Consider the following 230,686-nt stretch of genomic DNA (forward strand, 5'->3'; position numbering starts at 1 on the left):
AAAGGTTGAGAGACCAAAGCCAAGTGGTACTAATAGCCCGAAGCTTTCTCATGCAGAGACACACTGTTGTCTTCCTCTTTAATTTTTGAAACAAAAGAAACGAAACTCTTTCAATATATATGTCAATATAGTTTGAACTATTTGATGGGTATTTTCCTAGAAAAGGAATCTAAATACTCATATCCAAATACCTGATACTATAAAAGATCTTTAGGTGCCTATATCGGCGGTGTCTACCTCTTCCCATTCCGAACAGAGCAGTCAAGCCCGCCAGAGCCGATGGTATTGCCGTAACAGGTGGGAGAGTAGGTCGGTGCCTTTTTTTACACGGAAGCCCTTGCTGGAAACAGTCAAGGGCTTCTTGCGTTTACATACTTCCCAAAAGATTCCAAAGAAACATGGGTTCCAACGCAAAATGACTCCGTTTTTATACTTCCAAAAGAATGATGACTCTGACGCAAAAGCTCCAGGGATCCGATTCCGAAATGGTGCCATTAAATACGGTTCTGCCGGATATTGATCTGAGGTACTGCGCTAGTACCTTGTTAATATATTTCCCAGTGATTACCGGCTCTGCAGCGGAAATTCGGAGGACATGCCTTATATCATGACGGTGTATCCCCCGCTTGCTGGCTAAGACCATATCTTAGCCGACGTTATTGCGGTTTTTGCTGTAGTGATCTTAACCGAGTGAAGTTGCTTTTATGTGAATCTTTCCTGAATAGAATTCGGGCTGTGATTCTATAAATACGAGTGTCCTCCTGCTGGCGGTAGAGCAGCTCCGAACACCATACATTTACATGTTGGGGCAGCGTCGATAGTCTTTGGATAATCCCATCCAGACGATGAAAATAACCTTATTGAATGCTGTCTTAATCGAAAGAAAATATACCTACCTCCTCGATGAAAGTGATAACCGTCACTTTTGTTCTCAAAATGCATTGCGTGAATCATTGTGCTATTTATTGTTATTGTCTAAATGGCTTAAAATCAATTATTACGTAACGGATATTAGATAATTTGACCCATTAAAATAAAGTGACGTACATCACTTTTGTACGCATTCTCTATCATTAGATTGTCATAAAATGCTGCTTACTTTTGATTCAGAATCAACAATTTAAGTAATGCAGTTAGAGCAGTTTAATTACGACAATAGAATTGTCAGAAATTTTGGAATCGCTACCATTATTTGGGGGATAGTTGGTATGACCATAGGATTGCTTGTGGCAACGCAACTCGTCTGGCCTCAAATGAACTTCGGATTGCAATACACAACATTTGGCCGTGTACGTCCAGTACATACCAACGCTGTGATATTCGCTTTCGTGGGTAACGGTATTTTTATGGGAGTCTATTACTCCTTGCAGCGGGTGCTTAAAGCGAGAATGTTTAGTGATGCCTTGAGTAAGCTTCATTTCTGGGGCTGGCAATTGATCATAATTGCTTCTGCTATCACACTTCCGCTGGGGCTGACTTCAAGTCATGAGTATGCTGAAATGGAATGGCCAATTGACATTGCAATTACCCTGATCTGGGTTGTATTTGGAATCAATATGTTTGGCACAATTATCAAACGACGCGAACGTCATATGTATGTCGCAGTTTGGTTCTATATCGCTACGTTTGTTACGGTAGCAGTCTTGCATATCGTTAACTCCATTCAATTGCCTGTAGCCGGATGGAAGAGTTACTATGTATACAAAGGTGTTCAGGATGCATTGGTACAATGGTGGTATGGCCATAATGCCGTGGCTTTTTTCCTAACGACTCCTTACCTAGGGATGATGTACTACTTTTTGCCAAAAATGGCCAACCGTCCCGTTTATTCCTATAAATTGAGTATTCTGCACTTTTGGTCACTGATCTTTATCTATATCTGGGCCGGACCTCACCATTTGTTATATACAGCATTACCAAGCTGGGTACAATCCTTAGGAGTTGTATTCTCGATTATGTTGATCGCACCAAGCTGGGGTGGTATGATAAACGGTCTGTTAACGCTGCGTGGTGCCTGGGATAAGGTACGGACAGAACCGATGCTGAAATTTATGGTTGTAGCACTGACCTGTTATGGTATGGCAACCTTTGAAGGACCAATGTTGTCTTTAAAGCAAGTCAATGCAATCGCACACTTTACCGATTGGATCGTTGCACACGTACACGTAGGAGCATTGGGTTGGAACGGATTTATGACCTTCGGTATCCTTTATTGGTTGATCCCACGTATTTATAAAACGGAATTATATTCTAAAAAGCTAGCATCGACACACTTTTGGATTGGTACATTGGGTATTTTATTTTATGCCATTCCAATGTATTGGGCAGCAGTTGTGCAGGGCTTGATGTGGAAAGAGTTTACACCTGAAGGCGTATTGAAGTATCCAAACTTCTTGGCAACAACATTGGAAATCCTTCCAATGCACATGATGAGAGCAGTAGGTGGTGCACTATACCTATCTGGGGTTTTCTTGATGACATTCAACTTGATTAAGACGATGAAGCAAGGGAAACTTTTGGCAAATGAACCTGCTGAAGCTCCTGCTTTATTACCTGTTCAGGTCAATGAGCAATCTCAACATCGCCGTCTTGAACGTAAGCCCATTTTGTTTATGGTATTGGCACTTATTGCAATTCTAATCGGTGGCATGGTTGAAATGGTTCCAACATTTACCATTTCAAAAAACGTACCGACAATCGCAAGTGTACAGCCTTATACTGCGTTGGAACTGCAGGGTCGGGATCTCTATGTAAGGGAAGGTTGTGTGAATTGTCATACACAGACTATTCGGCCATTTAGATCGGAGACTGCCCGTTATGGCGAGTATAGCAAAGCTGGTGAATATGTTTACGATACACCATTCTTATGGGGATCGAAACGAACTGGACCTGATTTGCATCGTATTGGTTCTAAATATCCTAATAAGTGGCATTTTGATCATCTTTTAGATCCAACTATTACCTCTCCTGGAAGTATTATGCCTTCATATCCTTGGCTAATCGACCAAAAGCTGGATAACACGATTCTAAAAGATAAAATGAAAGCCCTTCGCAAATTGGGAATCCCCTATACGGATGTGGCAATAGTGAATGCAGAACAGGATCTGAACAAACAAGCACAGAAAATTGCGGATGATCTGAAAAAAAATCAAGTCAATGTGTTAGCCGATCGTGAAATTATAGCAGTAATAGCTTATCTACAACGATTGGGAACAGATATAAAAGCAGCTCCGAAAGTGGCTGAGGATGTTAACGTAAATCAATAGCGCTATGTTTAAACAAATCACAAATTTGAACGGAAGTGAGCTTTACCTTATTGTGTCACTTTGGATATTCCTGATTTTCTTTATCTCAGTCGCAATTATGTTGTTTCGCATGAAAAAGGACTATGTGACTTACATGAAGGAATTGCCTTTGGAAGAGGAAACTGAAAAGGAAATGAATCATTCACCTGAAAGTATATAGTATATGAGTTTATTATTAGATACCGCACCTGCCACGGTAGAAGCTGTTCAGTCTACCTGGGGTTTTGGTACGGATAATTTATACACAGATATCTTAATTATCGTATTGATTGTCGTGATGTTGGCTCTTTTGGCCTCGGCATTGATGGTCAACCGCGCAATGAAATCCATCATTAAGATTACGATGCCTGAATTGGTCAAAGAAGAGGAACTCAAGAAATTAGCCAATAGAGGATGGTTGAAACGATCTTGGAATAAGATCATGGGGATTAGACCTATTTCTGAGGAAAAGGACATTGTCATCGATCACGAATACGATGGTATCCGAGAACTGGATAATCCCATTCCAATCTGGTTTAATTTTTTGTTTTATGGAACAATCTTCTTTGGTGTGGTCTACTTATTCATCTATCAGGTCTCTGGGATCGGTATGAATCAAGACCAGGAGTACGCACATGAAATGGTTGTTGCAGAAAAAGAAAGACAGGCTTATTTAGCTGCTTCTGCTAGTAATGTTGATGAAAATACGGTCGAATTTGAACCAGACATGGCTGTTGAAGGAAAAGCAATATTCGCTGCAAACTGTGTTGCCTGTCATGGAGGAAACGGGGAAGGTGGTATTGGACCTAATTTAACGGATAAATTTTGGTTGCATGGCGGCGAGATTAAAGATCTTTTCAAAACAATCAAGTATGGTGTTCCGGATAAAGGAATGGTGCCTTGGGAACAGACTTTGAGTCCGGCTCAAATTGCACAGGTGGCAAGTTACATTGTCACGCTGAGAGATACACATCCTGCCAATCCAAAGGAAGCGCAAGGAGAAGAGGTAGCCTATGGGAATGCTGAGGATGCCGCACAACCAAACGATGGTACAGGGACAGAAAAAGAAGCTGAGTAGTAAATCGAGACTGAAATGAGCACAGTAGTAGTTAATAATGCCAATAATGGCGGATCTAAGTCAAAAAAGAGACAGTGGATTTATGCCAAAAAACCGCAGGGAGCACTTTATAAAAAGAGACAGTGGGTTGGTTATACACTACTACTGTTCTTATTTCTAGCTCCTTTCATCAAGATAAACGGTGAACCATTCTTGATGTTCAATATTATTGAACGGAAATTTTCGATTTTGGGCAGCCTTTTCTATCCTCAGGATCTCTACATATTTGTGTTTGGAATGTTGATCGTAATGGTCTGTGTTGTGCTATTTACCGTTGTATTTGGTCGGGTCTGGTGTGGATGGACATGCCCACAAACGATTTTTCTCGAATTGATCTTTAGAAGGATAGAGTATTGGATTGAAGGAGATTGGCAGCAACAGAAGAAATTAAATGAAGGCCCCAACACGGATCAAAAGCAATTAAAGAAAGTGTTGAAGCATGGCATCTTTTTGATTATTTCGTTTTTTATATCGAACATCTTTTTGGCTTATATTATAGGTTCGGATGCGTTGATCAAAATCATCAGCGATCCAATGGATCAGCATATTGGTGGTTTGGTCTCAATTATCTTATTCACACTGGTATTTTACGCGGTATTTGCGTATGTCAGGGAGATTGTGTGCATCGCAATTTGTCCCTATGGCAGATTACAAGGAGTTCTTTTGGATGATCAAAGTATCACTGTAGCCTATGATCACCGACGTGGTGAACCGAGAGGAAAACAACAAAAAGATACTTCCACGGCACAAGGTGACTGTGTTGACTGCAAGCTCTGTGTTCACGTTTGTCCAACTGGAATAGATATCCGTAAGGGACTACAGTTGGAATGCGTAAGCTGTACAGCTTGCATTGATGCTTGTGATGCTGTCATGGGAAAAATTGGAAAGCCAAAAAAACTGATCGGTTTTTATCCCATGGGGGAAATTGAAGGCACACTCAAGAAGAAAAGTAATATCCGTGCTGTTGCTTACTCTATTGTCTTGGTATTGTTGATGACGGTATTTGGTTTTCTGTTGTTCAATCGCTCTCAGGTTGACGGTCGTTTGTTACGGGCGAAAGGAAGTACGTACCAGCTTCGGGACGATAAGACAATAAGTAATCTTTACGCCTTAGAATTAATCAACAAATCTGGGAAGGAAATGCCCTTTAGGTTGATATGTGAAGATCCGAGGCTGAAGATTCAACTGGTCAATCCTATCCAAATGCTCAGTAAAGATGGGCACGCCTCCTTAAGCTTTTTTCTAATTATCGCGAACAAAGACGTCGAAACATATAAAAGTAATATCAAATTATCTATCTATTCAGGGGACAAAAAGGTGGAAAGTCTAAAAACTACTTTCATTGCTCCTCCTGGCATGAATTAAAAAATAAAAATAATGAATTGGGGTACAAAAATTTTTTTGAGCTTGGCGGTATTTATGTTGTGCATTGTCGGGGCTGGATTGTATATGGTCAGCCACAACTCGGACAGCTTGGAAGAAGATGATTACTATGAACAGGGTTTGAACTATGATCAAGCTTATGAAAAGAAACAGAATGTGCTGAACATGAAAGAGACGCCAACTATAGAGCTTAGAAAAGATACACTTTATATTCATTTCGTCTCCAAAGTGAATAGGGGAAAGCTCTTGTTCCGTAAGCCTTCAGATAATACGCTAGATAAGGAGTTGCCATTTCAGACAACAGGTAATCTGTTTACATTGCCCATTTCCTCATTCGATAAAGGGATGTGGAATTTGTATGTTGACTGGGAAAGCGCTGGTAAGGACTTTCTATTTGAGGAACATATTTTATTTTAAACCGAGAAAATGAGTTACACCTACTTTGCATTTTTTATGGGCTTATTTGGAAGCATACATTGTGCGGTCATGTGTGGTCCCCTAATTTTTGCAATTGAGGGTAGGCAAGGACTGAGCTGGACTGTTTTTCTAAATAAAGTACTTTATCAGTTAGGCAGGGTTTTGACTTACGGTAGTCTAGGTTTTCTTTTGGGAACTATAGGTACATTTGCTCAAGTCCAAGGCTGGCAACGTGCATTGAGCTGGATTACGGGAGTAATATTAGTGCTGATTGCAGTGGTTCAGCTTATAGGGAAAAACAATCGTACAATTGCCAGTTTGCAGACTCGTTCCGTGCAGCCTGTTGTCAGGCTTCTGTCGAAATGGTTATATAAACCTGGGGGGAGTTTTATCGCTGGGGTATTGAACGGATTATTGCCCTGTGGTATGGTTTATATGGCTTTAATGTCCGCAATGAATGCAGACAGTTCACAACAGAGTTTCCTATTTATGCTGTGCTTTGGATTGGGGACAATTCCGCTCTTATTTTTGTTTTCCTTTTTGGGAAACTTTTCCAGATCTTTCAAAATTGGCTTTTCTAAATGGATTCCCTTGTTATATTTTTTGCTGGGAATCTGGTTTATACTCCGAGGTGCAAACTTAGATATCCCCTATTTAAGCCCTTTAATTCATCTTGATGGTGCGATAAACTGTGCTTAACAGCAAACAATTTGTCAGTGCTAAGTATTATATTTGATATTAAACTTAGCGCATCATATGGAGGTACTTCATCATATTTTACAAATTGCTTTACAATATTACTGGATTCCCTTACTCATTTTATATATTGGTGTCATCGGTACCATCTTGATCGAAAACCGCAATCCTGCCAAAACGATTGCTTGGATTATGGTGATTGTCTTTCTACCCGTAATCGGTTTGCTCAGTTATTATTTCTTTGGGCAGAAATTCAAGAAGGTAAAAAGGATGAAACGGATGTATCGCGAGCAATCAAAGAAATTGCTTGATGCTTGGCGTAAGGAATCGGAAATTATGGAGGAACATATTGATACGCTGAACGAACGCATCGGTAGTTTAGCCATGGTGTATCGGTACCTCAAAAACCAGAAAATATCCACATTCTCCCTGAATAACGATGTTACCTTATTTATTAATGGCGAGGAAAAGTTTCCGGTACTGATTCAGCAATTGAAAAATGCAAAACATTCCATCCATATGGAGTACTATATCTGGGAAATGGATGAAATCGGTCGTGAAATATTGGACATTTTGGAAGAGAAGGCAAAATCTGGGGTGACGGTACGTTTGATCCTAGACAGTTTTGGAGCACCTGATGTGATTAAATATTTGCGTCGACATAAACCCGATTTTCTTTTTGAAGCTTTTCTCCCAGTTACTTTTACTTCATTGGCAAATAGTAACTACCGAAATCACCGTAAGATTGCGGTGATTGATGGAAAAGTTGGTTTTGTTGGCGGAATCAATATTTCGGATCGTTATATCAACAATGGGAAAAATGATGTTTATTGGCGCGATACTGCGATGATGATCATTGGTGCTGCCGTAAATACCTTACAAATTCAATTTTGGAACAGTTGGAACCAAACGGATGCGGAATCATTTGAACTGGGTAAAGGCTATTTAAATAGATTCCCGATCACAAATGAAGACGCGAGTGGTGTTGGGTTTACAGCTAGTGATCCCGGTTCTCCCGCTCCATTCAATATGGAGGCAATTATAGCGGGAATCAATGAAGCAAAAGAATATGTACAATTGTGTACGCCTTATTTTATTCCAAGTGACCAATTAACAACTGCATTGATGTTGGCTGTTTCTTCGGGAGTTCGAGTTGATCTCATGTTACCTGCGCAATCTGATTCCTTTTTTGTACAACATGCTTCCTTTTCCTTTATCAAACCTCTGCTCGAAAGGGGAGTAAATGTATACCTATATACCAAAGGATTTCTCCATGCCAAAACAATCTGTATTGATGGTAAACTAGCCTATATCGGTACGACCAACTTGGATATCAGAAGCTTTTATATCAATTTTGAGATATCTGGGATTGTCTCTGACAAAGCGCTTTGTGAACGTATGAACAATCAATTTCTTGCAGACATTGAATCCTCGGATTTAATTACAATTCGTAAATGGATGCAAAGAAGCCGTTGGAAACGTGGGGTGGATTCCATCTGCCGTTTATTGGCACCTTTACTTTAGTCGGTTACTTGGATCGGGTATAATGGTATAATAAATGTTAAAAATAGCATAATAGGATGGGCCTTTGGTTAAAATTGAATATATTTAGCTATTCTTTTTTTAATTCTAAGACTTTCAATGAAGCACATAACACTATTGACTTTATCGATAGGGATTTTAGGAGTCGGGTCAACCTATGCACAGACTGCACCTACATTACCTATTAATACAATCGTAGAACGGGTTCAAAAATATTTTCAGGGCTACCCAACAGAAAAAGTACATCTGCATTTTGATAAACCTTATTATGCAGTAGGGGATACGTTATGGTTTTCTTCCTATTTATCACGTAATCTTCCAGAATATGAACCAAGTAAAATAGCCTATGTGGAAGTTTTGAATAGCCGAGACTCTCTGATCCAAACGTTTAGAATCCCACTGGATAAAGGTGTTGGAAATGGGCAGATGGTCCTCGATCCGCAATTCATGACACAGGACAACTATCGTTTCAGAGCATATACCAAATGGATGTCAAACTTTGACGCATCCTATTTTTTTAATAAAATAGTTCCGATAGGTGATGTGATTAATAAAAAATTGATCACCAATATTGAATTTCAGAATAATCTTAACGGAAATAAAAGTCAAGCGGTAATACAGTTTAGGGATCGTGCAGGTAAACCGATGATTAATTCTAAGATCAACTGGGAATTTGTTGCTGGATGGGAAACGGTAGATAAGGGGAAAGGTGAAACGGACGCTATGGGAAAGGTGACGATCAGTTTATCGGCAAAGGAGAAGGCTGATTTAGAGAAGGGACAATTAAAGGTTAGTATCCAAGAAAACAAGAATGAAAAACCTTTGTCCAGTTCTTTCCTGCTCAAAAATGCTTTGTGGGATGCTGATGTGCAGTTTTTTCCGGAAGGTGGTGACTTAATTGCTGGATTTGCCAAGAAAGTCGCTTTTAAAGCTGTAGGATCCGATGGTAAGAGTTTGAAGGTGAAAGGTACAATCCTTGATTCTAAAGGAAAGTCGGTCGCAGAATTTGAAGATTTTGGATCGGGTATGGGTTATTTCTCTTTATTGCCTTTGGCTGGAGAAAACTATCAGGCAGTCATAAAATTTGACAATGGACAGGAACGTAAATATAAGCTTCCGACTGTTGTTAATGATAAAGCAAATGTTGTGTTTGTTAAGCAGGATGAAAAGAATGCTGAATTTGCTGTAGTGACCAGTGAAGAGAATTTTTCTAAAAACCAAGGCCAATCCTATTATGTATTGGTTCAGTCCAATGGACATCTTTGCTTTGGAGCTCAGGTGAATTTAAAGTCTTCATCTGCGCTGGTTAATATTCCAAAGGAACGTCTGCCAAATGGAATTGCCCAGGTTACTTTATTGAGCCCGGATGGCAAACCCCTAAGTGAACGTTTGGCATTTGTTCAGAGCGAGAAATTGCTCAATATTCAAGTTGCAAGTGATAAGCAAAGTTATAAAGCGAAGGACTTGGTCAACATGAAGCTTTCAGTTGATAATAATGGACAGAAATATCCGGGTAGTTATTCTGTTTCCGTGATTGATGAGTCTAAAGTTCCTTATAATGATCAGGCTGATCTCTCCATTGTAAGCAACTTTTTGTTGACTTCAGAGTTGAAAGGGAATGTCGAAAACCCAAATGCATATTTTGATGAAAAAAATCTGAATAGAGAAAAGGCGTTGGATGCGTTATTAATGACTCAAGGATATCGCCGTTTTGATTACCCGGCTTTAATCTCCGAAAAGTTACCACAGATCAGTTTTCTTCCAGAGCAAGGGATAGAATTGTCGGGTATTTTACGCATGAATACAGGCCGCCCATATCCTAATGGTGGGTTGTTGTTGTCTGTGCCTTCCCGGAATATTAAAAAAGATGTATATACCGATCAGAACGGTCGTTTTACATTTAAAGATCTTGTTTTTCCGGATTCATCGAAAGTGACGGTAAATGCAAGGTCAAATGATAATTACCGTAGTTTGGTGATCAATATGGATCAGAGTTATTATCCTGAAATCGACAAAAATAATGGTTATAAAAGTTATTTCGTTCCCAATATAGATCAGGCATTCGCTCCTTATTTGGATAATAGCCGTAAAGAGTACAGAAAATCTATCTTACTGGATGAAGTAGAAGTGACAGCTGTACAGAAAAAGGTAATCACAAATAAAGATTTTCCTTCAATTTCTGGCTTATCTATGCCCGAACATCGTATCGAAGCCGATCGTTTGACCGGGTGTAACGTGTTGACCATGTGTCTGCAAACTGTTTTGACGGGCATTACTTATGATCCACAAACATTGAAATATTATGTTTCGCGTGATTACAATGCCGGTGGGCGCACGCCAGTTCAGTTTTTTCTAAACGGTATGGCTATTGACGAACCTGGATTAAATAGTATCAACGTTGCGGATATTGAGGGAATAGAAATCTTTTTACGTGACGAACTGGGAACAGTATCAAGAATGTATCAAAACAATGGTGTTGTATCGATTTACACCAAGAAAGTTGAGGCCAAGAAACCTCGGATGGCGTTAAGTGAAATTGAGAAATTGTTGCCAAAATCGAATGTTATCGATATGTTCCCTCTAGGTTATGTTAAAGAGCGTAAATTTTATACGCCAAAGTACGATACACCTGAACAAAAATCTGCCAACGATCTGCGGACTACGATTTATTGGAACCCGAAAGTACAGGTAACGGAGACAGGGGAGACAGCAATACAATTCTACAATGCTGATGGAAATGGTAATTATAAGGTGATTGTAGAGGGAATGGACCAAACAGGAAATATAGGTCGAAAAGTAATTAATTACCGCGTACAACCTTAGCGGAATAAAGGAAAATGTCTAATAGGAACGCTGCTCTTTTGTGAAAGGGGCAGCGTTTTTTATGAAATAAAAAAACACCTCCTTGATGGGCAAGGAGGTGCAAACTAACCAATTATAAACCTAAATTATGAAAAGTATTTTGTCGCTTTAAAAGCGTTTATCTTCTTATTTGTAAAGTATATTTCAAATCCTATGCCAAATAGATTTCTCGTCTATTTGGCAGTTATTTTTAACAGAAATATTATAAATGTAGCTATGTTAACTTGAAGACTTTCGATAGTCAATTGTGTAGGAAAATACGAACCAGCGACGTTCCTCGCAGAATGTAGGAGTAGGGCTGGAATTGTAATTATCGTTTTCTGGACTGGAATTAGATGCCTTGTTGATCTAAATGATAATAACATTGTCTACAGCGTGGCTCATAGGCATCTTTTTCACCAAGAAGTACGGTCTGGGTATCTTTGGTCAAGCGATATGAATAATTTGCCGGAGCCCCGCATTGCATGCAAACCGCATGGACTTTGGTGACATGTTCAGCTACAGCCATCAAACTAGGAATAGGACCAAAAGGCTGGCCCTTATAATCCATATCCAATCCTGCAATAATTACACGAACTCCACTGTTTGCCAATTTGACACATACTTCTGTCAATCCGTCATCAAAAAATTGCGCTTCATCTATTCCAACAACTTGGGTTGCCGAACTCAATAGTAATATCGCTGATGAATTTTCGACAGGGGTGGAGGGTATACTATTGCTATCATGAGAAACGACTAATTTTTCATCATATCGTTTATCCACGGAAGGTTTGAAAATTTCAACATTTAGTCGTGCATATTGTGCCCGTTTTAGCCTGCGTATTAACTCTTCGGTCTTGCCAGAGAACATTGACCCACAGATAACTTCAATACTTCCATATCGAGCTGGTCGCAATGTCAGATTATGTTCGGAAAAAAGCATTTGATTAAATTATTTTTTTGGATAGCCGGCAAATAAGGTATTATTTGTCAATAGACCTCCTATTATATTCTGTTTTTGACAACGCTAATATCGAAATTAAATATTAAATTTGAGTAGCAAAAAAGTGAATACAGATTCAAATATTTATAAATCAAAGGATTGAGTTTTCCACTTTTTAGGTTAGAGAATGTATAGGTGTTATAAACGATTAATAGGCGATTTCAAATAAAATTATGGGTACTAAAGAGGAAATTTTTAATAAGATAGGAGATTTATTACAGGATTTGAATGCACAGTATTTGGCTTTGTCAGAAAGGAACACTGGTACTGAAATAGGTGAGCTAGTGACCTTGGAAGCTAAAGCACAATCTGTTGCGGCTTATATTACTTTACTCAAAACAGATGCCGTGCTAAAGGGCGAACAAGGTGAAAATACCTTGAGAGAGTCGGTGATGGAGAGTAGAAAAATAGCATTTAATGACTATTTTACTCCACCTTCTTCGATACGATCATCCAGCCAAGCTATTGCGGAACCCGAACGCAGTGAGAAAGTTATTGTTCGCAATGAGGAACCTACAAAGTTATATGGAGATACTGTTGAAGCGAATGAGGAAATGCAGGAAACCAATGACTTATCAACAGCGCTTTATTCACCGGAGATAATTAATGAAATTGATCATTCAATAAATGAAACTGTTGTTGAGGATATTGAGGAAAAACAGTATAAAGTAGATGAACCCACGATAGATCTTGTAGAGGAAGAACCAGTTGTCGTTACTGAAGTCGTAGAAGAACCAAAAGAGGTCATCATTAAGGAAGTTCAGGAGAGTATTATCCAAGAGGAAGTCAATACAATCGTGGAGGAGGTTCCTTCGAGACCGCTTACGTTAAATGAGATTATTTCGCAGCAAAAACAAGCCGGGGTACAGAACCGGGTATATCAAGTGAACCAATCTGGAAGTTCTGATAAACTGACTGACATCAAGACCGGGATAAGTTTGAATGATAAACTTTTATTTATTAAAGACTTATTTAATGGTTACAGTTTAGCTTATAGTGAAGCTGTGGAGCTACTGAATAGATTCAGCAGTTATGCAGAAGCTGATGCATTTTTGCAAACGAATTATGCGGTTAAGAACAGATGGGCAGATAAACCCCATACCGTTGAAAAGTTATATGAGGTATTACGCAGAAGATATAGTTAAGCTAATATTTCCATAAGAAAAAAGCATCTTTAATCAATTTAAAGATGCTTTTTTATGCGATAGCCTGACTATTGTTATTTTATAATTCTATTTCAATTGAAATTGCAGCCATTCTTTGCCTTCGTGACCATAAACAAAATATTTCGGTTGGAAGATCTCTGCTAAAGATTCTAATTCTGTTAGGTATTCGTAGCCTGGAATACAGGCAAAATTAGGCTTTGTCATAATAAATAGCTGATCAAGTTCGATCGCCTTTGATTGTGCAATTGCTGGATCATTCAATAAAATCGGTATTTGAGTAAATACACTTTCATCACTGTCAATTATGATTATTTTATCGGCTTCATGAGCTATTGTCGTGGGGATTCCGCCTGCGATTTTTATGGATTCTTGTAGAAAGGCAGACTGGTTGATCTCCTGTGGATCAATTCGATCTAAAACCAATACTTTGGGTCTGTCGCTAGCCGTTATAAATTTAAGTTTGTGAATGAGGATACTGGTCTCATCTTCTACTTTTTCGATGAGCTCGGCTACTTTTTCCTTGATATTTAACTCTTCCCCAAGCGTATTGATATAGGCAATGACATCTTCAATGCTAACGATTTCAGATTGATTTGCCATTAATTTAGCAGATATTTCCTCTGGGACAGTGATGTTATTTAGATTCAGCTGTTCCAAAAAATGGGCAACTAATTTTTCTTGATTGCTTTGCATGCTGCAAAAATACAAAAAGGGTAGCATTAGCGAAAGTAAATTAGCAATAGTAGGTATTGGAGGATTTTTGTAAATTGGCATCAAATAAATGTTATAGATATGTTTGACAAATTATTTCAGGCACAGCAAAAGGCAGAAGAAATCAAGAAAAGACTAGATACCATTTCGGTATCCGGTGAGGCTGAGGGCGGTTTGATCCGTGTGGTAGCGACAGCCAATAAGGAGATTAAAGAGATTACGATCGATCCTGTTTTTTTGTCCAATGCTGATAAAGAAGAATTAGAGGAATTGCTAGTGGTTGCTTTGAATAAAGCAATAGCCCAAGCGGAGAATATCAGTCAAGCTGAAATGCAAGCTGCGAGTAAAGATATGTTAGGAGGCTTAGGCGGATTATTTAATCAATAAATACATGATTATGAAAGCAACTTATTACGGTCAATCTTGTGTTGAGTTTGATTTTGACGGAACGAAGGTTTTGTTGGACCCCTTCGTAACGTATAACCCATTAGCGAAAGCAATTGATGTAAATGCAATTAACCCTGATTACATCTTTCTGAGCCACGGACATCAAGATCATGTCGCCGACATGGCTACCATTCAAAAGAATAGTAATGCGACAGTATTGGCCATCGTTGAGACAGCTGCGTGGGTAAGAAGACAAGGGGTACCCGAAGATAAAGTTGTTGAATTCAATCTCGGTGGTACAATACAGCTACCTTTTGGCTCCGTTAAGATGGTTTATGCTGCTCATACCAATAGCACGCCTGATGGCCAATATGGTGGGTTTCCAGTTGGATTTGTCTTTAATGTACTTGGCAAAAAGATCTATTTTGCTGGTGATACTGCCTTGACAATGGAGATGAAGCTGCTTGCTGATCTGAAGCTGGATTGGGCTTTTCTTCCGATTGGTGGGTACTATACAATGGATGTGGATGATGCGATCAGAGCGGCAGAATTTATCAATTGCTCCCGTGTGGTCGGGATTCACTACGATTCATTTCCACCAATTCAGATTGACAAACAAAAGGCCTTTGACAAATTCCAGAATGAGGACATCTCATTGTCTCTTCCAAAAATCGGTGAGACAATAGAATTATAAAAAGCAAAAGGGCCGAACTAGTTCGGCCCTTTTGCTTTTTATAATTTCTCTCAAGATATATTGTTACTGTGCTTTTTCGGCTAAGATGATATGACAATTTTCTTTAAATCTTCTAGACTGAAAAGCGGGGTGTCGATGATTTTGTTTTTAAGGATTTGCTCTTTGTTTTCTTCGAAATAGAAGAGCTTCCACTCCCCATTTTTGTATTCTAAGCTGCTTAGATTTTCAATCCAATCGCCCGAATTCATGTAGGTGCATGTGCCTTTTCGGGTAATGACTTCCTTTATTTGAGGTTGATGAATGTGACCACAGATTACAAAATCATAGTTTTTCTCAATAGCTAACTCCGTTGCTGTATGTTCGAAGTCTGAAATATACTTAACGGCCTTTTTAACCGAATTTTTTATTTTTTTTGAGAGTGAGTATTTCTCCTTTCCCATTTTATCTAGACAATAATTGATCACATTATTAAGCTGGATCAATTTATCATAACCCCAACCTCCAAGTTTTGCCAACCATTTTGAATGATGGATGGATGCATCGAAAACATCGCCATGAAAGATCCATACCTTTTGATTATTAAGTGAAAGAAGTAGCTTGTTGCTCAGTTTGATGTTTCCTAACTTGAGATCAGTAAACTTGCGTAACATTTCGTCGTGATTACCAGTAATGTAATGGACTTCAGTACCAGTTGAGCTCATATCGATAATCTTCTTGATGACCTTTAAATGATCTTGTGGAAAGTAGCTTTTTTTAAATTGCCAAATATCTACAATATCGCCGTTGAGAATCAATATCTTGGGTGCGACGGATTCCAGGTAAAGTAAAAGTTCTTTGGCTCTACTTCCGTATGTACCTAAGTGTATGTCTGAGAGTACAAGTATATCAAGGCTTCTTTTCATCGGAATAAACTATAAATATTCTTTTTACAAAAAAAAGGTAATTTTATTTTGTACTGATGAAATTCCTGTTATTAAATTATTAAAATTTCCCGTAAAACGGTATGAATAAGTTTATTAGAATTTAATATTGGTTTATTTTATAGTTATAAAACATGGTATGATCATTATATTGTTTAATTTTTTTGATTATTTCTCTGTCGTAAAAGTATTATTGATTGGCTAGTTTTTATAAATATGATAAAGAGTGTTTATTGTTTTATATTGTTGATAGTAAGTTCTTTATGTTTGTTTTTTTTAAGTTTTTTTGCTTTTGAGCAACAAACAAAACAATTCATCATTGTGTATTTTTTCCTGATTCCTCTTCGACCGTAGGAAAAGTGGATTGATTTTTTAAAAAAGTTACTAAGGTTTTTCCGACTCCGTCGTTTTAGCTTACAATAATCATTGTAGACTAAATGAAAACTACCCAAGAAATTGCTATTCTTATCAAGAAGCAGATTGAAGGGATCATCACTTCCGAAGAAACCAAGGAGCTTAGAAAGTGGGCCCAAGAGGATCCCGAGAATGAGCTGTTTTTGAAAGAAGTGTTATCCAGCGATAACGTATTTGACGATGTGTTGGCATACATGGAGCTCAGGCAACAGCTTGGAGATACCTGGATATCAAATTTTAAACAAAATACTTCGGATAAAATATTTCGAGGACAAAGGGAGGAAAACAAAGGATTTCGTTTGCGATGGATTGGGTATGCAGCGGCCATCCTAATGGCATTTCTTGCTTATCAATTCTTTTATGTCAATGACAGAACCTCCCCATCCGAACAATTTGATCTGGCGAATGTTGAGCCAGGTATAAACAAAGCTGAATTGACCCTGTCCGATGGTCATAAAATAAGTTTGAGAGCTGATAAAGACGGAATAAGTGGAGACCAACACTTAACTTATAGCGACGGTACGCCCCTTTTTTCCCTAGATAAAGAGAAGTTGTCGAAAATGACAGCTAATATTGTTGTACCCTGTGGTGGAAAATACCAGGTCACTCTTCCTGATGGAACAAAAGTTTGGTTGAATTCGTCTTCAAAATTGACCTATCCTCTAGTTTTTCAGGAAGATAAGCGAGTTGTTCGTTTGGAAGGTGAAGCCTATTTTGAGGTGGATCGGATGATCAGAAATGGGGAAAAGAAAAAATTTATTGTTCAAACCCAAGATCAGAATATTGAGGTCACCGGAACAGAATTTAATGTCTCTGCTTATAGCGATGACAAGGGAACCGTTACTACCTTGGTCAACGGAGCCATAACTATTTTATCTGGTAACCGTCGTATGGCTATGCGTCCAAACGAACAAGCGACATTGTCGGAAAAAGGAATTGTCAAAAAGAATGTCGATGTACAGCATTTTATCGCTTGGAAAAATGATAAGTTTTTGTTTTATGAAACCGGATTGACTGACGTGATGCGAGCGATAAGTAGATGGTATAACATAGAGGTCATTTTTCCGGAACACGTACCTTCTACCTTTCTTTATGGTGAAATTGGACGTGATAAAAAACTTGTAGAGGTACTTCGGTTGCTGGAGAAAAGTGGTGTCAAGTTTAAAGCGGAATTGAAGGGTAGTCATCCTAAACTAATCATTTTGCCTTAGTAATCAATAATTAACCAAATACATAAATCATGATGAAAAGTATAAGAAAACCATATCCAACTTAATTGGATCAATATTCAAAAAAAAAACCGAACAGATGTCCCTCAACACTGTCCGGCCATTTTTGGATATACAAATCAGAGCACTTAGATAAAATTGAACCCTTTAATAATTTGTAACCCTAATTGTACAAAAATATGATTTTTATACAAAAAAATGACTATGGCAACCTTGTTGTCAGACCTAAACTTAAAAGATGGGTATTAAAAATGAAATTAACCATTCTATTTACAGTTCTGAGTATCCTCAAGCTTTCTGCAACAGGTTTTGCGCAGAACGTTTCGCTTAAGGTCATAAATTCTCCGCTGATTGAGGTGATGCAGAATCTTCAGAAGCAAAGTGGCCTACCTTTCCTTTTAAATGGAAAGGATATTGCAAATACTAAGATCAATGCAGATCTTAAAAATGTCAGTTTAGAAAAAGCATTGAACATTATCTTCTTCAATAAATCTATCAGCTGGGAGGTCAGTGATGGTACTATCGTGTTGCAACGATCGGAGAAACTTGATTCAGGCATTTCTGTTCGTAAAGCAGAAAACATTCAGCAAAGCCGTACTATTCAAGGTAAGGTAACTGATGAAGGTGGAAATCCTTTGGTGGGTGTTTCTGTACGTGTTAAAGGTACTAATACAGGAGTTGCGACAAATTATGAAGGTAACTATTCGATAGCAGTTTCGGGATCAAAACTAATTTTGCAATTTTCTATTGTAGGCTTTTTCGGACAGGAGGTACAAGTCACAGACCAACAGTCTGTCAATGTAATCATGAAGGAAACTTTTGACGATCTGGAAGAAGTCGTGGTCATAGGATATGGTACGCAGAAAAAGAAGTTAAGCACTGGAGCGACTGTGCAGGTTAAAGGTGAAGACTTGGAAAAATTAAGCACACCGTCTATTTTGGAAGCTTTACAGAGCCAATCTCCGGGTGTTCAGATTACACAAAACTCGGGAATGCCCGGTGAAAGTTTTAAAGTGACTATTCGGGGCTTAGGGACTATTAACAATTCCTCACCCTTGTATGTTATAGACGGAATTGCTGGCGGCGATATCAACTTATTGAATCCTTCAGATATAGAGAGCATCGATATTCTAAAGGATGCAGCTTCTGCTGCCATCTATGGCTCAAGAGCGGCAAATGGTGTGGTCTTAATTACTACTAAACAGGGTAAAGTAGGTAAAATGATGTTTAATTTGGATAGTTATACAGGATTCCAAAACATTTATAGAAAGCCATCGCTCTTGAACGCTAAAGAGTATATGCTTATACAAGATGAGCGAAGGTTTAATGAAAGTGGTTCGGGTTTCGACTGGGCAAATCTGATTCCGAAGCAATATCAGCAGATCATGGATGGGAAATGGAATGGTACAAACTGGCTGGAGGAAATTGAAAACAAAAATGCCCTATTGCACAATACTTCATTGAATTTAACGGGCGGAAATGAGCAATCTAAATTTTCGTTGGGTTATTCCATCACTAAACGCGACGGTGTGTTGGGCAAACCTGTCGAACCTCATCTCGAGCGCCATACTTTCCGTCTTAATTCGGACCATATTTTCCTGAAAAATGATCGGTTCAATGTGATCAAGTTCGGGGAGAACGTGAATTACTCCTTCAATAAAAAATCAGGTATCGGTATCGGTAATATCTATTGGAACGATGTTCATAATATGCTGGTCGGTAATCCATTATTACCTGTTTATAATGAAAACGGTGGATATTATGATTTTAATAGTAAAGTCGCGGATAAATGGGACTTTGATGCCGCTACGTTAAATCCGGTTGCGGACATGTTTTACCGTCGCGGGCATAATCTCAGTAAATCACATGCGCTATCTGCCAATGCCTATTTAGAAATCCAACCGATAGAAGGACTTATTTTTAAAACTAATTTTGGGTACCGATTAAATGCTTCATCCTACAGGTCTTATGTTCCTGTTTTCAAATTATCCACTACCTCAGAGAATCCAACAGATGATATCGATCAAAATCAAAGTATGGGACACAACTGGGTTTGGGAAAATACCTTGAGCTATAAACTGAACTATCGGAATAACCATCAGTTCGATGTTGTTCTTGGACAAACGCTGGAGAAATGGGGTATGGGCGAAACTGTTGGAGCCCAATCTTCTAATTCGATTTTTCCCGGTCAATGGAATAAGGCCTGGGTCGGCAATGGGCAATTGCTCGAAGGCTTTCCTGTGTCGGGAAATGCCTGGGGACAAGGTTCATTGGCCTCTTTTTTTGGACGGGCAAATTACAATTTTAAAGAGACCTATATGGCCTCATTCACAATGCGTGCGGATGGTTCTTCAAACTTTGCGAAAGGTAAACGTTGGGGCTACTTTCCCTCGGCATCTTTGGGATGGGTCATGACCAATGAAGAATTCTTGAAAAATCAGGATAGCTGGTTGAATTTTTTGAAAATCAGAGGTAGTTGGGGGCAGAATGGAAATGCCAGTATCCCCAATTTTCAATATTTATCAACGATAGCCATTGATAATTTTGGAGGTTATTATTTCGGGAATAACAAAAATACATTAATCAAGGGGGCATATCCCGACATTCTACCCAATCCTGATGTAACCTGGGAAACTTCTGAACAGTTAAATCTCGGGTTTGATTCCCGTTTTATGAACAATCGTTTAGCGATCGTATTCGATTGGTACAAAAAATCTACCATAGATTGGCTTATCAGGGCGCCTATATTGGCATCCTATGGTACAGGGGCCCCTTTTATTAATGGTGGTGATGTGAATAATACAGGGGTTGAATTGGGGATCAATTGGAATGACCAAAAGGGAGATTTTCGCTATGGTATAGGGGTTAATGGTGCTTATAATAAAAATAAAGTCGTACGCATCGCAAATAGGGAGGGAATTATTCATGGACGACCAGATGTTTTAAGTCAAGGGACATTGCCGATGTACCGTGCCCAAGTAGGGTTTCCTATAGGTTATTTTTATGGCTATCAAACAGAAGGGGTTTTTCAGAATCAAGCACAGATTGACGCGTTGCGAAACAGTGGACGTGGTGTCTTATCCAACGCACAGCCCGGAGATCTGATCTTCGCAGACATGAATGGTGATGGTGCGATTACCGACGATGATAAGGTGATGATTGGTAACCCGCATCCAAAATTCACTGGTGGATTGAACTTGACTTTTGGTTATAAGGGGCTCGATCTGGCAGTTACAGCCATTGGATCATTTGGACATCAAATTGCGAAATCTTACCGTTCTTTTTCAGATTCTCCATTACAGAACTATACGACTGAAGTATTTCAACGCTGGCATGGCGAGGGAACATCAAATCGATACCCGAGATTGACGGCAGGATCACATAGTAATTTTCAGAATATCTCAGATATCTATATTGAAAATGGTGACTTTGTGAAGCTCCAGAATATTACCTTGGGATATAACTTTAAGAGCCTTTGGAAAAAAGCTCCATTTAGCCAGGCACGAATTTATGCTACAGTGCAGAACCTGGTTACATTCACCAACTACAGTGGTATGGATCCAGAAATTGGGTATGGAGATACGGAGAGCTGGGTGTCAGGTATTGATGTAGGCTTCTATCCGCAACCACGTACAATACTTCTTGGTATTAACCTTAAATTTTAGTTCTAGTTAGATATGAAAAAGACAATATTAATATGCTTGTTTGCTGGAATGCTTTCGTCCTGTGGAAAATTTCTGGATTCAGAAAGCCTTGATAAAAAGAATACAGACAACTTCCCGGTAACGGTGGCGGATGCCAATATCATGTTGGCCGGAATCTATAATGGGTTGAGTAGAGGAGTAAGCAGTGTCGAAAGCTCCCATTTTTATATGTCCGAATTGGCTTCGGATGACCGTTTTGGTGGTGGTGGAGCAGATAACCGGGATATGCAGGGACTGGATCATCTCATGAATACAGCCCCGGATTATTTTTTGCCATTTTGGACTGCACGCTATGCCGGGATTTATAGAGCGAATACAGCTATTGAAACACTAAACAAGGTCACAGGTTGGGCAAATGATGCACAAAGAGATCAATTGCTCGGCGAGGTTTATTTTTTAAGAGCCTTATTTTATTTCGAACTTTCACAGATGTTTGGTGATGTACCCCTGCTTCTAAGTTCTGTGGTGGCTAATGTCCCCCGAAATCCAGCAGATCAGACTTACGCACAGATTGCAAGTGATTTGATGAAGGCAATTGAGCTTATGCCTGCGACCAAATCTGCTGCGGTAATCTCAGGTCATGCCTCTAAATGGGCAGCGCAAGCATTGCTTGCTCGTGTATATCTGTTTTATACTGGATACTATAAGAAAACAGATTTGCCATTGGCTGCCGGTGGTACCGTTGGAAAAGCACAAGTGATTCAATTGCTTGAAAACTGTATTCTGAACAGTGGGCACGATTTGGTCGGCGATTTTAGAAACTTATGGCCATACACCAATAGGGAAACTGCAAGAGATTATAAGTACGTACAAGATAATAAACTGGCCTGGGTTGGAGATGGAAATATAGAAACAGTATTTGCGATTAAATTTGGAACTGTAGTGGATTGGGGAGATGAATATCAACAGGGTTATTCGAACCAGTATAATCTTCATTTTGGACTTCGTACGGGTAACGGTTCGGAGAGTACTTTTCCGTTTGGGCAGGGATGGGGTGCTGGTCCTGTCAATAGTGAATTATGGAAAGAGTGGGCACAGACAGAACCCACTGACATGCGTAGATTGGCTTCTATCATTAATGTAGAGACTGATCTGGAAGATTATACCTATGGGGCTGATAATCAAATGGAAGAAACTGGCCTGTGGCAGAAAAAATATATTGCGGTATCTGCTTATGATGACAAGAAAAATTTTGTACCATCTTATGCTATCCTTTTAGATAAAGCTTTGGCGGAGTATCAATTGGCCCATACCCAAGATTTGGTCATGATCCGCTTTTCAGATGTATTGCTCATGCACGCGGAGTTAAAAGGAGATGCGACGAATTTAAATCGGGTACGACGAAGAGCGGGGTTAAAAGATGTTTCATATTCTTTAGCGGCATTGAAACGTGAAAGAAGATGGGAGCTAGCTTTTGAAGGTGTACGTTATTTTGACTTGATGCGCTGGCATGATGCAGCTGCGGATTTGGCGAAGCAAGAAGGGGTACTGATTAAGAATAAAGGTGTCGATGTAGCAATGAAGGCATTTGGTGGTGGTTATAGAGCTCGTTACGAGGAAACTGGAGGGTTCTGGCCGATACCTGTTTCACAGATTACACTTTCGGACGGGGTCTTGACACAGAATAAAGGTTGGGGGACAGCTGCGGCTGAATTTACAGGATGGTAAATCTTAACATATTGAACTATGAATAATCTTATAAAATATATTTTTCTGGTATTTGTGCTATCGTTCACTATTTCTTGTGAGCCTATTGAAAAGCGCCTTGAACTGGGGTCGGCAATTACGGCTGACCAATTGGATATTACCGCCGTCCCTTTAATGGTCAACGGAAAGAGAAGCAATAAAGTCATTCTAGACAATAAAAGTCCAGTACTATCCTTATGGAACTATGGTTCGGGAAGATCTACACGCAAATCAGATACCGTTTTGATGGTTGCTACAGGAGAGCGAACTATTCGATTCGTAGGTCTCAATCCCGATGGTACCAAGATTCAAAAGAATTTGACAGTCCGGGTTGATGAACTAACCTTTCCTGTTCCGCCCGAGTGGGCAATGTTAACCGGAGGAAGCAAAAGAACATGGAAATGGGATGAAACAAAACCAGCTGTATGGGGTAATGGCGGGTATATAGGGAATTTTGGACCGGCATGGTGGACGTTAAAAGAAGGAGAGATTGATGAACAGGAAGCAGGTGCCGGTATCGGAGCTAAGATGGAACTCAATCTCGATGATGCAATTTTCACGAAGATCAGATCGGATGGTTCAAAAGAAGTAGGGGTATTTAGTTTTGATATGAACAAAAAAACTAAAGATGGTGATGGAAAAATATGGGGCCACGGAAAGTTTCGAACTAGTGGAGCAGTCATTCTTGTAGGGAAGTCTCCAGATGAAGGTGGAAAAGCTGTTTACGAATTTGATATTATCGTTCTGAATGATAAGGAATTGGTCTTGGCTTATGCCCCTCCTGGAACTGAGGCATGGGGTACCGCTTACTTTTGGGTCTTTAGGGCAATTGATTAGTAATGTACATCATACTGAAGACCAGCTGAAAAGTTAGCTCATATTCAATCGTGTTACATTTTAAACAACAGGAACGAAGCAATCTGTAATTTATCATCATCAGATTGCTTCGTGTTTTTATAGGTAATCGAAAATAACAATTTAACTAAGGCACCTTTCTGCTTTACAATTGATCTCTTTATATAATATCTTGATGAATTATTTTTTTAAAAAATGAACAAAATTCTTTCAACTTAAGTAATTAAGTGTTAAATTTATATTGACCAGTTATGAGAGGTGGAATCCAAATTATTTATGAAAAAGCTAGATCAACATGTATTGGATTTGCAAGACGGTAAAGAAGCTGCATTAGCATCCCTTATTGATGAGTTTAGTGAGAAACTGCTTTTTTTTGCCTATAAAATTGTAAAAGACAAAAATATTGCGGAGGAAATTATTTCGGATTCATTTATTAAGTTATGGGAACGTAGAGGTAATTTTAGTTCTATTGAATGCATCAAATCCTTTTTGTTCTTAGTGACCAAAAATGCTTGTTTAGATGCCTTAAAACAAAGTAGATCCAAATTTGAGCATAGCGAATCTTTTTTAATGGATCTTAAGACGGATACGCAGGATGTTTTAACGAAAATCATTTATTATGAGCTGATTGATCTAATTGCCAAAGAGATCGAAAAATTTCCCAAAAAGCAGGCTCAGATCATACAGTTATCTTTGATAGAAGGTAGATCTACAGAAGAGATTTGTGAAGAATTAGAGACGACTCCGAGTACAGTTTATTTTGCCCGATCAAAAGCTATTTCAACCTTAAAGCAAGTGTTCAAACAGAAGAATATTTCATATTATCAAGTTAGCTTTTTGCTTTCCATTCTTTGGCCCCAATAGATCGTAGTTTCTAAAAATGAGGAAATTTTTGGATATTTCAATTTTGAAGCTCGTATTGGTTTGATTTGTTGAAAGGAGAAGGTGAAAAAAAAGGCGCATCATCTAATGCACCTTTTTCTTAAATATGTTAAAGATTATTTTCCTCTTCTATTTAGCAGTTGCTGCCGCTCTATCGATGTGGAACTGTACTAGGTCATCGATAGGAGAACGCAAAATCTTGCCTACTTTCATACCATATTGTTCAGCCTTTTCAGCCAATACATTTCTGAAATTGTAACCTACGGAACCAATGCAATTGAAAGTATAACTTTGATAATTAGGATATTTACTTACTAAATTTCTGAAGAAAGCTTCAAATGCTTCATCCACAATATTTCGTGTATATTCGATATTTACATTATTGTCATATACGAATTTACTGAAACTTGCACAGAAACGATTAGGCATAGGTTTGGTATATACCGCGTCCATGATTTCATCTTTCGTCATTTTATACGTGTTCCAAAACACTTCCTTTACATCTTTAGGCATTAAATTACGAACATAGTCTGCAAGTAATTTTTTACCAATGTAACTACCCGATCCTTCATCGCCTAAAATATAAGCTCCGGAATCAATATTTAATGTAATTTCTTTGCCGTCATAGAGACAAGAATTTGTTCCTGTACCCAAAATCGCAGCAAACCCAGCCTCGGATCCTAGCAATGCTCTTGCTGCAGCAAGTAGATCGTGTCCCACTTCCACTTTCGCTGTAGTAAATACGTGTTTTAGTGCATCAACTACGATCTGTGCTTTCTCTTTATTATGGACCCCTGCACCATAATAATTTACTTCCGCGATTTTTTCAAAAGGTAAATCCTGCGGTAATCCTTTTTTTAGGGAGTTTACAATGTATTCACTGTCAACAAAATACGGGTTGTACCCTTCTGTGTTGAAGTAGATTTTTTTATTTGAATCGTCTAACAAACACCAGTTTGTTTTTGTTGATCCCCCGTCAGCAATGATTATCATTATTGAGTAGTTTTAATTGTGTTTATCGTTATAAAATGAGTAATCAATTCATTAATCAATTCCCCGAAAATACATTTTTTAATTTTAAATATCATAATTTATCCGAGTATTTTTGAAAAAATAAATTTTATGAATTTGCTCATAATATAAAAAAACTGGCTTAACAGTGTTGTTAAGCCAGTTTTTGGGTCCTGTAATAAAATTGATTAAATAGTGTACTATTTACAATTAGTTGATGATTTTAATGTGCTCCTTCAGCCTCGATTTCATCGATATTGATTCCTTGTTTAGTTAAAATTCCCTTGACAAATACAGCAAAGAAAACAATATAACAGAATCCGATTAACGGTAGGATATAGGAGTTGTGTATTCCAATAAGATCGGCCAATTTTCCTTGGATAGGAGGAAGGACACCACCACCAAGAATCATCATGACTAAGAATGCTGAACCTTGAGCAGTATATTTTCCAAGACCAACGATTGATAAACTGAAAATAGATGACCACATAATTGAACAAGCAAGACCTCCTGATAAGAATGCATAAATCGCGATAGTACCAGAAGAGAAAAGCCCGATTAACATGGCAATGATTCCAAATAAACCAAAAATGATCAATGTACGGGCTGGTTTTTCTTTACTTAGATAAAAAGCAACGATTTGCAGAATAATACAGATCACATAGTAATAAAGGTGTGACATTTCGAATCCTGCAAGTGTATTGACACCAATTATAATCGAGAATGCGATTAAAGGAACAATAATCAGTAATCCATTTTTAGCCGATTTACTTAGGTTGAATGCTGTAATGGCACCTGCCCATCGACCGATCATCATACTTCCCCAATACATGGATACATATGGTGTGATTTGTGAAGACTGTAGGTGGCCAAATTCTTTTAAAGTAAGCAACTCACCTAAGTTGCTACCAATGGCAACTTCGATACCTACATAGATAAATAATGCAAGCATTCCCAAAGCCAGTTGCGGATATTTCATTGCTCCCCAGCCTTCAGGGTTCTTTTTCGCGCTTCTGTTGGAGAAAAGTAAACCGCCGATAACAACAATTAATGCGCCCGCTAACCACATCATACGTTGTGTTTCAAGTGGTTTGGCAACTTCTTTAATATGTGCTTTTAATTGATCGATTTGTAGCTGATCAGTGAGGCTTGATGCTTGTTGATGTAGCTGCTCGATATGCAACGCAAGGTCACTTTTGTAACTTAGGAATACTGGAGTGAACATACCGAATAGTAGAACTGTCATGATGATCAAGGTACGTAAGGCCTTATTGGCCTTTTCCATGGGTTCATTGCTAATTCCAGCTGGAACTTTTTTACTGAAATTGAACAATGCTGCAGCCAAAAGAAACAACAAACCAACACCAACATATAGATATACAACTTTATTTAAAGGAAGATTGGCAATTTCAGAATCTGAGATCGGCTCAAATGTTCCAAATAGCGAGAAACCAATTACCAATGGTCCTATTGTCGTTCCGAATGAGTTGATACCACCGCCAAGGTTAACACGGGAAGCTCCCGTCTTTGGGTCACCTAATAAAACGGCAAAGGGATTAGCAGCTGTTTGCTGTAAGGAGAATCCAAGTGCAACCACAAATAGACCCAACAACATTCCAATATATAAATTTACCTCGACCGCCACAATCATTGCTGCTGCTCCCAAAGCAGAAAACAATAGACCATAGACGATACTTTTTTTGTAACCCCACTTTCCAACAAGGTCATTACCGCCAATTGAACTAAAGATAAACAGGAGTAACGCACCAATGTAGTAGGCCGTGTAAAAAGCAAAGTCAATGAGCTGCGATTGAAATTGATCCAGGTGAAAATAATTCTTGCAGAATGGGATAAATACGCTATTTCCCGCTGCAATGAACCCCCAAAAGAAAAACACAATAATCAATGTGTAGAGTGCGGGGTAATTGGTTTTAGTTTGTTGCTGTTCCATATAAGGGATCTAAAAACTTAAATTTTGAAAAGTACGAACTTATGAAAAAAAATATAAAATTCAATCTAAAAATGTCGTTAAATCGTTTTACTAGCTACAATAGTAAATATTTTTTTTGAAATATTTTGAAATAACAAAATTTGTTTTTTTCTTTGTCTAGGTTCTCAAGATTTAATCCACTTCGGGTTTAAAAGAAATCATTAAGTTCTTCATTCACTTAAACAAGGAAACATGCTTAGGTGTATAATCAGAATAAAGCTCAAAAGAAAATCCAAAAATCATACACAACACATTAATGGATATTAACGAATTAAACGCTAAACTCGTATCAGAATTGCGCGAGATTGCTAAGTTGATCGGTATCGCGGATGCTGATAAATTGCGTAAGCAAGAATTAATAGAAAGAATTAGCAATACCGGTGGGGAAGAAGAAGCAGCTCCGGCTTCTGTAGAAAAAGTTGCTAAAGTGGAGGAGGATAATCAGGAACAGGGCGAACGCACTCGTAAGCGCGTAAGAACGGTGAAGACCGTTGAGCCTGTGACTGTCAGAAAACGTGAGGCTGTTGAAAGTGAGGAAAGCAGTCCCGCAGTAGAAAGTACTCCTATAACAGATAAAGGTTCCCAACCTGAAAAAACACCCCAAACTCCAAAAGCTGAAAATACTTCTTCTAGTACAGATTTCGACAATGTTATCGTTAATGAGGGTGTGTTAGAAATTATGCCAGATGGCTATGGTTTCTTGCGTTCATCAGACTATAACTATTTGACATCTCCAGATGATATTTATGTGTCACAGTCTCAGATCAAATTATTTGGTTTGAAAACAGGAGATACCGTTCGTGGTTGTATTCGCCCTCCAAAAGAAGGTGAGAAATATTTTCCATTGGTTAGAGTAGAGGCTATCAACGGACAGAATCCTGCAGAGGTACGTGACCGTGTGCCTTTTGACTACTTGACACCTTTATTCCCTGATGAGCGCTTAAATCTAGATATGGGTATGGGTAACTACTCAACTCGTATTATGGATTTGTTTACGCCAATCGGTAAAGGTCAACGTGGATTGATCGTTGCTCAACCAAAAACGGGTAAAACAAATTTATTGAAGGAAGTTGCTAACGCAATTGCGAAGAATCATCCTGAGGTATACCTTATTATCTTGTTGATCGATGAGCGCCCTGAGGAGGTTACGGATATGGCAAGAAGTGTGCGTGCCGAGGTTGTATCATCTACTTTTGATGAGCCTGCTGATCGCCATGTGAAAATTGCTAATATTGTATTGGAGAAAGCGAAGCGTATGGTAGAGTGTGGTCATGATGTGGTCATCCTGCTGGATTCAATCACTCGTCTGGCGCGTGCTTACAATACTGTTGCTCCTGCTTCCGGTAAAATCTTGTCAGGTGGTGTGGATGCAAATGCACTACATAAACCAAAACGTTTCTTTGGTGCGGCTAGAAATATCGAAAATGGCGGTTCATTAACAATTCTTGCAACAGCTTTGACAGATACTGGTTCAAAAATGGATGAGGTGATCTTTGAAGAATTTAAAGGAACTGGTAATATGGAGTTACAATTGGATCGTAAATTGGCGAACAAGCGTATCTTCCCGGCAATTGACATTACTGCGTCAAGTACGCGTCGTGATGATCTATTGACAGATAAAGAATCATTGCAACGTATTTGGGTACTTCGCAATCACTTGTCGGATATGAATTCTACAGAAGCAATGGAATTCTTGCAAGGACAAATGCGTGGTACTAAATCAAATGAAGAATTTTTGATCAGTATGAATGGGTAATCCCATCAAATTTTAATATTTTAGCCATCATTTTACTAAAATGATGGCTTTTTTGTGTCCGATCGTATGATGTGTTAGAGTATAATTCAATTTTGAAATATTATTGAGCTGCTAATACATACAATGGGGCCACTTTGAAAATTGCGATAAGTACATAAATATAATATTGATGAAAAAACATATTCCAAATCTGCTGACCTGCCTAAATCTCTTTAGTGGTTGTATTGCTGTACTGATGGCGTTGGATGGCAACATAAAAGCAGTAACCATATGTGTGCTTGCTTCTGGAATATTTGATTTTTTTGATGGTATGGTCGCGAGGCTGCTTCATGTAAAATCACCTATTGGAAAAGAACTGGATTCGCTTGCCGATATGGTCAGCTTTGGATTTCTACCAGGGGTAATTATGTTTACACTGTTGCAAAAAGTATTTCCTGATGGATCTTTATTTCCTTATCTAGGTTTTATTGTTACGGTATTTTCAGCTTTACGTTTGGCTAAGTTTAATTTGGATGAACGACAAACAGCTGATTTTATTGGGCTTAATACACCAATGAATACTTTTTATGTTCTCTCATTGCCTTATATTGCTGATAAGTATCCTGGACTCATTATAAATCCGATATTTTTGATCTGTAGTGCGCTGCTGACCAGTTATCTATTGATTAGTGAGATTCGACTGTTTTCGATGAAATTCAGTTCCATGGACTGGGCGACGAATAAATATCGCTTTATTTTTCTATTCTTAACTTTGGTTTTATTTGCGATTGGACAGTTTATGGCTTTGCCAGTTATTCTACTTTTGTATTTTATACTGTCAGCATTGCATTTCAATAAAAAAACGATCTAATCTAGATCGTTTTTTTGTATTGTTCGAGTTCGAATAGCAGTTCTTTCATTTCGATGTCCAGCACCTCAAAAGTTGCCCTAAGTCCTTCTAAAGATTCCTGATTTTTGGCACTTAATTCCAAATTCTCAAATTTAGCTTTTAAGTGAAAAGCTCCTATATAATCCATCGTCGGTTTAATATGATGAGCTGCATCTGCAATTTTTTGATGATTACCTGTATCTAGGGCATTTCGCAAGTTGTCTAAGTCTACTGGGGTCTGGATAAGATACATTGATACAAATTGTTTGATCAAATCAGTATTGTCAAACATATTTTGGTTGATCAGGTCAATGTCGATATGATTCATCGTCGCTAATTTTCTTTACGGGTAATTCGTCCTTGCAATTATTCAATAAAGATACATTATTTTTTTTGTAAACGGGGTGTATGTATGTAGGGGCTATTTCTGCTAATGGCTCCAGTGTAAAGCGTCTTTCTGAAATAAAAGGATGTGGTATAATCAGATTTGGGTGACTGATAACTTCGTCGTTGAAATAAAGTAAATCAATGTCTATCGCCCGCTCTCCCCATTTCTTCAGTCGTACTCTCCCTAGATCTAATTCAATCTGTTGGGTAAGATTTAAACATTCAAGTGCAGATAGCGGTGAACTTATTAGGATGACCTGATTAAGGAATGAGGGTTGATCTTCAACTCCCCAAGCTGCAGTTTCATATATTGAGGATTCTTGCAGGATTATTCCTATCTGTTGTTCGAGGGATTGTTTTGCTAATGAGAGTTGTTGCAGGCGATCTCCTAAGTTCGTTCCTAATAATATAAAAATCTTGTTCATGTCGCTAAATTAAGTCTTTATGAAATAAAATACTGGGGGAATAAAAAATATTGCATTACCTTTAGCGTAAAATAGATCATTCCATTTGCAAGAACTGCATAAGACTGGAATTAATTATAAAATATGAAATCATTTTTTAAGTATGTATTGGCAACGATTACAGGGATTGTTATATCTTTTGTGATTTTGTTTATTGTTTTTATGGGTATTATTGGTGCGATTATTAGCTCCGCTTCCTCTGATCAGGAAGTTGCTGTCAAAACCAATTCGGTGCTGTTTCTATCCTTTGACTATGATATTAATGAACGGAATGACAATAATCCTTTTGGAAGCTTAAATCTTCCGGGTTATTCTACCAAGAGTATTGGGTTGGATGATATTCTAGGAAGAATAAGGTATGCGGCAACAGATGCGAATATTAAGGGGCTTTATATGGATGCGGGTAGTATCGGTACTGGTTTTGCAAGTTTAAAGGCTGTACGTGATGAACTTTTAGCATTTAAAAAAACAGGAAAATTTGTTGTTGCCTATAATGCTGGGTATAATCAAAAAGCATATTATGTAGCCAGTATTGCAGATAAGGTATACGTCAATCCCCAAGGCACCATAGATTTTAGAGGTCTTTCTAGTTCGACAATGTTTTACAAAGACCTATTGGACAAAGTTGGGGTTGAGATGCAGATTGTGAAAGTAGGGACGTTTAAGAGCGCGGTGGAGCCTTACTTCCTAAATAAGATGAGTGATCCAAATCGTTTGCAGGTAACATCGTATCTGGGAAGTATATATGATACTTTTATCAATGAAATCGCTGCAAGTCGGAACATTCCGGCAGATTCATTGCGTGGTATAGCCAATGATTATCTAGTTAGGAATGCTGATGATGCGGTACGGTATAAACTTGCTGATGCTAAGATCTATAAGGACGAACTGCTCTCTGATTTAAGAAAGCGATTGAAGATAGGCGAGAAGGATGAGATCTCTTTTGTTTCATTGTTCGATTACAATAAAAAGGTGAAGGATGATGCTAGTGGATCTGAAGTGGCAGTGCTTTACGCCGTTGGCGAGATTGTGGATGGTGAAGGTACTCGTCCTGGTGAGATCGGAGGGGATAAATTTTCAAGAGAATTGCGGAAGCTGCGAGAGGATGATGCTGTAAAGGCTGTTGTGTTGCGTGTGAATTCACCTGGGGGTTCGGCACTTGCTTCAGATGTTATCTGGAGGGAGGTGATTTTGACTAAAAAAGTTAAACCAGTAATTGTTTCTATGGGAGATGTAGCGGCTTCAGGGGGCTATTACATTGCGGCGGCGGCTGACTCCATATTTGCTGAGCCAACGACCATCACCGGATCAATTGGTGTATTTGGTGTAATACCGAATTTCCAGAATCTGATGAACAATAAAATTGGTGTTCACTACGATGGTGTAAAGACAGGGAAATTTGCGGATTTGATGACTACATTTGATCGTCCATTGACTGCTGAAGAAAGGGATATTATCCAACGTGAGGTTGATAAAGTGTATGCTACCTTTACAAAAGTTGTGTCGGAGGGTAGAAAGATACCATTGACGAATGTTGACAGTATTGGTCAGGGCCGTGTTTGGACAGGTACACAGGGGCTGAGTAACAGATTGGTGGATCGTTTGGGTAATCTTGATGTTGCCATTCAGGCAGCGGCTAAAAAGGCAAATCTAAGCAAGTATAAAGTTTCACAATATCCTGCGAAGGAAGATCCGTTTACCTCAATATTGAACAATTCAAAGGAAAAAGTTCAGGTTTGGGTTGCTAAAGAACAAATGGGCGAATACTATCGTTATTTTGACGTGATGCGGAAGGCGACAGCACAGAGTGGGGTTCAGGCAAGGCTGCCTTATACTGTTGAAATCCATTAATGATAATTTAATCCGATAAAAAGGCATTTATTTGATGAAAATAAATGCCTTTTTTCTATATTTAGCTGTTCGTTTGGCAAACGACAGATCCTAAAACATTAAAGTTACATAATGAAAACAGTAGACGATTTAAATTTTGCAGGTAAAAAAGCCTTGGTTCGCGTAGATTTCAACGTTCCTTTGGATGAAAATTTCAATATTACGGATGATAATCGTATTCAGGGAGCTGCTCCAACAATAAAGAAAATTTTGAACGACGGCGGAAGCGTGATATTGATGTCCCATTTAGGAAGACCAAAAGATGGTCCTACTGATAAGTATTCATTAAAACATATTGTGGCTCATCTATCTAAGGTATTAGGTACAGAAGTTCAATTTGCCGATGATTGTATTGGAAATGAAGCTGTAGAAAAAGCTGCTGCATTGCAGGCTGGCCAAGTTTTATTACTTGAGAATCTACGTTTTTATAAAGAAGAGGAAAAAGGTGATGTAGGATTTGCTGAAAAGCTTTCAAAATTGGGTGATGTTTATGTGAATGATGCCTTCGGTACCGCACATAGAGCACATGCTTCAACTGCGATTGTCGCACAGTTTTTTCCATCAGCTAAATATAGCGGTTATTTGATGGCTGCTGAGGTGGGTAATGCAGAGAAAGTTTTGAATAACCCGGTTAGACCTTTTACAGCGATCATGGGAGGGGCGAAAGTTTCTGACAAGATTCAGTTGATCGAAGCTTTATTGGATAAGGTAGATAACTTGCTGATCGGTGGAGGTATGGCATATACTTTTATTAAAGCAAGAGGTGGTGAAATCGGTAAGTCATTGGTTGAGATGGATAAACTTGATCTCGCAAATGAATTGGTAAAGAAAGCAAAAGAAAAAGGGGTGAATCTTGTTATTCCTACAGATGCTCAAATTGCTGATGCGTTTTCTAATGATGCAAATGTGTATGACGGGCCAAACGATCAAATACCTGCGGATCTTCAGGGCTTAGATATCGGGGAGGAGTCTGCTAAGAATTTTGCGGCTATTATCAAAGATTCAAAAACAGTTCTTTGGAATGGACCTATGGGGGTTTTTGAATTTGATACCTTTGCAAAAGGTACCAAAGCTGTGGCTGATGCTGTTGTAGAAGCAACCAAAAATGGCGCATTTTCTCTAATCGGTGGTGGAGATTCAGCTGCTGCAGTAAGTAAATTTGGTATGACTGAAGATGTTAGCTATGTTAGTACTGGTGGTGGAGCACTATTAGAATATATGGAAGGTAAAGTTCTTCCTGGTGTAAAAGCACTCGAAGACTAATAAATCAAACAGAATATAAGAATATAGAAAAGGGATAATGCTGAGTTATCCCTTTTTTTATGAGGAAAGACTACTCTAAATTTATTGCGTTTTTTATTGATGGTGGTAGGAGTTAATGACTTGTGAAAAAGCTTTCTATTTAATATGGTTGAGATCCGTGCGGTAATGTCAGATTTAAATCAATTATCTGTTAAATATCTGTATTGTGTTGGTGAGTGTTTACCGTATTTGCTAAATTTATCATAACATGATTATATAGGTTTTATTGATGGATGCTAATCACAAAAAAGAAAAAGATAGTTCGGGTTTTTTTTCGGTGTTGACATACAATGTAGCGGGATTGCCAGGGTTTATTTCTTCTGCAATTACAGGCAGGAGCAGGAGTATTGCTGAAATAGGCAAAAAGATTAATCCTTTTGATATCGTAAATGTGCAGGAGGATTTCAATTATAACAATAGTCTTTATTTGGGGGGGAACCAACACCCTTATCGGACCAGGCCTAAGGGGCGTGTGCCTTTTGGTGATGGTTTGAATACCCTGTCTCGTTTTCCGATGTCAGATGTAGTCCGGGTTCCCTGGAAAAAACGCACAGGGGCTGATTCTCTGACACCTAAAGGCTTTACCTTGGTCAAGGTGGAAATAGTTGCGGGGATATGGCTGGATGTCTATAATGTACATGCAAATGCTCAGAACAATAGACGCGCCTCTAGTGCTAGAAGGGACAATCTCAACCAGCTGCGCGATTATATAGGTGAGAACTCTAGCGATAATGCACTGATTGTTATGGGGGATTTTAATGCACATTATAGTTTCGGTGATGATAATCTACATGATTTTATGGAGTCGACCACATTGGTGGACAGTTGGGTTGAACTCCAAAACGGCGGACTGGTGCCAGAAGCGAAGCATGCATTCAAACCTCCCCATATGTTATCAATTGGCAACCAGAGTGAGTCAATAGACAAGATTCTTTACCGTAGCAACGGTCATCTAAATTTGGCTGCGCGTGACTATAATATAGAAAATAATCTGTTTACGAACCTAAGGGGCCTACCTTTGTCAGATCATTATGCTCTAGCTGCTAATTTTAACTGGGCTATCCATCCTTAGTAGGTGTAATTTAAACTTACCGTTGGAACGACGCGCTGCGTCGCTGTATTATCATTGATGTAGGTTCCTTTTACGACAAACTCAAAGTCGGGCAATGGATATCTAAAAGCATTGAAATCAAAGGAAAGGTATCCTCCAAAACTCTTCGGTGCCACATCTTTATGTTTGTGGATATTTTGATAATCTGCAAATACACCACCTTTTATACGTTTTATATAGGTTAATGATCCTATACTAAAATCAGGATAGGCGATTGGAAAACGATAATTGACCAGTAATGTATTTTTTATCTTTTCATATTTGTAATAACTAAACCCGCTGACGAGCGGGATATCGTTGATGTATTCATAAATTCCCGTTCCCGCCTGTGCGCTCAAGCGGATTTGAAACCCATGATTGTTGACAAACCCAGGGAGGTAAAATACTGTTCTCGCAGATAGAATTTCACCTTTGGCCTTGTTTTCAAAAGGTGTGTGTCTATAGGTTATGCTGAAATTTTGCCCCCATCGCGGGTATTGATCCATATTTGCCATTCGGGCATTTCGGTTGAAATAAAGTTGGTATGTTAACGGAAATGCAGTTTCGTAATTAAAGTTTTTGAGGTCATTCCGACTTAGGCTGTAACGTTTCAAATAAGCTGTTGCAAAATTGAATCCTGTGGAATAATTGTAATCAAGCCTATAAAAAGATAGAGGGATAGAAATTTGTGAGGAAACGTAATGTTCTCTCCAATCGAACCTTACACTGCTGTCTGGTTTATTGGGCACGCTTGCTGCTGCAATCTGCCCTCTGTTTTCGTAGCGAAGCGAGAATTTCGGAAAATACTTATTGTAAGTAAGTTCGGCCGAATAAATACTTTTTCTGATGTCTGTATCGTATTCATAGCCAAGCGCAATTTGGGTCGTGTTTAAAATGTTATTTGAAAGCCAAAAAATGCCAGGTTTGAAATTATCAAAACTTTCAAAGTTACTACTACTTAAAGAAAGACTATGGAAGTTAAACGTTCGTCCAAGTCCTTTGTATGGTTCAATGGTGTAATGCTGGCTGGAATCTGGTGCTGTGGCAGCAATATTGAATATGCTGTCTTTCTTTACAGCATCAGCATAGTAGTGGGAAAAATAATCGGTTTCTGGTTTTATATCGAAGGTCGTATCTATACTTGTTTGGCTGATTTTATAGCCATTGTATTGATAGTTGTTAAAAAGCAATTGCTTAGTTTCTTTATTATAAAAAGGATTAAAAGCACCGAATGGGGCTTTGGTCAGGAGATGTTTCGCTTCCGATTGACGATCTATTTTGTAAATGTTATCAATACCGTTAAAGTTGGCTTTTACAAGTATATTCATACCTGGAAGGTATTGTGGTCTTTCGTATTGTTGGTCGCCCCATGAGGTGATGTTTGTTATTTTATCATTTTTGAGATCTATTTCGCAGAGTGCCGTTCCAATTTCTGATAATCGGATCGCAATTATCTTGTCTCCTGTCGGGCTAAATGCTGGATGTTGAAGCTGCTCTGAATCGACTGTTTTTATCCGCTTGATTACAGAGCCGTTTTTAAGGCTTATGAGCGTAAGATAGCTTGTATTGGATAAATCTACCTCGATGCAAGCAATGGTCTCGTCTACGGGGCTAAATACCGGTGAGTAATACCTGGACTGCTTGGTCAGGGATTTGATTTTTCCCGTTTTCCGGTTCATTAAGTTGATGACACTATATGTCCTCTTATTATAGCGTGGATCTTTTCGCAATTCATCCCACACAATATATTCCTTGTTGATGTCGAAATGTGGGGTCAACTGGATACCTGTTTTTACAAGTTGTGATTCCGATTTTTTATCGTTGTCATAAGTATATATTGCATTTGTTTTTTCTGGATTTTGTTTAATGAAGTAAATTAAATTTCCATTTGATTTTGGTAATAGATTGCTGTTATAATAGCGGTTATTTTGGCCGGAAATTTCAGCGTAATTTTGGGCTAAATAATTTGCTGTTTTTTGCTCCCATATTGAGTCTAATTTTGTGATCGTTTTATTGAATAAATAGCGGCTATTTCCACCTATTTTTTTCTTCAGTACATGGTTGATATTATAAGGGTAGAGTGGACGTTTGTTGAGCTCTGAAAATAAATCTGCTTCGTAATTTGGTGGCAGTTCCGATTTAAGTGTTGATGTCATTAAGTAGCCAATTGTGTAGTAACTGGGGACAATATCCTTAAAGGATCCGAGCAGGTATTTGTCGAAACTATAGTTCTGTTTAGATTGGAAGTTGGCTTTGATCGGCATTTCAAAAGAGGGCAATCGACCTCTTCCTCCACGAGAATAAATGGTTTCAGTCAGCGTAGCATCACCTTCAAAAAACCATGAAGGAACTGTTAGCCCATAATAAGCCAAAGCCAATTGTTCGAAAAAAGGAGCTCTTAATTTACCTGTCAATTTGTCAAGCTGGTTAACATGTCTAGACTCATGGAGGATCAGATTGGGTAACCAAGTTTGATTATCGGGTTCAGCTCCGGCAGTGCTATATAGCTCGGATTTTCGAGGAGATAACTGTACAAAGCCGTTTGTCTGTAGGTTTGTATTGTGTATAATGAAGGGGATCTGTCGCGGTGTTATTTTATAATTTCTACTTGTTGTGCGCAAAGAGTTGTGGACCTGATTTGCTAGGGTAGGGGCTTTATCTTTCATCTCTTCAGGGAAAATGAGTTTAAAATTTGGTGTCTCGATTTTAAACCATTTCTGACTTAAGGGGGCTTGACTATCTTCAAAGAATTGTGCAAATGTTTCTTTTGAAGATACAGTTAATGTTAATACTGTTAATATGTTGAAAATTATATTTTTATATTTCATATATATGGCTAATTTATGAATTGCTATTTTTTTTAGCTAAATATTTTGATTTTATATAAATCTTATGTTTTTTTGAAATTATTAAATACGTTGATTTATATATAGTTATGATTTTATTGTATTTGTGTTTTTTGCTGTTTATTTATTGCTTTTAGTTTGTTTTAAATGCTTGCTTTCGCTGTAGAAATTCGTTGTTCAACTGGAAAGAAGCACGTGACGAATATACTCAAATATTCAGCTATAAGTTAGGTCCTGCTGAAAAATATTTGGACATTTTTTATGCGTACGAATTTTATGCTTACGAAAGGGAGAAGGTTTTTTGTCCGGAAAGCGGGGTGTGTAGATAATTTCTTCTTTACGGTTTTTTTTGTAAAGATGATGGTCGAGCTATGGTGTTCTTATGAAGGTCCGTTTTGTCTGTTTTTTTATCGGATCGTGATGTACAGGAGAGAATATTCGGTAATGACAAAATGTCTTGTTTTGAAAAATGGACGGCCGGCTGTTCACTCATTGAAGATAAAATATGAATGAAGTTTTATGGTCTTTTTATTATTTATTTTTTTATTCAGAATTTACTTTAAAAAAGCGATTTTTGTAACATATAATTTTGTACCGATGTAGGATTTTAAAATCGAAAGGAAGATATGGAAGAACTGGAAATGCAGGTAAGTCAAATAGAACAATTGATAGCGAATGGTGATTTTGTTGGGCTGGAAGAATTTCTAAATGAATTGAATATTTCTGAGGTAGAGGAGTTGATTGATGAGCTGCCCGAACATGGTTCACTCTTTATAGAATCCTTAAATTTGAACCGCGCTGTAAACGTTTTTCGGATCCTTGATTTTCCCACCCAAAATCGAATTTTTAAAAGGCTTTCTAAAGCTAAAATAAGTGCTTTAATTAACGAATTACCACCTGATGATCGGACCTCTTTTTTCTCCGAAATGAAGGATGATATAAAGCATTTAATATTGCTCCTGCCACCAAAGGATAGGGTGGAAGCTTTAGCTTTATTAGGCTATCCCGAAGATAGTGTCGGGCGCTTGATGACTCCAGATTATATTACTGTAAAAGCACATTGGAGTATCGAAAGAATACTGGGGCATATTCGTCGATATGGAAAGGATTCTGAGACTATAGATGTGCTTTATGTCATAGATTCAAATGGTAAATTGATTGACGATATTCGTATCAAAGATGTGCTGATGGCAGAGCCCGAAACAATTGTAGGCGATCTCATAGATTATCGATTAATTTCTTTGAATGCCTATGACCCGCAGGAGGAGGCAATTAATATTTTCCGTATGAATAATAGGGTTGCGCTTCCGGTTGTCGATGGACAGGGGGTGATGCTTGGGATCATTACAGTTGATGATATCTTGTGGGTGGCGAATGAAGAGTATACCGAGGATATGCAACGTATCGGTGGTACAGAGGCTTTGGATGAACCCTATTTGGATGTTTCCATCAAAAATCTTGTTAAGAAACGCGCGGGCTGGTTGATTGTTTTATTTCTAGGGCAATTATTGACAGCAACGGTCATCGAACATTTTGAGGAGCAAATGGCGAGTGCAATCATGTTATTTGCGTTAATGCCGGTGATTATTTCCAGTGGTGGTAATAGCGGTTCGCAAGCTTCTACATTAATTATACAAGCGATGGCATTAGGGGAGGTAACTCTTTCGGATTGGTGGCGCGTAATGCGAAGGGAGATATTGTCTGGTCTATTGCTTGGGCTTATCCTGGGTGCCCTTGGTTTTTTGAGGATCATGGCCTGGCAGTCCTTTGCGCATAGTTATGGTGAATACTGGGTACTGGTTGCTTTGGTGATTTCCTTGTCCTTGATAGGTGTTGTCCTTTGGGGCTCGCTTATGGGATCTATGCTTCCTTTTGTAATGAAGAGGTTAGGTGCCGACCCTGCGAGTTCATCAGCACCATTTGTATCAACTCTTGTGGATGTTACAGGTCTTTTAATATATTTTACCGTAGCCACACTAATTCTCAAAGGAGTATTACTTTAATCCGTACGTTTAGGGTTGATTTGTTTAGGGAATCGGACGAATAATTCCTACTAGTATTTAGGTAAAAGAAGAATTATGCTGTTAGCGTTGCTTAAAGAAGGTTTTTAGTGAGGACAGGATAAAAGAAAAAATAAATTATTCTAGTTGGATTTTAGGAAGTTGTAAAAAATGTGTTCAAAAAATTTGTAGTATTCTAATAATCTTCCGATACTTGCATCACGGAAACGCGATAGGGTCTCCGGAAAAATTGAAGAAAACATTCCTGAATAGCTCAGCAGGTTAGAGCATCTGACTGTTAATCAGAGGGTCGCTGGTTCGAGCCCAGCTTCAGGAGCAATTTAATAACTTACATAACCGGAGTTTTTAAAAGTATTCAATTTTTCATTCCTGAATAGCTCAGCCGGTTAGAGCATCTGACTGTTAATCAGAGGGTCGCTGGTTCGAGCCCAGCTTCAGGAGCAACAAGCAAATGACAAAATTATTTGCGAATAATATAAAAATGTACTATTTTTGTGCATTCAATGAGAAAGGAGTTTCTCGGAAGATTAAAAATTCCTGAATAGCTCAGCAGGTTAGAGCATCTGACTGTTAATCAGAGGGTCGCTGGTTCGAGCCCAGCTTCAGGAGCAATATTGAAACCGGCTTTATGCCGGTTTTTTTGTTTACCATGCTTATTAAAAAACTATGAGTTTAGTAATTATTGGTACGGTGGCTTTTGATACAATTGAAACACCGTTCGGTAAAACTGACAAAATTCTAGGTGGTGCCGGTACTTTTGCGAGTTTAGCGGCGTCCTATTTATGTGATCAAATCAAATTGGTCAGTGTTATTGGAGAAGATTTTGGAAGCCGTAATCTTGCTGTTATAAAGGATCGTGGCATCGATGTATCGGGTGTTCAGATTGTTCCAGGAGGACAAACGTTTTCGTGGTCTGGAAGATATCACAATGATATGAATAGTCGGGATACGCTAGCAACGGACTTAAATGTATTGGCGGATTTCGACCCAATTATTCCTGATAGCTATCAAGATTGCGAATATCTTTTATTAGGCAATCTAACTCCACAAGTACAATTAACAACCTTGGCCCGCCTGAAAAGGAAACCAAAACTCGTTGTGCTGGACACGATGAATTATTGGATGAATGTTGCTCTGGATGATTTAAAGAAAGTTCTCCAAAAGGTGGATGTCTTGACGATCAATGATGCTGAGGCTAGACAACTATCCGGTGAATATTCATTGGTTAAAGCTGCAAAAGTTATTTTGGCTATGGGACCAAAATATTTGATTATAAAAAAAGGTGAGCATGGGGCATTGCTTTTTGGTGAGAATCAGATTTTTTCTGCTCCAGCTTTGCCTTTGGCGGATGTATTTGATCCGACAGGTGCAGGAGACTCATTTGCCGGTGGATTTATTGGTTATTTAGCCAAAGTAAAGAGCCTAAATTTTACCAATATGAAGAATGCACTGATCTTTGGATCCGCACTGGCTTCTTTTTGCGTAGAAAAGTTCGGTACAGATCGTCTCGTGGATCTTACCGAGGAAGATATACAGAAGCGTCTCAATGCTTTTGTCGCACTGTCTCAATTTAATCTATAGATTTTTATTAACTTTTCAGGATTCCGACAACCTGAAATTTTGAAAATACACTGTCTGAATGAGGAGCGTCTTTAAGCTCCTCAGTTAGATCTTGGCCTGCCCAATGCTCATAGTGCATGCCATTTTTCCAAAGTCTACTTTCACTCACATCATAAATATAGCCGCTGTAAGCAACCCAGATCTGGGGCTTATCCTGACCATTCCGCAATGCGAGCTGACTCTTGCTATATTCGGGTAATCCTTCTATTGTCATCACGATCTATAAGAAGGCGAAGATAGAAAAAACTAAGCTACTTTATAAGCTGATAGTGATCGTTTCATTAATTTCCGGGCAACATGTATCCTCGTCTTTACAGTTCCAATAGGGATGTTTAAATGCTCTGATATCTCATGGTATTTAAATCCTTCGAAATAGAGTGAAAAGGGAATGTAGTATTCTTCTGAAAGATTGGATAGTGCTTCGTGAATATCTTCCATAACGAACTTACTTTCACCCTGATTGCTTGAAGCGGATATCAATAGGTTGGAATTGGAGATGTCTTCATCTTTTGTTATGAAGGAATTGGTTTTTACGATCCGCCTATAGTTGTTTATAAACGTATTTTTCATGATGGTATAAAGCCATCCTTTTAGGTTAGTCCCTTCTTTGAAATTTTTGAAATAGGTTACAGCTTTAAGGATAGTATCCTGTACGAGGTCGTTAGCATCCTCATAATCGCTGGTGAAATTTCTGGCGTAGAGTTTTAATGAGTCTGATTGCTCAATAACCATGGTGTCAAATTCATTCTTTGTCATAGCTTAATGAATTATAACTGTTCTTTTTAAGAAACAGTAAGTTTATAAAATGCGGTTCATTAAGTATGAGGCAAATAATGCGCCAAAATCGAAAGGAATGGATTTCTTAATGTAATTTTAAGATTCTTTTAAGAAGTGCAATCGTGTGCGTATTTTAACCCTGAGTAAATAGGATTAGTTTTAAATGATGTTGAGGCGAAGTGGGGCCATATTATTTTATCTTGAGTTTCAAATATGCGCAAATGTTTTTTTTTGAATCTTTACAATAAATTAACTTCGCGTTCGAGTATAATTCCAAATTTGTCCTGTACATCTTTAATAATCTGGACAGAAAGGTCATAGATTTCCTGACCAGTAGCGTTTTGTCTATTTATTAGTACAAGCGCTTGATTTTTCCAGACACCGGCTTGACCATATTCTTTTCCTTTCCAACCACACTGTTCTATTAACCAACCCGCCGCTAGTTTTGTTTGCTGATCGGGCATTGGATAATGTGGGATTGTTGGGTACAAAGCCGTTAATCGTTCAAAGTTGTCTGCGGAGATCACCGGATTTTTAAAAAAACTTCCCGCGTTGCCAACGGTACTTGGATCCGGTAATTTTTCTACTCTAATTTTTGATACAACAGTAGCAATATCGGCAATAGTGGGGTGGGCTATATTTTCTTTAATTAGCTCTGTTTCGATAGCACCATAGCTTGTATTAATATTAGGGGTAAGACTAAGTTTGTAGGACACTTCTGTAATAATAAAACGTCCTTTGTGTTCAGTCTTAAAAATACTGTCTCGATAGGAGAAATTGCAGTCTTCTTTTTTGAATGTTTTAAATGTACCCAGTGTGGTGTCAAATGCTTCACACTCGTGAAAAACATACATTAATTCAGTGCCATAGGCACCAATATTCTGTACGGGGGATGCGCCGACGGTACCCGGAATAAGGGCCATATTCTCTATTCCAGCGTAATTATGCTCAATACAATGCCAAACGAAGTCATTCCAAACCTCTCCAGCTTTTGCTGTAACATACACGTGATCCGATTCAATTTTTGACTGTATACCCTTGCTAGCCATTCGGATAATGTATCCTTCAAAGGGCTTAGTGAACAAGATATTGCTACCAGCGCCAAGAACAAAGAAGTTTTCTTTGAAAATTCCTTGTTTAAAAATTTCGGTCAGTGTTTCATTGTCATTCACTTCGATTAAGAAATTTGTCTTTTCCTCTATTCCAAATGTATTGAAAGGTTTCAAAGATATATTCGATTGAATGTTTAATTTCATATTGACTTTAATTTTCAGAAATTCAAAAAAATCAGCTATCTTTAGCATGATAATCGGTAAAGATAGTATAAACCGTTTATTTAACGATAAAAAATATAAGTTTAATGGGTAATGCAGATGTAAAAAGGATCAAAATTCTAGAAGCTGCAACAAGGCGCTTTGCACACTTTGGAATGGCTAAAACCACGATGTCGGAGATAGCTAAAGATCTTAATTTTTCGAAAGCGCTGCTTTATTATTATTTTCCCGATAAAAACAGTTTGTATTCTGCTGTTTTTGAGTATGTTATTGATAAAATGATTGAAGAGATCGAGGCGGTTATCGATAAAGGTGGCAACTTTGAAGAAATCATGATGTACTCTATTGATATGCGTGTCAAGGCAATCAATCAATACTACAATTTATTCGAATATACCATGAAAATGGTTAAAGAGCTTCCGGATGAATTGGAGCAGGTATTCAAAGAATCTTATTTACGTGAGGTTGAAATCATTGAAAAAATTCTTAAGATTGGTATAGATGCTGGGGAGATTCGGGTAGATGATCTGAACGAGACGGCTCGTATTTTATTGTATTCGTTATTTGGCATGCGTATGGGGATATTGAAAGATATGAAAAATATGCTGTTTCCAACCAAAGAAGAATTTGATCATATTCTCAGTTTGCAAAAGAAAATGATGAAAATCTTCTTGAATGGATTGCGTTATCAACGTAGTTAAATCGACATTGACTTTATATGTGCGATGATCTGCTTAGCGTGGATACGTGAATTTTCAATAAACCAAAGATGGGTATTTAATCCTCCACAGACTACACCTGCTAAATATAGACCTTTAATATTGGTTTCCATCGTCTGTTCGTTGTGATGGGGGATACAGGGTGTCTGGCTTGGGATATCAATTCCTACCTTGCTTAGAAAGTCAAAATTTGGCCGATATCCAGTCAGCGCAAGTACAAAATCATTTTCTATCTCAATGATGCCTGTCGATGTTTGGATAGTGGCGCTCGTTTCGGTAACCGATGTTAATTCACTGTTGTAAAGTACATCGATTTCCCCAGCGGCAATTCTATTCTCAATGTCCGGTTTGACCCAATATTTTACCCTTGGGCTGATTTCATTACTCCGAATCACTAAGGTAACCTTTGCTCCTTTACGAAATGTTTCCAAAGCAGCATCTATGGATGAATTGCTTGCTCCTACGACAATTACCTTTTGACCACTATAGTAATGAGGATCATCATAGTAGTGTCTCACCTTGTTAAGTTCTTCCCCAGGGATATCGAGTAGCATGGGGATGTCATAAAAGCCAGTAGCAATGATAACTTTTCTTGTTGTGTAACTACGTTTGCTTGTTATGACATAAAAGTTTTCGGTCTCGTTTTTCTTGATATCCAGTACTTCTTCAAACAGGTGAGTATCCAATTCAAATTTCTGTTGAATGCGTCTGTAATATTCTAAGGCTTCCGTCCTTCGGGGCTTTGGATTAGTTGTTACAAAAGGGATATCCCCAATCTCCAGTCGCTCAGAGGAAGAAAAAAAGGTCATATTTTGGGGATAGTTATAGAGCGAATTGACTAAACATCCTTTTTCCAAAATGAGGTAGTTGAGATTGGCCTGTTTTGCTTCCAAGGCACAGGCTAGGCCGATAGGTCCTCCTCCAACGATAATGATGTCATAGGGGGCTGTTGTGTTTTCGCTCATAAATGTAAATTTCGCTAATTTTTAGAATAAACTAGCTTGCCAACTTAGATAATTCTGCTGCTTGTTCGGCAGCGCTTTTGTCATGGAGATCCTGAACAATCTTATTTAAGTCCTGTGCAATTTTATATAGGAACTCTAATTGCTCTTCCAGGAGCTTCCCATCAGCGGAATTGATGTCGCTGTTGTCAAAAAGATGATTAGATATCTCTATTTCCATAGGTGAAAATACTGCACTGGAATCTTGTGAATACAGTAATTGAATAGATTGATCCAAGCTGTTCAATATTTTTCTTATAGTCCTGACATGGTCTTTGTTGAGGTAATTGTTATCCATTTCATCCAAGTGATTCATCAGTGTAACAGAAAACGAAGCTAGAATATGATTGAATATCACAAATTTATTGACCTCTTTGCTGTATTTCTGTCTTTTTTTAGGTTCAGTCAGCATACGTTGAAAGGTAGATCCCATATTCGCGGTTTCGACATAAACGGCTTTTCTCGCTAATTTATAGTCAGTAATCGATGGGGCCTGTCCAGCAATTTCTTTTAATGCCTGGAAGATATAATTGTAATTGGCGATCAAAAGCTTTCGCATAGATTCCTTTACCTGCATACTCTCCCAATTCGGAAAAATAATATAACTGGATAGGAAAGCAATCATACCTCCGATGAATGTGTCCAAAATGCGTTCTTTGGTTACTTCCAAGGTGTTCGAGCTTACAAAGCTGAGCATGATTAATACGTAAGGGGTCATAAATAGAACAGCGACTACATAATTGACTCTAAATAAGCTATAGGCTGTCAGGAAGAAAAAGACCAGCAGCACGAATAGTATCGTTGGATCATGTATCGTCAATAGGATGACGGCGCCGATTAGCCCGCCGATGGTAGTTCCGATAAGACGTTGTATATTTCGCTCTTTTGTGAGACCAAAGCCTGGTTTCAGGATAACCATGATTGTCAGTAATATCCAATATACATTATTGGTGATATTGGTTGTCTCAAAAACATAATACGTGACTGACATAACGATTGCCATACGACAAGCATGTCTAAAGATTGTCGATTTGAAGGTAAGGTTTTCACGAAATTTCTTGAGGTCAATGGCAGAGCTTTGGACGAAACGTTTGGCGTCGTCAATTTCTTTCCTTTTGATATCGTCGGGTTGCAGGTGTGAATAGCCATAGATGTTTTTTATACGACGGACCAGGTCACGTAAATTGATCAGAACTTTACGCAATGCGAAGGTACTGTATTGATTTTCTTTGTCGAGCTGATCAATCTTAGCATGAAGACGTGTGAGGTCGCCATCGAAATCATATAGCGGTTTGGGTTGAATATTCGTGTTGAGCTGGTAGGCTAAATTATCGAGCTCGTTTGTATATTTTAAAATAACGTTCTTGAAATCATCTAGAATGCCCGTTGGGCCAAAGCGCTCGCTAATCGTATTGTAGTCATAGTGCGCAGCCATACTTTGTTCAAACAGATCAACAATATCATTAAAGATCAGTGTAAGGTAACGGCCTACTTTTGTTGTATCCTTAATAGATCTTTTACTTTGAAATAGTAGATCTCTAACGTTTTCCTGATGCTGATTTACTTCAACTTGTTTGTCAATCAGTTTAAGGTAATTTTTATCATTGTCAATTTTGGCATCATAAAAGTTTGCTTTTAGTCGAATATAATCTGCCACATAGCGAATGGTTTCTGCGAGTTCCTGTTCGGCTAATCGATAGGGACGTACTTGTGTGATGGAAAGGCTGATTGCAATATACCAAAGCCCGCCAAGTGTATAGAATCCTAGATAGTTAATCGCTTGGTCAAGAGGGTAGTGTATCTGTACGTGGATCAGCATCATCAGTATACACATCAAGCCTACATTGGCCGCCCGACCATTGAATACCGCAAACATTGCAAAGATAAAACAGGCTATTCCGATAAAAATAGCGAGGAGATATACATTTTGATTGACAAGATTGGTGAGGATAAATGTCAAAGTGGTCAGTATTGCTCCTGCAATCATACCTTTGCGTCTATGACTCGGAGCCCCCGGGGTGTCGGACAGTCCAACTAAAAGAGCTCCCAAAGATACAATGGTTCCATTGGTAAACTGTCCGATGGTAGCAAATATAAGGACAGGCACAATACATCCGATGGTGATCCGGAGTCCATCCGCAAAATATTGACTGTAGAAAAAACTTTTTATTTCTTGTGTCTGTTTCATAATGTATAGCACAAATATACGAGATAAGGCTATATTAGCCTGTGGTTTCCCGATTTGCTGTAATAATATACTAAAAACGAAAAATTACTAAATTTCATTAATATCTTTATAATATTTTGATGTTTTTTTTGATTAATTTATATTTTTTTATTTGTTTAAATATAATATTGCTATATTTGGCACATAGGGTAATTTCAGATATATTACAAAAACTCAAGAGTCACCTAAACTCTCTTGACCATTTTTCAAAGATTTAAATATGAAGCAAAGTAAAAATGAGGCCGTCTTTCAGGACGAGGTATTGACACGCTTTGAACTTTTTAAAAGTTTGTTTTTAACATTACCATTTCAACGTGTTAAAGATACAGGTACTTTATTGCCATTTTTTGCAAAGCAGTGCGAGAAGGGTGTTGACCAACATTTGACTCCAGATGAGATTATAAAGAGTTTTTTTGATCAGCATGAAGAGTTCTCTTCGGAAGAACAGCGTATTGACTTACTATTTCGTTTTGTCCAATATATAGAACGTCAGGTTGTATTATTTGATGCAATAGAGGATTCGTCATTTCAAATGGTCGGCCGTGGTGATGATGAAAATGTCTTGGGGGCATTGATCAAGAACGCTGAAGGGAATGGTGATATGCGACGAAAAATCGTTTCCAAATTAAAAGATTTCTCCGTTCGTCTTGTACTTACCGCTCACCCCACTCAATTTTATCCTGGACCAGTATTGGGGATTATTAATGATCTGATCGATGCAATAAAGACCAATGATATCCATAGTATACATTTATTGTTACAGCAGTTAGGTAAAACACCATTTATCAATAAAAATAAGCCTACACCGGTGGACGAGGCAGCAAGTTTAGCTTGGTTTTTGGAAAATGTATTTTATAAGGTAGCTTCCGAGATCCAGTCTTTCATTGACGATGAATTGGATGTTAATACTGAAGAGGTAAAACAGCTTATCGAATTGGGCTTTTGGCCAGGGGGAGACCGTGATGGAAATCCGAATGTAAGCGTTGAAAGCACCAAGAAAGTAGCCGCTTTATTGCGTACTATTTTGTTTAGATGTTATTACCGCGATTTCCGTATTGTAAGACGTCGTATTACATTCAGAGGTGTCGAGGAATATATGGAGAACTTGCAGACCCTGTTTTACGAAAATAGCTTTAACCCTGTCGAACATCCAGAAGATGAAACCGACAATATCATTACGAATTTAAAGGCGATCAAAAACGTATTGGAAGAATATCACAATGGTCTCTTTGTTGAGATTGTTGATGATTTGCTTCGTAAAGTAATGACATTCGGTTGTTTTTTCACGACTTTAGATATCAGACAAGATAGCCGTATACTACGTGATGCAACAGATTATTTGATTCAACAAAATCAGGAAGCTACTGGTGTTCCATTAAATTACTTGGAACTGAATGAAGCTGATAAACAGAAAGCGTTGAAGTTTAAGGAACTGGATTTAAGTGTCGGAGATGATGCGGATCCATTGACAAAAGATACATCTGGTGTGATTAAATTGCTCAAGGAAATTCAACGGTCGGGTTCTGAGCGTGCTGCACAGCGTTTTATTATTAGTAATTGTCAGCAAGCAAGTGATATTTTGGGATTGCGTCAGTTGTTTTTGTGGTCTGGTTGGAAGAAAGATGCATTAACAATAGATTTCGTACCTCTATTTGAAACAGTGGATGATTTGACCAGAGCTGCCGATGTCATGAAAACGCTCTATAGCAACAAAGAATATAAGGCACATCTGAAACGCAGAGGAAACAAGCAGACCATTATGCTGGGCTATTCGGATAGTACAAAAGATGGTGGTTACCTAATGGCAAACTGGTCAATCTATAGAGCAAAAATAGAGTTGACGGCCATCTCCCGCGAATACGATGTTGATCTTGTCTTTTTTGATGGACGTGGTGGACCTCCGGCACGTGGAGGAGGTAAAACACAACGCTTTTATGCTTCCATGGGTAAGGAAATTGCCAATGATCATATTCAATTAACGATACAGGGACAGACGATCAGTAGCCAATACGGCTCCTTGGATACGGCTCGATTTAATATAGAGCAGCTCCTACATGCGGGTATTATCTCTGATTTAAAACAACGGGTAGGTGACACGCTGACCAAACATCAGCAAGAAATTATTGATAAATTGGCCGAATTGAGCCATCATAAATTTATGGATCTTCGTACCAATAAGTTATTCCTGCCTTATCTGGAAACGATGTCTCCGTTGAAAGCACTTTCATCCATCAATATTTCAAGCCGACCTGTAAAAAGGAATTCAGGACGGGAATTACGCCTCGAAGATCTACGTGCGATCAGTTTCGTTACTTCGTGGAGTCAGTTGAAGCAAAATATCCCTGGGTTTTACGGGGTTGGGACAGCTTTACAGTGGGCCGAGAAGAATAATCTATGGAAAGATGTACAACAATTGTATGTTTCTTCGGGATTCTTCCAGACCTTGATCGACAACTGTATGATGTCCATGACCAAATCTAATTTTGATATCACAGCTTACATGAAGGAAGATAAGGTGTATGGTGAATTTTGGAAAAATCTTCATGCGGAATATCAGATTACCAAAGAGTATCTGTTAAAGCTCAGTGGGACATCTAAATTGATGGAGAACTATCCTGTAGACCGTGAGTCAATTTTGGCGCGAGAAGGCATCGTATTGCCTTTGTTGGTGATTCAACATTATGCAATTCGTGCACTCAATTCCGATAAACTGGATGAGGCACAACGGGAGGATTATTCAAAGTTGATCGCACGGACAATATTCGGTGTCATCAATGCAGGAAGGAATGTTGCGTAATTTTTGTTTCTTTTCGCGGATTGGGTTTCGCAGAAAGTATATTTTATCTACTTTTGTATAGTTAACAAAATTGATATGAAGATTAATAAGTTATTTATTGTAGCTGCTTGTGCGAGTACTGTATTTGCGTCTTGTGGTGAAACAGCTGCAAATAGACAGCGTCAATATGCCAATGCATCTCTAGCAGATGGTGATGCTTTTGCAATGATTAAATTCGTTGGTGAGGAAGGTAACTATTTAGTAAACCTTGCTGATGTAGCGGCAAAACAATCAACTTCAACAGAAGTTAAGAATGTAGCGGCTAAAATTAAAGAAGCTTATGCGACCGTATTGCCTGAGTTGGATGGTTTGGCAAAAGAGTTACATGTAGGTGATGCACAACGCGGTGTACCTGCGTTTCAAACTCCGGCTTCAATCGGATCAGATAGCACTGCTGCATTCAATGATAAAGCTTTTTTAGCATTGGTTCTTGAAAAACAAGGTGAGATCAATAGCAGATTAACCCGTGAAGAACATAACACCAATCATAGTGTTATTCATGTTTCCGAGGAATCTTTGAAAAAAGTTGAAGAAATCTATAAATTGGCTGGTGGAAAAGTGGAAGGCCACGGTCACCACTAAATAGCAACTTATATAGGAAGAAAAGGAATATTCGGTTAGCTGAATATTCCTTTTTTTTTCTGAAAATGGCTGTTTTTATTGATTCGTATTCTTTCTTTGAGGTATCAATGCGCTCGCCACACTCCGTTTATAGACCAGAGAGCACCTTCAGTCTATTTTCATAGGTGTCGGAGCCTGTGAAGCATGAAGGATTTATACTGTCGTTTCCTTGTCATTCTTTATAGATAATTGAATGGTTTATAAATAACAGCAAATAAGACCGCTGAGAAGATGATAAAACCATACTGCTGGGTGTTTATATTGGGATTTTGCAAGATATTTCTGAACGCCATTTTAAGCGCTGTAATTCGAAATAGGTTTTATTTTTGGGATGAAATAGATGCGGTTTTTCATAAAAATAGGGGAGTCAAAAAGAGAAATAATTTGTTGAGTTGTTAAATTAATAATAACTTAACATTACTATAATACAGTTATTAATAACTGTGGTTATTTTAGCATGATTTAATCAAATAATAGATAAGAAACAATATAACGTGAGATACGCTGCTATAGACATAGGCTCCAATGCGGTCCGTCTTTTGATCGCTGATATCATTGGCCAAAAGGATCAATACAATTTTAAAAAAAATACGCTTTTACGGGTTCCTTTACGCCTGGGCGATGATGCATTCATTCAACAGGAAATTTCTCCCAGAAAGGCAGAGAGCTTGATAAAAACGATGAAGGCATTTCGCGAATTGATGGATGTTTATCATGTTGAAGACTATATGGCCTGTGCAACGTCTGCGATGCGTGATGCTAAAAATGGTGCTGATATTGTTGCGGAAGTCAAGAAAAACGGAATCAATATAGATATTATAGAAGGAGCGAAGGAAGCTGAAATTATTTACAACAGCCATTGGGATAATAAGATGGAAAAAGACAAGGTATATCTTTATATCGATGTAGGTGGTGGTAGCACCGAATTGTCTTTATTTGCGAATGGTGTACTGGTGAATTCAAGATCCTTTAATTTAGGGACAATACGTATTTTGGATAATCAGGATAAAGCAGAAACTTGGGATGAACTTAAAGAGTGGGTTCGAAGCAACACACATATGTATAAACAGGTCATCGGGATAGGAACCGGTGGTAACATCAATAAATTGGCCCGGTTGTCCAATGAGAAATTGGATAAGCCATTGTCTTATGCAAAATTGAAAGCGGTGTATGAACATTTATCGTCTTTCTCTTTAAAGGAACGTATTATTTTACTAGGTCTTAATGAAGATAGAGCGGATGTAATTATCCCTGCTAGTGAGATTTTTCTGACGATTATGAAATATGGTCGTCTAAAACAAATCATTGTTCCCCGTGTAGGTTTGGTCGATGGTGTAATTAGAACCTTGATCAATAGGAATTTAGTGAAATAAAGTATTAAAAAGCATTTTTCACCTTGCAAAAGAAGGAAAAATCTTTATTTTTGTGATACCAAAGGCGAATATGAGCCCAGGTGGCGAAATTGGTAGACGCACCATCTTGAGGGGGTGGCGCTCGTATGGGCGTGGCAGTTCGAATCTGCTCCTGGGCACTTAAAAAAAAGCCAAATCTTTAAATTAAGATTTGGCTTTTTTTATTGACTATATAGTCTTTTTATTATGAATGAGTAAACTCTTTAAAATCTTATCCTTCACTGATTTCTTTGAGAATTTGTAAAGCTTTTGGCCACGATTCGTCAAAATATTCAATATACTCTTCATTGGTGTCCACGTCGACCTTTAATAATGTTTTGTCATCAAGATCTGTAAAAGTATAGTTCTCCAGTGAGCCAGCCCAGCCTTCGACAGCCGGTCCTTCGGTAATCTCTTTACCTTTGTCCAATATACCGTAGTGACGAATAGATATGTATTTATTTGGAATATTTTCGGCTATCTCTGCTACCATACCTTCTTTTTCACCATCTTTATTGATGCCTGTAAAAAAAATCTTGGAACCTTTTTCCCAGCTACCCTCAAAGTCAGAAGTTGGGTTAAAGGCGGCTGTCCACTTTTTGTAGGTTTCTTTATCGAGCATTGTCTTAAATACATGATCAACAGGGGAATCGATCGTGATCTGATAATTCATTTTTTTCATGATCTTATTGTTTTGGGAAGTTAGGATCTGCTTTTACTTCTTCAATCTGTTTGGTATGTCGGGCACAATGTGCCGCTATAAACATCAAGCCTTGGTAACCATCCACGACGCCTGTCGGATAATCGTTGATATGGTTGCGGAGGTCTTTAGCATCTGCTTTTTTTATGTAATCAATGACCGGTTGTCTTGCGGCCCGAAAATCAGCTAAAGCTGTTTTTGAGTCTTTGTATATACCGGTCGGTTGAAGTTCTTTGGGGGCCTGAAACTTATGACTTCGATCAGTAATTGTCGTTTTTAGATTGTCGTCAGTCATCTGGACCTCACTTTTTCTTTCCGGTTGAGGAGCTTTTGTCAACGATGCTTTTGCCATATCAAATATCATGCGTTCAGACAGTATAATGTGTTCCAGGCATTGGCTGATTGACCATTTGTCTGGGGCTGCCTTAAATTGTAGCTGAGCTTCACTAAGACCTGAGACTTGTTTTTCGAGTTCTTTGGTTGTCTGGTCGAAGTATTGCACTAAGGAATCAGTACCTTCTATCCCTTTTGTAAGTGGGGCTTGCTCGATTGCTTCGTTGTAGTTGTTATGACCTACACCTTGCTGAGGTACTGGGGTTGACGAAAGGAGTACTGCGCTGAGGCCCGCAATCGCTATCATGTTCATAATCTGGTTCATATTTATTTTTTTAAATTGTTAAATGTCACTTTCTCATTACAATTATAATACATTTTTGTTTTTTTATTCTTTTCATAAGGCAAGAAAATAACATCTTGAGCAGCGTATAATTAAAAATTACGTTTTTTGAAATAGCGAATCTAAAACTACCTGCGAAATGTTAAATTTACCTGTAGCAGGAATATGCTGGTTGGTATATGCATTGAATATCAACTTGCTGTTTGAGATTGCTAGATAACAGTATTCATTTTATATATCTTCAATTTTCAAACATTTTAATAAAATGTTTGAAAATTGAAGATATATAACTAACTTTAATTCAGATGAACAAAAAGGAACAGGTTAAGGAGCGGATTGGTCAGGCCGCAATGGAATGTTTTGAGCGATATGGTTTAGAGAAGACGACATTGGACGATATTGCGAAAGCCGTAGGATTGAACAAAACTTCGCTTTACTATTATTATAAGAACAAGGAAGATATTTTTATTGAAGTTGCGATTCGCGAAGGTGAGTCTTTTATAAATACATTGCAACAGAGTACCTTAAAGAAAAAAGGCGTGGAGAATCAGATCGGGTTCTATTTAGAATCGCGATTGAACTATTATACGAATGTGCTCAATATGAATAGGGTGTCGGTAGAATCGCTTGACAAGATTTTACCTCGTTTTTTTGAACTATATGATGCGATGATGGTGCAGGAAAAGGATTTTCTGACAAAGCTTTTGCTGCAGGCCATCGCTCAGGAGCATCTGGATATGGAAGATCCGGAAAATACTGCTTCTGTACTAATCAATTTTGCGAATGCATTAAAACATAGTACAGAGCAACAAGCGATCCTAAAGAAGCAAGTCGAGATCGACTATGCGCAAAGTCTTCGGGATACTAAATTTTTGGTTTCCTTGATTTTCAAGGGGATCAGAAAGCAAGGATGATAACCTGTCTCAGGGAATCATGGATGGGGTAAAGTGAGGCATTGAAGCGAATATTATACGCTAACCAATATAAACTATGAAAAAAATTACCTTATTAATCCAGATTCTCTGTATCTGCGCTCCATTTTCTTTGTTTGCGCAACAGACGATAAACGGGCGTGTTAGTAATAGCCTGACCGGGGAGGCCGCGTATGCAATCTCCATACGTATAAAAGACAGTAAGGAAGGTACCTTTTCGGATGATCGAGGTCGTTTTCAATTGAAAACGAATAAACCTTTGCCCCTAATCCTTTCTATTTCAGCGATCGGATTTGAACCCCGCGAGGTTCTTGTCGAGAGTGCAGCCTCTCCGTTAGAAATTCCGCTTAATGTTTCGCCGATACTGGGGCAGGAGGTGGTTGTGTCCGCTAGTCGAACAGTTCAGACCAAATTGTCTTCCCCTGTGACCATCGAGCAGATCAGTAACAAAGATATCCGTAATTCTGCTCAAATAAGTTATATGGACATGCTTCAGGGCCTGCGAGGAGTCGATGTTACGGTGTCCAGTATCGGTTTCACCAGTGTAACGACACGCGGGTTCAATACAAGCGGGAATACAAATTTTACACAGATTGTTGATGGTATGGACAATCAGGCCCCGGGATTGAATTTTCCACTGGGCTCAGTTATTGGTTTGACCCAGCTTGATGTCGACAATATAGAGCTTTTATCAGGCGCTTCTTCTGCCTTATATGGCTCCCGTGGGCTCAACGGAACCATGATCGCGACAGGTAAAAATCCATTCAAATATCAAGGATTAAGTGTATTGGTGACTCAGGGTGTCAATCATATAAACGCTAAAAAGAATAATGATCCTGTTCCCGCATCGCCCTATTATGATTGGACAATTCGCTATGCGAAACAACTGAGCAATAAGATTGCTTTTAAGGTCAATGGTCAATATACCCAGGCAAAAGATTGGGTGGCGAATGATGAGACGAATAAAAATGGTTTGGGTACAGCGCTAACGGATCCCAATTATAATGGTGTCAATATGTACGGCGGGGCAACTTCAGTAGATATCAACCCTTTCCTGGAAGCTGCACTTGCTGGAAATCCAGATCTGGCGCCAATTGTTGAACCTCTACTTGCTCATTCAAACTATGTTTCCCGGACAGGCTATCCTGAGTATGGGTATCTCGATAATAGAGCCAAGCTTTTTAAAGTAAATGGTGAATTTCGCTATAAGATTTCACCGGATATCGAAGCGATTGCTTCGGCAACTTTTGGCACAGGAAACATCGTGTATACCAATGATACCCGTTATCAGTTAAAGGGATTTAAAGTGGGCCAATATCGTTTGGAGGTACGAAGTGACAAATGGTTTGTACGGGCTTATACGACTCAGGAAAATTCAGGTAAAACACTCGTCGCCGGACCGACGGCCCAATACATCAATGAGTCCTGGAAAACAAGTTACGATGGTAATGTAGGGGGCTGGTATCCGGAGTACACGGCTGGTCTTCTTAATGCACTTGCCACTGGCACATCGCTTACAGATGCTCATCTCCAAGGACGTACTTTAGCTGACCAGGGCCGGGCGGAACTTGGTAGCGCATTATTCAATAGACTTAAAGATAGCATTAGCAATACGCCAATTTCAGAGGGTGGGACATTATTTCTTGACCGCAGTAAGTTATATAATGCTGAAGCGCAATATAATTTCTCAGATCATATCAAATTTATGCAGGTCATAGCCGGTGTCAATTGGCGCCTGTATAGTCTCAATTCTAAAAACACACTTTTCCCAGATAAGGATAAACCGATTCATGTCAATGAATACAGTGCTTATCTTCAAATGGCAAAGAGAGTCATGGACGAACGGTTGAATATCGCGACTTCTTTTCGATATGATAAAAATACATTATTTGCTCAACCACGGCTTACGTCACGTGCATCATTGGTCTATGATATGCAAAGACAGAATTATTTGCGTTTCTCTTATCAGAATGCATATAGTTTCCCTTCTAATATTCAGGCGCTTCAAAATACATTGAATGGTTATAATAGTTTTTCATCCGGTGGATCCTCACTATTATTGATTGATAATTATCAATTTGACCGCTATCCACCCTATACATTAGAAAGTGTACAAAAATTTCAGTCGACAAATGATCCGAAAGTACTTCAGCAATTTAAGTTTGATGATATCAAACCGCAGTCAGTCAATGCTTTTGAATTAGGATACGCAGCGATGTTTGGTAAGCGTGTCATGGTTGATGTGCTTGGTTATTTTTCAACATGGAAGAATTTTATCGGTTATGCCAATGTAGCCAATACACCGGGGACTGACGATATCAACGCTTTTAAGGATCATGCTACCTATGTTCAATATAATGTCGCTTTTAATGGTGGAGAAACAGTAAATACATACGGCTATGCTGCAAGTGTAAGCATAGATCTGGGTAAGAATTTTATGACCAAGGCAAACTATTACTCGGACTATCTTAAAAATAAAAACAATAGCCAGATCAATAACTTTAATACACCTAATTATCACTTTAACTTTGAATTTGGAAATAGTGGTTTTGGTAAAAAACAAGTCTGGTCGTTTAGTACATCACTTCGATATAAACCCGGTTATTATTATGTTGTGTCTGGGGGGCTTGCGGCGGGGCAGGTGCCTAGCTCAACTGTAATTGATGCACAGGTGAGCTATAAGCTTATTAAAGCGCGTTCTGGCATTCGTATCGGTGGAACGAATATTACGAACAAATATTATTCTACGGGTATAGCCAACCCTCGTATTGGTGCGGTGTATTATGTCACCTATGCCTATAATATTTTTTAACCAAAATAAATCATAAAAAGATAAATCATGAAAAGACATGTAAAAAACAGGCTCATAATGGTGTTCATCGGACTCATCTTTTGGAGCTGTAAGAATCAACAAGGTACAGATTATAATGTGTTGACTTTTGGTCCGGGGCAGGAGGAAGCGATTGAAGAGGCTTTTCTGTCGATTAAAGATAGTACAAATATACACTTGAAAGCAGGTAAATATCGTTTTGAAAACCTGAGTATCGCCCAGGTAAATCATATTAAAATCGACGGCGAGGGGCATGATAAAACAATTGTGGATTTTTCGGGGCAAACACAGGGAGGAGAGGGGATTCGTATCACTGATGTCAAAGGACTAACCATCGGAAAGATGACGATCCGGGATTCAAAAGGTGATTTATTGAAGATAAACAACAGTCAGGACATCATTATTGCAGATCTTCACAGTATATGGAGTTCGGCCGATTCTACCAGCGGTGGATATGGAATTTATCCCGTACTCTGTAAGAATGTGCTGATTGAGAATTGTTATGCCGAGGGAGCTTCTGATGCCGGTATCTACGTAGGACAGACCAAAGGAGTGGTGGTAAGAAAATGTAAAGCATTCAAAAATGTGGCTGGCTGTGAAATTGAAAATACAACAGATGCCGAGGTATATGACAATGAGTTTTATGGCAATACAGCAGGTTTTTTGATTTTCGATCTACCTGATCTATCGCAGCGAGGTGGTCATGTGAAAGCTTATCGTAACAAGATCTATGATAACAATTTCAAGAATTTTGCGAAAGGAGGAAGTTTTGGAACTTTTTGGGGGGTAGGAAACGCCTCTCCCGGAAGTGGAATTATTATCCTTTCCACCTCAAATATCGAAATATATGATAATACGATTGAAAAAAATAATACTTCGGCGATTACTATAGCTTCTGGCTTTGCTGTAGATGAAAAAGCTGCTGAACGTATCAATGCCAATTACTCGCCAATACCGACTCATATTAAGATCCATGGCAATACCATAAAGATGGAAGACAAGTTCCCACAACCGGCTTATGAACATCGTATTGGCCAGTTAATTATTGCTACTGAAGCACAGCTGAATGCCGTTGAACCCAATCGTTCGGTGCAAAGAATCCCTGCAATCCTGTACGATGGAATCACCAGCAACATTATGACCAATGGCACTTCCTTAAATCCAGATTCTATTTGTATTGACCAGTCCGGTGAAAATATGTTTGTTTCGGCAGATTTTAAACATGCGGGGCAAGCAGATAAATGGAAACCATCAAGTAATGTGAAACCATTTCAATGTAAATAACTGTGAGAAATATAAAATTGACCATTGGTGTTATCATCGTTTTGACTGTATTCTCCTTGACTTTGCAACAAAGCTGCCGACAGGGGAAAAATAAATCAGAACAAACCAATACATCTTTCGTATTTAAAGAAAAACTATCTGATTATGGATTTTTCAAGGGAAAGCTAAGTAGTCTATTACCGCAAGAGGGGGTACTTCCGTACGAGCTAAGTACACCTTTGTTTTCAGACTATACGGTTAAAGATCGTTTTATTGTTCTTCCACGGGGAAAATCAATTGAATATACTGCACAGGGACCTTTGGATTTTCCTGATTCAACCATAATTGTTAAAAATTTCTCCTATATCAATGTTCAGGGACAAAAGGTCGTCATTGAAACCCGTTTGTTGGTTAAAGATCCAATAGATCATAATTGGAAAGTCATGAATTACCTTTGGAATACGGAGCAAACAGATGCAGTTAAGCATATTAGAGGATTGAAACTGGCAATCACGTTGGTCGATAACTCTGGTAATAAACATACAACAAATTATATGGTGCCGAATACCAATGATTGTAAACGTTGTCATAATAATGCATCGAAACTAATGCCAATAGGTCCTAAAGCGCGTAATCTGAATTTTGTGCGCGCCGGCGATTCTATCAACCAATTGACCCGTTGGAGTTCTTTGGGATTGTTGAAAAATATGCCCGACTTAAAGAATATTTCACAACTGCCCGTATGGACCGATACAGAAAAATACAGTATTGAAGAACGTGCTAGAGCTTATTTGGACGTCAATTGTGCGCATTGTCATACGAAAGGTGGTGATGCATTTAATACAGGGTTATTTCTCAATTATGAAGAGAACGAACCGGCACACCTGGGTGTGGATAAAGCACCTGTATCTGCCGGAGGAGGGGCCGGTGGCTTAAACTTTGATATAATACCCGGAGATTCAAAGCATTCGATCTTGCTTTATCGAATGAATAGTACCGAACCCGGGACGGCAATGCCCGAATTGGCCCGAAGTATTATCCATAAGGAAGGTGTGGATTTGATCCGCCAATGGATAGATAATATGCCCAAGAAAAAATAAAAATATCATCACCTTTCAATTTATATTAATTAGAACAGTATGATTGAGCAAATAGATTCAATATTTCGACAACAGCAACTCTTTCAAATCGAACTACGACAGAGTGATGCCCAGCAACGGATAAAAAAGCTGCGTAAATTGCGTTTTGCGATTGAAAGTAACGAAGATTTAATTTATGATGCATTAGCGAAAGATTTGCGTAAATCAAGAAATGAGGCCGCAATAAGTGAGGTACTATTTATCTATGGTGAAATCGATTTTGCTATTCGCCATTTGCAAAAATGGATGCGGGCTAAAAGCGTAGGGAGATCGGTTACAAACTTGCTGGCAAAAAGCTCGATCGTCTACCAACCCAAAGGAGTGGTTCTGATTATATCGCCCTGGAATTACCCCTTTCAGCTTACGATGAGCCCCTTGGTATCTGCGATTGCTGCTGGCAATTGCATCGTACTGAAACCTTCTGAACATAGTCCATACACAGCAGCAGTGATTCAGAAGATGATATCCGAATCATTTGATGTGAAAGAAGTTGTTTGCATAACGGGTGAAAAATCTACAGCGGAAATTCTTTTGAAACTTCCTTTTGATCATATTTTCTTTACTGGAAGTTCTCTCGTTGGTAAACAGATTATGAAATCAGCCTCGGCCCATTTGAGTTCAGTTACCTTGGAGCTCGGTGGGAAGTCTCCGGTCATATTGGATGAAACAGCTCATCTAGAAAAGGCGGCAAATAAAGTAGCTTGGGGGAAATTGATCAATGCTGGTCAGACTTGTATTGCCCCAGATTATGTTCTTATTCCTGAAAAGGGACGGGACGAATTTGTAAGGCATTATTTAAATGCTGTAAAAAAGATGTTTTTTACAATAGATGGTAAAATAGATCCTACTGTTTACGCGAAAATTATCAACCAGAGGCATGCTGATCGTCTCGTTGCTTTGATCAGGAACTCGGTCCAAGGAGGAGCCCGATTAGTTGAAGGAGGTGTACTGTCTGAGGATTTAACCTTGAGTCCGACATTGTTATTAGATGTTTCATTGGATAATGCGATCATGGGAGAGGAAATCTTTGGACCTATTCTTCCAGTGATAACCTATGGGAAATTGGAAGAAGCAATTGCTATCGTAAATCGAAGCGAAAAGCCACTTGCATTGTACGTATTTAGCGAAAACAAACATCATATTCAACAGGTCGTGCAGCAGGTAGCATCGGGTGGGGTTTGTATCAATGATGTACTTATCCATGTTTCCAATCCTTACTTGCCATTTGGTGGCGTTAATGGTAGCGGGCAGGGGAGTTGCCACGGTTTTTTCGGCTTCAAGGCATTTTCACATGAACGCGCTGTGATGCGTCAATCCAGATACGCACTTTCTACATTGATTTATCCACCATATACAGAGAAAAAAATAATATTTAAATTGCTGAAAAAATGGATTTAGGCAGCTTAATTTTTTATACTTGTATATGAATAAAATCAAAAGTATTGTTGTGTTTTGTGCTTCCAGTTTAGGCAACTCCAGCATATATGAAGATCAGGCAAAATATGTAGGTTATACGTTTGCACAACGAAACGTTCAGCTGGTGTACGGAGGTGGTCGTGCAGGATTAATGGGCGTGGTTGCAAATGCCGTTTTAGAAAAAGGCGGTGAGGTCATTGGCGTAATTCCCCACTTCCTAAATTCAAAAGAAAGAGAACATCGTGGCGTAACGAAATTAATTACAGTGGATAGTATGCATGATCGTAAACGAATCATGAATGATCATGCCGAAGGAATAATAGCTTTGCCAGGAGGATTCGGAACCCTTGAGGAACTTTTTGAAATGACTACCTGGGGACAACTCGGTCTACATCGTAAGCCAGTGGGAATATTAAATATTAATGGGTTTTATGATCATTTGATCAAATTTATGGATCATATGGTTGTTGAGGGACTTTTAAAACAGGAGAATAGAGAAATGCTGTTGATAAGCGATTCAATTGAAGAGCTATTAGATAAGATGGACAACTATGTGGCACCAGAAGTAACAAAATGGATTAACAAAAATGAGATCTGAGAAGACCTTATTAATTTAGTGGCTATTTAATTTCTAAGACAATCTTAATATTGCTCTTATGGTTTATTAAGATTGTTCTTATTGAGTTTTAATGTTGTTTTTGGATTTTTGTAACAAAAATTCTTTATCTAATTATGTTACAATTCAAAGGCCTTGTTACACCTTTATTAATTGCTGCTCCTTTTTGTCTTAATGCACAGACAGTTTCATCTGACACCTTAAAGTTGTTGAAAATTGATGAAATAGAAATCACCTCTAAGTATTACAAGCGGTATAATCCCAAGCAATTGTCTGAAGCATTGCGCTTAGAAACATCTTTATTGAAAGCATCACAACATATTCAGGTCATTAATAGCGAGATTTTTCAGGATCAGGCAGTATTGAACCTAAATGAGAGTGCTACCCGCAATGTAAGTGGCACTTTTAGAGAGGAATTACACAATGGTATATCCCCCGATATATATTCGCGTGGCGGCTATATCAGTGCACAACGCAATGGCGTGGATATGCGTCCATTAGGTAAGGGGCCGATAGCAGATGATTTGGCGATTATTGAGCGTGTGGAATTTGTAAAGGGGCCCAGTGGTTTTATGAATGCCATTAGTGACCCATCCGGTTCCTATAATATCATTACAAAAAAACCAACTGGAGAAACCAAAAGGAGTTTCGATTTGCTAACCGGAAGTTTTGGCTTGTTGCGTGCCGCCGTAGATTTGGATGGGCAACTGGATAAGAGCAATAAAGTCCAATACCGTTTAAATGTCATGGGCATGCGTGGTAATGGATTTCTTAAACATGATCGAAATAATAGATTGCTGTTTGCGCCCTCATTAAAATATCAATTTAGCGAGCGCACTTCGATAACGGCCGAATACATCTATCAACAATTGAACTATCTTCTCCTCAGTGAAGCACAGATGTCCCCCTACGGTTATGGTACACTCCCGAAAGATTTTACCATTACCGACCCTAGTATACGACCTTTTGTAGGTAACGACCATAATGCATTTCTGACATTTCAACATAGATTTAAGAGTGATTGGCAATTGACAACAAAATTGGCGTATATCCGTAGTGGCTATAATGGTACGTTGTTTTGGGTGAATGGTGCGAATGCCGAGAATAAGGATATTTTGGATAGAAATCTAGTTTACGATTCGAATAAGTATGGTATCTTTTCTACGCAGGCTTACCTGAATGGATATTTTAAAACTGGAAATGTCGGCCACCGTATCATCACTGGAATTGATATCAATAATAAATCATCCCGAAGTTGGGATACATGGGGCACTGCGACAACAGTCTATCCGCTGTCCATTACGAATCCACAGTATTCGGAAACAATACTTAATACAGGTATAGGCGGCGATTTTGCTTCGGAGAATGATTTTACGTCCGAGGGAAGTAAAATACACCGACGACTTTTCTATGTTTCGGCTTATGCAATGGATGAATTACTTTTTCTGGATGAAAAACTACGGGTTTCTCTCGGTTTACGTGTCACTGCATCGAATGGCAAAACAAATGATTATGGCACAAAGAGTAATTCTGAAGATGTTGTTTTAACCCCACGGTTGGGAATCAATTATGCATTGGATCAAAATACTTCGCTCTATTTCTTACACGACCAGAGTTATTTGCCACAAGCAGGAATTTCCGTGGATGGTGCAGCGTTAAAACCATTAAAAGGAGTTAACTATGAATTAGGGATTAAACGCGACTGGATGGAAGGAAAATGGAATACAAGTGTTTCTGTCTATCATATCGAAAGAAATCGTTTGATCACACCTGACCCGGTATCCAATCTGATCTATCAGACTGGGGAAAGTAAATCCAGAGGAGTTGAGTTTGACCTTAAGGGAAGACTGGCAAAAGGCCTGAATGCAGTGATTAACTATGCTTATACAGATTCTAAAATCTCTGCGGATGAAATGAACCCCGAAAATATTGGGATGGCCACACCCAATCGGGTAAAGCATATTCACAATACCTGGTTGAATTATCTATTGCCTATCGAACGTGTAAAAGGTTTGACAGTATCCTTGGGATATCAGTTGCTCGTTGGTCGAGCTGAGCGTTTTACATCAACGAATCCTGTCGCCCTAAAAGATATCTTTCGATTGGATGCCGGAGCAGGATGGAGCAATGATAAGTACCGTATTAATCTAATCGTCAATAATCTCTTGAACGAAAAAATGTATTCTACAGCTTGGCGTAATGGTAGCGGAAATATGTACTATTGGGTACAAATGGCACCTATACATGCAAGGCTCTCATTGGGAATAAATCTGTAAAAAACGATGAAAATAAATTTTATAAAAAAGCTTATAGTGATCCTATTTCCTATTTGGATAGGCTGTAGTGGCGAAAATCAAAAAGAAAAAGCGAATGGAGCGGCTGTAGAGGTCACCGATGCGCAAGGGCATCTCATTGCGCTAGAGAAACCAGCGGAACGTATCGTATGCTTATACGAACCTGGATTGGACGCGCTATATATGCTGCAGGCTGAACATAGAATTGTTGGGCTATTTAATGATGTTTATTCCAGTGATGAACTATTTCCCTTCTTTTCGAAAATGGACGCGCGAATCTTGGAACGGAAATTACCTGTAGTAGGGACAAATAATCAGGGAAGCGTTGAACAGATTGTAGGACTCAGTCCAGATTTAGTAATTGTACATGCTGGTCAGGCGGATCTGATAGAGGGCTTGCGGAATGCTGGGATGAAGGTGTATGCAACGAAAGCCGAATTGAAAGCGGAGGTGTTTAAAACAGTAGAGGATATTGCGACACTTACAGCGAGTACAGAAAGAGGTATGGAGTTGATTTCCTATGTAAAGCAGAAAGAGGAACTAATCAAAAAAACTTCGGATACGATTGCAAAGAAACGACGGGTATATTTTACCTGGGCCTATGGTCGTGTTTTTTCGACAACAGGTACGAAGAGCATGATGCACGCTTGCCTGGAAATGGCCGGCGTTGAAAATGTCTGTCCTTTTGAGTTGGATCAACCGAATATTAACGCAGAAACATTGATCGGTTGGAACCCAGATATGATTGTCATGTGGAACGATAGTCCACAATTATTTTATAAACGAAAAGAGTTTGCGGATATTCCTGCGATAAAGGAGAAGCAGATTTTTAATCTGTTGCCAATGTTTGCCTACAACCCACATACGTTGAAGGCGCTTTGTACAGCAACGGCAATACATCATTGGGCGTATGGTGATAAGCAATTAGATCAGAAGGGGCAGGTTGAAGAAATTATTACCCATCTTTATGGAAAGCAAAAAGCTGATAAAATTATAGATTTATTATGATAATTAACAGGATTACATCGTATTGGGACAAACAGAGTAAGATTTGGCGTGAAGAGAAAGAGGAGGCCTGGTCCCAACCAGAAACGGCAAATTGGTTGAATTTCTTCGAAGAAATATTGCTTGATCCAAAGTTGGGTGGAAAGAATATTTTGGAGATAGGGACCGCTTCAGGATACTTTGGTAATATTATGACCAAGGCAGGCTTTGCGGTGACCGCTATTGATCTCTCACCAAACATGATAAATGAAGCAAAACAGGTTTCTGATGCACTAAATCTAACAGTGGATTATCATGTAATGGATGCTCAAAATTTGGCATTTGATGATGATAAATTTGATCTTGTTTTTACACGTCTTATGACTTGGACGATTCCAGATTTATTTAAATGTTATAGTGAAATATTTCGGGTATTGAAGCCTGGAGGAATGTTTATAAATTTTGACGGCGATTTCGGAGCGACAGTTTTCAGTCAAGAAGGGCATGAAAGATATCCTAAAGAAATTATGGAAGAGGCAAATGCCATCAAATCCAATTTGGATATAAGTAAACATAGCCGACCAGAAAGAGATTTATATCTATTGGATAAGGTAGGCTTCGTTGATTTAAAAACTGATAATGAAGTTCACAATAAAATCTATTCGAAATCTGAAGAAGAAGGTGGATTATTTATGCTGAGTGGCGTAAAGCCAATGCGCTAGCCTTCCAGACTATCCTGATTATCTTATTTTTTCTGTATTAAAAAACTGCCTATGAGGTTGCAAAATTTTAGAATTGCAACCTCATTGTGCTTAAAGTCTTTGTTTTTTTTTCAATAGTTAGGATTTGATCAACATTTTCTAGGAAATTATCAATATCTACTTGGAAAATGAATTCTACTTTTGAAATGGTTAGTCGTTGGTTTGACTGATGGGGCAACATATTTTACCCCATCACTAACCGTATCATAGGTATCTTTATTTTAACCGGTAAGGTACCTATGGCGGTTAGTTTTCCCCGGCGTTGAAAGGGTGTCCGTTCCCCTTTTAACAAAAAAGAGGCTCGATCGGAAGATCGAGCCTTTCTTATTTTATTTCGTGATTTCTGAATCGAAACTTTAAAGTTTATTTGCACGGGCTGTTATTTCAGCAATGTCGAGCACTTCTATTTCGGACTCTTTCTCCTTTATTTTGACACCATCCTTTAACATCGTCATACAGAAAGGACAAGCAGCGGCAACAACATGAGGTTGTACTGCAATTACCTCTTCAATACGTTCAATATTAATATCTTTTTTACCTTGTTCGGGTTCTTTAAACATTTGGCCGCCACCAGCACCGCAACATAAACCATTGCTTCTGCAACGCTTCAATTCAACAAGCTGAGCATCTAGACTTTCAAGCACTTTTCGAGGTGCTTCATAGACTTCATTTGCTCGCCCCAGATAGCAAGGGTCATGATAGGTTATTTTTTTACCCTTAAATATATTATTGTCAGCCGGTTTTAATTTACCATTATCGATGAGATCCTGGATCAATTGGGTATGATGGATGACTTCGTAGTTACCACCTAAGGCAGGGTATTCATTTTTAAGCGTATTAAAACAGTGTGGACATGCGGTTACAATCTTTTTGATTTCATAGCCATTCAATACTTCGATATTCATCATGGCCTGCATCTGAAATAAAAATTCGTTTCCACTTCTTTTTGCGGGATCACCGGTGCAGCTTTCTTCTGTCCCAAGAATCGCATAGTTAAGCCCAACATGCTGGAGAATCCGACAAATGTCTCGTGTTATTTTTTGAGCGCGCTCATCAAAACTACCAGCACAACCCACCCAAAATAATATATCGGGAGCCTCTCCCTTAGCTAACAGCTCTGCGACTGTTGGAACTTTTAATTCATTTTCCATCCTTAAACTATTGTTGTTGAGTCCAATTTGCACGGTCCATTTGCGCATATTTCCATGGAGCGCCATTATTCTCAATGTTTCCAAACATATTATTGATACTTGCCGGGGCCTGAGATTCTTCCATAACTGCAAAACGACGAAGTTCGATGATAATGTCCAATGGATTAATATTGACAGGACATTGCTCGACGCAGGCATTGCAGCTCGTACATGCCCATAATTCTTCCCGGCTGATATAATTGTCGATAAGAGACTTGCCATCCTCAACGAAGCTGCCATTTGTCTTAATGTTATTGCCTACTTCAGTTAATCTATCCCTTGTATCCATCATTATTTTTCGCGGAGATAGCAGTTTTCCTGTGATATTGGCAGGACAAGAGGAGGTACAGCGACCACATTCGGTACACGTATAGGCATCCAGTAGGCTTTTCCATGTTAGATCCTGAACATCTTTGGCTCCAAAGCGGGCTGTTACGTCTGCAGAAGGTGGAGTGAAGCTCGGATCAAGCATCGCTTTTACTTCGTTGGTTACAGCAGTCATATTGGATAATTTCCCCTTGGCATCCAAGTTTGAAAAATATGTATTGGGAAAAGCGAGAACGATATGCAAATGTTTTGAATAAGGCAGATAGTTTAAGAAAGCTAATACACCTAATATGTGGAACCACCAACAAAATCTTTCGATCATGTATAGCGTGGCCGTAGAAGTCGGAAGATAGGGTAATAAATAATGACTTACCGGAAATGAGCCAACAGCATTAAAATGTTCAAATCCATAAAGCTGTAATTTGAGATCTGTCGCATTCATTAGGAGGAAAGCTGACATAAGTAGAATCTCTGTAACCAAAATAATATTAGCGTCCGTTTTAGGCCAATTGTTAAGTTCTTTACTATTCAGACGATTTACTTTGACGATATTTCTTCGAATCAGGAAGACCACGCAGGAGAGTAATACACCAAGTGCTAGCCATTCAAATGAACCAATCAAAAAGTTATAGAAACTTCCTAAAAAAGAAAATACCCGATGAGTTCCGAATAAACCGTCGATAATGATTTCCAACATTTCGATATTGATAATAACGAAACCCAAATAGACAAATAAGTGTAGGATGGCAGGAATAATCCGCTTAAACATCTTTTTCTGTCCTAATGCAACCAAAAACATTGTTTTCCAACGTTCTGAAGCCCTGTCGGAACGATCTAAATCTCTACCTAACTTGATATTACTATAGATCTGTCGTGCATTTTTACCAAAGAAAAATAATGCACCTAAAAAACAAACTGCAAATATTAGTTGACCTATCATATGCTCGAATAATGGTTACATAACAAATATACTATAATATTTTTGTTATGCTAACATAATAAAAATAAATCAAAGAATAGGATTGATCAGCCAATTTTCTAAAAAATAATGAATAGGAAAAGGGGATATCAAGAAAGAAGCCTCCAAGAAATCAAAGCAATTTCTTGGAGGTAAATATTATTTGGATAATTAATCTATATCAGCAAATGCTTGCTTAAGAATTTTTTCGACGGTTTTTTCAATACGGGTTTTTCCTTCTTCTGTATTGATATCGATACCGCAGAAAGTACTACCTGTCGATTTAGCCTGTAGCGCTAAGTAGTAAATTCCGCTGACCAGTAATGCAAGTGTCGCTCTTATGTCGGTTTCAGAATTCTCAAATTTTGGATCAAAGTGTTTAAACAATTCTTCACCGAGAACTTCGCGTCTATCCGCTATATTTTTTAATGCTTTTGTTTTCTCACCCAGTCCCCAATGGATGATTTTCTGTTTAGTTTTATCTTTTAGGAATGTATTCAACTGAGATTTAAGTAATTCGTTTACCAAAGCTACATCAATATCATTTGGATTAGATATCATTTGCTCCAAAACTCCTTTATCTCCGATTTGCCAAAAATCCTTTTGTGTTAAGTAAGCTTCTACTAATTGATCAAGACCTCCAAAATAATTCCAGATGAGTGCTTTATTTAAGCCGCACTCCAGTGCAATATTCGGGCCGTTCAGCGCATGGTAGCCTTTCTTCTGGATGACTTTTCCCACCGCTGCGATCATCCGCGCCTTGGTACGTTCTTTGTCTCGGATGGGACCGGATGTTACTTTTCTTTCTTTCTTTGGATGATCCTCAGTTACTTTCTTTTTCATTAGAATAATTTGTTTATTCATTACCAGTTTGTTCTCAAAGGCATTTATACCGCCTTCGTCGGTGTTACTAAGAATGAAACTATCATAAAATCAACTGTATAAGTCTTTGAACTTAATTTGTGCTGATGATAATTTCATACGAATAAAACCATTTTTAGCAACGAAGCTTCCATGAGTTATCCTATTCGTTCGTTAATAAACAAATTTGGGCTCATGATGTTTTCATTAGGGTAGATATGTATATTTTTTCTACAATATCTAAATTTTAGCTGGTAAAAGCAAGAAATCGTATTGCTGATTTTTATTCCTATTGACAAATCTATTCTATTTGGGCCTTACATGATCATTTAGTGAGTTTCCTTGCGAAATATTTTAATATACGAATAGGGGGAGGGGACAATAAAAAAGGGATTATTCACATGAACAATCCCTTTTTTATTGTGTATAATATGTTCTTATTTTCTCGCTGGTACAGCAGGAGCTGCTGTTGCTGAGATACCTAGTTTTGACTTAACAGCTGCAGTCAAATCTTCGCCACCTTGGAAATAAGGAATATTTGTGCTTGAGATATCAAATACATAAGCCATACCTTTTTCTTTAGATACTGCGCTTACAGCATCAGCTACTTTTCTTTGAATAGGAGTAATCAACTCATCTTCTTTTTTTTGCAACTCTTCTTGAGCAGTTTGTTGAGAAGTTTGAATACGCGTTTGCATATCTTGGATTTCTTGACCTAACTTGTTAAGCTCAGGATCTAGCGTTTCTTTGTTCGCTTCACTTCTAGTACGTAATTTATCAGTTCCTTCTTTCTGTTTGGCCTGTAACATCGTCACCATCCCTTGAATTTCCTTTGTTTTAGTCTCACTCAATGTTTTCAATTGACCTTCAGCTGTTTTATAATCTGAAGTAGCTGAAATGATTTCAGCAAAATTGATATGACCAATTTTTTGCTGCGCATTCGCAAATTGAGTTGAGAAAAATACTGCCACTATAGCAACCGCACCTTTTAATAAGTTTTTCATGCTTTTCATTTTAATCTAATACGCCATCTCTATGGCAATCTTTTTAGTTTTCTAATTAATTACTACTTTTATTACTTGTGTCCACAATGATAATAAACTCCTGCTTAGTTTGCAAGACTGGGATTAGGTTTATAGCCTAATTTTGTAATGACATCATTACTTTTGTTCAATTTTGAATTCGCATAAAGGAAAGTAGACTCTTTGCCTTTGTCCATGATGAAGTCAAAATTCTGTGCCGACGCAACTTCCTGTATTGCTTTTGCAACGCGGTCTTGAATAGGTTTAACCAATTGAACCCGTCTTTTGAAAAGCTCACCTTCAAATCCGAATTTTTGTTTTTGATAATCTTTTACCTCTTTTTCTCTGGTAACGATTTCATCCTCACGACGACGACGCATATCCTCGTTTAACAAAACTTGATCTTTTTGATAAGCCTGATATAACTTTTCAATTTCAGCATATTTTTGATCTACCTCTTCCTGCCATTGTTTAGAAAGATCATCTAATTGTTTTTGGGCAGTGGTGTATTCGGGAATGTGTTTTAGGATATATTCTGAATCTACATATGCAAGCTGTTGCGCAAATGTCGCTGTAGCACTCACGACTACAAAAGCTATAACTAACAATATTTTTTTCATATTTCCTGTAAGTTTTATAGACTATAATTTATTATTTAACATTAATTTACTTTATGACAATGGACAAGCCCAAAAGTTTAATCTGAGAAGCCGCCTTAAATAAATTTACGGCTCAAAAATAACAAAAAAGATGCAATCTAACAGATATTTCTCGGGTTTAACACTATTTAACTTGTTGGCCGATTCTCCTTATACCTTTTCAAAGGGGGCTATATGGCTAACCTTTGCAGCTAAAAACAAGCTCGCTTCAATATAGGAAGATTTATGATATATTCTGCGTTAAATCGAATAAATAATTTTGTTAGATGTATATAAAAAAAGCTATCGCAGAAACTGCAGATAGCTTTTTCATCCCGATAAGGATATATCTTAGTGATTGGATCAACCTCGGTTAAAATCCGCCCATATTTTGCATAATACTGAATGTGAAGTTCTGTTTCCATGTACTGCTTGGTAATCCTGGAATAGGGTCGAATGCGTGACCGTAGTCAATCCCCAACATACCGAAGATAGGCAAGAAGATACGTGCGCCTACACCTGCCGAACGACGAACCTTAAATGGATTGTATTCTGTGAATTTGTTCCAGGTGTTACCTGCTTCCGCAAATGCCAGTACATACACGGTTGCTTGGTCATTTAACATAACAGGGTGACGCAATTCCATTTGATACTTGGTGTAGATCGGGCTACCTGAGTTTCGTGCTACGTTTACATTTTGAGTACCCTCTGGGATAATTACACCATTTGCATAACCACGCATCGCGATGATTTCGGAACCTTGAAGGTAATCGAATCCTTGCATACCGTCACCACCGACCTTGAATCGCTCGAAAGTAGAAATTTCTGTTTTGCTAGAATATTTCCCTAAGAAACCAAACTGTGCCTGAGCTTTGAAAACTAATTTCCCAACAATTTTCGCATACCATTGCGAATCGAATTTCCATTTGTGGTACTCAGTCCAGCGATAACGATCTTGAGGTGTACCATTCTTATAATCAATATTATTGAATAATGAATAAGGAGGCGTTAACTGCACAGAGAATTTGATATTGGAACCCGAAGTAGGGTAAATTGGAGCATCAATCGAGTTACGGCTAAATTCTTGTGTTAAGTTGATATTGTATGCTGTACCGTTATCAAACAAGAAATAGTTTCCATAATTCTGAAGTTTATACCGTTGGAAAGACAATGAGGTATTTGCTTGGAACCAGTTGTCTGGCCACTGTAGGCGTTTACCTAAAGTCGCTGTAATACCCGTCATCCAAATACGGTTTAATTCCGAATCTTTTACAATTTGTTCACCTGTATAGTAGTTGAATCCACCGTACGATGAGCTAGAGGTATAGGCACTCAGACCAAAGTATATTGGTTTTTTTCCGCCCAACCAGGGTTCCGAAAAGGAGAAGCTATAGGATTGATAACGTTTGCCTGATGTCTGACCACGTACACTTAATTTTTGGCCATCACCACGAGGTAGTGGTTTCCATGAGCTTTTATCAAAAAAGTTACTTGTAGAGAAGTTATTGAACGTCAAACCTAGTGTACCTATGATCTGTCCGGCTCCATAACCTCCTGAAAGTTCGACCTGATCGGATGGTTTCTCCGTTACATTATAAACGATGTCTACTGTTCCTTCCGCATAATTTAAATTGCTCGGAACTGGATTTGTTTTTTGTTCATCAAAATTTCCCAACTGTGCAATTTCACGAACACTACGCATAATTTGCTCTTTTGAGAATTTTTGTCCTGGTTTCGTATAAATTGAACGTAATACAACCCGGTCATTTGTGACATCATTACCTTTTACGATAACGTTGTTGATTGTATACTGTGCACCTTCATAAACACGTAAATTTAGATCGATGGTGTCGTTATATACACGTGTTTGTTCGGGGTCTACAGAGAAAGTTAAATAACCATCATTCATATAAATGGATGATATGTCATCTGAGTTTTTGCCTCCGCCCAACAATTTAGTACTTAGTTTTTCTTCAGAGAAGACATCACCACGTTTGATTCCTAAAATTTTATTTAATAGGGTGTCCGAATACTTAGCATTTCCTGTCCATACAATATTACCCACATAATATTTAGGACCTTCATAAATATCAAATTTCACCAATACATTTTTTTCGCCATCCCGGATGATCGTATCTTTTAAGATCTCAGCATCGCGGTAACCTTTGGCGGCCATTTTTTTGATCAGGTTTTCTTTACCTTCTTTGTATTTTTCTTCTTTGAATTTACCTGGACCAAATACGCGGTACCACATTTTTTGCTTAATCGGCTTTGCCATTTTTCGCAGATCTTTTTGAGAAAAATGTTCGTTGCCTGTAAAGGTCATTTCTTTGACTCTTACCTTATGTTTTTTATACACATCAGCAATTAGGATTTCGTTGTTAGCTTGCGCCGAATCCTTAACCGTTTTTAGTGTAATTTCTGGATATAAAAAAGCTTTTTCTTTTAGAAACCGTTGAATGGTTGCACGAGTGGTATTCATCAAGTTTTCATTGACAATTTTACCTGTATTACTATTTAAACGTTTACGGACTTCTTCGGTTTGGCTTTTGCTTAGTCCGTTAATATCAATACGTGTCAGACGGGGACGTTCTACTACACGGATGGTCAAAAAGATATTTTCGCCTTCAATTTTTTCTGCCCATAATTCGACATCGTCGAAGAGGCCTTGAGCCATCATGTCTTTTACTACTTTTGCAGTCGCCTCACTTGGTACTTCCAAATATTGACCTACAGACAATTTAGATATGGTAATTAATACATTCTTATCCAAAAATTGTGTTCCGGTTACATCAACAGCGCTAATTACATAGTTTTTAGGGTTGAGATAACTGATTTTTTCGGGGTCATTTAAGTTGAACGCACCATTTTGCTGTCCATAGACAAGTTGCATTGATGAGAGACCAAAAAATAGTATTACGGGTAGTATACGCTTCATTTATCTTTAATTATTGGCGCTAAAGTACACCAATCAGTTGTTAATTTTTGTTAATTAAGAAAATTTTAACCAGCTTGTTTTTTATTCAAATCAGTTGACAAATTTAATAAAATCATTTATAACTGCTCACTTGTTTTTCCAAACCTTCTTTCTCGTTGCTGATATTCTACGATTGATTTATATAAATCTTCTTTTGTAAACTCTGGCCACATCTTGTCTAGGAAGCATAGTTCAGAATAAGCAATTTGCCAAAGAAGGAAATTACTAATCCGAAGTTCTCCACTAGTTCTGATCAATAAATCTGGATCTGGCAGGTCTCGGGTGTAGAGATTGGCGGAGAAAATGTCATCGTTGATCTCTTCTATGCTCAATTCTCCTGCTTTAACTTTTTTAGCCAGATTTCGGGTTGCTTCCACAATTTCTTGACGGGAACTATAGCTTAGCGCTAGGGTTAGGGTACAGTGTGTATTATCTTTGGTAGCATCAATGGTTTCCTGAAGCTTTTTTTGTGCATTTGATGGAAGCTTGCTAATATCTCCGATAGCGTTTAATCTGACACCATTTTCTTGAAATGTCTTGATTTCCTTTTTTAAAGAGGAGACTAAAAGCTCCATCAGCGCGATTACTTCCAGTTTTGGGCGATTCCAATTTTCGGCTGAGAATGCATAGAGGGTTAGAAATTTAATGTTAGCCTTAACACATCCTTCTAAAGCCTCTCTTACTGCTTTCACGCCATTTTGGTGTCCAAATACACGAAGTTTGCCTTTTTGCTTTGCCCAACGACCATTACCATCCATGATAATGGCAATATGTTGGGGTAATTTAATGTTATCAATTTGATCTAAAAAGCTCATTGTTGCTATTTTCAATAAAATTAACACCTTTAGCGTTTTACAGCTTATTTGTGTGTTAAAACCAGATACTGGCTTTCTGTATATTACCTCCAAACGAAGTTTTACCTCTCAAGGTCAATCCGTTTGATCATTATTTTTGAAACCTTATTATCGGTGCCTTATCTGTATCAATTTCTTTCAAATATCGATTTTTAATTGGGAATTCAGAAGTACAATATGATAAAGATTAGTAGTTTCTGACATCGATACCCCAAAGCAGTTTTTCTCTTAATGTGCTAAAAAAGCTTTCGTGCGGAAGCCGAATTAGATTAATCGTAAATGGAGCTTGTTTGATTGTCAATTTTACTGAAGTATCGATAGACTCATTTTTTGAGTCACAACTGAGTATATATTGATTGCTTCGGCTCTCGATTTCAAGTTCCAGTGTGAATTGATTTGAAATAACGATCGGTCTGACGTTAAGGTTATGTGGTGAAATCGGTGTAATGACAAAATTCCCACTTTCAGGCATAATGATCGGACCTCCGCAGCTCAGCGAGTACGCTGTGGAACCGGTAGGAGTGGCGATAATCAATCCATCTGCCCAATAGGAATTGAGTAGTTCACCATTAATCCGTGCATTGACTGTGATCATTGCTGAGCTATCATAACGAAATACAGTAATATCGTTAAGGGCATAATGATTACCTTGGAACAAATTGATCTGTTCAGACTCCACCGACAGGAGAACACGTTTTTGGATATCATAACGATTGTTTAAAATATCGTCTATGGCATGTTCAAAGTCATTTTTATTAATGGAAGCCAAAAAGCCTAAACGGCCAAAATTAATTCCTGCAATGGGAATACCAGAGTCTCTAATGAGCGATACTGCTGACAACATTGTTCCATCACCACCTAAACTTAGCATGAGATCAACATTGTCTTTAATTTGCTCATACTTATGATAAGTAGGAAAACTAAAACCACATTCAAACTGCGTTGTCAAGAACTTATAAAAAGGATCATAAACCCAAATATCAACGTTTTTACCAACGAGATATTTAAATAAGTGCTTCACATGTGCTATAACGGAGGGTTGAAACTCTCGTCCATATATCGCAATTCTCATATTTTTTTGAATTTATGGGGCAAAGATGAGAAAAAAACTAATCTTAATTAATTAAATATTGATGTAATTCATAAGCTGCTGATAACGATCGGCGGTATCATCAAATGCTGCAACAGTATTGTGTGTCTCTATAATTATATAATTATGCCTTAAGAATGAATTAAGTAGCGCGTTGATATTGGATTTGTCTACCTTCAAGGTGACTTCAATCGAGTCACTTTCGAGATTTATTTTTGTAGCACAATTGAGGATTCTACAGTTATCACTCTCTACCAAATGTGCAATCTGAGATAATGAAAAGTCATGCAATCCAATTGACAATACGATAATAGCCCCAGATTCATTTTGAGATTGGATTAATGAAATTGCCTTTAAAATATCCAATTGTGTAGAAACGCCAATATATTTGTTATCTTGATCCAAAATAGGGACTAAGGAACTATTATATACGGTTGTCATGACCAATGCATCATAGGGATGTTGGTTAAATCTAAGCTGTATTGGTGCTGTGTTAATTTTAATGGAGGAGATCGGAGCTTCGTCATTGTCGGCATCCAATAAAATAGACTCGTTGACGAATCCAATATATTCATCCCCATTTAAAACAACCAATTCTTTACAAAGCATGTCTTGTAGCTTTTCTAATGCCTGCTGTATTGAATCAGCTTTTTGAATGCTGAAATCTGCGTTTGAAAGAAATTGTCCTATTAACATACCCAAACTTAATAAAAAAAATGATGTGAAAGGGAAATTTTTGTAGATAGGAATCTTTAAGAGGGTGGGGACTTTTTTGTGTTTGGTGAATAAATTAAAAGTAAGTAATCACATTATTGCAAATAAGTACAATTTTAATGTTTAAAATTGTACTTTTATTAGCATTCTGTTAGTATTTTTGTCCGCTATTTGAGATATGCTTAGATGGGGAGGCAACTAGTTTTTTAGTCAGAAAAATAAGATTGATGGTTACGAGTGAGAATAAAAAATTTATTGATATACGCGAGGTTATTCACAAAAAAAATGCAGGATTAGCAAAGTGGATTCCGTCCTTTCTGTTGAACTATCTTAAAAGAACCATCCATGAGGATGAGATCAATGATATTATGACACGTTTTGCTGATTTGCAGGGCCTGGATTTTGTTGATGCGTTGATCAATGATTTGGGCGTGACTGTGAATTTATATGGCGCAGAAAATATTCCTGAGTCTGATCCTGTAATTTTTGCATCCAATCATCCTTTGGGAGGTTTAGATGGTATTGCGTTTATGCATGCGATAGGAAAGAACCGTCGGGATGTGAAATTTTTGGTTAATGATATCTTATTAAATATAGGTAATTTGAGGCCTTTATTTGTAGGTGTGAATAAACTAGGTGGTCAGGGGAAACTGGCTATATCGGCAATAGAGGAAGCGTACGGTGCGGATGATGCTTTGCTTGTATTTCCAGCGGGTTTGGTATCCAGAAAGCAGAAAGATGGGCGTATTGAAGACCTGGAATGGAAAAAAAGTTTTATTAGCAAAGCGAAAAAATATAAAAAAGATATCATTCCGGTACTGATTGACGGCAAAAACTCTAAGTTTTTTTATAATTTTGCAAGGCTTAGACAAAAAATAGGTCTTAAGGTAAACATTGAAATGCTATATTTACCCGATGAAATGTTTGCCCAGCGCGGGCACACCGTTAACATTATAGTAGGAAAGAGAATCCCTTATACAGCGTTTGATCAATCAAAAAACGAAAAGACTTGGGCTGAAGAAGTGAAAAGAAGGGTTTATGGATTAGCTCAAGAAAAATAGAATTTATGCAAGAAATTATACCTCCAGTTGATAGAGAACTATTGAAAGCCGAATTGAACAAGGACGTTTTCTTACGCTATACCAACAATGGAAATAACGAGATATACTTAATCAACTATCATAACTCGCCCAATGCTATGCGCGAAATTGGACGGTTACGAGAGTTGACATTCCGTGGCGCAGGGGGAGGTACAGGGCTTTCAATCGATATTGATGAAAATGATACATGTGATGATTGTTATGATCAATTGATCGCATGGAATCCTGAAGATGAGGAAGTCGTTGCAGGTTATCGTGTGATTAAATGTACAGCAGCCGGAGAAACAAATGGTATTCCTAATTTATCTACGGCCCATTATTTTCAGTTCTCAGATCAGTTTACGAAAGATTATTTGCCGTATACCATTGAACTCGGACGGTCTTTTGTTCAGCCTAGATATCAACCAGCAATTGACAATAGAAAAGGCATCTTTTCCTTAGATAACTTATGGGATGGTTTGGGCGCTTTGGTGATGCTTAATCCTGAAATTAAGTACCTTTTTGGGAAAGTGACAATGTATCCACATTATAATAAGGATGCACGGGACATGTTGCTTTACTTCATGGACTACTATTTTCCTGATCAGGATAAGTTGGTAACTCCATTGCCTGATTTGGAAATCAAAAATGACTATGATCGTTTTGTTGGTATTTTTGATGGGTTAGATTATAAAGAAGGATATAAAATATTAAACAGTCACGTAAGAGCATTGGGGGAAAATATTCCGCCGTTAATAAATACTTACATGAACCTGTCCCCAACGATGAAGTCTTTTGGTACAGCTCGAAATGATGAGTTCGGTACTGTTGAAGAAAAGGGGATTCTTATTGTTATTGAAGATGTTTATCCCGTGAAAAAAGAAAGGCATATGAATACTTTTGAGCGAGATCGTGAATATGGTCATCGAAAACCAAAACGAGTATAAAATAATAAAGGGATTCAATATTGAATCCCTTTATTATTTTATTAAAGTATAGACTGCAAATGCTAAGATCGCGCCAATGACCGGTCCAATAATAGGGATCCAGGCGTATGACCAGTCAGAACTTCCCTTTCCTTTAATTGGCCAGAGTGCATGAAATAATCGTGGCCCAAGATCCCTAGCGGGATTAATCGCATAGCCCGTTGTGCCACCCAGTGACAAGCCAATAGCCCAAACTAAAAAAGCAACCGGTATAGCGCCTAGAGATCCCATCCCGATAGGTTCAGTCTTTCCATTGATCATAACATCTTGACCTGTTATAAAGAAGATAACAAAAATTAAGACGAAAGTTCCAATGATTTCACTGGCTAGATTTGTTGACGTGTTTCGAATATTTGGGATGGTCGCGAAAACACCTAATTTTGTTGTCGGATCGGCTGTAGCGTCAAAATGATCTTTGTGTATAATGTAAGTTAATAATGCCCCACAAAATCCACCTGCAATTTGGGCGAGAATATAACCAGGAACTTCTGTCCAGGGGAGCGCGTTGTTAAGTGCCATCGCAATTGTTACCGCTGGATTAAGGTGAGCGCCCGTATAAGGTCCTGCAAAGACTACTCCAACATATACGGCCAAGGCCCATGCGGTTGTAATGACAATCCAACCGCTATTTTCCCCTTTTGTTCCTTTTAATATGACATTTGCAACAACACCGTTCCCAAGGAGTAGGAGGAGCGTGGTTCCGATAAATTCAGCTAAATAATGGTTCATAAGTATTGGTTAGTTTTCTGTCCAGAATTGTAATGCTTTAACGCCTTTGGTCCATTGTTTAATAATTTTCTGGGTCTGTTCTTCTTGTTCTTTTTCGGGTTCAAAGAGACGGTCCTGTGCCCAAAATTTTGAAAGCTCATCTTCATTTTTCCAGAAGCCGACAGCCAGTCCCGCTAAGTAGGCTGCTCCTAATGCTGTTGTTTCAGTAATTTTGGGTCTGATAACATTACTGCCCAATACATTCGCTTGGATCTGCATTAAAAGGTTGTTTGCTGTTGCTCCACCGTCCACACGTAGTTCCTTGATCGGTATTCCACTATCAGCTTCCATTGCCTGTAAAACATCCCTTGTTTGGAGTGAAATTGCCTCTAGCGACGCTCTGGCAATATGTCCATTTGTCGTTGCACGTGTTAAGCCAAATATAGTACCTTGTGCTCTTGCATTCCAGTAGGGCGCCCCCAGTCCAGCGAAAGTTGGGATAAATGTCACTCCGCCATTGTCTTTTTCGGAAAGTGCCAATTGCTCAATATCTGCAGATTTATAGATAATATTAAGGTTGTCCCGTAACCATTGGACCAATGCACCACCAATAAATATACTTCCCTCTAATGCGTACTCAGTTTTTCCATTGATCTTCCAGGCTACGGTTGTCAATAAGTTGTTTTTGGACATGATTGGTTTATCGCCAATATTCATTAACATAAAACATCCTGTACCGTAGGTGTTTTTTACCATTCCTTTTTCTATGCATTGCTGACCAAAAAGAGCTGCTTGCTGATCTCCTGCAATCCCTGCAATTCTGACTTTATGGGCAAAAATCGTTGTTCTCGACTCGCCATATATTTCGCTGCTTTCCTTAACTTCGGGTAACATGGAAACCGGAATGTCGAATAATTCAAGAAGCTCCGTATCCCAATCCATCGTGTGTATATTGAATAAAAGTGTACGGGAGGCATTGGTAACATCCGTAATGTGGACATCCCCACGCGTCAGATTCCATACGAGCCAAGTGTCAATGGTGCCACAGATCAGCTCTCCGTTTTTTGCTTTTTCTCTCGCTCCGTCCACATGATCAAGAATCCACTTTATTTTTGTTGCTGAAAAATAGGGGTCAAGGATGAGTCCCGTTTTTTTCTGTATCATTTCATGTTTACCAGATTTACGGAGCTCATCACAGTAATCTGCTGTGCGCTTATCTTGCCATACAATAGCATTATAGATTGGTCTACCGCTTTCTTTTTCCCAGACAACAATCGTTTCCCGTTGATTGGTTATCCCGATGGCAGCGATATTTTTGCCATTCAGTCCGGCTTTCGTTGTGGCTTCGGCAGTGACACCTGCTTGCGTGGACCAGATTTCATGTGGGTCATGTTCCACCCATCCTGGTTGTGGAAAGATTTGTGTAAATTCTTTTTGCGCAATAGAAACGATATTTCTGTCCTTATCAAAAATAATGGCTCTGGAGCTTGTTGTACCCTGATCCATCGCCAAGATGTATTGTTGTTCCATAATTTGATTACTGCTGGTTATTTTCTATTAGTTTAAGATATAATTTTTTGCAACTTTTCCGAAATTTTCTACCTGATTTTTTTGCCAGTTTTCGTCTTTACCTAATTCTTGAGCGAGTATTCTGGCGACTTCCGGAGCGGCGGTAATTGCTGCTTTTGCATCAAGAAATAGGATGCGTACACGACGAGAAAGTACATCTTCCACGGTCTGTGCGAGTTCGTTGCGCACGGCCCATAGTACCTCTGCTTTTTTAAATTCCAGGTGTTCAACTAATTTTTCATCCCATACCGGATTTTCTTGTGCAAGCGCATGGATTGCCTCCTGGTCGGAGCCATAAATATACATGTGGTTACTTCTATCAGTGGTAGGAATAGCGCTATAGATTTTTTGTGTTGCCGAGGTACTTTCTTTTTTGGGTAAACAGCCAATTTTAATTGCTTTATCAACGGTGTCTTGTCCCATTCGGCGAAAGGTAGTCCATTTACCTCCAGTCAAAGTTAGTAAATTTGAGTCGCTGACAATTACTTTATGACTTCGGGAGATTTCTTTGGTTTTGTTGGAATTTCCCGTTGGAGCGGCCAACGGTCGAAGACCAGCAAATACAGCTAGTGCATCCTGACGGGTTGGTTGTTTAGTGAGGTAACGTCCAGCAGTTTTTAAGATAAATTCGATCTCTTTCTCTAGTGCTATCGGTTCCAGGCTATGTTCGTCAATGGGCGTATCGGTAGTTCCTGCGATGACGCGATTGTGCCAAGGGACAAGAAAAAGAACGCGACCATCATCTGTTTTTGGGATCATGATTGCGTCATCCCCCGGAAGAAAAGATTTATCAAAAACAAGGTGTACACCCTGACTCGGTCTCACCATTTGTTTTGCTTCGGGCTTATCCATTTTGAGGATATCATCAACAAAGATTCCTGTTGCATTGATAATGGCTTTACCCTGAATCGTGAAAACTTCACCGGTATCAGTATCTTGCGCGATAACACCGTTAACTTTGCCGGCGCCGTTTTTGGTTAGATTAGTTACCCGCATATAATTAAGTGCTACGCCGCCCATTTGAATACAGGTCTGCGCTACATTGACAGCGAGTCTTGAGTCATCAAATTGACCATCCTGATAGACAACACCACCATAGAGTCCCTTTGTTCTGACTGTACTGATTCTTCGTTGTGTTTCCTCCTTGTTGATATGTGTAGATTTTCCTAAGCTCAATTTGCCGGCTAAGAAATCATATATTTTCATACCGATTGTATAGAAGGGGCCGTCAAACCAGCTGTAATTAGGGATCACGAAAGATTGATTTTTAACTAAATGTGGAGCGTTTTGCTGTAGGAGCCCTCGCTCATGAAGTGCTTCCCTAACAAGAGATATATCGCCTTGAGCGAGATAGCGGACACCTCCATGAACGAGTTTTGTCGCTTTGCTCGAGGTGCCTTTCGCAAAATCAACCTGTTCCAATAATATTGTTTTGAATCCTCTGCTCAATGCATCCAATGCAACACCCAAGCCACTTGCTCCGCCTCCTATGACAATAACATCCCACTCACTTGTGTCTTTTACTCTTTCTATTAATTTTGACCTTTTGAATTCTTCTTGTTTCATTTTGTTTCGTTTTTGGTCTTAAGTTACTGTCTCTTTTATTTGTCGATGTAACCCATTTATACTAAGTTATAGTATATTTATGGATTTTTAAAGGAATTTTATAAAAAAAATACAAAAATAACATATGTTTGTTTTTGTTTTGTTTTGTTTTGTTATTTATGTTTTTTTTAATAATTCGTCATCACTTTTTTGATGTTTTTAAAATAATTTGAGATAACATCATTTCTATGGCCTTGTTGTATATTCTTTGTTGTTTTGTAGCAAAGAACTATATACTGTTTAACCATTATAATAGGCTTATGTTTTGGTTTGGGAAAATGATTTTGTAATTTTAAATCATATAAATAATTTGTTGGATAATGAGAAGGATTAAATTATTGTTTTTTGGAATCGGCGTATTTTTGGGAAGCCAATTCGTACATTCTAGTGTAGCCGCTCAGGAAGTTTCAAAAACTCAGGATGAGCTTTCAAAGCCTTATAACCCAGAAGCAGACGCACAAAAAGATATCGATGGCCTGCTGCAATTGGCTAAGAAGGAAAAAAAGAATATCGTTATTCAAGCTGGGGGGAATTGGTGTGTATGGTGCCTGCGTTTTAACGATTACATTCATAAGACTGCCCGTGTTGATGATTTACTGAAGCGTCGTTTTCTTTATTATCATTTGAATTATTCAAAAGAAAATAAGAATGAGGCGGTTTTTCAAAAGTATGCACCTGAAGGTAGTAAATTAGGTTATCCATTTTTTATTATATTGGATAAGAATGGAAAGACACTTCATGTACAGGAAAGCGGTAGTCTGGAGAAAGGAAAAAGCTACGATGAGGAAAAGGTTCTGAAATTCTTTAATACTTGGGTGGCGAAATAAAAAAGAACCACAGCTGAATTTCTTTGGGAAAATCACAATAACATAACGGAAAATACACCGCGAGCAGGCCTCTAAATAAGGGGCCTGCTTTATTTTGTGGCAAACTGACATAAAAGATATATTACTGTACTACATCCGGTGTTTAGCGTTGTCTCTGGACGGGGGCAGCAGGAGAAAAGCTTCATTATTGATATGGGTTTGATCATGATATTATGCGGAGCTAAAACGAACTTTACACGGTTTTATCCGAATGAGGTCCGAATGAGGTCCCTATTAAGTCCGAATAAAGTCCCTATTAAATGATAACTTGTTAGGAGGTTACGTGCTGTCAGTTTCGTTGATTCACAAGGGGAGTTTAGATTGCAAATGATTGGAAAAAGCGGGGAGTTACTTAAAAGAAAAGGTCTCGATCCTAAGATCGAGACCTTTCTCTCTATGATTGATTAGCATATCTTGTTTCTAAAAAGATACGTTAATATTTATAGCATCATTTTTTTAGGTGGAATATCTTATTGATAACCCAGTAGCTTCATGACTTGTTTGGAATTTTGTTCCTCTCCAAATACTTCGTAGTTGAAAGTCTCATCTCTATTTCTACGCACCAATACATGTTTAGGTGAAGGAAGTAGGCAATGATGAATTCCGCCGTATCCACTCAATACATCTTGGTAAGCTCCAGTATGGAAGAATCCTAAATATTGTACTTTACGTGTTTTAGGCATAAAAACAGAGTTCATATGTGCTTCCTGATTGTAATAATCTTGGCCATCACAAGTAATTCCACCCAAATTGACACGTTCGTATTCCGAATCCCAGTTGTTGATTGGTAATAGAATATATTTTTGGTTCAATGCCCAAACGTCAGGTAGGTTTGTAATAAAAGATCCATCAATCATAAACCAGCGCTCGCGGTCATTTTGTTGCTTACGTCCAAGTACTTTGTATAGGATGCCCGATGCTTCAGCAACAGTGTATTTGCCAAATTCTGTAATGATATCTGGTTCCATTACTTCGTGGTGTGCACAGATCTGTTTAATCCGATTGACGATTTCGTTGACCATGTATTCATAATCAAAGTCGTGTACTAATGAATCTTTAAAAGGCATTCCACCACCGATATCCAACGTATCTAAATCAGGATTTATCTTTTTGAATTTACAATAGAGGGTAACATATTTTTCCAGCTCATTCCAGTAATATGGCGTGTCTGATATCCCTGAATTGATAAAGAAGTGAAGTAGTTTTACTTTGAAGTTGGGGTTGTCCGCTATTTTGTTGTTATAGAATTCTACAACATCTTCTTGACGAATACCCAGTCGTGATGTATAAAATTGGGAATCTGGTTGTTCCTCCGAAGCTATGCGAATACCCAGAGCACAAGGTTCATCCAATTCAATCTCATCATCATAGAGGTTGAATTCTTCTTTGTTGTCCAGTACCGGTATAATATTTTTATATCCATCATGGATCATATCAACAATATACTGTTTGTACTGATAGGTTTTAAATCCATTACATATGACTGTGATGTCTTTTGTCACGGTACCTTGTCTCTCCAGTGAATCAATCATCGGCATGTCAAATGCAGACGAAGTTTCAAGGTGGATGTCATTTTTCAAGGCTTCTTCTACGATGTGCTTGAAATGGGAAGATTTGGTGCAATAACAGTATTTGTAAGATCCACGATAGTTATGCTTCAGAATAGCGGTCTGAAACAAGATTTTCGCTTGTTGAATTTTTTTGCTGACGATAGGCAAATAAGTAAAACGTAACGGCGTACCGTACGTTTCTATCATTTCCATTAAATTCAAATCGTGGAAATACAATTCGTCGTCGATGATTTCGAATCCGTCTTGCGGAAAACCAACACTTAAGTCAAGAAATTCCTGATAGCTCTGCATTTTTTATTATTTTTGCAAAGATATACTTTAATGGTGAATACCTAAATAAGGAATGTTATTTATTTCCAGTTCACTATCAGGAAGTTGTAAAATTTACAAAATCATTAAATGGCAAATTCTATTCAAAGGCGACTTGTTGAAGTCACTGTACAGGCTGTTAAAGCGCTTTACAATGCAGATATTTTAGAACATCAAATTGCTTTACAGGCGACTCGAAAGGAGTTTGAAGGGCAAATTACAATCGTAACTTTTCCCGTAACTCGCTTTTCGAAATCGTCTCCAGAGCAGACAGGTAAAGAGATCGGTACCTATTTGCAACAGCATATTACTGAAATATCAGACTTCAATGTGATAAAAGGCTTTTTGAATATTGTGCTTTCCGACGACTATTGGGTTTCCTTGTTGAACGAAACGATTGTTGCCAAAGATTTTGGTGTTTTCCCAGCGAATGGAAAGAAATTGATGGTTGAATATTCTTCGCCAAATACCAATAAACCATTGCATTTGGGGCATATCCGAAATAATCTGTTAGGTTATTCCGTTGCTGAAATCTTGAAAGCTTATGGTTACGAAGTCATCAAGGCAAATTTGGTGAACGATCGTGGTATACATATTTGTAAATCCATGTTGGCTTGGCAGAAATTTGGTGCAGGAGAGACGCCTGAATCTACTGGAATGAAAGGTGACCACCTTGTAGGGAAATACTATGTAGTCTTCGATAAGGAATATAAGAAAGAAATTGAAACATTGAAAGCCGAAGGGCAGTCGGAAGACGAAGCAAAAAAGAATGCTCCACTGATGAAAGAGGCTCAGTCTATGCTTCAGAAATGGGAGGCAGGAGACGAAGAGGTTATTACGCTTTGGAAAACGATGAACAGCTGGGTCTACGCTGGTTTTGAAAAAACCTATAAGCAATTGGGCGTAGACTTTGATAAATATTATTACGAATCCGATACCTATCTTTTAGGTAAAGATATTATTCAGGAAGGACTGGACAACGGTGTTTTCTTTAAGAAAGAAGACAACTCCGTTTGGATAGATCTGACTGATGAAGGACTGGACCAAAAATTGGTACTCCGTGGCGATGGTACTTCAGTTTATATTACACAAGATTTAGGTACTGCGCAGCTTAAATATGATGAGTTCAAAATGAGTGAATCTATTTACGTTGTCGGTAATGAGCAAGATTACCATTTCAAGGTTTTGTTTTTGATCCTCAAAAAGTTGGGTAAATCATGGGCTGACGGTTTGTTCCACTTATCTTATGGCATGGTTGACTTACCTTCGGGTAAAATGAAATCACGTGAAGGAACAGTGGTGGATGCTGATGATTTAATGGACGAAATGCTTAAAACAGCACAGGAGCGTACAGAAGAACTGGGGAAAACCGAAGGTCTAGCTGAAGACGCCAAGGCTGCACTTTATAATACCATAGGGATGGGAGCATTGAAGTACTTTTTATTGAAAGTAGATCCAAAGAAACGTCTATTGTTTGATCCAAGCGAATCTGTAGATTTTCAGGGCCATACTGGGCCTTTTATCCAATACACACATGCGCGTATTAAGTCTGTTTTGAGTAAAGCTGAATTTGATGCCAATAACCCTGTTTCGGTACTGACATCCATTTCGCCTTATGAACGTGATTTGATTCAGCAGTTGGGAGCATTTCCTGAAACTATTGAAGCGTCTGCACAGGAATTTAGTCCGGCGCAATTGGCAAATTACATTTATGAGGTTGCCAAGTTATATAATAAATTTTATCACGAAGAGAGCATATTAAAAGCCGAAGCCAATGATGTAAAGAATTTTAGATTACATCTGTCTGCTGCTGCAGCGAAAGTTATCGCCAAAGGAATGGGTTTGTTGGGTATATGTGTGCCAGAAAGAATGTAACGATATGAGGAAGATTCGTGTTGGCCTTATAGGCTTTGGTATTTCAGGACAGGTTTTTCATGCTCCTGTCATGCGCTCGATTGCGGCATTTGAACTTGTAAAGGTTACTGCGCGTAAGGCTGAGCAACAGGCATTATTGAAAGAGCGCTTTCCGCAAGCTGAAATCGCTTTGTCTGCTGATGAAATTTTTGCTGATGATACGATCGAGCTGGTCGTGGTAGCGACTTCTAACGATATGCATTATCCAATGGCAAAACGTGCTTTGGAGGCAGGAAAACATGTCGTTGTTGAAAAACCGTTTACAAATACGGTAGAACAGGCAGATGAGTTGATCGCCTTAGCGAAAGAAAAGAATTTGGTGCTTGCTCCTTATCATAATTTGAGATTTACTTCGGATTTCCGTACACTCGTAAAAATCATAAAGGGGGGACGATTGGGTAGGATTGTAAATCTGGAATCGAGATTTGATCGTTTCCGGAATTATTTGCGACCAAATGCCTGGCGTGAGGAAAATCTACCTGGATCGGGTATATTTTACGATTTAGGCCCACATCTGATCGATCAGGCTTTGCAGTTATTTGGAAAGCCGAATGCTGTATTTGCAGATCTTGCCGTACAACGTGATCATGCAAAGACCATTGACAATTTTGACTGTATCTTGTATTACGATAACCTGAGAGTATCGCTAAAAGGGTCAATGCTTGCGAAAGAACCGACCCCACGATATCGCCTTTTTGGTATGAATGGCAATTTTGTGAAAAATGGCGTTGACCCCCAGGAGGCATTATTGCGTGATGGTAAGTTCCCTGATGAAGACCCAAATTGGGGTGAAGAGGATCCAAGTATTTATGGTAAACTAAACATTGTCGAAGATGGCAGAGATGTAGAGGAAATTATTGCGTCAGAACGTGGTTCATATCCCGATTTTTATCAAAATGTTGCGGATACTATTTTAGGTCAAGCTACCTTAATCGCTTCACCGGATCAGGCTCGAGATGTGATTCGTATCATCGAGCTTGGCTATCAGAGTCAATCAGAACGACGCGTCATTTCAACTGAAGATCAATTGATTGCTTATTAATATAAGACTGTGGATATATACGATGCTATTATCATTGGTGGTGGTGCCTGTGGTTTAATGTGCGCAGCACAAGCAGGATTGCTGGGAAAGAAAACGTTGCTATTGGAGCGTAATGATAAGGTAGGGGCAAAGATCTTGATTTCAGGTGGTGGAAGATGCAATTACACAAATACCGGAACTACAATTGCTAATTTTATCTCTGAAAATCCAGATTTTTTGCACGGGATATTTAAGCAATGGACCGTCGAGGATACCATCGATTTTTTCGAAGCATACGGTATTAAAGGACAGGAAAAGACCTTAGGACAGCTGTTTCCCGAAACCAATAAAGCCAAAGATATCGTTGCGATATTTTCGAAAATTCTTTATGAAACTGAACAGGATATTGCGCTCAATACGCTTGTGAAATCCGTGGAAAAGAGCGCCAATGGATTTATCGTTCAGGTAGAGAACTCAAAAGGAGAGTATCAGTATGAAACTAAGAAACTGGTGATTGCCTCAGGAGGACTGCCGGTTCAAAAACTAGGCGCTTCTGATTTTGGATTACGTGTTGCAAAGCAGTTTGAACTAGAAATTGTGAAAACCGCTCCAGCACTGGTACCATTGACAATTACTGGTAAAGATGCGGATTGGTATACTTCCCTAGCCGGCAATTCGGTATTTTCGAAAGTCTCCACAGCCAATATGTCTTTCGAAGAGAATATATTGTTTACGCACTGGGGGTTGAGCGGTCCAGCAATTCTTCAAATATCAAGCTATTGGAAACCAGGACAGGAGATCACAATAGACTTGCTCCCAAATTTTAATCTGGAACAGCTGATCAAGGAAGAGCGGCAGCAGGGTGGGAAGCGATTGGTCTCACAATTGCTGAATGACTATTTTAGTCGAAAATTGGTGGATGCGCTTGGCAAATTCCTCGTATTGGATATCAAAATAGCATCTTTGAGCAAAGCCGACGCTAAGTCGATTGTAGATACGGTTCATCGTTTTAAGGTCAAGCCCGCAGGTGATAAGGGCTATGATAAAGCCGAGGTGATGCGTGGGGGTGTTGCTACGGCGGAACTGCAGGGCAAAACATTAGAATCCAAGAAAATATCCGGCCTTTATTTTGGAGGTGAGACTGTCGATGTGACGGGCTGGCTTGGCGGATATAATTTCCAATGGGCTTGGGCAAGTGGTTATGCGATTGCGCAAGCTATTTAGAGTCCATCAATCCGATATCAGTTGGTTGCAGTGCAGCGGTGTTTTAAAAATACAGTGATTACCTGTTTACTAACAATATAGCCTATAAGTTTCAGGTCAATCTCTGGTTTTACCGAAAAATGTTTTGAAGTTGAACTGAGGATCGATCAGAAGCTCGATATAATTAAATCCAGACTTTTACGAAAGACGGTTAGAAGCTCAGTGATTCTATGCAGTATCAGTTGACTTTTCCGACCGATCAGGATATAATTGAGCTGCTGCAACCAAACGTTGCCTTATCCGACTTTGTAAATTGCGTGGAGCAATCACCTTGATCGCTTCACCAAATCCTAAAATTTCCCGCTCCAGTTCAAAGTTCAGGACAACATCAATACGAATTAAAAGGGAGCCGTCGTCTTTTTTATCTAGAATCTGCTGAGAAGGATGGATCGGTTTGGTTTCTACATAAGGAGCATTTCTTGCATTTATTTCCAGAATAACACGATGGCCACGATCTTTATGCGTTTTTGAGACACCGATCGTGTCGGAAAAGTAACGTTCAAAATCTATCCCTGTATATTCTTTATACGAATTTTTTCCCATTTCCTCTATTGTTTCGATCCGATCTAAAGCAAGTGTCATTAATCCCTCGCTTTTTCTGTGGTGCCCAATGAGAAACCAACGGTTACGGTATTCTTTTAATAGGTAGGGGGAGAATACCAGATCTTGTTTTTGTAGGGCTTTAAAAGATTGATAGCCTATCAGAAGAGGTGTTTTTTCGCGAATGGCCTGATGGAGCTGGCTAATAAACGATAAGCCTTTCAAAAGATTATTGCTCTCCATTTGGATAATGGAAGGTTGATTGTCTTTTTTAGTATGAATACTATCCTCAAGTCGTGCGACAATATCGCTCATTTCATCAAAACTCGAAAAGCCACTGACATGTTTTAAGACCTCTACAGCTTCCTTCATTTTTTGCATATCGCCGACTGAAATAGGCGAGTTGCTTATACTATAATTTGGGTCTTCGTAAGTATAAAACTTACGATGAGTGACAACAATAGGCGCATTATAACCTAATTTATTACTCCGCATCAACTGTATATCGCCTTGAACAGTGCGTTTACTAATGCCATTTTTGATGCCTTCAAATTCATAAAGAGCATCAGAAACCTTTTCCATTAAGTCTTCTAAAGTCCACTTACGATGTCTTAACCGAAGACAGTTATCTATTGTTTTGTAACGGATCAGTGCGAGTTTGTTTAATGCCATGTTTTGTTGAAGCAAGTTTAGATGAAAATACAAAACTTTATGTTATCTACGCAAGAGTATTGCGTAATTTTTGTAATGCGTAAAGCCTTATGCCCAGCTTTGTTGAAATTGTAAAGAAATTGGCTGTTTATCCAAGTAAAATCGCTACTTTTGCGCAGAAGCAAACTGGTTCTATCGCTGCTCTTTTTGGGAGGAGAGGAAAGTCCGGGCAACATAGAGCGACACGCTTCCTAACGGGAAGGATGTTATTTTAAATAGCAGACAGAAAGTGCCACAGAAAATATACCGCTTTTCGGAGTAAGGGTGAAAACGTAAGGTAAGAGCTTACGGTCTTGTATGGTAACATATATTACGGTAAACCTCGTGTGTTGAAAGACCAAATAGGTTGCGAAATCCGAAGGCTGCTCGTCTTCTTTCAATTTATTGGAATTCGTAATGGGTAGGTTGATTGAGTTTGTCAGCGATGGCAAATCTAGATAAATGATAGAAATTCCACTTCGGTGGTCTACAGAACCCGGCTTACAAGGTTTGCTTCTTTTTCGCTAATTGCTAAAAAAACCTTATATTGATTTCCGTAATTGAAAATAGCATAACGCTGAATTTATGAGTACAATTTTAATCATTGACGATGAACGCGCCATCAGAAGCTCTTTGCGTGATATCTTAGAATACGAAGATTATACGATTTTAGATGTTGACAATGGTCGTGATGGATTGGAGATCTTAAAAAAAGAAAAGGTCAACTTGGTTCTGTGTGATATCAAGATGAATAATATGGACGGGATGGAAGTGTTATCTGAGGCACATCAGAGTAGTCCAGATATTCCTTTTATAATGATCTCTGGTCATGGAACGATTGAAACCGCGGTTGAGGCAGCAAAAAAAGGAGCTTTTGACTTTTTGGAAAAACCACTGGATCTAAACAGATTGCTCATTACGGTTCGGAATGCGTTGGATAAAAGTTCTCTTGTCACTGAAACCAAAGTATTAAAACGTAAGGTCAGCAGCTCAAAGACCAAAGATATATTAGGGGAGTCGGGTGCAATTAAACGTATCAAAGAGACGATAGATCGTGTTGCTCCAACAGAAGCGAGAGTACTGATTACTGGTGCAAATGGTTCAGGTAAAGAACTTGTGGCTCGTTGGTTGCATGAGAAATCAAATCGTTCACAAGCGCCGTTGATTGAAGTAAACTGTGCTGCCATTCCCTCGGAATTGATCGAATCAGAATTGTTTGGACATGAAAAAGGATCCTTTACTTCGGCAATTAAACAACGTATCGGTAAATTTGAACAGGCGAGTGGCGGGACATTGTTTTTGGACGAGATAGGTGATATGAGCCTTTCCGCTCAGGCCAAAGTGTTGCGTGCTTTACAGGAACATAAAATAACCAGAGTTGGTGGTGACAAAGAGATTGATGTCAATGTACGTGTTGTAGCTGCGACCAATAAAGATTTGTTAAAGGAAATTGAAGACGGCAATTTTAGAATGGACTTATATCATCGCCTCTCGGTGATTTTAATCCATGTGCCAGCGCTGATAGACCGTGTTGATGATATTCCATTGCTTTCAACAAACTTTTGTGAAGAAATATGTATGGAATATGGTATTCCAGTGAAGGAAATCACAAATGCAGCGATGAGAGAATTAAGCCATCTTCCATGGACAGGAAATATTCGTGAATTGCGTAATATGATTGAACGGCTTATTATTTTGAGTGATAAATCTATTACCGATAAGGATGTTGTCGCATTTGCTAATCCTTCACATGAACCGGTCAATGGAATTGCCCAAGAAAAGGGAACGGTGAATTACGGACTAGATATGGATTCGTTTGATTCATTCCAAGATTATAAGGATCATGCGGAAAAAGAATTTATAAAATATAAATTGGAGAAAAATAACTGGAATGTTTCCAAGACCGCAGATGATCTGGATATACAACGGAGTCATCTCTATAGTAAGATTGAAAAATTTGGTCTCAAAAGAGACTAGCAAAAAACAAGGGCTTCCAAAAGAAGCCCTTGTTTTTTATAACCTTTGTAATAGTTTCCTTGTATTCAATTGAAGAAACACTGTTGAAATGATCCCTCGTATCAATTAAGTGATCATTTTGTTAAGCGGAGCTTCTATTGCAATATTGCTTTCACATTAGCTACTGAAATTTCAGTATAGTTTCTGATATATGTATCACTAACAGGAAGTTCCTCTTTTTTGTGGGTTGATAATACTGCAACGACCTTCATTCCCGCATTTTTGGCCGCTGTAATGCCCGAAAAAGAATCTTCAAACACAATGCATTTTTCAATTGGCATACCCAGGTTTTCCGCTGATTTCAAATAAACTTCGGGATGAGGTTTGTGAAGTTTTACATCTTCACTGCTCAAAGTTGATGAGAAAAGATTCCGGATCTTTAGTTCATCCAAAATCAGATCCATATTTTCTTTAGGAGCCGATGTTGCCACCGCAAGTTTGAAGCCCTTGTCTTTTAAATCTTTCAGAAATTCGATCAAGCCTTTAATAGGGGCAACATGTTCTTTATAGATTACCCTAAAAAGCTGCTCTTTTTCAAACTCAAGCGTACGTAATTCTTCAGGAGAGATCGGACGTTGAAAAAAATGTTGCATGATATAGCTGTTGTGTTTGCCATACATATGCTGTTCGAATTCTTCTTCAGTAGCCTGCTGTACGTTATGGTTTTTAAAAAAAGCTCTGAAAGCTTCTGCATGAAAGGGATTGGTGTGGCTTATAACCCCGTCCATATCAAAAATTGCCGCGTATTCTGTCATTTGGCTAATATACAATAATTGCTTTATTTGATTGTTTGGCAACTTTCATATTCTGGTAAATATTTTAAGATGATATTACAATATGCTCAGATTATAACGTCCTTTATCGGAACCACTCACTTCTTTGTGAAACTGAAAGAAATCCTCATAGTTGCTTGCAGGATAATTTCCTTCGAAGAGCTCCAGTTTTCGATACGTGAAAAGTTTATTTCCTTTTATCTCCGACTTAAATTCATATTTACCAAATGGTTTTTCGATAACCTTTTGTTCCGGGGTTATTGTTTTTAAAATATTATTTGGCAGTGCAATGCTAATGCTGTCAATGTCAATATATCCACGTTCTATAAAAATATCTTCTGTACGGTTTTTATTCTCAGATATGCTGGATTGTGTATTAAAAATATTGGGCTGAATCAGCATCTTATTGCCGTTTTTTACCGCATAGTTTTTAATGGAAATTGACAGATTCTCTTCAATAAATGGTTTGTCTTGTTTGTGTTCAGTGTATTTTACCTGTTCAAAATCAATGTTGTCGATATTATAATATTCTGCCAGCAGTTTAGTTTTTTCATTATTGCTTGCCAAAAGAATTTCCATATGATTTTCATACTGCGTACCATAAAATTTGGTGTTTAAGGAGCCTTTTATACTCCCATCATCGGATAGGCTAAGATCGGCGTTACGAAGCTGAAGATTGATGGCATTGCTATATTTTGGCGTATGCATAATCACACCGCCATTTTCGGTACAGGCAATGACATCTCTGTCATCTGTAAAATTGCTTAGGAACCCAAAAGGTAGGTTCTGGCTGGTACATTCGAGCCAGGTCGTGTCATTTTTGAATGGCAGGCATAGGATTGCATGGTTGCCGTCCTGTACATTTGCAAATGTTTTATGAAAATTCTCCTTGCGTTTACCCGCCTCAACCATACAATAGTAAGAAGGTATACCTACAGCAGATAACATGCTTCCCATATAATTGACCAAAGCTTTACAATCACCATAGCCTAAACGGTCAACCTCGGATGCCGGGAAAGGCTCAAGTCCACCAATTCCAATCTGAATACTGATGTATCTCGTGTTTTTTTGCAAATAGTCATAGAGGATCTTCGCTTTTTCTTGATCCGATGAGGCGTTCTTTGTAAGTGATAAGAACTTCTGTTTTGAGGCTTCAGTAAGATCTTGCTTTTTGCTTAATAATTTAGTTGAAAACCAGTCACCATACTCTTTCCAATCACTAAAATTGCCTTCTTTTCCATAATAGACAAAGTTTTTGGGAACGATCAATACGCTTGTTCTCTTTAGATTGGGATTGGGGCTATAGGATTCCTCTTTTTTAGCAGGAATTTGTTCTGCACTCCAGGTTTTACTGACTGTTTTGTCGGTTTTCTCCTCTTTGATATTACCTTTATAGTTTTTTGACTCAATACGGAATTCACTGCCGATCGGAGTGATAAATTGGTAACTGCTTTTTTCAACGGATACATTGTTTGAAACTTCCGGAGTCCATGAAGGAATGATTAAGTTTTGTTTATGCCTTACTTCGTATTGATATTCGATGGTATAGGGGTAGCTATGATAATCCGGGATATAGACCTTCATCCTCGAATCAGCAAACATTGTACTGTTGTCGACTGCACTTACATCCTTAAAATCCTTGGTTGCAATTTTTTTCTGCAATATCCCCATTTCATTATAGATCGCACCCTTTATGCTTTTGATCTCATTTGATTTGTTATAATGTATCGGAAGGGCGGCATAGTAATCCCCGTTTTTATTATAAACGGTAATGACACGTGTGACCGTTTCAGTAACCTGCTCAGGGGATTTTACTTCCACCACAGTTTTATCATTTCGGACTGTTGCTACTGCCCGGCTTTTTAGCGCACCTGGAATCTGAGCAATATCGTAGTTTTCCTGAGCAATTGCAGCAATTGGAATCAGGAAATAGGCTAAATTGACAAATAACGTTTTCATTTTTTTGTGGTTAATCTAATGTCTAATTTCTGCTGTTGTATAATGCGTGAATAGAGCTCTTTTAAAGAGAAATATTCGTCTACCGTAAATATTGGTTTATTAAAACTGAGGCTCCCCATAACCTCTAGTTTGGTGCCAGTTAGCTGTGTTATGTATTTATATCTTGCAGCGGACTCAGGAAGAGCCAAAGATATATTTTGTGGTTTATCGGTTACTTCGTATTGTTGTGGGATTTCCAATTGGATATTATATTGGAGCTTAGACTTAAATCCCATATCTACCGGATAAGTACGATCTTGAATTTTAAACGGATTATAGGAGATGCGATCTATGACGTTTGGAGCAAGCGATAATATATTACTCTCTTGCTGTTTATTAACATCTAACGTAATATCAAACGTCTCATTTAGTACCTGATCGAGTTCGTTAAGATGTTCAATTTTCGCATTGGTAAAACTGATGTTGGGCATCTCTTCATCCAGTTTTTCCCAATATTCTTCGAGAGAGTTGAATTTGGCAATATGTTGCCTTTTTAAAAGCGCTTTATTACCTTGACTGCTGATGATAAGTGTACCTTTAATTTGACCTTGATCATTCAGTACGCCCGTCAACGTATAGTATTGTTCGGATATTTCCTCGGAAGCTAGGGGGAACCAATCTGAACTCTTTTTGGAGTATATGATTCTGCCACGCTCATTGAGACATTGCAATGGCAATGAGCCAAAGGGCAGATAGCTGTTCGATGCGTCCAATTTGTATTTGATTCCATCGATGTCCACACAGGCAATTACATAGTCAAAATCAGATAATACAGGAAACAGCGAATTGGGGTTACCATTTCGTCTTGTTGATAAAATAATTGGATAAGCATCTAAATCCGCAGCTTGTAGGGCGGTAATCAGCGATAAATTTATATCACCAATATTACCAGTTCTTTTTTCTAAGGCTTTTTCGATTCCATTTTCGGAATATTTTCCAACATAGTTATTCCATTTTATCTGTTTCTTGATGTAGTCGTAGATTTTGTTGGCCTTTACCAATTTCGAATCGTCTGGAGATAAAAGCGTTGACAGTGTAGTTTTAAATAGATCTGTTTTTTTCAATTGTCCACCAAAGGTCTTCTCATTCATTAATTCTGTGTCAACATCTTTCCATGTCTTACTAAATGTTTTTTTGACACCAGTGCTTGGATAGAATATGGATTCGAGCTCGTAATATATTGCGGATTTAAAATTTTGGGGAGAAGTCATAAAGTCTTCTTCAACAAAAGCTGGAATATTGGACATCGCATAGGTGAGCTTTGAACAATCCATTCTTACTCCATCCAAAAAAAGATATTCCTTTAAAACTTCTCCTTTTTTTTGGTCATCAAGTTTATAGGGACCACGCAATACCACATTATAAGTAAAAGATGCCGGTATAATAGCAATGTATTGGCTATGTAATTTGGGTATATCATCCTGAAATTCCCATGTCTTAAAATTAAATAGATCCTGTTCGAGCGTTCGATACGACACTTCTATGATGGATCCTTCTTTAATATTTGGAAGTGTGAATTTATTCAGATCAAGGTAAGTAGAGTAATTTTCTTTAAAAACCTTTTTACTTTCAAGTTCCGTTCGAATGATCTGTCCGTTTTCCATATTGTAGGTAACAGCCTTTAATTCGTCCAGGTGGTCACGGATATAACTTCCTCTTTTATAGGAGGGGATTTCGAAATTGGCTTTTTTAAAACCCTCTTTATTATTTATACGAATGAGGACATGGTATTCGTGCATTAATTTTATCCGATGATCATAGTCATCGACGAAAACTGAGCTTTGCCCAAATTCTTTTAGGACAATAGCATTTGCATTGCTATCGAGTGCTGTAGTTGAGAAATCTGAAATGTTTACTCTACCAAAATCGAAATTCTGTCCAAAGATGTTCGAACAAAAACAAAATATTAAAAATAGCGTTAAAAAATGGCGCATAACTTAGGCGTAATTTGTATACGAATATAAGTTTTTAGCCAAAATTAAACGATACCTCTAAAAAATATTATTTATCTAATTATTTGTCTATTTGTAGTAGATTGTCAATGACTTCGGTAATATTATCAATATCCTCCCCATCTTCTAACATTGAAAATGCGAGGTAAGTTGCGTAGATCTCAGGACTAAACTTAACATGTTTGTCTGAAATGAACTTATCAATCTGTTGTTCATTGCATTCAAAATTGATGCTTTGCAATTCATTGAACAGGTTTGTTGAGATAGTCTGGTGGTTTTCTCCACAGGCAAATCCTGCGATAATATGGAATAGAAATTTATCGGTTATTTCATCATCTTCCTTTTTGAACATAGCACGAATATGCTTATAATCGAATTTAGTTTTTGCACTATTGACTATAGTGTCCCAAATCTGATACTCCGCTTTTGTCTCCATAGCTCACTTTAAATTTATATTGGTATAAGCAATATACTAAAAATAATTCTATTCTAAGCAAGGATGACGACAAGATTTCTCTGAAAAAGACATACAGGTTGTATCTCTTTTCTTCCATCTGAGCGTAGGTTAAGACTGTAGAAGTTTGAAAACCATTTCACCCAACAGGCAACCCAATATAATTCCAAAAAGAATGGATAGACTTACTTTGAACCATACAGGGCTTGTTTTTAATGCTAATTTCATGGTACAAAAATGGGTTAAAAATATCCTTTTGTAAAGAAATTTAGCGAGGAAAAAGCCTCCTGTAGTGATATGATGACAAGAGATTTTAGGCTTTGTGGTATGATAATTGAAAATTAATATTTGAATTCGATTTTTTTAGTAATTTAAGTCGGAAAATGAATTTTTGGAAAAAGCCTGATTTATAATTATGATGACACGAATAGTATTGACAGTATTTCTATTTTCAATAGCAAAGATGGGACTGGGACAACAGCTGAATATTGATAAGATCCGGAAAGATTATGCGGAGGCAGTAAAGGACGAGGATCTGTGTGAACGTAATTTTGAAGTACTCGATGACGGGGCTAAATCCACTACAGAGAAGGTCTATCGTGCCGCCTATGAGATATTAATAGCAAAACACATGGGCAATCCATTTAAGAAAGTAGGTCAATTTAAAGAAGGTAAGAAGCATCTGGAGGAGTTGATCAAAGATAACCCCAATCATATTGAAGCAAGGTTTATTCGATGGAGTGTACAGGTTCATGCACCGTCTTTTTTGGGCTATAAAGATAATATCATCGAAGACAAAAACTTCTTGGTCAAAAATCTCCATAAGTTGCCGAATGAAGAGGCAAAATCAATTATTTACAATTATCTGAAAGGGGCTAACCCTTATTTGAAAGGTGAGCAGATATTCACTAATGTGGAGTTAAAGGAGTTAGGACAATAGACGTTAAAGGATGTTAATTTGATAGGATACTATTTTTTTGGCTGAAATATTGCTTTATCTTGGTTCAACGAATTAATTCAACATCTACAAAATTAGAATGCTATGAAAAATATAGTTTTTCCGATGTCCATACTGACCGCAAGTTTATTTTTTACGGGATGTGGCGTCAGTAAAAAAACATATGTAGGTTTGCAGACAGAGTATAAAAACTTGCAAACACAGTATCAGGATAGTCAGCTTCAATTGACTGAAAGTCGGTCACGGATTAAGAGTTTGGAAGATCAATTAGCTTCAGAAAGACAAAATAATGCTGATCTTAAAGCTGCTTATGCTGCGTTGCAAGGTTCTTTGGATAAGAGTATCAATCAAAACTCACAGGGAAATGTCAATATTTCCAAGCTTGTTGATGAAATCAATGCTTCAAATAAATACATTAAACACCTTGTTGAGACCAAGAACAAGTCTGACTCGTTGAATTTGGTATTGACAAATAATCTGACCCGCTCACTGAGTCGTGAGGAATTACAGGAGGTTGATGTGCAGGTGTTAAAAGGTGTCGTTTATATTTCACTGGCAGATAATATGCTATACAAGTCTGGAAGTTATGAAATCAGTGATCGAGCTGATATGACTTTAAGCAAAATAGCCAAGATTATTCAAGATTATAGAGATTATGAAGTGCTGATAGAAGGTAATACGGATACAGACCCGATTTCGAAACCAAATATTCGAAACAATTGGGATTTAAGTACATTGCGGGCATCTTCTGTCGTTCAGGCATTACAGACCAAGTATGGTGTTGATCCGAAGCGACTGACAGCCGGTGGTAGGGGAGAGTATAATCCTGTAGCTGACAATTCAACGGCTCTTGGAAAACAACGCAACCGGAGAACACAGATTATTATTACACCTAAGTTGGATCAATTTATGGAATTGATTGACAAAGCTCCAGAGCCGACTGAGGTTACACCAGCACAATAATGAAAATTAGATAAATAGCTGTCACCTCGATATTGTGTATAGAAAAAAATCCTTTCCAAAAGCTGGAAAGGATTTTTTTTATCCAAAGAATTTAGTCGGATCAAAACCGTGTTCTTTTAGTACATCGTCCGGAACACCATTCCATACGCCTGGTTTGTTGCCAGCATATCCGATATCTTTGATGCCAATTTCGCTGGTATAGAATCCAGAAGACGTCAGGTTGCGCATCAATGAGAAAAATGCTGCTCCTTGCTGCATTTCAGGTTTTGCCAATTCAGGATAGGCAATTTCATCAATGAGTGCGAGCTGATCCTTTGTATCGCATTTTATAAATACATTACCATGCCGTCTTTTAGTCTGAAGGTCAAGCCAGCGTAGTCCACCGCGCATAGGGATTTTATTGTCGGGCAAATCCTTTACTATAAACTCGATAAAATCCGGAACACCCGCCTCGGAGGCGCTGCCTGATTTGCTGTCTTTTGGAATAATGATGTCGGCTAAAACGGTAATCGTTGCCATTTCATGTTCATCAAAAAACTTTTCTTCTTTTAGCCGAGCTGTCCGTTCATATTCAAAATCTTGGACACCGGGTAGTTTATCAGCATTTGCTGCTGTTGCATTTTTGGCGTCTTTTGTGTTACAAGCTGCGGTTAAAAGACCTGATCCAGCAGCAATAAAGCCTAATGCTTTTAGCGATTCTCTTCTATTCATGCTTTAACCATTTAATTTTTTCTTTTCCTGCAATATATATTCTGCGGTACGCATCGACAGCGCTAAAATTGTCCATGTAAGGTTTTTATCTCCTTGTTGTACAAATGGTCCCGCATCAACCACATAGAGGTTTTTACAGTCATGTGCCTGCCCCCATTTGTTTAATACCGAGGTTTTCGGATCGTTACCCATTCTGGTGGTGCCACCTTCATGAATAATTTTTCCGGGAGCCTCCAAACCATATAAGGTGTCGGCACCTGGAATTTTTGATGTGATGACAGCACCCATTTCATGCATAATAGATTGGAATGTCTCTTGCATATGCTTTGCTTGGGCGATTTCTTCATTTGCCCATTTGTAATTAAAACGGAGTACAGGGATACCAAATTTATCAACTTGGCTCGGGTCAATTTCACAGTAGTTATCTTTTCTTGCCAATGCAGTGCCACGTCCGGCCATACCAACATTTGCGCCATAGTAACTACGGTAATCTTCTTTAAGCGCTGTGCCATATCCACCCTTTGCTTTTGTTTTTCCGTCGCCCCCTTTTCCGGCGTCATTTACTTTTGGTACCCAGTTTAGGAATCCATAAGATGGCATATGTAGACCGCCACCATATTCAATATGGTATCCTCTCGGGAAATTCAGTTTCGCGTTGTCTTCCCACCAAGGTGAATAGATATGGACACTTCCAACGCCGTCTTCGTTATATCTTTTGCGGTCGAGTAATTGTGGTAAATAACCAGAGAGACTGGCTCCAGTGGAGTCATGTAGGTATCTGCCGACCAAGCCGCTGCTGTTACCAACACCACCCGGATGTGCTTTAGATTTTGAATTTAACATAATCCGGGCGCTTTCACAGGCACTGGCTCCAAGAATTACAGTTTTTCCTTTTACTGTATATTCCTGTAAATCTTTTGTGTCAACATAGGACACACCGATAGCCAATCCTTCGTCGTTGGTCAATACTTCTCGTACCATTGCATTGTCGATTACCTTTAAATTCCCTGTTTTCATTGCAGGAATGACCAAGCAGGATGAGGATGAGAAATCGCCATATACTTTACACGCACGACCACATTGGCCACAGTAGAAACAAGTGCCTCGGTCTTTAATATCTTTGGATACTTCGGTCAGCACGGCACCCCGCCCCGGAATGACTGGTACACCCGCTTTCTTAGCTCCTTTTGCAATATATAGTTCATTAAGACGAGGCTTAGGGGGTTTCATAAAAATACCATCAGGTTCATTATGTATACCCTCGGCTGTACCATAAATACCGATCATACGGTCTACGCGATCATAAAATGGTTTGACTTCATCATAAGTGATAGGCCATTCATCGGTGGTACCATCTTTCGGTTTGAAATCATCTGGACCCATACGCAATGAGATACGGCCCCAGTGATTGGTTCTACCACCAAGCATTCTTGCTCTAAACCATTCGAATTCGGTTCCACTAACTTTACTGTAAGGTTCTCCTTCTATTTGCCAGCCACCAAAGGCCGCATCGAAATCGCCAAAAGGTCTTGTTGTACCAGCTCCTCTCCGTGGTGATTCCCAGGGCCAACGTAACTGCAACGAATCTTTTGCGGGATCGTAAAATGGGCCAGCCTCCAGCATCAATACTTTGAGACCCGCATGTGCGAGGATATATCCGGCCATACCTCCACCTGCACCTGAGCCTACGACGATAGCGTCAAACAATTCGGGATTCTCTTTAATTTGATAATTTGACATAATTAAATTGAGTAATTAATTGAAAAGTCTGCGAGATACATTTTTTTAAGAAATTCTATATCTGCGGGAAGGTTCAACTAATTGATGGTTATTGTTTCATGTTTAAAATCATCGTGAATATATTGATAAAATTTTATTTTTTTTCAATTTAATTTATCGTTTTAGCATTATTCTAAATAAAGAATAGGAGATTGTTACAAAACAATGTGTAGTTTGCTGGAATGACACTCGATTGGTTGAGTACGCTGAGATAAAAATTGAGCCGATATCAAGGTATCAGAAATATCGGCTGTTTTTGTTTTACCTAATTTTTTAAGCTGATCCTTCTGTCTATGCCGATATCATCTTGAAACATTTCATCATGGGAGATGACAAGGAGCGTGCCTTTATAATGTTGAATCGCTCGGGTAAGGATACGAATGTTTTGAATATCTAGATTATTGGTAGGTTCATCTAACACAATAAGATCCGGAGCCTGTTGTCTAATCGTCAAGCAGCATAGGATCAGACGCATTTTTTCGCCACCACTTAAAAGTTGACAAGGCTTGTCCCAGTCATCCTTCCCAAATAAAAAGCGGTTGAGTCTGATTTTGATCTCATGTTCTGGTAGCGATTCACTATTATAATATTGAGCCTGCTCATAAACACTCAACTGGAGGTCAATAAGCGAGTACTCCTGGTCGAGATAGATAGCGCTAAAGCGCTGTCGCTCAACCTGACCTTGAGAGGGGCTGAGCTGACCTAACAGGATTTTGATCAATGTGGTTTTACCGGAACCATTTTTTCCCTGCAAGATAATACGCTCCCCGCTGAATATTTGCAGATCAATATTTTCCTGCCAAAGCTCATCTGTATTGTATTTGAAATTGATTTTGGTCGCTTTTATCATACTTTTTCCGCGTGGGAAGTCGCTGTTTCCCAAATCAATTTTCATTTCATCTAAGGCAGCTTTCGTACCTCTAAGTTCTTGCAGATTGGATTTCATATCTCCAATTTTGTCCTGATGGACACTTTTGATTTTGGCCGTACTTTCTTCGGCATTATTCCGTAGTGTATTCATCATGATGCGGGCAACACCTGCTTTTTCCTGTTTTTTTTGACCACGATTGTTTAATCTGTTTTGCCGTTCAATCGTCTCTCTTTCTTTCTCTTTGGCTGTTCTGATCGCTTTTTCCTGATGATGGATATCCTGCTCTAGCACATTGCGTTCTATTTCTTTTTGAGATTCATAAAATGCATAGTTTCCACCGTATCGTTTTATACCCCTCGGCGTCATTTCTAGTGTGTCCTCCAATAGATTGAGCAGTGTTCGGTCATGGCTGACAACAACAATGGTTTGTTTTGAAGACTGTATCCATTGATAAAGCAGCTTTTTACTGTCCATATCCAGGTGATTGCTGGGTTCATCCAACAGGATAAGCTCACATTCGTGAATTTGGATCCCTGCCAACAAAACTTTTGCCTTTTGGCCACCACTGAGATCCGACATTTTCTGCGTCAAATGAATTTCGGGCAAATTCCAATACCCAAAAGCCTCTTGACAGCGTTCTTCCAGCGTCCAGTCATCTTGAAGGATATTAAAATTTTCCTCTGAGGCATTGCCGGCTAAGATGGCATAAAAAGCATTTAGTTTTTTGTCAATGCGAAGAGCCTGTGCGACCGTTAAATCATCGTATTGCCCGGTAATTTGTGGTACATAAAAAGGGCGGGTATCACTATGCATACCGCCTGTTGTGGTTAATAGATCTCCGGCGATAAGGCGCAATAATGTTGATTTACCAACACCGTTGTTGCCAATTAATGCTATTTTCTCGTGTGAGTTGATTGTTAGACTTATGTTTTCAAACAATAAATCTTTATTCGGATGTATATAGGATATCTGTTGTAATGAAATCATGCTAAAATTCTTTATAATGTTAAAAACAGGCCATTTCGGTAAGTTATTTACCGTTGGTATTTATTACGCTCTAAAGAATCTTAATCTTACATACAGTTTTTATTTGAGTTTAAGAGCTACAAATATACCAGTTTATTTCTAATCTCAAAACAGCTGTTTTATCTATAGTCAAATTCCTTAATGTTTAAAAACAAATTCGTATAAAAGTGTCCCAAATTTTGAATGTAAATTATTGCTATTTGCGTTGAACAAATCGTAATTTTGAAAAAAAACATGGTGAATAAAATACTTATTATCGATGACGAGGAGAAGCTTCGTAAACTGCTTGCTAAGATCATCAGCTTGGAGGGTTTTGAAGTAATCGAAGCTGCTGATATCAAATCTGGTTTGAAAAAGCTTGATATTTTCGACATCGATGTAGTATTATGCGATGTTAAGTTGCCTGATGGTAATGGTGTAGAGACTGCGAAATTGATTAAGGAACGCTATCCAATTGTTGAAATCATATTATTGACTGCCTATGGTAATATTCCGGATGGAGTTCAGGCGATTAAAAATGGTGCTTTTGAGTACATTACCAAAGGTGATGACAACAACCGGATTATTCCTTTACTCTATAAAGCCTGTGAGAAAGTAGCGCTGGCACGAAGAGTAAGACAGTTGGAGAAACAATTAGGGAATAGGCTTTCATTTGACAAAATTATAGGGCGTTCTGTTCCGATTAAATCGGCCATTGCGCTTGCGCAAAAGGTATCCGTAACAAGTACGACTGTCCTACTAACCGGAGAAACAGGAACTGGTAAGGAGGTGTTTGCACAAGCGATTCATCAGGCCAGCCCACGTAAAGAGCGTAGTTTTGTTGCCATTAATTGTGCGGCTTTCACAAAAGATCTACTGGAAAATGAACTGTTTGGACATAAAGCAGGGGCTTTTACAGGAGCGACAAAGGACCAGCGCGGTCTATTCGAAGAGGCTCATTTGGGAACTATTTTTTTGGATGAGATCGGCGAGATGGCGATTGAACTTCAAGCCAAAATTCTACGCGTACTGGAGACTGGCGAATTTTTAAAGGTAGGTGATTCCAAGCCAACAAAAGTGGATGTCCGCATTATTGCTGCAACAAATCGGGATCTTGAAGCTGAAATTGATTCAGAACATTTTAGAAGCGATTTATTTTATAGATTGTCAGTCTTTACGATTCAGCTGCCACCCTTACGTGAGCGTGTTGAGGATATTCGATTGCTGGCTCAATATTACGCAGATATTTTTGCGGCAAAATCGAATATCAAACCGCTAAAAATGACTGCGGAATTTGTTGCTGCTCTCGAACGGAATCCTTGGCGGGGAAATATCCGTGAATTGAAAAATGTGATTGAACGTAGTGTCATACTGAGTGAAGATGGACAGCTTGATCTGAGCAGTCTTCCTTTTGGAATGAATAGTTTGAAATCGGAACAAGCGCTGTCTTCCGGTTTTTCCATGGCAAATATAGAACGTCAACACATTCAGCGTGTATTGCAACATACAAATGGGAATAAAGCTGAAGCTGCTCGATTGCTGGAGATCGGTGTAGCAACATTGTACCGGAAAATTGAGGAGTATAAAATGCAATGATCTACAATAGATCCTGCGGCATGTCAGCCAGCGGCCGCAGGATTGGCAACCCGCTAAAGTTTTATCTCGTTATCATCAATGAGTTTAGCATCCCGTGTATTTTTCTGAACTGCGATCGCAGAGAATATACTTAGCGAAAAAGACATGGCGTAGAATCCTTTTTCGCTCAGTAGCAGATCAGCATTCCATAATCCGATAATCAATAAGACTACTGCAGCAATTGTTGCAAACCAACTTAGACCATAGTAAAGTTCGGTTACAGCAAGTCCTTCAGCTTTATCTCTGACACTTTTTTGAACAGAAATAACAGCAAATAGGGCAAACAATAGAATGGTAAAATAATATCCCTTTTCATTGAGAGTCATAGTCGCATTCCATAATCCGACACAGTAACCAATAGTTCCTACCAATAGAGCTGTCCAGGATGCGCCAATGAAGGCTCCTGTAGGTTTGAAAGGATTTCTTGTGTTCGAATCCTTTTTTGAAATTTTTTCTTCAATCATGTTTTTTAGCGGTTCCATAATTTTAATTTTTTATTGTTGTTTTTGTTATTTGTTGATTCAAATATCAGAAGTATTCAATAGGATATAAAATCAATTTGTTGAAAATACTGATGATATATTTTTATTTATTAAATTTGATTTTATGCTAAATTTGACGATATGGATTCAATTGTAGAGCTTATTAGCGTATTAGATAATGATGATATTAAGGACTTTAAAAGCTTCCTGAAAAAGAAAAATAAGCGGAATGATGTCAAGAATATCAGGTTGCTCGAAATTTTAGAAACTGATGATATAAATAGATTAAAAAAACTTTATGGGTCTTCAAAAAATAAAGACGCTTATCATGCATTAAGGAAAAGATTACATGATAGCCTACTATTGTTTATTTCAAATAAAACATTTGAACGAGATAACAGTGAGGCGCATGAAGCTTTGAGACTGCTTATTGTTGGACGTTTTCTGTTGGAGAATGATCTGATAAAACCTGGATTTAAATGCCTTCAACGGGCCGAACAAAAGGCTTTACTTCTGGAGCAGTTTAGCTTGCTCAATGAAATTCTGCAATTGAGGTTGCAATATGCATATTTGGAATCCAGACCTAATTTAGAATTGTTGATCGATCGTTTGACGACAAATCAACATAAAATGCAGCAAGAGGTGAAATTCCAAATTGCCTATGCATTTCTAAGGGTCGAATTGCAAGATATCCATTTGAAGGGAAAGATCGTTGATCTAAATCGGTTGGTGATCGATACAATTGGTAAGTATGATATTTCATTGCGTCAACTGTTGTCTTTTAAGTCGCTATATCAGCTATTGTTTATCGCCAATGAGTATGCTACGATACATCAGAATTATGCCTTAGTTCGGTCGTTTTTGAAAACAAGTGATGAATTTATAACAAGGCAAAAGGTAAATTCGGTGCATCACCTGTTTTACTATCTACATATTCTCTATTACCTTGCTAATTTCAATTTGCGGAATGGATTATTCCACGAAAGTTTAGCGTATTTGGAGCAGCTGCTTGCTGGTTGTTCTCCGGGGAGCGTTCTTCGGGTTCAGTTTCATTTACGTTATTATTTGCTCAAGGCGCTAAATTACCATTACATCGGAGAAGGGGCAAAGGCACTCGCTATTTTACGTTTAGGGATCCAACACTCGACATTGAAGTCCAACGAGACTGATATTGCGGACCTGCAATTATGCCTGGTTATGTTTCTGACACAATTTCAAGATAAACTTGCATTAACAGAATTAAGAAAGTTGATTCGAACGGATGCTTGGTATGAGAAGAAAATGGGCATGTTATGGACGATTCGTAAGAGCTTGCTGGAGATATTGATCCATATTCAGTTTGCGGATATTGATCTAGCAATTTCGCGGGTGAAAAGCTTTAGACGTCGGTACAAAAAATACCTGGAAACCGTGCGGGAAGGTCGGGTTGTTAATTTTTTAAGACTGGTTGAAAAGTATCTGCAAAATCCATCGGTCGTAAAGAATACTGTTTTTATAGCCGATATAGAGGCGATGGTCGATCACGCAGAAAATCAGGATTTATTTGTGCTGGGGTTCATCGCTTGGTTAAAATCCCTGGTTACATCGGAAAGCCCCTATCAGGCTTTATTGAGCTTGGTTAGGAAATCGGAGCTGAAAGATGATTAATAATAAATGTTTAAGATAATTTGTTTTGGGGAGGAGTCAATAATAGGCTGCAGTCTTTCGTAGAATTTTACGCTTACCATTGGGCAACCCTGACTTAAACATATTGGAGCAATTTGTTCATCATGGGGCATGCTATCGTATTTATGTAAAACGATGGTTCTACTATAGGCGTTGCTATTGGAGGCTTCAAGCCCATATAACTTATAAGCTTTTCCGAAGCGACCGTTATAAGATGTGCCGATCGAATACATGCCCAATGAGGTCGCATAGGAGTTGTCCTGATTGCTGAATTTTAATCTGCCGGCTTTTCCGGTTTCCGAACCTGAACCATGGGCTACTAAACCTTGATCCAGGATCCGGTTGTTGTTGAGATCAACAACGAAAAAACGATTCCTTCCAGAAAGCTTCTTCATGTCGAGAAGAAAAGCGATGTTCTTATTGTATTTTTTATCCTTTTTAACGAGATCTTTGACCCGATCGAATGCGTCAATATACCGTGCTGAGTCTGATGCCGCAGTGTTGTTGGTATTGTCTGCAGCAAATGTGTGCTTTCGGGAAACTTTGAAAGCGATCAGACCGATCCCGATCACAATAATGAGCAGAATGAACTTATTCATTTATTAGATTGGCTTTTTTGTTCAACAAAGTATGCATATTTATTTTTCAATCGCCTATTGTTTTTATTCTATTGTTTTATTAAATCGCGCAAAGGATTTCCAATATTTATCTTTATAGATAGCATAGTCGATTTCAAGCCTATTTTGATATTGTGCAATTAACTGATCTATTATTTGGGATGATTTTCTGAATTCTGTACAGGCCAGGTAAACTTCCCGTATGTTGTCCGCAGTTTCTCGTCCAATATTGAGATAGCCGATATCATGTGGAAGGCTAGCCATTAAGTCGTCTTCGAATTTATCCATTAAATCGTATGTCGTCTGGTCAGGCATACCATTGGTCGAAGTTCCATCGTAATTGATCCGCAATGTTACGATCCAGGGGTGTGACACCTTTCCGTCCCAGTCCAAAAGTGTTGTATTTATTATGGCCAAGATAGGCAGATCGTTTTGCATCATGCCCTCAAAAGCGGTGTAGGAATCATTTTCGGTTTCATGCCTGACATCCGTATATTTTTCCACAAATTCTTTTTCCCGCCATATCAAATAGTCTTTTAATTTGATCAATGGAATGAGTTCTCCCGCTGCCTGGTCGCTGGAGGTGACGTTTAAATTGTCAATGGTGATGATTGAGTTTAGTTCGCCAATATAATTATCTAAGAATATTTCAACTCCATGAGCGATGTTGGCTTTGTCTTCTTCCGTGTAATTGGGGTGTACAATCACAATATCGACATCATCCGGACGGTATTTGTGTTCAATGGGGTAAAAATACATGTCATTAATGTCAAAGGAAAATCCGTACATCGTTATTTTGAATTTTTCCATGTCTTCGATAGCCGGCTTTAAGGCGGTAAATTTCCAATTTGGGAGTGTAGGAGCTGAGTTGATCAAGGTTTCGACGAACGCGATATTTTTCACAACCCCATCGGGGGTAATAACAAGCTCAGCAATATCATCGCTGTACATTCCAGTTAAAAAATAGAGTTCTTTTCGAAGCGCGTCAATTTTTGGGGAGAGCTTGCTAAAAAAAATCTGATCAATGTGATCCCCATTTTTTACAATTTGAAAAAAGGTTTGTTCGTTTTTTGCAAACCAATTCCAAAAATCCTGTATGCTATCTTTTTTGTTTTCTTTCTTTCCAAAAATATTGTTAAAAAACCCCATAGTTACTATTTATTCGATTGGAACCCTATATCGTATGTAAGACCTGTTACACCTTTGCTTTTAAAATTAATGATATAATTATGATCCAACAAGTGATTCGCTGTTTAAAAATTATGTGACAAACAATTGGTCAAGCAGTTTGTTAAGGATAGTATTGGAAAATATAAATTAAGATGGAGCAGCTGAAATACCCATGACTGAGGGTATAGACAGATTTGCAAAAATATTTGGTATATTTCAATTGACGTTTAAAAAAAACAAACCGAGTGTATGGCATTTGGATATTGCAGTGAGAATAGATGCTTATACCGCGGAGAGCTCGTGAATACTATAATCAGAAAATAATTGATGAACAAATAATTATTTAAATATGAAATTTAACAAATTAACATTTTGCCTTTTGGCAACATCTGCAGTACTTTCTTTTTCTGCATGTAAATCGGGGTTATCGGATGATAAATTAGAGGAAAAGATCGAAAATGCACTTACGGGACGTAAAACTGTTGATGTTGAGGTGGAAAAAGGAAAAGTAATCCTTAGCGGCACTGTAGCGTCAGAGGAAGAAAAACAACAAATTGAATCGATCGCAAAAACAGCAGGGGATAAGGATGTCAAATCTATTCAAAATGATATTGTTGTAAGTGCACCTGTTGCAACAACACCGGCACCTATTACAGTATCAAATAATGATGCTACACTTGGCGCAGCTGTAAATACGTTTATGAAAGATTTTCCATCCGTTCAGGCGAGTGTTAAAGATGGAATTATTTCGGTAACAGGAACGTTGGAACAGGCAAAGATTGTTACGTTGAAACAAGGTTTGGATAATCTAAATCCAAAAAAAGTGGATTTGAGTGGTATTGTTGTAAAAAAATAAAATAGCAAAAATTATGTCATTACAAGAAAAATATAAAGTTCTTTTGGATACTGCGCAATCTTCAGGAGTTAACGATCTGAATTACGCTGAAATGGATGGTGTGCTTCAGATTAGGGGTACTGCGCCTACCGCTGATGTGAAAAATAAACTGTGGGAAATTTATGGAAATATAGATCCCAACTTCCAGACCGGTGATGTCGTTTTAAATGTTGACGTGGCTACAGAGGTGCCCGGAAGCCAGGTGAAGGTAATCACAGAGAATAGCAACTTAAATATTCGAAAAGGCCCAGGAACTGACCAACCTATTGTAGGAAAAGCAGCGAAGGGTGAAATTATCACATTGATCAGTAAAGCAAATGAGCAATGGTGGTTAGTGCGGACCAACGATAATGAAGAAGGGTATTGCTATGCGCAATACCTTGAGTCTGTCTAATACGATCAGTCCCTGAATAAAATATAAGGAGATCTATCTTAAGGATATTTCTCCTTTTTTTGTCCTTATGCTGTCGTTTTAGCGCTTTATATTCCCTGTTTGAATCTAGTTTCATCTGGATTTGTGGTTTTTGGTGTAATAATTGTAATATATGTTTTGCAACAAACTTATTACAATATGTCGAAATTGAAATTTTTCTTGTTCCCATGTATTGCTTTGTTGGGACAAATAGCCGTAGCCCAGGAGTATGTCCGATTGGATAAAGACAGGTATCAGTTACATTTATCAGAATCTCCAAAAGACACTATTAACATCGTTGAAAAAGGACAAGTCACTAAATTGAAGCAAGGAAAATATATTGTGCAGCAAAATCAATTTATGGGCCCTTCTAATGCCTTTATTGCTGTCAACAAAGATGGTTTAGTGGATGGAAATTTTAAGATTGAAAAGGAAGGAAAGCGTGCTGTCGTTCAGGTCAGGCATGGTGTGATGCAGCAAATGGACGTGCAGACTGATGCGACATTGGATTTTCAGTATACAATTACGGATACTTCAAGTGTACAGCGTGATTTTCGAAACGGTAAAATCAGTCAGGAAAAGATAGTGATTTATCAGCCTAATATCGGGAAGAAGAAAGTATTAAAGACTTTTTTTGACAGCTACTATACCATTGAAAATGAGTTTGACCACAGTAAATCGGAGTATGGCCTGGATAACAAGTTACTTTATAAAGCGAAGTTGGATTGTGTCGGTCAGGTCGTCGAATCGAAGTCTTTCAATAGGGACGGCCAACTACTTAAACATACCTATAAAAAAGATAAAGTCAATTATACCGACTTATATCAGCATAATAATCTTGTCGAGCGTCTGTACAAATCCAATGGTTCGAGCTATAGAGAATATTTTAAGAACCAATTATTATTGAAGAAAATTGTTGAGAAAAAACGAAATGGCCGAGTTGAGAGATATGTATATAATGCCGAGGGTAAATTACTGGAGAAAAGCAATGGCAGTGGATCGAAAAAAGGAGATGAGAATAACGTGTAGTTGAGTTTTTGATAAGTAAGGAGGAATAAGGTGTAATTGGGTGCCTGATAAGAGCAGATTGGAGTCAGATGTCATGTGGTATTGAATAGGAGGGGATGGTATTACTATATTATCGTGGCTTTTTTGATTTTTGGAAATATAGCGTTAACTTTGTTGAGGCAATGAAGAAAATGAACAACATATTACGTCTTCCATTTTTCTTTAATTATTATCTCCCGATAGTAGTTCGGGAACCTTATGCCTATTAAAATTTAGAAAAATTAATTATTTATATAGCTAAGCCCGAACATAACGTTCGGGCTTTTTTGTTTTATAGCATTATGTTAACAGATTTAGAAGAGAACATTGAAATTATGTTGCCAAAGGATGGGCTGAGGTCCAAATTGCAACAATCCAAAGAAACTCGGCGTCCGCTGATTATTAAACTTGGGTTTGATCCTACGGCTCCAGATCTTCATTTGGGGCATGCTGTGGTGTTGAAAAAGCTTAAGCAATTTCAGGAATTGGGCCATCAAATCGTCGTTTTGGTTGGGAGTTTTACCGCACGGATAGGGGATCCAACAGGCAAAAATAAAGCGCGCAAACCTTTGAATCAGGAAAAAATAGCTGAGAATGCTGCAACCTATATTGCGCAATTAGCTAAAATCATTGATATGTCAAAAACAAAAGTTGTCTTTAATGGTGATTGGTTGGATAAATTGGATTTTGCGGAGGTTATTCAGCTTGTTTCCAAAGTGACGGTCGCGCAGCTTATGCAGCGGCATGATTTTCATAAGCGCTTTACAGACAATCAGCCGATCGCCATGCATGAACTTATCTATCCGATATTGCAGGGGTTTGATTCCGTACATATCAAAAGCGATATTGAAATGGGTGGGACAGACCAATTGTTTAATTGTACAATGGGACGCCAGCTTCAGGAATCTTTTAATCTTGATCCTCAGCTTGTCTTATGTATGCCGCTGCTCAGAGGATTGGACGGTAAGGAGAAAATGAGCAAATCGCTGCACAATACCATTGGGCTGTTGGATGAACCGAATGAAATGTTTGGCAAAGCGATGTCTATTCCCGATAGCTTAATCCCAGATTATATTGACCTAACGACAGACTTTACCCCGACGGAAAAGAAGATGCTAAAATCACGGCTGGAAATAGGCGAAAACCCGATGGAAGTCAAAAAACTTATTGCGCATAATCTCGTAGTCCAATACCACGATCCGCAGGCAGCTGCAGATGCATTGGATTTTTTTGCTAAACAGTTCCAGCAAAAATCATTTGAAGATAAAAGTTTTGAAGAGGTATCGTTGCAACATGTTCATGCGCAATTGGGTTCTGTTGCAAAGCTCGTCGACCTTTGTCACTTTTTAAAGAAAGATCTGAGCAAGTCCGCTATTCGCAGACTCATTGCTGAGGGGGCAGTACAGATTGATTCGAATAAATGGCTGGATGCTGATCTGCCCGTTGATCTGGAAACTGGTTTTAGAATTAAATTAGGGAAAAGAAGTTTTTTTAGATTTGTTTAGGAAGGTTTTGTGAGTCATACTTTTGATATATTTTGTAAAAAAGCATGAGAATGTAAGGTTGGCCTTTTGGAAACCATAAATATTTTCTACCTTCATACAAAGTCTCACACTTTATTTTGATACCGATTATAAATGGAAACATATAATAATGTTGTTTTGGAGCAGTTGCCCAAACATTTAAAGCGCTATGTAGTCGCCCAGCAATACGAACGTTATACGGCTTTGGACCAAGCCTTGTGGCGCTATGTCATGCGTCAGAATTATTCCTTTTTAAAAGATGTCGCTTATTACCCATACATACCGGGATTGAAGAAAGCGGGGCTCTCGATTGCACATATACCGGATCTGCAACAGATGAACGATAGTTTGAAATTAATTGGTTGGGGAGCTGTAACGGTCGATGGATTTATACCACCTGCAGCTTTTATGGAATTTCAGGCACATCGGGTATTGGTTATAGCCGCAGATATCCGACAATTGGAACATATCGAATATACACCCGCACCAGATATCATTCATGAATCTTCTGGCCATGCACCGATTATAGGTGAGCCCGATTACGCGGTTTATTTGCAGTACTTTGGTGAAATTGGAACAAAAGCATTGTCATCCCGGAAGGATTTCGAACTGTATGAGGCTATTCGCCATTTATCAATTTTAAAAGAGCACGCAGGCACAACCGAAGCCGAATTGGCGGAAGCTGAAAACAAGTTGAAGACCGTTCAGGACAATATGGGCGAACCTTCGGAAATGGCTTTGTTGAGTAGGTTGCATTGGTGGACTGTGGAGTATGGTCTGATCGGTAGCCTTGATGATCCTAAGATTTATGGTGCAGGTTTACTGTCTTCCATCGGTGAAAGTGCTAGTTGTATGCAAAAATCGGTGCCAAAGCTACCTTATGATTTAAATACTGTAGCATATACCTATGATATTACTAAGCCACAGCCGCAATTGTTTGTCACACCCGATTTTGAACATTTAATGGATGTCCTGAATCAGTTTGCAGATACCATGGCTTTCCGGCTTGGAGGTAAGCAGAGTTTGGAAAAAGCGATTGACTGTCAGGCTGTATGTACTGCAGTTTATAGTTCAGGATTGCAGGTGTCAGGTATTTTTAAAGCGGCGAATGCAGATCAATCTATTTCCTATATACAGACAACAGGACCCACGGCACTGGCGTTTTTAGGGGAGCAATTAGCAGGGCATGGCATCAGTTATCATCGGGAGGGATTCGGATCTCCGGTTGGTTACCTGACAGGCAGCAACAAAGACCTGGCCGACTTCTCAGATGAAGAATTGAGTGCTTATGGCATTAGTCAAGGAAAGCGATGTTCTTTGCGTTATTCTTCAGGGATCGTGGTTGAGGGCGTTGTTTTGGAGGTTGTGCGTCAAGCGGGCAAAGTTGTATTGATTTCGTTTGAAGATTGCGAAGTCTACCGAAATGACCGGAAGGAAATTTATTTTAAACCGGAATGGGGAACTTACGACATGGCTGTTGGTAAGGAGATTATTTCAGTCTTTGCAGGTGCAGCTGATAAAGATGCTTATGAGTCCATTGGCGAAGAGATCGCAGAGCCATCGACTGTATTGTATACACAAAATGAGGAGTCAAAATTGCTGTCCTTGCATGCACTGATCGGAGCGCTGCGGTCGGGATCATTTGATACAGAGCATTGGACGGATATCTTTGATCAGTTGTCTGCTGAAATAACAGATAACTGGCTCGCTCTGGTAGAACTTTATGAGATCGCCTGGGCGAATCATGCCTACGACTTGGCTGAAAGTGCACAAGGTAAGCTTAAAGCTATTATTACAATTCGACCCAGCTTGAAAAAACTGATAGATGATGGTCTACGGGTGGCAAAAGAAGAGTCGTTAAATAATCACTGAGTGAAATGATTGATTCCCTTAGTATAAAAATCTGGTAAAACTTTTTATATTTGGAACGTTTAATTTATCCAGTTATTTCTGATGAACGAAAAGTATACTCCCGGAAAACATCTGCTGATGACATTGCAGGTAGAGGAGGCATCATTATTGACTACTATAGATCCTTTTTTGGAGTTTACAAAAAAGCATATCAGTATCCATAATTTACAAATTGTAGGTATTTCCACCCATTCTTTTGAGGGCGGTGGATTTACCGCAGCAATTTGTTTAATGGAATCCCACATCTGTATCCATACATGGCCGGAATTTGGACAATTGACATTAGATGTTTATCTCTGTAATTATCTAAAAGATAACAGTGAAAAAGTTTTGCATTTGGGTAAGCTCTTTAAAACTTATTTTAATGCAATAGTTATTAACGAAACTGTGGTTAATCGGTAGTTTATGGATGTAATTTGCAAAAAATGTGGCCATGCACACCGGTTTAAGATCGAGGTAACCGATTTTTCCGGTTTCGTTTGTGCAAACTGTCATAGTTATTTTAAAGGTAAGACGGTCGAAACCTTAACTTATGTGAAGGAATTTTCGGCTCCCTTAGTCATGCAATGGGCTACTTTGGGCGAGTCTGTTCAATTCAAGAGAAATAGCTATTATATTATCTCCAAGATACAGCGCTTTACAAAAAGTGGCGAATATGGAAATGAGTTTGTGGGGTTAAACGCGAATCAAGACGATATCTACTTCAGCGATGGCGTAGACTATGCTTGTGCCTTACATACCATCGATCGAGAGCAGGTGACGCTTTTACCGAAAAGTAACTCATGTAAGTTTGGTAATAGACACTATGACCTGGAGTATACGGAGGAGCAAACCGTTGTCTATGCAGAAGGCTTTGTATTTGAAGATCTGGAATCGACGTCAACAACCCTGACCTACATTCAAACAGGTAATGAGGATCGTTTTATTTCTCAGGAATTCATTGACAATGACGTACAGTACTATCAAGGAATTTACCTGGGGGATGAAGGCTATTATAAAATTTTTGATACTTATAACGACGACATTGCCCGAAAGGAGGTTATAGGGACGAAGCTGAGAAATATTGGTGTCTTTGCTGTTTTGCTGCTGGCAGTTCTATTCTGGGTTTTAAATTGGGGACAGATCGGTAAGGATACGTATAAGTTTGATGAAAAATTTCCTGCAAAAAAAGTAAACTCGGAATTTGTCGGCGCCTCTTTTGAATTAAAAGGCGATAAACCCAAGAAACTGGTTCTGGATGGAATATCGGAATCTAAAAGCCATCCCATCCAGCTGATGATCAAATTGGTGAATGAAAAGACAAATGAGATTATTGAGTCTGGTACAGCTGTCCACGAGAACAATGACGTTAATTACGCAAGTGGATTGACCGTCGATTTTTGCCGTATCCAACCGGGGATCTATCACCTTGTTTTTGTAACCTCTTCAACCAATGGTGCCGCCGATATGGATGTTAATTTTGAACTCACAGAGGACTATAAATTAATATACGGAGGTACCAGTTATACCTTTTTGATTCTTTGTTTAGTGGGCATTGTTGTCCTTGTGGGGGTTTTTAGAAGCAAGATTTTGGCAATTAAAAATAAAGATTTTGTTGCTCGGGCTGAAGGTTTAAACTATTTCGATATCTTAAAATTTGATCGGCTGGGTGTCGCTTTAGTTGCTTTTTTTGCCTTTTTTGTTGCTGTTAGCCTATTTGTAAATTCCTCTACAGATTGTAGGACTACAATGCGGACAAGCACCTTGGAAGATCATACTTATACAGGATCAAGATCGCATTATCGTCGATCCTTTTATGGTAGCGGTGGTAGTTATAGTGGATATGGTTCAGGTCATAAATAAAAATTAATATAAAAATGAATTACGAATTGTTTTATAAAGGAATTGCAGCATCATTGATTTATTCGCTTATTGGAATTGCTGTATTGTTATTGGCCTATTGGCTTATTGAGCGATTGACACCGGAACAGTCTTGGCAGGAGATCGTAAAGAATAAGAATATGGCTTTGGCGATTGTTTTTGCGGCTTTTATATTAGGCATATCGATTATAATAGCTGCGGCAATACATGGGTAAAAAGAGCAATCTGCCCATTTTTCTCTTATTTGCGGTATTTGTCATTGCTACTTGCGGGCTTATCTACGAGCTGGTTGCGGGTGCATTGGCGAGCTATTTATTGGGAGATTCAGTCAAGCAGTTTTCATTTATTATTGGTACCTACCTATTCTCGATGGGGGTGGGATCTTTTTTAGCGAAGTACATCACCAAAAACCTTTTTGACCGGTTTATTGATATTGAACTGTTGATCGGCGTCATTGGCGGTTGCAGTTCTGTCGTTTTATTTTTACTGTTTCAGCAGGTCGAACACTTTCAATTTGTACTCTATTTCTTCGTTTTTCTGACCGGCTGTCTCTGCGGTATGGAGATACCCTTATTGATGAATATTCTAAAAGATAGGGTTCAGTTTAGGGACTTGGTTTCCAATGTATTTGCTTTTGATTATATCGGCGCATTGATCGCTTCGGTGCTGTTTCCTATCCTATTGATTCCGCGATTGGGCGTGATGGGAACATCACTATTTTTTGGGATCATCAATATTTTGGTAGGTGTCTTTCTATCATTCTATCTCGCTAAAAGACTTAAAAATCCCAACTGGATTAAAGCCAAATCAATAATTTGTCTGGTATTGCTTTCGGTTGTGTTTTTTTATTCCGATGATTTGCTTAAATATTCCGAAAGTCAATTATATGGGAATAATATTGTCTATAAACATTCTACACCCTATCAACGTATTGTTCTGACAGAGAGCAAGGGTGAATATCAATTGTTTCTGAACAATAATTTACAGTTCAACACCAAAGATGAATATCGGTATCATGAGGTTTTGGTGCATCCAGCGATGTCTATGGCCAAAGATGTATCGAATGTATTGGTATTTGGTGGTGGAGACGGGCTCGCTGTCCGGGAGGTTCTGAAATATCCAGGTGTAAAAAAGGTTACATTGGTGGATCTGGACGAGGGTATGACCAGATTGTTCCAGACAAATGAACTACTGGTCAGTCACAACAAGGGCTCGCTGAACGACCCAAGAGTAAAGGTGATCAATCAGGACGCATTTATCTGGGCAAAATCTGCAAAGGAAAAATACGATGTCATGATTATCGATTTTCCGGATCCATCAAACTATAGTCTTGGAAAATTATATACGACAAGTTTTTATCAAAGTCTATTGCCGCTTATGACACCCTATACTATGGTGTCCGTACAGACAACTTCGCCTTATTTTGCACCCAAATCTTACTGGTGTATCCATGAGACAATCAGCACGGTTTTTCCAAATACCGTCGCCTATCACACCTATGTACCATCCTTCGGCGAATGGGGGTTTTGTCTATTTTCAGCGAATATGACACAACAATTTAAGCATATTGCCCGACGGGTGGATAAGCTGCGGTATTACAATTATCATTTTGGAGAACTGACTGAGTTTCCGGCCGACATGCGTGCGGATCATGTAGAAATAAACCGTTTGGACAATCAGATTTTAGTGCGGTATTTTGATGAAGAATGGAGTAAGATTTAATCCCTCGCGGCGTGGTTTTCTCAAGCTTGCATTCTTGGGGGCAATCGGCCTGCAGTTTGCTCAGGCCTGTAAAAAAAAGGTGAACCGTATTTTTTTGCGCCTAACGGGGACAGATCATATTTTGGGGCATCGTCTGCGATTTCAAGATTTCCCCAAATCTACAGCAGTGGTTGAAATACCTATTCTGATTCTCGGTGCTGGTGTAACCGGACTATCGGCTGCCTATCGTTTGCAACAAAAAGGAATGAACGATTTTCTGCTTTTGGATATGGAGTCTGAAGTAGGGGGCAATGCGCGTCATGGCGAGAATGCTTATAGTCGTTATCCGTTAGGAGCACATTATCTTCCTATTCCGAATGCTTCCAATATTGAACTGCTGCGGTTTTTGGAGGAATCGAAAATTATCGTCGGCTGGACGAATGGAGGTGTTCCATTATTTGATGAGGAACAATTGTCCTTTGCTCCGCAGGAACGACTTTTTATCCATAATATCTGGCAGGAAGGCATTGTTCCCAGCTATGGGTTGTCCCAGCAGGAGTCGGCTGAAATAGATCGTTTTATGGCACAGATGAGTCAGTTTAAGCGATTGAAAGGCAGTGATGGAAAGTATGTTTTTGATATCCCGATGCACAATGCTTCGCAGTCGACTGATCTCAAAAGATTAGATGTCCTGACGATGCGTTCATGGATGGAATCAGAGGGGTATAAGACGGAACCTGTTTTTAGTTATGTGAACTACTGTTGTCGTGACGATTATGGTACCGGTATCGCAGCCACTTCTGCTTTTGCTGCGATACATTACTTTGCGAGCCGAAAGCACGATTGGTCTGCCTACCAGGATCTGGTGCTCACCTGGCAGGAAGGGAATGGGCGATTGGTCAGCCATTTAAAAAAATATGCGGATGGTAGGGTATTGAATAAACATCTGGCTTATCAGATACATATTGGGCAAGATGCTGTGGAAGTGTCCGTCTTCGACGATAAAGCGAAATTGTCAAAGACTATCAGAGCCCAGAAGGTGATCAATTGCTGCCCACAGTTTGTCAATCAGTATCTATTGCCAAACCGTACGGCATTGACGAAAAAATTTCATTATGCACCTTGGATCGTAGCGACTATTGTCTTGCATCGTTTCCCTTTTACAGATGGTGCGACACTTTCCTGGGAAAATATTATTTATAATGGAAGGGGATTGGGCTATGTCTATGATCAGCACCAGAGCCTAAATCAGTTGCAAAGCCCTTTTGTGATTACCTATTATCATAGTCTGGGGGATGGGGATCTCAACGGAAACCGGAAGCAGCTATATCAGTGGACAGACCAGCAATGGAAAGAGTTTATTATGGAAGATCTGGAGAAGGCGCATTATGGAATAGAAAATGAAGTCATCAGTATTGAAATTTTTCGACACGGGCATGGTATGATCAGCCCTGTCAGTGGTTTTCTATCAGACGAAGCGCGTATCGAACTGACAAAACCTATTGCTGATAAAGTCTATTTTGCACATTCTGATTTAAGTGGTATATCTATCTTTGAGGAAGCCTTTTATCAGGGAATCACCATAACCGATCAGGTTCTAGCTGACCTTGGTCAAAAGGAAGCATAGCTTTCGTTCGGTCTATGCTTCCGGATTTCTGTAGGTGTGCAATAGGTATTGCTTCACCGGTATTTTTATAGGTTTGCTTATCTGTAGTATTGTGCACCGAAGCTTTTATAGGCTTAATAGTACCTGCCATGCTTTGTCTAATTGCTCCGTATCCAATAATTGCGCTGCGTATTCATGTACTTTTTGTGTCAATTGTGGTGAACCCTGCTGAAAATTCAGCCGGAGGTAGTTTAAATATTTATCCTCCTGGGAGGCCTGCTCTAAAACTGGCAGGGATTCTACATTTGCCAATAACCCGAGATGGTTTCCAGTAAGTACTTTGGAAAGGCGAATACTTTCGGGCAGCTGATCTACGCCAATACCCAGACTGCGGAGTGGTTTAGGAACAATAAAGAGGTTTTCATTGGTTACACGGCAGTACCAATCGCCACCGAGACGCGCGACCAGATCTAGTTCCTCTTGTTTTATCGTATTGTTTTTGTGCAAGAGTTCTCTGTGCACATGCATATAAAGTACTTCTGCTATAACGAGATTTCCTGCGCCGGGTTCGTCGCTCAGGGCGATCACTTCTCTCACACGACATTCCAGTTGAACCGGAGATTCTGCGACCCGCGGTGGACGAACGTGTAATGATGGGATCGGGGTAAATCCAGATTTGTCAAATTCATTTAGCTCCTTGCTGTACTCAGTACTGGCCAGTGACTGTTGCTGTACCATCGCATAATTTACGATATTGATGACGACCTCGTTGACTTCCTGAATATTGTCCAGTGTATGCTTGGTACTGCCATCACGCATGCGACGCAAGGGTGAGAACACGCATATTGGTGGTTGATGTGCCATCAGATTGAAGTAGCTGAAAGGACTCAGGTTGACATTGCCGGCTGCATCGATGGTACTTGCAAAACAGATGGGACGAGGTGCAATAGCATATTTGATTAAATTATCAATGATAGCTTTATCAGCCGAGGACTCAAAAGTGACTGTATCGAAAGAAGAAGAATTCATTTTTTGAATAGATTTATTGGTGGTATAATACAACGGAATTGGAAAGCTTGCCCAAACCTGTTACTTCCAGCTCGATCTGGTCGCCTACCTGCAACCATTGATCCTGATGAGCAGGATTCTCCATGCGTCCAGTGCCGTTGAGTTCTAAAAAACATCCTGTTCCAACTGTTCCGGAGCCGATCACATCTCCCGGAAAGAGACGTACACCATAGGAGACGCGTTCGATAATTTCGGCAAATGTCCAGTGCATCGTAGCAAAATTACCAGAAGAAACCTGTTGACCGTTCACTCGGCATGACATGTCGAGATTGTATCTGTCACCAATATGATCTCCTGAAGAATTAATTTTATAAGGTTCCAATTCGTCTTTGGTGACTAGCCATGGACCAATTGCCGTAGCAAAATCCTTTCCTTTGGCTGGCCCCAAGCTTAATTTCATCTCGTCCATCTGGAGTTTTCGCGCGCTAAAATCATTCATGATCATGTATCCGGCAATATATTTATCAGCCTCTGAGGCAGGGATATTTATACCTGTTTTATTGATTACGATGGCCACCTCAAGTTCAAAATCCAGTTGCTCAAGATGCAGTGGCATACATTGTATTGGTCCTGGGCCTTGTATGGCCTGATGATTGGAGAAGTAAAAAACAGGAAATTCATCGAATTCCGGAATCATATCCAGTCCGCGGTTTCTTCTTGACGTCGCTACGTGCTGCCGAAAAGCATAGGCATCACGCACTGATGTCGGGTGCGGTATCGGTGCAACAAGTTGACTATCTTGTAATAACTGGTACGGTCTGGATATCCGACCTTCCGTCAACGCAATATGATAATACTTTAAATCATTTATGGCTTCATCTCCACGGATCAAAAAATCAGCCATATCGGTCGGAAGGGAAGGGGCTATCTCCGAGCAGGTGTATACCCGGTCATTGATTATAATACCTAATTCATGTTGGCCATTTTTCGTGCACGTAACAATTCTCATATCGGAATATTCTATTGGTTATTCAATCTTTGAATGCGACACAAATATATCGTATAAGTTTTGAAAAAAATATTTCTTCCCTTGAAAATAGAAAAATATTCTTACCTTTATTATAACATTATAAACTAGTAAAAATGATCAATCGTGGAATACATCGCTTTGCGTCATCCATGCCCTATATTGCTTTTAATAGAGCAATTATAGCTGATATCGTTTTTGCCCAATACTAATCCCCTCGAATTTTTTGCCAATCGATGCTATTGGCAACGTTGATATTCATTTATTTTTTATAACCGTTTTAAATCGTAGAATTATGCCATTTTATGTTAAACAAGGGCAAATTCCAGCACAGCGACATACTGTTTTTAGAAAGCCCGATCATACGCTCTATGCTGAAGAATTGGTTTCTACCCATGGCTTTTCCAGTCTTTATTCGCTCGTGTATCATTGCCACCCGCCTACGTTGGTCAAACAGATCCGTGAACCTTATGATGTTACTCCAAAGATTGCCCGTGAAAAACATCTTAAACATACCAGTTTAAAAGGATTTCAGGTTCAGGCCAAAGATGATTATCTGGAAAGCCGTACACCTGTTCTGATCAACCAGGACCTACACATTTCACTGGCCGCCCCTCGTCAGTCCATGACGGATTATTTTTATAAAAATAGCCAGGCCGATGAAATTATTTTCGTGCACCAGGGAACAGGGAAACTCAAGACGGGCTACGGAAGTATTCCTTTTCAGTATGGTGATTATCTGGTTGTCCCCAGGGGTACAATTTACCAGATGGAATTTGATCAGACAGACAACCGATTATTTATTGTTGAATCGTTTTCGCCGGTACGTACGCCAAAGCGGTATCGTAATGAGTTTGGCCAGCTGATGGAGCATGCTCCCTTTTTTGAGCGGGATATCCGTGTACCACAGGATCTGGAAACTTTTGACCAGCTTGGTGATTTTGAGGTGAAAATCAAGAAACAGGGATTGATTTATCCTTACATCTATGGAAGCCACCCTTTTGATTTTATTGGTTGGGATGGCTATCATTTCCCTTGGGCATTTTCCATTCATGATTTTATGCCAATTACCGGGAAATTGCATCAGCCACCACCTGTTCATCAGACTTTTGAGACCGATACCTTTGTGTTGTGCAGTTTTTGTCCACGTCTGTATGACTATCATCCGCAATCCGTACCCGCGCCTTATAACCACAGCAATGTAGACTCGGATGAAGTGCTATATTATGTGGATGGTGATTTTATGAGCCGGAAATCGGTTGAAAAAGGACAGATTACATTACACCCGGGCGGTATTCCGCATGGACCACACCCCGGTACGGTCGAAAAAAGTATTGGACAAGTTAAAACCGAGGAACTTGCGGTCATGATCGATCCTTTCCGTCCCCTGATGCTGACCGAAGAGGCGTTAAAAATTGAAGATCCCGATTACTTTAAATCCTGGATGAGTTAAGTTAAATACGAATAACCTTTATATAAATTATGGCAAATACATTTGCAGAGAAGATTGCCCAAGCGCAAGATTTTCTACCTATTAATGGAACCGATTACATTGAATTTTATGTGGGGAATGCGAAGCAGGCCGCACATTATTACAAAACTGCCTTTGGTTTTCAGTCGGAGGCTTATGCAGGGCCAGAGACCGGTATTAGAGACCGCGCATCTTATGTCTTAAAGCAAGATAAAATACGGCTGGTGCTGACCACAGCCCTTAAATCAGACCATCCTATTGCTGAGCATGTCAAAAAGCATGGCGATGGCGTCAAAATATTGGCTTTATGGGTTGATGATGCCCGCAAATCATTTGAGGAAACGACCAAAAGGGGAGCAAAAGTCTATCAGGAACCGCAACTTCTCAAAGATGAACAAGGGGAGGTCTGGACCGCAGGGATATACACTTATGGAGAAACGGTGCACCTTTTTGTGGAGCGAAAGAACTACAATGGTTTATTTATGCCCGGATATGAAAAATGGGAAAGCGACTATAACCCAGCAGAGACCGGTTTGCTCTATGTCGATCATTGCGTAGGTAATGTAGGCTGGAATAAAATGAATGAAACAGTTCAATGGTATCAGGATGTGATGGGCTTTGTCAACATCCTGTCCTTTGATGATAAGCAGATCAATACCGAATATTCGGCATTGATGAGTAAGGTGATGAGTAATGGCAATGGCTATGTAAAATTTCCGATCAATGAACCTGCTGAGGGAAAAAAGAAATCTCAAATTGAGGAATATCTTGAATTTTATGAGGGCGAAGGTGTGCAGCATGCGGCATTGGCAACGAAGGATATTGTACGTACGGTGCGGGAACTTAAATCCAGAGGGGTTGAATTTCTAGGAGCTCCTCCAGAAGCATATTATGACATGCTACCAGAAAGGGTTGGAGCAATAGATGAGGAAATCCGGATTATCCAAGAACTGGGTATTTTGGTGGATCGTGACGAAGAGGGGTATCTCCTTCAGATTTTCACCAAACCTGTGGAGGATAGGCCAACTTTATTCTATGAGATTATTCAGCGAAAAGGTGCACAGAGTTTTGGCGCCGGCAATTTTAAGGCACTTTTTGAAGCAATCGAACGTGAACAGGAACGCAGAGGTAATCTATAAGGATATGTTGGGTATGGAAGAATTATTGCGTGCATTTGAGCACCGGAGTCCGGAAATCGTATTTGAGTGGAAAGATAGTGAAACTGATGCCAAAGGATGGATTGTTATCAATTCGTTGCGGGGCGGTGCAGCGGGCGGAGGCACACGGATGCGTGCAGGCTTGGACCGGCATGAAGTAGAGTCCCTTGCCAAAACAATGGAAGTGAAGTTCACGGTTTCAGGCCCCGCTATAGGCGGTGCCAAATCCGGTATTGACTTTGACCCACATGATCCACGCAAAAATGAGGTTTTAGACCGTTGGTTTAAGGTGGTGACACCGCTATTAAAAAATTACTACGGGACTGGAGGAGATCTTAATATCGATGAAATCCATGATGTCATTCCATTGACCGAAGAATATGGCTTATGGCATCCACAGGAAGGTATATTGAATGGACATTTTAAGGTAAATGAGAGCAACCGTATCCACCAAATAGGACAGTTGCGCTATGGAGTGTCCAAAGTGTTGGAAGACAATACCTACAGTCCGGATTTAAAGCGTAAATATAAGGTTGCAGACATGATAACAGGCTATGGAGTTTCTGAATCTATCCGCCATTATTATCAACTTTTTGGAAGTGACTGTATAGGAAAACGTGCAGTTATCCAAGGCTGGGGAAATGTTGCCGCCGCGGCAGCTTTCTACCTCTCTAAGCTGGGCGTTAAAATTGTCGGAATTATCGATCGGGCTGGTGGTTTAATCAATCGGGAAGGTTTCAGCGAAGCGGAGATTACGCAATTATTCCTGGATCGCAAGGGAAACGAGCTCAATTCACCGGATTTGATGTCATTTGAGCAGATTCAGAAAGAAATATGGGGATTGAAGAGCGACATCTTTGTTCCAGCAGCAGCATCACGTTTGGTTTCAAAAGATCAGATCCAGCAGCTCCTTGAAAATGGGCTTGAAGTCATTGCTTCTGGCGCAAATGTACCTTTTGCGGATCAGGAAATATTTTATGGTCCAGTGATGGAGTTTGCTGATCAGCATGTTGCGGTGATCCCTGATTTTATTGCTAATTGTGGTATGGCAAGGGTATTTGCTTATTTAATGCAGCGAAATATAGAAATGAGTGATGATGCGATCTTCTCTGACGTTTCAAAGGTGATTTTTGAGGCTTTGAAAAAAATAAGAGATTCTTCGGCAGACCGTACACAGATCTCTTCGAGAGCGTATGAAATCGCATTGAAACAATTGGTCTGATTCTTTTACAGGAGTCGTTAAACGAAAAACACTTGAAGCGGGGAACTTCAAGTGTTTTAACTAACCAATTATTAACCTAAATTTATGAATGCTTAAAACAGTGCAATACCTGTGCCAAAACTTATTTACCTAAGATGAATAAATTGTCATTTTTTTGTTAACTTATAATTTCGCTTCCATTTTGGATAAACACTTGAATCTACTGATTCCCAAATCTAATTCTCGACTGAATCGTCGTAGGTGGTGGATGTGTTAAAGTATGCGGATATACGAAGGGTTATAATCACTTTTTGATTGGTAATCTGTTGATAAACAGAAACTCCTGAAGCGGGGAGCAACAGGAGTTTTCCTAACCAATTATTAACCTAAATTTATGAAAAGTACAGGTATAACGTGATCCGAACATAAAATGTTTCAACTATTTTTACTTTTTTACATTTTTTAACATTTTTTAGTATTTCTATATTGATTTTCAGTAAAATATTCTAGTATTTACATTCTTTTCGTATTAGAAAATAAAAAACCTGTTAGCGGGGACTAACAGGTTTTTTATAAACTAACTAATTATTAACCTAAATTTATGAAACTAGTAAACAACTTTCAATAAGAATGCCAGGGCATAAATCAATCAGTCGCTTTAACGATTTTTAACGCTTTCTATGGCCAACAGGCCTGTACTCCATTGTACCGAGGCTGTCGTATTTTATTTTTCAAACCTTTTATCACTTGTAAATGTTTACTTAAGCGGAGTGAGCAAATAATCAGTGAAACTGTTTAATATAAAGTACATGTCCTTATCCTATCTTTATCAATTCGAAAATTATAGAAGCCCTTTTTGGGCTTTTGCTATCCACGATGGTCATCATATCGATGCGGATTTAGAATCGTATTTACATATTGCTCCCGAAGATCGTTTACGTGAGGAGGATCCGTATACAGCAATTTTGGCCGAATTGCCCTTTAACCGCTTTGTTTGTGGCACATCGAGGTTCCAATTGGATTTAAACCGGAATAAGGATGGAGCGATTTATCTGACTCCTGAACAGTCTTGGGGAATTCAGGTCTGGAGGACAGCGTTGCCGCAACATATAAAAGATCAACTGTACGAATCTTATGACATGTTGTACCGAAAGATAACGCAGCAGATTCAAAACACCATTGACCGCTATGGTTATTTTGTTGTTTATGATATTCATAGCTATAACGCGCTCCGGGATGGGCCGACGGTTATGATCGACAAAGTAAACAATCCACAGATTAATATTGGAACAGCAAACAATCACAGCAAATGGCAGGAATTGACCAGTGCATTGATGGATGTGCTTCGTACGGGTAAAGATGGGCAGGTCTACGACGTGCGTGAGAATGTTAAATTTAAGGGCGGCTTTTTGTCATCTTATTTAAATGAGCAATTTGGCGATAAGGGTTGTGTGTTTTCTATTGAGTTTCGCAAGGATTTTATGAATGAATGGACAGGAGAGGTCTACCCTCAAAAGTTACAGGAATATAAGCAACTTTTAATGCAAACCACTGATACCGTCGAATCCTATTTTGCGTATGAAAGATAATGCGAAACAGTTAGCGGGTATCCTAAAGAAAATCAAAAATAAGGAGGTTTTTCATACGCAGATACCACCAAAAAATAAAATGGTATTCAATCAGGTTGTACCTTATTTATTTTTGTATCGACAGTTTTTTAGCCCGGATCCAATGCTGGCGGAACTGGTAAAATCCGAACCCGCGTATTTTAGAGTTAAGGACCCAGAAATGAATGTATCGGACTGGATCGCACCGATACTTAACCAGTTCGTCGAAGAATTTGGTGCATGTCTAATTATAGAAGCTTGGACCGCAAGCCCGGGGCAGGAAGAAGATATTCAGATCCATATTGCCCGGAAAAATGTGCAATCCATTGCACAATATCTTGGAAAGCAATTGGAAACAGAGGAATCTATTGCCAAAGTCGAAATTGTAACCGACACGAAAACCAATGCGACACAAAGTCTCTCCCCGGCGAGTATACAATTGGATAAACTAAATAGTAATATCTTGTATATGGGATTAGAAATCAAACCGAAGTACCTGCTGGGGGCCAACCAACAGATACTTCCCATTGATCTTCGCCATTTTCGTGAAGCTATATCCCGAAGTTTATCCAAAACATTTTTTGAATTTATTCGCATACATACCCTGTCAAAACCAACATCATTTAAAATTAGTCATCCCAAAAAGATGCTTCCTTTGGCTTGGGAAATCGATCAAAAGTTGGCCCGTGAAAGCCAGCGGTTTGATTTTCTATTATTGGTGACACCGACAAATTCCTATGATGCCTGGCTGCAGTTCAAAAAGGGAAACTATCGCAGGGTTCCTGTTTTTCATTATAGACCGATGCCCATTGATCCCGATATTATAAAACGTAACCTCTATAATCTGCATATTGAAGATCTTTATGACCCTTCCATAGCTTATTTGTTTCGGGATAAACGCAAAGAGCTCGATCAGATGATGAGCATGCTGAGCGAAAGGGGGAAAGAGGGATTTTTACTGGGTAGCATGCAGGTGTTTGGTACCGTCAACGAAAAGCTGTTAGAGAAAGCGCAAGCCATATTAACAATTACAGCGACTGACAGGGAGCATCGGACAAAGGAAGAGGATATCGTCTATGCAGAAGAGTTTGCAAAACTAGCACAGGAAGAACTAGATTATTTAAAAAGCCAAGATCCTAATTTTGGTACGACTGTACGGCTTCGGGATGATATCTATGGAGTGATGGTGAATCAAGGGGTCTTAAATATCAGTAAACAATATAGTCTGCCCCGACATCGGGTACAGGCATTGATCCAACACGAAGTTGGGACTCATATCGTGACCTACTATAATGGTAAACAGCAGCCCTTCAGCCTTTTTAGATTGGGAGTTCCGGGATATGAGAAGCTTCAGGAGGGATTGGCCGTACTCGCCGAATACTTGGTTGGTGGCTTGACGAATAATCGATTACGCATATTAGCGGGTAGGGTGGTAGCGGTATATCACATGCAACAGGGAAACACTTTTTTAGATACATTCGCGCTGTTGGTGGACAAATATCAGTTTCTGCCAGACACGGCTTTTCAGATGACCATGCGTGTTTTTAGAAGCGGAGGGCTCACAAAAGATGCGTTGTACCTCAGTGGCTTGATCGAGTTGATAAATTATATAAAAAGTGGTCGGGATCTCACTTTGCTGACTATGGGCAAGATCAGGGAAGATTATATCCCAATAGTCGAAGAATTAATGCTTAAGGGGGTATTGAATGCTCCGGTGTTAACACCCAAATACTTGACCTCACCCTATAAAGATGTATTAACCAACCTCAAGAAAAGTAAAGGAATATTTCAGATGATACAATAATCAGCGACACTATATGAAGATAGCATTTGTTATTAATCAGACCCATAAAGAAACTGAACGTTTCACAACAACCCTGCTCGCATTGAAGGCACATCAGCTAGGGCATGCGATTTATTACATCGGACTGGCCGATTTTTATTATGAATCTGCCCATATTGCCGCTCATGTGCGTGAGGTGCTTCCTACACAACAGATTACCTCTGCAAAGCAGTTGATGGAGGTATTGAGAGCTACAGCAAAGACAAAAATGGAATTGGAGAAGATGGATGTGATCTGGCTTAGATTCGATCCTGTTTTGGATATGGTGAATCGACCCTGGGCAGCTTCATCTGCGCTGCAGTTCGCCTCCTTATTAAAAGAAAAAGGTGTACAGGTCATTAACGATCCCGATAGTTTGGGCCGGGCAAGTAACAAATTGTATCTCGAGGGTTTTGACGAGTCTATCCGACCCAAAACAATTGTAACCAGGAATTATACTGATGTTGTCGAGTTTTTTGAGCAGCAAAATAGACTGATTATTTTAAAACCTTTAAAGGGGTCTGGTGGGAAAAATGTGTTTTTGATCAATAAAGATAATCAACAGAATCTAAAACAAACGGTCGAGGCGATTGCCAGGGATGGCTATGTGATTGGGCAGGAGTATCTGCCCGAAGCAGCTGCTGGTGATATCCGTTTTTTTTTGTTGAATGGTGAACCCGTTTCCATCAATGGAAAATATGCTGCTGTTCATCGTGTACAACAGGGGAATGAGATCCGGAGCAATGTGCACCAAGGGGCAAAAACCCAAGCCGCGATAATCTCGCCGGAGCTCCTACTTATGGTTGATAAAATCAAAGACAAATTGATACAGGATGGAATGTATTTTGTCGGTTTGGATATTGTGGGCGATCGTATTATGGAGATAAATGTTTTTAGTCCGGGAGCTTTATGCCAAACAGAAGAGATTGTAAAAGAAGATTTTTCCGCATTGATTATCAAAAATCTTGAAGAAAAAATAGGGTCTGCTAGAAATTCATCGGGTGTTTAATAAGGCGATTATATGTAATTGGTTTTATAATAAGGGGACAAAGATCAATAATTGACTGGGCTGTCTAAAAGCATACCTGATCTTGAGAACTAAGTTGTTTTTGGTGTCATTTGAAATCTTTTAATGGTAATTAGGATTGTTGTGATAGGAAGCTGACAAAACGCGGGATTGATGGAAATTATGAGTTTGAGATGAATCAAGGCATTTAAATTCTTGTTAATTTTAAGAAAATATAAAAATACGATGTTTATTATTGATTCGCCTTCTCATGATGCTTATTTCAATATTGCTTCTGAGGAATACCTGCTCACGAAATATCCGAAAGAACCCATTTTCTTATTGTACATGAATGATCCGTCAATTATTATCGGCAAATTTCAGAATACTTTGGCCGAAATTAACCTTGATTACGTGAATGATAATAAGATTAAGGTCGTTAGGAGAATGTCTGGTGGTGGTGCCGTATATCATGATTTAGGAAATCTCAATTTCTCCTTTCACACCTTATTGGGAAATCTTGATTTTATGGATTTTTCGACTTTCACGCAACCTATTGTTTCTGTTTTGAACAAATTGAATATTCCGGCAAAACTGGAAGGGAGGAATGACCTGCTGGTGGATGGAAAGAAGTTTAGTGGAAATGCTAAGCTTGCAAAAAATGGTAAAATGGTTCAGCATGGTACTATTTTAATTGATTCACAGATGCAGATATTGAGCGATGCATTGAAGGTAAACCCGCTTAAATTTGTCGATAAAGCTGTCAAGTCCAACCGTGCGAGGGTAACAAATCTGATCGGTTATCTACCTCAGGGTTTTACAACGGTAAAATTTAAGGAACTATTGATCGCAGAAATGCAGCGTGAAAATCCTGATGCGGAGATCATTCATTTCTCTGCAACTGATATCCAGAATATCGAACATCTAGTGAAGGAAAAATATGAAACCTGGGACTGGAATTTCGGTTTCTCTCCGAATTATAATTTTAAAAAGGCAATCAAGATCCCCGCCGGTTTTATCGAATTACATTTAGATGTACATAAAGGTTCTATTGAGCATGCTAAGATTTTCGGGGATTTTTTTGCTTCTGAATCTATTCATGAACTGGAGCAACTATTGATTGGAAAAAAACATCAATTGGAAGAAGTCAGAGCGCTGTTGGAAACCATAGACCTAACTTCGTATTTTGGAAAAGTTGATGTAGTTGAAATTTTGGAGCTATTTAAATAATAGCTATTGTATTATCCCATTGGGACTTAAATAAAAATATTATGCCTTGGAATCCAAATATCTATAATAAATTTAAAGACATCCGTTTCAAACCTTTTTTTGATCTATCCGAACTAATAGCTTCGGAAGCAACAATGAAAGCGGTAGATCTCGGATGTGGAACCGGAGAGCAAACCGCTATTTTAAGCGATAAATTTCCACAGGCTACATTCCTTGGAATAGATGCATCTCCAGAAATGTTATCGATGAGCCGTAAACTTGAACATGAACACCTAAAATTTGAAAATAGTAGTGTTGAAAAATTTCTGGACACAGCGGGTTCCTGGGATTTGATATTCAGTAATGCGGCATTGCAATGGCTAGATGATCACCAAACACTTTTTCCGCATCTCATTTCCAAATTGAGTAGCGGTGGGCAATTGGCCGTTCAGATGCCTTATCAGCCGGAAAATGTCTTAAATAAACTGCTATCTGAGCTGGCTGGTGAAGAACCTTACCGAAGCTATTTGGATGGTTGGAATAGGGCTTCATCGGTGCTAAGTATAGATGAGTATGCACAGATTTTGTTTCATTCGGGCTTGGAGGAATTGGATCTCTCGCTTCGTATATACCCAATTATAGCTGCCGAAGCGGAAGTACTTTATGACTTTATTTCCGGATCGGCATTGATCCCTTATATTGAGCGACTGGACGAAGATAAACGACCTGCTTTTATTGAGGCTTTTAAGACACGTATTAAACAGCATTTTTCCAGATTCCCAGCGATATATCCGTTTAAACGTATTTTGTTGTATGGACGAAAGAGCTGAAGTCGGGCGAGGATGCTCGTGTTAAATGCTGATCAAATCGGACCAGATCGCTTTGGTCATCGTTGCTAAATCGTTGGGATTTAATATCATTTGAAGGCCTCGTTTTCCTGCGCTCACAGAAATTTCTGTTTCCAATTGAGCTGCTTCCTCGATAAATGTTGGAAATAGTTTTTTCATGCCAATAGGTGAGCAGCCCCCACGGATATAGCCTGTTACAGCTAGCAGATCCTTCATGGGGAGCATTTCACAATTTTTATTACCTGATGCTTTAGCGATCTTTTTTAAGTCAAGTTGCGCATTCCCGGGAATTACAGCAACAATGTAAGGATCTATATTTCCTTTCAATACTAAAGTCTTATAAAGTGTTTCAGGTATTAGACCCAAGGACAAGGCAACATGCTCCGCGCTGACATCATGATCATCCACCTCGTATTCTCTTAATTCATAGTTTACTTTTGCCATATCCAACAAGCGGACTGCATTGGTTTTATGCGACATAATAAGCTTTTTTAAGATCTACGATTCGAAAAATAGTTTGTAATCTCTGTCAAGGAGTATGTATTCAGACAATTTTTTGCTTCCAGGCCACCTTTCTGTGCAACAAAAATGCCATACTGCATGTCCAGCAGCCCTTCCGTGCGATGCGCATCAGGGTTAATGGATAACAATACACCCTTTTCTACAGCATAGCGATGCCATCTCCAATCTAAATCTAGCCTTAAAGGATTTGCATTAATTTCAATGACGACCTTATTCACGGCGCAGGCATCAATTATTTTTTTAAAGTCGAGTGGATAGCCCGATCTACTTAATAAAAGACGGCCTGTTGGATGTCCTAAAATTGTTGTATATGGGTTTTCAATTGCTTTAATCAATCTAGCGGTTGCTTTTTCCTCATCCATCTTTAAGTTGGAGTGGACAGAGGCGACAACAAAGTCAAATTGTGCTAGTACCTCATCAGGGTAGTCCAGTGATCCATCGCTTAGAATATCGGATTCTATCCCTTTAAAGATTTTAAAAGGTGCTAGTTTTTCATTTAAGCTGGCAATTTCCTTCCATTGCTCTTCCAATCTTTCAATGGAAAGACCATTTGCATAAACTGCCGTCCTGGAGTGATCACATATTCCGAGATATTCGAGACCTAATGCATCTTTACAATGAAGAGCCATTTGCTCCAAGGTATGCACACCATCACTATAAGTTGAGTGGTTGTGCAGTGTCCCTTTGAGGTCTTTAAATTGGATTAATTGAGGTAAAGTATGGTTCTGTGCGCGTTCAATTTCGTCAAGCCCCTCGCGCAATTCCGGTTCAATATAATCAAGCCTTAAGTTACGGTAGATAGCTTCTTCACTGGAAAGTGAAGGTAAGTCAGGAAGAATATTGAATAAAAGATCCAGGTGTGCGGTCGATCCTGTGCTGAGGATAAGGTCCCGATAAAAATCATTGATATTCGTACTGAAAACCTTGAATGTAAAACCTAATTCATCGGTAATTTCCAGTGAATTCTCTGTTTTCTCCACCAATGTATAATCACCTAGGAATTTCTCCACTGCTTCTATACTTTCGGAAATGAGTAGATCCACTGTGCTTAACACCTCGCATTTTCTTCTAAAATCTCCGGTAAAGGATAGAAGAGACGAGGGGAAATGTGTTTTTAAAATAGCGTAAAATGTATCAGCTTGGGACAATACTTTAGCGTATAGGAACCATCCCTGATTGGATATTGAAAATTCGATGGATTTCTTTATTTCTTCCTGTGTTTTTAAGCCAAATCCTTTGGCTTCAACTAGACGGTTTTCATTGCAGGCATACAATAGTTCGCCTACACTTTCAATCCCAAGGTCTTGCCAGATAATCTGAACCTTTTTTGGACCTAGGCCCTTTATGTTTAACATTTCAACAACTCCTGATGGCATATTCGCCAATAGGTCCTGGAGTTCCTTAAACGTTCCGGTTTGTGCGACCTCTTTCGCTTTTTCGGCGGTACTTTTTCCTATGCCCGGCTGTGCGCTCAATTCTTCAAGCGAGGCGTCATCAATACGAAAGGGCAATTTGTCCAATTTAAAAGATGCACTAGCCATAGCCTTTGTTCGGAATGGATTTTCGTTGTGAAGTTCCATTAATTGGCTACACAATTTAAAAATTTTAGAGATCGCTTTATTGTCCATCATTGTCGGTGAGTTGTTAGGCTACAAATATCCTAAATTTTGAACCAAAATACCAACCAAGTCGATAATATAATGCCGTTAAATAATGTGAAAAAGCTGATTTTGGCCAAAATCATGTACGGTTTTTTAAAATTAACAACAAAGTGACAAATGACTGCCCGCTTAACCGGGCATTTTAGCTAAGTTTGCCGTTTTTGGATGTTGAAATCGATAAGGTTTATCGTGTTTTTTGAAAATATTCGACAACAATAAGAATGTTATGATAGCAGATATAAATGACAAAGAAGTAAGTGGTCTCTACAAGACAGGCATTATTCAACAGACAGCCTATTGGTCTGCTGTGAAAAAGATGCAAGGGATAGAATCGAAGGCTTTTAATTTCAAATCGAAACACTCTGATCTTTATATCGGAGTGGAAGACGATACCTATTTTGTGGGGGATCTATTGATTATTATTCAGGCGGTGGATCATGAGCATAGCATCGCGTATGTACCATATGGTCCTGAAATAGAACCATCGGAAGAAAATCAAGGGGCATTTTTAGAACAGCTTTCGGAGAGTTTACGTTCTTACTTACCGCCCAATTGCATTATGATACGCTATGATCTCTCCTGGGAATCCCATTGGGCAAAAGAAGATGACTGTTATGACCTCTATGGCAATTGGCTAGGTGTCCCTGAAAAACGTATTCAGGAAATGCGCTTTAATTTTAATACGGAAAACTGGAATTTTCATAAAGCGAATACAGATATTCTTCCTTCTAATACCATTTTTATGAACCTTAGAAAAGAGGAGGATCTCCTGTTGGCCAATATGAAATCAAAGACGCGTTATAATATTCATTTGGCTGAAAGGAAAGGCGTAAAAGTTCGTTCTCTTGGTTTAGAGAGCCTGGAGATCTGGTATGAGTTATATCGGCAGACTGCGCTTCGGAATAATTTTTTCTTGCACGATATCAACTATTTCAAGATTGTACTATCTGCCAAGGCAAATGATACTTTGTCTCCAGCAGATGTTTATTTATTGGTTGCTGAGGTGGACAATCAACCTCTGGCTGCAATGTTTCTAGTAATTGCAGCAAATCGGGGAACCTATCTCTATGGTGCCTCCGCTTCCGAGAATCGCAATTATATGGCGACCTATGCCTTGCAATGGCGTGCCATGCAGGTAGCAAAGGAAAAAGGCTGTACGGAATATGATTTCTTTGGCGTATCACCTCAGGCTGATCCATCACATCCATTATACGGACTTTATAGATTTAAAACTGGTTTTGGTGGTGAGATCTATCACCGAATGGGCTGCTGGGATTATCCGTTGGATAACGATAAGTATCGATATTATGCCTCCATGGAGTTTAAAAATCAAAGTTATCATTTGAGTTAAGTATTAAAATACTTCACCCAGGGTCAATCTTACTCCACGGTGATTGGTGCTAACACCATAATCTATGCCGATGTTGGTGCCCGAGTTCTTGTTAAATTTAATTCTGGCGCCGGCACCGGTACCGATGTTCCAGTCTGCAAACATGCTATTTTTGGGTCCGTTCACCGTGGTGAAATTTATAAAAGCCACAAAGCCGAATAAACCATCGCTGCTGATGTCGCGTCGGTACTCTGTTTCCAGATAATACAACGATTTGCCACGGAACCGACTTACGGGAAACCCTCTTCCGGAACTGTTGTAAGGATCCCAACCCAAATTAGGTAAATCGAGGTAAGGTGCTTTGCTATTGAAAACAGTCCAGAAAAAGCTACGCACAGCAATCATATTCTGCCTATTCGGATCCTGGGTCAAGCGATGGTATCTCCTGATTTCGAGGAATAGGGACTTCCAATTTTGATCACTTCCCATGAAAACAGGATTAACGCGGAATTGTAGATTGGCATAGTTGCCAGACCAAGTATTGATAGAGTTGGCACGCGTGTCATAGATGAGGTTGAGACTGAGTCCTGAGGAAATAGTATGGTCTTTCAATGCTGTACCATAGGGGTAGGAGGTGTACTCGTCAAGTGGGATAGCACTCGTGGATTTGATATTCATGCGGTAATCCAGATCATAGCCAATGCCCATAAACAGTCCGCCGTGGATTCTTTTTAGCGCATGTTGATATAGTCTAAAATAGGTATAATCCAAATTGATCTGTTGGTCTCCGTGATGCTCTTTGCCTATTCCCCAAGTCTCATGTGGGTATTTTAATAGCCTGATATCACCATCGATAACCCAAGTATTATCTTTTAACCAGACATAGGAGCGGATGGGGAGGCCGAATCGCTTTCCAAAATTGGTATATGGCGTGAAAGTAACCTTAGACATATAGGTGCTTTTACGCTCACCAAGATAAAACCCTGCTGTGGTACTCGTAATTAAAGCGTGCCCTCCTCCTGGTACATTTGTCGAAAATGGCAGAAATGAAAAGTAAAACTTTTTTCCGGTACTATCGACAGATTGCGGTGGCTTAATCTTGAGAATCTCTTTTCCGATATCGATCAGATCCCTTTGTTTACTCGTATCTGCAATATGCTCAGTGATTTCTATTTCATTGACAGGGCGCTGTGCATAGAGCTCAGATTGAAATATCACCAATAAAAATGTTAAAGTAGCAAGCTGATATAAAAAAAGATGCTGTCTGTCGTAGTGTGTCATGAACACATGCAATCTAAGAGGAATTGTACAGAATTACAATATTGTAAAGAATATTTTATCTATTCTGTCGCGTTTTGGCTATAAAGGGAATAAGTTCAAATTTCATTCACCTAGAAAAAAATAGCGTTTACCGATTTTAATGTAATGTTAATCTAAATGTAATAGAATCAACACATCAGTTGTCTTAAATTTGAATCAGAAAATAAATAAGAAAAAAGTGCAACAAATTTAGATTGTCTCCGACAATAGGATAAGAAAATATACTAATACATTATAAAATAGAAAAGATATGAAAACTTTAGTAAAAACATTTGTAGCGGCAGCAATGATAGCGATCTCTACTTGCTCAATGGCTTCGGTTAAACCAGAAGAACGTAATTTAATTACAGCTGATTTGGCGATTGATGAATATGTTGGCGCGATGACCGAAGGTCAGGTAGCGAATTTAGATAAGCTATTCACTTCTGATTTTAACCAGAAAATCTGCGGTAAACAAGACTTAAATCACAGCCGATCGGAGATGATCGAGTTCTTGAAAAAACAAAAAGGAATAAAAATGAACTGTAAAACAACAACGCAGATCGTTGAAGAATTACCAGATTACGCTATTGCGAAAGTAACCATGCAATTTGATGGTTTCTCTAAGACCGATTTGATTACACTTGTGAAGGAAAACGGTGCATGGAAAGTTTCTAAATCAGTTAATTCTTACAAATAGGAATTACTGCCGCAAATTGAAATGATGTTTCGGGAAACTGATCAATGTATAAAAACAAAAGAGGCTACTTGTAAAAAGTAGCCTCTTTTGTTTGTGGAGCATATCAGGATCGAACTGATCACCTCTTCACTGCCAGCGAAGCGCTCTAGCCAGATGAGCTAATGCCCCTTGTTTTTTCTGTCGCTAAGATAATACCTTTTTTGTAAAAACAAAATTGCTTTTTTTATTTTTTTAATATTATTATTTATTGCTTCTCGATAAGTAGTTCCTCAGTACGTTTTATCTGTTGATTGTCCTTCCATGCGTCATGTCCAGGAATAACCATTTTTATCTGCGGATACTTCGCTAACAATCTTGCCAATGCAGGCTTCCAGGCTTTGACATCACCATCACCGACAAATCCCAAGTTTTTGGCCTCCGAACTTTTGATGAAGCAACCCCCATCCAGAATTTGATAGTCCGGAAACCAGACAACGACATTATCCAAAGAATGTCCTGCACCAAAAAAGTCCAAAACGAAGGACTGACCACCGACTTTATAGATCTTGTTGATTTTGACGAGATGCGTAGCTTGAGCTTTATGATTTGCCTTAAGCAGATCGTTGGTCATTTTTGACGCATAAGTTGGAATTCCGATACGATTATAATATGCAAAGCCCCCCGCGCGATCCTCGTGCCAATGTGTAGCATATACTGCAATGACAGGTAGCTGATGCTTTTGCTTGATACTGTCCAAAAGCGGTTGATATTGTGTCGAGTCCCAAGGCGTATCAAATAGAATAACGCCTTTCTTGGTGATTAGATAGACCGCATTAGCGGCATATTTGGTGCCCTCAAAGGTATTGTAAGTCGTATAAAGATAAAGCTGAGAATTAATCTTTTCAATGGATAATGGTTTTTCCTGTGCGCGCAAAGATGGCAATACACAGCAAGAAAGACCGAGAAGTAGCGTAGCTACTTTTGCGGAGAAGAGCGAAATAGTATTTTTGAACATAAGTAAATAAACGATTGTTCGGAATGAATATTGTTGTGTTGGACCTGTAAAATTCTCTTTTTTTCTGGCTACAACGATGTAATGAAATCTTCTCGATGCGGTGTGAAAGAATCTATCAACTCGCCTTCTTCAAGACATTCACAGCCGTGGATTAAATTTGGGTAAATGATGCAAGAATCACCTACAGTTAAGATTTCATCTATGCCATCGATGTGGTACCTGAACTTTCCGGCGTTGACATAAGATATTTGTGTATGTGGGTGTTGATGTAGGGCACCGATTGCACCTTTTTGAAAACGTACTTTCATTAACATCAATTCATCGTTATAAACTAATATTTTACGTTGTACACCATCGCCTAGATCCGTCCAGCTCTGGGCTTTATCGTGTAGGAATATCTCACTCATTTTAATCGCTTTTATTTTAAAAAATTAATCAACAAATCTTTATCGCCAATGATAGGAAATAAATATGACTTTTGTAGCTCAGCTTGAAAAGTTCTTGATAAGCACACAGCGTTGATGAGAGAATCCCCCGATTTTCTTAGGAAAATAGAAGAACATGGATGAACTGATCGGTAAAGTATTTGAAAAAACTGTTACTTTGTGTCTGATCAAAGCGAGTGTACTGATATGAATTATTTCGACGAACTTATTACATTATTACATGAAGAACAACAATATGATAAGATGCAGCATGAAGCATTATTATTGAAAAGCAGTTTAAATGAAAGAAGAATGCAGGGGGTGACCTGGTTTCCTATTCAGATCACGGATAGCGAACTGGGGCGGGGAGATTATCTGTCAGTTAGTTTAAAAAAAACAAACCATCTCGATGTAGATCATCGGTTTCGTTTTGGGATGCCTGTTTCTCTATTTTCAAACCATGACCCAAATGCGGACAGAATAGACGGCATTATATCTTCGGTTAATAAGGAAAGTATGCGGATTTCATTTCGTGTAGATGAGCTGCCCGATTGGAGCAGAAGGGGGAAACTTGGTGTGGACTTATTATTTGACGAATACTCATACCGTGAAATGGCGAATGCATTGCGACAGGCAAAGGAGCTTGCGACTGATCCACGACAAGGCAAATTGATCAGAAAGCTTATTGGTGGAGAACAATTATATACCGGAGAAAAAGATACCTTTTTTGAACATCCAGATCTCAATGTCAGCCAAAATAGCGCTGTTCAACAGGTCTTAGCTACGACAGATGTCGCACTTTTACATGGCCCTCCAGGGACTGGGAAAACGACAACATTAATCAGGGCAATAGCTGCTTTGTCAAAGAGCAATAACAAGCAGATATTGGTCGTGGCTCCGAGTAATACTGCAGTTGACTTATTGACTGAGCGTTTAGATGCTGCAGGAATAGCTGTCACTCGGATAGGTAATCCGGTTAAAGTATCTGAACATCTACAGGAGTTAACCCTTGATAGCAGAATAGACAGCCATAGCGCGAATAAGGATATAAAGACCTTGCAAAAGCAAGTTCGAACCTATACGGATATGGCCCAAAAATATAAACGCAATTTTGGCAAGGCCGAGCGCGAACAAAGGAAAGCATTGTTCGACGAAGCTTACAGAATTCGAAAAGATGTTGATAAGATTCAGGATTTTATCGTATCGGATATTCTCGATCGCTCTCAGGTAATAACCGCGACGCTCGTAGGGGCAAATCAAGATGTTATACGAAACCGAAGATATGAGACGGTTGTTATTGACGAGGCTGCTCAGGCACTGGAGCCTGCCTGCTGGATTCCGATATTAAAGGCAGACAAATTGGTGTTGGCTGGGGATCATTGCCAACTCTCACCAACAGTGAAATCAAATAAAGGTATGGACAATAAGCTTAGCTATACGCTGTTTGAAAAACTCATCAATCTTTATCCCCAAGCGGTTTCACTGCTCGATATCCAGTACCGAATGAACGAACAGATCATGAATTATCCGTCCTCAGCTTTGTATGGAGGTCTCTTGAAAGCTGATTGTTCGGTTGCACATTGGACAATAGCAAATGATTCGGAACCGATTGTATATATTGATACGGCTGGGGCAGGTTTTGAGGAAACTGAAAGTGATGGTGCGATCTATAATCTCGGGGAGGCCAATTTTCTGAAATCTCATTTAAAGACAGCCATCGCAACTTGGGTAGAGTCTTCTCCAATCGAACAATGGCCTAGTATTGGGATAATAGCACCTTACCGGAAGCAAGTGTCTGTATTAAAGGAAATGTTGGAGCAGGATGAAGAATTACGGCCGTATGCTGCTATTATTAAAGTACAGACCATTGATAGTTTTCAGGGGCAGGAGAAAGATATTATTTATATCAGCTTGACGCGAAGTAATAACGAACAACAGATTGGGTTTTTATCCGATGTGCGACGGATGAATGTCGCCATGACAAGGGCCAAAAAGAAGTTGGTCGTCATTGGCGATAGTGCGACGATAGGGATTCATTTGTTCTACCAGAAATTTATTGATTACGCAGAAAATCTTGGCCACTATCATAGTGTTTGGGAATGGGATATTGCGGAGATGTAATAGAAAAAGGGACTGCGATGAAATTCCTTTCGCAGTCCCTCTCAATTTTTATAAAGAGGTGAAATTCATCCAATCAGCCTTTTCGTCATAGTGCATAAGCGGTTCGGCATTATTGTTATTGGAGAGTTGACCGACCAACATGTACAGATCCATACTAACATGCTGACGGGCAATTTCTGTCATTTTATCATTAAAACCAGCGTTATTGATTTGCAGAACATATTGGAAGCAAACAACACGTGCAATTATTTTCCCTAAAGTGACCATCTCGCGCTGTTTAGGTTGAAGCGGGAAGTCGAAATTCAAAATAGAAGAGAAAAATGGAGCTGCAAGTTCGGTTGCCGGATTTATTTTCAGGAATGAAAGCAGATTGCTTTCTTTGCTTTTGCGCATCAGTTTAGCAATTGCCTCTGCTACTTGCGAATAGAGCATCTCGTTTGACCCTTCAAAAATTTGGAAAGGTCTACTATCTACTAAACCACGACCAGCAACATGATCCAATCTATAACCGTTTGCTCCAGATAATTGTACACAGATCTGTGCAGATTCGTGCATCAGGTCAGTCACGAGTGCCTTGACACTATTGGCATCCACACTGTGGCCAGAAAGATCATTTTGAATTGAACTGATCGAACTACTGTATGCACACATCGCTGAACATATCGTAAAAGCAGCCTGCAAGCGAGATAATTGAAACTTAACCGAATCCAGTTCGTTCAATGGAATTCCACTAACACGTCTTTCCGTGCAATGCTTCATGGCTTCATCCAGCATACGTTTTATGAATCCCATTCCCATGCCAGGAAACTGAAGTCTGCTCCGGTGTAAAGTATCCAACATCAGTTTTATACCAGTACTCTCTGGTGTTAATCTATTGTCGACGGGTACTTCGATGTCTATTTTATTGATACCATAAGGAATAGCATATAATCCTAAGCTATTGTATTTTTTTGTTACTTCAATCTTTTGTTCTTCGATGGAATTGTCGGTAACAAAGAAATCTATATCACGTACAAGTTCACCATTCTCATTTTTCTTTCGGGCAGTAACGAGCCAAAAGTCAGCAGCACCTGTTAAACCTTGCCAATGTTTTTCTCCGTTAATACGGTATTTATCTCCATCTTGTTGATAGGAGGTACGCATATTGAGGGCATCACTACCATAGGCTTGCTCGGTAATCATCAGCCCACCCATGGCTTTATTTTCTAGAAATTGGTGGAAAACTTTTTCCTGAAGTAAGGTATTGCCGTATTTAGCAAAAGGCTCCAAGAATAAAGCGATATTGATCCCGAAGATCAAAGACAGTGAAAGTGATTCATAAGATGCCGCAGCAAGCACTCCTAAACATTCTTTTACATGTAGGCCACGGCCTCCGTGATGCTCGGGAATAGCAACAGACAATGGTCTCATTGCCATGATTTCGCTTAAAAACTGAGGGGGTAAACCACGTGTTAAACTCAGGTTATTATAGTCGTATTCGGTATGGAATAAGCTTGATAATCTTTCTTTAAAGTTTCCGATAAATAAATCGAAATTTTGGGCTTTGTTCGTGTGATCTAAAACGTTAGACATCGCTATATTAATTAAATGATGAAACATTTGCAATAGTAGATGTATACGATAAAGCCTCAAAAGATAGCTGTGAATTTTGCTTACATCCTAATCGCTATACAAAAATAATCCATATCGTTGTGATTGGTCTGTCCACTTCAGTATAAAAGATAGGACAAATCGTGCATATCCAAAAAATATTAAGTTGCCTTGTTACGATAAGAAGTAGGGGAAATTCCTACGATTTTTTTGAATAAACGGGAAAAATAGGAGGGATCAGAAAAATCCAGCTCATAACAGATATCGGCAATACTTTTATTTGATTCAAAAAGAAGAAATTGACTATGCATGATAAGTACTTCTAAGATCAGTTCTTTGGAAGACTTTTTGAACACCGAAAATACGCAGCGGTTTAGGTAATTGGTTGACACCGCGAGCCGGTCAGCATAAAAGCCGATATGTTTTTGTTTTTTGAAGTTTTTGTGCACAAGCTGTTTGAACATCATTGCAATTTCCTGCCTTCGGTTGAGTGCTTGGTTGGAAGATGATAGCTTGATAATCTTTAGTAAGAGGGATTTTAGTAAACTTTCGAAAAGTTCTTTATAAGGTGACTCAGAAAGTAATTCATTGTAGAGCAATTTGAATAGCTCGTTAAGGTCGGTACTATCCTGTGAAGCTAAGTTGAGTAGCGGTGAAATATTAAAGATATTCAGGATCTCCTGTTCCCGAAAAATCGAAGTCATCGCATTATCGTTGATCAGTACACAATGTCCTTTTGCCGATTTGTCAACAGATTTGATCGTCGAAATATTACCATAGTTGCTAATCAGAATCGCTGGTGCTTTTACTACATATTCTTTTGCACCGATCTTGTGCTTAAAATGGCCCTCTGTTATATGTACAAGGAGATTGTATCCCAAGAAGATGGGGGGAGTAGGGAATTTAATATATGGAGCGATTTCACTGAGTTGAAAGATTTTGACTGGAGATTGCTGGTACCTCAGGTGTTCCAGACTACCAGTCATAAATCTATCTACAAATTCACCTGCATTTACCTGCTTTTCCATTGTTGCGCATTATGTTTTGACAAAAACACCAAATTCTCCTATTTTCCGATTATTACTACTCGTTGCAAACGGATTTAACGTAATATCAGGATAATATTTCAAAGGTAACGGGATAAAATAGGTTTGTCAATATAAAATGTATGATGGTTTTCAAAATAGGTGCAACATGCTACCATTGTTGCCAATAACTAAACTCCATGATCACTTCTATGTAGGGGTGGAAAAGTAATCGGATTTTCTATCTATATAAAGCCGAGGTGGTAATTATGACCGATAAAAAATGATTTGGGAAAACGAAGCTTTATCATTAGCTTTAATCCTTAACAAAAGCTGAATCGTTTGCTTCTCAACGACTTCTTTATTATAAACCGAGCGAGTATGAAAATTGTATTTGTTTTTATTTCATTATTTTTTTCTGTTGTTGCTGTTCGGGCACAGGACCGGCTGAATTACTGTAATGATCACATCCAAACCGGTGCAGAGCGAACTGAGCTATATATACCTTACCTCAATGGTAAGCGGGTTGCTATTTTGGGTAATCCATCTACCGTGATCAAGAAAAAACATCTTGTGGATAGCCTACTCGCCAGGGGAATTAAAATCGTAAAAATATTTGGGCCTGAACATGGATTTCGCGGAAATGCCAGCAACGGAACGAAAGTGCGGGATGAAGTCGACCCTGTAACCAAAATTCCGGTGATCTCGCTCTACGGAAGTAAAAAAAAGCCTTCGGCGAAAGACCTAAAAGATATTGATGTGTTCATCTTTGATGTACAAGATATGGGGGTAAGATTTTACACGAATATTAATACACTTCGGGACATCATGGAAGCCTGTGCCGAAAATGAGAAGGAACTCTTGATTTTAGATCGCCCTAATCCAAATGCGTATTTGGTCGATGGCCCTATATTGGATATGAAATATAAATCGGGTATCGGTCAGTTTCCGGTTCCGATTGCTCACGGGATGACAATCGCTGAATTTGCCCAGATGATTAACGGGGAGGGCTGGATGGCGACGACAAAAAAATGTAAGCTAAAGATCATACCCGTAGCTGCATATAATCATCAAATGTTATACAAACTTCCGGTTAATCCTTCTCCAAATTTAAATACCGAACAGAGTATTCTCCTCTATCCAAGTACTTGCCTTTTTGAAGGTGTAAAGATCAATCATGGAAGGGGTACGGATTATCCCTTTACAGTTTTTGGAAGTCCAACCTATAAAGGCGTGTATCGTTTTTCGTTTACACCTGTGAGTAAAAAAGGAATGAGTGAGACACCACTCTTTATGAATGAAGCATGTTATGGTTTAGATCTACGAGAATATGATTTGCAGAAGCTGGTGGACAGTAAGAAAATAAATCTTTCCTGGATGCAGGAGCTCTATCGGAATTCTCCAGAAAAAGATAAATTCTTTGATCAGTCATTTTCCAAGCAGATTGGCAGTATAGAAAAATTGGTTGGTGTTGATTCCTTTCGAAGACAGATAACTGAAGGTGTTTCAGAAGATGAAATCCGAAAAAGCTGGGAGCCTGGGTTAACGCTTTATAAGGAAATGAGAAAGAAGTATCTTATTTATCCGTAATCTATTTATCTGTACATAAGTATGTTGTGAGGGGGTGCGATTATTCTTAAAAATGTGATAGGGCCAATAACTAGTTTATCGGAACCTTACTATTTAACCTGAAAAGTAAATGATGTTTAATCGAAAATATTATTGTTGTTATGTTGCTTTCTTATGGGGGCTTATCGCAACTCTAAACCAACTCTATGGGCAACAGTTAGCCCGGAGCCCAGATCGACAGAATTATATCCGCGCTGCTGAAATTCGTTTAGAGCCAAAGGTAAAATGGAAGTTTCAGACTAAGGGACAAATATTTGCTTCTGCTATTGTTTTTGAGGATAAAGTGATCGTTGGTTCCTGTGACAGTAACCTTTATGCGCTGGATAAAACGAGCGGTAAAATAATATGGAAATATAAAACTGGAGGGGAAATCCGCTCCACAGCAGCCATTGATTTAGACCTGTTGTATTTTGTATGTTCAGATGGTCTGTTATATGCTCTAAGTATAGAAACGGGAGAAAGACGCTGGACCTTTGCCACTCAAGGTGAAAAAAAACAGGATACTTGGGATTACTTTCATTCCTCACCAACAATCAGCGATGGAACCGTATATTTTGGATCCGGAGACAAACATATTTATGCGGTTAATGGCAAGAGTGGAGAACTTCACTGGAAGTTTCCTACTGGAGGGATTGTCCATGCTTCGCCAACATTGGCAAAGGAGGGGGTAATGATCGGGAGTTTTGATGGTTACTTTTATTGTCTGGAGAAAAATGGGAAGTTACGTTGGAAGTTCAAAACAATTGGTGAACGCTATTTTCCAAAAGGTGAAATTCAATTTCATGCCGTTGCCGCCGATAGTTCGGTCTATTTTGGAGCAAGGGATTTCAACATGTACGCATTGAATATCAAAGATGGAACAGGATATTGGGTATACCATCAACCGGGGAGCTGGACAAGTGTACCTAGCTTGTCAGGAGAGAAGTTGATCGTAACGATGTCAGACTCTTATAGTGTATTGGCCTTGGACAAAATAAATGGTACAAAACTGGTTGAACCAGCTGTTCCCCTAAATACTTTTAGTAGTGCTGCCATTGCTGGTTCGAATGCATTTTTTGGCACATTGGATGGGGTCATTTATCGGTTTGATGTTGCGAAAGGAATTACGATACCTATTTTTCAGACAGAATCCAGCAAAAGAAATCGCCATCTATTTGTGGATGAGCAAGGGAAATTAAGAGCCGATTTGCAGGAGAAATACGCGCATGATATCAATAGGTTATTTACTGACTATTTGCAAATGGGAAGTATCTTTTCTACGATCTGGATAGCGGATAGTACACTTTATTTTGGAGCAGCAGATGGCGCTGTTTATGCCATTGAATAATACCTGTGGGCTGTATTCGAACGTTGATTGATTTATTTTCTTAAAATTTTTTCCATTGACTTGCCTTTCGCCAGTTCATCAATCAGTTTATCTAAATAACGGACTTTTTGAACGAGTGGATCTTCAATATCCTCTATACGATAGCCGCAAATGACACCTGTAATCTTTGTTGCATTGGTGTTGAAATGCGGCGCCTGGCTGAAAAAATGTTCAAAATCGGTTTTGTCGGCTATGATCTGTTGCAGGTCCTGGGTATTATAACCTGTTAACCAAAATATGATTTCATTGACTTCTTCTTTTGTGCGACCTTTTTTTTCTGCTTTTTGTATATAATGTGGATATACTCCAGCAAATGACATGCGGTAAATTCTAGTATTGTCCATTTTTCTACTGATTATCTTTTGTGGTTTTTGCTAATTTACCATTTTTTTGATGTGAAATTTCTTTACAATATCATTTTTCCTCTTGTTTTATCAAAAGTAATGGTTTTATGGATACCTCCATAAAAGAGTGTAATGCGAAGCATTTTATCCGTTTCCGAATTGAAAATGATGTCTTTTGCACTCCCTATTCTTATGGTAGTCCCGTCATTATTTAATGCATTGTCGGTACAGCTAAACACCCGCTTTTCAATTATTCCTTTTTTCTCAATTATTTCTAACCAAGGTGGGGATAAAACACTATATCCAACAATTTGTGCACGATAATTTTCGTTTAAATCTTTCGTCATCCGTAGACCGAAAGAAGACATGGACAATACCAATGTATAAAAGGGTAGCATCATTGGCAGGATGCTACAAATTAACCCCAATAGTAATCCAGACAACATAATCTTTGCCAGGATCTTTTTCCAGAAGATGACGATTACGGTCATAGTCAGTCCTAGCCACATCCAGAAAAGGAAGACGTCACTATAATAGCCGATTAAACTTATCCTTTCCAGGTAGTAAGCGAACATATCCATACCCAGTAATAGTGTAATGACAATATATAGTATTTGTATTTTACTTTTCATTGTAGTGATTTGTCGTTTAAAATAGGATTTTTTTTGCATAGATTTTAATGGGGTTGTCAAATGATACCATCCGATTATGATACTAGATATCATAATCGGAGAGCTTAGGCGCGCCTAGTTCTTGAACTGTTTTTGGAGATGATATTTAAGATTAGTCGGTAAAGACAACATAATAATTTTAAAATTATAGCCTTACCTTTATAAGATACAAAACTATCGTAAAAATGAGTTTGAGATACAAACGTAACATCATTCATGTAAAAGAAGAAGAGCAACAAGTTATAAAGGATTTTCCGATACTAATTGGGGGCTGCGGTATTGGTAGCTATATCGCTGAGTGTCTGTTGCGGATGGGATTTGAAAATTTGATCATTATCGATGGTGATATTGTAGAACTGACCAATCTTAATCGCCAGAATTATGTGGTGGGAGATATCGGTGTAAATAAAGCTATCGCTCTAAAAGAACGATTGATGGCTATTAATCCCGACGCAAAGATTACGGCTTATCCCGAATTTCTTGATCGAAACAATTTGTATAGCCTTGATTTAAACTGTAAAATTGCTATTAATGCTTTGGATTTTTCTTCCGATATCCCTTTTTTATTTGATGAATACATGGTACAGAAAAATATCTCTGTTGTTCATCCGTACAATTTGGGTTGGGCCGGATTTTTAACTGTCATTACACCAGAGAGTCACAATTTACGCTCTTTGAATAAAGAACATCAAGCATTTGAAATAAACGTGGGGAAATTTATTGTTGATAGACTACAGGAAAAGAACATTGATACAGGATGGTTGGAAGATTTTCTTTCGGAATATGGTAAAATAGCAATGGATTCGCCACCCCCACAGTTGTCATTGGGGTTATATCTATTATCTGGAATGGTCTGCCAAATTGTGTTTAACATCGCTACAGATAAAGTGATAAAAGTATTTCCTGAATCCTACTATTTGTCTCTAAAATAATAATAGCAGACATATATAAATTCTTCTTATTTTACATTACATGTTGTTGATTTAAAAATTTAGAATAAAAGTCCTTATTTTTATAGTTCTTGATTTATATCTACATGAATTGGACGTCTGAAAATTATTACTTTACTAAACTTGAGAAAAAAGGGCTTTCAGAGTTTATTCATTTTTATTTAAGTACGACAAGAGCGTACTTTAATCTGGATAGTTCTCCTGATGAAGAATACTTTCGCCAATATGAGAATCTGATTCGAGAAGACTTGCTCTTTTTTGATAAATCAATTTATTACGTTTTACGCGATAAAGAAAAACATGCTATTCAAGCCTCCATTCGTATTACTTATTGGGATAGGGAAACTCCATTGCCAATTCAACAGTTGTTTTCAATAAAAAAAGAAGATCTATTGATTCCAGATATTGATCATTTTTGGCATATAGGTCGTTTCATTATTTCACAAAAAATTACAGGGCAGCGCATCAGTGTGCTTAAAAAGATGCTTTTTGATGCATTTTTTCCTCCATTTTACTTTGAAAATGGATTAATTATTGCAGAATGTGATAAGAAATTGGTTCGTACATTATTTAATTTAGGTATACCTTCTTACCAACTGGGCATCCCAATTATTTACTTATATTCGGAGACACTACCTATTTATATAAAAACAATATGGCTGGAGTCTTTTATAGAAAAGAACAAATTGGCACAGTATTGTTTTGGTAATACGATAGACGCTCATAAAATCCTTGACACAGGGGAAAAACACCTATATAAGAATACTGAAGATGAAGATATAGAGAGTTATTAAAACAAAGACTGCTCAATTGCTAAAGCTGTGGCCTCAGTGATACTTTTTACTTTTAGTTTGGAAAATATTTGTTTTTTGTGAAATTTGATTGTGTCTATTGAAACGTAAAGCTTATCTGCTATCTGATCCATAGTTAATCCTTGCGCAGAAAATAGAAGGATATCTTTTTCTCGGGGCTTAAGTTTAACATGCGGTGCTTCGACCCAACGGTCTATTTCTAAATTGTACTCAAATTGTTTCCCGTTCTCATCGGACTTAAATTTAATATTTCCCGCATTAGCGTGTGAAGAAATAGAAACAACACAAAGCGCTATCCAGGGATTTGAAGATTTATCTAAAAGTATTGGCTTAAGTTTGTGATTTATCAATAAGGGTTTTCCATTTGATTGTTTCAAATGGAAATCGTAGGATATGGAATGTTTTAATTTCTCTTCTTTCGAAAGATTTTCAAAAAAATCGAACCCGACATCGTTTATTTTTTTTAATAGATGTATGTCCTGTTCTGGTACATTATCAAAATAGTGTTGATAACCTTTCTTTAAAACTTCGGCGGGGGAGTTTCCACATAAGAAGATGGGGTTGTCAGACACAAACAAAAAACTCTTTTTAGAGTAGTCGATTAAATATATACTTTGATAGGTTAATCTGCTTAAAGATTTCGCGAAATTAATAAAGGCATCTATAATCTCATAATCATCTTTGCTAAAGGTATCTTTAACGTGTACTGGCTTAAAAAAATCTTCAATCTCAATCTTCATAGTATTAATGGCAAAAATGATATATTATAGCTTCGAAACGTCCAATTAGACTGATATCATTTCTGTTCACAAATTGCAAAAATAACAATTTAGTCTAAATTTATAGACGAAAAATAGGCCCTTCTAACCTTTCTAGGTCTATTTAGGACTTGTCTAAGAGTGCATATAATTTTTTGCATAAACTCCTGTAACATAATGGAATAATGTTCTACACAAATGGGTAGAATTTTATTCACCATGATAAAATGTAGTACTTTACTTTCTATCTTTATATTGTTAAAGTAATTTAAAATTATATAAATATAGTCTATTGGATTCAAAATACCCAATGGTATGCTCTGCTTTATGTAGGATTTTAGTAAAGATTTTTATGCAGTGACAGCTTCTAAGAAAACAAATTCCTAATACCCTCTAATTATTTCAATTTTTAATTCGACCTGACTGCGCTAGGAGATCCTTAGCTTTAGCGTATTACAAATACTTTAAATGGGATTCTTATACTTGATAGTATGTATATACATTTATTTTTTTTACTTGATACTTCTTGTTTTTTATAGTATTATTGTATGCTGAATCTAATTTTTAATGCTTTTTAGCGTGTTTCTTGTTTCTTTGTTGTTTTTGTTATGTATATACAATTAAGCAAAGATTTTTTGTTTAAATAATTGGGAGATGGTTTTTCTTTATAAATCTTAATTTGGAGTGGGATGATAAATTGAAACATGCAAAAGAACCGAATACTTGGATAGGCATTTATAGCATACTTTTTATTATAAAATCCATCAATTATGAAAATGCATTTCCCCATTTCCGTTTTCACCAGCTTACTGTTAATGACAGGACAGCTTGTTCTGGGGCAGGAAAATACTATTTGGCAACTGGGCAGTTCAGATGGCTCCAGCAGAGAATTCGCTCTGGCTCCACACGATTACAAGAAATTTCTGGAACATGATTTTGGCTACGAAGACAATTACTTTGTAGTTGGGCATTCTTCATTGTCAACAGATCTGCCTTACGTGTTACCCGGACCTGCCAATGGATGGGGCGGGACTGGTGGGACCTCTGGCCTAAGGACCCATTTTTTGAATTTATACAGTGTTTTAAGTGGTCAAGTTGAAAATGGGAAATGGGCTCTGGAAGTAAAATTGGCAAATAGTGATCCTCAGAATAAACCGACCTTACAAATCGCGATCAATGGTAAATCCTATAATTACGAACTGAAGAATGGTGACGGCCCCATTGATCCTGTAGGTACGGGTTCAAAGTCTGGAGCGTCTACGATACAGATAGCATTGCCTGAGCATCTTATTTCGGAGGGATTTAACCAGGTTACACTTACGGTAATAAAAGGGGGGTGGGTTGAGTTTGACTCCTTTAAATTATTGGGTCCTCAACAGGTGAAATTGTTGAAAGATTACACTTCAATAATCAAAGGGGTACGGCAATCGGATTTTGAACTGAAAAAAGGAAACGAGCGCATACAGTATATGCTCGTTGATCTCTTGAAATTGAAAGATGATGAGCGTATAAAAGTGTTGTTGGATGGAAAGAAAATCTATGATAAAACTCATGAGAAGGGCTTATCTCGACTTGAGATTCCAATGCCTTATGCATCGAAAGAGGTACGAAGTAAATATGCAATATATATCAACGATAAATTAATTCAAACATCTTCTATAAAACGATCTCCTGAAAAATTGGGTGGGGTCTCGGATTATGTCAACACCATGATAGGGGCTGCACATTCCAGATGGATGCTGGCACCAGGACCGTGGATGCCATTTGGAATGGTAAAGATTAGTCCCGATAACCAGAATATTGGCTGGCAGGCTGGTTATGAACCTTCAATAGAATCTATTGGTACATTTAGCCATATACACGAATGGACAATGGCTGGACTGGGCACATTTCCAACAGCAGGCCAACTGAAGACTAGTGTTGGAGATCAATATAGTGCGCATTCAGGTTACCGTTCGGCAATAGATAAAGCAAGTGAACAGGCTCCATTGGGGTACTATTCCGTTCATCTTCTTGACCAGGATATTGATGCAAAGCTAACCGCAGGAACACGGTCCAGTTTCCAGAAATATACCTATCATAAATCAGATACTGGACGTATTATGATTGATCTTAAAGTGAACGGAGAATATGATTATAAGATCAAAGACCTCTCTCTTAAAAAGGTCTCTGATTATAAGGTTATTGGCTACAGTAACCAATTGTCCGAAAATGTCTGGTCTACCGATGCGAAACAAGATTATATTGTCTATTTCGTCATGGAGTTTGACAAACCGATTATCAATTTCGGAACTTGGCATAATGGTCGCATAACAGATCAGTCTGATCTGGTTGCCGACAGCGCTCAATCCGCTGGTATGTATGTAGAATTCGATGTTCGTAAAAACAAGGAAGTGCAGCTGCGGACCGGGATTTCCTATGTCAGTATCGCCAATGCTGCAGAAAATTTGAAAACAGAACTTTCAGATCCATTTGGATGGTCTTTTGAACGTGTGGTCGCCAACCAACATCGAGTGTGGAATGAATTATTGGGGCGCCTGGAGATAAAAAGTGATGACTATTTGGAAAAAGAGAAGTTTTATACAAATATGTATCGTACCCTGGCCAGCCGTAATACATTTAGCGACGTTAATGGGCAATGGCGGTCTTCTGATGAGACGATCAGAACGATGAAACATCCGGGGGACCTTGCCCTGGGCTGTGATGCATTTTGGAATACGTTCTGGAATTTAAACCAATTCTGGAATCTGGTTACACCGGAATGGTCGAATAAATGGGTGCGTTCGCAATTGGCTATGTATGATGCAGACGGTTGGCTGGCAAAAGGGCCTGCTGGGATGGAATATATTCCAGTGATGGTTGCTGAACACGAGATTCCTTTGATCGTAGGGGCCTATCAGATGGGAATACGTGATTACGATGTTACAAAGGTATTTGAAGCGATCAAGAAAATGCAGACAACAAGTCCGCTGAAATTTGAAGGTGGCTTTGCCGGCAACCGGGATCTGGATGTTTATCTGAAGTATAAGTATGTGCCTTATGACCTTGGTCGTTTCTCAAATTCCCTGGAGTATAGTTTTGACGATTGGACTGTAGGACAATTTGCAAAATCCTTGGGAAAGGAAAAGGAATACAATTATTTTAATGATAGAGGTAGCTGGTGGAAGAATGCGATAGATGTTAAAAGTGGCTATGCGCGGATGAAAGATGCCAAGGGGGAATGGTACCGGGACTTTGATCCATTTAAATCTGGAGCCAATCATCATTATGTTGAAGGAAATGCATGGCAGTTGACATTCTTTGTTCCTCAGGATATCCCAGCATTGGCTAAAATGATTGGTGAGGATGTGTTTCTAAAGCGTTTGGAATGGGGGTTCGGAGAAAGTGAAAAATGGCGGTATAATGGACCAAATGATCAATACTGGGATTATCCGGTTGTTCAGGGAAATCAACAGTCTATGCATTTCGCTTATATTTTTAACTGGTTGAACAAACCATGGCTTACACAAAAATGGAGCCGGTCTATCGGTGAACGCTATTACGGACAGGGTATTTCTAACGCATACCTGGGAGATGAGGATCAAGGGCAGATGAGCGCTTGGTATATCATGAATGCAATAGGATTATTTCAGCTAGACGGAGGGACGCGAACAAAGCCAATTTACGAAATTGGTAGTCCATCTTTTGAAGAAATTAAAATTAAGTTGGGACGGCAATATGTGCGAGGAGATCAATTCACTATTAAAGCTAAAAATGCCAGCAAAAAGAATATGTATGTGCAGCGCGCAACTTTAAACGGTAAACCGCTGCAGACATTCTATTTTGACGCTGCGGAATTGCTAAAAGGAGGTGAATTAGTTTTGGAAATGGGGGATAAGCCGAATATGCAATGGGGCTTGTCACATTAATCATGTATCACTGAGATGGACTTTAATGAGAGATTATAACTTCAAATTGTAGCTTTCCGCATCGAACGGCATTGTTTGTTAAAGTTTGGTTAAACATAGAAGAACAGGATAACAAAGCTCGGGGAATGGCGTTATCAATGTAGTTTTCATAATTTAGGTTAATAATTGGTTAGTTAGTAAAAATCCTGAAGTTCCCCGCTTCAGGATTTTTTTGTTGAATGATCTTTCTCCTTGGATCTACCTGCATTAGCGACTGTATTTTGATCATATTACTATACTTTAAGATAACTAGGAGCTTGATGAATTCGAATCTATTTTTAGTCTTGCTAAATCCTATTAACATTGTAAAATGATAGATATAACTGCTGTCGATATTTGTAAATCTTTGGTATTATCTGTAGTATTGTGACTACACTTAAAAATGTGCAATCTACTGTTCATTGTATCAGAAAAAAGTAGATTGTCTTTATCAAGATGATATGATCAAGTTTATCCGTTATTTTCTTTTGGGATTATTTGTTTGGGAGCAAGCATCTGCGCAAAAACTACCAACCGACTATGTCAATCCTTTTATTGGTACCAGTAACTATGGTACAACCAATCCCGGTGCTCAAGTACCACATGGTTTAATGAATGTGTCTCCCTTTAATGTGATGGGATCATCACTTAATGCCTTCGATAAGGATGCACGTTGGTGGTCTACACCTTACGAACATAGCAATAGCTATTTCACCGGTTTTTCACATGTCAATCTGAGTGGTGTAGGTTGTCCTGATATGGGAAGTTTGTTACTGATGCCAACGGCTGGAAAACTAGAAGTTGACTACCATCAATATGGAAGTACTTATACACAGGAAGAGGCTCATCCGGGTTATTATAGTAATGTGTTAAAAAAATACGGCATCAAAACCGAGACATCCGCAACTGCTCGTGTGGGTGTATCTAAATTTACTTTCCCTAAAGGGCAGGCTAATATTTTGCTCAATTTAGGCGAGGGACTGACGAATGAAACGGGTGCCACAGTTCGCTATGTCAGTGATACGGAACTTGAAGGTTCGAAATTATTGGGTTCGTTCTGTTATACCAACAATCAGGCCGTATATCCGATTTTCTTTGTGATGCGAGTGAATAAAAAACCCGCAAAGAAAGGTTACTGGAAATTTCAGCGTGCCGGTGAAAAATGGGAAAATGATTGGAATAAAGATGCTGGCAAATATAAGATTTTTACCGATTATTCGAACCAATTGTCTGGAGACGATCTTGGGGCATTCTTGAGTTTTGATGTTCAGGAAAATGAGAGCTTAGAGGTTCAGTTGGCGGTATCTTTCGTAAGCGTTGAAAATGCACGAAAAAATCTGGAAGCCGAGCAACCTAGTTTTGGATTTGAGCGTATCAGAACGCAAGCTTCATCTTTGTGGAATAATGAATTATCAAGAATTCAGGTTGAAGGAGGTACCGAAGATCAAAAAACAGTATTTTATACGGCTATGTATCATGCCATGATTCATCCAAATATTTTACAGGATGTTAACGGCGAATATCCGGCTATGGAAAATAGAAAGACCCTTGTTGCGGATCATAATCGTTATACCGTATTCTCTTTATGGGATACGTACAGAAATGTACAGCCGCTCATGTCGTTGGTCTATCCAGATAAACAGGTTGGAATGATTCGTTCCATGATTGATATTTATAAAGAAAATGGATGGATGCCTAAGTGGGAACTTTATAGCCGTGAAAGCTATACCATGGATGGTGATCCAGCAGTACCTGTGATCGTTGATGCTTGGATGAAAGGCATTCGGGACTATGATATCAATACGGCTTATGAGGCTTTTTTGAAGTCGGCAACGACAACAGATTCGACGAATCGAATCCGTCCGGATAATGCCGATTATGTCAAGTACGGTTATGTTCCTCTTCGCGATTCTTTTGATAATTCAGTTTCGCATGCGATTGAATACTATGTTGCTGATTGGAATTTAGCACAGTTGGCCAACTCGTTGGGAAAAACTAAAGATGCACAAACTTTTGGTAAGAGAGCACAGGGCTACAAACATTACTATTCGCCAGAATATGGAACCTTTAGACCTATTCTTCCCAATGGATCGTTTTTGACACCTTTCAACCCATTGATGGGGGCTAATTTTGAGCCTAACCATGGATTCCATGAAGGAAATGCCTGGAATTATAGCTTTGCAATACCATTTGATATCCCTGGTTTAGTTCAGTTGATGGGCGGTAAAAGGAAATTTGTGGACAGATTGCAGGCCACCTTTGATAAGGGGTATTTTGATGTTACCAACGAACCTGACATGCTTTATCCACATGTTTTTTCGGAAATAAAAGGTGAAGAATGGCGTACACAAAAGTTGGTTAAGCAAATTCTGGATAAACATTTTACGAATAGTCCCGGTGGGATCCCAGGAAATGATGATACAGGAACAATGTCGACCTGGGCATTAATGAATATGATGGGGATTTACCCTTTTTGTCCCGGCAGACCAGATTATACGATCGTTACTCCAGTATTTGATAAAGTGACTATTCAACTTGATAAAAAGTATTATCCTAAGTCTGATCGTGTGACCATTAGACGCCAAAAAGAGGGCAATGGAGAGTTTATCAAAAAAATTATCGTCGATGGAAAGCCATTAGGAGGTTTTAAGATAAGCCATCAAGTTTTGGTCAATAGCAAAGATATCCTGATTGTTACGGGAGACAGATAAATGACACGCAGATTAAAGAAGCAATCTACACTATGAAATATATGAAATACCTGGCATGCGCAGGTTTATTGGGAATACTGAGCTGTGCCTCACAGCAGGATTCGGCTGAAGGTTCTTATGCAAAATCAGTCAATCCTTTTATAGGGACAGATTTTACGGGTAACACCTATCCTGGAGCACAATCGCCCTTTGGTATGGTACAATTGAGCCCTGATAATGGATTGCCGGGTTGGGATCGTATTTCGGGTTATTTTTATCCCGATAGTACGATTTCGGGCTTTAGTCATACCCATTTAAGTGGGACGGGAGCTGGGGATCTATATGATATATCGTTTATGCCAGTTACATTGCCTTATCATGAAGCCGCGGCACCTTTGGGTATTCATTCCAAGTTTTCGCATCAAAACGAACAGGCACATGCTGGGTACTATAAAGTAAAGTTGACAGACTATAATATCGATGTAGAGCTAACGGCAACCTCACGTTGTGGTATCCAACGTTATACATTCCCTGAGGCTCAATCGGCTATTTTTTTGGATCTGAAGAAAGCAATGAACTGGGATGCCACGGTAGATTCATACATCGAGGTGGTCGATTCGGTCACTGTACGTGGCTACCGGTTTTCAGAAGGTTGGGCCAGAGGGCAACGTGTCTATTTTGAAACCCGATTTTCAAAGCCGTTCACTGCAGTTCACATCGATAGCTCGGCGATAAAGTCAAGTGTTGACAGCATAACAAAAACGACCAAACGTATTGGCACGGCTTTCAAGGCACGTTTTGATTTTAAAACATCTACTGGTGAACAAGTAACGCTCAGTACAGCTCTTTCGGGTGTAAGTATGGATGGTGCTTCCAAAAACCTGAAAGCTGAGGTGCCAACAGATGATTTTGATCACTATTTAAAACAAGCTGAAAATAGCTGGAACAAAGAGCTTGGTAAGATCGCTATTCAGACTGCGGACAAAGAAGCTAAAGTAAAGTTCTATACAGCATTGTACCATTCGATGTTGGCCCCTACCATATTTGGAGACGTAGATGGGGCTTATTTTGGCGCGGATAGAAAAATACATCAGGCCGAAGGTTGGACCAATTACAGTACTTTTTCGCTTTGGGATACCTATCGTGCTTCACATCCCCTATTTACTTATCTTGATCCAAATCGTGTAAATGATATGGTGAAATCGTTTATTGCATTTTACGAACAGCATGGTCGCTTGCCCGTATGGAATATCTATGGCAGTGAAACTGATATGATGATTGGCAATCATGCAATCCCAGTTATTGTGGACGCTTATTTGAAAGGAATAGGTAATTTTGATGTCAATAAAGCACTGGAAGCTTGTGTGGCAACAGCAAACATAGACAACTATAGAGTTATTGGGTTGTATAAAAAGCTGGGTTATGTACCTTATGATGTTGTGGATAAATACAATGCTGAGAACTGGTCTTTGTCACGCACACTCGAATATGCATTTGATGATCATTGTATTGCGGTTATGGCGGATAGGATGGGGAACAAGGCGGTGGCAACTACGTTTTTTGCAAGAGCAAAAAATTATAAAAATGTCTATAATCCCGCTACATCATTTATGCAACCCCGTGACAGTCATGGTGCTTTTGTAACGCCATTTGATCCAGAGGAGTATAGTGCACATATCTGTGAAAGCAATGCTTGGCAATACTTTTGGTCTGTTCAACATGATATTCCGGGATTGATTGATCTAGTCGGCGGAAATGAACGCTTTGGGCAGAAATTGGATAGCATGTTTACCTTCCATCCATCAGACACCAGTAAACTGCCTATCTTCAGTACGGGCATGATTGGACAATATGCACATGGAAATGAACCAAGTCATCACGCTATATATTTGTTTAATTCGATTGGGCAACCATGGAAAACACAGCAATATGCTGCTGAAGTGATGGAAAAACTCTATCTAAATAATCCGTCAGGGTTAAGCGGGAATGATGATTGCGGACAGATGTCTGCTTGGTATGTATTCAGTGCGCTGGGTTTTTATCCAGTAGATCCAGTGAGCGGAAGGTATGAAATCGGTACGCCATTGTTTGAACAAAGCGAATTTAAACTTGCGAATGGGAAAAAGTTTACCATCAAAGCGGATCACGTCAATAAAACCAATATTTACATCCAGTCGGTTACTTTGGATGGAAAGCCTCTTGAAACGAGTTATATCACACATGAGCAGATTATGTCCGGAGCTACCCTTGTTTTCCAAATGGGAAGCAAACCTGGTCCGGCGTGGTACAAAAAATAGTCAGAAGCAATATCATTGTTTTTGTCGACAGAACCTCCAATAAGTTAACAGTTATTGGAGTTTTTTTTGCGAATAGCAATACTATTCAAGGTTTTTATAAAAGTAGGTTGTACTACAGGGGGTACCATTAGGAAAAAGTGCATAATTGGGAATGTTTCCCACGACCTTCCAGCCACATTTTAAGTACAAACCATGAGCCGGGCTATCTGTTACAGTATCTAATACCAGTAGTGATTTTCTCATTTTTTTCGCAATTAATTCAAGATGTTGCAATAGATTTTCAGCTATACCAAGACGTCGAAAGGCTGAATGCACCAACATTTTTGCTACGTCCGCCCGATGCGGCTGATTTTGGGGAAGGTCTATTTGTAATTGCACGGTCCCAACGATCTGGTCCGATGAGCTGTCTTTTGCAACAAGTAGCACTGTTTTTTCTTGCTGGACCTTTGCCAGGACATCGTTCCAGAATTCACTTGCTTTTTCTTCGTTTATGTCCTGCATAAATCCTACTGAGGCCCCTCCTTGGACAATATCCAATGTTAATGCGACCAGGTCGGAAACGGCTATGTTATTTACTTCCTTTAATTCTTCAATGTGGATACTTCTCTTATCAGAAATAAGCATAGTTATTTTATTGTGTTTATTAGCGTGAAATGATTGCTCTTTAATTGAGAAATAGGATTACTGCTTCATGATGCAAGGCGGCCATCTGATAAAATGCTTTTAGGTCTTCGAAGTATTGAATCAGATAATCTAATGCATTTTCCTCCTCCCAGATGTCTGGGTATATATCTTTTTCAAGCATAGTGGTCGGGTCGAAACGCTGCGTTAATTCATCTATAGAAATTTCCTTTAACGCTAAATCAATCTGTCTGGTTTGTTCTATATCTGTATAGGTTGCTGGGCCATAGCCCATGTCCTGATTGCGATCAATGTCATTAGGACCAACTAATAGCCAGGATAATGGTGGAGCGGCCTGATCGTATGTACCGATTGATTCTCCTGTCAATAAAAAGAAAATACCCTCCCAAGCTTTATCAATATCTATCAAATTGTCCAAATGTATAGCTTCTTTGCTATATACCATTTTTCTTAATGAATGACTATCAGTGAGAAAACTATTCAATGTTTCTAGATTGACACGGAGGAAATTTTGTACCATGCTCATGATCTTTCGATTTTGGTTGACTGCTTTTTGTTTTCTGTTTTACAGAAGGATGTAATACTGTTGATTGTATTGAAAATATGAACGGTAGAAATATTAATTATTGCTCCGTGTAAATGCAAAATAAATAACATATAGCCAGCCCAAGATGCCATGAATCAGCGCCCAGAGAATAGACTTGTTACGATCCCAAGAAGTAACGACGGCAATTACAGAACCAAGTCCAATTCCGGATTGTGTAATGGTTTGGGTCGTTGAGCGGCTAATTTCTTGTCCGAAAACCATGCTCGACATTCCGATGAACATGATCAATAAAGCTAGTTGTTTCATAGTGTTTTATTTAGTTCTTTTCGTTTTTGGTTCCTCATTGATTTTCTTGATTCGTCTAAAATTAACGGTCTTCTAATCTAGTCTAGATTCTTTTTCTAAGTTCCGCAATTCTTCCTTAAGAAACAAGCTGTTGTCCTTGACTTGTTTTACAGTATTTGCTAATCGGGTAATTATCGGTGCCATTGTCTGGGGTAAAATTGTACCCAAATGATAGCGAATCTTAAAAAACAGGTAACGAATATTAACTGCCTTAAAGAGCTTGTTTTGAAAATCCGTTATTTGTTGAAAAATCGAGATATGAGAATTATTATTTTGACATTAATCATCAGTACATTAGCATTGACATCCTGTGGTGGCAATTTGGACTTGGGATATAATGAGAAGATTGTTGGTCTTTTCTATAGTTGTAAAGAAAAGTTGGATGAAAGCTACAATAAATTACTGGAAGGAGAATATGATGCGGATAAAACGGATGAATTATCCTACGAAATGAAGCTAAAAGAGGTACAGGCGTTGAGCAGCTATGTCAAAGGAATAAAGAGTGAAGTCAATGCATTAAAGCCTAGTGAAGCGGCGAAGGGCTTCCATTTGACTACACTAGCTTACATGACGAGAATTACGGATGGTTATGGTACGTTGTTGGTCAAATATGTGGATGAACAGAAAAAAGGTGCCAGACAGGGCTTATTAAGGGATATTACTGATGAAAAAGCTGAAATAGCAGTCTTGGCAGATACATGTTTGGAGAAACAGGTTGAGTTTTTAAATAAGGTGGGGATAAAGGTTGCTGCTGCGCAATAAAATAATGAATGAAACATAATTTTTAGCCAATGAGAACGTGCTTAACAATTGATAAGTTTTATTTAATGCTGGTTTTACTTCTACTTGTTGTATCCTGTAAAAGTAAAGCCATAAAACAAGCCATCAGGCCTCCCGATCAACAGGAAACTGTACGACCGGATTGGCTAGCCCAAAAGTATGATCGAGTAATGAATATTGAAGATCGTCAGGTGGCACGATTAGAGGGCAATTATCTATTGGATCTGCCATTGCAGCTTAATGCAGATTCAATAGATGTGTTTTATTTGAGCGCAAAGATCCCAATAGAACTTTTTAAGAAGTCATCGGCGTTTTATCCTGAATTACAAAAATTTATTCTTATTGTTCCTGATTGGAAGTTTTACAGTGAAGTCAGTAAAATGGCTTCAAAAAATGGAATGTGCGTGGAGCCAGAAACCACTAATTATTATTACTATATCAGACGGGAAGAGGACAATGTAAAAGTTGATAGCGTTCGGCTTGGGGGACTGGAAAATCCCGTGATTGATTTTGCTAAACCTACGGTGCCCGAAAACCTATTAACAGTATACTGGAAGGAAAGCTATGGTTCTGTCTGCTGCCCTCGTGATCCGATGTGGGATATCGCTGATCAGGATAGCTCATTTATACGAGGCTTTGAGGACAGAAATAAATTTAAGGTAACTACAGGGAGATATATTCAAATGCAAGGAAAAGAAGGTGAAAATAGTATATATTATACGTTGCCGGGATTGACAACAGCACAGCGATTGCAATTTTTGCTTGAGAAGCGTGTACAATGGAGATTAAATAGAGAAACCAAGAAAATGCCACTTTCAACCAAATTGTTTACACCTCAATTGCAACAGATGATAACAACAGGTTTTAACAAGCTTGAAGAAATGCCTTAACAGATGAGAAAATAATGTTGAGTCGAAGATTTCCGTTTTTAAAATGTATCTGTCTAAAGTACAGGGTTTATATAACATTTGATAAATAAGCATAATTTTGAAATAGTATGAGAATAAACAATCCATATAAAATTGTAGGCATAGTGGCAACAATTGTACTTATAGGCGGCTCCTGTCAGGGACAGGATGCAACCAAAGCTGCTAAAGGAGGTGTTGAAGAGACTGTTTTACCTATTGGTCAATTACAGGGAAAGTATAATGCGGCAGAAGACATTTGGGAAAACCCAGATACTGCTTACGAACAATTTATACGATTTGATGGCGAAAGTCTTGCGACTTTCCATCGGACGGATGCTAATGGCGATTTAGGAACTGTTGGCATAGTTGATAAAACAGGAAAGGTTATTGTACAGCCCAACTATTTCAGTACTACGACAAAACCACATTTTGGCTTTTTTGAAGTACAGGATAGTAAACAACGTGTAGGGTTGATCAATAAGAAAGGAGAGGAGGTTGTTTCGCCTCAGTATGAGTCTATCTTTTTGGATGCCAGTCTTATGGCGATTGATAGTACGATTATCAAAGTTGCGAAAGGTGGTAAACAAGGATTTATTGATCATAACGGCGCTATTGTGGTTCCTTTTAAATATCAGGTTTTGGATGTTGTGGGAAAAAATAGAATCATGTATATGGAATCACCACAGCATTGGGGATTGATGGATTACAACAGCAAAATATTAACCGATCCTGTTTTTACCTTTAGTAATATTTTTGTCGACGGAAAAACTGTGTTGCAACAGGCCGATGGCGAAGAGTATACGCTCTATGAAGACGGGAAAATCGTTAAGAAATAATTGTTGCCTGAAATAAGAAGGTGCTATTTCCAGAGCGGGAATAGCACTTTAATGAATAAACTGACTTTATGATAGTGTACATCATAAGCTAACGAGTGATTAATTAATCCAGTAGCTGTATTTCAAATATTTTGTCCCAATTTTTTCCTGTGAGAAAAAAGGTATTTGATTTTTTATTGTAGGCAATTCCGTTTAATACATCCAGATCAACATGTTTTGTCACATTTTCTCGTAATTTTGAAAGATCTACTAACCCCTCAATAGCACCTGTTTTTGGGTCTATGATACCCATGACATCTTCCATAAAGAAATTAGCATAAATCTTTCCTTTTACCCATTCCATTTCGTTTATCTGGTTAACGATTTTCTCATTTGTGGCAACACGGATATAATCAATTTTGGAAAAATCATTAGGATTGAGTAAATAGATATTTTCTGAACCGTCAGACATATACAAATTTTTGCCATCGGATGTCAACCCCCATCCTTCCATGTTTTTGAAATATGGAAGTGTTTTTATTGTCTTTAATGTTGTCACATCATAGACATAGGCAAGATTGCTTTTGTAGGTCAATTGATATAATTTCCCATTTAATATGGTGGCACCTTCACCAAATATTGAATCGGCTAATTCGATCTTTTTGATTGGTTGTCCTGTGGTGGGGTTGACAATGCGGATACTTGACTTACCTTTATTTCCACTTAACCCAACGCCATTGCCCGTACTTTCCATCAAGTTTTCTCCAAAGAACTCTAGCCCTTGTGTGAAAGCTTTGATATCATGTGGGTAAGTATTAACAATTCGGTACTTTAAAATTCGAGGTGGGTTTGATGGCAAATAGTCTATGTTTACTGTGTTTTCTTCGGATTTTCCAGCATTAAATACAACCGCCTTAATAATTTGCTTGCCAAATTTTTCTCGTGATAATCTATATGTTACTTTATTGTTTTCTGTGACTTTAGCAATCGGGTAATCATTGATATAATAAAGTATGGAATCAATTTTTACATTAAGTGTATTTGTAATCTGAAACGATAATTCTTCATTTGTTGTATAATCTTGTTTGATCCCCTCGAAGCTAAAGCTTGGATTATTTTTTGGTAAGTTATCTGGAGATGGTGATGTTGTTTTTTTACCGTTTTCTCCGCATCCTATAAAAAGAGATGCTACTGTTAGCAAAAATAGTGAGGAAGTTGTTTTCATTTTTGTAAAGCTTGAAGATCGTGGGATTTGTTTTATACTTAAAGAAAGATAAATATAATTTCAAAAGAAACCTAAATCATTGCTGAAAAAGATTCATTGCGAAAAACAATTAAGTTGTTTTGCTCTAAAATAGTCCTGAAGACCTTGTTGCGGGAATTAGCTATACCGAATATGTGAGGGGATAGAATCTGGAGTAGCATTTTGGTAATTAGGTTTGAGCAACACGAAATAATTTCGTGGGCTCAAACCTTTATTGTTGTTTTTATTGTTTTTTATCCCACCATACTTTGGACAAAAAGGAATCTCCGTTCTGCATTCTGGAAACAGCGTCTTTGAGATTTGTTTGATTTAATTCAGCCTCTTCACTGGAGTAAATAGCTCGACGTGGTATCTGTCTATTGGTGGATCCCGGATTTGGACCAGGTGTCAATTTTGGATAACCTGTACGACGCCATTCGGCAAATGCTTCCATATCTCTGCCAAATAAGCTTATCCATTTTTGAGTAGCGATTTTCTCCATCTTTTGTTCGTCTGTCAATCCATTTAGGTTGATGATATTTTGCTCATAGGATGAGGGGATGGAAGTTAAATTGTACGGTGGAAGGGCAAAGGCAGCTTTGACGCCATCTGTAAAGAATGATTGCGCATTTGTACTTGTCGCGCCCCAACCTAATAATGCAGCCTCGGCTTTGTAAAAACATATGTCTGAGTAGGTCATTGCATAACTTGGTATTGGCGCAAAATTCAAGCTAAACCATGTTGACTTGTTGGCCGTAGAGTAATTTGCTCTAATCAGTTGAGAAAGTTCATTATCGGTTAATGCTACTCCAATTCCTTGATAGGTAGTAACACCGCCTATAGTGACTGGTTCGGCAAGTAGACCTAAGCGAGGATCATTATACTCCTTCAATTTGTTTACCAATGTGTTGGCTAAGTACCGTAAGTCGGCGCTGCCAGTAGTCATCTGCCGTAATATAGGGTTTTGGTTTTCGGCTTGTGCATTATTAAATGTAGGAACTGCCGCATTATCACTATTACTTGAGATTAACCCAATGGGAGAAGTCATTGCTTCTGTAACGGTTTTTTGCGCTAATGAGAGGTTGGCATAACGCATTCTCATGCCCAATTTCAGTTTTAAGGAGTTTCCAAATTTTTTCCATTTATCAATATTACCGCCATAGAAAAAATCGGAAGAGCCATAAGATTGATCGCCAACGGTGAGACGTGCCAAAGCGGCGTCAACCTTTATGACCAGTGCGGGATAGATATCCTCTTGTTTGTCAAACTTAGGAGTTCGATTAATCTCTCTGCTATCTTTTGTAATTTCCGAATAGGGGATGTCTCCAAATAGATCAGTCAATCGTTGGTATAGATAAACTTCATAAAGTTCGGTTATTGCCAGTTTACTTCTACCTTCGGGACTTTCTTCTTTGCCACTGAGCTCCTTTTTTATCTGAATGATGTTTCTGAGCAAGGTAAAATGCTGCGACCATATCAGGTTTTCTGGTCCTTCAAAATAACGCGATACGGGTACCACTGGGCCACCAGCCCAATGCTGGATCCACGAACCAAACTTATTGTTTGGGAGTTCTCCCGACTCTTGAAACGTACCATCACGGAGGATTCTAGCCATAAGCAATGCGGGATCTATTGTTGTCACTGATGTTGGCGGCGTATTTATTTTTTCAAAGTCTTTCGTGCAGGCGCTAAATGTTGCTACGGAGACAAGAGCGATAACAAATCTGTTTTTTATCATTTTCGTTTTCATAATTCAGTGTTTTAAAGACCAACGGTAAGGTTAACGCCAAAGGTTCTCATCATTGGTAGGGAAGTGGATTCAATACCTATGGAGCTATTGTTTACATTGAAAGCAGAAGCTTCTGGAGAAAAACCATCTGTTTTTCGTTGGAAATAGAATAAGTTTCTACCGTATAGACCCAATTTCAACGAATTGATCATACGATGTGGTATCAGATTTTTCGGGAATGAATAAGAGAGACTAATTTCGCGCATTGCAATATAACTCATATCATTAATCATTTCCTCAGATACCATGACTTCTTTGTCACTAGCAACCATATTCCAATAATCTTGAGCATTCACCTGTTTACTGTTTTTTGTTCCGGTGCTTGTCCAATTGCCTGCGCCATCTTGCTGTGCAACTATTCCATCAGCGACATAGGTGCCCTCACGTCCTTCTAACGTTTTTTTGCTCGTACCATAAATTATTTGCTCTCGATTGGATTGTGAGAAGATCACTCCTCCTTGACGAATATCAACAAGCGCGTATAAGTTGAAGCCTTTGTATTTTAATGTGTTGCCGAAACCGCCTATCCAATTTGGCTGCGCATTTCCAAGATCAGTTTCTACTCGCCCCGCGGTACGTAAAGGGAGTCCTGTCGTTGGATCAATTAATCGGTTTCCATTTTCATCCTTAATCCATGCAAATTGAGTTCCAATAAGCTGACCGAATGGCTTTCCTACCTCGGCGACGACGTTGATTCCCCTATCGGTTGCCAAAAGGAAACTTTCTACACCAGGATAAAGCGATTCAACCTTGTTGCGGTTTCTATTAAAGTTAAACGTTGTATTCCATTCAAATCCTGATTCGGTTTTGAAGGGAGTGGCCCCTAGTACAAATTCGATCCCCCTGTTACTGATTTCTCCGGCATTGATGCGATTTTTCACGTAAAGACTTGATGGCGCGATCGGTACATCTAGAATCTGATTTTTTGTTTTCGCCTGATAGTAAGTAAAGGATAGCGAAAGTCTATTTTTTAAAAACCTGAGATCTGCACCAGCTTCGATAGACGTGGTCAATTCATTCTTTAAGTTGGGATCAGGGATAATTTCGGTATATGAAGCCATCGGTACACCACCGTGTGTATATTGATTAAGACTATACGCACCTGTTAATTGGTAGGGGTTTCCGGAGCTGCCGGCCTGTGCCCAAGACGCTCGGATCTTGGCGAAAGACAGCGCCTCTGACTGCCATTTGAATGCATCAGATAGTACAAGACTGGAACTTATCGAAGGGTAGAAAAACGAATTGTTATTTTTGGATAATGTAGAAGACCAGTCATTGCGCGCCGAAAAGTCGACAAACCAATAATCTTTATAGCTAAATTGGCCTGAGAGGTATACCGAATTGATTTTAGACTCGATAAGATCGAATATATAGGTATTCGTAGTGGTATTATTGATGACAAAGAGATTAGGTACGATAAACTGATTACCAGCGTTTCCTGTCATTCGCAGATATCGACTTTGATGACTTGCCCCCATATTGGCACTGAACTTAATGTTATCTGATAAAGTGAAATTGGAACTGGCAAGGATATCAAAGTTATCTTCGCGGGATCGGATAACTTCTTCTCTGATATCGCCTTTCCTGTTTAAGCTCTGGTAGGTATTGATCGGCCTATATCGAAATCGCTGATCGGTATAAAAATCGGTTCCTCCTGTCGCTGCTACTTTGAGCCAGGGGGCGAAGTCATAGCTTAGGCGGAGTAATCCAATGATGCGGTCGCGGCGATCTTCGTTGTGATTTTCATGGATTGTCCAGAAAGGATTGGCAGTGGAACTATTTGTTGCGTAAGTTTTTTCCAAACCCTCCGTTAGTCCCGAGAAACCGAGCTGCCTGCCTATTTCCTGTGCCGTCCATTTATATTGGGACATGATATCATTCCCTAGGCTTCGTGGTTGACTGATAAATAAATAGGCTGGATTATCGGCTGCATCAGCCAATGTTGGCCTATTAGTTCCTTTTTGAGCAATGTAATTTGCTTTTACATCAATATGGAGTTTGTCCGTAATTTTTGCTTGTGTGCGTAAACCGAAATTATTCCTTTTCAAAGTATTGGTCGGGATATACCCCTTCACATCTGTGTTGGCAAAAGAAAAACGATAGTTTATTTTTTCATTTCCGCCGTCTACGCTTAAATTATTGACAAATTGTTTTTCGGTCTGGAAAAAAGATGCATAGGTATCAGGTTTAGGTGTTAGTTGCAGTACATTTCCATAGGCATCTTCATAAGTTTGGCCCTCCATTTTTGCTCCCCAGCTGGCACGTGTTGTACGGTCCCGACCCGCACTCATTTTTGGGATGCCACTGTAACCGTTTTTTATGGCATCACTCATGGAAACGATGGTTCCATCGTCTCTTCGGAAGTGGGTAAATGTGCCATTTAGTCCCTGACCATATTCATTTTGAAAATCAGGGAGTATCAAACCATTTCCAAAGGAATAGTCGGTACCATAGCTGAAGCGTGTTTTACCGGCTTTGCCTGATTTTGTTGTAATCAGGATGACACCGTTGCTTCCTCTTTGACCATATAGCGCTGCGGCATTGGGCCCTTTTAAGACGGACATGGTCTCAATATCTTCGGGGTTAATATTACCAATACCATCACCATAATCTGTACCACCGGATTGGTTTGGTGCTGAAATGTTTTGATTGTCAATCGGCACACCATCGACTACATAAAGCGGCTGGCTATTACCAACAAGGGAGTTGTTACCACGAATAACGACTTTTGAAGAGCCTCCAGCACCAGAAGCGGCACGGCTTACTTGCACACCAGCGACCTTTCCTGAAAGTGCATTGGCAACATTTGTTTCTTTACCCTGTGTCAATTCATCTCCTTTTAGCTCCGCAACAGTATAGCCAAGGGCTTTTTTCTCCTTTTTAATACCTAGTGCAGTGACAACTACTTCTTGTAGGTTTTCCGATACCGATTCCAGACTGACATTGATGGCAAGCTTATCTCTTTCAGAGATGTTGTAGTCTGTCAGTTCCTTGGTTTTAAATCCGATAGAGGAAATGGTGATTTGATATCCTTGACCAGCTGGGATCTGATCAAAAGAAAAGGTACCATCTGCTGCGCTAGTCGTTGCCCTTTTGAATTTGTTAGCCGCATTCTGGATAGTGACTGTTGCAGAGTATATGGGCTTACCCGCTTCGTCGCGAATGACGCCGTTGATCGCTGCCTGCTGTTGTGCATTAACGATCTGATAACTAGTTGCCAAAAGGCCCATTAGTCCAAGACGTAAACCCCAGTTTACATCAGCACGGATATTGGTTCTTAGCATAAACATGGTTAGTAGGCCATGTTTGGAAGGTAAATAATTGTGCATAATTTATGGATTAAATAAGTGAATTATATTTTATTCTGTACAGTTATGGTAATGTGGTGGAGTTCTTGTATATCTGATAGTATTTTTCGGAAGACAGAAGGATCATTTTCATAGGTGCCACTGTAATATTTGTCTTCGATAGCTTCGGAATTAAATTCAAGTTTGATATTATAGTTTTGACTTATAATATGCAGTAGATCTTTAAGGGCTAAATTTTTGAAGATTAGTGTATTTTGTTTTTCGGAATAAAAACCTCTTCTGTTGAATTTGGATGAATTCATCCGTTCTTCCGCAACAATTTGAAGTTGTCGATGATCGATGGTTATTTCTTCATTCGGTATAAATTCAAGGAGCAGAGGAAGGGAGCCTGTTTTATTTTTTAGGCTCTTTAATTGGATACGTCCTTCAAATAATCTGACTTTTGTTTGCGAAGATTTTAGCTCATCTACGCTGAATATTGTACCTAATGCGGTTGTTGTTAACCCAGTGGTATGCACATTAAAGGGTCTTGACTTGTCTTTGGCAACAACAAACTTTGCCTTTCCTTTTAAATGAATATCACGGGTAGACAGCGAAGAAAAGTTATCTGCAAATTTAACTTCCGAATTAGGATAAAGTTCAATTTTTGATCCATCAGGAACATCTACCTGCATCGGCGAATTGCCAGAATTAATATAGTAGAAGTTGCTTGGGGACTCCAATTTCGGAGTTTGTTTTTTTTGGACAGCAGTAATCGTAGGCGTATTTGTTGTTGTCTTCCAATATTGAAAAGATTCCCAGCCTAGTGTTCCGACAAGTAAAAGTATCGCAGCATATTTCAATAGGGCATAGATCCGTTGTTTTGTATCCCTGATCGTAATTTTTTTGATTAGGGATTGTTTGATTGAGTCATGCTGTTCAAAAGCTATATGTTCTTCTATATTATGCCATTCGCTTGCTGGAAGCCAATCATCCAAATTTAGTTGGTTATTATCCAGTGCATTTTGAACCGCTTTAACTTCTTCGGTATTTGCTTCTCCGCGGAGATATTTTTCGACGAGTTCTTTCGTAATCTTCATACATATTGATTACGATTGAAAATAAGGTATCCCCCAAAAGAAAATTAAAAAAGATTTAGCATCAGTATGGAGAGCAATAATGCTTTTCTTATTGCTTTTAGCGCAAGAGTAATTTGATTTTCTACTGTCTTGGATGATATAGAGAGTTTATCTGCGATTTGTTTATGGGATAGATTGGAATATCGGCTCAACATAAAGATCTGTTTTCGCTTTTCGGGGAATTGATTAATGATATGTTGTAATGTTGCTTCAAGCTGTTTGGCGTAGTAATCATCTTGCGGGGAATAGAACTGAATGAGCTCATTTTCTGCTTGAAGAAGTTTCTTTCTGTTATATTCCTCTTTGATCAGATCCAAAATTGTTGTCCTTGCAATACAAAAGATCTGGGATTCTACAGTGGCATCAATATTTTTTTCATTTAAGTTTTTCCAAAGCTTAATAAAAACACGCTGTACAGTTTCTTCGGCTAAATAAGATGATCTGGTTTTATTGAACGCATATTGGTATACTTTGGGACTCCATTGATCATAGTATTCCTCAAATGTTTGGATATTTAGCGAATAATTGATTCCCATAGTGTAGACTTGGAATCTCTAATATAGCTAAACTAAATGATTTAAGATAAATTTAGGTAGAGTTTTTCGGTTTTTCAAAACGTTAAGAAAAACATTAAGATAAGGAGGTGCGTCCATAGCGAGTTCTACAATGAATCGTTTTATGTACTTCGTTAATGAAGCCCATTTTTTGTCTAAAGGATATTTCCACGGATATATTCTTTCCCCATATATCCATCCCAATTTTCATGGTCGCGCATAATATGATGATAGACTGTGGCTAGAGCCTGCATTTTTGTGAATAAAGGAATGCCTTTTCGGATGCAGTCATAGTCTGTATAAATCCCATTGCGATCATTCCATTGAAGCCATTGGAGCAATTCTTGCCGTTTCATAAGTGAGAGCCTATCAAAAAGTGCTTTATCTTTTAAATCCAGCAGCTGATAGCGCCAATCCTTCCGTTGAGACTCCATTGCGATGATTTTTGGTAATTGATAACCGATAATCTGTTTGATGAAAGATTCCATAGTTTGAGCAATTAATTGTTAAACATAAGTTGTATTGGGCCATTCGAAATGCTATTAAACTGCTTTTTCGTATGACTGCGCAAGATCTCTCTATAGGTATATTCTACGGCCTTTGATTTGCAAAGCGGTTTTACATTATTTTCCATACATTTACGGTCAGTGTAATTGCCTTTTGGGTTATGCCATTGCAGCCAATCAACCAGTATCTCCCTATCCATCACTTCAAGTCGTTGAAGTAAACCATTTATTTCACTTTCTTTAAGTTGTTCACGCCAATCGGACCATATCGATCGTGATGTGAATTCTCTGTTTGCTTTGAATTTATTTTCCATAGTGTTTTTATACTTTTTTGTCGGACTTTATTTAGACTATCAACTTTATTTAAACTACCAATTTGCTTATGATCGCATTCCCCAGTTTACTTTTCATAAATAAAGCAATCTGTTGGAGTAATTCAGGGCTGACTTCGGGGACTCTTTCCAAGTCTCGAATAAACCATTTTTGAATCACAGGATAATGCTTAAGAACTGGATCAAATTTTACCACTTCAGCCCTAGATGATTTACCTTCAGGATCGTAATATGACCAAAGTACAATAAAGATTGTATGGGGATCCTCATCCGGATAGGGGGTGTGGAAGCGAACAATATCGCCAACATGTAATTCCTTATTGTCAAATCCTTTTGCCTGTTCCATAAAGACCTTGTCTAAAATTGATATTCAAATATACTAAAAATATTAGTTTTATAAAATTTTATTGAATTTTTTTGCTAAATATATTGTTGGTTAGCGTTAGAGCGATCTAGCTTTATTTCTATCGGCGGGAAACTGAATGATAAAAAAATAATTTTCTTATCTATTTGATTTGTAGTTGTTTGTGTTTTTAAATAAGCAATAAGTAGTTCATGCAACTGCTTGTCTTTCGTAGAATGTATGACATCTTGTAGCAAAAGTGTTTGAAAAGATAATGTTTGGCGGGAATACTTCTCATTATTCAACAATAATATACAGAAGACTTTTTTAGCGAGTCCCCTTAGGCGGAGGAAATGATGCTATCAGTCTTTCAGAAATGAAACAAGGGGTTTGATAAATCGGTCGAAAGCTTCAATATGGGGTAAGTGTCCGACGTTATCAAGTTCGACGAGTTTTGATCCTTTGATTTTTTGTTGAGTTTCCTTTCCTAAATACTGATACAGTCCCATTTTTGCGGCTACTTTAGGATCTTTTACGTTGGCTTTACCGATCGCAGTTCTATCTCGCGTACCGATGATGAGTAGGGTGGGTGTTTTTATATGCTGAAATTCATAAACAACAGGTTGGGTAAAGATCATGTCTGATGTTTTGGCATTTACCATGGCAACGATGGAATAATCCTTAGCTTTTGTCCAGCCTGTAAGTAGGTACACCCATTCATCATATTCCGGCTTCCATTTGTTGTCGTAATAGAATCCGCTTTGGTACTTTTTTGCAGATTCATATCCCGTTTTTAATTCCGTTTGAAAATTTTGGTCGATGGAAGTATAAGGTGCGACAAGTTTCCAGTCTTCCAGCCCAATGGGATTCTCTAAAACAAGTTTTTCCACAGTTTCGGGATACATTAATGTAAACCTTGTTGCAAGCATCCCGCCCATAGAGTGACCAAGTAAGGCGACCTTATCAAGTCCCAACTTGTCTAAAAGCAATTTTGTATTTTGCGCTAGCTGCTGAAAAGTAAACTGATAAGCTGTGGGTTTTGAAGATTTGCCAAATCCAATCTGATCGGGTATTATAACGCGATACCCAGCCGAATTTAGTGCCTGAATGGTTGTTTTCCAATATGCTCCGTTGAAATTTTTGCCGTGGAGTAGTAACACGGTGTGACCATTCGGTTGTTGCGAGCTGACATCCATATAGGCCATTTTTATTTCTTCACCCTGACTCTTTAAATTTAAGTAATGTACTTCATAAGGGTATTGATAATTATTGAGCATAATATCCAGTACAGGGCGATCTGTCTGCGCGTTTGATAACGAATAGACGAGACTGAGCAGTACAAGAACGAGCTGTTTTATCAATGATTTCATTTATGTGTTTCTTTAAGTATACATCATCACTTTGGTAACTTTATTTTATAAACCTGATAGGGTAATTCAACTCGGTCTATGCCATTGTTCCATTGCGGATCTCTGGATAGTTGTGCGCATGAAAAGTAAAGATAACCATTACCATCTATACCCAAAGAATCCGGCCATAACAGTCTGGGGTCCTGTGTCAATAAATGAATTTGTCCATCTGGAGTCAAGTATTTGATACTGTAATCCATTGAGGTCGTCAGATAAATATTACCGTTCCGATCGGCAAGCAAGCCATGTGTAACGCCTACATTTCCCATGTCTTCTACTTTGCCTTGCAGGGCTGACTGGGATAGTGTATCATCCGCAAGGTACTTTGTAGCGATTCGGTATAAGTGCTTTTTATTAATTGGTTTAAAATAGAAGTAATTGAAGTCATGACTTAGCGCTATCCCGTTAACGTGAGAGAGAAAGGGTTTACCGTCCTTATAGCGCATGTCTATGCCGGAATAGGAGATGACAACTTCCGGATCAGCTAATGTGAAGGAGCTTTTTTCCAATACTTTTCTACTATTTCCTGATTGAAGATCAAGAACAATTATTGCGGCCTGACCAGGATCAGAAAGATAAGCTAGATTTTTTTCGAGGTCAATGCGTACATCGTTCAAACCTGATTTCGCTTTGTTAAGATCATCAAATGTATAGATACGTGCTATTTGATTATTTTTTGTGTCGATTTTAAGAAGTTTGAATTGTCCGGTGGGAGCTGCACCATCTGGACCGAAAATAGACCCAGAGGTTGATGGTTTAGAGTCTAATACCCATAAGTTGTCCTGTGCATCCACAAAGATGTCCTGAACGTTTACAAAATGTGAACTCTCGTCCCCTTGACTATTCCATGCTTCATTAGGATAGGGGGTGCTTTTACCATCAGTGATTTCGGTAAGGGCGTACCGATAATCTTTGTTTTGTTTAGGAAATGATACGAATAATCTATTTGTCGAAGTTGCGCTGACGCCTATGGGACGGTAGGGTCCAAAAGATGCCGCGACTTCTAGTTTCGGATCTAGAGCGAGTTTTTCTTGTGCTTGCATTGTAGAGCATAATAGATGAGCGAATAGGAAATAAAATAAAAGTCTTTTGAACATATTTGGTATTTATTTGAGATCTGATGACGGTGCTGAATGAATCGTGAAAACCAGTATTCTATTTTATAACTTCTTTTTTACTGTTATTGTTTTATAAGATTATTATATAAGGGGAGGATAGCCCCGTTAGTTCAGATAGAATGGATTCGTGGTGCAAGAACTGTGAAAAAGTAATTCGGATTTTTCATCCTGATCAGGCGTTAGCCGTTGCGTATTGGAAAGACGAGGGGATCGGTTTGCTGCGAGGGATAATGAAAGGCGCAAATTCTATTGCGGGGACAGCTTTTGGTGAAAATGGTATTGCTGCGTTGGGATCCTCAGTTAGTTACGGTCTCTTGGTAAAAGAAATACTTGATTTTTATAATACGGGGAGAACGCCGATGCAAGCGGCGGCATTGGAGATACTCCGCTTTATGGTGGCTGCACAATCTAGTAAGAAGTCAAATCAGTACGGACGCCTGTATGATATATAGTTTTTAACATGCCCCACTATTTTCGACAGCGGGGCATATTTTCGTTATTTGGTTAATTTGACGCCAAATACGGATTCAAGTTTTTCCTCCATCGGTCCACCGCCCTTTTCGTCGGATCCTACGCTACTAAACACAATTTTTCCGTCCGGATCAATTAGATATGCGGTAGGAATTCCGCTGACAAAAAAAGCCGATTTTGATAAATTCGTTTTGTCGTGTAGTTGTGGCCAGGGATTATTTTCTTCTTTTACCGCTTTCTTCCAGTCGTCGAGCTTTGCGTCAATGGAGATATTGATAATTTCGAAGTTCTGACCCTTTAGCTGTTGGTAAACCGATCTGAGCCTAGGAAATGAGATTCGACATGGACCGCACCAAGAAGCCCAAAAATCAATCAATACATATTTTCCTTTGAGCTTATTGAACGAAAAATCATTTCCGGTGGTATCGGGAAGGACGAAGTTAGCTACCGTAGATCCTATACTGGATCTTTTTCTGCTAGTTATTTTTTCATATAACTGCTTCGCAGCTTTGGTTTCTTTGAGTGGGGCGGATAATTTCGAATAATTATGCTCTAATTGAGCGAGAGATAGACTGCTGACCCTTCCTAATAACATAAACGGTGCATCTGCTCCATTGGGATTAAAATATTTTGCAAATAGTGAGTCATTTAATTGTGTCTCACGTTTCTCGAAATAATCCATTGCCTTATCAAAATTAGTTGTCCCTTCTTTCAGTGCTTCTTCACCGAATTTACTTGTGATTTCCTTGTTGATCCTTTCATGAATAGACTTTTTGGCTCTAGAATAATCGAAATATGCAACTGAACGGGTAGGTCCATTTATTTGGCCTGAGGAGATGCCTTTCTCAATATCAAAATCAAGTTGTAACGTGCCTGATTTTTCAATAAATAACGAAAAAGGAGAGACATAGCCTTTGACCTTACTCTCATATTGAAGATAGAAATACATTACATCCGGAGCTTCAGATGTAATGGTTATCTGATATTCACCATTTGGACTGATTGCTGTCGAATCTTGAAACTGACCTTTAAAAATGTATATCTTATCAAATCCTTTTGTGTCGCCAGTTACTTTACCTTTTATTTTCAGATTGATCTGGGCAAAGAGGGGATTAAATGAGAAGAAAAATAATGCCACAAGCACTGTTATTATAATATTTTTAGATTTCATGATAAATTTCAATAAAGTTTAAATTTTAATGTACGATTGATAGATCTATTAATTTAACCCAGCAGGTAGATATGGATCGCTATTGGGCTGTAAATTCCAGCTTGGATTGGCAAGTATGGTCGGATTATTGATCTGTAATGTAAAAAATTTACTGATGACATCCGCTTTGTAGGATTTGTTACCTATGGTATGGATGACCTGCGTTTTCGACCAAGGTTTTCCTTTATCTAGTGCCAATCTCTTGATGTCGAATGTCCGTTGATAGGTACCAAGCTGCATTTCCCGTCTACGTTCTTTCAGAATTTCCTCGAGTAATTGATCCTGACTAAAAGCCCCGCCATTTTGAAGATCTGTATTTGCACCTGAATAGCGGTATTTGCGCAGCATATTGAGATCGCTTAACGCTTGTCCCAATTGGTTTAACCTTGCATTTGCTTCCGCTTTTATCAATAGCAGCTCGGGATAAGTCATTCCCTGTGAAGCGATCATTTTGTTGTCCCTATAATACTTAAGGCGTACACCATCATCATGTTTCACACCGCCTTCAACCACTGAATAGCCCAGCGTTTTGAGCATAAATAGCTTGTATCTCCGATCTGCGTTTGTATCAAAAAGCTTGATAAATTCTTCCGAAGGATAGGGAGAATAGCTGTAGGGGGTAGGGCGATAAAATAGTTGTTCCCTATTGTAAGTCTGTTTCAACAAATTATCTTCACCTAGTAACTCAAGACCAACTTCGGCATCGGTACCCGCTGGTGGAGATGCATTTGGATCTTGTCTATAACTGAATTTATTTAGGTTATAGATAAGATTGTCAGTATTACCTTTGGCTGCAATGGCTTGCGCCCATGCATCATTTGCATATTTGGACATTTTGGTCCAATCTCTTTTGAACATGTATAGCTGTGCTAACAAGGCATTAACTGCTGGCTTGCTTGCACGGGTTGGGTTTCCAACGGTATTTGGAGCGCCGGTCAATGCATCGAGCAAATCTTTTTCTGCCAGATTCATAATTTCATTTGTGCTGGCGAGATCGGGATTAGGAGTGTTCGGTGAACCTGTTGTCCGGTAAGGAAGCACTTTTTGATCATTTTTACCTTCAGGATCATACATTGGGGCATAACCCAGTCCTCCGACCAGATAGGACCAAGCTCTTCCAGCTTTTGCCTGTGCAATAATTATTTTGCCCAGATCTGAATTTTCCCCCTTAAGATTTGAAACTTCATCAATGGCGATATTGAATATGCCCGCAGCACGATAGATGGCCCACTCCCATGTGTATTGGGGATCTATCGGGTTCGTATAGGGGTAATAAAATTTAAATGCAGCCCAACGATCTACATTCGGGTGTGTACTTTTGTAAAGATATATAGCCTGATTTTCACTGATCGTTAAGTTGTCACCCATAAAAGCATAGAAGCAACCTCTGTTGTTGTCTGCATAAAATGAGCTAATGGTATTTGTATTATTCAATAAATTCTCTAGATCTTCGACTTTTGAAGGAATCAACTGTCCAATAGGTTTAACATCCAGGTATTTGTTGCAGGAGAAGGTCGATATGGAGACCAGGCCCAGTGCAAGGTATATTATTTTTTTCATTTCAATTAGTTTTTAGGTTAGAGTCCGAATCGTAAACCAATAAATATCTCGCGTGGTAAAGGCAGTGAAGTAAATCCTTGATCTGTTCCTGCCCCCGTACCACCACTTACATTGAATTCTGTAGTTTCGGGATCTATGTCCACACCTTTGGCCGTAATACGAAATAGGTTTCTGCCCTGAACAAATATTCTTGCGTTGGTAAGACCAATTCTTTTGCTCAGTTTCTCGAGATTATAAGAAAGTGTGATGTCTCTTAATTTGGCATAACTTGCATTACCCACATTGACATCCGCAAAAGGGAAGGAGAACATATCCATATTCCATTCTTCCAGAACGGGATATATTGTATTCTTTTCGTCTCCAGGTTTCCGCCATCTTTCGGCTACATGTCGGTTTTGATAATTGGATCCACTAAACGTATCCTTCCTATATTTATGCCCTAGCTTTGCTATAAACATAAAAGATAGGTCCCAGTTTTGATAGCTGAAGCGATTTGTTAAAGCAAGATCCCATTTTGGTCTAAAGGTTCCCTGATAGACCAAGTCGGTAACTTCAGCATTGCTCGCCAATACAACCTGATTGTCCCTGGTATAAACTTGTGTTTGACCGAGCTCATTAAGACTTGCAAAACGATAGCCCCACAAGCCGTCTGAAGGGTATCCAGCAACCATGATTCCTCCTGGAGTAGTGTAACTACCTGTGTACGGACGGTTTACATTGTAATGTTTTACTTTGTTTGCGTTAAAGGAAATATTGGGCAAAATATCCCAGCTAAATCTACTGTTTTTGATGGCGTGGACATTGAGCCCAAGCTCAAATCCGTGATTGGTCATTTTCCCTACATTTTTTGTTAGGGAGCTAAAACCTAGTGTCGGATCTGCGGCGTCAGCAGCCAAGAGGTCAGAACTGTTCTTGTTGTAATAATCAAAGCTACCTTCTATCGAGTTGTTGAATAAACCGAAGTCTATTCCCACATTGGCAATATTCGTTTTTTCCCAACGCAATTGCTTATTGGGAGGAGAGGAGACGCCATAGGAAACTCCACCCGTTGTAGGACTGTAGCTGCCAACACTCAAAATCAAAAACGGACCATTTCTCAGGGAAATATTTCCATTGATACCATAGGAACCTCTGATATTAAGTTTACTGAAAACTGCTTTATCCCACCATTTCTCATTACTTAATTTATAAGTTCCTCCAAGTGACCACATCGGTTTGTAGCGGTATTTTTTATCTGTACCAAAGAAATTGGTAAGATCTAGTCGGATACTTCCGCTTAGGATAAATCTATTGTCATATTCGTATGATCCATTGGCATACCAGGATACAAAGCGATTATCTCCATATGTTAGTGAACCATCGGTCAGTGATACGCTTCCATTAGGGAAGAGCATATCTGCGTTGTAAATTCCAGCAGTAAAATCTTTGATGTTGACAGGGATAAATGAACCTGCATTTTCATTATAGCCAGCTCGGGTAGCCAATCTATTGTTGTCAGAGGTAATTTTTCTGATTTCGTTTCCGACTAAGGCGTGTAACAGATGTTTGTTATCGGAGAAGTTTTTGCTATAATTGAGCTGTGTACGAAGCGTCCAGGTTTCATTGATATTTTTGAATTCGTCCAAGATGCTTCCATCGGGAATATAATGATTAGCGGGATTTGATTTGGAGGTACCATCGTTATAGGCGATACGAGCATTATAGGAGTCTGCCCGTTGGATATTTTTGACATTTGCCGTTCCTTTGACCCAGTTACCTCCAACTTCTGCAGTAAGTCCTTCTACGATATTGGCTCTTAGAAACCCGCTCATCCTAAAATTATAGACATTGCTATAACTGGGCATTTTCCCCATGTCTTCTAAAGGAACATAATCCCAGGACTTCATGCCGGGGGTGTTTTTGTAGGTATTTACTTTATATTGACTGATACCCCATATTGCTGCCGGATTGCCATTGCCGTCCAATAGATTGGTATAAGGCATAATCATTGATCCTCCTGAAAAACCCGCTAAAGACTGATAATTGTCACCTGCCAATTCTGGACCGTAAATGGTAGAATATGTGAATGAAGTACTATTGCCTTTATTATACGTGAAATTGGCAGCAGCTCCAGCAGTTAAGAATGGAAAAAGCTGCCATTCGTTTTTAAAATCGGTGATTAATCGTTTTGAATCATTGTTAATGAGATTATCCTTGGTCTGTTGATAGTTGACGGAAAAATTATAATTGCTTTTAGGGGATCCGCCGGCGATATTGATGTTATGCTGATGGGTTACTTTATTTCTGAAAAACAGATCCTGGATTTGATTTAAAGCATTGATACCACGAAGTCCATTGATCTCGGCCATTGCATCTTGGTGGCTAATCTTCCCTTCACGCTCTTGCATCAATAGATACGTTACCCGGCTCATATTATATGGATCCATCGTTGAGGGACCATTTGGATTCAGGTTGAAAAGGTCTATCTCTGCGTCAATATAATCTGATGTTGTCGCTTTATTCAGATACTTTAACTGTGGTTTCTGAATAATATTTACAAAGCCTGAATAGCTTATTTTAGGTTCACTATTTTGTCCAGACTTTGTGGTAACAACAATAACGCCATTGGCTGCTCTAGAACCATAGATTGATGCGGCCACACCATCTTTTAGCACGGTTATGCTCGCTATATTCATTGGATTGATATCATCTATAGTTGTTTCGACGGGATAACCGTCAATGACGATCAAAGGTGTTTTTTGTGCATTAAAGGTCGAGACACCTCTAATTTCTATTTTGCCGGCCTTATCAATAGTTAATCCTGTTGTCTGTCCTTCAAGAGCACTTTTTAGATCCGTAGCTAGTTTTCTTTCCAGTTTTTCACCGCTAACATAACTGAAAGATCCTGTGACTCGATCTTTGGGGAGTTTTTGATATCCAGTATTGACTTCTACTGTCGCCTCATTTAATGTCCCTGTTTTTAATGCCAATGTGATAACTCCAAGATTGTTTGTGACTGGGATAGTGATGCTTTCATACCCTATATAGGATATGATGATATTTGTACCTAGGGAAGAATTATCTAAAGTGAATTCTCCATTACCATTGGTGATGGTACCTTTTTTTCTTCCTTGTATCATTACGTTGGCACCGACAAGTACATTGCCATTTTCGTCAACAACTTTTCCCCTTATTTGGGACTGGTTTTTAAGATTAAGTAGTAGTATTGTTTCTTTTAATTGAATACCACCAATTTCAGACTGACGCGGTTTAACCATGATCATATCTTTCTCCAGTTCAAAAAAGATGGGGGTATTCTTTTCAAGGGTTTTTAATGCCTCTTGTAAAGGGAGATTGTTAAATGAGACAGAGGTACAGGTCAATGGATCAATATTTGGTGCTGCCCATAAATAATGGTAACCCGTCTGAATGTTAATTTCTTGCAGTATCTTTCGCAGACTAACATTTTTTTTATTGATATTGACTCTTTGTGCCATGGTATTGGCCTGGACCCCCATCATCCCTAAAAGTAATAGTGATGATAAAGATATTTTCATAAGCGCATTGGTAAATATACGCGATACAGATTTTTCACCTGTACTTTGTTCATCTGTCGGGACTACACAAAAGAAGTCTCCAACATCTTTTTTGGTAAAAAAATGATACATTTGTTACGGTTAATTGATTTTAAATAATGGTAGTTTACGATCCTTTAACTTTAATTAAGGGGACGTTGGCGCGTCTCCTTAATCGATCTGATATAAATTTGCGGGTGTGTTCTCCTTTCTTTTAGTAGTATTAGATTAATAACGTTAGTTTATTTTAACTTTTGATTTTTCTACAATAAAATTAGCGTTACTGGCTTTCGATAATAACTTAAATAAATCTTCAGCACTGGCATAACGCGGAATAATTCCTTCGATTTTTACTTTCCTTAGTTTTTGATCAATAAATTCAAAATCGAAATCATACCAACGTGCAAGTTTAACCATGACGTTTTCCAAGGGCTCAGCGACAAACTCGAATTGATCTTTGGTCCAGGCAATATCGGATTGATTATCTACTTCGCGTTTATAAGTATTTTGACCAAGTGTCGATACGGCCTGTTCGTTTGGTTTTAAAATGATAGCTTCTTGTGTGTCCGTACTATTATAATTGATTTTTACAGATCCCTCCATTAGTGTTGTGATCGTGGATTTATCTTCACTATAGCTGCTTACATTAAATTTTGTGCCCAGCACCTGAATTTCCTGCTCATTACATCGGACGAAAAATGGAACAGCGGTACCATCTCCATTTTTAATTTTGCTGATTTCAAAAAAGGCCTCCCCAATAAGCTTTACTGTCCTTTGTTTACGATCAAATTCCTCCGGAAATATCAACGTAGAAGCGGCGTTTAATCTAACTGTACTGCCATCGGGAAGCAATATGTGATATTGACCTCCTTTTGGAGTGCTTATAATCAATGTTTTTTCCTGTTTTAAAGGATTATTTGACGCGATTTTTTTTAATTCTTCAGAAATGTTGAAATATTTTTTTTCGACAGGTAGTTGTAGTGATTTTCCATCTTCAAGTTGAATGGAAGCGCGAAAACTGCCTGGAACAATATTCTGTGAGGTACGATCGAGCTTAAGATTCCAAAGGAGGATAAATAGCGCGGCAATTGTACAGGCGGCAATTGCGATCCCATATTTTTTAATAATAAGATGAAAGAGATTAGGTCTTTCAAATGTAATCTTACTTTTTGCTTTTTCAATTACCTCATGAACTGGTAAAGAAAAAGCCCAATCGACATCTTGTTCATAAGTATTATTTGAAACCAAGCTTTGAAATAACTCTTCATGCTGTGCTGAGGAGGAGCGCCAATGGTCTAGTTTTGTCTCACCCTCATTGGATAAGATCCCAAGCTTTTTTGCAGATATCAATTCACTTACTTCGAAAGGGCTCAGCTCCATAAATTCTTTTGGTTAGTATTTATTATTATAACAGAATTCGAAGCTAGAATTGCTATCCCTTTTTTTGTTTATTTATAACTTGCTTATTATTAGTGTTTTTATTTTTTTAATGTGTCGATTAATAATAATAATAGAAGATAATCGCCATTGTCCAATAACTGTTTTAGCAAAGCCAACCCCTTTGTTTTCTGTGTGTAAACAGTGCTGCTAGTTATATTTAATTTTTGCGCAATTTCTTTTGTATCTAGCCCCTCTATGATATTTAATTTCATAATGGTAGCACATTGAGCAGGTAGTTTTTCTAAAGCATTTTTGATCAGTTGTAATGTTTCTGCATAAATAATCCACCTGCTATCGTCTTCAACAACACTGCTTATTTGATTGGCATAATTGTCATAATTAGTCAATCGTCTTTTTCGCTTGTCGAGGTAATTGATGGTCGCATTTTTTGTACTCAGGTAGAGAAATGACTTTAGCTTGTCGTAAGAATCAAAATGAAAGTCTGTTGACCAAATTTTTAAAAGAACATCTTGGACAAGCTCCTCCGCACTTTCTTTTTCTATATCGAACTTGATCGCATATAGGCATAAGGGCGAATAAAACCTATGAAATAGGAATTCAAAAGCTTTTTCATCTTTTCTTAGAAAAGCTAGGAATAATTTGGATTCGTTTAATGCGTCTTCCATGTACTGGTAGAACAAATTAATGAATTTTTAAACATAAATGAAAGGATAAGAAAAGATTTTGGATGATAGAAGAGGATATATAATTTTTTCCACTGATATTAAAATAATTGGTGGTGACAATTTTCATTCGTTGAAAGATAACATAAAAATATAAGCTACCATCAAATAGAAGGAAAATTAAACTGTTTCTGTTTTAATATTTATCCAAAGTTAGTCATTAAGCTTCTTTATCGGAGTTGTTTGGCTGATAGATCGTTACTGATTAGATAGAGCTATTAATAGTTTGGATCTTTATGTAATATCTTCTGTATAAGCGTTTCAATTTCTTTTGCATGAGTGACTGTCATAAAATGACCAGCTCTTCGAATGATAAAAGTGGGGATTATATTTCTAATTGGGATAATGCGGTCTTTGCAGCCATGGATATGGACCAAGTTGTTGGGAATAGTCTTGTTTTTCCATTTTACGATTTGATTGATCGCCCAAGATAGAAATTTAGCATCGGTTTCTTGTAGTATTTGTTTAAGCATCATTTTATCTTCTTTTAAGCTTATACCAAAGAAGTAATTTGATAAAATATGATGTGATTTTAGAACTGAAGCAGGAATAAATTTGTGGATTCTAAGTGTTCCAATAAGTTTGTAAAGTTTAGGAAGTTCGTTATCATCTTTTGCCGATGCGAGTAATATAACTTGTTTTACATCAATAATTTTAGCTATTTCCATGGCAACCATACCTCCGAAAGATAATCCAATAAGAACGGGGCATTCAGTCGTAATTTTAGTGGATAATCGTCGTGCATAGCATGAAATTGATTCTGTTGAAATTGGAGGGATCCATTCTAAGTGTATGACTTTTAAGCCCCCAAAATTTATTTTGTCAAAAACCCTTCGGTCAACACCTAATCCACTAAGTATATAAATATGGGTATCGGACATGATGGTAGGTTTAAATGCATTTTGACTACAATTTATTAATAATGTGTCGATATCCAAAATTAGAAAAATATTAGTCTAGGGAAGCTCATATGATTTATTAACAAAAAACAAGATACCCAAAAACGAGTGGATATCTTGTTTTATCCATAAAAGTGAATGCTCGTCTTTTACGGATTATTATCATATAACTGTTAATATGAATTATTAGAATACTTAGCGCATTGATCTAGCTAAGACAAAGTTGCTAAGCTTTTGGCCTCAAAGATAGATAAGTCTTCGAATTGTTCTGCTTGAACTTTTTTTACCCAATTTGGATCTTGCAAGATCGCCCGACCTACTGCGACCAAATCGAAGTCCCCTCTTTCATATCGACGTACCAATTCATCTAGTGAAGCTGGAGACGACTTAAATTCTGAATTTGTAAATACTTCACCAAAATCTTTGTCAAGTCCTACTGATCCTACCGTTATTGTCGGTTGGGCAGAGACCTTTTTCAGCCATCCGGCGAAATTTAAATCGCTACCTTCAAATTCTGGCTCCCAATAGCGTCGTTGGCTTCCGTGGAAAATATCTATGCCTGCATCAACTAATGGTAAAATCCAATCTTCCATTACCTTTGGGGTAGGGGCTAATCTTGCAGTATAATCTTGTTGTTTCCATTGTGATAGTCTGATGATAATTACAAAATCCGGTCCAACGGTTTTTCGCATTGCTTTCACTACTTCGACAGCAAATCTGGAACGCTCCTTTATCGTTTTACCACCGAATTCATCTGATCTGTGGTTCATCCCTTCCCAAAAGAATTGATCAATCAAATAACCATGTGCGGCGTGTATTTCAAAGGCATCGAAACCTAGCTCTTTTGCAGATCTTGCAGCATCAGCATACGCTTGGATCGTATTTTCTATATCGGCCAAAGTCATTGTGTCGGGACTTTCAAAAGCTGCTGGCGGAGTCCACTGCATTGGGGTATACCCTACATGCCATATTTGAGGAGCTATTTTGCCTCCTTTTGCGTGAACAGCATCTAGAATGTTCTTCCAACCGTTTAAAGCTTGGTCTCCATAAAAATTTGGAATGTCCTTTAAGTTTTTTGACGCTGGTCTTTCGATTACAGTTCCTTCGGTTAGAATCAAACCAACATCTCCGGCTGCCCGTCGTTCATAATAACCTGTAACGACATCTCCAGGGATCCCGTCAGTAGAAAATGCTCGTGTCATGGGGGCCATGACGAAACGGTTTTTTAATACAAGATTTTTGTATTGGAACGGACTGAAAAGTGTTTGTATGCTCATTTTTTTATTTCATTTGCGAATTTCTTTACAAAGATATTTTAAATAGTGTATTTTTGTAACTATTGATAGTATAAAGTAGTTACCTTTGCGTAACTATCAAATGTTTTGGCAATGAAAAGAACTGATTTTAAGAATTGTTCATGCGCGATGCAACGCTCTATGGGAATTTTGGGGACAAGATGGAAGCCCATTATTATATACACACTAAGAGATCGAAAAGCCCGATTTGGACAACTCGATGCATTGATCGAAAATATTTCAAGAAAAGTACTGACATCCTCTTTAAAAGAATTGGAGGAAGATGGTATTATTTTGAGGGAGGAATTTAAAGAGTTACCTCCTCGGGTGGAATACGCTCTGACTGAAAAGGGAAAGGCACTTATTCCGATTATGTGTCAGTTAGCAAAATGGAACGAGGAATATTATGAGGAGCCTGCATCGTTGGTATTATAAGAAATAGCAATTACTTTACCTTTTTTGGATTATATATACTGTTTTTTACTGAAATGTAATAACAAGAATATGTATAACTAACAGAATATGAAATTTTAAATCCAGACGGTTCATATTTATTTAAAATTTAAGTAATATTGAATTGTGAAAAACAAGGTAAATCAAGAACACAATAAACAATATTTCATCGAATCTTTTCGTGAAGGTGAAAGAGAAGGGTTGAAGTTCTTGTACAAAACCTTTTATAGTCCAATGTGTTATTTTCTCGAAAAAATGAACTTGGATAAAGTTATTATTGAGGAAATTGTCCAGGATGTATTTTTAAAGCTATGGGAAAGACGGAGCGATTTTAATCATTTTGAGTCGATCCGGAGTTTTTTATATACAAGTTGCAGAAACGCGGCACTTAATCGGATTCAACAACATAAGAGATCACAACAGCTTGCTAATAACTATATCACACAGCTTGACCTGATAGACTTGCCTGTCAGCCATCAAATGATCTATCTAGAAACGCTACGTGAGGTTCACGACGCTATAGAGACCTTGCCAGAACAGTGTCGACATGTAATATACAAGCTGGTCGTAGAAGATTTAAGCCCACAAGAAGTTGCGATTTCCTTAGGTATTACCACAAGTACCGTATACAATCAAAAGAAAAGAGGAATTGAACTTCTCAGACAAAGGCTTAGGCCTGATCAGTTTTTTTGTCTACTGTTACTCCTTCTGTATTATTAGGTTGTAAATTATAAATTTGATTTTCAGTTGATTATAAGAATATTCCCAATCTCTTTAGAGAAACGAAATCAAAATATTGTTTTAAGTATATAAAGCAATATGGAGCATACAACCGAACATATCATCTATTTATTGAGTAAGTCAAAACTTGAAGGATTAAGTTATGAGGAGCAATTGCAACTAGATTCTTGGCGACTCAATGCGGCTTCGAACCGAGAAGTATATGATATGTTGGATAATAAGGAGATGTTGGGCAGAGATTTGAAGGGCTTATCTGCTTATGATTGGGAAGCATCCTTTGAAACTTTTGAACAGGAGCATCTGAGCGCTCCAAAAACTATTTTCCCTTTCAGAAGGATTTGGTCGTATGGAATCGCTGCAGTACTAATTGGTACGTTAATATTATTTTTTGTTCGTTACCTGATGGATGCTGGATATCAGGCAAATCCAGACGTAAAAATCCTCCCCGCTCAAACCGCAGGTACAATCTACCTGAAAAATGGAGATTCGATCGCTATTTCACCTAAAGATACTGTATTATCTTTCGCTACTCTACCCAGTAGCCTGACTAAGGGGAATGATAGCTTACTTATTTCTACCCCAAAAGGTGGTAAAATGGCCGTTCTCTTACCAGATGGTACTAAGGTCTGGATGAATGCTGAGACCCAATTGGATTATTATGAAACAGATAGTCTCAGACAGGTTCGATTGATCGGCGAAGCTTATTTTGAAGTAGCAAAGAAATACTTCGCCCCAGGAGAATTATCACAAGTGAAACCATTTAATGTTCAGACCGGAAATATTCATGTAACGGTATTAGGTACGCATTTTAATGTTAAGGCAAATAAAAGTTTAAGTGACTTTAGGACTACCTTATATGAAGGAAAAGTGAAGGTTAAGCAAGGAGAAAGGCAGATTATTTTATCTCCTGGAGAGGAGGCATATATCAATACTGGTCATATCCAACGCAGAACCATAGATACTGAAATCGGTAATGCATTGAAAGATGGTTATTTTATATTCAACTCTGAACCGCTGTCTGTTATTATGGAGGATATTTCTGCTTGGTATAACGTTAATGTGGTTTACCTTGATAACGAGATAAAGTCAGAAAAATTTGAAGGGATGTTGTCCCGTAATAGCCGCTTAAAAGATATTATCAATGTACTAGAGAGTACAGGAAAAGTCAATTTCAAATTTAAAGAAAACACGATTTATGTAGATAAAAAGCAATCTAAATGAAAAGACGAAGCCCTAAACGCTTGCAACAAATAGGGCTTCTGGTCAAGCAATTCTAACTGTAACTGAATTTTAATTCTTAACCTAAAACAAATGTATAAAAATTATGCAGAAGTTTGTCGTGCCCTACACGGACAAGCGGAAATTATGAAAAACAGCGATCGGACAGACTTTTGGGGAAGGTCGCATTGGAGGGGAAATATTATGCGTATATCGCTTACTACCATTATGATGTCCTGTTGTTTGCTTCATGTAGGAGCTAAAACTTATGGACAAAGTGTATCTATTCATGAAAAATCTGTTTCGTTGAGAAAAGTCTTTTCGACAATCAATAAACAGACAGGCTACTCCTATGTATGGGCAGCAAAGACTATTGATCCAGATACGAAGGTTCAGCTCAATGTTGAAAAAGGAACATTGAATGGAACACTTGAGAAATTATTGAATGATCTGAATCTTAGTTTTGAAATTAAGGGAAAGATAATCGTTGTACGTGAAAAAGCCGAACAAGGGGGAATTGTTTCGAACTACAATAGTTTATCAGATCAAAAGATGTTGATCAAGGGCTTTGTTGTTGATGATAACAATCGTCCATTACAAGGTGCGACCATTCGTGTCAAAGGTGTACCACAAGGTACGACGACAGATCAAAATGGGTATTTTGAAATCAGTAGCGTCAGTGCAAACAGTTTGTTGGAGATTACGATGGTCGGATTTTCACCACTTTCACTACCTGTAAAATCTGATCTTGGAACAATTAGGCTGCATGCAATAGATGCACAATTGCAGGAGGTTAATGTAACCGTAAATACGGGGTATCAAAAGATCAGTAAAGAGCGCGCTGCTGGTTCCATCGCGCAAGTCACTGCGAAAGATATGGAGGGACGATTGCAACCAAACCTATTAGATCGAATTGATGGATTGCTTCCTGGCCTGAATTTGGTTCGTAACACCTCTAGTCCGCAAAATAACAAAAATAATTTAGGTATTGAGATACGTGGTCGTTCAACAATTAATGCGCAGGCCGCACCTTTAATTGTCGTTGACGGTATGCCTTATGAAGGCGATCTCACTGCTATTAATCCCAATGAAATCGCTTCGGTTACTGTTCTAAAAGATGCATCTGCGGCCTCAATCTATGGTGTACGATCATCCAATGGAGTTATCGTCATTACAACAAAGATTGGTACAGCAGGCAAAACCAAGGTCGATTATAGCAATACCTTGTCTTTTCGCGGGCTGCCGAGTCGCAATTATCTAAATAAGATGAGTAGTGCTGAATTGGTGAACTTTCAAAAAGAAATGTTTGATTATCGTTCTGGCGATTACGCTGCGATAGATCCTAGAAAGGCCATGAATGACGTTTACCGAATTCTCTATAACAAGAAAGGAGGTGTAATCTCAGGGGAGGAAATGGAGAAGCAGTTGGATGTTTATCGAAATAGGGATCGTTTTAGTCAGATGGATGAATTCTTAAATACAACTCGATTTGACCAGCAGCATAATTTAGCGGTTTCTGGAGGATCAGACCGATATACTTATCATTATTCGTTAAATTATAACCAGCCTGGAGATTATAACAAAGGAAAGCCTACCAATAAAGAACTGGGATTTAGCTTGAAAAATAACTTTAAGTTTACGGATTGGTTTAACTTAAGAGCGAATATTCTAGGGAAAAATCAAAATAGAGAGGGAGACATTGGTTTCAATTTTTACGACAATTATATTGGCGGAAAAGCTTCATATTATCTTCTCCGTAATGAGGATGGTTCCGCTTCCCAGTGGTTTAATTCGAAATCTCAATATGAGATAGATCGCTTAAATGGATTAGGCCTGGAGGAAGAGACTTATATCCCTGTAAATCATATTTCTGCTGTACATGAAAAGTTTTATAATAAATATCTCAATTTAAATTTTGCAGCAAACTTTAAGATTACTAGAGGGTTGGATTTCGATTTATCCTATCAGAGTGAAAGAACCGAAGGTTATAATGGAACATTAAATAGAAAGACCTCACAGTTGGTCAGCGCTATGGTTAATGATGCTACACAGATCGGAAAAGATGGATTAATAAAACGTAATATTCCTCAGGGAGGGCAATTTGCAGAACAACGTAATGATGTCAATAGTTATACCTTACGTGGTCAGTTCAACTATCAGAACATCATCCAGGATAAACATGAAATCGTTGCCATAGCAGGTGCTGAACGTAGGCAAATTAATAATCGATATACCAATATCTATAAATATGGCTATGATGAAAGCAGTTTAGTTTATAAAGGAATTAACGAAGAGTTGTTCGGAATTCAAATTCAAAATACACAGGCACTGTTTAATAGTTATTCTATCTCAAAAAGAGAAGCCGGTTTTCAGGATTTAGTTGATAGATTTGTCTCTTTTTATGCGAATGGATCTTATACATACAGCAAAAAGCTGACATTAAGTGGAAGTATACGGATAGATCAATCTAACCTATTCGGTACGGATATCAAAAATCAATATAAACCCTTATGGTCAATAGGAACGTTGTATCATTTGCCAAAAATAGATTGGCGGCCATTAGATCGTTGGTCTCTAAGAATGACCTATGGCGTGAATGGTAATGTACCGAAGGACAATGGGCCTTATTTGATTTCGCGGGTCAGTAATAGTTTAAACTATTTTAATGGTGAAATGCAGGCTTACATTGATTCGCCTCCTAACCCCCTGTTAAGGTGGGAGCGCACAAGTGTATTCAACTTTGGACTTGATCTTTCCCTATTCAATAATAGACTTTCCTCTTCTATAGATATTTATAGCAAAAAGACCACAGATCTTTTGGGAAATACGCCATTAGATCCAACATTGGGTTGGGATATGGTGTTGCTTAATTATGGTGATCTGCGCAATAAGGGGATCGAATTGGGGCTTAATGGCAAAATTATCCAACACGAAAAGTTCAGCTGGAACGGTACCTTGAATTTTAGTTACAATAAAAATGAGATTACGAATCTGTTTGTACAGCAAAATACGCCATACTATTATTATTATGCTCCTCAAAACCGAGTCGGCATCCCAATGGGAAGTTTATATAGCATCGATTACGCAGGATTGAATGATAAAGGAAGACCTTTGGCAAGAAAGGCGGACGGCAGCCTGGTCGAAAGTACACAGCAATTGACAGTCGACGATCTCATTTATGAAGGAACTACAATTCCACCGTATAATGTTTCTTTCAGAAATGGGTTTAGATATGAAGACTTTACCCTTTCCTTCATGTTTATTTTCAATGGTGGCCATGTAATGCGAGGTGTTCATCCCGAGTTTTTAAGTAAATATGCCGAATTGAACTATAACAGTAACTTCGATAAGCTTTGGTTGAATTATTGGAAAAAACCGGGGGATGAAAATAATCCCGATATTGCCCCAGCGTTCATTTCAGCAGCCTCTGGTAATATATCGGACATCTATAATGCGGCACACAAGTTTGTTCAAAAAGCAGATTACATCAAGTTGAGAGATATTTCCCTGTCTTATAATTTTCCAAGCAAATGGATTGCGCCGACCAAACTGAGTTATATCCGATTGACTGGGCAGATATTGAATGCGTGGCGTTGGGCTGCAAATAGGGAAAATCTTGATCCTGAAGTGTGGACCGGTTATAGCTCAGTTACCAGCCCTGGTAGGGGAGTGTTAGCACCAGTGGTATATAATTTAGGCATGTCTGTCGGATTTTAAAAAAAGAGAAATAATGAGATATATATATATAGGATTGCTATTTAGCTTAACTATTTTGAGTAGCTGCAATAAATACTTAGATATAAAACCAAAGGGATTTACGATTCCGGAAGCGCTTAACGATTACAAATTATTATTAAATGATCAGTCGTTGGTACGTGCCTCACCCGTTTATCCAAATTATTTGGCCGATAATATACAATCGGGCGATCCACAGGACGTACAATCTGCTGCGAGCTTTGACTATTATGATTATGTGAAAAAACAGCTATATAGCTTTGCTCGGGGGGCAATATTCGAAAATGGTCAGTATGATCCGTATTGGGAAACAGCATATAGCCGCATCTTTACTTACAACGTAATCATAAATAATGTATTGACTTCATCCGATGGCTCGGAGGCTGAGAAAAAAAAGGTATGGGCCGAAGCAAAAATCGGTCGGGCATTTGAGTACCTGAGTCTGGTCAATATCTATGCTGCCCATTACAACCCAGCTAGTGCGGACAAGGACTTAGGCGTACCTTTGGTGTTAAAAGAAGATATAAATCAAAAATATGAGCGTGTGTCAGTACAGGCTATCTATGACCAAGTATTAAAAGATCTTAATGATGCACTTCCTAATCTAAGCACAACACAATCAAATAAATTTCAGGCGGTACGCTCTGTGGGACATTCTTTTTTGAGTCGGGTATACCTTTATCAAGGAAAATTCAAAGAGGCTTTAGATAATGCTAAGCAGGCACTAGCCTCCAATAGCAATCTGATCGACTATAGCTTATATACAAATAAGGACAAAACAACATGGGGAAGGGTCTGCTTAAAGACTGACAATTCGATACAATTTCCGGATTCAAGAACCAATATTGAAGCAGTATGGTCGAGATTAGGTACAAGTTCATTGGGAACACAAAATGCTGAATTTTATGCGTCCAAGGAATTAATTGATACTTACGCCAAAGATCTTCCTGCTGAAGCAAAAGACAAGCGTTATGAATTATTTTTCTGCCGTGATCAAGCCTCCTTTGGTCCTAATTTAATCAAATTTCCCGGACGTGTACTTTATGCGCCTTATGTTGAATTCAGTACAGGATTTAATACCTCAGAATTATTTCTGATCGCTGCGGAAGCAGCCGCGCGCGGTGGAAACATTGTAGAGGCTTTGGGTTTCTTGAATACACTAAGAAATAGCCGTATTGAAAATAATAAGGCATTGACAGCTAATGATCCGAAAGTAGTGCTACAGCTGGTTCTTGAAGAGAGACGACGTGAGATGCCTTTTACGGCTTCTGATAGATTGATCGACCTGAAGCGTTTGGTTATTGCGGATAATTATAAGAAATCAATTAAGCATCCGTTGGCCAGTAGAGTATTTGAAATGGAGTCAACAGACCTTAGAATGATAATTCCGGTCCCACCCAAAGTACTTTCCCTAAATCCGGGAATTCCACAGTATGAACGATAAAAAATATAAATGCTTTTACCTAACCAATCTTTGCCCATTATAAGCAAAGATTGGTTCCAAGTTTTAAAAAATATTTTCATGAAGAAACTACTATTGACATCGCTGGCCTTCATACAGTCTGTAATATTGCTGGCGCAAGAACATATACAATTCCAAAAGGTGACTTTTAGCGAAGCGAAGGAATTAGCAAAAAAAGAAAATAAACTGATCTTTTTAGATGGTTTTACCTCCTGGTGTGCTCCTTGTAAATGGATGGAAGGCAATGTGTTTTCACAGCCTGAAGTTGCCGATTACTTTAATTCGAAATTTATTAATACCAAGTTTGATTGTGAGGTAGGTGAGGGAGTGGACATTGCAAAAAATTATCAGATAAAAAGTTTTCCTACCTATTTGTTTCTGGATGGGCAGGGGACATTGATCTATAGAACGCAGTCCCGTATGGAGGCCGATCTTTTCCTGAAGCAGGCACAACAAGCTAATGATTCCAACTACCAAATTCCCAATCTGCGTAAGCAGTATGATCAAGGAGTTCGTGAATCTAACTTTCTGTTGCGCTACATAAAAGTTATGGAACAAACGGACAATAAGGCTACCAATAATGCCAAAAAAGCTTTGGACAGTGTTGCCACTGATGAGTTTTTAAGAAGTCCAAATGGTTGGGAAACGATAAAAATGATGGCACAGAGTATGGAGGATCGCTATGGTAAATTTTTCGAATCAAATAAGACGTATTTTAAAAGCATAGCCTTGGCAACTGAATTTGAGAATAAGGAAATACAGCTCTTGCGATATGCGATGTATGGTTACATCCGTGATAGCAAAGCCGACGAATTTAGAAAAGGACTGGTCTATTTTGAGCAGTCAAATAAACCGGAACACAAGATTGACGCTGCAATGTATCAGGTTGAATGGATCGCAGCTCATGGTACAGAAAAAGAGTTTGTTTCGTTGACTGACAAATTGCGGAAGGGACTCCTAAAAGACGAGGATGAGAAGCTTAGTTTTATTGCACGACGTAATGCCAATGCAAAAGGAGATGTTGCTAAACCTGCTATCCTTAAACAATGTTACATCCTTGCAAAACAGGCAGCAGAGATGAATCCATCGAGTTATTCCAATCAGGGAACCCTAGCGGATATCTGCATTGCATTGAATAAAAAGAAGGAAGCCATCAAAGCGGCAGAAGCTGCGAGAGGCTTGGCTGAATTGGAAACTTCAAAAATCATTAAACTGGCGGATGCGCTATTGGAGCGTGCTAAAGCACTTTAACAATCAACATGAAAAAAATATTTATATCAGCTCTTTTGAGCTTATCTATGATTGGAATTGTCGTGGGACAAAAACAAGATTTTAAGCTGACTCTCAACGGACAGCCTCCTGCTTCAGAGGCTAAGGTATTTGTCCGCTATTTTGTTGGTCAAAAACTGAAAATAGATTCTGTCAGTTTAAATTCTTCAAATGTAGCTTATAAAGGACAAATTGATGAACCTACACAGGTCATATTGTTTTATTCTAAAGATGGTACTTCATTTTTCCATAGAAAGGGGGGACCCATGCAACGCCTTACATTTTATGTAGACCCTCTTGAGGCTAATACAGAAATTGTTATTAAAGATCCTTTTGAATCATCTATTGTAAAAGGAGGACAATTGCAGGCTGCTTATCGGAAATATCAAGATTATCTACATTCCTATGAGCAGCAGCTGATCGCTCAGCAATCCAAACGTGCTGACTTATATCAGGATAAAAATCGAAACGAAGAAGCACTGAGGCAGGTCTCGACAGAGATCGAGAAAATCGAAGAGCTGCGTGTACAGGCACAGCGTAAATTTATTGTCGAAAATCCGGATAATTATTTTAGCTTATTGGCACTTCAGGAAGTAGCACGGTATGGAAGTGATGTCAGCCAGATTGAACCTCTGTTTCTCAAATTATCTGTTAACTTACGAAAAACAACAATAGGAGAGAAGCTTGAAGGAGAAATACTACTTGCCAAGAAATTGGGAATTGGACAACCAGCGCCGGATTTCGGACAATTGACACCAGATGGTCGCTTGCTGAAATTATCGGATTTCAAGGGTAAATATGTACTATTGGATTTCTGGGCTTCTTGGTGTGGTCCTTGTCGTGCCGAAAACCCACATTTAGTTGAAATCTATAAGCAATTTAAAGGACCCGGTTTTGAAATCTTGGGAATCTCACTCGATAAACCAGGAAAGAAAGATAATTGGACAAAAGCCATCGAACAAGATGGTTTGAAATGGCCGCAGATATCTGATCTAAATGGTTGGCAAAATAACGCTGCCCAGCTATATGGTATTCAGGCTATCCCGCAAAATTATTTGATATCGCCTGAGGGGAAGATCGTCGGTATTAATTTAAAAGGCAAACAACTAACTGATAGACTCACAGAATTAATCAAATAAGATTATAAAAAGGGGACATTTCAATGCAATGCCCCCTTTTTAACTCAAAAAAAGTGGATTCTCTGTGTCGACATCCATGCAATTGAAAAAATGATTAGAATAGTTGTTTCTTAAAGTTGTCTATTCTTTCGTTGAGTGTGCTGAGATGCTCGGGGTTAATGACACCATTGTTCAGATCAAAATTTTCATAGAATTTTGGCAGTGAAAAGCTTTCTTTGATGATAGCGCCAAATTGCGGGAAGAATTTTTGAGCCTCGGCCATTACATTCCCACCACCATAGCCGCCAGGAGAGGTAGTCATTAGTAACATTGGTTTGTCTTGAAATACCTTTACGTTTATCCGGGAAGCCCAGTCGAAAACGTTTTTAAAGGCAACACTATACGAACGATTATTCTCCGCTAATGAACAGATAATGATATCGCTTTCGGTAATATTATCCAGAAAACGATGAGCCTCCTCTGGAAAACCATTTTTTTCCAGATCGACAGAAAAAACAGGCATATTATAATCGTTGAGATCAATCAAGTTTATTTCATGGTCACTAAAACTTTTCAGAACAAACTTGACTAATTGTTTATTGATTGAGGTGGAAGAATTGCTTCCAGCAAATGCAAATACTTTCATGTTGTGCTTTGTGTGTTTGTCTATACCGTGAATTTACCGAATTTTTAGATAAAAATGGCTCCTCCATTTCATTATTGGATTATAGTAGGGTATTATTATTTTATATGGTGATAGATAAGTATCTGCTTGAAAAGATGAGTCAAGTATCATTACCAATATCCTATCCGCAGAATAGACTTTTATCTGATGAAAGTAAAAAACAAAACCAATTCTATTGAGATCGAATAAAAACTGGGTTATTTTTTTCTTGAACGTGTAAAATATTATCTCCTATCTTCTTTAAAAATAGAATACATTGGGATATCATAATATTTCCCATTTTTCTTCAGATGCTGTTTCAGTAGGGCTTCTTTTTTCATACCTATTTTATCCATGACTTTTCCTGAAGCTGGATTGTGAGGAAAATAAGTGGCATAGATCTTATTGAAATTCAATTCTCTGAACCCATAATCGATAATAGCTTTTGCCGCTTCAGTAACATAGCCATTATTCCAGTTTGGAATGCCGATCCAATAACCTAATTCCGCTTTATCCGAACCTTCATCGTGAAGTCCTATAGCCCCAAGTAATTTCCCTGTTTTATCCCGAATTGCAAAAGTAAATCCCTTTCGGTTTTTAAAGGCCTCGGCCGATAGTGTAAGCCAAAACTCAGCATCTTCTCTTCGATAGGGGTATGGAATATTTGACGTATAATCAGAAAAGACCTTGTCCTGAAGATATATTACTATCTGTGGTATATCTTCCACTGTTATTTTGTCGAGAATAAGTCTTTCTGTTTCTAATCTTGGAAAGTCATGCATCTTGTTGGTATTAATAAAGTGGTTGTAAACAATTGAATTAAGGTTATCTTGTATTCAGAACAAATTTACATATCATTTTTAAAATGGTATCCGCTTTTACAATTATCTTTATCCACTTTCTTTTTTCAATAAGCTCGTATTTCGTAAATATCAGCTTTTACTCATTTTGTAGATGTATACTCAGGTGATAGTTAATGTACATACCAATGCAATATAGGGCTGAATATTAATTGCGTAGGTTGTTTGAAAATTGACAGTCTAAAATAATAATGACAAATAATAATTAAGATAGAGATTCACTTTTCTCATGCTGATTGTTCTCTATTAATTCAATATGTCCTTCAATAATCAATAAATAGAAGTTTTCGAAACAATCCTGATATATTTTGTGCTCAAGAAGTTTGATCTCTTCGGTAATTCGTTCTTTGGGTATGCCGATATAACATAATTCCGGATTAGCTTCTGTGATTTCCTCCCGGCAGGAGAAATTGTGGAGTTGTTTATACAAATCGTTCAGATCGGCAATATCTTCACTGCGATGGTACGAGGGATGAAACCATACCCAAAACTCTGACTGATTTTTATAGGGGTGTGGTAGTAATTGAACAGAAGTGTCCCTAAATAAATCTCCGGGATGCTTTTTATAGCGAAAATGGGTTGCAGTGGCCTTTATACTATTCATAAGGTTAATTTGAGTAAAGATCTACAAAATATATTCGAGAATAAAGCGTATCAAATTAAATATCGTTAAATTTATTTAATAATAAAAGTTTATAATTATTTGTATGCGTTCTGTTCTATTTTCCAGATTCTTACATTATTTTACTTTAATTGTAGATCTTATTGATTTTTTGCTAGCTGCTCATCAATCCATTGCCCGAGCGCAACTCGTTCCCTATATCGCATATAAAAGTATTGGCCATTTGCTTTAGCTTCAATTACCCAATTGTCGTCTGCATGCTGCTCTTTATACCCTTGTATTGTGTAGATAAATCCGATTTAGAAAATAATCTAAATACAAATTTTATGCGTTATAAGGGACTAGATTTATTGAACCGAACCTCTAAAAAAAAGCTCACAGGTAATAGTGTGATTTAAATTAACTAACTTAGCTATTATCCTTGGTTGCAGGGTTCGGAACATTCCCTAGTGAACTAGAAAAATGAACCGGCTTTGGGCCACTTGCCCCCGAATTTTCGGGGGCTTGTTTTTTATCTTTTAAAGTGTTGAAATTCGTTGTTTTGAATAACCCTAACAGCCGTAAATCAACATTACTTTACGTGGTATTGGAATAGAAAACTAATGATGATAAAATTCTTAAAAGCAAAAGGTACGCTCTTTTTTATCCTTGCGATATTAGGACTCATGGGTATCGCAGCAACCGTTACGATATTGGGTACGGGGCCTTCTGCTCCAGATAAATTGATGGCTATATACATCGGAATATTTGGCCTGATTCCAATCCTGCTGCTACTCATTGTTGATCGGATCTGTGTATGGAAATTTGGGGCAACTAAAGTAAATAAAGTAGAAATGTATATCCTTGGTATCTTTATTTTACTTCTTATCTTGAACTGGATCCGATTGCAGTCGCAACTTTAGAAGGTATAGATTATGCAGCATACTGAAAACTATGATACCCATCCATAACAAGGAATTGTCCACCCAGGGAATTGAGATGCTTCCATTTAAGGAACTCTCTCAAGGACCTGCCGTACCCCATCGGGACGATCACTATATGTTTATTCTACAGCAAAAGGGGCGGTCATGTTGGACCATCGATTTTAAACAATGGATACTGGAGCAGGTATCGGTTTGTTTCGTCGCGCCCGGTCAAGTTCACCAATGTCTATTGAATGAACATGCTAAATGCTGGATGCTTTTTGTAGAGCCTAAACTGATTCCTATGGAATATAGAACTATGATCGATTCTTTTATGTATAATCGACAGGTTATCAGCTTGAGACCAGATCATCCTGTATTTACACTGGCTGCAATCTTATATGATTTTATCGAACAAGGAGAAAAAATCTTCTATCAATCTATTCTCCAAGCACATGTCAATGCCTTGATAGGGTATTTAACAGCAGCTTTTGTACCCCAAAGTCAAATACATAAGAAAACAGGTAGCCACAAGTACCAGCTTGTGACGATGTTTAAAAACTTGATAAGCCAGCAGTTTAAGGAAGTTAAACAGGTAAAAGACTACGCTGAGCAACTCCATATAACACCGTTGTATCTCAACGAAGTAAGTAAGGAGATAACAGGGTTTATTGCGAGCTATTGGATACAGAACGAAGTATTATTGGAAGCACAACGACTACTATTTTATACAAATATGGATGTCAAAGAAATCGCTTTTAGCCTCGGCTACGAAGACCATACCTACTTTTCGAGGTTTTTCAAGAAAAACTTGGGATGCACTGCAGGACAGTTTCGGCAAAATAACCATTATTTGTCCAATCATATGCATGAATAACGACCTATAATATACTAAACGGCTATCTAATTTTGCATCTGTAAAATTTAAATAATATATACAGATATGAAAGAAGAAAACCAATCGATGTGGACAATCAGTCCGATTATGATTTCGGTATTTGCGATATACCTCTGCATCGGTATCACCTTGGGAACAGTTCCTGCGTTGATAAAAAATGAACTTCATTTTAGTCCTTTAATTGTGGGAGCGGTAGTGGGAATTCAATTTATTGCCACCTTGTTAACAAGAGCTTTTGCTGGAAAAATAGCTGATACCAAAGGCGCTAAGACTGCTAAGCAGTATGGTGTCATTATGACAATGCTAACAGGCCTGATCTATATGACAGCGTATCATCTTCGGGATTTTCACTTATTGGCTTTATTGATGCTTTTTGTTGCAAGAATAGTACATGGTATAGCTGAAAGTTTGGCTATTACTGGCGCATTAACTTGGGGTATTGGACTAGTGGGGCATCAAAAATCGGGGAAAGTTATGACCTGGAATGGTATTGCCATGTATGCAGGTATTGCCTTGGGAGCACCCTTAGCTATTTATCTATCCGGGGTATGGGGTACAAGTTATGTTTTTGGGATAATGATTTTGTTGTCTGCCATAAGCTGGATCTGCACGATCAAGCTACCCAATCTGCCAGTGGATCCTTCGCATCAACGGACTCCTTTCTATAAGGTTATAGGGATGATTTCCGAACAAGGACTCGCATTAGCATTTTCTTCAATAGGATTCGCCTGTATATCATCTTTTATCACGCTGCTGTTTACGGAGAAAAGCTGGATAAATCCGTCCTTAGCATTTTTAGCTTTCGGTGGTTTCTATGTTTTGACAAGAGTATTTTGTGCTTCTTTTCCGGATAGATTTGGGGGTTATAAGGTGGCTATGGTCTCTTTAGCGATTGAAATGATGGGGCAGATGCTGATTGGTTTCGCTAGTTCGGAAGCCATGGCGATTATAGGTTGTAGTCTCACTGGAATAGGATTCTCACTAATCTTCCCAGCACTTGGTGTGCTCGCTATACAAAAGGTAAGTCCACAGATGCGTGGAACGGCATTGGGCGCTTATGCTGCATTTTTTGATATTTCGCTAGGAATAGCCGGACCAGTTGCGGGTATTATCGCAGGATGGCATGGGTATCAATCCATCTATTTCTTCGGTGGTGTGGCAGCAGCTGTATCCATGTGGATTTTGATCGTTCAGAAAAATAAATAATTAAACTTTAACGATGGCTAGGACTACAAGCTTTAGCTTGCTGTTAATCCTGTTTGGTAGCCTTAGCTAGCATATTGGTAATGAGCTGGTCAAACTCAGCTTGTGAATCGACGAGATATGCATTTTGATAATGGTCGATGCGGTGCTTGATATTCGTACGTATTTCTTGTTCACTGTAGGTGGAGATAATAATAACATATTTATCACTGAGGTCGATTTGCTCTAAAATGTCATTGACCGAAAAGTTACCACCACTACTAAAGAAAAGTATGTCGGCTTGAGCTGCAGCTGTATAGAGGTTGGCGTCATTGAGTAGACGGAGCTGATCATTGCCTTGGATCAAGGCCGAATAAGTGTCAGTTAACCAAAAATAAGGCTGCCAAAGGCAAACAGTGTAGCATGTTTTGAAGGGAAGTGGAACCCGTTCATTTGAATTGTTACATTGTTTGCTGTGAGCCGCGGGTGAAAGGAATTTATCTACTGTAATTGGTCTGCTCGATAGTCGCGTAAGGCTTCTGGCTATATTAGCTCGATGTATGTTGTATTGCGTAGCTGTATCAAAACCTTGGCCAATGCTACTGTAGGTATATAATTTCTGAGGCCAGATAAATAGCATATTAAATCGCGATCTGATTTTGTTATCCAATATCTTCATTTCATTACAAATAGCGTCAAGAAAATCCTTGGTATTAATATCCGATTTCTTTTCAATCCTCGGGATAGAAAATAAACCGGATATTAGAGTTAAAGGTGCTTATTGGGTTAGCCCAGTTTTGGACTAGATAATCGTTCAATAAATTACATACTCACTTTATAGCGAATATTAATTGCCAGCTGTCCTACGAAATCGGCTTTTCTGAGACCTTGGCTGTTTAATTCAGCCATTGTTTCGGCACCGTTGATCACGATATCCTTCAAATCAGGTTGATCGTCCTTAGAAGCGGTTTCTTTGAAAAACTGAACGGCCTGCCCAAGTTCGTAGCTATTAGCGATAGCTTGGCTTAAAGTTTCCTGTAAATCATCAGGCATAGTCATCAACTGAAATTTTTGACTAGTGGTCAATGCGAAGTTTGCGGCCATCCAGGATAGAAAGTTTTGACGAATAGCATTTACCTCGACTTCGAGCAAGCTTTCTGGCAAAGCCAAGATTCTAAATTGTACCTTGGCTACACCATGGTTGTTGAATTGCTGTTTCATTATTTAAATTTATTATATTACAATATCTCAATCTTTGATCATAAATAGTGTGATTTTTGCTTAAAAATATGATAACACGACAGTGAAATGTAGGTTATTGGTCGGTTATACCTTTCTAATACATCAATTGACTTTCTAAAATAGCAATTATCGTTCGTTTATCATCGTATTTGAGCTTTTAATAGTGTTATTCTTTTGTTATTTTTTTATAAATATTATCGTTTGCGTGATGTTTTGTTTTGTGATTTCGATATTATTTGTTATATTAGTATACTTTTGTGAGTAGATATTATTAATTTAGTTATCCTAACCAGATATTAATTCGGAGAAACGCCATGAAATCTATCATTTATTTTTTGAGTTCGCTGATGCTGTCTATTGTTTTTAATCTAAAGACAATATCGTTTCAAGGTTTTTTGGACCGGTCAGATCAGTTGAAATATTGGATTTTGGTTGTTATTATGCTCTGTGTTTTTTGGATTGGAGCAACAATGGTATCATTAGTACTTAATTTGCCCACATACTGGAGTGTACCTTACATGCGTGAGCGACTGGGGGAACAGGCCAAAAACATACCCGGACTAGATATTGTTCTACATTTTATCGCTTTCTTTTCACTTTTATTGGTTTCTGTTTTTCCATTTATACTTTTGTATGTAGCTGTTATCTTTGTTTACAGCCAGTCGTCAGTAGAGCGATCGATGCTTTTTGAATTACATATGCAGGTCTATGGAATACGTTATGCCACTATTTTTGTTTCATATAGTCTAATGGTCTATATGCGAGAAAACTGGTCGTTACTCTATCATTCTGTTGGCCAACGGCAAAACCTTGCTGTAATCTATAATCGGCCACTCATGCAGATAGTGCACAATGTAAGTTTAGAAAAAGAATTACCAGCTCCACAGCCAATGGTGACAAAAAGGCGACCTTTTATCAAAAAAAGACCCGCATTTGAACAGTTTGAACAGACCCCTGCGATAATTTCTCTAAACGAAAAGCGAACCATAAAAGAAAGTGGGATGAAGAGGAAAGAACAGCCCTATGGAGTGGATATTGATAACATCGATGTATATCTATTGGGGGACCTGTTAGATAAGCGGGGAGAATTTGTACAACAGATCAACCTGCAGCAACTTCGATTTGTTGATATTGTCGCCGTATATACAACAGCAGAAACTAAATGTGTTATCTTGCGTAACGGTACAACATTGGATTGCCCGACAATCTTTGATCAGTTAAAGAAGATCGGGATGGAAGACTGGATTGTCAAAATATCAAAAAATTATGCGATCAATATGTTCTTTGTACAATACCCAATAAAACGTGTGGCGGATGACCTGAAATTACAGCCCTTTATTGAGAAAATGCTGTTGCAAAATATTCAGCGGGAACAGCTTAGTGAAATATTGAGAAGTGGGAAGGGCCTTAGAGGACATAATGTTAAGCTTTTCTTAAATAATCAACAGGATTACACGCGTGCCGGATGGGATGCTTATATTAGAATATAACAGCCATATAAACCCTGCATAAAGGGGCTTTTATTTATAGGTTTTGGTTTTCCGTTATGTCAGATGGTATAGCGGTTTTTTATTTTTAGAGAAATTTATCTATTTTTGCCGAAATAGATCATAATTGTTATACATTTTTAGAACGTAAGGTCATGTAATACTGTGCCGATATGCAGGAAGAATTTAATCAGATGGGATAGATGACCAACTCGATTACTGCTATACCTGTGTTTTTAATCAGTATTATTCACTTTAATTTAAAAAAATGGAATCAACAAAATATGGTCGTACCTACCATTTTCCTTTTTCACCGGGAACCAGCAGTGACGATCGTTTTAATCATGAGTACTGGACGGATATACAATCCTTTTCACAGCTACTTTACACTGAAAAATTGGATGGCGAAAACAATTGTCTATCCAAACGAGGTGTATTTGCCCGGTCACATGCTGCTCCAACGACATCCCCCTGGACAGCACAATTACGGGAACATTGGGGACGATTGAAAAATGATTTGGGCGACTTGGAGTTTTTCGGTGAAAACCTTTATGCGGTTCATTCTATAGCGTATACACAGTTGGAGCATTATTACTTTGTATTTGCGGCTCGAATCAACGAGGTCTGGCTTTCATGGGAGGAAGTTACCTTCTATGCTAACTTGTTTGACTTGCCGATGGTACCAGTATTGCGATCAGACAGTGTACGAGATCTGACGGAAACACAGTTGGAAAAAACTGTACAACACCTGGCATCTCAACCTTCGATCTTTGGGTCTGTAGATCCTGGAACAGGAATTAGCTGTACCTCAGAAGGTCTGGTCTGCCGAAATGCGGAGGCATATCCCGCCTCCAAATTTCAGCATAATATCTTTAAGTATGTACGCAAAGGACATGTACAGACGGATGAACATTGGACTAAATCTTGGCAAAGAACAAAACTTATTTGGGAAAGGGGGAAAAACTAATGGAATGGAAATTAACAACAGATAAAGATTGGCTAAAACTGGAAAAGCAATTTTCCTGGGTAGAAGCTATGCGGAATGTTCCGCAGGATCCGATTCATCACGCAGAAGGTAATGTTGCTATTCATACCCAGCTAGTGCTTGAGCAATTGCAACAATCCAATATCTATAGGAGATTAGGTAGGCAACGACAGGAGCTGCTTTGGGCTGCCGCATTACTGCACGACGTCGAAAAACGGTCTACGACCGTAGTCGATGGACAGGGACGGATTAGTTCACCAAGTCATGCGCGAAAAGGTGCACAGACAGCACGTAAAATATTGTTTCGTGATGTTGAAACTCCCTTTTCCCTCCGGGAAGAAATTGTAGGTTTGGTTCGTTTTCATGGTCTACCGCTCTGGCTGATGGACAAAGTTGATCCAATGCGTAGCGCGTTAGAAGCATCGTTAAGGGTAAATATGCTAGAATTGAAACTTCTAGCCGAGGCTGATGCCAAAGGGCGAATATGTCAGGATCAAGGAGCATTGCTTTATGCCCTAGAGCTATTTGAACTGTATGTAAAAGAGATTGACTGCTGGGAGTCACCTCGATCTTTTTCGACCCCAAATGCTCAATTTACCTACTTCAACAGCGCGGATGGTTATGTGGATTATATTCCTTTTGATAATTTTAGATCAACGGTCATCATGCTGTCTGGGTTGCCTGGTATGGGAAAGGATCATTATATCGTTAACCATAACAAGGATATACCAGTCATTAGTCTTGACGATATTCGTCGTAAATATCGTATCGAACCAACAGATAGAAAGCGGAATGGTTGGGTCGTGCAACAAGCGAAAGAACAGGCTAAGATTTATCTACGCCAGGGTCAAGACTTTATATGGAATGCAACTAATATCACGGCCTTAATGCGGAAGCAGTTGATAGACCTCTTTGTTAGTTATCAGGCCTATGTTGAGCTGGTCTATATCGAAAAACCGTACCGTCAATGGCGCGTACAAAATCGAGATAGAGCCCATCCGCTTCCAGATGCTGTATTGGATAAAATGCTCCATAACTTGGAAGTACCACAACTGACGGAAGCACATGAGCTCCGTTATATAGTTGAATAACTCATAACCTCAGGTTGTTTTTGACGTACGCAATAAAAAATCTATTTAAAAAATCAATATTTTTGATAAACCTCATCACCAAGTGAACGCTTATTTAGAGCATGAAATGCTCGGAAGCGGGGTCTTTGGTGTTGATAGGTTAGTCTATCTCTTGTATTTTGGAGGAGTGAATACTGCTTAATTCATTTGGATGATTTATTGGCAAAAAAATTGCTTACAGAGTTTATCCGATGATGATAAGTAGTGTTTACTTAAGCCATACGGACAAATGGGGACCGCATAATGAAAAGTTCAGCTCTGAAATAGCTTTGCATTTTAGCAGGATAGCTCCTTTATTATGGGACGGATCCTGTATATTGATGGCGTTGAACGTTTAGCTCACCGACTGGTTCAAAAGGGACATAAGAAGAAAATGAAAGGAACGAAAGCATATGCACTGTGCGCTACGGATAATGTAAAAAGATCTAAAGACGATCAAATCAATACGGCTTTGATCTTGTTAGGCTCTAATATTGATCCTGAAGAAAATATCATCAGAGCCTTGAATTATATTCAGAAATTGGGAACGATGGGCAACCAAACGGATTTTATCTATACTAAACCCCTTCAATTTGAAGCCCAGCCTGATTTTTTGAATGGCGCATTATTATTGCATACCTGTTTACTTTTAGAGGAATTACAGCGTGAATTAAAACAGATCGAATTGGATATGGGACGCCTCAGAAACGACAATAAGAACACTCCCCGAATCATCGATCTAGATATAATTACTTTCAATGGAGGCATTGCCGATGAAAAAGATATTGTACAGCTCCCTTTCTTGTATGACTTTGTAAAACAACTGCAACCAGAAATATTCAAATGGCAATAGAGAATTCGTGATCTTTTGTATATTTGATAGACGATTACCTTATTCTAGTGAATAGCACAGATAATTTATAGCCGCAAGCAATTTTGTTTTTTTAATCTATAGGTGTATGTTATTACGACAATAGGTATTGGTATGGTAGGTCTAATAATCATATTGATTATATCTTGGCTTTTGCTGTGGATCCTCGAGCGGAAGAATCTTAGTGTTCTCGGACTTGCTCCAACGAAAAATAGGCTTGGAAATTTGTGTGTAGGATTTTTTATGGCGGGTCTGTTATGTGCTGTCTATCATTATATAAAAGTTGCGGCGGTACATAATTTTTGGATGCTTAATCCGAAACTATCTGGTGCTAATTTGATCAATAGTACATGGTGGATCATAAAATCTGTCCTTTTCGAAGAACTGTTGTTTAGAGGTGCGCTACTTTATATCATGATAAAAAAGCTGGGATCTAGATGGGGCTGTCTGCTTTCCGCTGGAGCTTTTGGTGTTTACCATTGGTTTTCCTATGGTGTTTTTGGAAATCCAATACAGATGCTGATGATATTGTTGATGACAGGGCTTTTTGGGTGGGTATTAGCCAAAGCTTATGATGTGACAAAATCTCTTTATCTGCCTATAGCTTTTCACCTCGGTTGGAATGTCGTCAATATTTTGGTGTTTTCCAATGGACCTTTGGGGGCACAACTATTGGTTACAGCTAATGATAACCAAGCACAAGGCCTTGTCTCACTATTGATTTTTCTTTTCCAAATGCTTGCACTCCCCATATTTGGTTATTTATATATTCGGAAATATGGCCACACATGGTCCTGATTTCAAATGATGCTTGAATTCGGTTGTATAACGGGAGACTTGAACTCATCGATCATAAATTCCATAGTTTTAGCAACATGCTTTTCAGCGATAATAGATTGTGCATAAACACTATTGTAGCCTTGGTTATATTTTGCTAGATAGGCCTGATTAATTGCAGCGGTCAACTCAGGAGTATCGTCTACAACTGTTGCCCATATTTGGCAAAGAATTGTACCGCATTTAATCTGGCCCATTGGTTTTTTTAGAAAGCTATTGTACCAGCTCCGTTCTGCCAATCCCCAAGATCTTGCAAATATTCGACCTTGAACAACAACCATCCAGATATCTAAAAAATCAGGTCTTTCAATCCCTGCTTTTACACCAATGAGGTTATTGTTTTGGATGTAATCTAATACTTTTTGTTTACACATTCTATTTGTTTTCTTTCAAAACTAGAATGAAAGAGAATATATAGAAACTTTTTTATATAGCGTGCTAAAAATAATATGTGAATGGCCCTTTTGCACATGTAGGTTGTCAGAGCATCATCTTATTGAGTGTGTTAGTAAGACAATCTCGGTAGCTCTTTGCAACTGTTACTTTTAGATCACCGGATACAAGCTGATTGTCTTCAAAAGATTCAATATTCTTGAGATTAACAATGTACGAATTGTGAACGCGCATAAATTCTTGCGGTAAGCTTTCGATTAGATCTTTGAGACTTTTGTAATAGATATACTTTTTGTGTGTTGTCGTATGAATTTCGACATAGTTTCCCAATCCTTTGATCACCTTGATTTCATTAAAAAAAAGCTTTAGCAATTTTTTATCTGTTTTGATAAAGGCAAAAGTCCGATCTTCCATGATAGTCTCCATTAAACCATATTGGCATTAGTAATCCAAATATAGAAATTATCAGAAGAAAAGCTGGAGATGTTAATACCTTCTATTGAAAGATCTTTGTCAATAAAGAGGAGATATGTTCTTTGAGCAATTAGCGATCGGAGACATCCGTGTTGATTTTTACAATGTTGTTGATTGTGTTTGAAAGTGTTACTTATGCTTTGTCCGAATTAACTTTTTATAGTACCTTGCATTACATGGTGAAACATGGGCTGTCAAAATAAAATGAAGACTATTGGAAAGATTTAGAGCACATTTGGAGAGATTTATCCAGATTGATGATGTAACATTTGAGCGTATATCAACATACTTTAACGTAAATTCAGTTACAAAAAAGGAAAATATGCTGGAAGAAGGCCAAATCTGCAGATACCACTATTTTGTGTTAAAAGGAATATTACGTAAGTTTTTTGTAAATGAAAAAGGTGTGGAACAAACCACTGAATTTGCTATTGAAAACTGGTGGCTCACGGACAATATGGCTTATGAAAATAAGCGTGTGAGTTCATTCTATATACAAGCTGTTGAAAAATCGGAAGTTTTATATATTAGTCAGGAAAATCAGGAAAAATTGATGGCGGAATTTCCCTTGATGGAACGCTATTTTCGTTTTGTATATCAGAGAGCTTATGCAGCGGCACAAATGCGTGTTAAATATCTTTTTTCATTACCTAAAGAGGAGTTTTATCGCGATATGTTACGTAAATACCCCGAGTTTGTGCAACGTGTACCACAATATCTTATTGCATCTTTTTTGGGCTTTACTCCCGAATATCTGAGTGAAATTCGAAAAAAAATAAATATCTAAAAGACCTCCAGCATTGCTGAGAAAACTAATAACACTGGTCCGAATCTGTTATCCGGTAAGGGCTAGTTAGAAAATGTAGATTGTGTTCTTTTGCATAATCGCTAATCAAATTATTGAATTTTTCAATAGCTTTTTCTTCAGATCGAGCAAAACAATGTAAGTTGATCTCCATTGGTTTTTCTGACGTAGCTTCATCTACACGGAGTCGACCGACTTCGGAAAGAACCACGGCAAATGAGGTTTTGCAGATTTCAATTTCTAATTTATTGTCAATCAATTGTGAGGAAATACTATAATAGGAATCATTATTCTGGATTTCATCTTGAAAGGGGTCCAAAAAAGTAGGTACAATAGAACGATAGCCATATTTCGCGTTGCCAAAAAAATGATCAATATATTCCTGTGCTTTTTCATAAGTAGAAAAAACACCTTCTAGGTTAGTGAATACATCTGGATCTTCTTTAATCTCTTTTGAAACTACTGTATATACCTTAATGGGGTTGGTTGTCATATTTTAAAATGCTACTGTCTATAAGTTAAGTGAAGTTTTTCTGCAAAAAAACCAATTTAAAATTTCATCAATGAAATCTTCAAAGATAAAATCGTCTTTTTAAAATAAAAAAATTTCCTTTGTCTACTTTGTAGCCTATTTGGAATATATGTTTGTGCTTTAAAGTTGTGTATAATTTTCGTATTCTCCAAATTTTTTACTGATTGTTTTTATTTTATTTTTTAAAATAGAGGGGTGATCTTGTTTTAGGGTAAAAGAGAAAAACCTATTAAGAACCATGGAAATTTCCAAATGACTATAGTGACTGTGTGGTCAGAAATTCTATAGTCATAATGATCATTGACGCGTAAATGAAAAAGTACTGTTAATTTTGATATAGATAGTAAGTCTATTATCTTGGTTATGGACTATTTTATCATACTGAATAGGAATAGCCTTTCAAAAGAGTTATATAACAATTTTAAATGACTGAGGCTATTTAATTGTACCGATGTAACGAGAAGAGGGGGGCTGTATTGGGAATAAGTGTTAAATCAAATATGAATCAGAGAATAACGATGATTTATGATGTGGTATGATTTGAACAATGGAGAAAACTTTAATGATTTGAATATCCTGTTTGAAAATGTATTTTGAATAAAATAAGAGTATGGATCGTTAATAAATGGAAATAAAAAAAGGTTTCCAAACGGGGAGAATGAAAACCTTAAATAACCAATTATAAACCTAAATTATGATATGACAAATGTAGTGTACTTTGTACACTTTAGCAAATTTTTTTAAAATTTATTATAATAATTCAAAATACTGCTGCTATAACAGAAGAATTGAGATTATGAATTTTACCTGATCCTCATAGATAGGATTTATTTTTATGAGAATTTGAAAGTTTGATTAAGTTTGTAATGAAGAAATACCGTGGAATAAAATTTTTTGAGTACGATATATATGGATACTTTTATTTGCCAAAATTGCGGCGCAGAACATACGGAACTACCATCCTTATCATTTAATGCTCCTTTTCATTATGATATATTAAACCCGGTTGATAAAGAGGAGCTTGCTGATAAAGATGATGATTTTTGTGTCATCAATCATAAAGATCAGATCGATTATTTTATCCGTGTTGTTTTGCAGATTCCTATTTTGGATCATGACGAAACTTTAGATTATGGTGTTTGGGTTTCGGTAAGCAAAGAAACGATAGACGATTATCGCCTTATATTTGCGGCTAAGGAGGCAGAGGAAAAAAGCTATTTTGGTATGCTATGTAATGAGATAGCAGATTATGAAATTTCTACAATTGGACTTTATATGCAGGTCTCATGTCAATTGAATGGTTGTCGTCCATTATTAATACCTTATGAGTCTGAACATCCATTGGTACAGGATTGGTCAAATGGTATTAGTAGAGATGAGGCTGTCAGACGAGTTAATTCTGTGACTTAGATTTCTTGAGTCGTTAGTGTTTCATTTTTACCTAGAAGCCTATTCTTTCGATGCAGGTTCGTTTTAGAATTATACTATTTTACCACAGGTATCTATTTTTTTTGTGGTTTTTTAGTTTTCTTTAGGTGTATTTATACCTAATTGTTTGCGCTATAAGTGCAAAGACTATACGCTGTTTTTGTCATATTTTCATTGCGATTGTTTTACGTATTGGCTTTTCTGTTGTTTCAAACGTTTTCGTAAATAAATCGTACCATTTGATTCGTTTCACCTATATTAATTGATATCTTGTTTTAGAAAGCCAAGTGAAAAAATAACCAATGGCTGAGGACGGTGTACCGATTTCCTAAATCGAGAGGGATTAAACTGTATAATAACTTTAATACCCCAATATTGAAAAATAGCGTACACATAGTGTGATTAATAGACCAATATTCAATAAATAAACCGGGCATACGAGCTCAAGAAGTAATTATCTCAATGAAAAGAAACACATTATTTAAGTCTGTCTTAGTGGCAGTGATGGTTGGAAATACAATTTTATCGCATGCGCAGGTGAATAAGGCCACAGAAAAAGGTTGGACAAATCTTTTTGACGGAAAGACGCTGAATGGCTGGAAAACTGTTGGAGGGAAAGCGCCTTATTCTATTGAGGGGGACGCAATCGTGGGGCGAATGACTAAAGGAACGCCTAATTCATTTTTGATCACAGAAAAAGAATATGGTGATTTCATATTGGAACTAGATGTTAAGCTAGAAGGCAGTCAAACGAATTCAGGAATCCAGACCCGGAGTCATCTTGATCCAAAAGCGAATGATGGCCGAGGCAAAGTCTATGGAAGACAAGTGGAGATAGACCCATCATCCAGGGCGTGGACAGGTGGAATTTATGATGAAGCTCGCCGCGGTTGGCTTTATCCCCTAGATCTCAATGAAAATGCAAAGAAAGCGTACAAAGCCGAAGAGTATAATCATATCAGAATAGAGGCAATCGGTGATGAGTTGCGTACCTGGATCAATGATATTCCTGTTTCTTATGTAGTCGATACAATTGATCGAACTGGATTCATCGGATTACAAGTTCATAGTATTCCTTCAGAATTAGATGGCAAGAAAGTCTATTTCAAAAATGTTAAAATAAAGACCACTGATCTGAAAACAAACGGTTTTCCGAAAGATATTTATATCGTCAATCTAAAGCCAAATGAAATAGTTGCCGCCGAAAAGAAAAAAGGAGTAAAGCTGTTATTTGATGGTAAAACAAATAATGGATGGCGAAGCATCCATGGCGATAAATTTCCTGATCGTGGTTGGGAAATTAAGGATGGTCAATTAACTGTTTTGAAATCTGATGGCGGAGAATCTACCAATGGTGGTGATATCATAACGAAGGATAAATATACTGTATTTGACCTCTCTTTTGAATTTAAACTTAGTCCTGGAGCGAATAGCGGAGTAAAATATTTTGTCACATTGAAAGAGAAATCCAAAGGATCGGCTATTGGTCTAGAATTTCAGGTGCTTGATGATGCCTTACATCCTGATGCAAAACTAGGTCGGGATGGTAACCGTACCCTGGCATCACTATATGATCTCATCACATCGAATAGAGATGCACGTGCCCGGAGACCAATAGGCGACTGGAATAGAGGTCGGGTAGTAGTTACAGCGGATAACAAGGTTGAGCATTATTTGAATGGAATAAAGATGCTGAGTTACGAAAGAGGATCGAAGGAGTTTAAGGACCTTGTCGCGATTAGTAAGTATAAGGATTGGGACAACTTTGGTGAAGCAAAAGAAGGCTCCATTCTATTACAGGATCATGGTGATCGGGTTTCATTTCGCAGTATAAAGATTAATACACAAAACTAAGCTCATATGAATCATTATCTATCACGTCGAAGTTTTGTTAAACAATCTGTTATTGCAGCGGGTGCTGTTATGTTATCGAATAGCGTCCTTGGTAAGGTCAATTTGGCATCGCCGAACGAACGGGTTAATTTGGCATGTGTAGGTCTCGGCAATAGAGCTGCGGATATTATAAAAGAACTCTATAAAACTGGCCTTTGTAATATTGTCGCACTCTGTGATGTAGACTTGGGAGCTAAACACACACAGGAAATTTTGAGCATGTTTCCAGATGCACCAAAATTTAAAGACTTTAGAGTTATGTTCGATAAGATGGGTAACCAAATCGATGCGGTTAGTATCGGTACACCAGATTTCTCCCATTTTGCCATAACGATGCTGGCCCTAGATCTTGGAAAGCATGTTTACGTGGAAAAACCAATGGCAAGGACATTTCTCGAAGTTGAGTTAATGACAAATAAAGCGAGGAAGAATCCAAAACTTATAACTCAGATGGGGAATCAGGGGCACTCTGAAGCGAATTACTTTCAATTCAAGGCCTGGAAGGATGCGGGGATAATTAAAGATATTACGCGCATAGATGCGCATATGAATATGCCTCGCAGATGGCATGGATGGGATGTGAATATGAAAGGATTTCCTGCGGCTGAAATTACACCAGACACATTAGACTGGGAACTGTGGCAAATGCAGACCCTAGGTCATAATTATAATAAAGATTTTGTGAACGGACAATGGCGTTGCTGGTATGATTTTGGAATGGGAGCTCTTGGTGATTGGGGAGCGCACATCTTAGATACTGCACATGAATTTTTGGATCTTGGGCTACCAACAGAAGTAAGTGCGGTAAAGCTTGATGGACATAATTCGTATTTTTTTCCAATGTCTTCGACGCTGAAATTTCATTTTCCGAAGCGAAAAAAGATGCCTGCGGTTGATATTAATTGGTATGATGGCTTAGATAATTTGCCACCAATCCCAGAGGGCTATGGGGTTTCGGGATTGGATCCGAACATTCCAGCACCCAGTACAGGTAAGTTAGAGCCGGCGAAATTAAATCCTGGAAAGATTATCTATGGAAAGGATCTGACTTTCAAAGGAGGTTCTCACGCAAGTATTTTGCAGATTATACCTGAAACGAAGGCAAAGGAATTAGAATCCCGTCTTCCGGAGGTTCCGAAATCACCATCTAATCATTATGCCAACTTCTTAAAAGCATGTAAAGGAGAAGAGAAAACAAGGTCGGCTTTTGAAATTGCAGGACCTTTAAGTCAAGTGTTCTGTTTGGGAGTAATTGCACAGCGTCTAAATACTAAACTGATTTTTGATCCTCAAAGAAAGGAAATCAGTAATGATAAATTTGCGAACGCACTGTTGGCAGGACCTCCACCCGCAAGAGGTTGGGAACAGTATTATAAAATGTAATCCGATAGGAATATTTAATCTATAAAAAGGCGAAGGGTAAATATAATACCCTTCGCCTTTTTATTTTTGAGAATTTTATCCTTGAGCTAGTTGACTCTTTTCCTCGTTGGTGCTGACCAGCAATGTGTTCATATCCATTATATTAATTGAGACAAAACAGATGTATTTTGATCTATCTTGATTTAAATATATGGGGTATTGTAGATATTTTTGTTAGGAGGCTTTGAGATTGGTTGATAATGGAAGTCAATACCTTTAAAAGTCTACAGTTTCATTTTGATATTAACCTTAAAAATTATGAAAAGGACTCTTATGCTTCTTATTAGTGTTCTCACATTTGTCTTTCATGCTAATGGCCAGACTTCTGGGACGCAGACTTTTTATGTTTCGCATCGATACTTAAAAATTCCGGTTAAAAATGGAGCCCCCAAATGTAATGTTGAACTTTGGTTGAATAATGAAAAAGTAAGATGGTTTGATGTTGAATTAGCGGATAGTGTATACGATTGGATCGCTTATTTGGATATTGAGAAATGGAAGGGGCAATCCCTTAAACTGTCCATAAGTGCTCCCGATAGGAATAGCCACGGATTCAATTCCTTTGAACAAGTTGATCTACAGGATGATAATGCGGTGTATACTGAAAAGGAACGTGGACAAATTCATTTTTCTCCAAAACGTGGATGGCTGAATGATCCTAACGGGCTCGTTTTCTTCAAAGGACAATATCATCTTTTTTTTCAGCATAATCCTTACGGTACTAGTTGGGGAAATATGCACTGGGGACATGCTGTATCTAGCGATTTGATCCATTGGAAAGAATTGGGAGAGGCCTTATATCCCGATGAATCGGGAGTTATGTTTAGTGGTGGAGCAGTGGTAGATACTAAAAATAGCAGTGGATTAGGAAATAATAATTTAATGGTTCCTATGGTCTTATTTTACACTGCAGCTGAACAATCTTGGAAGCAAGGACTGGCTTATTCTTTGGATGGAAAGGAATTTAAGAAGTTGCCAAGCCATATTTTGGATAAGATTTCAAATGGTAACCGGGATCCTAAAGTGATATGGCACGGGCCTTCGGAGCGGTGGGTACTGACTTTATATGTCGAGGAAGAACATGGACAGCATAGTATGCATTTATTTACTTCGAAGGATATGAAAACATGGGAGTTTGCGAGTAAAGTTTATGGTGGTAAAGGAAATGACCGGTATCTATTTGAATGTCCTGAATTTTTTGAACTGGCGGTGGATAATGATCCGAAACAAAAAAAATGGATTTTAACGGGTGCCAATAGCCAATATGCTATAGGGAGTTTCGATGGCAAAAAGTTCACCCCAGAGGCAGAAAGGTTGTTCAGTCAATATGGTCGTGATTACTATGCTGCACAAACGTTTAGCAACGAGCCTCTCGGACGTCGTATCGAGATCGGATGGTGGCGAACCCATACCAATCACGGTGCTACCGCTTTTAATCAATCCATGAGTATACCAATGGAATTGAAGTTAAAAACGACAGAAAAAGGTATACGTTTATTTAGGGAACCTGTAGCTGAATTACAAAAATTAAGAAAAGATCAGTTGCACATTGGTCAAATCAGCTTAAAGGCCGGCAAGCTAAATCAATTGCAGCATTTTAGCGGCGATGTTGCTGAACTCAAATTTCTTATAACGCCTAAAAGTGCCAGAAATATACAAATCAATGTGCGTGGGTTAGTCATGAATTATAATGTTGCTACAGAAGAAATGGTTGTAGACAATGTACGGGCAATTGTTCCTCTAAGAGATGGCAAATTAATATTGAGATTGTTCGTAGATCGTACTGGCCTTGAGCTTTTCGCCCAAAATGGAGAAATCTATATGCCAATAAACTACAATTTTGACCACAATAATTTGCAATATGGTATTAGTGTCTCAAATGGTCAAGCGGTTTTGGATCAGGCTGATTTATATACACTAAAAAGTATTTGGTCTGACTAATAGCAGAGTGAAGAACGGAAAATAAGTACTTAGATAAAACGAAAAAAGGTTTTCAAACGGGGAGAATGAAAACCTTCAATAACCAATTATAAACCTAAATTATGATAGTACAAATTTAAGTGTATTTTTTACACTATGCAAATTTATTTTATATTTTTTTTAATATGATAGAGTCCTAAATCGAAAGACCCTTTAATTTTTCTCCCCATTTTCCGAGTTCCCGAATAATGGGAGATAGCTCATAACCAATAGCTGTTAATTCATAGGTTACACGTAGCGGAACCTCTGCATATACCGTGCGTTTAACGACTCCACTTTCCTCTAATTTTCGTAATTGTAAAGTCAACATGCGTTCGGTAATATTAGGAAGGCATTTTCTGATTTCGTTATATCGGAGGCTTCCGTTGATTAGATAGCAACAAATAGCCAAAGACCATTGGCCTCCAATAATATTAGCCGCGAATACCTCAGGGCAATCATTCGCTAAAATTTGTTTATTGGTAAAATTGGTTGAACTTTCTTTGATTTTTGTCATCACGCACATTTTTTATAGTACCGAACATTGGGCTACTAGTGAGCCAAAATAAGGAATATCTCCCTATTTTTGAATCAAAATAATCGAGTTAATAAAACAATTACGGCTATCGAATGCCGTGATAATGAGCATACAAACTATTGAATAATTAGCTATAATGAAAACATTGGTCATTGTAATACATCCAAATATTAAAGAATCACTTATTAATAAGAGGTGGATCGAGGAGTTGGAAAAACATCCGGAGAACTATGAAATCCATCAATTACATAAAAGATATCCAGATGAAAAAATTGACGTTACCGTCGAACAGCAATTGATTGAAAAGCATGATAAAATCATATTTCAATTTCCATTTTATTGGTTTAACTGCCCTCCATTTTTTAAAAAGTGGTTGGATGAGGTATTGACCTATGGCTGGGCATATGGAAAGTCGAGTGGTTACAAGTTAGCAGGAAAGAAGATCGCTTTGGCTCTTTCTGTTGGGATTGACGAAGTAGAATATAGCGCAAATGGAAAGTATAAATATAGCCTAGATCAATTGACAAGTCCTTTTGAGATTACATTCAACTATGTTCATGCCAATTATCAACCACTTTTCGCATACTATGGTATCGAGAAACATGCTTCCGAAGAATGGGTTGAACAGAGTGTAGCCCATTATCTCAATTTTTTGGAACAGTTCTAGACCATCAATATGAATTGAAATTTTTACAGGATCTGGTAAGTTAGACTTACTAAACATCAAAGGCATCTTTTATATAGCAAGATGCCTTTGATAATGGTACACTATCGTGTCGTATACCCTCCATTGGCAAAAATGGTTTGCCCGGTAATCCACCAACCATCTGTTACCAGGAATTCGACTAGAGGAGCAATATCTTTAATGTCAGTCAAGCCCCCAAGTGCAGAAGCGGATTTATGGTAAGCTACCGCTTCTTCGCTCTCTTGTCCGTAGAAAAATGGTGTATCCATTGGACCAGGAGCAACCGCTGTCACCGAAATCCCTCGATCGCCAAATTCTTTGGACGCAGCACGCGTAAAATGCTCAACGGGTGCTTTCAGTCCCTCATAGGTAGAATAAAACCCTGTGTAGGCCGCAAGTAACGATGTGACAATCGTGCAAACTTTACCGTTGTTGTTCAATTTTTTGCCTGCTTCTTGGATAAAGAAGTAGGCAACTTTGGAATTAATATCACTCATGCTGTCATATTCATCCACTGTTGTATCCACGATCGTTTTTTTTAAAACTTTACCAACGGTATTAATTGCGATATCGATTCCTCCATATTGCAACACCGCCGTATCAAAGAGCTTGCTAATATTTTCGATCTTAGTAAGATCCGCTTGAAACAGGATCGCTTCGGCGCCAGCAGCCTTTACCACTGCCAGTGTTTCTTCCGCATCTGCCTTGCTGTGCTCACTGTTATAATGGATCACCAATTTGGCGCCTTTAGCAGCAAAATCGCGACTCAACAAACCACCAAGGTTTTTCGCACCACCAGCGATCAATACAACTTTTCCTTTTACATCATTCCTTGCCATAATAATTTATATTTTGATTATAACAAATTTCATGAAAGTAAATGGTGATATTATGGTGAACTTTTCGCTTTTTTCAATTGACGAAATTCAGAAGGGGTTATACCTTCATATTTCTTAAAAAATTTGGTAAAATTAGATGGATCGTAAGTAAGTGTTTGAGCGATGGCCGAGATGGTCAATGTGCTGTTGGTTAGGAGATCCTTTGTACATGTCAATATTTTATGTACATAAAAATGGCAAGGGTGATTTCCACTGGTTTCTTGTATGATTTTAATAAGATGTTTTTGAGAGATACAAAGTACACTGGCTATATCCTTTAATTCCAACATTTCCATAGCTGTGCCATTAACTAGCTCAGATAAATGACGGTCCAACAGTTCAAAGTATTGGATTGTAATTTCTTCACTTCTTCTCTTATTGTGGGGTGATAATACTTCCGTCATGCTAATTATCCTGAATAATATTCTAAATATAAGTAAATTATATGTGCTGGGGTACTATTGCTTTCTCTTACAACCACACAATTAGATTTGATTAGGATTTATTTAAAGAATACATCAACACAATATATTTCACAAATTTTAGTGTAATGTAAAAACGAAAAAAGGTTTTCAAACGGGGAGAATGAAAACCTTCAATAACCAATTATAAACCTAAATTATGATAGAACAAATGTAGTGTGTTTTGTACACACTTGCAAGGATTTTTTTGAATAAAATGCTCGTTTTGTATCTTATTTAGTTATCCGGTTATGATATTACTAACTGATGTTTTATTATATTGATTCTAATTGTGTTTTCCAGTTATAAGTCTTTGACGAGTGGCTACTCATAAAAGGTCAATATTAGGTCAGAGTTGATTAATTCATAAGAAGACTGAGCAACTTATTACATATAGATTTGTGTTAAGGAATTTAAAAAAATTATTAAACTATGGCACAATTGAATTGGGAAGGAATTTACCCAGCAATGTTATCTCCATTTGATGAGAATGGAAATTTGGATTTTGACATGTTTGCAAAGAACATTGAAGCACAGGTGGAGGCCGGAGTCCACGGATTAATTATTGCAGGGTCATTGGGCGAAGCGAGTGTTTTGAGTAATGAAGAAAAATACGAGTTATTAAAACATGCATTGAAAGTAGTGAATGGACGTGTTCCTGTTTTGCTCAATATTGCAGAGAATACGACTGCTGATGCAATCAAAGTTGCGATAACCAGTGAAAATTTGGGCGCGGATGGATTGATGTTGTTGCCTCCTATGCGTTATAAGTCTGATGATAGGGAGACTGTTGCTTATTTTCGCGCTGTTGCGCAGAGCACAACATTACCAATTTTAATCTATAATAATCCTGTTGATTATGGTACCTATGTGTCTTTGGATATGTTTGAGGAACTGTTGCTGGAGCCAAATATTCAAGCCGTGAAAGAGTCAACACGTGATGTAACCAATATTACTCGTCTGAAAAACCGTTTCGACGATCGCTTAAAGATCCTAGGGGGAGTGGATACATTGTGTTTAGAATCTTTAATGCTGGGGGCAGATGGGTTGGTTGCAGGGTTGGTGGATGCTTTTCCAAGGGAGACGGTTGCAATATATCGTCTGGTCAATAAAGGCGAGTATAAGCAAGCCATAGCGATATACCGCTGGTTTATGCCTTTATTGGAATTGGATATTCATCCCAAGCTCGTTCAATATATCAAATTGGCCGCTACCGCGGAAGGGATTTCAACACCATATACAAGAGCTCCGAGATTACCATTGATTGGGGAGGAAGAGCAACGGGTTAAAAAGATCATTGCTGATGCAATAGCAACAAGACCACTTTTATAGCGGAGCTTTTCAAGTCTATTCCACTGGAGAAGACTTGAAAAGTTTCTACTGAACATTTAGAAATAGGCAAAATAGAAGAGAATGATTCAAAACGAAAATGATATTGATGTTGTAGTAAAGCAGGCTGAAGCAGGATTTCAGTTTCTACAACAATGTAATGTGATTGAAAGAGCGAAATTGATGCAGGCGATTGCTGACGAAATTGAAGCAATTGACAGCATTCTGATAGAAACGGCTCATTTGGAGACCGCTCTACCTGTTAGTAGACTTGAAGGTGAAAAAGCAAGAACGGTGAATCAGTGGCGTATGTATGCAAATGCGGTTCATACAGGTTTGTATAGTGAGGCGAGAATTGACCAAAGTCCAGATGGAAAGATCGATTTACGTAAATACAATAAAGGATTAGGGCCTGTGGTTGTCTTTGGAGCGAGCAATTTTCCGTTTGCTTTTTCCACTGCTGGTGGAGACACCGCAAGTGCAATTGGAGCTGGATGCTCCGTCATTGTGAAAGCCCATCCCGCACATGTCAAAACATCTCAATTGATGGCCGACGCCATCCATCGGGGAATTTCAAAATACGGCGCTTCTGCTGATATCTTTAGCCATGTTGTGTCCGATTCATTTGAAATAGGGCAGCAATTGGTCAAACACCGGTTGGTAAAAGCGGTGGCTTTTACGGGATCGTTTGCTGGCGGGAAGGCCCTGTTTGATTTGGGGCAATCAAGACCTGATCCCATTCCGGTCTTTGCAGAGATGGGTAGTATAAATCCTGTATTTGTTTTGCCGGACTATCTAACAGATAATGGCGAAGCATTTGCAAAACAATATATTGGATCATTAACGTTGGGTGTGGGGCAGTTTTGTACCAACCCCGGGGTGTTGATTGGCCTTGAGGGAGAAAAATTGGATACACTCAAAGCTGATCTGAAGCGCGAAATACAAGCTGTTGCTACTGGTAAAATGTTACACCAAGGTATATTGGATCATTATAATCAATTGAGAGGCGAGATGATTGGATGCAATGGGGTCAATATATTGGCAGAAGGCACAGATAATGTGCAAGAAGGTTTTGCTCAAGCGATGTTGGTAGAAACAGATGCAGCGCAGGTATTGCACAATCCGGAACTGTTAGAAGAGGTTTTCGGACCATTTGGATTAGTTATCTCTTGTGCCGATCGTCATGAAATGAAGATTTTAATGGAACATTTGGTTGGTCAGATAACCTTGACTTTCGCAGCATCTGAGGATGATATGTGGAAATACCAGGATATGTTCACGATTGCACAGAACAAATGCGGAAGGCTGTTGTTTCAAGGTATGCCAACTGGTGTTGAAGTAAAACACGCTATGCAACACGGTGGACCATTTCCAGCGACGACAGATTCACGGTTTACCTCTGTAGGACCCGATGCCATCAAACGTTTTCTCCGTCCCATCAGCTTTCAAAATTGGCCAGATGAGTTTTTGCCGAAAGAATTGCAAGATGGCAATCCGCTGCAAATAGAACGATTGGTCAATCAGCATTGGACAAAAGAATAATAACGCTAAAGAAGATTATAATTCTATCATGATTTATTCAAACCGGACGATTGAGCTCACGAATACCTCAAAATACCAATTTGCGGAGTAAACGACTTCATTTATACCGATGAGACCAACACTTATACTACCAAAAGCTTTGTGAACCGAGCTCATGAATACCATTGAAAATAAATAATAATACCTTAATCTAAAAATAAATGATGAACAAATAATTTATACAAATGAAAAAGACTTTTTTTTGTATTGACTCGCATACCTGTGGATGCCCGGTACGATTGGTTGCTGGCGGTGCCCCCCTTTTAAAGGGTAACTCAATGATGGAGCGGAGGCTGCATTTTATGCAAGAATATGACTGGATTCGCAAAGGATTGATGTTTGAGCCCCGTGGACATGACATGATGAGCGGAAGCATGCTTTATCCACCTTTCGATACAGAAAATGATATTGCTGTTCTTTATATTGAAACCAGTGGCTGCCTGCCGATGTGTGGGCATGGTACAATTGGTACTGTTACCATCGCTATTGAAGAGGGATTAATCCAACCAAAGATACCAGGGAAATTAAGACTGGAAACTCCTGCCGGATTGGTGCATATCGACTACATTCAGGAAGGATCAAAAGTAAAAAGTGTTAAGTTAACAAACGTAAAATCTTTTTTATATGCAGAAGACCTAACGGTCGATTGCCCAGATTTGGGCCTTATTTCTGTTGATGTAGCGTATGGCGGAAATTTTTATGGTATCATCGACCCCCAGGTTAATTTTAAAGATATCAAATTTTATTCAGCGAGTCAGTTGATCCACTATGGTAAAATAATTCGCAAATTACTTAATGAAAAATATAGATTCATCCATCCGGAGGACTCCAATATTCATGGATTGAGCCACATACAGTGGACGGGAGAGCCTGTACATGTTGGCTCCTCTGGACGGAATGCTGTTTTGGTCGGCGAGAATGCGTTGGATCGCTCTCCCTGTGGTACGGGTACTTCGGCACGCATGGCACAATGGTATGCAAAAGGTCGGCTGAAAAAAGGTGATGAATTTGTACACGAAAGCTACATTGGCTCTCAATTTATTGGTAAAATAGAAGGAGAGACCACGGTCGACGGAAAGCCCGCAATCATACCTTCGGTGGAAGGCTGGGCAAGAATAACAGGATACAATACCATTTTTTTGGATGATGAAGATCCATATTTTGGCGGTTTTCAAGTGATTTGATAGATTAATTGATAATAAGAAAGTGAAAGAACATAAAAGAGGTACGGTAGTCGTAATAGGTGCTGGAATTGCGGGGCTTGCTTCGGCCTATTATCTTGTTAAAGATGGATGGGATGTGAAAATCCTGGAAAAAAATGAGGTTGATAATAATTGTTCTTATGGCAACGCTGGAATGATTGTACCAAGTCATTTCACACCATTGGCAGCACCGGGAATGGTAGCGCAAGGAATAAAATGGATGTTTAATAGCAAAAGTCCCTTTTATGTACGACCTTCGTTAAATCCACGATTGATAGATTGGGGACTGAAGTTTTTAAAACATGCAAATCGGGCACATGTTGACCGGCACGCAACTGCGATCCGTGACCTAAATCTCTACAGTAGTCGGTTATATGACGAGTTGAATGCAGAAGAAGGTTTCGATTTTGAGTTGGAACAAAATGGTATTCTGATGATGTATAAATCCAACGAGATAAAGCACGAGGAAACCGAATTGGCACATCGCGCACAAGATCTTGGGTTAGACGTAGAAGTGTTAGATGCAGACGCTGTAAAAGTACTGGAACCGAATCTCAAACTAGATATCTTAGGTGCGGTACTTTATCGTTGTGATGGAAAATTATATCCCCAAAAGTTAATGCAACAGTTGATTCAGTATTTGAAAACTGCAGGTGTGGTGTTTTTTGAGAAAACTGAAGTTCACAAATTTATTACGATCGGAAATACTATTAAAACTGCCGTAAGCAACAAGGGGAATTTCGAAGCTGATGCATTTGTAATAACAGGCGGAGCCTATTTACCGCAATTGATGTCAAAATTGCATGTCCATACACCACTTTTGCCCGGAAAAGGTTACTCCTTTATGTACGATACAAAAGGAGAAGGGAAATTAAATCATGCGGCATTATTACTTGAGGCCAAGGTTGCTGTCACGCCAATGAATGGCCAGATCAGATTTAGTGGCACCATGGAATTGGGCGCTGCAAACGACAAAATTTATGAAAATCGAGTGCGGGGCATTGTAGAATCTATTCCTAAATATTATCCCGAACTACAGATCGATTATCCTAAGGACAAAATATGGTATGGTTACAGACCCTGTTCTCCGGATGGATTGCCTTATTTGGGAAGATTAAAAAATTACGGCAATGCTATTGTAGCTGGAGGAGGAGGAATGATGGGGCTGAGCTTGGGTCCCGCCTATGGCAAGATCGTTTGTGACCTATTGGCTGCTAGAGAAATTGAACCCAGTATTGTCGGATTTAAGCCAGATCGTTTCGACTGTTAACAATCCATTTTATAAACAGTTGCCCCAAAAATAGGATTACCTGCTTTTGGGGCAACTGTTAAATTTTTGTCTCCAAAGTCTTCAAAATCATGCTATTTTCTTGTGTCGTGTTGAAGCTTCCAACATGCTTTTGAATAGCTGTTATTCTGACAAAAGGCCTATATAATAATTGAATGTATCGACATCAATGTTTCCCTTATTTAATCCCGCAATTTTTATCGTTCTGAACTGTTGATCTAGTTGAATAAGCTGTCTCTTTTCGCCTTTTATTCCAATATGGATTGGCATCTGAAACCCTTTGACCGCGCTAATCCACCTACCCATTATTCTACCAGAAGCATCTTGTTGGATTTCTAGTGTTGGAATAGAAGTATGCTGAACATATTGTTCAAATACTTTTGATAGATCCAGACCAGACTGTTGGCTTACATAATTCACAATGTCACTGTAATTTACCTGTTGATGATAGAATTTACTATTCAAACCTCGTAATATAGCACGCCATTTGTCGTCATTATCTATCATAGTGCGGATCATATTGAGCATTACCCCCCCCTTTGGATACATATCACCAGACCCTTCTTTGTTGACGTGATATGGCCCCTGCATGGGGCTGTCATTGTGAATGCCACTTCGGATACCATGCGCATATGCCTGACTGGCTTCTTTGCCGTAGAAATAGTCTATAAATAAACCCTCAGAATAATTGGTGAAACTCTCATGAATCCACATGTCCGCGAGATCGGCCGAAGTGATATTATTGCCAAACCATTCGTGGCCCGATTCGTGGACTACTATGAAATCCCACTTTTGCCCCCAACCTGTTCCCGAAGCATCGTTTCCACGATATCCATTCTGATAATGATTGCCATAGGCAATAGCACTTTGATGCTCCATACCCGTATGATACGTTTCGACCAGTTTGTAACCATCCTCATAAAAAGGATATGGGCCAAACCAATGCTCAAATGCTTCTAGCGTCTGTCTGGCATTTTTTTGAAGATGAGCCTTTTTTTCTGTTTTATCATTCTCCCGCAAGATATAGTAGTCGACATCCAAAGGACCTTTTTCACCTTTGTATTTTTCTTGAAAATGAACGTAGTCTCCGATATTGATAGCCACATTGTAGTTGTTGATCGGATTGGCAACCTTCCAATGGTATTTGGTGTAACCATCTTTCATTTTTTCGACTTTTACCAATCGCCCATTAGACACGTTCATTACTTCTTTTGGGACAGCAATAGAAATCATCATACTGTCGACCTCATCGTATTGATGGTCTTTATTAGGCCACCAGACGCTAGCGCCCATACCTTGGCAGGCGGTAGCCACCCAAGGTTTGCCATTGCTGTCTTTTTTCCAGTCAAAGCCACCATCCCAAGGCGCGCGTGCTGCCTCTGTGGGATGACCTTCATAATACACTGTGAATTCACTTTGCGTACCTTTGGTGATCCTAGTAGGAAAGTTCAAAAAAACAGCATTATATTCTCTTGTAAATGAGAGCTCTTTCCCTTGATAGATAACCTTGTTAATTTTAAGGTTTGCAAACAGATCAAATTGTAGACGTTCAAAATCTTCCGTGGCCTTGAAGCGGAATAAATTTGAACCTGAAATGAATTTATTGTCTATATCTACTTTCACGTCCAAATGATAATATTGGATATCGTAGCAAGTACGTAATGGCGTGAGGTACCCCCGCAATGAATCCGCTCGCGTGAATTCATTTTTTTCCTTCATCAGTTGTGCGTTGGATTGCTGGAGGCCTGCGACTAAAATACCGCAAGTACCTAGTGTATATAATAGTGTTCTTTTCATTCGCTTATCTTCCGCCCGGAGGGCAATGTAGTTTTAAATAATTCGTAAATAATGTTTTTAAATGTTCATGTGTGCCTTCGCCTTCACTAATAGAATGACTACGATTAGGATAGGACATTAACTGAAATTGTACATTATTTTTTATGAATTCGTCTATAAGAACTTCCGCATTCTGATAATGAACATTATCGTCTCCAGTGCCGTGTATATATAGTAGATTTCCTTTAATATTTTTTGCATATTTCAATGGTGACCCATTCTCAAAGTCGGCTAAATTTTCTTGAGGAAGTCCCATATAACGTTCTTGATAGACATTATCATAAAGTAGTTGGTTGGCAACAGCGGCTATTGCAATACCTGTTTTATAGATTTGTGGGTATTGTCCCAGTAAATTGAGGGTACTCGAACCACCACCACTCCATCCCCAGACTGCGATGCGCGAATTATCTACAAAAGACCATTTTAATATTTCCTGTGCGGCTAATGCCTGATCACGAATATTGAGCTGACCGATATTGCGGTAGATACTTTTGCGCCATAGACTACCTTTAGGAGCGGGTGTGCCCCGGTTATCCAAAGAAATATAGATGTATCCGTCCTGGGCCATATTTCCGCTATATAAACTGTTATAACCCGCGCTAAAGTTGTCGATTACAGTTTGTGAAGCAGGCTCACCATATACCATAAAGACTACCGGATACTTTTTATTAGGATCGAAATCCAGCGGTTTGACCATCCAGCCATCTAGTTCTACACCTTCAGGAGTCTTAACTTTGAAAAATTCGGCTATGCCATCACTGACTTTCTTTTCACGTTTAACCTCAAAATCCACTACTGTCCGGTGTGTAGGGAGTTCGATAATAGCATTGTACTTGAGCTCGGCACGGTTGCTAAAGTTGAAGATAGCAATCTTGCCATCTTTCGAGATGTCATAATCGCAAGTTCCCTCGAAAGATGCTGGGGTGAGCCTTTTGGGTGAACCACCTTTCGTGGAGACACTATACAAATATTTTTGGGTCGCATTGGAGGGAGAAGCAGTGAAATAGATTGTTTCTCCTTTTGGGTCTAGAAAATCAAGATTAATAATGTCATAATCTGCTTTGGTAATGAGCTTTTCATTACCTTTCAAGTCAATTTGGTAGATTTTTCGCCAGCCATCTTTTTCAGATACCCAGATAAATGCTTTTCCATCCTGTATCCAGTCCCAGCCCGAAGGATCATTGTTATTCCATCTTGCCTTGATATCGATCCAGGAATCACTCGTTTCGCGATGTATTGCTTGAGCTTGATGAGTAGCAATGGAAGCTGTATAAATCTTACTCTCGTTTTGTTTCCTATTGAGTTGCTGAAAAATAAGCTGTTTGCTATCTATACACCATTCCATACGTGGAATATAATGCTGTGCAGGATCTCCCGGAATGTCTATGCGGCTATTCTTTCCGCTAGCAAGTTCATAAGTCCATATGGAACATTCGCTTGGAGACTGCCCCACTTTCGGATATTCTACAGGAATGGTAAATGAATAGAGACTATCCGTATTATTAATCATTAGAAAATTACGGATACTGTTTGCGTCAAGTTTCCAGTAGGCGATAGAGAGACCATCAGGCGACCATCTAAAACCATCTTTGCAACCAAATTCTTCCTCATAAACCCAATCGAAAGTTCCATTGATCATACGGTCTGTACCATCCTTCGTTACAGCGTTTATATTTCCATTCGTCAGATCCTCCACATAAATATTATGGTCGGCTTTGTTAACATAAGCTACTTTATTGGCTTGAGGATTAAATTTGGCAAACATCAGCTGGGATGATGGAAATTGGCGGCCTAATTGCGTCAATTGATTGGATTTCTTGTTGTACACCCAATAATCACCCCTTGTATTCTCACGCCAAACCTTTTTGCTATTGGTGTAAATTAAAATTAGTTCCCTATTCTTGGAGATAGAAAAACCCTCAACTTTTATTGCCGCGTTGCTGCCTTTTGGAATAAGAGATTGCTGGGGTAAAAAGATTCCGCGGGCCCCATTTTTTGGATTGACGATCTCAATTCCTTTATCCGAAAACTCATAATATTGGTCACCAATATCCGTCCAGAGTCTTTGCGCAAAGAGGGGATTGGATAGGTATAGAACCAATAACAGTTTTGCGATAATAAAATGTCTAATTTTATTCATTTGTATATGATTTATTATTTATCAATTATTTAGTCCTGAGGAGATGTGTTACTTGGGATCTCCAAAGTATTTAATCGATTGCATTGTCCTTTAGGCTATAGATTTCTTGCACTTCACGTTCGAGGTATTTTCCGAGACGACGATAACCATTTTCCTCAATAAGATAATTGTCTTCAATACGGATTCCTCCAAAATCGAGATGTTTCTTCAGAAAGTCATAATTGACAAAATCCCTGTGCAGATTTTGCTGCTCCCAAAGCTGTGTCAGTTCAGGAATGAGATAGATGCCAGGTTCCACGGTAAGTACATTGCCAGCTTCCAGTTCCTTGCCCAATCGCAGGGATTTCAGACCGAAGGTCTTGGTATCTTTAGGTTCGGATGTGCTGTAGCCCACATATTGTTCGCCCAGATCTTCCATATCATGAACATCCAACCCGAGCAGATGACCTAGTCCACATTGAAA

At 38.6% G+C, this 230,686-nt stretch carries 189 protein-coding genes, 5 tRNA genes, 1 rRNA gene and 1 other RNA gene (1 of these 196 cut by a window edge); 110 read left to right on the forward strand and 86 right to left on the reverse strand.

Annotation, left to right across the window (positions count from 1 at the left end):
- Positions 1 to 210: 210 nt before the first annotated feature.
- From rrf to M2408_RS06645, 9 genes are all read left to right on the forward strand, one after another.
- Positions 211 to 322 (forward strand): 5S ribosomal RNA (gene rrf / locus M2408_RS06605).
- Positions 323 to 1,127: 805 nt separating this feature from the next.
- Entirely contained in the window at positions 1,128 to 3,266 is a 2,139-nt protein-coding gene (gene ccoN / locus M2408_RS06610) for a cytochrome-c oxidase, cbb3-type subunit I (protein WP_259180327.1), read from the forward strand.
- 4 nt (positions 3,267 to 3,270) lie between these two features.
- Positions 3,271 to 3,465 carry a hypothetical protein gene (locus M2408_RS06615; protein ID WP_120260567.1) on the forward strand — a complete coding sequence of 65 codons (195 nt, stop codon included), beginning with the start codon at positions 3,271 to 3,273 and terminating at the stop codon, positions 3,463 to 3,465.
- A 3-nt stretch (positions 3,466 to 3,468) separates the two neighbouring features.
- On the forward strand, positions 3,469 to 4,362 hold the full coding sequence (locus M2408_RS06620) for a cbb3-type cytochrome c oxidase N-terminal domain-containing protein (RefSeq protein ID WP_259180328.1): 894 nt from the start codon (positions 3,469 to 3,471) through the stop codon (positions 4,360 to 4,362).
- A gap of 15 nt (positions 4,363 to 4,377) precedes the next feature.
- On the forward strand, positions 4,378 to 5,766 hold the full coding sequence (gene ccoG / locus M2408_RS06625) for a cytochrome c oxidase accessory protein CcoG (RefSeq protein ID WP_259180329.1): 1,389 nt from the start codon (positions 4,378 to 4,380) through the stop codon (positions 5,764 to 5,766).
- A 12-nt stretch (positions 5,767 to 5,778) separates the two neighbouring features.
- Positions 5,779 to 6,201: a FixH family protein gene (locus M2408_RS06630; RefSeq protein WP_259180330.1), complete on the forward strand. Its 423-nt coding sequence runs from the start codon at positions 5,779 to 5,781 to the stop codon at positions 6,199 to 6,201.
- Between the two features lie 9 nt (positions 6,202 to 6,210).
- The gene (locus M2408_RS06635) at positions 6,211 to 6,900 is read left to right on the forward strand and encodes a sulfite exporter TauE/SafE family protein (RefSeq protein ID WP_259180331.1); all 690 of its coding nucleotides are present in this window, start codon (positions 6,211 to 6,213) and stop codon (positions 6,898 to 6,900) included.
- 57 nt (positions 6,901 to 6,957) lie between these two features.
- Complete coding sequence (gene cls, locus M2408_RS06640) at positions 6,958 to 8,421, forward strand: cardiolipin synthase (protein ID WP_259180332.1); 1,464 nt, start codon at positions 6,958 to 6,960, stop codon at positions 8,419 to 8,421.
- Positions 8,422 to 8,538: 117 nt separating this feature from the next.
- Positions 8,539 to 11,262, forward strand: a complete 2,724-nt coding sequence (locus M2408_RS06645; RefSeq protein ID WP_259180333.1) for a carboxypeptidase regulatory-like domain-containing protein — start codon at positions 8,539 to 8,541, stop codon at positions 11,260 to 11,262.
- A 370-nt stretch (positions 11,263 to 11,632) separates the two neighbouring features.
- On the opposite strand, the gene M2408_RS06650 is transcribed toward M2408_RS06645, so the two are convergent.
- Positions 11,633 to 12,223: a thymidine kinase gene (locus tag M2408_RS06650; RefSeq protein WP_120260574.1), complete on the reverse strand. Its 591-nt coding sequence runs from the start codon at positions 12,221 to 12,223 to the stop codon at positions 11,633 to 11,635.
- A gap of 233 nt (positions 12,224 to 12,456) precedes the next feature.
- Between M2408_RS06650 and M2408_RS06655 the strand changes: the two genes are divergently transcribed.
- Positions 12,457 to 13,428: a hypothetical protein gene (locus M2408_RS06655; RefSeq protein WP_259180334.1), complete on the forward strand. Its 972-nt coding sequence runs from the start codon at positions 12,457 to 12,459 to the stop codon at positions 13,426 to 13,428.
- An 87-nt stretch (positions 13,429 to 13,515) separates the two neighbouring features.
- On the opposite strand, the gene M2408_RS06660 is transcribed toward M2408_RS06655, so the two are convergent.
- Complete coding sequence (locus M2408_RS06660; protein ID WP_259180335.1) at positions 13,516 to 14,142, reverse strand: hypothetical protein; 627 nt, start codon at positions 14,140 to 14,142, stop codon at positions 13,516 to 13,518.
- Between the two features lie 99 nt (positions 14,143 to 14,241).
- Here M2408_RS06660 and M2408_RS06665 point away from each other — a divergent pair, with 99 nt between their 5' ends.
- Both M2408_RS06665 and M2408_RS06670 read left to right on the forward strand, forming a co-directional pair.
- Positions 14,242 to 14,547, forward strand: a complete 306-nt coding sequence (locus M2408_RS06665; RefSeq protein WP_120260577.1) for a YbaB/EbfC family nucleoid-associated protein — start codon at positions 14,242 to 14,244, stop codon at positions 14,545 to 14,547.
- 10 nt (positions 14,548 to 14,557) lie between these two features.
- Positions 14,558 to 15,241 (forward strand): metal-dependent hydrolase, encoded by a 684-nt coding sequence (locus M2408_RS06670; RefSeq protein WP_259180336.1) that lies wholly within the window; start codon positions 14,558 to 14,560, stop codon positions 15,239 to 15,241.
- 80 nt (positions 15,242 to 15,321) lie between these two features.
- Here M2408_RS06670 and M2408_RS06675 read toward each other — a convergent pair whose 3' ends face one another.
- The gene (locus tag M2408_RS06675; RefSeq protein ID WP_120260579.1) at positions 15,322 to 16,143 is read right to left on the reverse strand and encodes a UDP-2,3-diacylglucosamine diphosphatase; all 822 of its coding nucleotides are present in this window, start codon (positions 16,141 to 16,143) and stop codon (positions 15,322 to 15,324) included.
- Positions 16,144 to 16,598: 455 nt separating this feature from the next.
- Between M2408_RS06675 and M2408_RS06680 the strand changes: the two genes are divergently transcribed.
- The 5 genes from M2408_RS06680 to M2408_RS06700 all read left to right on the forward strand — a co-directional run bounded on the left by M2408_RS06680 (position 16,599) and on the right by M2408_RS06700 (position 24,913).
- Positions 16,599 to 17,786, forward strand: a complete 1,188-nt coding sequence (locus tag M2408_RS06680) for a FecR family protein (RefSeq protein WP_259180337.1) — start codon at positions 16,599 to 16,601, stop codon at positions 17,784 to 17,786.
- A gap of 197 nt (positions 17,787 to 17,983) precedes the next feature.
- The gene (locus tag M2408_RS06685) at positions 17,984 to 21,469 is read left to right on the forward strand and encodes a TonB-dependent receptor (RefSeq protein ID WP_259180338.1); all 3,486 of its coding nucleotides are present in this window, start codon (positions 17,984 to 17,986) and stop codon (positions 21,467 to 21,469) included.
- Between the two features lie 12 nt (positions 21,470 to 21,481).
- Positions 21,482 to 23,176 (forward strand): RagB/SusD family nutrient uptake outer membrane protein, encoded by a 1,695-nt coding sequence (locus M2408_RS06690; protein ID WP_259180339.1) that lies wholly within the window; start codon positions 21,482 to 21,484, stop codon positions 23,174 to 23,176.
- Between the two features lie 18 nt (positions 23,177 to 23,194).
- Positions 23,195 to 24,031 carry a hypothetical protein gene (locus tag M2408_RS06695; protein ID WP_259180340.1) on the forward strand — a complete coding sequence of 279 codons (837 nt, stop codon included), beginning with the start codon at positions 23,195 to 23,197 and terminating at the stop codon, positions 24,029 to 24,031.
- A gap of 294 nt (positions 24,032 to 24,325) precedes the next feature.
- The gene (locus M2408_RS06700) at positions 24,326 to 24,913 is read left to right on the forward strand and encodes an RNA polymerase sigma factor (protein WP_259180341.1); all 588 of its coding nucleotides are present in this window, start codon (positions 24,326 to 24,328) and stop codon (positions 24,911 to 24,913) included.
- A gap of 147 nt (positions 24,914 to 25,060) precedes the next feature.
- Here the strand turns inward: M2408_RS06700 and M2408_RS06705 are convergent, their stop codons facing one another.
- Positions 25,061 to 25,924 carry an N-acetylglucosamine kinase gene (locus M2408_RS06705; RefSeq protein ID WP_077432461.1) on the reverse strand — a complete coding sequence of 288 codons (864 nt, stop codon included), beginning with the start codon at positions 25,922 to 25,924 and terminating at the stop codon, positions 25,061 to 25,063.
- Positions 25,925 to 26,165: 241 nt separating this feature from the next.
- Positions 26,166 to 27,893, reverse strand: coding sequence for an MFS transporter (locus M2408_RS06710; protein ID WP_259180342.1), 1,728 nt, complete (start codon positions 27,891 to 27,893; stop codon positions 26,166 to 26,168).
- A 295-nt stretch (positions 27,894 to 28,188) separates the two neighbouring features.
- Here M2408_RS06710 and rho point away from each other — a divergent pair, with 295 nt between their 5' ends.
- Entirely contained in the window at positions 28,189 to 29,688 is a 1,500-nt protein-coding gene (gene rho / locus M2408_RS06715) for a transcription termination factor Rho (protein ID WP_259180343.1), read from the forward strand.
- A 169-nt stretch (positions 29,689 to 29,857) separates the two neighbouring features.
- On the forward strand, positions 29,858 to 30,538 hold the full coding sequence (gene pssA / locus M2408_RS06720; protein WP_259180344.1) for a CDP-diacylglycerol--serine O-phosphatidyltransferase: 681 nt from the start codon (positions 29,858 to 29,860) through the stop codon (positions 30,536 to 30,538).
- Between the two features lies 1 nt (position 30,539).
- On the opposite strand, the gene M2408_RS06725 is transcribed toward pssA, so the two are convergent.
- Positions 30,540 to 30,884: an Hpt domain-containing protein gene (locus tag M2408_RS06725; protein ID WP_259180345.1), complete on the reverse strand. Its 345-nt coding sequence runs from the start codon at positions 30,882 to 30,884 to the stop codon at positions 30,540 to 30,542.
- Complete coding sequence (folK, locus tag M2408_RS06730; protein WP_259180346.1) at positions 30,865 to 31,368, reverse strand: 2-amino-4-hydroxy-6-hydroxymethyldihydropteridine diphosphokinase; 504 nt, start codon at positions 31,366 to 31,368, stop codon at positions 30,865 to 30,867. The genes M2408_RS06725 and folK (M2408_RS06730) overlap by 20 nt, the downstream gene beginning before the upstream one ends.
- A 123-nt stretch (positions 31,369 to 31,491) precedes the next feature.
- On the opposite strand from folK (M2408_RS06730), the gene sppA reads away from it, so the two are divergent.
- The 3 genes from sppA (at position 31,492) to M2408_RS06745 (ending at position 35,671) form a co-directional block, all read left to right on the forward strand.
- Positions 31,492 to 33,258 (forward strand): signal peptide peptidase SppA, encoded by a 1,767-nt coding sequence (sppA, locus tag M2408_RS06735; RefSeq protein WP_259180347.1) that lies wholly within the window; start codon positions 31,492 to 31,494, stop codon positions 33,256 to 33,258.
- Positions 33,259 to 33,369: 111 nt separating this feature from the next.
- Entirely contained in the window at positions 33,370 to 34,560 is a 1,191-nt protein-coding gene (locus M2408_RS06740) for a phosphoglycerate kinase (protein WP_120260590.1), read from the forward strand.
- 268 nt (positions 34,561 to 34,828) lie between these two features.
- The gene (locus M2408_RS06745) at positions 34,829 to 35,671 is read left to right on the forward strand and encodes an endonuclease/exonuclease/phosphatase family protein (protein ID WP_259180348.1); all 843 of its coding nucleotides are present in this window, start codon (positions 34,829 to 34,831) and stop codon (positions 35,669 to 35,671) included.
- Here the strand turns inward: M2408_RS06745 and M2408_RS06750 are convergent.
- Positions 35,668 to 38,517: a hypothetical protein gene (locus M2408_RS06750; protein ID WP_259180349.1), complete on the reverse strand. Its 2,850-nt coding sequence runs from the start codon at positions 38,515 to 38,517 to the stop codon at positions 35,668 to 35,670. The two genes, M2408_RS06745 and M2408_RS06750, sit on opposite strands and share 4 nt — an antisense overlap.
- 644 nt (positions 38,518 to 39,161) lie before the next feature.
- Here M2408_RS06750 and mgtE point away from each other — a divergent pair.
- From mgtE to M2408_RS06775, 5 genes are all read left to right on the forward strand, one after another.
- Positions 39,162 to 40,538 carry a magnesium transporter gene (gene mgtE, locus M2408_RS06755; RefSeq protein WP_259180350.1) on the forward strand — a complete coding sequence of 459 codons (1,377 nt, stop codon included), beginning with the start codon at positions 39,162 to 39,164 and terminating at the stop codon, positions 40,536 to 40,538.
- A 260-nt stretch (positions 40,539 to 40,798) separates the two neighbouring features.
- Positions 40,799 to 40,872, forward strand: a tRNA-Asn gene (locus tag M2408_RS06760).
- A gap of 51 nt (positions 40,873 to 40,923) precedes the next feature.
- A tRNA-Asn gene (locus M2408_RS06765) sits at positions 40,924 to 40,997 on the forward strand.
- 94 nt (positions 40,998 to 41,091) lie between these two features.
- Positions 41,092 to 41,165 (forward strand) — tRNA-Asn (locus tag M2408_RS06770).
- A gap of 57 nt (positions 41,166 to 41,222) precedes the next feature.
- Positions 41,223 to 42,137: a PfkB family carbohydrate kinase gene (locus M2408_RS06775; protein ID WP_259180351.1), complete on the forward strand. Its 915-nt coding sequence runs from the start codon at positions 41,223 to 41,225 to the stop codon at positions 42,135 to 42,137.
- Between the two features lie 7 nt (positions 42,138 to 42,144).
- Here the strand turns inward: M2408_RS06775 and M2408_RS06780 are convergent, their stop codons facing one another.
- From M2408_RS06780 to murB, 3 genes are all read right to left on the reverse strand, one after another.
- Positions 42,145 to 42,390 carry a cytochrome b5 domain-containing protein gene (locus M2408_RS06780; protein ID WP_259181124.1) on the reverse strand — a complete coding sequence of 82 codons (246 nt, stop codon included), beginning with the start codon at positions 42,388 to 42,390 and terminating at the stop codon, positions 42,145 to 42,147.
- A gap of 32 nt (positions 42,391 to 42,422) precedes the next feature.
- On the reverse strand, positions 42,423 to 42,932 hold the full coding sequence (locus M2408_RS06785) for an RNA polymerase sigma factor (protein WP_120260597.1): 510 nt from the start codon (positions 42,930 to 42,932) through the stop codon (positions 42,423 to 42,425).
- Positions 42,933 to 43,192: 260 nt separating this feature from the next.
- Positions 43,193 to 44,209: a UDP-N-acetylmuramate dehydrogenase gene (murB, locus tag M2408_RS06790; protein ID WP_259180352.1), complete on the reverse strand. Its 1,017-nt coding sequence runs from the start codon at positions 44,207 to 44,209 to the stop codon at positions 43,193 to 43,195.
- A 104-nt stretch (positions 44,210 to 44,313) separates the two neighbouring features.
- Here murB and M2408_RS06795 point away from each other — a divergent pair, with 104 nt between their 5' ends.
- Positions 44,314 to 44,928, forward strand: a complete 615-nt coding sequence (locus M2408_RS06795; RefSeq protein ID WP_259180353.1) for a TetR/AcrR family transcriptional regulator — start codon at positions 44,314 to 44,316, stop codon at positions 44,926 to 44,928.
- Here M2408_RS06795 and M2408_RS06800 read toward each other — a convergent pair.
- Together M2408_RS06800 and M2408_RS06805 are read right to left on the reverse strand one after the other, a co-directional pair.
- On the reverse strand, positions 44,925 to 45,911 hold the full coding sequence (locus M2408_RS06800) for a YpdA family putative bacillithiol disulfide reductase (protein ID WP_259180354.1): 987 nt from the start codon (positions 45,909 to 45,911) through the stop codon (positions 44,925 to 44,927). The genes M2408_RS06795 and M2408_RS06800 overlap by 4 nt on opposite strands.
- Before the next feature lie 31 nt (positions 45,912 to 45,942).
- The gene (locus M2408_RS06805; protein ID WP_259180355.1) at positions 45,943 to 48,135 is read right to left on the reverse strand and encodes an FUSC family membrane protein; all 2,193 of its coding nucleotides are present in this window, start codon (positions 48,133 to 48,135) and stop codon (positions 45,943 to 45,945) included.
- 259 nt (positions 48,136 to 48,394) lie between these two features.
- On the opposite strand from M2408_RS06805, the gene M2408_RS06810 reads away from it, so the two are divergent.
- The 4 genes from M2408_RS06810 to M2408_RS06825 all read left to right on the forward strand — a co-directional run bounded on the left by M2408_RS06810 (position 48,395) and on the right by M2408_RS06825 (position 53,162).
- Positions 48,395 to 50,971, forward strand: coding sequence for a phosphoenolpyruvate carboxylase (locus tag M2408_RS06810; protein WP_259180356.1), 2,577 nt, complete (start codon positions 48,395 to 48,397; stop codon positions 50,969 to 50,971).
- A gap of 75 nt (positions 50,972 to 51,046) precedes the next feature.
- On the forward strand, positions 51,047 to 51,592 hold the full coding sequence (locus M2408_RS06815) for a hypothetical protein (protein ID WP_259180357.1): 546 nt from the start codon (positions 51,047 to 51,049) through the stop codon (positions 51,590 to 51,592).
- A gap of 533 nt (positions 51,593 to 52,125) precedes the next feature.
- The gene (locus M2408_RS06820; RefSeq protein WP_120260602.1) at positions 52,126 to 53,004 is read left to right on the forward strand and encodes an exopolyphosphatase; all 879 of its coding nucleotides are present in this window, start codon (positions 52,126 to 52,128) and stop codon (positions 53,002 to 53,004) included.
- A gap of 74 nt (positions 53,005 to 53,078) precedes the next feature.
- Positions 53,079 to 53,162: transfer RNA gene (locus M2408_RS06825), tRNA-Leu, on the forward strand.
- A 92-nt stretch (positions 53,163 to 53,254) separates the two neighbouring features.
- Here the strand turns inward: M2408_RS06825 and M2408_RS06830 are convergent.
- Both M2408_RS06830 and M2408_RS06835 read right to left on the reverse strand, forming a co-directional pair.
- The gene (locus M2408_RS06830; RefSeq protein ID WP_259180358.1) at positions 53,255 to 53,704 is read right to left on the reverse strand and encodes an SRPBCC domain-containing protein; all 450 of its coding nucleotides are present in this window, start codon (positions 53,702 to 53,704) and stop codon (positions 53,255 to 53,257) included.
- A gap of 4 nt (positions 53,705 to 53,708) precedes the next feature.
- Entirely contained in the window at positions 53,709 to 54,380 is a 672-nt protein-coding gene (locus M2408_RS06835) for a DinB family protein (protein ID WP_259180359.1), read from the reverse strand.
- 323 nt (positions 54,381 to 54,703) lie between these two features.
- Here M2408_RS06835 and M2408_RS06840 point away from each other — a divergent pair, with 323 nt between their 5' ends.
- The 9 genes from M2408_RS06840 to M2408_RS06880 all read left to right on the forward strand — a co-directional run bounded on the left by M2408_RS06840 (position 54,704) and on the right by M2408_RS06880 (position 66,594).
- Positions 54,704 to 55,312: a TetR/AcrR family transcriptional regulator gene (locus tag M2408_RS06840; protein ID WP_259180360.1), complete on the forward strand. Its 609-nt coding sequence runs from the start codon at positions 54,704 to 54,706 to the stop codon at positions 55,310 to 55,312.
- Between the two features lie 76 nt (positions 55,313 to 55,388).
- Positions 55,389 to 58,142, forward strand: coding sequence for a TonB-dependent receptor plug domain-containing protein (locus M2408_RS06845; protein WP_120260617.1), 2,754 nt, complete (start codon positions 55,389 to 55,391; stop codon positions 58,140 to 58,142).
- A 27-nt stretch (positions 58,143 to 58,169) separates the two neighbouring features.
- Positions 58,170 to 59,444: a parallel beta-helix domain-containing protein gene (locus M2408_RS06850; protein ID WP_259180361.1), complete on the forward strand. Its 1,275-nt coding sequence runs from the start codon at positions 58,170 to 58,172 to the stop codon at positions 59,442 to 59,444.
- A gap of 2 nt (positions 59,445 to 59,446) precedes the next feature.
- Entirely contained in the window at positions 59,447 to 60,523 is a 1,077-nt protein-coding gene (locus M2408_RS06855) for an SO2930 family diheme c-type cytochrome (RefSeq protein ID WP_259180362.1), read from the forward strand.
- A 39-nt stretch (positions 60,524 to 60,562) separates the two neighbouring features.
- Positions 60,563 to 61,960, forward strand: coding sequence for an aldehyde dehydrogenase family protein (locus M2408_RS06860; protein WP_259180363.1), 1,398 nt, complete (start codon positions 60,563 to 60,565; stop codon positions 61,958 to 61,960).
- A gap of 25 nt (positions 61,961 to 61,985) precedes the next feature.
- Positions 61,986 to 62,576 (forward strand): TIGR00730 family Rossman fold protein, encoded by a 591-nt coding sequence (locus M2408_RS06865; RefSeq protein ID WP_259180364.1) that lies wholly within the window; start codon positions 61,986 to 61,988, stop codon positions 62,574 to 62,576.
- A gap of 134 nt (positions 62,577 to 62,710) precedes the next feature.
- Entirely contained in the window at positions 62,711 to 64,870 is a 2,160-nt protein-coding gene (locus M2408_RS06870) for a TonB-dependent siderophore receptor (RefSeq protein WP_259180365.1), read from the forward strand.
- A gap of 6 nt (positions 64,871 to 64,876) precedes the next feature.
- On the forward strand, positions 64,877 to 65,896 hold the full coding sequence (locus tag M2408_RS06875) for an ABC transporter substrate-binding protein (protein ID WP_259180366.1): 1,020 nt from the start codon (positions 64,877 to 64,879) through the stop codon (positions 65,894 to 65,896).
- Positions 65,893 to 66,594 (forward strand): class I SAM-dependent methyltransferase, encoded by a 702-nt coding sequence (locus tag M2408_RS06880; RefSeq protein WP_259180367.1) that lies wholly within the window; start codon positions 65,893 to 65,895, stop codon positions 66,592 to 66,594. Before M2408_RS06875 ends, M2408_RS06880 begins: the two co-directional genes overlap by 4 nt.
- Before the next feature lie 395 nt (positions 66,595 to 66,989).
- Here the strand turns inward: M2408_RS06880 and M2408_RS06885 are convergent, their stop codons facing one another.
- The 9 genes from M2408_RS06885 to M2408_RS06925 form a co-directional block, all read right to left on the reverse strand.
- Positions 66,990 to 67,784, reverse strand: coding sequence for a (Fe-S)-binding protein (locus tag M2408_RS06885; protein WP_259180368.1), 795 nt, complete (start codon positions 67,782 to 67,784; stop codon positions 66,990 to 66,992).
- A gap of 7 nt (positions 67,785 to 67,791) precedes the next feature.
- Positions 67,792 to 69,090 carry a (Fe-S)-binding protein gene (locus tag M2408_RS06890; protein ID WP_259180369.1) on the reverse strand — a complete coding sequence of 433 codons (1,299 nt, stop codon included), beginning with the start codon at positions 69,088 to 69,090 and terminating at the stop codon, positions 67,792 to 67,794.
- Positions 69,091 to 69,279: 189 nt separating this feature from the next.
- Positions 69,280 to 69,951, reverse strand: coding sequence for a TetR/AcrR family transcriptional regulator (locus M2408_RS06895; protein WP_120260627.1), 672 nt, complete (start codon positions 69,949 to 69,951; stop codon positions 69,280 to 69,282).
- Between the two features lie 455 nt (positions 69,952 to 70,406).
- A complete protein-coding gene (locus tag M2408_RS06900; RefSeq protein WP_259180370.1) occupies positions 70,407 to 70,973 on the reverse strand; it encodes an OmpH family outer membrane protein in 567 nt (188 codons plus the stop codon).
- A 104-nt stretch (positions 70,974 to 71,077) separates the two neighbouring features.
- Positions 71,078 to 71,611, reverse strand: coding sequence for an OmpH family outer membrane protein (locus tag M2408_RS06905; RefSeq protein ID WP_120260628.1), 534 nt, complete (start codon positions 71,609 to 71,611; stop codon positions 71,078 to 71,080).
- A 391-nt stretch (positions 71,612 to 72,002) separates the two neighbouring features.
- A complete protein-coding gene (bamA, locus tag M2408_RS06910; RefSeq protein WP_259180371.1) occupies positions 72,003 to 74,567 on the reverse strand; it encodes an outer membrane protein assembly factor BamA in 2,565 nt (854 codons plus the stop codon).
- 116 nt (positions 74,568 to 74,683) lie between these two features.
- The gene (locus M2408_RS06915) at positions 74,684 to 75,421 is read right to left on the reverse strand and encodes an isoprenyl transferase (protein WP_120260630.1); all 738 of its coding nucleotides are present in this window, start codon (positions 75,419 to 75,421) and stop codon (positions 74,684 to 74,686) included.
- 226 nt (positions 75,422 to 75,647) lie between these two features.
- Positions 75,648 to 76,532, reverse strand: coding sequence for an NAD kinase (locus M2408_RS06920; RefSeq protein WP_259180372.1), 885 nt, complete (start codon positions 76,530 to 76,532; stop codon positions 75,648 to 75,650).
- Positions 76,533 to 76,583: 51 nt separating this feature from the next.
- Complete coding sequence (locus M2408_RS06925; RefSeq protein ID WP_259180373.1) at positions 76,584 to 77,246, reverse strand: CBS domain-containing protein; 663 nt, start codon at positions 77,244 to 77,246, stop codon at positions 76,584 to 76,586.
- Between the two features lie 245 nt (positions 77,247 to 77,491).
- On the opposite strand from M2408_RS06925, the gene M2408_RS06930 reads away from it, so the two are divergent.
- Together M2408_RS06930 and M2408_RS06935 are read left to right on the forward strand one after the other, a co-directional pair.
- Positions 77,492 to 78,325, forward strand: a complete 834-nt coding sequence (locus tag M2408_RS06930; protein WP_259180374.1) for a 1-acyl-sn-glycerol-3-phosphate acyltransferase — start codon at positions 77,492 to 77,494, stop codon at positions 78,323 to 78,325.
- A gap of 5 nt (positions 78,326 to 78,330) precedes the next feature.
- The gene (locus M2408_RS06935) at positions 78,331 to 79,290 is read left to right on the forward strand and encodes a GNAT family N-acetyltransferase (protein WP_259180375.1); all 960 of its coding nucleotides are present in this window, start codon (positions 78,331 to 78,333) and stop codon (positions 79,288 to 79,290) included.
- 33 nt (positions 79,291 to 79,323) lie between these two features.
- Here the strand turns inward: M2408_RS06935 and M2408_RS06940 are convergent, their stop codons facing one another.
- Genes M2408_RS06940 through M2408_RS06950 form a run of 3 tightly spaced genes read right to left on the reverse strand, consistent with a single transcriptional unit; the run spans position 79,324 to position 83,172 of the window.
- A complete protein-coding gene (locus M2408_RS06940; RefSeq protein WP_259180376.1) occupies positions 79,324 to 80,058 on the reverse strand; it encodes an MIP/aquaporin family protein in 735 nt (244 codons plus the stop codon).
- A 9-nt stretch (positions 80,059 to 80,067) separates the two neighbouring features.
- On the reverse strand, positions 80,068 to 81,567 hold the full coding sequence (gene glpK, locus M2408_RS06945) for a glycerol kinase GlpK (RefSeq protein WP_259180377.1): 1,500 nt from the start codon (positions 81,565 to 81,567) through the stop codon (positions 80,068 to 80,070).
- A gap of 27 nt (positions 81,568 to 81,594) precedes the next feature.
- A complete protein-coding gene (locus M2408_RS06950; protein ID WP_259180378.1) occupies positions 81,595 to 83,172 on the reverse strand; it encodes a glycerol-3-phosphate dehydrogenase/oxidase in 1,578 nt (525 codons plus the stop codon).
- A gap of 359 nt (positions 83,173 to 83,531) precedes the next feature.
- On the opposite strand from M2408_RS06950, the gene M2408_RS06955 reads away from it, so the two are divergent.
- A complete protein-coding gene (locus tag M2408_RS06955) occupies positions 83,532 to 84,038 on the forward strand; it encodes a thioredoxin family protein (protein WP_259180379.1) in 507 nt (168 codons plus the stop codon).
- A 509-nt stretch (positions 84,039 to 84,547) separates the two neighbouring features.
- On the opposite strand, the gene M2408_RS06960 is transcribed toward M2408_RS06955, so the two are convergent.
- The gene (locus M2408_RS06960; protein WP_120260639.1) at positions 84,548 to 85,939 is read right to left on the reverse strand and encodes an arginine decarboxylase; all 1,392 of its coding nucleotides are present in this window, start codon (positions 85,937 to 85,939) and stop codon (positions 84,548 to 84,550) included.
- Positions 85,940 to 86,047: 108 nt separating this feature from the next.
- On the opposite strand from M2408_RS06960, the gene argS reads away from it, so the two are divergent.
- Genes argS through M2408_RS06975 form a run of 3 tightly spaced genes read left to right on the forward strand, consistent with a single transcriptional unit; the run spans position 86,048 to position 90,116 of the window.
- Entirely contained in the window at positions 86,048 to 87,832 is a 1,785-nt protein-coding gene (gene argS, locus M2408_RS06965) for an arginine--tRNA ligase (protein WP_259180380.1), read from the forward strand.
- A 4-nt stretch (positions 87,833 to 87,836) separates the two neighbouring features.
- Positions 87,837 to 88,913, forward strand: a complete 1,077-nt coding sequence (locus M2408_RS06970) for an oxidoreductase (protein WP_259180381.1) — start codon at positions 87,837 to 87,839, stop codon at positions 88,911 to 88,913.
- Between the two features lie 15 nt (positions 88,914 to 88,928).
- Complete coding sequence (locus M2408_RS06975) at positions 88,929 to 90,116, forward strand: NAD(P)/FAD-dependent oxidoreductase (protein ID WP_259181126.1); 1,188 nt, start codon at positions 88,929 to 88,931, stop codon at positions 90,114 to 90,116.
- Positions 90,117 to 90,323: 207 nt separating this feature from the next.
- Here M2408_RS06975 and M2408_RS06980 read toward each other — a convergent pair whose 3' ends face one another.
- Positions 90,324 to 91,367, reverse strand: a complete 1,044-nt coding sequence (locus M2408_RS06980) for a YafY family protein (protein ID WP_259180382.1) — start codon at positions 91,365 to 91,367, stop codon at positions 90,324 to 90,326.
- Between the two features lie 158 nt (positions 91,368 to 91,525).
- Between M2408_RS06980 and rnpB the strand changes: the two genes are divergently transcribed.
- Positions 91,526 to 91,905: RNase P RNA component class A (gene rnpB / locus M2408_RS06985), an RNA gene on the forward strand.
- A gap of 65 nt (positions 91,906 to 91,970) precedes the next feature.
- Positions 91,971 to 93,362, forward strand: coding sequence for a sigma-54 dependent transcriptional regulator (locus tag M2408_RS06990; protein ID WP_259180383.1), 1,392 nt, complete (start codon positions 91,971 to 91,973; stop codon positions 93,360 to 93,362).
- Between the two features lie 134 nt (positions 93,363 to 93,496).
- Here the strand turns inward: M2408_RS06990 and M2408_RS06995 are convergent, their stop codons facing one another.
- The 4 genes from M2408_RS06995 to M2408_RS07010 all read right to left on the reverse strand — a co-directional run bounded on the left by M2408_RS06995 (position 93,497) and on the right by M2408_RS07010 (position 98,560).
- Complete coding sequence (locus M2408_RS06995) at positions 93,497 to 94,156, reverse strand: HAD family phosphatase (protein ID WP_259180384.1); 660 nt, start codon at positions 94,154 to 94,156, stop codon at positions 93,497 to 93,499.
- Between the two features lie 75 nt (positions 94,157 to 94,231).
- Positions 94,232 to 96,133, reverse strand: coding sequence for a DUF3857 domain-containing transglutaminase family protein (locus tag M2408_RS07000; RefSeq protein ID WP_259180385.1), 1,902 nt, complete (start codon positions 96,131 to 96,133; stop codon positions 94,232 to 94,234).
- A complete protein-coding gene (locus M2408_RS07005) occupies positions 96,130 to 98,106 on the reverse strand; it encodes a DUF3857 domain-containing protein (protein WP_259180386.1) in 1,977 nt (658 codons plus the stop codon). Before M2408_RS07005 ends, M2408_RS07000 begins: the two co-directional genes overlap by 4 nt.
- 79 nt (positions 98,107 to 98,185) lie before the next feature.
- A complete protein-coding gene (locus tag M2408_RS07010; protein WP_223582293.1) occupies positions 98,186 to 98,560 on the reverse strand; it encodes a hypothetical protein in 375 nt (124 codons plus the stop codon).
- Positions 98,561 to 98,993: 433 nt separating this feature from the next.
- On the opposite strand from M2408_RS07010, the gene M2408_RS07015 reads away from it, so the two are divergent.
- Positions 98,994 to 99,518: a hypothetical protein gene (locus tag M2408_RS07015; protein WP_259180387.1), complete on the forward strand. Its 525-nt coding sequence runs from the start codon at positions 98,994 to 98,996 to the stop codon at positions 99,516 to 99,518.
- A 102-nt stretch (positions 99,519 to 99,620) separates the two neighbouring features.
- Positions 99,621 to 100,499: an OmpA family protein gene (locus M2408_RS07020; protein WP_259180388.1), complete on the forward strand. Its 879-nt coding sequence runs from the start codon at positions 99,621 to 99,623 to the stop codon at positions 100,497 to 100,499.
- Between the two features lie 78 nt (positions 100,500 to 100,577).
- Here M2408_RS07020 and M2408_RS07025 read toward each other — a convergent pair whose 3' ends face one another.
- The 3 genes from M2408_RS07025 to M2408_RS07035 all read right to left on the reverse strand — a co-directional run bounded on the left by M2408_RS07025 (position 100,578) and on the right by M2408_RS07035 (position 104,847).
- On the reverse strand, positions 100,578 to 101,210 hold the full coding sequence (locus M2408_RS07025) for a gluconate 2-dehydrogenase subunit 3 family protein (protein WP_259180389.1): 633 nt from the start codon (positions 101,208 to 101,210) through the stop codon (positions 100,578 to 100,580).
- Between the two features lie 3 nt (positions 101,211 to 101,213).
- Complete coding sequence (locus M2408_RS07030; RefSeq protein ID WP_259180390.1) at positions 101,214 to 102,950, reverse strand: GMC family oxidoreductase; 1,737 nt, start codon at positions 102,948 to 102,950, stop codon at positions 101,214 to 101,216.
- Positions 102,951 to 103,254: 304 nt separating this feature from the next.
- Positions 103,255 to 104,847 (reverse strand): ABC-F family ATP-binding cassette domain-containing protein, encoded by a 1,593-nt coding sequence (locus M2408_RS07035; protein WP_259180391.1) that lies wholly within the window; start codon positions 104,845 to 104,847, stop codon positions 103,255 to 103,257.
- Positions 104,848 to 105,120: 273 nt separating this feature from the next.
- Here M2408_RS07035 and M2408_RS07040 point away from each other — a divergent pair, with 273 nt between their 5' ends.
- On the forward strand, positions 105,121 to 106,461 hold the full coding sequence (locus tag M2408_RS07040; RefSeq protein WP_259180392.1) for a sigma-54 dependent transcriptional regulator: 1,341 nt from the start codon (positions 105,121 to 105,123) through the stop codon (positions 106,459 to 106,461).
- A 53-nt stretch (positions 106,462 to 106,514) separates the two neighbouring features.
- Here the strand turns inward: M2408_RS07040 and yiaA are convergent, their stop codons facing one another.
- On the reverse strand, positions 106,515 to 106,982 hold the full coding sequence (gene yiaA / locus M2408_RS07045) for an inner membrane protein YiaA (protein ID WP_259180393.1): 468 nt from the start codon (positions 106,980 to 106,982) through the stop codon (positions 106,515 to 106,517).
- Positions 106,983 to 107,123: 141 nt separating this feature from the next.
- Here yiaA and M2408_RS07050 point away from each other — a divergent pair, with 141 nt between their 5' ends.
- The gene (locus M2408_RS07050; protein WP_259180394.1) at positions 107,124 to 108,629 is read left to right on the forward strand and encodes a hypothetical protein; all 1,506 of its coding nucleotides are present in this window, start codon (positions 107,124 to 107,126) and stop codon (positions 108,627 to 108,629) included.
- Here the strand turns inward: M2408_RS07050 and M2408_RS07055 are convergent.
- Both M2408_RS07055 and M2408_RS07060 read right to left on the reverse strand, forming a co-directional pair.
- On the reverse strand, positions 108,626 to 109,246 hold the full coding sequence (locus tag M2408_RS07055; RefSeq protein WP_259180395.1) for a murein L,D-transpeptidase catalytic domain family protein: 621 nt from the start codon (positions 109,244 to 109,246) through the stop codon (positions 108,626 to 108,628). The two genes, M2408_RS07050 and M2408_RS07055, sit on opposite strands and share 4 nt — an antisense overlap.
- Positions 109,247 to 109,309: 63 nt before the next feature.
- Positions 109,310 to 110,413 carry a DUF695 domain-containing protein gene (locus M2408_RS07060; protein WP_259180396.1) on the reverse strand — a complete coding sequence of 368 codons (1,104 nt, stop codon included), beginning with the start codon at positions 110,411 to 110,413 and terminating at the stop codon, positions 109,310 to 109,312.
- 370 nt (positions 110,414 to 110,783) lie between these two features.
- On the opposite strand from M2408_RS07060, the gene M2408_RS07065 reads away from it, so the two are divergent.
- From M2408_RS07065 to M2408_RS07110, 10 genes are all read left to right on the forward strand, one after another.
- On the forward strand, positions 110,784 to 111,290 hold the full coding sequence (locus M2408_RS07065; protein WP_120260657.1) for a BON domain-containing protein: 507 nt from the start codon (positions 110,784 to 110,786) through the stop codon (positions 111,288 to 111,290).
- A 13-nt stretch (positions 111,291 to 111,303) separates the two neighbouring features.
- Positions 111,304 to 111,723, forward strand: coding sequence for an SH3 domain-containing protein (locus M2408_RS07070; protein WP_120260658.1), 420 nt, complete (start codon positions 111,304 to 111,306; stop codon positions 111,721 to 111,723).
- Between the two features lie 177 nt (positions 111,724 to 111,900).
- Positions 111,901 to 112,770: a hypothetical protein gene (locus tag M2408_RS07075; RefSeq protein WP_259180397.1), complete on the forward strand. Its 870-nt coding sequence runs from the start codon at positions 111,901 to 111,903 to the stop codon at positions 112,768 to 112,770.
- Positions 112,771 to 113,090: 320 nt separating this feature from the next.
- Positions 113,091 to 114,293: a tyrosine--tRNA ligase gene (gene tyrS / locus M2408_RS07080; RefSeq protein WP_259180398.1), complete on the forward strand. Its 1,203-nt coding sequence runs from the start codon at positions 113,091 to 113,093 to the stop codon at positions 114,291 to 114,293.
- Positions 114,294 to 114,425: 132 nt separating this feature from the next.
- On the forward strand, positions 114,426 to 116,183 hold the full coding sequence (locus tag M2408_RS07085; RefSeq protein WP_259180399.1) for an aromatic amino acid hydroxylase: 1,758 nt from the start codon (positions 114,426 to 114,428) through the stop codon (positions 116,181 to 116,183).
- Positions 116,184 to 116,264: 81 nt separating this feature from the next.
- Positions 116,265 to 116,624 carry an S-adenosylmethionine decarboxylase family protein gene (locus M2408_RS07090; protein WP_259180400.1) on the forward strand — a complete coding sequence of 120 codons (360 nt, stop codon included), beginning with the start codon at positions 116,265 to 116,267 and terminating at the stop codon, positions 116,622 to 116,624.
- Positions 116,625 to 116,627: 3 nt separating this feature from the next.
- Complete coding sequence (locus M2408_RS07095) at positions 116,628 to 118,064, forward strand: hypothetical protein (RefSeq protein ID WP_259180401.1); 1,437 nt, start codon at positions 116,628 to 116,630, stop codon at positions 118,062 to 118,064.
- 14 nt (positions 118,065 to 118,078) lie between these two features.
- Positions 118,079 to 118,297, forward strand: coding sequence for a DUF350 domain-containing protein (locus M2408_RS07100; RefSeq protein WP_120260664.1), 219 nt, complete (start codon positions 118,079 to 118,081; stop codon positions 118,295 to 118,297).
- Positions 118,290 to 119,804 (forward strand): polyamine aminopropyltransferase, encoded by a 1,515-nt coding sequence (locus tag M2408_RS07105; protein ID WP_259180402.1) that lies wholly within the window; start codon positions 118,290 to 118,292, stop codon positions 119,802 to 119,804. The genes M2408_RS07100 and M2408_RS07105 overlap by 8 nt, the downstream gene beginning before the upstream one ends.
- Positions 119,782 to 121,410 (forward strand): NAD(P)/FAD-dependent oxidoreductase, encoded by a 1,629-nt coding sequence (locus M2408_RS07110; protein WP_259180403.1) that lies wholly within the window; start codon positions 119,782 to 119,784, stop codon positions 121,408 to 121,410. The genes M2408_RS07105 and M2408_RS07110 overlap by 23 nt, the downstream gene beginning before the upstream one ends.
- A gap of 105 nt (positions 121,411 to 121,515) precedes the next feature.
- On the opposite strand, the gene M2408_RS07115 is transcribed toward M2408_RS07110, so the two are convergent.
- Both M2408_RS07115 and M2408_RS07120 read right to left on the reverse strand, forming a co-directional pair.
- Positions 121,516 to 122,418, reverse strand: a complete 903-nt coding sequence (locus tag M2408_RS07115) for a flavin reductase family protein (RefSeq protein WP_259180404.1) — start codon at positions 122,416 to 122,418, stop codon at positions 121,516 to 121,518.
- Positions 122,419 to 122,431: 13 nt separating this feature from the next.
- Positions 122,432 to 123,406, reverse strand: coding sequence for a fumarylacetoacetate hydrolase family protein (locus tag M2408_RS07120; RefSeq protein ID WP_259180405.1), 975 nt, complete (start codon positions 123,404 to 123,406; stop codon positions 122,432 to 122,434).
- Positions 123,407 to 123,719: 313 nt separating this feature from the next.
- On the opposite strand from M2408_RS07120, the gene M2408_RS07125 reads away from it, so the two are divergent.
- From M2408_RS07125 to M2408_RS07160, 8 genes are all read left to right on the forward strand, one after another.
- Positions 123,720 to 124,877 (forward strand): homogentisate 1,2-dioxygenase, encoded by a 1,158-nt coding sequence (locus tag M2408_RS07125; protein ID WP_259180406.1) that lies wholly within the window; start codon positions 123,720 to 123,722, stop codon positions 124,875 to 124,877.
- Positions 124,878 to 124,906: 29 nt separating this feature from the next.
- A complete protein-coding gene (gene hppD / locus M2408_RS07130) occupies positions 124,907 to 126,034 on the forward strand; it encodes a 4-hydroxyphenylpyruvate dioxygenase (protein WP_120260669.1) in 1,128 nt (375 codons plus the stop codon).
- A complete protein-coding gene (locus M2408_RS07135; RefSeq protein WP_259180407.1) occupies positions 126,006 to 127,274 on the forward strand; it encodes a Glu/Leu/Phe/Val dehydrogenase dimerization domain-containing protein in 1,269 nt (422 codons plus the stop codon). The genes hppD and M2408_RS07135 overlap by 29 nt, the downstream gene beginning before the upstream one ends.
- Before the next feature lie 788 nt (positions 127,275 to 128,062).
- Entirely contained in the window at positions 128,063 to 128,842 is a 780-nt protein-coding gene (locus M2408_RS07140; protein ID WP_259180408.1) for an N-formylglutamate amidohydrolase, read from the forward strand.
- On the forward strand, positions 128,832 to 130,664 hold the full coding sequence (locus tag M2408_RS07145; protein ID WP_120260671.1) for a flavohemoglobin expression-modulating QEGLA motif protein: 1,833 nt from the start codon (positions 128,832 to 128,834) through the stop codon (positions 130,662 to 130,664). Before M2408_RS07140 ends, M2408_RS07145 begins: the two co-directional genes overlap by 11 nt.
- 13 nt (positions 130,665 to 130,677) lie before the next feature.
- Positions 130,678 to 131,691 carry a glutathione synthase gene (locus M2408_RS07150; RefSeq protein WP_120260672.1) on the forward strand — a complete coding sequence of 338 codons (1,014 nt, stop codon included), beginning with the start codon at positions 130,678 to 130,680 and terminating at the stop codon, positions 131,689 to 131,691.
- A 243-nt stretch (positions 131,692 to 131,934) separates the two neighbouring features.
- Positions 131,935 to 132,918, forward strand: coding sequence for a lipoate--protein ligase (locus tag M2408_RS07155; RefSeq protein ID WP_120260673.1), 984 nt, complete (start codon positions 131,935 to 131,937; stop codon positions 132,916 to 132,918).
- A gap of 41 nt (positions 132,919 to 132,959) precedes the next feature.
- Positions 132,960 to 133,727 carry a methyltransferase domain-containing protein gene (locus M2408_RS07160; protein WP_259180409.1) on the forward strand — a complete coding sequence of 256 codons (768 nt, stop codon included), beginning with the start codon at positions 132,960 to 132,962 and terminating at the stop codon, positions 133,725 to 133,727.
- A gap of 21 nt (positions 133,728 to 133,748) precedes the next feature.
- Here M2408_RS07160 and ybaK read toward each other — a convergent pair whose 3' ends face one another.
- Both ybaK and M2408_RS07170 read right to left on the reverse strand, forming a co-directional pair.
- A complete protein-coding gene (ybaK, locus tag M2408_RS07165; protein ID WP_259180410.1) occupies positions 133,749 to 134,225 on the reverse strand; it encodes a Cys-tRNA(Pro) deacylase in 477 nt (158 codons plus the stop codon).
- 11 nt (positions 134,226 to 134,236) lie between these two features.
- Positions 134,237 to 135,895: a DNA polymerase/3'-5' exonuclease PolX gene (locus M2408_RS07170; protein WP_259181128.1), complete on the reverse strand. Its 1,659-nt coding sequence runs from the start codon at positions 135,893 to 135,895 to the stop codon at positions 134,237 to 134,239.
- 259 nt (positions 135,896 to 136,154) lie between these two features.
- Here M2408_RS07170 and M2408_RS07175 point away from each other — a divergent pair, with 259 nt between their 5' ends.
- Positions 136,155 to 137,279, forward strand: coding sequence for a peptidoglycan bridge formation glycyltransferase FemA/FemB family protein (locus M2408_RS07175; RefSeq protein ID WP_259180411.1), 1,125 nt, complete (start codon positions 136,155 to 136,157; stop codon positions 137,277 to 137,279).
- A gap of 3 nt (positions 137,280 to 137,282) precedes the next feature.
- Here the strand turns inward: M2408_RS07175 and M2408_RS07180 are convergent, their stop codons facing one another.
- Entirely contained in the window at positions 137,283 to 138,539 is a 1,257-nt protein-coding gene (locus M2408_RS07180; RefSeq protein ID WP_259180412.1) for a hypothetical protein, read from the reverse strand.
- Positions 138,540 to 138,828: 289 nt separating this feature from the next.
- Here M2408_RS07180 and M2408_RS07185 point away from each other — a divergent pair, with 289 nt between their 5' ends.
- Positions 138,829 to 139,257, forward strand: a complete 429-nt coding sequence (locus tag M2408_RS07185) for a nuclear transport factor 2 family protein (RefSeq protein WP_120260678.1) — start codon at positions 138,829 to 138,831, stop codon at positions 139,255 to 139,257.
- A 94-nt stretch (positions 139,258 to 139,351) separates the two neighbouring features.
- On the opposite strand, the gene M2408_RS07190 is transcribed toward M2408_RS07185, so the two are convergent.
- From M2408_RS07190 to M2408_RS07200, 3 genes are all read right to left on the reverse strand, one after another.
- Positions 139,352 to 139,425: transfer RNA gene (locus M2408_RS07190), tRNA-Ala, on the reverse strand.
- Positions 139,426 to 139,501: 76 nt separating this feature from the next.
- Positions 139,502 to 140,251 (reverse strand): BlaB/IND/MUS family subclass B1 metallo-beta-lactamase, encoded by a 750-nt coding sequence (gene bla, locus M2408_RS07195; RefSeq protein ID WP_259180413.1) that lies wholly within the window; start codon positions 140,249 to 140,251, stop codon positions 139,502 to 139,504.
- A gap of 68 nt (positions 140,252 to 140,319) precedes the next feature.
- The gene (locus tag M2408_RS07200) at positions 140,320 to 140,658 is read right to left on the reverse strand and encodes a cupin domain-containing protein (protein ID WP_259180414.1); all 339 of its coding nucleotides are present in this window, start codon (positions 140,656 to 140,658) and stop codon (positions 140,320 to 140,322) included.
- Between the two features lie 225 nt (positions 140,659 to 140,883).
- Here M2408_RS07200 and M2408_RS07205 point away from each other — a divergent pair, with 225 nt between their 5' ends.
- Positions 140,884 to 142,797, forward strand: coding sequence for an AAA domain-containing protein (locus M2408_RS07205; protein ID WP_259180415.1), 1,914 nt, complete (start codon positions 140,884 to 140,886; stop codon positions 142,795 to 142,797).
- A 48-nt stretch (positions 142,798 to 142,845) separates the two neighbouring features.
- Here M2408_RS07205 and M2408_RS07210 read toward each other — a convergent pair whose 3' ends face one another.
- Both M2408_RS07210 and M2408_RS07215 read right to left on the reverse strand, forming a co-directional pair.
- The gene (locus tag M2408_RS07210; protein ID WP_259180416.1) at positions 142,846 to 144,369 is read right to left on the reverse strand and encodes an acyl-CoA dehydrogenase family protein; all 1,524 of its coding nucleotides are present in this window, start codon (positions 144,367 to 144,369) and stop codon (positions 142,846 to 142,848) included.
- Between the two features lie 179 nt (positions 144,370 to 144,548).
- The gene (locus M2408_RS07215) at positions 144,549 to 145,415 is read right to left on the reverse strand and encodes an AraC family transcriptional regulator (RefSeq protein ID WP_077432563.1); all 867 of its coding nucleotides are present in this window, start codon (positions 145,413 to 145,415) and stop codon (positions 144,549 to 144,551) included.
- Between the two features lie 378 nt (positions 145,416 to 145,793).
- Between M2408_RS07215 and M2408_RS07220 the strand changes: the two genes are divergently transcribed.
- Together M2408_RS07220 and M2408_RS07225 are read left to right on the forward strand one after the other, a co-directional pair.
- Positions 145,794 to 147,002, forward strand: coding sequence for a DUF1343 domain-containing protein (locus M2408_RS07220; RefSeq protein WP_259180417.1), 1,209 nt, complete (start codon positions 145,794 to 145,796; stop codon positions 147,000 to 147,002).
- Positions 147,003 to 147,111: 109 nt separating this feature from the next.
- A complete protein-coding gene (locus M2408_RS07225) occupies positions 147,112 to 148,368 on the forward strand; it encodes a PQQ-binding-like beta-propeller repeat protein (RefSeq protein ID WP_259180418.1) in 1,257 nt (418 codons plus the stop codon).
- A 32-nt stretch (positions 148,369 to 148,400) separates the two neighbouring features.
- On the opposite strand, the gene M2408_RS07230 is transcribed toward M2408_RS07225, so the two are convergent.
- Positions 148,401 to 148,751 (reverse strand): DUF2200 domain-containing protein, encoded by a 351-nt coding sequence (locus M2408_RS07230; RefSeq protein ID WP_120260685.1) that lies wholly within the window; start codon positions 148,749 to 148,751, stop codon positions 148,401 to 148,403.
- A 62-nt stretch (positions 148,752 to 148,813) separates the two neighbouring features.
- The gene (locus M2408_RS07235) at positions 148,814 to 149,383 is read right to left on the reverse strand and encodes a hypothetical protein (protein ID WP_259180419.1); all 570 of its coding nucleotides are present in this window, start codon (positions 149,381 to 149,383) and stop codon (positions 148,814 to 148,816) included.
- 224 nt (positions 149,384 to 149,607) lie between these two features.
- Between M2408_RS07235 and M2408_RS07240 the strand changes: the two genes are divergently transcribed.
- Positions 149,608 to 150,354, forward strand: coding sequence for a ThiF family adenylyltransferase (locus tag M2408_RS07240; RefSeq protein WP_259180420.1), 747 nt, complete (start codon positions 149,608 to 149,610; stop codon positions 150,352 to 150,354).
- A 104-nt stretch (positions 150,355 to 150,458) separates the two neighbouring features.
- Complete coding sequence (locus tag M2408_RS07245; protein WP_259180421.1) at positions 150,459 to 151,166, forward strand: hypothetical protein; 708 nt, start codon at positions 150,459 to 150,461, stop codon at positions 151,164 to 151,166.
- Here the strand turns inward: M2408_RS07245 and M2408_RS07250 are convergent.
- The gene (locus M2408_RS07250; RefSeq protein ID WP_259180422.1) at positions 151,163 to 151,924 is read right to left on the reverse strand and encodes a response regulator transcription factor; all 762 of its coding nucleotides are present in this window, start codon (positions 151,922 to 151,924) and stop codon (positions 151,163 to 151,165) included. The genes M2408_RS07245 and M2408_RS07250 overlap by 4 nt on opposite strands.
- Positions 151,925 to 152,712: 788 nt before the next feature.
- On the opposite strand from M2408_RS07250, the gene M2408_RS07255 reads away from it, so the two are divergent.
- From M2408_RS07255 to M2408_RS07265, 3 genes are all read left to right on the forward strand, one after another.
- Positions 152,713 to 155,850: a GH92 family glycosyl hydrolase gene (locus M2408_RS07255; RefSeq protein WP_259180423.1), complete on the forward strand. Its 3,138-nt coding sequence runs from the start codon at positions 152,713 to 152,715 to the stop codon at positions 155,848 to 155,850.
- Between the two features lie 479 nt (positions 155,851 to 156,329).
- Positions 156,330 to 158,579 carry a GH92 family glycosyl hydrolase gene (locus M2408_RS07260; protein ID WP_259180424.1) on the forward strand — a complete coding sequence of 750 codons (2,250 nt, stop codon included), beginning with the start codon at positions 156,330 to 156,332 and terminating at the stop codon, positions 158,577 to 158,579.
- 32 nt (positions 158,580 to 158,611) lie between these two features.
- Positions 158,612 to 160,855: a GH92 family glycosyl hydrolase gene (locus tag M2408_RS07265; protein WP_259180425.1), complete on the forward strand. Its 2,244-nt coding sequence runs from the start codon at positions 158,612 to 158,614 to the stop codon at positions 160,853 to 160,855.
- 81 nt (positions 160,856 to 160,936) lie between these two features.
- Here the strand turns inward: M2408_RS07265 and M2408_RS07270 are convergent, their stop codons facing one another.
- The 3 genes from M2408_RS07270 to M2408_RS07280 all read right to left on the reverse strand — a co-directional run bounded on the left by M2408_RS07270 (position 160,937) and on the right by M2408_RS07280 (position 162,350).
- A complete protein-coding gene (locus tag M2408_RS07270; protein WP_259180426.1) occupies positions 160,937 to 161,479 on the reverse strand; it encodes a GNAT family N-acetyltransferase in 543 nt (180 codons plus the stop codon).
- 40 nt (positions 161,480 to 161,519) lie between these two features.
- Entirely contained in the window at positions 161,520 to 162,023 is a 504-nt protein-coding gene (locus M2408_RS07275) for a YfbM family protein (RefSeq protein ID WP_259180427.1), read from the reverse strand.
- Between the two features lie 93 nt (positions 162,024 to 162,116).
- A complete protein-coding gene (locus M2408_RS07280; protein ID WP_120260713.1) occupies positions 162,117 to 162,350 on the reverse strand; it encodes a hypothetical protein in 234 nt (77 codons plus the stop codon).
- Positions 162,351 to 162,647: 297 nt separating this feature from the next.
- On the opposite strand from M2408_RS07280, the gene M2408_RS07285 reads away from it, so the two are divergent.
- From M2408_RS07285 to M2408_RS07295, 3 genes are all read left to right on the forward strand, one after another.
- Positions 162,648 to 163,151: a hypothetical protein gene (locus M2408_RS07285; RefSeq protein WP_259180428.1), complete on the forward strand. Its 504-nt coding sequence runs from the start codon at positions 162,648 to 162,650 to the stop codon at positions 163,149 to 163,151.
- Between the two features lie 29 nt (positions 163,152 to 163,180).
- Entirely contained in the window at positions 163,181 to 164,059 is an 879-nt protein-coding gene (locus tag M2408_RS07290) for a hypothetical protein (RefSeq protein ID WP_259180429.1), read from the forward strand.
- A 107-nt stretch (positions 164,060 to 164,166) separates the two neighbouring features.
- Positions 164,167 to 164,913 carry a WG repeat-containing protein gene (locus M2408_RS07295; protein WP_259180430.1) on the forward strand — a complete coding sequence of 249 codons (747 nt, stop codon included), beginning with the start codon at positions 164,167 to 164,169 and terminating at the stop codon, positions 164,911 to 164,913.
- A 103-nt stretch (positions 164,914 to 165,016) separates the two neighbouring features.
- Here the strand turns inward: M2408_RS07295 and M2408_RS07300 are convergent, their stop codons facing one another.
- The 10 genes from M2408_RS07300 to M2408_RS07345 form a co-directional block, all read right to left on the reverse strand.
- Positions 165,017 to 166,117 carry a glutaminyl-peptide cyclotransferase gene (locus M2408_RS07300; RefSeq protein WP_259180431.1) on the reverse strand — a complete coding sequence of 367 codons (1,101 nt, stop codon included), beginning with the start codon at positions 166,115 to 166,117 and terminating at the stop codon, positions 165,017 to 165,019.
- A 262-nt stretch (positions 166,118 to 166,379) separates the two neighbouring features.
- The gene (locus M2408_RS07305) at positions 166,380 to 167,885 is read right to left on the reverse strand and encodes a SusD/RagB family nutrient-binding outer membrane lipoprotein (protein WP_259180432.1); all 1,506 of its coding nucleotides are present in this window, start codon (positions 167,883 to 167,885) and stop codon (positions 166,380 to 166,382) included.
- Positions 167,886 to 167,896: 11 nt separating this feature from the next.
- Complete coding sequence (locus tag M2408_RS07310; RefSeq protein ID WP_259180433.1) at positions 167,897 to 171,253, reverse strand: SusC/RagA family TonB-linked outer membrane protein; 3,357 nt, start codon at positions 171,251 to 171,253, stop codon at positions 167,897 to 167,899.
- A gap of 23 nt (positions 171,254 to 171,276) precedes the next feature.
- Entirely contained in the window at positions 171,277 to 172,311 is a 1,035-nt protein-coding gene (locus M2408_RS07315; RefSeq protein ID WP_259180434.1) for a FecR family protein, read from the reverse strand.
- Positions 172,312 to 172,355: 44 nt separating this feature from the next.
- A complete protein-coding gene (locus M2408_RS07320; protein WP_259180435.1) occupies positions 172,356 to 172,886 on the reverse strand; it encodes a sigma-70 family RNA polymerase sigma factor in 531 nt (176 codons plus the stop codon).
- 173 nt (positions 172,887 to 173,059) lie between these two features.
- Positions 173,060 to 173,392 (reverse strand): hypothetical protein, encoded by a 333-nt coding sequence (locus M2408_RS07325; protein WP_259180436.1) that lies wholly within the window; start codon positions 173,390 to 173,392, stop codon positions 173,060 to 173,062.
- A gap of 11 nt (positions 173,393 to 173,403) precedes the next feature.
- Positions 173,404 to 173,724, reverse strand: coding sequence for a hypothetical protein (locus M2408_RS07330; RefSeq protein ID WP_259180437.1), 321 nt, complete (start codon positions 173,722 to 173,724; stop codon positions 173,404 to 173,406).
- A gap of 49 nt (positions 173,725 to 173,773) precedes the next feature.
- Complete coding sequence (locus tag M2408_RS07335) at positions 173,774 to 174,088, reverse strand: hypothetical protein (protein WP_223582393.1); 315 nt, start codon at positions 174,086 to 174,088, stop codon at positions 173,774 to 173,776.
- A 359-nt stretch (positions 174,089 to 174,447) separates the two neighbouring features.
- On the reverse strand, positions 174,448 to 175,455 hold the full coding sequence (locus M2408_RS07340; RefSeq protein ID WP_259180438.1) for an alpha/beta fold hydrolase: 1,008 nt from the start codon (positions 175,453 to 175,455) through the stop codon (positions 174,448 to 174,450).
- 26 nt (positions 175,456 to 175,481) lie between these two features.
- Positions 175,482 to 176,537, reverse strand: a complete 1,056-nt coding sequence (locus M2408_RS07345) for a major royal jelly family protein (protein ID WP_259180439.1) — start codon at positions 176,535 to 176,537, stop codon at positions 175,482 to 175,484.
- Between the two features lie 194 nt (positions 176,538 to 176,731).
- Here M2408_RS07345 and M2408_RS07350 point away from each other — a divergent pair, with 194 nt between their 5' ends.
- Positions 176,732 to 177,064, forward strand: coding sequence for a hypothetical protein (locus M2408_RS07350; RefSeq protein ID WP_259180440.1), 333 nt, complete (start codon positions 176,732 to 176,734; stop codon positions 177,062 to 177,064).
- 44 nt (positions 177,065 to 177,108) lie between these two features.
- On the opposite strand, the gene M2408_RS07355 is transcribed toward M2408_RS07350, so the two are convergent.
- The 7 genes from M2408_RS07355 to M2408_RS07385 form a co-directional block, all read right to left on the reverse strand.
- Positions 177,109 to 178,254, reverse strand: coding sequence for a TlpA disulfide reductase family protein (locus M2408_RS07355; RefSeq protein WP_259180441.1), 1,146 nt, complete (start codon positions 178,252 to 178,254; stop codon positions 177,109 to 177,111).
- Between the two features lie 48 nt (positions 178,255 to 178,302).
- A complete protein-coding gene (locus M2408_RS07360; RefSeq protein WP_259180442.1) occupies positions 178,303 to 179,853 on the reverse strand; it encodes a RagB/SusD family nutrient uptake outer membrane protein in 1,551 nt (516 codons plus the stop codon).
- Between the two features lie 17 nt (positions 179,854 to 179,870).
- Positions 179,871 to 183,500, reverse strand: a complete 3,630-nt coding sequence (locus M2408_RS07365; protein WP_259180443.1) for a SusC/RagA family TonB-linked outer membrane protein — start codon at positions 183,498 to 183,500, stop codon at positions 179,871 to 179,873.
- Positions 183,501 to 183,644: 144 nt separating this feature from the next.
- Positions 183,645 to 184,787 carry a FecR family protein gene (locus M2408_RS07370; RefSeq protein WP_259180444.1) on the reverse strand — a complete coding sequence of 381 codons (1,143 nt, stop codon included), beginning with the start codon at positions 184,785 to 184,787 and terminating at the stop codon, positions 183,645 to 183,647.
- A gap of 98 nt (positions 184,788 to 184,885) precedes the next feature.
- Entirely contained in the window at positions 184,886 to 185,473 is a 588-nt protein-coding gene (locus M2408_RS07375) for an RNA polymerase sigma factor (protein ID WP_259180445.1), read from the reverse strand.
- A 275-nt stretch (positions 185,474 to 185,748) separates the two neighbouring features.
- Positions 185,749 to 186,411, reverse strand: coding sequence for an alpha/beta hydrolase (locus M2408_RS07380; RefSeq protein WP_259180446.1), 663 nt, complete (start codon positions 186,409 to 186,411; stop codon positions 185,749 to 185,751).
- A gap of 230 nt (positions 186,412 to 186,641) precedes the next feature.
- Positions 186,642 to 187,706, reverse strand: coding sequence for an NADH:flavin oxidoreductase (locus M2408_RS07385; protein ID WP_259180447.1), 1,065 nt, complete (start codon positions 187,704 to 187,706; stop codon positions 186,642 to 186,644).
- Between the two features lie 111 nt (positions 187,707 to 187,817).
- On the opposite strand from M2408_RS07385, the gene M2408_RS07390 reads away from it, so the two are divergent.
- The 7 genes from M2408_RS07390 (at position 187,818) to M2408_RS07420 (ending at position 197,741) form a co-directional block, all read left to right on the forward strand.
- On the forward strand, positions 187,818 to 188,159 hold the full coding sequence (locus M2408_RS07390) for a helix-turn-helix domain-containing protein (RefSeq protein WP_259180448.1): 342 nt from the start codon (positions 187,818 to 187,820) through the stop codon (positions 188,157 to 188,159).
- Between the two features lie 144 nt (positions 188,160 to 188,303).
- Complete coding sequence (locus tag M2408_RS07395) at positions 188,304 to 188,897, forward strand: RNA polymerase sigma factor (protein WP_259180449.1); 594 nt, start codon at positions 188,304 to 188,306, stop codon at positions 188,895 to 188,897.
- 99 nt (positions 188,898 to 188,996) lie between these two features.
- A complete protein-coding gene (locus tag M2408_RS07400) occupies positions 188,997 to 190,139 on the forward strand; it encodes a FecR family protein (protein ID WP_259180450.1) in 1,143 nt (380 codons plus the stop codon).
- A 90-nt stretch (positions 190,140 to 190,229) separates the two neighbouring features.
- Complete coding sequence (locus tag M2408_RS07405) at positions 190,230 to 193,853, forward strand: SusC/RagA family TonB-linked outer membrane protein (RefSeq protein ID WP_259180451.1); 3,624 nt, start codon at positions 190,230 to 190,232, stop codon at positions 193,851 to 193,853.
- A gap of 13 nt (positions 193,854 to 193,866) precedes the next feature.
- Positions 193,867 to 195,315 carry a RagB/SusD family nutrient uptake outer membrane protein gene (locus M2408_RS07410; protein WP_259180452.1) on the forward strand — a complete coding sequence of 483 codons (1,449 nt, stop codon included), beginning with the start codon at positions 193,867 to 193,869 and terminating at the stop codon, positions 195,313 to 195,315.
- 78 nt (positions 195,316 to 195,393) lie between these two features.
- Positions 195,394 to 196,584 carry a thioredoxin fold domain-containing protein gene (locus M2408_RS07415; protein ID WP_259180453.1) on the forward strand — a complete coding sequence of 397 codons (1,191 nt, stop codon included), beginning with the start codon at positions 195,394 to 195,396 and terminating at the stop codon, positions 196,582 to 196,584.
- An 8-nt stretch (positions 196,585 to 196,592) separates the two neighbouring features.
- The gene (locus M2408_RS07420; RefSeq protein ID WP_259180454.1) at positions 196,593 to 197,741 is read left to right on the forward strand and encodes a TlpA disulfide reductase family protein; all 1,149 of its coding nucleotides are present in this window, start codon (positions 196,593 to 196,595) and stop codon (positions 197,739 to 197,741) included.
- A 94-nt stretch (positions 197,742 to 197,835) separates the two neighbouring features.
- Here the strand turns inward: M2408_RS07420 and M2408_RS07425 are convergent, their stop codons facing one another.
- From M2408_RS07425 to M2408_RS07435, 3 genes are all read right to left on the reverse strand, one after another.
- Entirely contained in the window at positions 197,836 to 198,366 is a 531-nt protein-coding gene (locus tag M2408_RS07425) for an NADPH-dependent FMN reductase (protein WP_120260739.1), read from the reverse strand.
- Between the two features lie 263 nt (positions 198,367 to 198,629).
- Positions 198,630 to 199,166, reverse strand: a complete 537-nt coding sequence (locus M2408_RS07430) for a GNAT family N-acetyltransferase (protein ID WP_259180455.1) — start codon at positions 199,164 to 199,166, stop codon at positions 198,630 to 198,632.
- Between the two features lie 283 nt (positions 199,167 to 199,449).
- Positions 199,450 to 199,848: a hypothetical protein gene (locus M2408_RS07435; protein WP_259180456.1), complete on the reverse strand. Its 399-nt coding sequence runs from the start codon at positions 199,846 to 199,848 to the stop codon at positions 199,450 to 199,452.
- A 620-nt stretch (positions 199,849 to 200,468) separates the two neighbouring features.
- On the opposite strand from M2408_RS07435, the gene M2408_RS07440 reads away from it, so the two are divergent.
- The 3 genes from M2408_RS07440 to M2408_RS07450 all read left to right on the forward strand — a co-directional run bounded on the left by M2408_RS07440 (position 200,469) and on the right by M2408_RS07450 (position 202,872).
- Positions 200,469 to 200,768 carry a hypothetical protein gene (locus tag M2408_RS07440; RefSeq protein WP_259180457.1) on the forward strand — a complete coding sequence of 100 codons (300 nt, stop codon included), beginning with the start codon at positions 200,469 to 200,471 and terminating at the stop codon, positions 200,766 to 200,768.
- Between the two features lie 31 nt (positions 200,769 to 200,799).
- Positions 200,800 to 201,645 carry a helix-turn-helix domain-containing protein gene (locus M2408_RS07445; protein ID WP_259180458.1) on the forward strand — a complete coding sequence of 282 codons (846 nt, stop codon included), beginning with the start codon at positions 200,800 to 200,802 and terminating at the stop codon, positions 201,643 to 201,645.
- A gap of 66 nt (positions 201,646 to 201,711) precedes the next feature.
- Complete coding sequence (locus M2408_RS07450) at positions 201,712 to 202,872, forward strand: MFS transporter (protein ID WP_259180459.1); 1,161 nt, start codon at positions 201,712 to 201,714, stop codon at positions 202,870 to 202,872.
- Positions 202,873 to 202,915: 43 nt separating this feature from the next.
- Here the strand turns inward: M2408_RS07450 and M2408_RS07455 are convergent, their stop codons facing one another.
- Both M2408_RS07455 and M2408_RS07460 read right to left on the reverse strand, forming a co-directional pair.
- Positions 202,916 to 203,527 (reverse strand): hypothetical protein, encoded by a 612-nt coding sequence (locus M2408_RS07455; protein WP_259180460.1) that lies wholly within the window; start codon positions 203,525 to 203,527, stop codon positions 202,916 to 202,918.
- A 143-nt stretch (positions 203,528 to 203,670) separates the two neighbouring features.
- Positions 203,671 to 204,069 carry a hypothetical protein gene (locus M2408_RS07460; RefSeq protein ID WP_223582440.1) on the reverse strand — a complete coding sequence of 133 codons (399 nt, stop codon included), beginning with the start codon at positions 204,067 to 204,069 and terminating at the stop codon, positions 203,671 to 203,673.
- A gap of 335 nt (positions 204,070 to 204,404) precedes the next feature.
- Here M2408_RS07460 and M2408_RS07465 point away from each other — a divergent pair, with 335 nt between their 5' ends.
- The 5 genes from M2408_RS07465 (at position 204,405) to M2408_RS07485 (ending at position 209,340) form a co-directional block, all read left to right on the forward strand.
- On the forward strand, positions 204,405 to 205,580 hold the full coding sequence (locus M2408_RS07465) for a hypothetical protein (RefSeq protein WP_259180461.1): 1,176 nt from the start codon (positions 204,405 to 204,407) through the stop codon (positions 205,578 to 205,580).
- A 265-nt stretch (positions 205,581 to 205,845) separates the two neighbouring features.
- Positions 205,846 to 206,544, forward strand: a complete 699-nt coding sequence (locus M2408_RS07470; RefSeq protein ID WP_259180462.1) for an RNA ligase family protein — start codon at positions 205,846 to 205,848, stop codon at positions 206,542 to 206,544.
- The gene (locus M2408_RS07475) at positions 206,502 to 207,653 is read left to right on the forward strand and encodes an AAA family ATPase (protein WP_259180463.1); all 1,152 of its coding nucleotides are present in this window, start codon (positions 206,502 to 206,504) and stop codon (positions 207,651 to 207,653) included. The genes M2408_RS07470 and M2408_RS07475 overlap by 43 nt, the downstream gene beginning before the upstream one ends.
- A 337-nt stretch (positions 207,654 to 207,990) precedes the next feature.
- Positions 207,991 to 208,524 carry a 2-amino-4-hydroxy-6-hydroxymethyldihydropteridine diphosphokinase gene (gene folK / locus M2408_RS07480; protein ID WP_259180464.1) on the forward strand — a complete coding sequence of 178 codons (534 nt, stop codon included), beginning with the start codon at positions 207,991 to 207,993 and terminating at the stop codon, positions 208,522 to 208,524.
- A 132-nt stretch (positions 208,525 to 208,656) separates the two neighbouring features.
- On the forward strand, positions 208,657 to 209,340 hold the full coding sequence (locus M2408_RS07485) for a CPBP family intramembrane glutamic endopeptidase (protein WP_259180466.1): 684 nt from the start codon (positions 208,657 to 208,659) through the stop codon (positions 209,338 to 209,340).
- Between the two features lie 2 nt (positions 209,341 to 209,342).
- Here the strand turns inward: M2408_RS07485 and M2408_RS07490 are convergent, their stop codons facing one another.
- Both M2408_RS07490 and M2408_RS07495 read right to left on the reverse strand, forming a co-directional pair.
- A complete protein-coding gene (locus tag M2408_RS07490; RefSeq protein ID WP_259180468.1) occupies positions 209,343 to 209,753 on the reverse strand; it encodes a DUF2255 family protein in 411 nt (136 codons plus the stop codon).
- 106 nt (positions 209,754 to 209,859) lie between these two features.
- Positions 209,860 to 210,186 (reverse strand): LytTR family DNA-binding domain-containing protein, encoded by a 327-nt coding sequence (locus M2408_RS07495; RefSeq protein WP_259180470.1) that lies wholly within the window; start codon positions 210,184 to 210,186, stop codon positions 209,860 to 209,862.
- A 274-nt stretch (positions 210,187 to 210,460) separates the two neighbouring features.
- Here M2408_RS07495 and M2408_RS07500 point away from each other — a divergent pair, with 274 nt between their 5' ends.
- Entirely contained in the window at positions 210,461 to 211,033 is a 573-nt protein-coding gene (locus M2408_RS07500; RefSeq protein ID WP_259180473.1) for a Crp/Fnr family transcriptional regulator, read from the forward strand.
- 25 nt (positions 211,034 to 211,058) lie between these two features.
- Here M2408_RS07500 and M2408_RS07505 read toward each other — a convergent pair whose 3' ends face one another.
- Entirely contained in the window at positions 211,059 to 211,544 is a 486-nt protein-coding gene (locus tag M2408_RS07505) for a hypothetical protein (protein WP_259180474.1), read from the reverse strand.
- A gap of 948 nt (positions 211,545 to 212,492) precedes the next feature.
- Between M2408_RS07505 and M2408_RS07510 the strand changes: the two genes are divergently transcribed.
- The 4 genes from M2408_RS07510 (at position 212,493) to M2408_RS07525 (ending at position 218,267) form a co-directional block, all read left to right on the forward strand.
- A complete protein-coding gene (locus tag M2408_RS07510) occupies positions 212,493 to 212,993 on the forward strand; it encodes a DUF2199 domain-containing protein (RefSeq protein WP_259180476.1) in 501 nt (166 codons plus the stop codon).
- A 480-nt stretch (positions 212,994 to 213,473) separates the two neighbouring features.
- Positions 213,474 to 214,865 (forward strand): DUF1080 domain-containing protein, encoded by a 1,392-nt coding sequence (locus M2408_RS07515; protein ID WP_259180479.1) that lies wholly within the window; start codon positions 213,474 to 213,476, stop codon positions 214,863 to 214,865.
- 6 nt (positions 214,866 to 214,871) lie between these two features.
- Positions 214,872 to 216,287: a Gfo/Idh/MocA family oxidoreductase gene (locus tag M2408_RS07520; RefSeq protein WP_259180481.1), complete on the forward strand. Its 1,416-nt coding sequence runs from the start codon at positions 214,872 to 214,874 to the stop codon at positions 216,285 to 216,287.
- Between the two features lie 297 nt (positions 216,288 to 216,584).
- Positions 216,585 to 218,267, forward strand: coding sequence for a glycoside hydrolase family 32 protein (locus M2408_RS07525; RefSeq protein WP_259180483.1), 1,683 nt, complete (start codon positions 216,585 to 216,587; stop codon positions 218,265 to 218,267).
- A 175-nt stretch (positions 218,268 to 218,442) separates the two neighbouring features.
- Here M2408_RS07525 and M2408_RS07530 read toward each other — a convergent pair whose 3' ends face one another.
- On the reverse strand, positions 218,443 to 218,802 hold the full coding sequence (locus tag M2408_RS07530; protein WP_259180484.1) for a helix-turn-helix domain-containing protein: 360 nt from the start codon (positions 218,800 to 218,802) through the stop codon (positions 218,443 to 218,445).
- A 157-nt stretch (positions 218,803 to 218,959) separates the two neighbouring features.
- Here M2408_RS07530 and M2408_RS07535 point away from each other — a divergent pair, with 157 nt between their 5' ends.
- On the forward strand, positions 218,960 to 219,490 hold the full coding sequence (locus M2408_RS07535) for an NAD(P)H-dependent oxidoreductase (RefSeq protein WP_259180486.1): 531 nt from the start codon (positions 218,960 to 218,962) through the stop codon (positions 219,488 to 219,490).
- 101 nt (positions 219,491 to 219,591) lie between these two features.
- Here M2408_RS07535 and M2408_RS07540 read toward each other — a convergent pair whose 3' ends face one another.
- Positions 219,592 to 220,347 carry an SDR family oxidoreductase gene (locus M2408_RS07540; RefSeq protein ID WP_259180489.1) on the reverse strand — a complete coding sequence of 252 codons (756 nt, stop codon included), beginning with the start codon at positions 220,345 to 220,347 and terminating at the stop codon, positions 219,592 to 219,594.
- 50 nt (positions 220,348 to 220,397) lie between these two features.
- A complete protein-coding gene (locus tag M2408_RS07545) occupies positions 220,398 to 220,790 on the reverse strand; it encodes an AraC family transcriptional regulator (protein WP_259180490.1) in 393 nt (130 codons plus the stop codon).
- 489 nt (positions 220,791 to 221,279) lie between these two features.
- On the opposite strand from M2408_RS07545, the gene M2408_RS07550 reads away from it, so the two are divergent.
- The 4 genes from M2408_RS07550 (at position 221,280) to M2408_RS07565 (ending at position 226,229) form a co-directional block, all read left to right on the forward strand.
- Positions 221,280 to 222,179: a dihydrodipicolinate synthase family protein gene (locus M2408_RS07550; protein ID WP_259180492.1), complete on the forward strand. Its 900-nt coding sequence runs from the start codon at positions 221,280 to 221,282 to the stop codon at positions 222,177 to 222,179.
- An 81-nt stretch (positions 222,180 to 222,260) separates the two neighbouring features.
- Entirely contained in the window at positions 222,261 to 223,718 is a 1,458-nt protein-coding gene (locus M2408_RS07555; protein WP_259180493.1) for an aldehyde dehydrogenase (NADP(+)), read from the forward strand.
- 224 nt (positions 223,719 to 223,942) lie between these two features.
- On the forward strand, positions 223,943 to 224,941 hold the full coding sequence (locus M2408_RS07560; RefSeq protein ID WP_259180495.1) for a 4-hydroxyproline epimerase: 999 nt from the start codon (positions 223,943 to 223,945) through the stop codon (positions 224,939 to 224,941).
- A gap of 22 nt (positions 224,942 to 224,963) precedes the next feature.
- Positions 224,964 to 226,229 (forward strand): FAD-binding oxidoreductase, encoded by a 1,266-nt coding sequence (locus M2408_RS07565; RefSeq protein ID WP_259180497.1) that lies wholly within the window; start codon positions 224,964 to 224,966, stop codon positions 226,227 to 226,229.
- A gap of 141 nt (positions 226,230 to 226,370) precedes the next feature.
- Here M2408_RS07565 and M2408_RS07570 read toward each other — a convergent pair whose 3' ends face one another.
- From M2408_RS07570 to M2408_RS07580, 3 genes are all read right to left on the reverse strand, one after another.
- Positions 226,371 to 228,044: a M1 family metallopeptidase gene (locus M2408_RS07570; RefSeq protein ID WP_259180500.1), complete on the reverse strand. Its 1,674-nt coding sequence runs from the start codon at positions 228,042 to 228,044 to the stop codon at positions 226,371 to 226,373.
- Between the two features lie 4 nt (positions 228,045 to 228,048).
- Entirely contained in the window at positions 228,049 to 230,223 is a 2,175-nt protein-coding gene (locus M2408_RS07575) for a DPP IV N-terminal domain-containing protein (protein ID WP_259180502.1), read from the reverse strand.
- Between the two features lie 70 nt (positions 230,224 to 230,293).
- On the reverse strand, positions 230,294 to 230,686 hold the 3' end of the coding sequence (locus M2408_RS07580; RefSeq protein WP_259180504.1) for an aminopeptidase P family protein. It continues 996 nt past the right edge of the window; 393 of the gene's 1,389 nt are visible here — the last part of the coding sequence; its start codon lies beyond the right edge, outside the window; its stop codon occupies positions 230,294 to 230,296.

The organism is Sphingobacterium sp. BIGb0165 (assembly GCF_024810095.1).
Classification (GTDB): Bacteria; Bacteroidota; Bacteroidia; order Sphingobacteriales; family Sphingobacteriaceae; genus Sphingobacterium; species Sphingobacterium detergens.

Excerpts from the sequence above, each read along its gene's own strand:
- ccoN (WP_259180327.1), top strand. The coding sequence starts at position 1,128 with ATGCAGTTAGAGCAGTTTAATTACGACAATAGAATTGTCAGAAATTTT.
- M2408_RS06615 (WP_120260567.1), top strand. The coding sequence starts at position 3,271 with ATGTTTAAACAAATCACAAATTTGAACGGAAGTGAGCTTTACCTTATT.
- M2408_RS06620 (WP_259180328.1), top strand. The coding sequence starts at position 3,469 with ATGAGTTTATTATTAGATACCGCACCTGCCACGGTAGAAGCTGTTCAG.
- ccoG (WP_259180329.1), top strand. The coding sequence starts at position 4,378 with ATGAGCACAGTAGTAGTTAATAATGCCAATAATGGCGGATCTAAGTCA.
- M2408_RS06630 (WP_259180330.1), top strand. The coding sequence starts at position 5,779 with ATGAATTGGGGTACAAAAATTTTTTTGAGCTTGGCGGTATTTATGTTG.
- M2408_RS06635 (WP_259180331.1), top strand. The coding sequence starts at position 6,211 with ATGAGTTACACCTACTTTGCATTTTTTATGGGCTTATTTGGAAGCATA.
- cls (WP_259180332.1), top strand. The coding sequence starts at position 6,958 with ATGGAGGTACTTCATCATATTTTACAAATTGCTTTACAATATTACTGG.
- M2408_RS06645 (WP_259180333.1), top strand. The coding sequence starts at position 8,539 with ATGAAGCACATAACACTATTGACTTTATCGATAGGGATTTTAGGAGTC.
- M2408_RS06650 (WP_120260574.1), bottom strand. The coding sequence starts at position 12,223 with ATGCTTTTTTCCGAACATAATCTGACATTGCGACCAGCTCGATATGGA.
- M2408_RS06655 (WP_259180334.1), top strand. The coding sequence starts at position 12,457 with ATGGGTACTAAAGAGGAAATTTTTAATAAGATAGGAGATTTATTACAG.
- M2408_RS06660 (WP_259180335.1), bottom strand. The coding sequence starts at position 14,142 with ATGCAAAGCAATCAAGAAAAATTAGTTGCCCATTTTTTGGAACAGCTG.
- M2408_RS06665 (WP_120260577.1), top strand. The coding sequence starts at position 14,242 with ATGTTTGACAAATTATTTCAGGCACAGCAAAAGGCAGAAGAAATCAAG.
- M2408_RS06670 (WP_259180336.1), top strand. The coding sequence starts at position 14,558 with ATGAAAGCAACTTATTACGGTCAATCTTGTGTTGAGTTTGATTTTGAC.
- M2408_RS06675 (WP_120260579.1), bottom strand. The coding sequence starts at position 16,143 with ATGAAAAGAAGCCTTGATATACTTGTACTCTCAGACATACACTTAGGT.
- M2408_RS06680 (WP_259180337.1), top strand. The coding sequence starts at position 16,599 with ATGAAAACTACCCAAGAAATTGCTATTCTTATCAAGAAGCAGATTGAA.
- M2408_RS06685 (WP_259180338.1), top strand. The coding sequence starts at position 17,984 with ATGATTTTTATACAAAAAAATGACTATGGCAACCTTGTTGTCAGACCT.
- M2408_RS06690 (WP_259180339.1), top strand. The coding sequence starts at position 21,482 with ATGAAAAAGACAATATTAATATGCTTGTTTGCTGGAATGCTTTCGTCC.
- M2408_RS06695 (WP_259180340.1), top strand. The coding sequence starts at position 23,195 with ATGAATAATCTTATAAAATATATTTTTCTGGTATTTGTGCTATCGTTC.
- M2408_RS06700 (WP_259180341.1), top strand. The coding sequence starts at position 24,326 with ATGAAAAAGCTAGATCAACATGTATTGGATTTGCAAGACGGTAAAGAA.
- M2408_RS06705 (WP_077432461.1), bottom strand. The coding sequence starts at position 25,924 with ATGATAATCATTGCTGACGGGGGATCAACAAAAACAAACTGGTGTTTG.
- M2408_RS06710 (WP_259180342.1), bottom strand. The coding sequence starts at position 27,893 with ATGGAACAGCAACAAACTAAAACCAATTACCCCGCACTCTACACATTG.
- rho (WP_259180343.1), top strand. The coding sequence starts at position 28,189 with ATGGATATTAACGAATTAAACGCTAAACTCGTATCAGAATTGCGCGAG.
- pssA (WP_259180344.1), top strand. The coding sequence starts at position 29,858 with ATGAAAAAACATATTCCAAATCTGCTGACCTGCCTAAATCTCTTTAGT.
- M2408_RS06725 (WP_259180345.1), bottom strand. The coding sequence starts at position 30,884 with ATGAATCATATCGACATTGACCTGATCAACCAAAATATGTTTGACAAT.
- folK (WP_259180346.1), bottom strand. The coding sequence starts at position 31,368 with ATGAACAAGATTTTTATATTATTAGGAACGAACTTAGGAGATCGCCTG.
- sppA (WP_259180347.1), top strand. The coding sequence starts at position 31,492 with ATGAAATCATTTTTTAAGTATGTATTGGCAACGATTACAGGGATTGTT.
- M2408_RS06740 (WP_120260590.1), top strand. The coding sequence starts at position 33,370 with ATGAAAACAGTAGACGATTTAAATTTTGCAGGTAAAAAAGCCTTGGTT.
- M2408_RS06745 (WP_259180348.1), top strand. The coding sequence starts at position 34,829 with ATGGATGCTAATCACAAAAAAGAAAAAGATAGTTCGGGTTTTTTTTCG.
- M2408_RS06750 (WP_259180349.1), bottom strand. The coding sequence starts at position 38,517 with ATGAAATATAAAAATATAATTTTCAACATATTAACAGTATTAACATTA.
- mgtE (WP_259180350.1), top strand. The coding sequence starts at position 39,162 with ATGGAAGAACTGGAAATGCAGGTAAGTCAAATAGAACAATTGATAGCG.
- M2408_RS06775 (WP_259180351.1), top strand. The coding sequence starts at position 41,223 with ATGAGTTTAGTAATTATTGGTACGGTGGCTTTTGATACAATTGAAACA.
- M2408_RS06780 (WP_259181124.1), bottom strand. The coding sequence starts at position 42,390 with ATGACAATAGAAGGATTACCCGAATATAGCAAGAGTCAGCTCGCATTG.
- M2408_RS06785 (WP_120260597.1), bottom strand. The coding sequence starts at position 42,932 with ATGACAAAGAATGAATTTGACACCATGGTTATTGAGCAATCAGACTCA.
- murB (WP_259180352.1), bottom strand. The coding sequence starts at position 44,209 with ATGAAATTAAACATTCAATCGAATATATCTTTGAAACCTTTCAATACA.
- M2408_RS06795 (WP_259180353.1), top strand. The coding sequence starts at position 44,314 with ATGGGTAATGCAGATGTAAAAAGGATCAAAATTCTAGAAGCTGCAACA.
- M2408_RS06800 (WP_259180354.1), bottom strand. The coding sequence starts at position 45,911 with ATGAGCGAAAACACAACAGCCCCCTATGACATCATTATCGTTGGAGGA.
- M2408_RS06805 (WP_259180355.1), bottom strand. The coding sequence starts at position 48,135 with ATGAAACAGACACAAGAAATAAAAAGTTTTTTCTACAGTCAATATTTT.
- M2408_RS06810 (WP_259180356.1), top strand. The coding sequence starts at position 48,395 with ATGAAGCAAAGTAAAAATGAGGCCGTCTTTCAGGACGAGGTATTGACA.
- M2408_RS06815 (WP_259180357.1), top strand. The coding sequence starts at position 51,047 with ATGAAGATTAATAAGTTATTTATTGTAGCTGCTTGTGCGAGTACTGTA.
- M2408_RS06830 (WP_259180358.1), bottom strand. The coding sequence starts at position 53,704 with ATGAAAAAAATGAATTATCAGATCACGATCGATTCCCCTGTTGATCAT.
- M2408_RS06835 (WP_259180359.1), bottom strand. The coding sequence starts at position 54,380 with ATGAACCAGATTATGAACATGATAGCGATTGCGGGCCTCAGCGCAGTA.
- M2408_RS06840 (WP_259180360.1), top strand. The coding sequence starts at position 54,704 with ATGAACAAAAAGGAACAGGTTAAGGAGCGGATTGGTCAGGCCGCAATG.
- M2408_RS06845 (WP_120260617.1), top strand. The coding sequence starts at position 55,389 with ATGAAAAAAATTACCTTATTAATCCAGATTCTCTGTATCTGCGCTCCA.
- M2408_RS06850 (WP_259180361.1), top strand. The coding sequence starts at position 58,170 with ATGAAAAGACATGTAAAAAACAGGCTCATAATGGTGTTCATCGGACTC.
- M2408_RS06860 (WP_259180363.1), top strand. The coding sequence starts at position 60,563 with ATGATTGAGCAAATAGATTCAATATTTCGACAACAGCAACTCTTTCAA.
- M2408_RS06865 (WP_259180364.1), top strand. The coding sequence starts at position 61,986 with ATGAATAAAATCAAAAGTATTGTTGTGTTTTGTGCTTCCAGTTTAGGC.
- M2408_RS06870 (WP_259180365.1), top strand. The coding sequence starts at position 62,711 with ATGTTACAATTCAAAGGCCTTGTTACACCTTTATTAATTGCTGCTCCT.
- M2408_RS06875 (WP_259180366.1), top strand. The coding sequence starts at position 64,877 with ATGAAAATAAATTTTATAAAAAAGCTTATAGTGATCCTATTTCCTATT.
- M2408_RS06880 (WP_259180367.1), top strand. The coding sequence starts at position 65,893 with ATGATAATTAACAGGATTACATCGTATTGGGACAAACAGAGTAAGATT.
- M2408_RS06885 (WP_259180368.1), bottom strand. The coding sequence starts at position 67,784 with ATGGAAAATGAATTAAAAGTTCCAACAGTCGCAGAGCTGTTAGCTAAG.
- M2408_RS06890 (WP_259180369.1), bottom strand. The coding sequence starts at position 69,090 with ATGATAGGTCAACTAATATTTGCAGTTTGTTTTTTAGGTGCATTATTT.
- M2408_RS06895 (WP_120260627.1), bottom strand. The coding sequence starts at position 69,951 with ATGAAAAAGAAAGTAACTGAGGATCATCCAAAGAAAGAAAGAAAAGTA.
- M2408_RS06900 (WP_259180370.1), bottom strand. The coding sequence starts at position 70,973 with ATGAAAAACTTATTAAAAGGTGCGGTTGCTATAGTGGCAGTATTTTTC.
- M2408_RS06905 (WP_120260628.1), bottom strand. The coding sequence starts at position 71,611 with ATGAAAAAAATATTGTTAGTTATAGCTTTTGTAGTCGTGAGTGCTACA.
- bamA (WP_259180371.1), bottom strand. The coding sequence starts at position 74,567 with ATGAAGCGTATACTACCCGTAATACTATTTTTTGGTCTCTCATCAATG.
- M2408_RS06915 (WP_120260630.1), bottom strand. The coding sequence starts at position 75,421 with ATGAGCTTTTTAGATCAAATTGATAACATTAAATTACCCCAACATATT.
- M2408_RS06920 (WP_259180372.1), bottom strand. The coding sequence starts at position 76,532 with ATGAGAATTGCGATATATGGACGAGAGTTTCAACCCTCCGTTATAGCA.
- M2408_RS06925 (WP_259180373.1), bottom strand. The coding sequence starts at position 77,246 with ATGTTAATAGGACAATTTCTTTCAAACGCAGATTTCAGCATTCAAAAA.
- M2408_RS06930 (WP_259180374.1), top strand. The coding sequence starts at position 77,492 with ATGGTTACGAGTGAGAATAAAAAATTTATTGATATACGCGAGGTTATT.
- M2408_RS06935 (WP_259180375.1), top strand. The coding sequence starts at position 78,331 with ATGCAAGAAATTATACCTCCAGTTGATAGAGAACTATTGAAAGCCGAA.
- M2408_RS06940 (WP_259180376.1), bottom strand. The coding sequence starts at position 80,058 with ATGAACCATTATTTAGCTGAATTTATCGGAACCACGCTCCTCCTACTC.
- glpK (WP_259180377.1), bottom strand. The coding sequence starts at position 81,567 with ATGGAACAACAATACATCTTGGCGATGGATCAGGGTACAACAAGCTCC.
- M2408_RS06950 (WP_259180378.1), bottom strand. The coding sequence starts at position 83,172 with ATGAAACAAGAAGAATTCAAAAGGTCAAAATTAATAGAAAGAGTAAAA.
- M2408_RS06955 (WP_259180379.1), top strand. The coding sequence starts at position 83,532 with ATGAGAAGGATTAAATTATTGTTTTTTGGAATCGGCGTATTTTTGGGA.
- M2408_RS06960 (WP_120260639.1), bottom strand. The coding sequence starts at position 85,939 with ATGCAGAGCTATCAGGAATTTCTTGACTTAAGTGTTGGTTTTCCGCAA.
- argS (WP_259180380.1), top strand. The coding sequence starts at position 86,048 with ATGGCAAATTCTATTCAAAGGCGACTTGTTGAAGTCACTGTACAGGCT.
- M2408_RS06970 (WP_259180381.1), top strand. The coding sequence starts at position 87,837 with ATGAGGAAGATTCGTGTTGGCCTTATAGGCTTTGGTATTTCAGGACAG.
- M2408_RS06980 (WP_259180382.1), bottom strand. The coding sequence starts at position 91,367 with ATGGCATTAAACAAACTCGCACTGATCCGTTACAAAACAATAGATAAC.
- M2408_RS06990 (WP_259180383.1), top strand. The coding sequence starts at position 91,971 with ATGAGTACAATTTTAATCATTGACGATGAACGCGCCATCAGAAGCTCT.
- M2408_RS06995 (WP_259180384.1), bottom strand. The coding sequence starts at position 94,156 with ATGACAGAATACGCGGCAATTTTTGATATGGACGGGGTTATAAGCCAC.
- M2408_RS07000 (WP_259180385.1), bottom strand. The coding sequence starts at position 96,133 with ATGAAAACGTTATTTGTCAATTTAGCCTATTTCCTGATTCCAATTGCT.
- M2408_RS07005 (WP_259180386.1), bottom strand. The coding sequence starts at position 98,106 with ATGCGCCATTTTTTAACGCTATTTTTAATATTTTGTTTTTGTTCGAAC.
- M2408_RS07010 (WP_223582293.1), bottom strand. The coding sequence starts at position 98,560 with ATGGAGACAAAAGCGGAGTATCAGATTTGGGACACTATAGTCAATAGT.
- M2408_RS07015 (WP_259180387.1), top strand. The coding sequence starts at position 98,994 with ATGATGACACGAATAGTATTGACAGTATTTCTATTTTCAATAGCAAAG.
- M2408_RS07020 (WP_259180388.1), top strand. The coding sequence starts at position 99,621 with ATGAAAAATATAGTTTTTCCGATGTCCATACTGACCGCAAGTTTATTT.
- M2408_RS07025 (WP_259180389.1), bottom strand. The coding sequence starts at position 101,210 with ATGAATAGAAGAGAATCGCTAAAAGCATTAGGCTTTATTGCTGCTGGA.
- M2408_RS07030 (WP_259180390.1), bottom strand. The coding sequence starts at position 102,950 with ATGTCAAATTATCAAATTAAAGAGAATCCCGAATTGTTTGACGCTATC.
- M2408_RS07035 (WP_259180391.1), bottom strand. The coding sequence starts at position 104,847 with ATGATTTCATTACAACAGATATCCTATATACATCCGAATAAAGATTTA.
- M2408_RS07040 (WP_259180392.1), top strand. The coding sequence starts at position 105,121 with ATGGTGAATAAAATACTTATTATCGATGACGAGGAGAAGCTTCGTAAA.
- yiaA (WP_259180393.1), bottom strand. The coding sequence starts at position 106,982 with ATGGAACCGCTAAAAAACATGATTGAAGAAAAAATTTCAAAAAAGGAT.
- M2408_RS07050 (WP_259180394.1), top strand. The coding sequence starts at position 107,124 with ATGGATTCAATTGTAGAGCTTATTAGCGTATTAGATAATGATGATATT.
- M2408_RS07055 (WP_259180395.1), bottom strand. The coding sequence starts at position 109,246 with ATGAATAAGTTCATTCTGCTCATTATTGTGATCGGGATCGGTCTGATC.
- M2408_RS07060 (WP_259180396.1), bottom strand. The coding sequence starts at position 110,413 with ATGGGGTTTTTTAACAATATTTTTGGAAAGAAAGAAAACAAAAAAGAT.
- M2408_RS07065 (WP_120260657.1), top strand. The coding sequence starts at position 110,784 with ATGAAATTTAACAAATTAACATTTTGCCTTTTGGCAACATCTGCAGTA.
- M2408_RS07070 (WP_120260658.1), top strand. The coding sequence starts at position 111,304 with ATGTCATTACAAGAAAAATATAAAGTTCTTTTGGATACTGCGCAATCT.
- M2408_RS07075 (WP_259180397.1), top strand. The coding sequence starts at position 111,901 with ATGTCGAAATTGAAATTTTTCTTGTTCCCATGTATTGCTTTGTTGGGA.
- tyrS (WP_259180398.1), top strand. The coding sequence starts at position 113,091 with ATGTTAACAGATTTAGAAGAGAACATTGAAATTATGTTGCCAAAGGAT.
- M2408_RS07085 (WP_259180399.1), top strand. The coding sequence starts at position 114,426 with ATGGAAACATATAATAATGTTGTTTTGGAGCAGTTGCCCAAACATTTA.
- M2408_RS07090 (WP_259180400.1), top strand. The coding sequence starts at position 116,265 with ATGAACGAAAAGTATACTCCCGGAAAACATCTGCTGATGACATTGCAG.
- M2408_RS07095 (WP_259180401.1), top strand. The coding sequence starts at position 116,628 with ATGGATGTAATTTGCAAAAAATGTGGCCATGCACACCGGTTTAAGATC.
- M2408_RS07100 (WP_120260664.1), top strand. The coding sequence starts at position 118,079 with ATGAATTACGAATTGTTTTATAAAGGAATTGCAGCATCATTGATTTAT.
- M2408_RS07105 (WP_259180402.1), top strand. The coding sequence starts at position 118,290 with ATGGGTAAAAAGAGCAATCTGCCCATTTTTCTCTTATTTGCGGTATTT.
- M2408_RS07110 (WP_259180403.1), top strand. The coding sequence starts at position 119,782 with ATGAAGAATGGAGTAAGATTTAATCCCTCGCGGCGTGGTTTTCTCAAG.
- M2408_RS07115 (WP_259180404.1), bottom strand. The coding sequence starts at position 122,418 with ATGAATTCTTCTTCTTTCGATACAGTCACTTTTGAGTCCTCGGCTGAT.
- M2408_RS07120 (WP_259180405.1), bottom strand. The coding sequence starts at position 123,406 with ATGAGAATTGTTACGTGCACGAAAAATGGCCAACATGAATTAGGTATT.
- M2408_RS07125 (WP_259180406.1), top strand. The coding sequence starts at position 123,720 with ATGCCATTTTATGTTAAACAAGGGCAAATTCCAGCACAGCGACATACT.
- hppD (WP_120260669.1), top strand. The coding sequence starts at position 124,907 with ATGGCAAATACATTTGCAGAGAAGATTGCCCAAGCGCAAGATTTTCTA.
- M2408_RS07140 (WP_259180408.1), top strand. The coding sequence starts at position 128,063 with ATGTCCTTATCCTATCTTTATCAATTCGAAAATTATAGAAGCCCTTTT.
- M2408_RS07145 (WP_120260671.1), top strand. The coding sequence starts at position 128,832 with ATGAAAGATAATGCGAAACAGTTAGCGGGTATCCTAAAGAAAATCAAA.
- M2408_RS07150 (WP_120260672.1), top strand. The coding sequence starts at position 130,678 with ATGAAGATAGCATTTGTTATTAATCAGACCCATAAAGAAACTGAACGT.
- M2408_RS07155 (WP_120260673.1), top strand. The coding sequence starts at position 131,935 with ATGTTTATTATTGATTCGCCTTCTCATGATGCTTATTTCAATATTGCT.
- M2408_RS07160 (WP_259180409.1), top strand. The coding sequence starts at position 132,960 with ATGCCTTGGAATCCAAATATCTATAATAAATTTAAAGACATCCGTTTC.
- ybaK (WP_259180410.1), bottom strand. The coding sequence starts at position 134,225 with ATGTCGCATAAAACCAATGCAGTCCGCTTGTTGGATATGGCAAAAGTA.
- M2408_RS07170 (WP_259181128.1), bottom strand. The coding sequence starts at position 135,895 with ATGGACAATAAAGCGATCTCTAAAATTTTTAAATTGTGTAGCCAATTA.
- M2408_RS07175 (WP_259180411.1), top strand. The coding sequence starts at position 136,155 with ATGATAGCAGATATAAATGACAAAGAAGTAAGTGGTCTCTACAAGACA.
- M2408_RS07180 (WP_259180412.1), bottom strand. The coding sequence starts at position 138,539 with ATGACACACTACGACAGACAGCATCTTTTTTTATATCAGCTTGCTACT.
- M2408_RS07185 (WP_120260678.1), top strand. The coding sequence starts at position 138,829 with ATGAAAACTTTAGTAAAAACATTTGTAGCGGCAGCAATGATAGCGATC.
- bla (WP_259180413.1), bottom strand. The coding sequence starts at position 140,251 with ATGTTCAAAAATACTATTTCGCTCTTCTCCGCAAAAGTAGCTACGCTA.
- M2408_RS07200 (WP_259180414.1), bottom strand. The coding sequence starts at position 140,658 with ATGAGTGAGATATTCCTACACGATAAAGCCCAGAGCTGGACGGATCTA.
- M2408_RS07205 (WP_259180415.1), top strand. The coding sequence starts at position 140,884 with ATGAATTATTTCGACGAACTTATTACATTATTACATGAAGAACAACAA.
- M2408_RS07210 (WP_259180416.1), bottom strand. The coding sequence starts at position 144,369 with ATGTCTAACGTTTTAGATCACACGAACAAAGCCCAAAATTTCGATTTA.
- M2408_RS07215 (WP_077432563.1), bottom strand. The coding sequence starts at position 145,415 with ATGGAAAAGCAGGTAAATGCAGGTGAATTTGTAGATAGATTTATGACT.
- M2408_RS07220 (WP_259180417.1), top strand. The coding sequence starts at position 145,794 with ATGAAAATTGTATTTGTTTTTATTTCATTATTTTTTTCTGTTGTTGCT.
- M2408_RS07225 (WP_259180418.1), top strand. The coding sequence starts at position 147,112 with ATGATGTTTAATCGAAAATATTATTGTTGTTATGTTGCTTTCTTATGG.
- M2408_RS07230 (WP_120260685.1), bottom strand. The coding sequence starts at position 148,751 with ATGGACAATACTAGAATTTACCGCATGTCATTTGCTGGAGTATATCCA.
- M2408_RS07235 (WP_259180419.1), bottom strand. The coding sequence starts at position 149,383 with ATGAAAAGTAAAATACAAATACTATATATTGTCATTACACTATTACTG.
- M2408_RS07240 (WP_259180420.1), top strand. The coding sequence starts at position 149,608 with ATGAGTTTGAGATACAAACGTAACATCATTCATGTAAAAGAAGAAGAG.
- M2408_RS07245 (WP_259180421.1), top strand. The coding sequence starts at position 150,459 with ATGAATTGGACGTCTGAAAATTATTACTTTACTAAACTTGAGAAAAAA.
- M2408_RS07250 (WP_259180422.1), bottom strand. The coding sequence starts at position 151,924 with ATGAAGATTGAGATTGAAGATTTTTTTAAGCCAGTACACGTTAAAGAT.
- M2408_RS07255 (WP_259180423.1), top strand. The coding sequence starts at position 152,713 with ATGAAAATGCATTTCCCCATTTCCGTTTTCACCAGCTTACTGTTAATG.
- M2408_RS07260 (WP_259180424.1), top strand. The coding sequence starts at position 156,330 with ATGATCAAGTTTATCCGTTATTTTCTTTTGGGATTATTTGTTTGGGAG.
- M2408_RS07265 (WP_259180425.1), top strand. The coding sequence starts at position 158,612 with ATGAAATATATGAAATACCTGGCATGCGCAGGTTTATTGGGAATACTG.
- M2408_RS07270 (WP_259180426.1), bottom strand. The coding sequence starts at position 161,479 with ATGCTTATTTCTGATAAGAGAAGTATCCACATTGAAGAATTAAAGGAA.
- M2408_RS07275 (WP_259180427.1), bottom strand. The coding sequence starts at position 162,023 with ATGAGCATGGTACAAAATTTCCTCCGTGTCAATCTAGAAACATTGAAT.
- M2408_RS07280 (WP_120260713.1), bottom strand. The coding sequence starts at position 162,350 with ATGAAACAACTAGCTTTATTGATCATGTTCATCGGAATGTCGAGCATG.
- M2408_RS07285 (WP_259180428.1), top strand. The coding sequence starts at position 162,648 with ATGAGAATTATTATTTTGACATTAATCATCAGTACATTAGCATTGACA.
- M2408_RS07290 (WP_259180429.1), top strand. The coding sequence starts at position 163,181 with ATGAGAACGTGCTTAACAATTGATAAGTTTTATTTAATGCTGGTTTTA.
- M2408_RS07295 (WP_259180430.1), top strand. The coding sequence starts at position 164,167 with ATGAGAATAAACAATCCATATAAAATTGTAGGCATAGTGGCAACAATT.
- M2408_RS07300 (WP_259180431.1), bottom strand. The coding sequence starts at position 166,117 with ATGAAAACAACTTCCTCACTATTTTTGCTAACAGTAGCATCTCTTTTT.
- M2408_RS07305 (WP_259180432.1), bottom strand. The coding sequence starts at position 167,885 with ATGAAAACGAAAATGATAAAAAACAGATTTGTTATCGCTCTTGTCTCC.
- M2408_RS07310 (WP_259180433.1), bottom strand. The coding sequence starts at position 171,253 with ATGCACAATTATTTACCTTCCAAACATGGCCTACTAACCATGTTTATG.
- M2408_RS07315 (WP_259180434.1), bottom strand. The coding sequence starts at position 172,311 with ATGAAGATTACGAAAGAACTCGTCGAAAAATATCTCCGCGGAGAAGCA.
- M2408_RS07320 (WP_259180435.1), bottom strand. The coding sequence starts at position 172,886 with ATGGGAATCAATTATTCGCTAAATATCCAAACATTTGAGGAATACTAT.
- M2408_RS07325 (WP_259180436.1), bottom strand. The coding sequence starts at position 173,392 with ATGGAATCTTTCATCAAACAGATTATCGGTTATCAATTACCAAAAATC.
- M2408_RS07330 (WP_259180437.1), bottom strand. The coding sequence starts at position 173,724 with ATGGAAAATAAATTCAAAGCAAACAGAGAATTCACATCACGATCGATA.
- M2408_RS07335 (WP_223582393.1), bottom strand. The coding sequence starts at position 174,088 with ATGGAACAGGCAAAAGGATTTGACAATAAGGAATTACATGTTGGCGAT.
- M2408_RS07340 (WP_259180438.1), bottom strand. The coding sequence starts at position 175,455 with ATGAAATCATTGATAAAACAGCTCGTTCTTGTACTGCTCAGTCTCGTC.
- M2408_RS07345 (WP_259180439.1), bottom strand. The coding sequence starts at position 176,537 with ATGCAAGCACAAGAAAAACTCGCTCTAGATCCGAAACTAGAAGTCGCG.
- M2408_RS07350 (WP_259180440.1), top strand. The coding sequence starts at position 176,732 with ATGGATTCGTGGTGCAAGAACTGTGAAAAAGTAATTCGGATTTTTCAT.
- M2408_RS07355 (WP_259180441.1), bottom strand. The coding sequence starts at position 178,254 with ATGAAATCTAAAAATATTATAATAACAGTGCTTGTGGCATTATTTTTC.
- M2408_RS07360 (WP_259180442.1), bottom strand. The coding sequence starts at position 179,853 with ATGAAAAAAATAATATACCTTGCACTGGGCCTGGTCTCCATATCGACC.
- M2408_RS07365 (WP_259180443.1), bottom strand. The coding sequence starts at position 183,500 with ATGTATCATTTTTTTACCAAAAAAGATGTTGGAGACTTCTTTTGTGTA.
- M2408_RS07370 (WP_259180444.1), bottom strand. The coding sequence starts at position 184,787 with ATGGAGCTGAGCCCTTTCGAAGTAAGTGAATTGATATCTGCAAAAAAG.
- M2408_RS07375 (WP_259180445.1), bottom strand. The coding sequence starts at position 185,473 with ATGGAAGACGCATTAAACGAATCCAAATTATTCCTAGCTTTTCTAAGA.
- M2408_RS07380 (WP_259180446.1), bottom strand. The coding sequence starts at position 186,411 with ATGTCCGATACCCATATTTATATACTTAGTGGATTAGGTGTTGACCGA.
- M2408_RS07385 (WP_259180447.1), bottom strand. The coding sequence starts at position 187,706 with ATGAGCATACAAACACTTTTCAGTCCGTTCCAATACAAAAATCTTGTA.
- M2408_RS07390 (WP_259180448.1), top strand. The coding sequence starts at position 187,818 with ATGAAAAGAACTGATTTTAAGAATTGTTCATGCGCGATGCAACGCTCT.
- M2408_RS07400 (WP_259180450.1), top strand. The coding sequence starts at position 188,997 with ATGGAGCATACAACCGAACATATCATCTATTTATTGAGTAAGTCAAAA.
- M2408_RS07405 (WP_259180451.1), top strand. The coding sequence starts at position 190,230 with ATGTATAAAAATTATGCAGAAGTTTGTCGTGCCCTACACGGACAAGCG.
- M2408_RS07410 (WP_259180452.1), top strand. The coding sequence starts at position 193,867 with ATGAGATATATATATATAGGATTGCTATTTAGCTTAACTATTTTGAGT.
- M2408_RS07415 (WP_259180453.1), top strand. The coding sequence starts at position 195,394 with ATGAAGAAACTACTATTGACATCGCTGGCCTTCATACAGTCTGTAATA.
- M2408_RS07420 (WP_259180454.1), top strand. The coding sequence starts at position 196,593 with ATGAAAAAAATATTTATATCAGCTCTTTTGAGCTTATCTATGATTGGA.
- M2408_RS07425 (WP_120260739.1), bottom strand. The coding sequence starts at position 198,366 with ATGAAAGTATTTGCATTTGCTGGAAGCAATTCTTCCACCTCAATCAAT.
- M2408_RS07430 (WP_259180455.1), bottom strand. The coding sequence starts at position 199,166 with ATGCATGACTTTCCAAGATTAGAAACAGAAAGACTTATTCTCGACAAA.
- M2408_RS07435 (WP_259180456.1), bottom strand. The coding sequence starts at position 199,848 with ATGAATAGTATAAAGGCCACTGCAACCCATTTTCGCTATAAAAAGCAT.
- M2408_RS07440 (WP_259180457.1), top strand. The coding sequence starts at position 200,469 with ATGATGATAAAATTCTTAAAAGCAAAAGGTACGCTCTTTTTTATCCTT.
- M2408_RS07445 (WP_259180458.1), top strand. The coding sequence starts at position 200,800 with ATGATACCCATCCATAACAAGGAATTGTCCACCCAGGGAATTGAGATG.
- M2408_RS07450 (WP_259180459.1), top strand. The coding sequence starts at position 201,712 with ATGAAAGAAGAAAACCAATCGATGTGGACAATCAGTCCGATTATGATT.
- M2408_RS07455 (WP_259180460.1), bottom strand. The coding sequence starts at position 203,527 with ATGAAGATATTGGATAACAAAATCAGATCGCGATTTAATATGCTATTT.
- M2408_RS07460 (WP_223582440.1), bottom strand. The coding sequence starts at position 204,069 with ATGAAACAGCAATTCAACAACCATGGTGTAGCCAAGGTACAATTTAGA.
- M2408_RS07465 (WP_259180461.1), top strand. The coding sequence starts at position 204,405 with ATGAAATCTATCATTTATTTTTTGAGTTCGCTGATGCTGTCTATTGTT.
- M2408_RS07470 (WP_259180462.1), top strand. The coding sequence starts at position 205,846 with ATGGAATCAACAAAATATGGTCGTACCTACCATTTTCCTTTTTCACCG.
- folK (WP_259180464.1), top strand. The coding sequence starts at position 207,991 with ATGGGACGGATCCTGTATATTGATGGCGTTGAACGTTTAGCTCACCGA.
- M2408_RS07485 (WP_259180466.1), top strand. The coding sequence starts at position 208,657 with ATGGTAGGTCTAATAATCATATTGATTATATCTTGGCTTTTGCTGTGG.
- M2408_RS07490 (WP_259180468.1), bottom strand. The coding sequence starts at position 209,753 with ATGTGTAAACAAAAAGTATTAGATTACATCCAAAACAATAACCTCATT.
- M2408_RS07495 (WP_259180470.1), bottom strand. The coding sequence starts at position 210,186 with ATGGAAGATCGGACTTTTGCCTTTATCAAAACAGATAAAAAATTGCTA.
- M2408_RS07505 (WP_259180474.1), bottom strand. The coding sequence starts at position 211,544 with ATGACAACCAACCCCATTAAGGTATATACAGTAGTTTCAAAAGAGATT.
- M2408_RS07510 (WP_259180476.1), top strand. The coding sequence starts at position 212,493 with ATGGATACTTTTATTTGCCAAAATTGCGGCGCAGAACATACGGAACTA.
- M2408_RS07515 (WP_259180479.1), top strand. The coding sequence starts at position 213,474 with ATGAAAAGAAACACATTATTTAAGTCTGTCTTAGTGGCAGTGATGGTT.
- M2408_RS07520 (WP_259180481.1), top strand. The coding sequence starts at position 214,872 with ATGAATCATTATCTATCACGTCGAAGTTTTGTTAAACAATCTGTTATT.
- M2408_RS07525 (WP_259180483.1), top strand. The coding sequence starts at position 216,585 with ATGAAAAGGACTCTTATGCTTCTTATTAGTGTTCTCACATTTGTCTTT.
- M2408_RS07530 (WP_259180484.1), bottom strand. The coding sequence starts at position 218,802 with ATGACAAAAATCAAAGAAAGTTCAACCAATTTTACCAATAAACAAATT.
- M2408_RS07535 (WP_259180486.1), top strand. The coding sequence starts at position 218,960 with ATGAAAACATTGGTCATTGTAATACATCCAAATATTAAAGAATCACTT.
- M2408_RS07540 (WP_259180489.1), bottom strand. The coding sequence starts at position 220,347 with ATGGCAAGGAATGATGTAAAAGGAAAAGTTGTATTGATCGCTGGTGGT.
- M2408_RS07545 (WP_259180490.1), bottom strand. The coding sequence starts at position 220,790 with ATGACGGAAGTATTATCACCCCACAATAAGAGAAGAAGTGAAGAAATT.
- M2408_RS07550 (WP_259180492.1), top strand. The coding sequence starts at position 221,280 with ATGGCACAATTGAATTGGGAAGGAATTTACCCAGCAATGTTATCTCCA.
- M2408_RS07555 (WP_259180493.1), top strand. The coding sequence starts at position 222,261 with ATGATTCAAAACGAAAATGATATTGATGTTGTAGTAAAGCAGGCTGAA.
- M2408_RS07560 (WP_259180495.1), top strand. The coding sequence starts at position 223,943 with ATGAAAAAGACTTTTTTTTGTATTGACTCGCATACCTGTGGATGCCCG.
- M2408_RS07570 (WP_259180500.1), bottom strand. The coding sequence starts at position 228,044 with ATGAAAAGAACACTATTATATACACTAGGTACTTGCGGTATTTTAGTC.
- M2408_RS07575 (WP_259180502.1), bottom strand. The coding sequence starts at position 230,223 with ATGAATAAAATTAGACATTTTATTATCGCAAAACTGTTATTGGTTCTA.